At 68.5% G+C, this 230,686-nt stretch carries 182 protein-coding genes, 3 tRNA genes, 10 pseudogenes and 1 riboswitch (1 of these 196 cut by a window edge); of the genes and pseudogenes, 69 read left to right on the forward strand and 126 right to left on the reverse strand.

Annotated elements, in window-relative coordinates:
- The coding region (locus BLQ50_RS13070; RefSeq protein ID WP_139185822.1) for an integrase core domain-containing protein at window positions 1-302 on the forward strand (302 nt) is incomplete at its 5' end.
- Here BLQ50_RS13070 and BLQ50_RS13075 read toward each other — a convergent pair.
- Entirely contained in the window at window positions 290-730 is a 441-nt protein-coding gene (locus BLQ50_RS13075; RefSeq protein ID WP_093184391.1) for a Na+/H+ antiporter NhaA, read from the reverse strand. The two genes, BLQ50_RS13070 and BLQ50_RS13075, sit on opposite strands and share 13 nt — an antisense overlap.
- A gap of 320 nt (window positions 731-1,050) precedes the next feature.
- Between BLQ50_RS13075 and BLQ50_RS13080 the strand changes: the two genes are divergently transcribed.
- Entirely contained in the window at window positions 1,051-1,494 is a 444-nt protein-coding gene (locus tag BLQ50_RS13080; RefSeq protein ID WP_245701203.1) for a toll/interleukin-1 receptor domain-containing protein, read from the forward strand.
- Between the two features lie 137 nt (window positions 1,495-1,631).
- Here the strand turns inward: BLQ50_RS13080 and BLQ50_RS13085 are convergent, their stop codons facing one another.
- Window positions 1,632-2,018, reverse strand: a complete 387-nt coding sequence (locus BLQ50_RS13085; RefSeq protein ID WP_093184395.1) for a type II toxin-antitoxin system death-on-curing family toxin — start codon at window positions 2,016-2,018, stop codon at window positions 1,632-1,634.
- Window positions 2,015-2,254: a type II toxin-antitoxin system Phd/YefM family antitoxin gene (locus BLQ50_RS13090; RefSeq protein ID WP_093184978.1), complete on the reverse strand. Its 240-nt coding sequence runs from the start codon at window positions 2,252-2,254 to the stop codon at window positions 2,015-2,017. The genes BLQ50_RS13085 and BLQ50_RS13090 overlap by 4 nt, the downstream gene beginning before the upstream one ends.
- 633 nt (window positions 2,255-2,887) lie before the next feature.
- Here BLQ50_RS13090 and BLQ50_RS13095 point away from each other — a divergent pair.
- Window positions 2,888-4,066, forward strand: a complete 1,179-nt coding sequence (locus tag BLQ50_RS13095; RefSeq protein ID WP_093184398.1) for a tyrosine-type recombinase/integrase — start codon at window positions 2,888-2,890, stop codon at window positions 4,064-4,066.
- A gap of 295 nt (window positions 4,067-4,361) precedes the next feature.
- Here BLQ50_RS13095 and BLQ50_RS13100 read toward each other — a convergent pair whose 3' ends face one another.
- From BLQ50_RS13100 to BLQ50_RS13115, 4 genes are all read right to left on the reverse strand, one after another.
- Entirely contained in the window at window positions 4,362-6,575 is a 2,214-nt protein-coding gene (locus BLQ50_RS13100; RefSeq protein ID WP_093184399.1) for a UvrD-helicase domain-containing protein, read from the reverse strand.
- The gene (locus BLQ50_RS13105; RefSeq protein ID WP_245701206.1) at window positions 6,575-12,697 is read right to left on the reverse strand and encodes a DEAD/DEAH box helicase; all 6,123 of its coding nucleotides are present in this window, start codon (window positions 12,695-12,697) and stop codon (window positions 6,575-6,577) included. The genes BLQ50_RS13100 and BLQ50_RS13105 overlap by 1 nt, the downstream gene beginning before the upstream one ends.
- Window positions 12,698-13,002: 305 nt before the next feature.
- Window positions 13,003-17,742 carry a class I SAM-dependent DNA methyltransferase gene (locus tag BLQ50_RS13110; RefSeq protein ID WP_093184404.1) on the reverse strand — a complete coding sequence of 1,580 codons (4,740 nt, stop codon included), beginning with the start codon at window positions 17,740-17,742 and terminating at the stop codon, window positions 13,003-13,005.
- A complete protein-coding gene (locus tag BLQ50_RS13115) occupies window positions 17,739-20,660 on the reverse strand; it encodes a helicase-related protein (protein WP_093184981.1) in 2,922 nt (973 codons plus the stop codon). The genes BLQ50_RS13110 and BLQ50_RS13115 overlap by 4 nt, the downstream gene beginning before the upstream one ends.
- 1,542 nt (window positions 20,661-22,202) lie before the next feature.
- On the opposite strand from BLQ50_RS13115, the gene BLQ50_RS13120 reads away from it, so the two are divergent.
- Entirely contained in the window at window positions 22,203-22,862 is a 660-nt protein-coding gene (locus tag BLQ50_RS13120) for a DsbA family protein (RefSeq protein ID WP_093184407.1), read from the forward strand.
- A gap of 11 nt (window positions 22,863-22,873) precedes the next feature.
- Window positions 22,874-23,590, forward strand: a pseudogene (locus BLQ50_RS13125) (cytochrome c biogenesis CcdA family protein).
- A 51-nt stretch (window positions 23,591-23,641) separates the two neighbouring features.
- Here the strand turns inward: BLQ50_RS13125 and BLQ50_RS19090 are convergent.
- A pseudogene (locus BLQ50_RS19090) lies at window positions 23,642-23,905 on the reverse strand (cation efflux transmembrane domain-containing protein); the annotation flags it as partial.
- A 346-nt stretch (window positions 23,906-24,251) separates the two neighbouring features.
- On the opposite strand from BLQ50_RS19090, the gene cmtR reads away from it, so the two are divergent.
- From cmtR to BLQ50_RS13150, 4 genes are all read left to right on the forward strand, one after another.
- On the forward strand, window positions 24,252-24,611 hold the full coding sequence (gene cmtR, locus BLQ50_RS13135) for a Cd(II)/Pb(II)-sensing metalloregulatory transcriptional regulator CmtR (protein ID WP_093184410.1): 360 nt from the start codon (window positions 24,252-24,254) through the stop codon (window positions 24,609-24,611).
- A gap of 89 nt (window positions 24,612-24,700) precedes the next feature.
- A complete protein-coding gene (locus BLQ50_RS13140; RefSeq protein WP_425424103.1) occupies window positions 24,701-26,515 on the forward strand; it encodes a heavy metal translocating P-type ATPase in 1,815 nt (604 codons plus the stop codon).
- Window positions 26,512-27,168: a signal peptidase II gene (lspA, locus tag BLQ50_RS13145; RefSeq protein ID WP_093184415.1), complete on the forward strand. Its 657-nt coding sequence runs from the start codon at window positions 26,512-26,514 to the stop codon at window positions 27,166-27,168. Before BLQ50_RS13140 ends, lspA begins: the two co-directional genes overlap by 4 nt.
- Complete coding sequence (locus tag BLQ50_RS13150) at window positions 27,165-27,473, forward strand: hypothetical protein (protein ID WP_093184417.1); 309 nt, start codon at window positions 27,165-27,167, stop codon at window positions 27,471-27,473. The genes lspA and BLQ50_RS13150 overlap by 4 nt, the downstream gene beginning before the upstream one ends.
- 363 nt (window positions 27,474-27,836) lie before the next feature.
- On the opposite strand, the pseudogene BLQ50_RS13155 reads toward BLQ50_RS13150, so the two are convergent.
- Window positions 27,837-28,151 (reverse strand): annotated as a pseudogene (locus BLQ50_RS13155) (integrase core domain-containing protein); the annotation flags it as partial.
- Window positions 28,152-28,215: 64 nt separating this feature from the next.
- Here BLQ50_RS13155 and BLQ50_RS13160 point away from each other — a divergent pair.
- Complete coding sequence (locus BLQ50_RS13160) at window positions 28,216-29,589, forward strand: IS30 family transposase (RefSeq protein WP_217629181.1); 1,374 nt, start codon at window positions 28,216-28,218, stop codon at window positions 29,587-29,589.
- Between the two features lie 35 nt (window positions 29,590-29,624).
- Here the strand turns inward: BLQ50_RS13160 and BLQ50_RS13165 are convergent, their stop codons facing one another.
- Complete coding sequence (locus BLQ50_RS13165; RefSeq protein WP_425424097.1) at window positions 29,625-30,728, reverse strand: IS110 family RNA-guided transposase; 1,104 nt, start codon at window positions 30,726-30,728, stop codon at window positions 29,625-29,627.
- Window positions 30,729-31,014: 286 nt separating this feature from the next.
- A pseudogene (locus tag BLQ50_RS19095) lies at window positions 31,015-31,997 on the reverse strand (IS3 family transposase); the annotation flags it as partial.
- A 51-nt stretch (window positions 31,998-32,048) separates the two neighbouring features.
- Here BLQ50_RS19095 and BLQ50_RS13180 point away from each other — a divergent pair.
- The 5 genes and pseudogenes from BLQ50_RS13180 to BLQ50_RS13200 form a co-directional block, all read left to right on the forward strand.
- Window positions 32,049-33,024, forward strand: a pseudogene (locus tag BLQ50_RS13180) (IS110 family RNA-guided transposase); the annotation flags it as partial.
- Between the two features lie 489 nt (window positions 33,025-33,513).
- A complete protein-coding gene (gene mobF, locus BLQ50_RS13185; protein WP_175559132.1) occupies window positions 33,514-37,104 on the forward strand; it encodes a MobF family relaxase in 3,591 nt (1,196 codons plus the stop codon).
- Window positions 37,105-37,121: 17 nt separating this feature from the next.
- Window positions 37,122-37,544 carry a hypothetical protein gene (locus BLQ50_RS13190; protein ID WP_093184433.1) on the forward strand — a complete coding sequence of 141 codons (423 nt, stop codon included), beginning with the start codon at window positions 37,122-37,124 and terminating at the stop codon, window positions 37,542-37,544.
- Between the two features lie 171 nt (window positions 37,545-37,715).
- Window positions 37,716-38,111, forward strand: coding sequence for an ArsR/SmtB family transcription factor (locus BLQ50_RS13195; protein ID WP_093184436.1), 396 nt, complete (start codon window positions 37,716-37,718; stop codon window positions 38,109-38,111).
- Entirely contained in the window at window positions 38,108-40,021 is a 1,914-nt protein-coding gene (locus BLQ50_RS13200; RefSeq protein ID WP_217629173.1) for a heavy metal translocating P-type ATPase, read from the forward strand. The genes BLQ50_RS13195 and BLQ50_RS13200 overlap by 4 nt, the downstream gene beginning before the upstream one ends.
- On the opposite strand, the pseudogene BLQ50_RS13205 reads toward BLQ50_RS13200, so the two are convergent.
- The 4 genes and pseudogenes from BLQ50_RS13205 to BLQ50_RS13225 all read right to left on the reverse strand — a co-directional run.
- Window positions 40,018-40,608 (reverse strand): annotated as a pseudogene (locus tag BLQ50_RS13205) (HAD-IC family P-type ATPase); the annotation flags it as partial. The gene BLQ50_RS13200 and the pseudogene BLQ50_RS13205 overlap by 4 nt on opposite strands.
- Before the next feature lie 315 nt (window positions 40,609-40,923).
- Window positions 40,924-43,365 (reverse strand): heavy metal translocating P-type ATPase, encoded by a 2,442-nt coding sequence (locus tag BLQ50_RS13210; RefSeq protein WP_342672064.1) that lies wholly within the window; start codon window positions 43,363-43,365, stop codon window positions 40,924-40,926.
- Between the two features lie 398 nt (window positions 43,366-43,763).
- Entirely contained in the window at window positions 43,764-43,937 is a 174-nt protein-coding gene (locus BLQ50_RS13220) for a YHS domain-containing protein (RefSeq protein ID WP_093184438.1), read from the reverse strand.
- A gap of 155 nt (window positions 43,938-44,092) precedes the next feature.
- On the reverse strand, window positions 44,093-44,488 hold the full coding sequence (locus BLQ50_RS13225; protein WP_093184440.1) for an antibiotic biosynthesis monooxygenase family protein: 396 nt from the start codon (window positions 44,486-44,488) through the stop codon (window positions 44,093-44,095).
- 252 nt (window positions 44,489-44,740) lie between these two features.
- Between BLQ50_RS13225 and BLQ50_RS13230 the strand changes: the two genes are divergently transcribed.
- Window positions 44,741-45,028 (forward strand): SHOCT domain-containing protein, encoded by a 288-nt coding sequence (locus tag BLQ50_RS13230; protein ID WP_217629174.1) that lies wholly within the window; start codon window positions 44,741-44,743, stop codon window positions 45,026-45,028.
- A gap of 934 nt (window positions 45,029-45,962) precedes the next feature.
- Here BLQ50_RS13230 and BLQ50_RS13235 read toward each other — a convergent pair.
- Together BLQ50_RS13235 and BLQ50_RS13240 are read right to left on the reverse strand one after the other, a co-directional pair.
- The gene (locus tag BLQ50_RS13235; RefSeq protein WP_245701212.1) at window positions 45,963-47,144 is read right to left on the reverse strand and encodes a HAMP domain-containing sensor histidine kinase; all 1,182 of its coding nucleotides are present in this window, start codon (window positions 47,142-47,144) and stop codon (window positions 45,963-45,965) included.
- Window positions 47,141-47,857, reverse strand: a complete 717-nt coding sequence (locus BLQ50_RS13240; RefSeq protein WP_217629182.1) for a response regulator transcription factor — start codon at window positions 47,855-47,857, stop codon at window positions 47,141-47,143. Before BLQ50_RS13240 ends, BLQ50_RS13235 begins: the two co-directional genes overlap by 4 nt.
- Window positions 47,858-48,010: 153 nt before the next feature.
- On the opposite strand from BLQ50_RS13240, the gene BLQ50_RS13245 reads away from it, so the two are divergent.
- Genes BLQ50_RS13245 through BLQ50_RS13255 form a run of 3 tightly spaced genes read left to right on the forward strand, consistent with a single transcriptional unit; the run spans window position 48,011 to window position 49,933 of the window.
- A complete protein-coding gene (locus BLQ50_RS13245) occupies window positions 48,011-48,337 on the forward strand; it encodes a thioredoxin domain-containing protein (protein WP_175559133.1) in 327 nt (108 codons plus the stop codon).
- Window positions 48,330-49,304, forward strand: coding sequence for a cytochrome c biogenesis CcdA family protein (locus tag BLQ50_RS13250; protein ID WP_093184444.1), 975 nt, complete (start codon window positions 48,330-48,332; stop codon window positions 49,302-49,304). Before BLQ50_RS13245 ends, BLQ50_RS13250 begins: the two co-directional genes overlap by 8 nt.
- Window positions 49,301-49,933 (forward strand): peroxiredoxin family protein, encoded by a 633-nt coding sequence (locus BLQ50_RS13255; protein ID WP_093184447.1) that lies wholly within the window; start codon window positions 49,301-49,303, stop codon window positions 49,931-49,933. The genes BLQ50_RS13250 and BLQ50_RS13255 overlap by 4 nt, the downstream gene beginning before the upstream one ends.
- 239 nt (window positions 49,934-50,172) lie before the next feature.
- Here BLQ50_RS13255 and BLQ50_RS13260 read toward each other — a convergent pair whose 3' ends face one another.
- The 3 genes from BLQ50_RS13260 to BLQ50_RS19105 form a co-directional block, all read right to left on the reverse strand.
- Window positions 50,173-50,544, reverse strand: coding sequence for a hypothetical protein (locus BLQ50_RS13260; protein WP_093184450.1), 372 nt, complete (start codon window positions 50,542-50,544; stop codon window positions 50,173-50,175).
- A 27-nt stretch (window positions 50,545-50,571) separates the two neighbouring features.
- Complete coding sequence (locus tag BLQ50_RS13265) at window positions 50,572-50,964, reverse strand: hypothetical protein (protein ID WP_093184452.1); 393 nt, start codon at window positions 50,962-50,964, stop codon at window positions 50,572-50,574.
- Window positions 50,965-51,168: 204 nt separating this feature from the next.
- A complete protein-coding gene (locus BLQ50_RS19105; protein WP_245701250.1) occupies window positions 51,169-51,384 on the reverse strand; it encodes a hypothetical protein in 216 nt (71 codons plus the stop codon).
- On the opposite strand from BLQ50_RS19105, the pseudogene BLQ50_RS19110 reads away from it, so the two are divergent.
- The 3 genes and pseudogenes from BLQ50_RS19110 to BLQ50_RS13275 all read left to right on the forward strand — a co-directional run.
- Window positions 51,383-51,454: pseudogene (locus tag BLQ50_RS19110) on the forward strand (hypothetical protein); the annotation flags it as partial. The gene BLQ50_RS19105 and the pseudogene BLQ50_RS19110 overlap by 2 nt on opposite strands.
- Window positions 51,455-51,851: 397 nt before the next feature.
- Window positions 51,852-52,565: a 4Fe-4S dicluster domain-containing protein gene (locus BLQ50_RS19115; protein WP_245701252.1), complete on the forward strand. Its 714-nt coding sequence runs from the start codon at window positions 51,852-51,854 to the stop codon at window positions 52,563-52,565.
- Window positions 52,566-52,998: 433 nt separating this feature from the next.
- Complete coding sequence (locus BLQ50_RS13275; RefSeq protein ID WP_245701214.1) at window positions 52,999-53,568, forward strand: M15 family metallopeptidase; 570 nt, start codon at window positions 52,999-53,001, stop codon at window positions 53,566-53,568.
- Window positions 53,569-53,578: 10 nt separating this feature from the next.
- Here BLQ50_RS13275 and BLQ50_RS13280 read toward each other — a convergent pair whose 3' ends face one another.
- Entirely contained in the window at window positions 53,579-54,457 is an 879-nt protein-coding gene (locus BLQ50_RS13280; protein WP_093184457.1) for a F510_1955 family glycosylhydrolase, read from the reverse strand.
- 82 nt (window positions 54,458-54,539) lie between these two features.
- Window positions 54,540-55,163, reverse strand: coding sequence for a DUF305 domain-containing protein (locus tag BLQ50_RS13285; RefSeq protein WP_245701215.1), 624 nt, complete (start codon window positions 55,161-55,163; stop codon window positions 54,540-54,542).
- A gap of 854 nt (window positions 55,164-56,017) precedes the next feature.
- Window positions 56,018-56,189, forward strand: a riboswitch (cyclic di-AMP (ydaO/yuaA leader).
- Here BLQ50_RS13285 and BLQ50_RS13295 point away from each other — a divergent pair.
- Complete coding sequence (locus BLQ50_RS13295; RefSeq protein ID WP_093184465.1) at window positions 56,188-56,997, forward strand: C40 family peptidase; 810 nt, start codon at window positions 56,188-56,190, stop codon at window positions 56,995-56,997. It overlaps the preceding riboswitch by 2 nt.
- A 292-nt stretch (window positions 56,998-57,289) precedes the next feature.
- On the opposite strand, the gene BLQ50_RS13300 is transcribed toward BLQ50_RS13295, so the two are convergent.
- Together BLQ50_RS13300 and BLQ50_RS13305 are read right to left on the reverse strand one after the other, a co-directional pair.
- Window positions 57,290-60,031, reverse strand: coding sequence for a heavy metal translocating P-type ATPase (locus tag BLQ50_RS13300; RefSeq protein ID WP_093184467.1), 2,742 nt, complete (start codon window positions 60,029-60,031; stop codon window positions 57,290-57,292).
- Window positions 60,028-60,345, reverse strand: a complete 318-nt coding sequence (locus BLQ50_RS13305) for a heavy-metal-associated domain-containing protein (protein WP_093184470.1) — start codon at window positions 60,343-60,345, stop codon at window positions 60,028-60,030. Before BLQ50_RS13305 ends, BLQ50_RS13300 begins: the two co-directional genes overlap by 4 nt.
- A 269-nt stretch (window positions 60,346-60,614) precedes the next feature.
- On the opposite strand from BLQ50_RS13305, the gene BLQ50_RS13310 reads away from it, so the two are divergent.
- On the forward strand, window positions 60,615-61,400 hold the full coding sequence (locus tag BLQ50_RS13310; RefSeq protein ID WP_245701216.1) for a prolipoprotein diacylglyceryl transferase: 786 nt from the start codon (window positions 60,615-60,617) through the stop codon (window positions 61,398-61,400).
- Between the two features lie 165 nt (window positions 61,401-61,565).
- Window positions 61,566-61,838 (forward strand): DUF2933 domain-containing protein, encoded by a 273-nt coding sequence (locus tag BLQ50_RS13315; protein WP_093184476.1) that lies wholly within the window; start codon window positions 61,566-61,568, stop codon window positions 61,836-61,838.
- Window positions 61,839-61,951: 113 nt separating this feature from the next.
- Here the strand turns inward: BLQ50_RS13315 and BLQ50_RS13320 are convergent, their stop codons facing one another.
- The 13 genes from BLQ50_RS13320 to BLQ50_RS13375 form a co-directional block, all read right to left on the reverse strand.
- Window positions 61,952-62,467: a helix-turn-helix domain-containing protein gene (locus BLQ50_RS13320; RefSeq protein ID WP_093184479.1), complete on the reverse strand. Its 516-nt coding sequence runs from the start codon at window positions 62,465-62,467 to the stop codon at window positions 61,952-61,954.
- A gap of 319 nt (window positions 62,468-62,786) precedes the next feature.
- Entirely contained in the window at window positions 62,787-63,155 is a 369-nt protein-coding gene (locus tag BLQ50_RS13325) for a hypothetical protein (protein ID WP_093184483.1), read from the reverse strand.
- Window positions 63,156-63,182: 27 nt separating this feature from the next.
- The gene (locus tag BLQ50_RS13330) at window positions 63,183-64,169 is read right to left on the reverse strand and encodes an ArdC-like ssDNA-binding domain-containing protein (protein ID WP_175559134.1); all 987 of its coding nucleotides are present in this window, start codon (window positions 64,167-64,169) and stop codon (window positions 63,183-63,185) included.
- A 67-nt stretch (window positions 64,170-64,236) separates the two neighbouring features.
- Window positions 64,237-65,574 carry a transglycosylase SLT domain-containing protein gene (locus tag BLQ50_RS13335; RefSeq protein ID WP_093184485.1) on the reverse strand — a complete coding sequence of 446 codons (1,338 nt, stop codon included), beginning with the start codon at window positions 65,572-65,574 and terminating at the stop codon, window positions 64,237-64,239.
- Window positions 65,562-67,457, reverse strand: coding sequence for a type IV secretory system conjugative DNA transfer family protein (locus BLQ50_RS13340; protein ID WP_175559135.1), 1,896 nt, complete (start codon window positions 67,455-67,457; stop codon window positions 65,562-65,564). The genes BLQ50_RS13335 and BLQ50_RS13340 overlap by 13 nt, the downstream gene beginning before the upstream one ends.
- The gene (locus tag BLQ50_RS13345; protein ID WP_139185824.1) at window positions 67,454-68,590 is read right to left on the reverse strand and encodes a DnaB-like helicase N-terminal domain-containing protein; all 1,137 of its coding nucleotides are present in this window, start codon (window positions 68,588-68,590) and stop codon (window positions 67,454-67,456) included. Before BLQ50_RS13345 ends, BLQ50_RS13340 begins: the two co-directional genes overlap by 4 nt.
- A 5-nt stretch (window positions 68,591-68,595) precedes the next feature.
- Window positions 68,596-69,921, reverse strand: coding sequence for a type IV secretory system conjugative DNA transfer family protein (locus tag BLQ50_RS13350; protein ID WP_245701217.1), 1,326 nt, complete (start codon window positions 69,919-69,921; stop codon window positions 68,596-68,598).
- Window positions 69,918-71,351, reverse strand: a complete 1,434-nt coding sequence (locus BLQ50_RS13355; RefSeq protein WP_093184493.1) for an SCO6880 family protein — start codon at window positions 71,349-71,351, stop codon at window positions 69,918-69,920. The genes BLQ50_RS13350 and BLQ50_RS13355 overlap by 4 nt, the downstream gene beginning before the upstream one ends.
- A complete protein-coding gene (locus BLQ50_RS13360) occupies window positions 71,348-72,532 on the reverse strand; it encodes a hypothetical protein (RefSeq protein ID WP_093184497.1) in 1,185 nt (394 codons plus the stop codon). The genes BLQ50_RS13355 and BLQ50_RS13360 overlap by 4 nt, the downstream gene beginning before the upstream one ends.
- Window position 72,533: 1 nt before the next feature.
- Window positions 72,534-72,851 carry a DUF6112 family protein gene (locus BLQ50_RS13365; protein ID WP_093184500.1) on the reverse strand — a complete coding sequence of 106 codons (318 nt, stop codon included), beginning with the start codon at window positions 72,849-72,851 and terminating at the stop codon, window positions 72,534-72,536.
- 174 nt (window positions 72,852-73,025) lie between these two features.
- Complete coding sequence (locus BLQ50_RS18380) at window positions 73,026-73,820, reverse strand: hypothetical protein (RefSeq protein WP_139185825.1); 795 nt, start codon at window positions 73,818-73,820, stop codon at window positions 73,026-73,028.
- Window positions 73,821-74,188: 368 nt separating this feature from the next.
- Complete coding sequence (locus tag BLQ50_RS13370) at window positions 74,189-77,458, reverse strand: sacsin N-terminal ATP-binding-like domain-containing protein (RefSeq protein ID WP_093184503.1); 3,270 nt, start codon at window positions 77,456-77,458, stop codon at window positions 74,189-74,191.
- Window positions 77,455-80,490: a DEAD/DEAH box helicase gene (locus BLQ50_RS13375; RefSeq protein ID WP_093184505.1), complete on the reverse strand. Its 3,036-nt coding sequence runs from the start codon at window positions 80,488-80,490 to the stop codon at window positions 77,455-77,457. Before BLQ50_RS13375 ends, BLQ50_RS13370 begins: the two co-directional genes overlap by 4 nt.
- Window positions 80,491-80,705: 215 nt before the next feature.
- Between BLQ50_RS13375 and BLQ50_RS13380 the strand changes: the two genes are divergently transcribed.
- The gene (locus tag BLQ50_RS13380) at window positions 80,706-83,228 is read left to right on the forward strand and encodes a DUF4268 domain-containing protein (protein WP_245701218.1); all 2,523 of its coding nucleotides are present in this window, start codon (window positions 80,706-80,708) and stop codon (window positions 83,226-83,228) included.
- A 178-nt stretch (window positions 83,229-83,406) separates the two neighbouring features.
- On the opposite strand, the gene BLQ50_RS13385 is transcribed toward BLQ50_RS13380, so the two are convergent.
- The 13 genes from BLQ50_RS13385 to BLQ50_RS13445 form a co-directional block, all read right to left on the reverse strand.
- The gene (locus BLQ50_RS13385) at window positions 83,407-86,502 is read right to left on the reverse strand and encodes an AfsR/SARP family transcriptional regulator (protein ID WP_093184508.1); all 3,096 of its coding nucleotides are present in this window, start codon (window positions 86,500-86,502) and stop codon (window positions 83,407-83,409) included.
- Window positions 86,499-86,921: a pilus assembly protein TadG-related protein gene (locus BLQ50_RS13390; protein WP_217629175.1), complete on the reverse strand. Its 423-nt coding sequence runs from the start codon at window positions 86,919-86,921 to the stop codon at window positions 86,499-86,501. Before BLQ50_RS13390 ends, BLQ50_RS13385 begins: the two co-directional genes overlap by 4 nt.
- Before the next feature lie 20 nt (window positions 86,922-86,941).
- Complete coding sequence (locus tag BLQ50_RS13395; protein WP_093184514.1) at window positions 86,942-87,394, reverse strand: TadE/TadG family type IV pilus assembly protein; 453 nt, start codon at window positions 87,392-87,394, stop codon at window positions 86,942-86,944.
- On the reverse strand, window positions 87,391-87,810 hold the full coding sequence (locus BLQ50_RS13400) for a TadE family protein (protein ID WP_093184516.1): 420 nt from the start codon (window positions 87,808-87,810) through the stop codon (window positions 87,391-87,393). Before BLQ50_RS13400 ends, BLQ50_RS13395 begins: the two co-directional genes overlap by 4 nt.
- Before the next feature lie 18 nt (window positions 87,811-87,828).
- Window positions 87,829-88,038, reverse strand: coding sequence for a hypothetical protein (locus tag BLQ50_RS13405; protein WP_093184519.1), 210 nt, complete (start codon window positions 88,036-88,038; stop codon window positions 87,829-87,831).
- A 38-nt stretch (window positions 88,039-88,076) separates the two neighbouring features.
- On the reverse strand, window positions 88,077-88,991 hold the full coding sequence (locus tag BLQ50_RS13410; protein WP_139185826.1) for a type II secretion protein F: 915 nt from the start codon (window positions 88,989-88,991) through the stop codon (window positions 88,077-88,079).
- Window positions 88,988-89,896 (reverse strand): type II secretion system F family protein, encoded by a 909-nt coding sequence (locus tag BLQ50_RS13415; RefSeq protein ID WP_093184523.1) that lies wholly within the window; start codon window positions 89,894-89,896, stop codon window positions 88,988-88,990. Before BLQ50_RS13415 ends, BLQ50_RS13410 begins: the two co-directional genes overlap by 4 nt.
- Window positions 89,893-91,350 carry a TadA family conjugal transfer-associated ATPase gene (locus BLQ50_RS13420; protein ID WP_093184526.1) on the reverse strand — a complete coding sequence of 486 codons (1,458 nt, stop codon included), beginning with the start codon at window positions 91,348-91,350 and terminating at the stop codon, window positions 89,893-89,895. Before BLQ50_RS13420 ends, BLQ50_RS13415 begins: the two co-directional genes overlap by 4 nt.
- Window positions 91,347-92,123: a hypothetical protein gene (locus BLQ50_RS13425; RefSeq protein ID WP_093184528.1), complete on the reverse strand. Its 777-nt coding sequence runs from the start codon at window positions 92,121-92,123 to the stop codon at window positions 91,347-91,349. Before BLQ50_RS13425 ends, BLQ50_RS13420 begins: the two co-directional genes overlap by 4 nt.
- Window positions 92,120-92,809: an SAF domain-containing protein gene (locus tag BLQ50_RS13430; RefSeq protein ID WP_093184531.1), complete on the reverse strand. Its 690-nt coding sequence runs from the start codon at window positions 92,807-92,809 to the stop codon at window positions 92,120-92,122. The genes BLQ50_RS13425 and BLQ50_RS13430 overlap by 4 nt, the downstream gene beginning before the upstream one ends.
- A 30-nt stretch (window positions 92,810-92,839) precedes the next feature.
- Window positions 92,840-93,556, reverse strand: a complete 717-nt coding sequence (locus BLQ50_RS13435) for an ATP/GTP-binding protein (RefSeq protein ID WP_139185827.1) — start codon at window positions 93,554-93,556, stop codon at window positions 92,840-92,842.
- A 206-nt stretch (window positions 93,557-93,762) separates the two neighbouring features.
- Complete coding sequence (locus BLQ50_RS13440) at window positions 93,763-94,392, reverse strand: hypothetical protein (protein WP_139185828.1); 630 nt, start codon at window positions 94,390-94,392, stop codon at window positions 93,763-93,765.
- 372 nt (window positions 94,393-94,764) lie between these two features.
- The gene (locus BLQ50_RS13445; protein ID WP_139185829.1) at window positions 94,765-95,100 is read right to left on the reverse strand and encodes a hypothetical protein; all 336 of its coding nucleotides are present in this window, start codon (window positions 95,098-95,100) and stop codon (window positions 94,765-94,767) included.
- A gap of 10 nt (window positions 95,101-95,110) precedes the next feature.
- On the opposite strand from BLQ50_RS13445, the gene BLQ50_RS13450 reads away from it, so the two are divergent.
- On the forward strand, window positions 95,111-95,440 hold the full coding sequence (locus tag BLQ50_RS13450; RefSeq protein ID WP_139185830.1) for a hypothetical protein: 330 nt from the start codon (window positions 95,111-95,113) through the stop codon (window positions 95,438-95,440).
- Between the two features lie 243 nt (window positions 95,441-95,683).
- Here BLQ50_RS13450 and BLQ50_RS13455 read toward each other — a convergent pair whose 3' ends face one another.
- The gene (locus BLQ50_RS13455) at window positions 95,684-96,568 is read right to left on the reverse strand and encodes a hypothetical protein (protein ID WP_093184543.1); all 885 of its coding nucleotides are present in this window, start codon (window positions 96,566-96,568) and stop codon (window positions 95,684-95,686) included.
- Window positions 96,569-96,979: 411 nt separating this feature from the next.
- Between BLQ50_RS13455 and BLQ50_RS13460 the strand changes: the two genes are divergently transcribed.
- From BLQ50_RS13460 to BLQ50_RS13485, 5 genes are all read left to right on the forward strand, one after another.
- Window positions 96,980-97,540 (forward strand): type IV toxin-antitoxin system AbiEi family antitoxin domain-containing protein, encoded by a 561-nt coding sequence (locus tag BLQ50_RS13460; RefSeq protein WP_093184545.1) that lies wholly within the window; start codon window positions 96,980-96,982, stop codon window positions 97,538-97,540.
- 292 nt (window positions 97,541-97,832) lie between these two features.
- Window positions 97,833-98,120, forward strand: a complete 288-nt coding sequence (locus BLQ50_RS13465; RefSeq protein ID WP_093184547.1) for a helix-turn-helix domain-containing protein — start codon at window positions 97,833-97,835, stop codon at window positions 98,118-98,120.
- Between the two features lie 496 nt (window positions 98,121-98,616).
- Entirely contained in the window at window positions 98,617-99,012 is a 396-nt protein-coding gene (locus tag BLQ50_RS13475; RefSeq protein ID WP_093184553.1) for a hypothetical protein, read from the forward strand.
- A complete protein-coding gene (locus BLQ50_RS13480; protein WP_093184555.1) occupies window positions 99,009-100,412 on the forward strand; it encodes a hypothetical protein in 1,404 nt (467 codons plus the stop codon). The genes BLQ50_RS13475 and BLQ50_RS13480 overlap by 4 nt, the downstream gene beginning before the upstream one ends.
- 9 nt (window positions 100,413-100,421) lie before the next feature.
- Window positions 100,422-100,955 carry a hypothetical protein gene (locus tag BLQ50_RS13485; RefSeq protein WP_093184558.1) on the forward strand — a complete coding sequence of 178 codons (534 nt, stop codon included), beginning with the start codon at window positions 100,422-100,424 and terminating at the stop codon, window positions 100,953-100,955.
- A gap of 163 nt (window positions 100,956-101,118) precedes the next feature.
- Here the strand turns inward: BLQ50_RS13485 and BLQ50_RS13490 are convergent, their stop codons facing one another.
- Window positions 101,119-101,679 carry a hypothetical protein gene (locus BLQ50_RS13490; RefSeq protein ID WP_093184561.1) on the reverse strand — a complete coding sequence of 187 codons (561 nt, stop codon included), beginning with the start codon at window positions 101,677-101,679 and terminating at the stop codon, window positions 101,119-101,121.
- 428 nt (window positions 101,680-102,107) lie between these two features.
- On the opposite strand from BLQ50_RS13490, the gene BLQ50_RS13495 reads away from it, so the two are divergent.
- Window positions 102,108-102,584: an LNS2 domain-containing protein gene (locus tag BLQ50_RS13495; protein ID WP_093184563.1), complete on the forward strand. Its 477-nt coding sequence runs from the start codon at window positions 102,108-102,110 to the stop codon at window positions 102,582-102,584.
- A 130-nt stretch (window positions 102,585-102,714) separates the two neighbouring features.
- Here the strand turns inward: BLQ50_RS13495 and BLQ50_RS13500 are convergent, their stop codons facing one another.
- Window positions 102,715-104,133 (reverse strand): TY-Chap2 family putative peptide chaperone, encoded by a 1,419-nt coding sequence (locus tag BLQ50_RS13500; RefSeq protein ID WP_093184565.1) that lies wholly within the window; start codon window positions 104,131-104,133, stop codon window positions 102,715-102,717.
- Entirely contained in the window at window positions 104,130-104,453 is a 324-nt protein-coding gene (locus BLQ50_RS13505) for a hypothetical protein (RefSeq protein ID WP_093184567.1), read from the reverse strand. Before BLQ50_RS13505 ends, BLQ50_RS13500 begins: the two co-directional genes overlap by 4 nt.
- Before the next feature lie 393 nt (window positions 104,454-104,846).
- Here BLQ50_RS13505 and BLQ50_RS13510 point away from each other — a divergent pair, with 393 nt between their 5' ends.
- Complete coding sequence (locus tag BLQ50_RS13510) at window positions 104,847-105,311, forward strand: HD domain-containing protein (protein ID WP_245701220.1); 465 nt, start codon at window positions 104,847-104,849, stop codon at window positions 105,309-105,311.
- A gap of 511 nt (window positions 105,312-105,822) precedes the next feature.
- Here BLQ50_RS13510 and BLQ50_RS13515 read toward each other — a convergent pair.
- The 12 genes from BLQ50_RS13515 to BLQ50_RS13570 form a co-directional block, all read right to left on the reverse strand.
- A tRNA-Pro gene (locus BLQ50_RS13515) sits at window positions 105,823-105,899 on the reverse strand.
- A gap of 89 nt (window positions 105,900-105,988) precedes the next feature.
- A complete protein-coding gene (locus tag BLQ50_RS13520) occupies window positions 105,989-107,386 on the reverse strand; it encodes a UTP--glucose-1-phosphate uridylyltransferase (RefSeq protein ID WP_093184573.1) in 1,398 nt (465 codons plus the stop codon).
- A 150-nt stretch (window positions 107,387-107,536) separates the two neighbouring features.
- Window positions 107,537-109,096: a ribosome biogenesis GTPase Der gene (gene der, locus BLQ50_RS13525; RefSeq protein WP_093185002.1), complete on the reverse strand. Its 1,560-nt coding sequence runs from the start codon at window positions 109,094-109,096 to the stop codon at window positions 107,537-107,539.
- Between the two features lie 124 nt (window positions 109,097-109,220).
- The gene (locus BLQ50_RS13530) at window positions 109,221-109,952 is read right to left on the reverse strand and encodes a lysophospholipid acyltransferase family protein (protein WP_093184575.1); all 732 of its coding nucleotides are present in this window, start codon (window positions 109,950-109,952) and stop codon (window positions 109,221-109,223) included.
- Window positions 109,949-110,686, reverse strand: a complete 738-nt coding sequence (cmk, locus tag BLQ50_RS13535; protein ID WP_245701222.1) for a (d)CMP kinase — start codon at window positions 110,684-110,686, stop codon at window positions 109,949-109,951. The genes BLQ50_RS13530 and cmk overlap by 4 nt, the downstream gene beginning before the upstream one ends.
- The gene (aroH, locus tag BLQ50_RS13540) at window positions 110,683-111,045 is read right to left on the reverse strand and encodes a chorismate mutase (protein WP_093184580.1); all 363 of its coding nucleotides are present in this window, start codon (window positions 111,043-111,045) and stop codon (window positions 110,683-110,685) included. Before aroH ends, cmk begins: the two co-directional genes overlap by 4 nt.
- Before the next feature lie 71 nt (window positions 111,046-111,116).
- Window positions 111,117-111,908 carry a pseudouridine synthase gene (locus BLQ50_RS13545; protein ID WP_093184583.1) on the reverse strand — a complete coding sequence of 264 codons (792 nt, stop codon included), beginning with the start codon at window positions 111,906-111,908 and terminating at the stop codon, window positions 111,117-111,119.
- Window positions 111,901-112,638 (reverse strand): SMC-Scp complex subunit ScpB, encoded by a 738-nt coding sequence (scpB, locus tag BLQ50_RS13550; protein ID WP_093184586.1) that lies wholly within the window; start codon window positions 112,636-112,638, stop codon window positions 111,901-111,903. Before scpB ends, BLQ50_RS13545 begins: the two co-directional genes overlap by 8 nt.
- On the reverse strand, window positions 112,631-113,464 hold the full coding sequence (locus BLQ50_RS13555) for a segregation and condensation protein A (protein ID WP_217629184.1): 834 nt from the start codon (window positions 113,462-113,464) through the stop codon (window positions 112,631-112,633). Before BLQ50_RS13555 ends, scpB begins: the two co-directional genes overlap by 8 nt.
- A gap of 61 nt (window positions 113,465-113,525) precedes the next feature.
- Entirely contained in the window at window positions 113,526-114,407 is an 882-nt protein-coding gene (locus tag BLQ50_RS13560) for a ParA family protein (RefSeq protein ID WP_093184588.1), read from the reverse strand.
- A 220-nt stretch (window positions 114,408-114,627) separates the two neighbouring features.
- Window positions 114,628-115,563, reverse strand: a complete 936-nt coding sequence (locus BLQ50_RS13565) for a site-specific tyrosine recombinase XerD (RefSeq protein WP_093184591.1) — start codon at window positions 115,561-115,563, stop codon at window positions 114,628-114,630.
- Between the two features lie 27 nt (window positions 115,564-115,590).
- Window positions 115,591-116,490 carry a heme o synthase gene (locus BLQ50_RS13570; protein WP_093184594.1) on the reverse strand — a complete coding sequence of 300 codons (900 nt, stop codon included), beginning with the start codon at window positions 116,488-116,490 and terminating at the stop codon, window positions 115,591-115,593.
- Window positions 116,491-116,992: 502 nt separating this feature from the next.
- On the opposite strand from BLQ50_RS13570, the gene tkt reads away from it, so the two are divergent.
- The 5 genes from tkt to pgl all read left to right on the forward strand — a co-directional run bounded on the left by tkt (window position 116,993) and on the right by pgl (window position 123,743).
- The gene (tkt, locus tag BLQ50_RS13575; protein ID WP_425424098.1) at window positions 116,993-119,170 is read left to right on the forward strand and encodes a transketolase; all 2,178 of its coding nucleotides are present in this window, start codon (window positions 116,993-116,995) and stop codon (window positions 119,168-119,170) included.
- Between the two features lie 98 nt (window positions 119,171-119,268).
- The gene (gene tal, locus BLQ50_RS13580) at window positions 119,269-120,411 is read left to right on the forward strand and encodes a transaldolase (protein WP_425424104.1); all 1,143 of its coding nucleotides are present in this window, start codon (window positions 119,269-119,271) and stop codon (window positions 120,409-120,411) included.
- Between the two features lie 61 nt (window positions 120,412-120,472).
- Window positions 120,473-122,026: a glucose-6-phosphate dehydrogenase gene (zwf, locus tag BLQ50_RS13585; RefSeq protein ID WP_093184599.1), complete on the forward strand. Its 1,554-nt coding sequence runs from the start codon at window positions 120,473-120,475 to the stop codon at window positions 122,024-122,026.
- Between the two features lie 53 nt (window positions 122,027-122,079).
- On the forward strand, window positions 122,080-123,003 hold the full coding sequence (locus BLQ50_RS13590; RefSeq protein WP_093184602.1) for a glucose-6-phosphate dehydrogenase assembly protein OpcA: 924 nt from the start codon (window positions 122,080-122,082) through the stop codon (window positions 123,001-123,003).
- The gene (gene pgl / locus BLQ50_RS13595; protein ID WP_093184603.1) at window positions 123,000-123,743 is read left to right on the forward strand and encodes a 6-phosphogluconolactonase; all 744 of its coding nucleotides are present in this window, start codon (window positions 123,000-123,002) and stop codon (window positions 123,741-123,743) included. Before BLQ50_RS13590 ends, pgl begins: the two co-directional genes overlap by 4 nt.
- Window positions 123,744-123,836: 93 nt before the next feature.
- Here the strand turns inward: pgl and BLQ50_RS13600 are convergent, their stop codons facing one another.
- The 9 genes from BLQ50_RS13600 to uvrC all read right to left on the reverse strand — a co-directional run bounded on the left by BLQ50_RS13600 (window position 123,837) and on the right by uvrC (window position 133,101).
- Window positions 123,837-124,184 carry an RNA polymerase-binding protein RbpA gene (locus BLQ50_RS13600; RefSeq protein WP_093184606.1) on the reverse strand — a complete coding sequence of 116 codons (348 nt, stop codon included), beginning with the start codon at window positions 124,182-124,184 and terminating at the stop codon, window positions 123,837-123,839.
- Between the two features lie 27 nt (window positions 124,185-124,211).
- Complete coding sequence (gene secG / locus BLQ50_RS13605) at window positions 124,212-124,454, reverse strand: preprotein translocase subunit SecG (RefSeq protein ID WP_093184608.1); 243 nt, start codon at window positions 124,452-124,454, stop codon at window positions 124,212-124,214.
- Between the two features lie 184 nt (window positions 124,455-124,638).
- On the reverse strand, window positions 124,639-125,421 hold the full coding sequence (gene tpiA / locus BLQ50_RS13610; RefSeq protein WP_093184611.1) for a triose-phosphate isomerase: 783 nt from the start codon (window positions 125,419-125,421) through the stop codon (window positions 124,639-124,641).
- Between the two features lie 55 nt (window positions 125,422-125,476).
- On the reverse strand, window positions 125,477-126,676 hold the full coding sequence (locus tag BLQ50_RS13615) for a phosphoglycerate kinase (protein ID WP_093184615.1): 1,200 nt from the start codon (window positions 126,674-126,676) through the stop codon (window positions 125,477-125,479).
- A 128-nt stretch (window positions 126,677-126,804) separates the two neighbouring features.
- A complete protein-coding gene (gene gap, locus BLQ50_RS13620) occupies window positions 126,805-127,809 on the reverse strand; it encodes a type I glyceraldehyde-3-phosphate dehydrogenase (protein ID WP_093184617.1) in 1,005 nt (334 codons plus the stop codon).
- 231 nt (window positions 127,810-128,040) lie between these two features.
- Window positions 128,041-129,021, reverse strand: a complete 981-nt coding sequence (whiA, locus tag BLQ50_RS13625; protein ID WP_093184620.1) for a DNA-binding protein WhiA — start codon at window positions 129,019-129,021, stop codon at window positions 128,041-128,043.
- Window positions 129,022-129,075: 54 nt separating this feature from the next.
- Entirely contained in the window at window positions 129,076-130,047 is a 972-nt protein-coding gene (locus tag BLQ50_RS13630) for a gluconeogenesis factor YvcK family protein (protein WP_093184622.1), read from the reverse strand.
- Window positions 130,044-130,982: an RNase adapter RapZ gene (rapZ, locus tag BLQ50_RS13635; protein ID WP_093184625.1), complete on the reverse strand. Its 939-nt coding sequence runs from the start codon at window positions 130,980-130,982 to the stop codon at window positions 130,044-130,046. Before rapZ ends, BLQ50_RS13630 begins: the two co-directional genes overlap by 4 nt.
- 58 nt (window positions 130,983-131,040) lie before the next feature.
- The gene (gene uvrC / locus BLQ50_RS13640) at window positions 131,041-133,101 is read right to left on the reverse strand and encodes an excinuclease ABC subunit UvrC (protein WP_093184627.1); all 2,061 of its coding nucleotides are present in this window, start codon (window positions 133,099-133,101) and stop codon (window positions 131,041-131,043) included.
- 111 nt (window positions 133,102-133,212) lie between these two features.
- Here uvrC and BLQ50_RS13645 point away from each other — a divergent pair, with 111 nt between their 5' ends.
- The 3 genes from BLQ50_RS13645 (at window position 133,213) to BLQ50_RS13650 (ending at window position 135,396) form a co-directional block, all read left to right on the forward strand.
- On the forward strand, window positions 133,213-133,725 hold the full coding sequence (locus tag BLQ50_RS13645; RefSeq protein ID WP_093184630.1) for an OsmC family protein: 513 nt from the start codon (window positions 133,213-133,215) through the stop codon (window positions 133,723-133,725).
- A gap of 133 nt (window positions 133,726-133,858) precedes the next feature.
- Window positions 133,859-134,491, forward strand: coding sequence for a DUF6318 family protein (locus BLQ50_RS18390; RefSeq protein WP_281181326.1), 633 nt, complete (start codon window positions 133,859-133,861; stop codon window positions 134,489-134,491).
- Between the two features lie 257 nt (window positions 134,492-134,748).
- The gene (locus tag BLQ50_RS13650) at window positions 134,749-135,396 is read left to right on the forward strand and encodes a hypothetical protein (protein WP_093184632.1); all 648 of its coding nucleotides are present in this window, start codon (window positions 134,749-134,751) and stop codon (window positions 135,394-135,396) included.
- Between the two features lie 40 nt (window positions 135,397-135,436).
- On the opposite strand, the gene uvrA is transcribed toward BLQ50_RS13650, so the two are convergent.
- The gene (gene uvrA / locus BLQ50_RS13655) at window positions 135,437-138,379 is read right to left on the reverse strand and encodes an excinuclease ABC subunit UvrA (RefSeq protein ID WP_093184635.1); all 2,943 of its coding nucleotides are present in this window, start codon (window positions 138,377-138,379) and stop codon (window positions 135,437-135,439) included.
- A gap of 127 nt (window positions 138,380-138,506) precedes the next feature.
- Between uvrA and BLQ50_RS13660 the strand changes: the two genes are divergently transcribed.
- From BLQ50_RS13660 to BLQ50_RS13670, 3 genes are read left to right on the forward strand one after another with little or no spacing between them, the layout of a single operon-like run.
- Window positions 138,507-140,408: a glycoside hydrolase family 15 protein gene (locus BLQ50_RS13660; RefSeq protein ID WP_093184638.1), complete on the forward strand. Its 1,902-nt coding sequence runs from the start codon at window positions 138,507-138,509 to the stop codon at window positions 140,406-140,408.
- Window positions 140,409-140,410: 2 nt separating this feature from the next.
- On the forward strand, window positions 140,411-141,139 hold the full coding sequence (locus tag BLQ50_RS13665) for an MBL fold metallo-hydrolase (RefSeq protein ID WP_093184641.1): 729 nt from the start codon (window positions 140,411-140,413) through the stop codon (window positions 141,137-141,139).
- Between the two features lie 42 nt (window positions 141,140-141,181).
- Entirely contained in the window at window positions 141,182-141,469 is a 288-nt protein-coding gene (locus BLQ50_RS13670) for a YciI family protein (protein WP_093184644.1), read from the forward strand.
- Here BLQ50_RS13670 and BLQ50_RS13675 read toward each other — a convergent pair.
- The 3 genes from BLQ50_RS13675 to coaE are packed head-to-tail and all read right to left on the reverse strand — an operon-like array spanning window position 141,466 to window position 145,176.
- Window positions 141,466-142,407, reverse strand: a complete 942-nt coding sequence (locus BLQ50_RS13675) for a PfkB family carbohydrate kinase (protein WP_093184648.1) — start codon at window positions 142,405-142,407, stop codon at window positions 141,466-141,468. The two genes, BLQ50_RS13670 and BLQ50_RS13675, sit on opposite strands and share 4 nt — an antisense overlap.
- Window positions 142,404-144,500 carry an excinuclease ABC subunit UvrB gene (uvrB, locus tag BLQ50_RS13680; RefSeq protein ID WP_093184652.1) on the reverse strand — a complete coding sequence of 699 codons (2,097 nt, stop codon included), beginning with the start codon at window positions 144,498-144,500 and terminating at the stop codon, window positions 142,404-142,406. Before uvrB ends, BLQ50_RS13675 begins: the two co-directional genes overlap by 4 nt.
- 58 nt (window positions 144,501-144,558) lie before the next feature.
- Window positions 144,559-145,176: a dephospho-CoA kinase gene (gene coaE / locus BLQ50_RS13685; protein ID WP_093184654.1), complete on the reverse strand. Its 618-nt coding sequence runs from the start codon at window positions 145,174-145,176 to the stop codon at window positions 144,559-144,561.
- 142 nt (window positions 145,177-145,318) lie between these two features.
- Between coaE and BLQ50_RS13690 the strand changes: the two genes are divergently transcribed.
- Entirely contained in the window at window positions 145,319-147,298 is a 1,980-nt protein-coding gene (locus BLQ50_RS13690) for an ABC transporter ATP-binding protein (protein WP_093185010.1), read from the forward strand.
- A 314-nt stretch (window positions 147,299-147,612) separates the two neighbouring features.
- Here the strand turns inward: BLQ50_RS13690 and rpsA are convergent, their stop codons facing one another.
- Both rpsA and BLQ50_RS13700 read right to left on the reverse strand, forming a co-directional pair.
- Complete coding sequence (rpsA, locus tag BLQ50_RS13695; RefSeq protein WP_093184657.1) at window positions 147,613-149,097, reverse strand: 30S ribosomal protein S1; 1,485 nt, start codon at window positions 149,095-149,097, stop codon at window positions 147,613-147,615.
- A gap of 212 nt (window positions 149,098-149,309) precedes the next feature.
- Window positions 149,310-150,335: a 6-phosphofructokinase gene (locus BLQ50_RS13700; RefSeq protein WP_093184660.1), complete on the reverse strand. Its 1,026-nt coding sequence runs from the start codon at window positions 150,333-150,335 to the stop codon at window positions 149,310-149,312.
- A 179-nt stretch (window positions 150,336-150,514) separates the two neighbouring features.
- Here BLQ50_RS13700 and BLQ50_RS13705 point away from each other — a divergent pair, with 179 nt between their 5' ends.
- A complete protein-coding gene (locus BLQ50_RS13705; RefSeq protein WP_093184663.1) occupies window positions 150,515-151,363 on the forward strand; it encodes a class I SAM-dependent methyltransferase in 849 nt (282 codons plus the stop codon).
- Here BLQ50_RS13705 and polA read toward each other — a convergent pair.
- On the reverse strand, window positions 151,360-154,092 hold the full coding sequence (polA, locus tag BLQ50_RS13710) for a DNA polymerase I (protein WP_093185013.1): 2,733 nt from the start codon (window positions 154,090-154,092) through the stop codon (window positions 151,360-151,362). The two genes, BLQ50_RS13705 and polA, sit on opposite strands and share 4 nt — an antisense overlap.
- Between polA and BLQ50_RS13715 the strand changes: the two genes are divergently transcribed.
- The gene (locus tag BLQ50_RS13715; RefSeq protein ID WP_245701226.1) at window positions 154,091-154,498 is read left to right on the forward strand and encodes a hotdog fold thioesterase; all 408 of its coding nucleotides are present in this window, start codon (window positions 154,091-154,093) and stop codon (window positions 154,496-154,498) included. The two genes, polA and BLQ50_RS13715, sit on opposite strands and share 2 nt — an antisense overlap.
- An 11-nt stretch (window positions 154,499-154,509) precedes the next feature.
- On the opposite strand, the gene BLQ50_RS13720 is transcribed toward BLQ50_RS13715, so the two are convergent.
- Both BLQ50_RS13720 and BLQ50_RS13725 read right to left on the reverse strand, forming a co-directional pair.
- Window positions 154,510-155,253, reverse strand: a complete 744-nt coding sequence (locus BLQ50_RS13720; protein WP_093184666.1) for a GNAT family N-acetyltransferase — start codon at window positions 155,251-155,253, stop codon at window positions 154,510-154,512.
- 155 nt (window positions 155,254-155,408) lie between these two features.
- On the reverse strand, window positions 155,409-156,101 hold the full coding sequence (locus BLQ50_RS13725) for an ANTAR domain-containing response regulator (protein WP_093184669.1): 693 nt from the start codon (window positions 156,099-156,101) through the stop codon (window positions 155,409-155,411).
- A 100-nt stretch (window positions 156,102-156,201) separates the two neighbouring features.
- Between BLQ50_RS13725 and BLQ50_RS13730 the strand changes: the two genes are divergently transcribed.
- From BLQ50_RS13730 to BLQ50_RS19300, 4 genes and pseudogenes are all read left to right on the forward strand, one after another.
- Window positions 156,202-156,275 (forward strand) — tRNA-Leu (locus tag BLQ50_RS13730).
- Window positions 156,276-156,352: 77 nt separating this feature from the next.
- A complete protein-coding gene (locus BLQ50_RS13735) occupies window positions 156,353-157,150 on the forward strand; it encodes a tyrosine-type recombinase/integrase (RefSeq protein WP_093184671.1) in 798 nt (265 codons plus the stop codon).
- A gap of 27 nt (window positions 157,151-157,177) precedes the next feature.
- Window positions 157,178-157,624 (forward strand): annotated as a pseudogene (locus BLQ50_RS13740) (tyrosine-type recombinase/integrase); the annotation flags it as partial.
- Between the two features lie 222 nt (window positions 157,625-157,846).
- A complete protein-coding gene (locus tag BLQ50_RS19300; protein WP_093184677.1) occupies window positions 157,847-159,910 on the forward strand; it encodes an amidohydrolase in 2,064 nt (687 codons plus the stop codon).
- Window positions 159,911-159,944: 34 nt separating this feature from the next.
- Here BLQ50_RS19300 and BLQ50_RS13750 read toward each other — a convergent pair.
- Window positions 159,945-162,310: pseudogene (locus BLQ50_RS13750) on the reverse strand (sulfatase-like hydrolase/transferase).
- 261 nt (window positions 162,311-162,571) lie between these two features.
- Window positions 162,572-162,922 (reverse strand): hypothetical protein, encoded by a 351-nt coding sequence (locus tag BLQ50_RS13755; protein WP_093184680.1) that lies wholly within the window; start codon window positions 162,920-162,922, stop codon window positions 162,572-162,574.
- Between the two features lie 50 nt (window positions 162,923-162,972).
- On the opposite strand from BLQ50_RS13755, the gene BLQ50_RS13760 reads away from it, so the two are divergent.
- Together BLQ50_RS13760 and BLQ50_RS13765 are read left to right on the forward strand one after the other, a co-directional pair.
- Window positions 162,973-163,431, forward strand: coding sequence for an FAD-binding protein (locus tag BLQ50_RS13760; RefSeq protein ID WP_093184683.1), 459 nt, complete (start codon window positions 162,973-162,975; stop codon window positions 163,429-163,431).
- A gap of 199 nt (window positions 163,432-163,630) precedes the next feature.
- Entirely contained in the window at window positions 163,631-164,401 is a 771-nt protein-coding gene (locus tag BLQ50_RS13765) for a metal-dependent hydrolase (RefSeq protein ID WP_093184685.1), read from the forward strand.
- 257 nt (window positions 164,402-164,658) lie between these two features.
- Here the strand turns inward: BLQ50_RS13765 and pyk are convergent, their stop codons facing one another.
- From pyk to BLQ50_RS13830, 13 genes are all read right to left on the reverse strand, one after another.
- Entirely contained in the window at window positions 164,659-166,077 is a 1,419-nt protein-coding gene (gene pyk / locus BLQ50_RS13770) for a pyruvate kinase (protein WP_093184688.1), read from the reverse strand.
- 86 nt (window positions 166,078-166,163) lie between these two features.
- Window positions 166,164-167,630, reverse strand: a complete 1,467-nt coding sequence (locus BLQ50_RS13775; RefSeq protein WP_093184690.1) for a glutamate synthase subunit beta — start codon at window positions 167,628-167,630, stop codon at window positions 166,164-166,166.
- On the reverse strand, window positions 167,623-172,200 hold the full coding sequence (gene gltB / locus BLQ50_RS13780; protein WP_093184693.1) for a glutamate synthase large subunit: 4,578 nt from the start codon (window positions 172,198-172,200) through the stop codon (window positions 167,623-167,625). The genes BLQ50_RS13775 and gltB overlap by 8 nt, the downstream gene beginning before the upstream one ends.
- 136 nt (window positions 172,201-172,336) lie before the next feature.
- Window positions 172,337-173,365 carry a prolipoprotein diacylglyceryl transferase gene (gene lgt, locus BLQ50_RS13785; RefSeq protein ID WP_093185017.1) on the reverse strand — a complete coding sequence of 343 codons (1,029 nt, stop codon included), beginning with the start codon at window positions 173,363-173,365 and terminating at the stop codon, window positions 172,337-172,339.
- A gap of 17 nt (window positions 173,366-173,382) precedes the next feature.
- Complete coding sequence (gene trpA / locus BLQ50_RS13790) at window positions 173,383-174,204, reverse strand: tryptophan synthase subunit alpha (protein ID WP_093184697.1); 822 nt, start codon at window positions 174,202-174,204, stop codon at window positions 173,383-173,385.
- Complete coding sequence (gene trpB, locus BLQ50_RS13795) at window positions 174,201-175,448, reverse strand: tryptophan synthase subunit beta (RefSeq protein WP_093184700.1); 1,248 nt, start codon at window positions 175,446-175,448, stop codon at window positions 174,201-174,203. The genes trpA and trpB overlap by 4 nt, the downstream gene beginning before the upstream one ends.
- A 93-nt stretch (window positions 175,449-175,541) precedes the next feature.
- Window positions 175,542-176,354 (reverse strand): indole-3-glycerol phosphate synthase TrpC, encoded by an 813-nt coding sequence (gene trpC, locus BLQ50_RS13800; protein ID WP_093184702.1) that lies wholly within the window; start codon window positions 176,352-176,354, stop codon window positions 175,542-175,544.
- A 174-nt stretch (window positions 176,355-176,528) separates the two neighbouring features.
- Entirely contained in the window at window positions 176,529-176,798 is a 270-nt protein-coding gene (locus BLQ50_RS13805; RefSeq protein WP_093184704.1) for an HGxxPAAW family protein, read from the reverse strand.
- Between the two features lie 68 nt (window positions 176,799-176,866).
- Window positions 176,867-177,487: a Trp biosynthesis-associated membrane protein gene (locus BLQ50_RS13810; RefSeq protein WP_093184707.1), complete on the reverse strand. Its 621-nt coding sequence runs from the start codon at window positions 177,485-177,487 to the stop codon at window positions 176,867-176,869.
- Window positions 177,484-179,064 carry an anthranilate synthase component I gene (locus BLQ50_RS13815; protein ID WP_425424099.1) on the reverse strand — a complete coding sequence of 527 codons (1,581 nt, stop codon included), beginning with the start codon at window positions 179,062-179,064 and terminating at the stop codon, window positions 177,484-177,486. Before BLQ50_RS13815 ends, BLQ50_RS13810 begins: the two co-directional genes overlap by 4 nt.
- A 2-nt stretch (window positions 179,065-179,066) precedes the next feature.
- Entirely contained in the window at window positions 179,067-179,519 is a 453-nt protein-coding gene (gene hisI / locus BLQ50_RS13820) for a phosphoribosyl-AMP cyclohydrolase (protein WP_093185022.1), read from the reverse strand.
- 102 nt (window positions 179,520-179,621) lie between these two features.
- Window positions 179,622-181,541 carry an ABC transporter ATP-binding protein gene (locus BLQ50_RS13825; protein WP_093184709.1) on the reverse strand — a complete coding sequence of 640 codons (1,920 nt, stop codon included), beginning with the start codon at window positions 181,539-181,541 and terminating at the stop codon, window positions 179,622-179,624.
- A gap of 26 nt (window positions 181,542-181,567) precedes the next feature.
- Window positions 181,568-183,391: an ABC transporter ATP-binding protein gene (locus tag BLQ50_RS13830; RefSeq protein WP_093185025.1), complete on the reverse strand. Its 1,824-nt coding sequence runs from the start codon at window positions 183,389-183,391 to the stop codon at window positions 181,568-181,570.
- Between the two features lie 127 nt (window positions 183,392-183,518).
- On the opposite strand from BLQ50_RS13830, the gene BLQ50_RS13835 reads away from it, so the two are divergent.
- The gene (locus BLQ50_RS13835; RefSeq protein ID WP_093184712.1) at window positions 183,519-184,175 is read left to right on the forward strand and encodes a TIGR03085 family metal-binding protein; all 657 of its coding nucleotides are present in this window, start codon (window positions 183,519-183,521) and stop codon (window positions 184,173-184,175) included.
- Here the strand turns inward: BLQ50_RS13835 and hisF are convergent.
- The 6 genes from hisF to BLQ50_RS13865 all read right to left on the reverse strand — a co-directional run bounded on the left by hisF (window position 184,123) and on the right by BLQ50_RS13865 (window position 189,071).
- Entirely contained in the window at window positions 184,123-184,905 is a 783-nt protein-coding gene (gene hisF, locus BLQ50_RS13840) for an imidazole glycerol phosphate synthase subunit HisF (RefSeq protein ID WP_093184714.1), read from the reverse strand. The two genes, BLQ50_RS13835 and hisF, sit on opposite strands and share 53 nt — an antisense overlap.
- 44 nt (window positions 184,906-184,949) lie before the next feature.
- Window positions 184,950-185,813, reverse strand: coding sequence for an FKBP-type peptidyl-prolyl cis-trans isomerase (locus tag BLQ50_RS13845; protein ID WP_139185834.1), 864 nt, complete (start codon window positions 185,811-185,813; stop codon window positions 184,950-184,952).
- A gap of 96 nt (window positions 185,814-185,909) precedes the next feature.
- Window positions 185,910-187,274, reverse strand: coding sequence for a Pup--protein ligase (pafA, locus tag BLQ50_RS13850; RefSeq protein WP_093184720.1), 1,365 nt, complete (start codon window positions 187,272-187,274; stop codon window positions 185,910-185,912).
- 7 nt (window positions 187,275-187,281) lie between these two features.
- Window positions 187,282-188,016 carry a proteasome subunit alpha gene (prcA, locus tag BLQ50_RS13855; RefSeq protein ID WP_093184723.1) on the reverse strand — a complete coding sequence of 245 codons (735 nt, stop codon included), beginning with the start codon at window positions 188,014-188,016 and terminating at the stop codon, window positions 187,282-187,284.
- Window positions 188,013-188,870, reverse strand: a complete 858-nt coding sequence (gene prcB / locus BLQ50_RS13860; protein WP_093184725.1) for a proteasome subunit beta — start codon at window positions 188,868-188,870, stop codon at window positions 188,013-188,015. Before prcB ends, prcA begins: the two co-directional genes overlap by 4 nt.
- A gap of 6 nt (window positions 188,871-188,876) precedes the next feature.
- A complete protein-coding gene (locus tag BLQ50_RS13865; RefSeq protein ID WP_093184728.1) occupies window positions 188,877-189,071 on the reverse strand; it encodes a ubiquitin-like protein Pup in 195 nt (64 codons plus the stop codon).
- 148 nt (window positions 189,072-189,219) lie between these two features.
- On the opposite strand from BLQ50_RS13865, the gene BLQ50_RS13870 reads away from it, so the two are divergent.
- Entirely contained in the window at window positions 189,220-193,413 is a 4,194-nt protein-coding gene (locus BLQ50_RS13870; protein WP_139185835.1) for an SCO7613 C-terminal domain-containing membrane protein, read from the forward strand.
- A 30-nt stretch (window positions 193,414-193,443) separates the two neighbouring features.
- On the opposite strand, the gene dop is transcribed toward BLQ50_RS13870, so the two are convergent.
- From dop to BLQ50_RS13890, 4 genes are all read right to left on the reverse strand, one after another.
- On the reverse strand, window positions 193,444-195,045 hold the full coding sequence (gene dop, locus BLQ50_RS13875) for a depupylase/deamidase Dop (RefSeq protein WP_093184733.1): 1,602 nt from the start codon (window positions 195,043-195,045) through the stop codon (window positions 193,444-193,446).
- A 47-nt stretch (window positions 195,046-195,092) separates the two neighbouring features.
- Entirely contained in the window at window positions 195,093-196,796 is a 1,704-nt protein-coding gene (gene arc / locus BLQ50_RS13880) for a proteasome ATPase (RefSeq protein ID WP_093184736.1), read from the reverse strand.
- 37 nt (window positions 196,797-196,833) lie between these two features.
- On the reverse strand, window positions 196,834-197,847 hold the full coding sequence (locus BLQ50_RS13885; RefSeq protein WP_093185027.1) for a tRNA (adenine-N1)-methyltransferase: 1,014 nt from the start codon (window positions 197,845-197,847) through the stop codon (window positions 196,834-196,836).
- Window positions 197,848-197,943: 96 nt separating this feature from the next.
- Window positions 197,944-199,068: a site-2 protease family protein gene (locus BLQ50_RS13890; protein ID WP_245701228.1), complete on the reverse strand. Its 1,125-nt coding sequence runs from the start codon at window positions 199,066-199,068 to the stop codon at window positions 197,944-197,946.
- A 53-nt stretch (window positions 199,069-199,121) separates the two neighbouring features.
- Between BLQ50_RS13890 and BLQ50_RS13895 the strand changes: the two genes are divergently transcribed.
- Complete coding sequence (locus BLQ50_RS13895; protein WP_093184739.1) at window positions 199,122-200,024, forward strand: RecB family exonuclease; 903 nt, start codon at window positions 199,122-199,124, stop codon at window positions 200,022-200,024.
- A 1-nt stretch (window position 200,025) separates the two neighbouring features.
- On the opposite strand, the gene BLQ50_RS13900 is transcribed toward BLQ50_RS13895, so the two are convergent.
- Window positions 200,026-200,787: an HAD family hydrolase gene (locus tag BLQ50_RS13900; protein WP_093184741.1), complete on the reverse strand. Its 762-nt coding sequence runs from the start codon at window positions 200,785-200,787 to the stop codon at window positions 200,026-200,028.
- A gap of 60 nt (window positions 200,788-200,847) precedes the next feature.
- Here BLQ50_RS13900 and BLQ50_RS13905 point away from each other — a divergent pair, with 60 nt between their 5' ends.
- Window positions 200,848-201,714 (forward strand): PAC2 family protein, encoded by an 867-nt coding sequence (locus BLQ50_RS13905; RefSeq protein WP_093184744.1) that lies wholly within the window; start codon window positions 200,848-200,850, stop codon window positions 201,712-201,714.
- Between the two features lie 49 nt (window positions 201,715-201,763).
- Here BLQ50_RS13905 and mshC read toward each other — a convergent pair whose 3' ends face one another.
- A complete protein-coding gene (gene mshC, locus BLQ50_RS13910) occupies window positions 201,764-203,041 on the reverse strand; it encodes a cysteine--1-D-myo-inosityl 2-amino-2-deoxy-alpha-D-glucopyranoside ligase (RefSeq protein WP_093184747.1) in 1,278 nt (425 codons plus the stop codon).
- A gap of 61 nt (window positions 203,042-203,102) precedes the next feature.
- Here mshC and BLQ50_RS13915 point away from each other — a divergent pair, with 61 nt between their 5' ends.
- Window positions 203,103-204,185: a CorA family divalent cation transporter gene (locus BLQ50_RS13915; RefSeq protein ID WP_093184749.1), complete on the forward strand. Its 1,083-nt coding sequence runs from the start codon at window positions 203,103-203,105 to the stop codon at window positions 204,183-204,185.
- Window positions 204,186-204,204: 19 nt separating this feature from the next.
- Here BLQ50_RS13915 and BLQ50_RS13920 read toward each other — a convergent pair whose 3' ends face one another.
- A complete protein-coding gene (locus tag BLQ50_RS13920) occupies window positions 204,205-205,071 on the reverse strand; it encodes an undecaprenyl-diphosphate phosphatase (protein ID WP_093184752.1) in 867 nt (288 codons plus the stop codon).
- 83 nt (window positions 205,072-205,154) lie between these two features.
- Between BLQ50_RS13920 and BLQ50_RS13925 the strand changes: the two genes are divergently transcribed.
- The gene (locus BLQ50_RS13925; protein ID WP_093184754.1) at window positions 205,155-206,126 is read left to right on the forward strand and encodes an aldo/keto reductase; all 972 of its coding nucleotides are present in this window, start codon (window positions 205,155-205,157) and stop codon (window positions 206,124-206,126) included.
- Between the two features lie 40 nt (window positions 206,127-206,166).
- On the opposite strand, the gene BLQ50_RS13930 is transcribed toward BLQ50_RS13925, so the two are convergent.
- Window positions 206,167-206,514 (reverse strand): primosomal protein, encoded by a 348-nt coding sequence (locus BLQ50_RS13930; protein ID WP_093185033.1) that lies wholly within the window; start codon window positions 206,512-206,514, stop codon window positions 206,167-206,169.
- Between the two features lie 194 nt (window positions 206,515-206,708).
- Between BLQ50_RS13930 and BLQ50_RS19305 the strand changes: the two genes are divergently transcribed.
- Window positions 206,709-207,020, forward strand: coding sequence for a DUF5703 family protein (locus BLQ50_RS19305; RefSeq protein WP_093184757.1), 312 nt, complete (start codon window positions 206,709-206,711; stop codon window positions 207,018-207,020).
- A gap of 56 nt (window positions 207,021-207,076) precedes the next feature.
- Here the strand turns inward: BLQ50_RS19305 and BLQ50_RS13940 are convergent, their stop codons facing one another.
- Genes BLQ50_RS13940 through BLQ50_RS13955 form a run of 4 tightly spaced genes read right to left on the reverse strand, consistent with a single transcriptional unit; the run spans window position 207,077 to window position 212,988 of the window.
- Window positions 207,077-208,426 carry a M20/M25/M40 family metallo-hydrolase gene (locus BLQ50_RS13940; protein ID WP_093184760.1) on the reverse strand — a complete coding sequence of 450 codons (1,350 nt, stop codon included), beginning with the start codon at window positions 208,424-208,426 and terminating at the stop codon, window positions 207,077-207,079.
- Between the two features lie 54 nt (window positions 208,427-208,480).
- The gene (locus BLQ50_RS13945; protein WP_425424100.1) at window positions 208,481-210,595 is read right to left on the reverse strand and encodes a M3 family metallopeptidase; all 2,115 of its coding nucleotides are present in this window, start codon (window positions 210,593-210,595) and stop codon (window positions 208,481-208,483) included.
- A gap of 60 nt (window positions 210,596-210,655) precedes the next feature.
- On the reverse strand, window positions 210,656-211,810 hold the full coding sequence (ald, locus tag BLQ50_RS13950) for an alanine dehydrogenase (protein ID WP_093184762.1): 1,155 nt from the start codon (window positions 211,808-211,810) through the stop codon (window positions 210,656-210,658).
- Window positions 211,810-212,988, reverse strand: a complete 1,179-nt coding sequence (locus BLQ50_RS13955; RefSeq protein WP_342672065.1) for an AI-2E family transporter — start codon at window positions 212,986-212,988, stop codon at window positions 211,810-211,812. The genes ald and BLQ50_RS13955 overlap by 1 nt, the downstream gene beginning before the upstream one ends.
- Before the next feature lie 301 nt (window positions 212,989-213,289).
- Here BLQ50_RS13955 and BLQ50_RS13960 point away from each other — a divergent pair.
- Together BLQ50_RS13960 and BLQ50_RS13965 are read left to right on the forward strand one after the other, a co-directional pair.
- Window positions 213,290-213,372 (forward strand) — tRNA-Leu (locus tag BLQ50_RS13960).
- Window positions 213,373-213,479: 107 nt separating this feature from the next.
- A complete protein-coding gene (locus BLQ50_RS13965; RefSeq protein ID WP_217629176.1) occupies window positions 213,480-214,220 on the forward strand; it encodes a lysoplasmalogenase in 741 nt (246 codons plus the stop codon).
- Here BLQ50_RS13965 and BLQ50_RS13970 read toward each other — a convergent pair.
- From BLQ50_RS13970 to BLQ50_RS13985, 4 genes are all read right to left on the reverse strand, one after another.
- A complete protein-coding gene (locus tag BLQ50_RS13970; protein WP_245701231.1) occupies window positions 214,192-214,446 on the reverse strand; it encodes a helix-turn-helix domain-containing protein in 255 nt (84 codons plus the stop codon). The two genes, BLQ50_RS13965 and BLQ50_RS13970, sit on opposite strands and share 29 nt — an antisense overlap.
- A 3-nt stretch (window positions 214,447-214,449) precedes the next feature.
- Window positions 214,450-215,139, reverse strand: coding sequence for a DUF2975 domain-containing protein (locus BLQ50_RS13975; RefSeq protein ID WP_093184768.1), 690 nt, complete (start codon window positions 215,137-215,139; stop codon window positions 214,450-214,452).
- A gap of 127 nt (window positions 215,140-215,266) precedes the next feature.
- On the reverse strand, window positions 215,267-216,946 hold the full coding sequence (locus tag BLQ50_RS13980; RefSeq protein ID WP_093184770.1) for a SulP family inorganic anion transporter: 1,680 nt from the start codon (window positions 216,944-216,946) through the stop codon (window positions 215,267-215,269).
- On the reverse strand, window positions 216,943-217,392 hold the full coding sequence (locus BLQ50_RS13985; protein ID WP_093185041.1) for an ArsR/SmtB family transcription factor: 450 nt from the start codon (window positions 217,390-217,392) through the stop codon (window positions 216,943-216,945). The genes BLQ50_RS13980 and BLQ50_RS13985 overlap by 4 nt, the downstream gene beginning before the upstream one ends.
- A gap of 446 nt (window positions 217,393-217,838) precedes the next feature.
- Between BLQ50_RS13985 and BLQ50_RS13990 the strand changes: the two genes are divergently transcribed.
- From BLQ50_RS13990 to BLQ50_RS14000, 3 genes and pseudogenes are all read left to right on the forward strand, one after another.
- On the forward strand, window positions 217,839-219,458 hold the full coding sequence (locus tag BLQ50_RS13990; RefSeq protein ID WP_093184773.1) for an HNH endonuclease signature motif containing protein: 1,620 nt from the start codon (window positions 217,839-217,841) through the stop codon (window positions 219,456-219,458).
- Window positions 219,459-219,567: 109 nt separating this feature from the next.
- Window positions 219,568-220,249 (forward strand): annotated as a pseudogene (locus tag BLQ50_RS13995) (DNA alkylation repair protein).
- Window positions 220,250-220,741, forward strand: a complete 492-nt coding sequence (locus tag BLQ50_RS14000) for a WapI family immunity protein (RefSeq protein WP_093184776.1) — start codon at window positions 220,250-220,252, stop codon at window positions 220,739-220,741.
- A 170-nt stretch (window positions 220,742-220,911) separates the two neighbouring features.
- On the opposite strand, the gene BLQ50_RS14005 is transcribed toward BLQ50_RS14000, so the two are convergent.
- The 5 genes from BLQ50_RS14005 to BLQ50_RS14025 all read right to left on the reverse strand — a co-directional run bounded on the left by BLQ50_RS14005 (window position 220,912) and on the right by BLQ50_RS14025 (window position 228,937).
- Window positions 220,912-221,727 (reverse strand): serine hydrolase domain-containing protein, encoded by an 816-nt coding sequence (locus tag BLQ50_RS14005; protein WP_093184778.1) that lies wholly within the window; start codon window positions 221,725-221,727, stop codon window positions 220,912-220,914.
- A 71-nt stretch (window positions 221,728-221,798) separates the two neighbouring features.
- Entirely contained in the window at window positions 221,799-222,845 is a 1,047-nt protein-coding gene (locus BLQ50_RS14010) for a dihydrodipicolinate synthase family protein (protein WP_093184782.1), read from the reverse strand.
- A 51-nt stretch (window positions 222,846-222,896) separates the two neighbouring features.
- Window positions 222,897-226,280 (reverse strand): error-prone DNA polymerase, encoded by a 3,384-nt coding sequence (locus BLQ50_RS14015; protein ID WP_093184785.1) that lies wholly within the window; start codon window positions 226,278-226,280, stop codon window positions 222,897-222,899.
- On the reverse strand, window positions 226,273-227,919 hold the full coding sequence (locus tag BLQ50_RS14020; protein WP_245701232.1) for a DNA polymerase Y family protein: 1,647 nt from the start codon (window positions 227,917-227,919) through the stop codon (window positions 226,273-226,275). The genes BLQ50_RS14015 and BLQ50_RS14020 overlap by 8 nt, the downstream gene beginning before the upstream one ends.
- A gap of 4 nt (window positions 227,920-227,923) precedes the next feature.
- Window positions 227,924-228,937: a hypothetical protein gene (locus tag BLQ50_RS14025; RefSeq protein WP_093184788.1), complete on the reverse strand. Its 1,014-nt coding sequence runs from the start codon at window positions 228,935-228,937 to the stop codon at window positions 227,924-227,926.
- Window positions 228,938-229,184: 247 nt separating this feature from the next.
- Between BLQ50_RS14025 and BLQ50_RS14030 the strand changes: the two genes are divergently transcribed.
- The 3 genes from BLQ50_RS14030 to BLQ50_RS14040 all read left to right on the forward strand — a co-directional run.
- Window positions 229,185-229,541, forward strand: a complete 357-nt coding sequence (locus BLQ50_RS14030) for a hypothetical protein (RefSeq protein ID WP_139185836.1) — start codon at window positions 229,185-229,187, stop codon at window positions 229,539-229,541.
- A gap of 122 nt (window positions 229,542-229,663) precedes the next feature.
- Window positions 229,664-230,194, forward strand: coding sequence for a YbhB/YbcL family Raf kinase inhibitor-like protein (locus tag BLQ50_RS14035; protein WP_093184793.1), 531 nt, complete (start codon window positions 229,664-229,666; stop codon window positions 230,192-230,194).
- Between the two features lie 9 nt (window positions 230,195-230,203).
- Window positions 230,204-230,686: the 5' portion of a YbaK/EbsC family protein gene (locus tag BLQ50_RS14040; protein ID WP_093184795.1), read on the forward strand. Its footprint extends 135 nt past the window's final position; only the first 483 of its 618 coding nucleotides appear in the window; the start codon lies at window positions 230,204-230,206; its stop codon lies beyond the right edge, outside the window.

The raw sequence follows: 230,686 nt of genomic DNA on the forward strand, positions 1-230,686 counted from the left end.
CGATCAAGCTCACTGAGCACCTCGCCCTAGCCGACATCCGCCCCTCCATCGGGACCGTGGGCGATGCCTATGACAACGCCCTGGCCGAGACGATCAACGGGCTCTACAAGGCCGAATGCATCCGCACCACAGTCTTCCAGAGCGGCCCCTACAAGACCATCGCGGACGTCGAATACGCGACTGCCGGCTGGGTCGACTGGTACAACAACCGGCGCCTGCACGGGAGCCTGGGCCACGTCCCACCCATCGAGTACGAACACGTCCACTACGCTTCACTCACCGAGCAGTTTCAACCCGCATAGAAGCGGCACGAAACCTGGGGCGCTTCAATCCACAGATACAACAGAGCGGGGACCACGATCCCCCCGATTCCAGCGAGCACCGGCAGCACCACCCGGCGGCGGTCGGTGAGCTCTCCCACCGCAAGGTCCCGGCGCACCTCCATGCCGATGACGAAGAAGAACACCGCCATCAGACCATCGTTGATCCAGTGGCCTAGATCCATCTCGAGTCCGACCTCGCCAATTCGCAGTGAGGCGCCGGTGGTCCAGACTGCCTCGTACACGGCCGACCATGGTGAGTTCGCCCACAAAAGTGCAATGACGGTCGCGGCCACCAGGAGCACCGCACTGCCTGCCTCCGTAGCCAGGAACAAGCGCAGTGGCCCAGAAAGCTGCCCTGAGAGCTGACGGCGGCGGGTCTGCCCCGTGGCTTGCGTGCGCCTTGTCACGTCCTCAGGTTAGATCAGCGGAGACAGACCGGCCATATCGAGGAACCGCTGGTCACCCCGGTTTTACCGCGACTGGGTGTCCAGTCCATATGTGCGGGGTGGCCCGCATCTGCCACACCCGATGCGCCGTGCGAATCCGTTCGGAGGCCGACGGAGTCGGAGTGGTGGTCGTCTTCCATTGGTACGGCGCGGGCAGCGTGGGCAGTGTGAGCAGGTCTGCCAGCGGCAGAACGCGGCCGAGCTGGTAGCCGAGCAGCTCGCCCGTCACCTACACGCCGGCCGAAGTCCGGGCGCTGACTCCTGTTCGCCGCGCGGTCGAGTTGCGTCAGGATCCCGACCTCCGCGATGTCTTCCTCTGCCACGCGTGGGATGACCGGCGCAGTGTCGCTACCGAACTGCACGACTTGCTCAAGGCCGAGGGCGTATCTGTCTGGTTCAGCGAGAAGGACATCGTGCTCGGCCAACCGTTCATGCGAGAAATCGACAAGGGCCTGGCGAAGTCACGTACGGGTCTGGTTCTCGTCACCCCTGCGCTACTGGAGCGCGTCGACAGCGGGGGGATCTCTGACAAGGAACTCTCAGAGCTCCTGGCACGCGACCTGCTGATCCCTGTCATGCATAAGACGACCTACGCCGAACTCCGGACGGTCAGCCCCTTGCTAGCCTCCCGAAACGGGTTGAACACGGCAGAGGACTCGATGGCCGTCATCGCCACCAAGATCGCCGAGCTGGTCGCCGTCGAGGAAGAACTGGCAACCGCCTAGGACGATCAGACCGGTGCCGCCCAGGTCCGCACATCGACGCACCAACAGGCACCTCAGAAGCGACCGTGCACCGACGAGGGGCCACGGGTCCTGGCCTCTACCGCGCAGTTTCACGCGGCTGCGCCTAAACCTCGTTCTTACTGTTCACCGGCCTGATGACTGGCTATCCACGCTTGCACGTCGCCCGCATCCAGGGAGCCGCCAGCCAACCCGAGACCGAGCTGAACAAGGTCGTCGTCCGCGGGCTCCAGACGAATGCCATTGAGGTGCAAAAACACGAGCATCACCTGCACGCCGATGCGCTTGTTGCCGTCGTTGAACGGATGGTTCGCGACCAGCCCATAAGCGAGCCGCGCGGCCTTGGCCTGGACGGATCCGAAGAACTCGACCTCACCGAACGCCGCGTACGGGGCAGCAAGGGCAGCGTCCAGCAGATTCTCGTCCCGGATACCGGGCAGGCCGCCAGTGGCGGTGAGCATCTGGTTATGCAGAAGGACGACCTGCCGACGGGTCAGCCTCGTCACTTGGCAAGCTCGTCGAATGCCTCGCGATGCTTGTCGATAAACATCGCCCCGGCGGCGAGCACCTCGTCGTCAGAGGCTGCGGTGTCTTCGATCTGAGCGAAGTCGATCACCACGTAGCGGGGCACGTTGTTGCGCAAGATCACCACAGAGCCGCGCTCGTCAACCATGCGGGCAACGCGAGAGAAGTTCTGGTTCGCCTCGGTGAGCGAGACGAGGTTGTGCGTGTCAACCAACATGACCACTCCAATCTAGGATGAAAACATCCTAACAGGCTTCGTGCCACACATCACGCTTGACCCTGGGCGGTGCCACTTCTTGGCATCATGCCGGGACGTCGGAGACCCGCAGCAGACCAGTCTCGGACGACCCGCGCGCGGAACGGGGCTTGAGGGTTGACAGCAACTCGCAGAGGCGCCTCATCGTTGCCTGAGAACCGGGTCGAAGGCTTCACTTAGGGCCTTCAGTGAGGTAGCCAGCCGCCTGGGTGCGGAACCCGCAAAGTGCATCGTTATCAAATCGTGTCCACCCGCGTCCACGCCAGACTTAGGCTCCCAGACACGAAAAAGGCCACCACCGCTTTCGCGGTGATGGCCTCCGACCTGCGTAAACGCTGGTCGGGATGACAGGATTTGAACCTGCGACCCCTTGACCCCCAGCCATCCTGGGAACTAACTGTGAGGCTGATCCGAGCAGATGTACCCGCAGGTCAGCAGCCCTAAATCGTCCATGCGTGTCCATCGGCGACGACATCGGTCCAGGCCCTTTTCACGGAGTTAGGCTCCCAGTTAGGCTCCCAGAGAGGCGAAGGTAAAGTCTCTTTACCTTTGAGGCTCCTGGCCCGCCGAAGAGCTCGAGAGGACGTGGTTCCCATGACACGGGAACGCCGGGATCGCGGGGATGGTGGCATCTTCTACGAGGCCGCCAGGAAGCGGTGGGTCGCGCTGCTCGACCTGGGATCGGACGAGACCGGTCGCCGGCAGCGGATGAAGATCACCGGGACCACTCGTAAGGAGGTGAAGGACAAGCTCGCCGAGGCGCAGCGTGCCAAGGCCCAAGGACTCAACCTCGCAGAACGGGCAACCACCTTCGCCCAGGCCGCCGAGCTCCTCCTGACCCGTGGACTGGCAAGCAACCTGTCCCAGAACACCAGGGGCAACTACGAGAAGATGCTGCGCGTAAACGTGCTACCAGTGATCGGGTCCAAGCCACTCATCGCCTTGCGAGCACCCGACATCGAGCGGGTCCTGGACCGCATGGCCGCCAAGGACCATGCCGCAAGCACGATGCGCTTGTCCCTCACCCTCATGCGCCGAGTGCTCAAGTTCGCCGAGCGACGAGACCTCGTCCAACGCAACGTCGCCAACGCCGTGGAAGCCCCAGCCGGCCCGACCAAGCCCCGCACCGGAATCACCCCCGACGAAGCACGCCGGCTCCTCACCGCCGCAAACTCCCACCGCATCGGGCCGATGATCACGCTCTCCCTCTACCTCGGGCTTCGACCCGGCGAAGCGGCTGGGCTCACCTGGGGTGCCATCGACCTCGACGCCACTCCCCCGGTCCTCCACGTTACCCACAGCCTGCAGCGCATCGACGAGCAGATGGTCCTCGGCCCGGTGAAGACCCCGACCAGTCAACGGACTATCGCGATGCCGCCAGCGTGCGTGGCTGCTCTCGAACGCCAGATGGAACTCCAGGCCCTCGAACGGAGCAAGAACTGCGAAGAATGGAAGAACACACTCGACCTCGTGTTCACTTCGGAGCTTGGTACGCCACTCAACCCGTCCAACGTGCGTCGCGGCGTTCAGGCTGTTGCCACCCGGGCTGGGCTCGGGCACTTCCACCCCCACCTGCTGCGCCATGCTGCGGCGAGCCTCATGTCTGCGGCTGGCATGCGGATTGAAGACATCGCCGACACTCTTGGGCACCGATCGATCATCATCACCGCCGAGATCTACCGGCACCCGATGACCATCACGCGCGACCGTCACCTTGGAGCTCTCGAGGGGCTTCTCTCACGCCCAGGGCGAGGGGGCCACACTAGCGACTGAGGGACCCGCTGAAGCCATGCCAAATCACTCACCGGTAGCCCACGCGCTGCCCTTACATGCGAAAGTAGCCATGTCCTGCTTTCAGCAGAGGAGTGACTTTGGCCGAAGCTGTTGAGCGCGCTCCACCTTCGAAGCCGGCGCCAGACGCACAGCACATTCTCGTCAGATATTCAAGGGCTAGGTAATCTGCCGGGATGAATACACGTCAACAATCACCGTCGAGCCAAGACTGATGGCAACCGCTCACCACCAGACCCAACAAGAGCCCTGGACATCGCAACTAGTTGGCGCAGACTCATCGCCTACGCAACACCACGAGCTCATCCCGCGCCCTCGTCGCCGCAACATAGATGAGCGATCGGTCCCGCAACTCCGCCTCCAACGTCTCCGCATCGTCAGCTTCAGAGCCAGCGGCCCGGCGAGTACTTTCAGGCTCAACCATCCCCGCAAGAACCACCTTGGAGAATTCGAGGCCTTTGGCACGATGCATTGTCATAACCAAAACCCGGCCCACACCCGGACGGTCTCGATCGACTGCACGAGCACCAATCCCACGGTCCGCCAAGGCGACGACAACTCGGTCCCGTTGGTATCGGTCGCGCACTAGGACGGCAATGGTCTCCGGAGGGGTGTTCTGCGACAACCACCCTTCTATGAACTTTGCAGCAGTTGCGAGCTCCGCCCCGATAGACGCTACGTCCACCACCGTCGGCGCTGGTCCGCTCCGGGCGGACCTGTATCCCGTGCTCTCCGGATTGTCTTCCAGATCCAGGTAGCTGCCACCCTCGAGGACGGTCATTGCGTACCGCAGGTTCTGTGCGGTCGTGCGGTAGTTGAGAGTAAGCCGCTGTGAGCGCCCGACGATACGTATTCCGTAACGCCCGAGGACCACTCGCGCTCCATAGATCCGCTGATGGGAGTCCTCGGCTATGAACAGGTCATCCTTGCCGGGTGCCACGAGCGCGCGTAGCAGTTGCCAGTGCCCGGGGCTGAGATCCTGCCCTTCGTCGACGAGGACGTGGTCGGCGAGATGCCGGGGCGTTGTTCCTGCACTTTCGAGGTAGGCAGCAGCGACCGTAACGGCCTCTGCGAAGTCGAGCTGGCCGTCGATTCGGTTCTGGGCCCGGTAGGCGGCGACGAGTGCCCACACCGCCCGCCGCTTGGCCCGGTCAAGTGCAGTCCCCCTGCCCGGGCGACGAACGCGGAGATACTCGTCCTCTGTCCGGATCCGGTTCGGCAGAATGACGGTCGTGTACTCCGCGGCGAGGAAGGTGTCGTTGGCGACCTCAGTCGGCAACGTGGTGTGGGCCGCGTCTACGATTGCTCGCCACCGCGCGCTCGGCACACGGCCGGTCAGGTCGTTGCGCACATCCCCGAGAACTGTGTGGACGGCCTCAGAAATCCCGGCTCCAGCCGCACGGATGACCTCCGCAGCGAGAGCATCGACGCCGCAGATCCGTACTCCGGGCCGGCCAAGGCCGTCAGCGATGGGCATGCGAGGATCGAGCTCGGTCAGGCCGTCTCGGAGCGCGTCGGCCAAGTTCGTCGTGAAGGTGGTCATGACGATGCGCGCGCCGGGCTCCTGTCGCGCGAGAGCACGTGCACGGTGGACAAGGACGACGGTCTTGCCTGTGCCTGCGCCGCCCGAGAGGCGGAACGGTCCGGAGAACGACTTTTCGACGTAACGGCGCTGAGCAGGGTGGAGGAAGATCCGCCAGGCCCCGAAGTCGCCCGACTCGATCACTCGGCGGAGCTCCTCCTGGTCCTCGATGAAGCTGAACTGCGCTTGGGCAGCGGACCTCTTGAGAGAGGTCAGCAGATCCTCGTCCTCGTCGCCTGTGTCCGGCGCCTCCTCAATCTCCATGCGGGCGACGATCGTCTCGATCGAGTCGCCCGTGGCGAGGTCTACGAGCATGAGGCCAAGCCAGCCTTCGTGCCGTTGAGCGAGCTGCAGGACAGCGTCCTCGTCGGTGGCAGCCATCGCCGCGTCAGCGACGGCTGCTGGGACACCGAGCCGGTCGACGAGGGCTTCACGGCTGTGCCCGAGCCGTTCGAGGAGTGGTTGAGCCGCCACCGCTTGGACGGCCGCGACGTCAGGGGGTGGGGCGATGGCAGTGGGTGCGGTCAAGGTTGAGTCGACCGAGAACTGCACTGCTGGTGCCTGGGTGACAGCGGATAGCGGGGTGGCTTCTTCGATCTGTGGGAGCCCATTGACAGGATTCACTTTGAGTCGGAGGCGCCCTGCGATGGCAATTGCCTCATCGTGCTGCCAGACGCCGTGGATGACGTAGTGCGTCTCTCCCGAGCCGTCCAGGCGGAACATGACCGCGCGGTAGGAGTCATCAACCCTGCCAGTGCGTACCCGCGAGTCGACCGACTGTCTGATCGGCTCGACATGAAGTCCGGGTGTCGTGTCGTCGGCCGAGAGCTTCTGCAGGAACGTCATGGCCTTGGCCTTGACAGATCCGTCAAGCTTCACGGGCCATCTGGTCATGATGATGGTGGGCATCAGTTCACTTCCTCGTCGTGCTCAGGTGCGGTGGTTCCGGCCGTGGCGAACAGCGTGGCGATGATCGTGGCGGGGTCGGAAGAGACAAGGCGCCAGCCTGCGGCGAGCAGATCAGCCCTGTCGACCTCGGGCATGGTCACCGGGGCGACGGCGACCTTGTGGGCAGGCCAGGCAATGTCGATCGGGATCCCTTCCGGCCCTTCGACCCCGATGTTCGGCGCGGTCACACCGGGGATGCCTGCCAACGCCGCCACCAGCTCGCGTTCAGCGCCAGGGGCGGAGCTCATATGAGCTGCCCTCCAGTCCGGTGTCCAGTCAGTGTCCGACTCGGGTGTAGTGGCTAGACGAGGATCGACTCTCATGTCCAGCTGGCTCTGCGCAGGGGCAGCTAGGACCTGGGACAGAGTCGTGATCGTCGTTGGCCAGTCACGCAGTGCAAGGTGGTTGCCCAGACGGAGCCACTCACGCCAGGCATCGCCGTGGGCGACATCGAGTGCCTCGTCACGGTCGTCCAGGACTAGGGCGACGTCGATAACGGAGGTCCGTGGCTCGATCGCGACAGCCAGGGCGCCGCAACGCCATACCGCGATCCTGCGAGGACCTTCTGGAACCGCAATCTCTTGGAGGCGGTCGGCGGCGATCTCAGCTAGCGTGCGGTCTTGCGCAGCGGTGAAGCTGTCCGCGCCAGAGCGCAAGAACATCGGCACTGCACGCGCGACTACACGCCGTCCCTCTGGTGAGGGATCCGTCATCCAGTCGATGAGCGAGTCGATGGGCCCCTTGGCCAGCCCGGCGTATGCGGAAGGTGTCGTCATGAACACGGCCTGGGGTAGGAGTCGAGCCACTATCGATTCGTCGAACCACCCGGGCGGTACGGTTGCGCTCTCCTCAGCGGCTCGCACGTCTTGCGCCGAGACCGAGAGGACTAGACGCCCGGTGTCTCGCAAGATTCTGCGTTTGTCGGCATCGTCGGCGAGTCGGTTGTGCGCTGCCACGGCATGGAAAGCATGACCATCGGTGAAGATGGCGACCTGCGGAATGGTCATGTCGTTGGACTCCAGGACGAAGTCGGGCTTGGAGCTCTCCAGGTTGACCTGCGGGGTGAGGGTCCACCGCCGACTACCGTCGGGCAGGACGAACCGAACCGTGTTGCCCCAGGCGCCAGGCACCTCGGTGATCGCTGCTCCCAGTGTGCGCAGGCGCTCGACGACCACCTTGCGGAATCGTTGTTCAAGGTGCGACTCGGGGTTGGAGCTGGGCGGGATATCGGTGACTTCCCACTCGGCTTGGTCGGCAGTCTCCGCGTCGGCGGCTAGGCCGAGGAGCGCGGCAAGGTGCCGCTGGGCCGCGGCACGCGAGATGTGCTTGACCGCGCCTCCCTGGACGAAGGGCAGCAGGCAGCGGTGGCAGGCGAGCCTGTCCTCGTGCTGGCACTCGCAGTCATGCACAACCTGCCAGGCAAGCGTGATGAGTTCCCGTAGCCGTCGGGGTGAGGCAAGTTCGGCAAGATACCCGGTCCCGCCAGGGACGATGTCGTGCAGGAGGAGAGCATCATGGTTGTCCGAGCCGTCGGAGTAAGTCGGGTCGACGATCTGCGCGATCTGAATGTGGTCGGGGTGCCCGCCGACCTGCTCGCGGAGCCCCAGCAGGAGGGCTGCAGACAAGCTCGGGACTGCGAAGGGGTCCCCGATCGTGACCGAGTACGGTAGGCGGACGACTAGGCCCTGGGTGTGCAGGGTGCGGGACAGCGCGACGGAGCGGGTGCTCTCGGTGACAGAATCCCGGAACTGGCACCAGGGACGGTGCTCGCGGGGGTGGTTGCGTCCGGTGTTTGTGTCTTTCTGTCCGCAGCCTGCGCAGATGCGGAAGAGTGCGACCGATGCCTCTTGCCCGCTGATGACCCTCGCCCCCCCATGCCCAGGAACCCCGCCGTTGAGCCACCGGATGGTCATGGCCTTCATATAAGTGCAGCCCATGCCGGTGGACTCGACGAACCACTGGCATCCGATATTCGCGGGGTCGATGTCGGCCGCTGTGAAGACCTGGAAGGAGGCGCCGACGCGAGACTCGGCACGATCGGAGATCATCACCTCGTCCCGGCGCAACTCGGCTGAGACGTGGGTGAGCTCGACGACATCGACCAGCTGACCGGTGTCGGCAATCGAGGAGGAACCACATCGCGGACAGGAAACGACAGCCTGGACCTGGCCGGTGGCCTCGACGTCGGCCCCATACCCGCATGCGGGGCAGAAGACCCATGGGCGGACGGCCTCACCGTCCATACCGAGGTCGAGTGCGTCGATCATGATCTCGTAGCCGCGGGCGTAGAACGTCGCACCTGGGGCGAACTCGCGCAAGGCTTGGGCGGAGCCGCGTTGGATCTGAGCGTGCTCGCTCTGGAACGTGTTGGTGTCGGGGTCAGTCCAACTCAACCCGACATCGAGCGTGACCGTATCGTCGAGGAGGGTGTAGTTGGGCAAGATTCCGTACTCCTCAAGGACACCGATCCAGTACTCGCCCTGCAGGTGGCCCAGCTGCCCGAGAGTCAATCGCCTTGCGGTCTGGGCGGAGCGGAGCGAGCGGCGGTCCTCGTCGGTACTTGCCGGCGACTGTGCCTTCTTCTCGAGCTCAGGCACAGCCGTCTCGATGGCGTCGAGGCGGTGCTTGAGCGTCTGGACGGTATTCTGCCAGCGGTGGCTCGCGGTCTGCAGATGAGCTGCGAAGGCGCTTGTGCCGGGCCCATCGACAGGGAGGACCCAGCTGCGCAGGGCGGCCTCGATTCCGTCGCCGAGGGTAGCGAAGGTGCCAAGGAACCTATTGAGGTGGGCCGGGGCATCGCCCTCGGCGTGAGCGATCAGGTCGCCGAGAAAGGAGGCGGCCTCGGCCGAGCCGATCGCGCCGCCGGCCTTCCGTGGATGGCGGCGACCACTGTCGCGGGCAAACGCGTCAACGAGATGCGCTGTGAACTGACGGCGCAGAATCTCCTCAGCCTCGAGGTAGGTTGCCGGTGGCCGGACCTCGCCGTTGATGACGGAGAGCGGGTCGCCAAGCTTGGGCAGGTGGTCACCGCGGCCGGTCACGTAGGCGAGGTTGAGCGCGTTGCCGGTCAGGCGGCCCGCGCGTCCGACCCGCTGCACGTAGGAGGCAACGGTGCGTGGGAGCGATGCAAGGAAGACGGCGGACAGGTCGCCGATGTCGATGCCCATCTCGAGAGTGGGAGTCGCCACGAGCACGTTGGGCGCTTGAGGGTCGTCATACGATCCCCTAAAACCGTCCTCGTAGACGAGGCGCGTCGCGTCGTCGAGCAGGCTCGTGTGCTCGCGCGCGACTACCCGGCGCATATCCGGTGACGAGTACAAAGTGCGGTAGAACCCATCGGCCATGAGCGGGGCGCGTTCGAGGTGCCCCCGGCAGCGTACGGAAAGGCACGGTGCACCGTCGAGCTGGTCGACGACCGTCGTTGACCCAGGGGTAACCGCGTGGCACAGCGAGCAGGCGAGCATGTGTTGCTCGCCCTCGAGGGCGTAGTCGTCAGTCGGAACGAGGACGACGCCAGACATCGGGATGGCGTAGACCGTCGCGCCTGACTTGCTCGTGCTCTCGACGAGCACCCCGTCCTTGGCGAGGCGGTCGAGCAGATGCCGCACGAGGCGGCCGCCGTCGGACGGGCTCACGGGAAGGACCTTCGAGGTCCAGACGGCGTACCAGGACTTGGCGGAGGTCACCGGGTCGAGGCCGAGGTCGCCGGAGGTACCGACGAGGCCGCCCACGCGCGGGTAGGCGGGCGCGGGACGTCCCCGTGGGAAAGCGGGCATGCCTTCGCTGCGTGGGCGTCCACCCCAGATGGGCCAGCGTGCGCCGTCCTCGGCACGGTACTGCGTGAACCAGGGGTGGTCGACGGCGCCCTGGGTGCGGAGGCGATCGAGCACTCCGCGGACCCACTGGATAAGGATCGCGTCGTCGGGGTCAGTGCCCTGTCCGTCGAGGTTATCGTGCATGGGGAAGCCCTGGAGTGCAGCGCGAGCGGCTCCCGCCATCTTGGCCGGGTGCCCGGCCTCGACTTCAGCGACGACAGTCCCGGTGAGTTCGAGGGTACGTCCAGTGCGGGAATTGAGTCCGAACTCCATGACCGCGTCGAAGAGCAGGCGGCGGCGCACACGAGAACGGATGGTCGCCGAGACGCCGCGCAGGGTCGGTGTGGTCCAGAACTCGGTGAAGGACGCCCGGTCGGCGCAGTCCGGGGCGATGATGCGGTACCTGGCAAAGGTGTCGTCACCTGCCCGCCGGATGACTTCGTCGACGAGGGAGTCGAGGGTGAGGGCACCGTCCTTGACTGCGTCACGCAGCACAGCGCGCAGGGTGAGTGTGTGGGAGCGAGCCTGGACGAATCCGGCACGGTGGGCGGCGTCCTGGACGGAGTCGGTAAAGACGAGGGCCTTCTTCTCATGACGGTCAAGCACGGCAGAACCGAAGAGAGTTGACAGCGAGACCGACAGGAGGGTCGCGATGGCGCTTCCGAGAAAGCGGATGCCGTCGGATTGCCCGCAGGAGGGGCAGTCGTCATTGCGAGCGGACTGGTCACTGTCGGAGCCGGTCCCGGTCAGGACGGGCAGGATCCACCCCTCCCGAAGGTCGGGGTCGTCCTCAGCCACCTCGGTGAGGAGGGTGCGGCCGCGGACGGAGAACCACATGAGACCTTCGCTCGGTCCGCCATCGTTGAAGTAGGCGTGGTCGGCCTCGGCTGGTGCATAGAGGAGCGCTCGGAAGCGACCCTCATGGATGGCGTGGTCGCGGCGGATCTTCTCATCGTCGACCGCGAGGTCAAGGCCGACAGGGGCTAGCGCGATGCCCCACCCAGACCGCCCGCAGTGGCGACAGTAGACGGCGGGGAAGGACGGGCGGACGTCGACGGTGTCGACGACGGGTGGGCCGTCGTCGCTCCACCGAAAGGCCGTGGCGGAATCGGCTGCCCGGTCGATGCGCGTGAGCTCACGGATCCACAGGTGGACATCGACGGATAGCGCAGCCCGTCCAACGACGGCGCGCACGTGCCCGAGCATGGCGACGACATGAGCGATAGCCATCTCCCAGCCGTTGCCGATGCTGGCGGCACTGGGCGAAGACTGAGCCGTCGTACCGAGCACGGCTGCCACGAGGTCGGCAACGGCGATGGCGTCACTGGCAGATGCCGCAAGCGCATGGACGAGGGGGTGTGCTTGGACAGCCAAGAGGAGGACGTCAGCGCCCACGGTCCCGAGTGCGCGGTCGAAGACGGCCAGGTTGCCTTCGTAGAGGTGCCTCAGGACCACATGGGCCAGCGCGGCTCCGTCAGGGTCCGGCCCGAGCCTCTTGGCGGCCGCGTTCAGGGCGGGGGCACTGATCTGGGCGATGTCGAGCGGACGCAGGCCAAGTGCGGCAACGGTCTCCACAGCGTCGGCCTCCCACTCGTCAAGGCGGAGACGGGACTCTGTGACAACTGCCCCGTCACCGAACTCCTCGCCGAAGACAGTGTGGGCGAAGTCGACCATCGCCGTAGGATCGCCCTTGTCCCCGAGGGTTGCTGACGTTGCGACGGGGGTGATGCGCCCGAGCGGTCGGGCCCAGTCGGCTGCGGTTAGGTGTGGGTCGTCGTCAGCCCAGTGGGACTTGAGCGCGAGGCCGAGGCGACGCAGCAGCATCGCGACGTCGGTCCCTTGCGCGCCGTCATAGGTGTGGAACTCATCAAGCACGAGGTACTGCAAGCTGGTGGCGCTCTGCCGCCAGATCTCCTGGTCCTCATGGCGCAGCAGCAACTGGTCGAGCATCTTGTAGTTGGTGAGCAGAATGTCCGGGGCCTCGTCGCGGATAATGCCGCGATCGGTAATCAGCCCGTCCGCGGTGACCATCGTGCGGGTAGGGCCGTCCTGCCCCGTGTAAAGCGCGGCAGTGATACCCGACAGTTCCGAGTGGCTGGTAAGCATCTGCGTAAGGCGCAGGGCTTGATCGTTGGCAAGGGCGTTCATCGGGTAGAGAATGAGCGCCTTGGTACCGGTGACGCCCTCACGGCGGGCGCGCAGCACGTGGTCGATGATCGGGTAGAGGAATGCCTCGGTCTTACCTGAACCGGTACCCGTGGTGACCATCGTCGGCAACGGTCGTTTTTCCCGCCCGCCTGACGACGATGCCAGACGGGCAAAGGCGGCTGCCTGATGACCGTACGGTGTGAAGCCTTCATACCACTCGAGTGTCTCGCGCCACCCCTCGTCGGCTGGCCTGAAAGGCAGACATAGGCGGATGTAAGGTCCCTTGAACATGCCGCTATCCGGATGGGACAGGAATCGATCCAGGGCGTCTTGCGCATCCACGTCAGTCAGGGCGAATGTGGTGGTCAGATAGTCGAGGAGACTCCCCCGTACACGCGCGGCCTGGACCGTAGGAAGCAGCTCGCTCACAACTGATCCTTCAGAAGCATCTCGAAGTGCGCGTACGCCTGACGCATGTCGGCCTCACGGTCGAGGGTGACGAAGGGGAGCTCGTAGGTGTACTCCACGTCCGAGCCAGGGTGCACGGCCTTGCGCTCAACCTCTGTGATCGAGTCACACTTCTTTCGCCAGACGGTGAGGACCTCGTTGGGGACCAGACGGCCGTTGGCGTCGTAGAAGTATGTGTTGCGGTCGTAGCCATAAAGGACTGGGAACTGGGTGCGATAGATGGTGCAGAGCTCGTCGGCGGTGAGGTTGAGGGAGAGGGCTACAAGAACGTCGATCTCGAGGAGGGCCTGGCGGCGGTCGGCAGCTCTGCGCAGCGGCGAGGTCGATGTCCAGAGGTCGGTGACGTCGCCAAGCTCAGGGCGCCCGATGTAAGGAATTCCACCTGTCCAGAAAAACTCCTCTGACGATGGCACATGAGTCTCATTCCAAAGATCAGAAAACGTATCTGAGAGCACATTGAGACGTAGGGCTCGAAAAACAATCTGCGTCTCGAACCCAGACCTGGAGAATGGCAGACGTGAGATCGATCCTCCAGAGATCGTCGACTTCGGAGCAACACGAATGGAGAAGTCATGCACTAGCGACCCGAGGAACGCAGCCACCAGTATCAGATCCGATGACGACAGCCAGGGCGAACCGAGAGAAGCAACCCCATGGACATGAGTTGCCCCTGGCGGAATAATTGCCGGCGCCAACGTCCTCTCTCCCGTGTTGGCAGCCATCGCCCTCCATGCCACTCGATAGTAGTCGCGAGCCGGCTTGGGGCCCTCTTCGTCTCCCCATTCAGTGTACGCACAATCGTAATCATATTCTTTGCCAGAAGGCTTGTATATCGTGATTGGAACTGCGTTTGACGCCAATGATTCCACATCAACCGAAGCCCAGTCATCCTTGTTCTTCATGGTTGAATTTGGCGACTTGTAGAAAGATGTTCCGACAAAAATATGCGATCCCTGAAGAATCACATCTTCCCACAATTTCGGAGAACCCCAATCGGATACAAAATGCCCCTTCGTGCGGTCGCTCTTCTCGTGCCAACCTGACGAAAATTTCAGCCCAACGCTGCCAACTCGTGGACTGTGGGATAGTTTTTCCAACACCTGAGCAGTCGACCTGTTGACCGCGTAGACCATCTGCGTCCGACGAAGTGGAACTTTTGAAGTCTCGAGAGTGGCGTGCCATTCACGCAGCACGCTGTCATCCACACGCACGATCCGATCAGCATGGGGTCGTGTGTCCCAGTCACCCTGCTCATTTTTGATGCCTGGCTCAAGCCCACTTCCATCATGGACGCGCGATCTCTCAACAGTGTCAGGATGGTAGAGCGATACAGCGTGGAGGAAGCTAGGCGCCTCCTGCACGCGGCCATAAACATTGACACCAAACGTCTTCTGATGCTGAATCTCAAACAACCGCAATTCGTTGATGAACTGCCAATGACGCCGAAGTCGCAGGTACGTCGCGGATCGCAACAGTCCGGCTTTTTCATCCGTAAAGTGCGACTCCAGGTGAATCAGCCCTGTAATTCCTTGCCTCGATCCGTGCCGCCACGTCTGTTCCATGAAGCAGCGGTACAGGTCAGGCTGCAGCCCAGTCAGGTGCGGATACTCTTGGGCGGCCCCAACGAAGGCAGCAGTCACCGCTACGCCAACAGTCCCGTCCACCACTAGCTCCGTCATCCCCGCCAACGCAAGCGTCGCCTCCCGCTTCGCCGCCCGCGCCTCCTCCGACGGCTTGACCGCCAGCTGCCACCAAGGATCTCCCTCAGCCATAAGCGCGTCAACGTCAGACCGAGGACGCACCCACGGCGGGTTCCCTACCTGCAGGTCGAACCCACCACGCGCAAACACCGACGCGAAGTCCAACTCCCAGTGGAAGAAGCCCTCTTTCTCGGCAACGGCTTCACACACACCAAGCCACCTGTGCCGGGCAAGAACAGCTTCGACTGTGGACGCACTGGCCAGCCCAAGGTCGAGTGCTTCCAGCTCCCCCAACTCATCCCAGGCGGACCCGGCCCCCAAGGTCTGGTTCCCGCCGCGCCAGTTCTTCCCGCGTCCGGAGCCACCTTGTCCCTGGGAGCCGAGCAGCCCGCGCAGCGCGTCAATCCAGTCATCCATGCTCGGCGGCAAGATCCGCTCCCGTTGACCGTCGTCGCCGACAAAGGTCGTCAACGTGTCGGTCAACGGCCAGAACCACAGCGCGCACCATGCGTCCATGACGCGGCGCAGCCTCATGTACGCGCCCTTGACGTCCGCGAGTGCTTCTTCGATTTGCTCACGTTGCACGGTCCCTCCGGAGGGCAAGGCCTCGCTCCCCCACACAGGGATCGCCCGGCGGATCTCCTGCTCGGCGATGTCGAGGCGTCGCAAGGCCATCTGCCACAGGCTCTCGACCCGTCCACTGAGGTCCACAAGCGCCTCGGTCTGCTTCTGGGTCGGCTTCGCCTGAATGGTTCGTCGCCAGGACCTGAGCCGTCCCATTGCCTCGGGCGCGAGCGCCTTGGCCTCCTTAGCGTCCACTGCGGAGCCCCAGCCTAGTGACGGCAGCAGGAAGTGGTGCACGCCCCCACCGTCCGGCGGCGCGTCATCACGAGGCAAGGCAAGGGCGCTCAGTGGCCGATCCGTCGGTATGTCCTTGAGGTAGGCCCTCGAGGTCACCTGGTCGCGCCTAAAAGTCGCCCGTCGGGCACCGATGAGGGAGTTGCCACGTCGCAGGTGCAGACCGAACCACGGAGCCGACAGTCCCTCGACCATGGTGTCGAGCCACAGGGATATTTCCGCAAGCTCGACGGCTGTCGCGTTGAGGTCGACCCCGTAGACGTTGTGCAGCGCCAAGTAGGCCTTGACCTCCTGGAGCGTGCGCGGGTAATCGTCCGGGTCGATCCTCTCGCCCAGTTCGTCCTGACGGCGGCGCAGGTACTGCTCCGCTAGCTGGCGCACGGCCTCGATGGCGAACGCACCTGAGCCGAGCGCGGGTTCGCAGACGCTCATAGTGAGGATATCGGCTGCGGAAGTAGTCTGGTCGTCCTGGTCGAGCAACTCCTCTAGGGCCTGCCCGACGGTGAACTTGGTGAGTACCTCGGGTGTGTAGTAGGAGGCAGACTGCTCCCGTTCACGGCCCGCCAGCCGGAAGACGAAGCTGCCAGCGGGGTGGACCACGGGGGTGCGGGCACCACTCGCGAGGTCAAGGGTCGTGACGAAGTCATCTGGGTCAATGCCCTCGATGCGGTCCATCGGCACGACCCAGGAGCCCTTGGATGCATCACCGCCCTTAGCGACTTCGTACAGGTCGCTGTCGGCGAAGAACCCCGTGTAGGACATTAGACCCTCGTACACCGCGCCCAGCTGGTTGATGCCCAGCTCGGCGTAGGAGATGAAACCGCGGTCGCGCCCACGCGACTCCTTGCTCAGCAACAAGTGCGCAAGCACCTCCTGGAGCGTGCTGTTCCCCAGGCGAACAGCATCGATGTGCGCCGTGGCCACAGGGCGGAATAGATCGGCGCGCAGAGAGTTGAAGGTCAGCCCGTCCGCAAAGGCTGAGCCGTCCCTGCCTTCCCAGGAAGGGTCGACCTTCGGCGTATGCCCCGTCTCGACAAGCGCGAACAGGATGCCGAGCGAGTCGTACAGGTGCGTGCCGTTCTGCGCCTGGGGTGACGCGAGCTCGACTTGGACCAGCTCCCGCAACCGGTCCAGGCTGTACCCCTGGGCGTACTCCGGTACACCGATGGGCAACACGCCCAACTCGGGCGATGCCTCGGCGTACAGGAGGAAGAGGATGCGGTATAGGAAACGCAGCGCCTGCTTGGCGAGCACCTGCGACTCCGACGTCGGCAACGGCTCGAGGCCCTGAGCCCTGCGGCGGGCTACCACCTCGTTCGCGATGAGCTCGATCGACAGTCGGACCCCGTCACGCAGTGCCTGCGAGACACCGACGGTGTGCTTTACGGACTCCGCGAGGATGCTCAGCCACCAGATGTCCCCGTCGGCTGAAGGCGCCACCGACTCCGCGCCCAGGCAGGTGAGCATCCGGTCGATCTCCCCACCGCGACTGGCGTCATTCCGCTCGCACACCAGCTGGACATCGACGGCCAGGTAACGGCCCTCGGCCCAGCGTTCCCGTTCAGCCAGTACAGCCCACCGGCCGGCAAGGACGAGGACGAAGTCAGGTGCGCCCTCGGACACGAAGAGCGCTGAGACCAGGCGGGCCGCCGACGTGAGCGCAGCCGACGCAGGCTGCGTGCCGTCGTCCCCGAGGAGGAACGGCTCGTTGAGGGTCGCGCCATTCTTGGCGAGTACCTCGTCGATCGTGTCCGCAGGACGTGCCAGCACGACAGCAAGCGGGGCACCCTTCGTGATACCCGGAGCTGACACGTGCAGGACCGGGCCATCTTCACGGATGTGCAGGCCGTGCGAGGTCAGACCGAGAACCACCATGAGGCGGCGGTGCACGTCCTCGGTAGCAGTCCGAGCGCTCTGCGCGTCAGCGTGCTCACCTAGCGCGGCCAAGTCGATCTCCAACTGCTGCCGGGCCTCGGCTAACCGCGAACGCATCGTCGGGCGCTTCTCCGCCGCCTCGGTATCCCACACCTTGCGACGCTCGAGTACCTTCGCCTGGAACGACTGTGCCTTGGCCTCGGTCGTGAAGTAGTGCTCCGAAATCCAGCCCTCGCCGATGACGATCGCATCCGACATGCTCATGCCTGCACCCCTCCACGGATCTGCCCAAAGTTCTGCGGGACGACGACCACCAGCGGGCGCACCAATTGACGGTCTGGATTCATCGCCTCGACCAGCTCACGCTCTTGCTCGACCCTCACCCTGTGTTGACGCAACTCGTTGCGCTGGATCAACGCACCAGCTTCCGCATCCCAGCCGTCCAGCTTTTCCGACCACCGCGCCACTCGGCTGGCGACGTCCGTCTCGGCGGCAGCAAACACGTCACGCATCTGGGAGCGGGCCTTGTGAACCGCCGGGCGGATGAGCGCGGTCAGGTCCTGAGCGCCACCAATCGGTCCTGCGTTCACCTGCTTGCCCTGCCACCCGCACTCGGCCAAGGCAGCGGCGACGGACTCATGCGGGGTCATGATCGCGAAGGCGATGTTCTCCATGTCCGGGAACTGCGCCGTCAACCACGCAGCCGAAACCACCTGCCCACGCCGGTTCGTCAAGGTGCCCAGCAGCAGCACTGTCGGCGCGTCCACTTCGCCACGCACGGCAAAGACCTCATTGCGCCCCAACGTCGCCAGCGCGCGGTCGGAGGCCCACTCGAGAACCGGGTGCAATGGACCGAGGAAGTGCGCGTCCGGCCAGCTCGACATGCTCGTGTCCGTAAGTGCAGCAGCCAGGCGCAACCGGCCCCGTGCCGGGGTCGTCGCGAGAACGAGCCTGGACGTCACCTGCCTGTCGGCCAGGTATGTCTGGGGCAGGACCTCAAGGCGCTGGACTAGGTCACGCGGCGGCACGAGTTCGGCCGTCCCGAAGGCGTCGTCGCGGCGCCACATAACCCCGCGGTCAGACACAGGACCACTCGGGTCGATGTAGGCGGCGTGCAGGGCATCGTCGAGGTAGGAAACCTCGTCCGGGTACAGCCCCGAGTTCGTCGCCGTCGTGAGGGCCTGGGGAGGCTGCGGGGCGGTGGCAGGCGTCTGCGGCTCATCGAACATCCGGAAGAACAAGCCGGTCAGGTCATCGGCCTCAGTCACGTCCTCGACCGACCGGACGACGTCCTCGAGATCCCGCTCGCCGGCGAGCACCTTGCGGATGTCTTCCTCTTCAGCTTTAACGTCGTAGCGCCCCATGAGAGAGGCAACATCGCCGAGTGCGCCGTGCGCTTCGTGCTCCTTCTCGACCAGCCGGGTGAGCACCCGCAGATCGCCCGTGAACGTCTGGGCGTCAGTCTCAAGGAGGAGGGCGGTGATGCGCGGCGGGAACTTTTGGCCGTAGCGGTCGATGCGCCCGTTGCGCTGCTCGATGCGAATGAGGCTCCACGGAATGTCGTAGTGCACAAGTTCGTGACACTGCGCATGCAGGTTGACGCCCTCGGAGGCCACATCGCCCGTCACCAGTACACGGATGGCAGAGCTCTCTTGCTTGAATGCTTCGACTACGCGCTGCTGCTCCTCGTCGGGCAGACCACTGTGCATGATCTCGATAGCTCCCGTGGGTAGACCGAGGCTTTTGGGCAGGTGGTCCTGCAGCCAGCGCAGGGTTGCGATGCGTTCGGCAAATACCACCACTCGAGCCGAGGACCCCTTGCCAATCCCCACCTCTCGTAGGTGTTCCACCAACCGCACATACTTGGCCGACGAGGTCGTCGTCGCCGCGTCAGTGAGCTCGATCAAGTGGGTCAGGGCAGAGCGCTCAGCGTCTGCAGCCGGGCCCGAGCCCAGACGTCGCCGACGCTCCGTCGCAGTCTCCCGCAGGGCGGCTGGCGACGACAGGAATGCCTTGGCCAGCGCCCATGGGAAGAGTCCGGAAGCCTGCCCCGAGTATGGGCTGACCCCGCCGACCGGACGCAGCCAGACATCGCCCAGCTCTTGGGCCACCACGTTCTCGGCCGCAGACGCGGGCACCAGCAGGTTCTGTGGCTCCTGGCGCTCAGCCCAGTCCGCCCCCACGACCCCTGCGACCTCAGGGCTGTGCCGGTGACGGCGGATCACCAGCCGGGCGACCTCCTCCTCGTCCAATGACCCATCAGGACGCACCGCCGTCGGGTCCAGCAGACGGATGAGCTCGGCAAAGGACTGCGGGTTGCCATTGTGCGGCGTCGCAGACGCGAGGATGAGCGACTCCGCATTACGAGCCAGCACCCGCGCCAGGCGGTTGTTAAGAGTCGACGCGTTCGATAGGTTGTGGGACTCATCGATGACCACTGCATCCCACCGCTGCTTGGACAGATGGGCCAGGTAGCGGTCGGACTTCAGCGTGTCGATCGAGATGATCACCCGACGGTAGAAGGTGAATGGATTACGTGTCGATGGCAGTTTCTGCCGCACCCGCTGGATACCAGCAGAGTCGAGACGGACAAAGGGTAGGGCGAATCTCGACCACATCTCGTGCTGCATCTGCTCGAGCACATGACGCGGCGTCACGATAAGGATCCGGTCGCCACGGCCACGACGCACCAGCTCAGCCAGGATCATGCCGATCTCAAGAGTCTTGCCCAGCCCCACCGCATCGGCGAGCAAGATACGTGGACGCAGGTTGGCCGGGTCCAGTGCCTTGCGCACCGCTGACTGCTGATAGCTCAGAGGGTCTGCGAGCGCCCTGGCCGACACTGTCAATGACTGGTCGCCAAGCGGCACCGCTGTCTTGCGAATCGTCGACTCGAGCCACAGCCGGGCCGTGCGATGCTGCGGGCTGCTGTCCGCGATCACCACCCCCGCCGCAGGGTCAAGCGGGACGATCTTGTCGAGGGCCGCGTAAAAAGTTGCCTCGGTGTCCCGAACCAGTTCGCCCAGGCCTTGGGCGGTGACCAGCAGGCCATCGCTCGTCTCCTCCGTCGAACGCACGAGCCACTCTTCATCCCGCACCACGACAACCGAGCCCGGCGCGATTGTCGACGGGTCCGATCCGATCGCTCCGACTTTTCGCCCCTCAGCCGTGACCAGCCCCATCACTGCACCCCTTGTGTCATCTCCACGTTTCTTGCCGAACTCTACGCACCCCCGGGGCGCCATAGTGACGCCGCCACGCGATCTCGGCGGACGACCACCTCCTGGCTCGCGATGTCCCCCAGCTCCAGGCTTCGGCTGGTCATCCACATCATGCTCGTTCGGGGATCCACAGGTCCTCGACATCCGCCCTGATGACAACATGCTCGCTCGACACGAGAGCTGTCAGCGATCAGTCTGCCGCCAGCATGCGCCGGGCCTCAACCTCACCCGAGGAGTCCTGAAGCTCGCCGAACGCCGCGGACTACTCATCAGCAATGCGGCCTAGCTCGCCGAGACACCGACGGCCCACAGCACCTCAAGGCGGATTGCCCCCGAGCAAGCCCGAGCGCTGCTTCATACCTCGGCAACGTCTTCCGCGGCCGGCGCCGGGGTGGGCCACAAGCATTGACGCTGACCGCTCTGCATCGTGATACCGAAGCCCCGACCGTCGACATTGCGTCGAACCCACAGTGCATCTAAGACGAAGCTCCCCTCGAGGACCCAGCCATAGGCGTCCTCGAATCCATGACACATCTGGCACTTCGGCTCCCACCGGGCTTTGATGCATCAGATGCAACACGTGGGCCCTGGGCTCTGGCTTTGTTGGAACGTCACCGAGAGGTGCCCGGACAGCACGCCCCGGCGTGATGCAGAGGATCCCCTCGGCGGCCCTGGCAGCCGCCCCGAGATTCGCCGTCGGTCACAGTGGCTGGACATCACGAGCTGGGACCCAGGCGAGCCACTCGGGCCAACCCGTCGCGCTCTGGCGGACACAGACGTAGCCGCGGACGGTGCTGACCGCTTCGAGCACGAGGGGCTCGACAGTCCCCCCCATAGGTACGCGTAGTCACCAGCACGGGGCGCGGCGCGGATCGAGGCGCTTCTGATGGCTGAGCTCCCCGCAGTTCACGACGAGCATCGAGTAGTCCGGGGTCGGCGGTCGCTCCATGGGATGGACACTGGCATGGGCAACTGACATCTGGAGCCCTACAGGAGGGTGCCGCGGCCGTCGGGCACGGCGGTCGGCGGCTCCGCGGATATGAGAGCACACGTATGGGCAGCGGCCGGGCGACGGGGTGACGTCCCGGTGGCAGCACCGGCTCTTCCGTTCCTGCGGTCGCGGATGGAAGGTCGTGCGGCCGGTGACCTGCTGATGCCGCCGATGCACAGAGGCCGCTTCACCCGTCAGTTGGACTGGGCGAACAAGGCGGGTGGCCGGACGGTGCACGACCTCCGCCACACTGCGATCTGCGTCTGGATCGCCGCAGGCGTCTATCTGGCGACTGTGCGCGCCTGGGCCGGACACGCCGACCTCGGCATCACATCGCGCTACGTGCACCACCTGGGTTCGGAGGCGGATCGCGCCGCAGCCCCCTCGTCTTCCAAAGTTCGCGAGCCAACGGTGACGCATGTCCCACTCAGGGATGTCTCAGGTGGGCTTGAGATACTGTCCCGGACCCTCTGCCCACAGGTTCGTGACCTGTGCCCTGACCAAGGATCTCGATGACTACTCGCCGCTCCCGCATCCTCCTTTTGGCCGTCCTCGCGGCGCTGATCGCCGCACTGGTTGCTCGGGCGTGGTTCTCCGAACCGGCCGGCTTCTCGAGCGAGGTCTCGGGGGAGGTCTCGTGGGAGTCCCTGGTGCGGGAGGACAGTCACGTGCTGTCGCAGGCCCAGGCAGAGGAAGCCGTGCTGGTGGAGTTCTTGGACTTCGAGTGCGAGTCGTGCCGCGCGTTCTACCCAACGGTGGAGGAGCTCCGCGCGGAGTTCGCCGACGAGCTGACCGTGGTCATGCGGTACTTCCCGATCCCGTCGCACGCCAACGCGCAGAACGCAGCCGTGGCGGTCGAGGCCGCCAGCCGGCAGGGCCAGCTCGAGGCGATGTACAAGATGATGTACGTCACGCAGGGCGAGTGGGGCGAGGCGCAGGAGTCCAAGGCGGAGGTGTTCCGCGGCTTCGCCGGCGACCTGGGCCTGGATCTGGCTCAGTACGACCAGGACGTCGCTGACCCCACGACGCTCGAGCGCGTGACGCGGGACTTCGACGACGGGCTCGCGCTGGGTGTGACTGGGACGCCTACCTTCTTCCTGGATGGTGAGAAGGTCACCGCGAACTCGCCTGAGGAACTGCGCGCCGCGGTGGAGGCGGCACTCGACCAGTGAGCGTTGCCGAGATGGTCTTCTCGGGTCAGCTGCTCGTCGCCGTTCCGCTGGCCGTCCTGGCCGGCCTGGTGTCTTTTGCCTCCCCGTGCGTTCTCCCGTTGGTGCCGGGGTACCTCGCCTACGTCGGTGGCCTGAGCGACGGCGAGACGACCAGGCGACGACTACTGATCGGTGTCGGCCTGTTCGTTGCCGGTTTCACGGCAGTCTTCGTCGCCTACGGCGCCCTGTTCGGGGCCCTGGGCGGGTAGCTGGTGCGCCACCAGGACCTGCTCACCCGCGTCCTGGGGCTCCTTGTCATCGTGATGGGGCTGGTCTTCATGGGGCAGCTGGGAATGTTGCAGCGCGCCATCAAGCCGTCCTGGCGCCCGGCGACCGGGCTCGCCGGGGCACCACTGCTGGGCATCGTCTTCGGTCTCGGATGGACGCCGTGCTTCGGGCCGACGCTCGTGGCAATCTCAGCGTTGAGCATCGAGTCGGCCGCGGCATCCCGAGGAGCTGTTCTGGGCCTCGCCTACTGCGCGGGACTGGGGCTGCCGTTCTTGGCGATCGCGTGGGGTTTCGGGTGGGCCACTCGGGCGATGGGCTTCCTTCGGCGGAACCTGCGGACCATCAATATCGTGGGCGGGCTCGTCCTGGTGCTCATCGGGATCGCCATGGCCACCGGCCTCTGGGGCGCGCTGATCCGCCAGCTGCAGGGCGTCATCAGCGGGTACGTCACCCCGATCTAGTGCTGGCGAGCGCGGCAAGCAGCAGTCACAGGACTCGTCCGGGCTCTGCTTGTCAGATACCAGGACTGAGGCGGGTGTGCAGCAGGCGTCGCCGCGCCAGGCCTCGCGGCCTTCCTTGATCGCGACGGCCGCGATGATGAGCGCGGCGAGGGGGTCCGCCCACGTCCACCCCAGGGTGCTGTTGAGCACCAGGCCGACGAGCAGGACCGCCGACAGGTAGGTGCACAGCAGGGTCTGCTTGGAGTCGGCGACCGCGGAGGCGAAACCGAGCTCGCGGCCCGTGCGTCGTTCGAACCACGACAGGAACGGCATGAGTTCCACGCCGCCCACGGGCGCGCCCCCAACCCTGTGGAGATCACCCGGCTGCGCCAGCAGGTCACCCGCGCCACCCGCCCCGCCAAACACGTCCACCCCATCGCCGAACTGTTCGCCCGGTGGTGCGCCCGCGCCACCACCTGCACCGGCCACACGCCGGAGGAGCTCACCGCCGCTGCTCTCACCCGATCCCGCAGCGCCCGTTGACGGCGACGATGGTGGGACCCGACGTCGTCACCCACCAAGCCGATCTGGCGATCGGGGAGGTGATGGCGAGACACCCGACGTGGACTAGGTGAAGACCTTCCCTTCGAGCTTAGGTCACTGTCTGCTGTATAGTCATCACATGCTGACTATTGCTTCACGTCTCGACGTCATGAACCGGCTTGGCCGTGCGATGGCGGATTCGACGCGCTCTCGGATTCTGATGACCCTGCTCGGCGGGCCGAGCTACCCGGCCGTGCTCTCGCGCGAGTTGGAGCTCACCCGCTCGAACGTGTCGAACCACCTTGCGTGTCTGCGCGACTGTGGGATCGTCGTTGCCGAGCCCGAGGGTCGACAGACCCGCTATGAGATCGCGGACCCGCATCTGGCTGCGGCACTGACCGCGCTCGTGGATGTGACGCTGGCTGTCGACGAGAACGCGCCGTGCGTGGATGCATCGTGCACCGTGCCGGCCTGCTGCGGGACGGAGGCGCGGGCGTGAGCGCGGTGACGAAGTCCCAGGTGGAGGGGACTGTGGTCGACGATGAAGACGACGACCATGATGGGCCGTGGTGGAAGGATCGCGGGATCATGGTCCCGGTGTTCTCCGGTGTCGCGTTCCTCGCGGGCCTGATCTGCGAATGGTCCGGCGCGGAGATCCCGGCGCTGGTGCTGTTCTGGATCGGGCTGCTGCTGGGCGGGTCGACCTTCACACCCGGTGCGATCCGGAAGCTACTCAAGGGCAAGCTCGGCATCGGTCTGCTAATGACGATCAGCGCGGTCGGCGCGGTCATCCTCGGCTACGTCGAGGAGGCGGCCGCACTGGCGTTCCTCTACTCGATCGCCGAAGCGCTCGAGGACAAGGCGATGGACCGCGCCCGCGGTGGTCTGCGGGCCCTGCTGAAGCTGGTTCCCGACACCGCGACCGTGCTCGTCGACGGAAAGCAGACGGAGATCACGGCGAAGGAGCTCACGATCGGGCAGGTCATGTTGGTGCGTCCTGGGGAGCGGATCGCTACCGACGGCGTCGTTCGTTCCGGGCGCTCCAGCCTGGACACCTCCGCGATCACCGGCGAGTCGATCCCTGTCGAGGTCGAACCTGGTGACGCAGTTTCCGCCGGGGCGATCAACACGGCGGGGGCGCTCGAGGTCGAGGCCTCGGCGGCGGGGACCGACAACTCGCTGACCACGATTGTCGAGCTCGTCGAGCAGGCGCAGGCGGAGAAGGGCGACCGAGCCCGCCTCGCAGACCGGATCGCCCGGCCACTGGTGCCGGGTGTGCTGATCCTCGCCGCGCTGGTCGCGCTGATCGGGTCACTGTTCGGCGACCCGGAGCTGTGGATCACCCGCGCGCTGGTGGTGCTCGTCGCTGCCAGCCCCTGTGCCCTGGCGATCTCGGTGCCGCTCACCGTTGTCGCCGCGATTGGCGCGGCCAGCAAGTTCGGCGTGATCATCAAGTCCGGTGCAGCCTTCGAACGTTTCGGCACGATCCGTCACGTCGCCGTCGACAAGACCGGAACGCTCACCCGCAACCAGCCCGCCGTCACCGCGGTCCTCACCGCCGACGGCGTGACCGAGGGTCAGGCGCTGGAGTGGGCTGCCGCGCTGGAACAGCACAGCACGCACCCGCTGGCTGCGGCGATCACCGCCGCCGCGCCGGGGGTTCTGGCGGCGCTCGATGTGACCGAGCAGGCAGGCAACGGCATTGAGGGCATCGTCGCCGGGTCACGGATCACCGTCGGTAGCCCCCGCTGGCTCGATGCCGGCACGCTCGGAAGTCAGGTTGCGGGTCTAGAGGAGCAGGGCATGACCGTCGTGATCGTTCACCGCGATGAAACGCCGGTCGCCGCGATCGGGGTTCGCGACGAACTGCGTCCCGAGGTCCCCGAGGTCGTACGCACCCTCACGGACCAAGGGGTTGGTGTGACGATGCTCACCGGTGACAACGCGCGTACCGCGCGCACCCTCGCCGCGCAGGCCGGAATCGATGACGTGCGCGCCGAACTCCGACCCGAGGACAAGGCCGCCGCGATCGGCGAGCTATCCCGGGCGGGCTCGGTCGCGATGATCGGCGACGGCATCAACGACGCCCCTGCTCTCGCCGCCGCCGACATCGGCATCGCGATGGGAGCGACCGGCTCGGACGCTGCGATCGAGTCCGCGGACGTCGCGTTCACCGGCCACGACTTGCGCCTGATCCCGCGAGCGTTCGACCACGCCCGCCGCGGCCGTCGCATCATCAACCAGAACATCGTCCTGTCGCTGCTGATCATCACCGCCCTGCTCCCACTGGCACTGTTCGGTGTTCTCGGGCTTGCGGCCGTCGTCCTGGTCCACGAGATCGCGGAAGTCATCGTAATCCTCAACGGGCTCCGGGCCGCGCGTACCCGAACGGCAGTGTCATGACTGTCTGGGACGCCGGGCCACTCGCCGAGGCGGCCGTGGGAGGCGTCGAGGAGTCCTTGTCCGGCCACGAGACCAGGAAGCGGGCTCCCCGCGCGGTCGGCATCGCCCTCGCCGTCGCTGTACTCGGGCTGATCTTCGACCAGGTCACGAAGATGCTCGCGATGGCACAGCTGTCACCCGGCAGCCGTGTCCCGCTGATCGGAGATCTACTCTCCCTGTCGCTCGTCCACAACCCCGGAGCCGCGTTCTCCATAGGCTCCGGGGCCGCGTGGGTGTTCACCGTGATCGGGGTCCTCGCCGTGGCCGTGACGATCGGCGTCGCCGTGCGGCTACGGGGCATCCGCTGGGGCATCGCACTCGGACTGGTCCTCGGAGGTGCGGTCGGCAACCTCGTCGACCGGCTCATGAGACCGCCGTCGTTCGGGCAGGGGCATGTCACCGACTTCCTCGCCTACGGTGACCTCTTCATTGGAAACATCGCCGACGTCCTCGTCGTCAGCGGTGTGGCCCTGCTCTGCCTGATCCTGATCCCCTCGAGCCGGCAACCGGACCACCATGAGCGCAGGGACGTGGATTCTGAGCGCGATTCGCCGAACGCACAGACCGACATGAGCCCTGCTCGCACCACACGAGCGAAAGGCTCATCCCGATGAAAGTACAACTCCTGCACATCGATGACTGCCCGAACACGGCGGATGCCGAAGCGCGTACGCGCGGTGCACTCGATGCGCTCGGCTACGCGGATGTGGCTGTCGAGTCAGTCACGATTCGCTCTGAAGCCGAGGCTGCGAGCATCCAGTTCGGTGGCTCGCCGACGATCCTCGTCGACGGGGCTGACCTGTTCCCGACGACGCCGGTGCGATCGCTGGCCTGCCGGGTCTACCTGACGGAGGACGGCTTCGCTGGTGCACCAACTCAAGAACGGCTCGAAGAGGCGCTGCGCGGCGTCTCTCGGTAACGCAGAGGCGACATCTGGACGTAGTACCGGCTCGTCCCCGGTGCGCCGCTGGACCAGATCGCCGCCATCCTCGAATCCGCGTAGCCGACTAGACGCTATGTAGTGACCGCTCGGGACTGCTCGGGGGTTGTCGGGCTGGGGCCTCGCCTACAAGACTCGTGGGTTACCGGGCGGGGCTGCCTGCTCGGCCTATCCGAGGGTTGTGGGAGGCCCCAGCATGAATGAGCGTACGAGTGTTGGTCTGGACGTGCACGCGCGATCGGTGGTGGCTGCGGGGATCGATGGTGTCACTGGCGAGGTGTTCAGGCAGCGCCTGGTCCCCGACCACGAGCAGATTGAAGCGCCCCAGGTTTCCTGCCGCTTCTATGCGGGTTGAAACTGCTCGGTGAGTGAAGCGTAGTGGGCGCGCTCGTGCTCGACGGGAGGGACGTTGCCCAAGGTGCCGTGCAGGCGGCGGTTGTTGTACCAGTCGACCCACCCGGCTGTGGCGTACTCGACGTCAGCGATGGTCTTGTAGGGGCCGGTATGGAAGATCGTGGTGCGGATGCACTCGGCCTTGTAGAGCCCGTTGATCGTCTCCGCCAGCGCATTGTCATAGGCATCGCCCACGGACCCGATCGAGGGGCGGATGTCCTCCAGTGCCAGGTGCTCGGTGAGCTTGATCGAGGTGTACTGGGCGAGTTCAACTGGTCGACGCAACACCCTGATATTGGAGGTGTTGATGGGACGTCATCCGAACTGGATGGTGACGCAGACGGGGCGGCCAGCGATGCGCTCTCCTGGGCGTCCCCCGATTCGTCGGGAGGTCGGCCGAGCGTTCTGGCTCAAGGTCGCCGAAGGGCTGTCCAGCGAGGAGGCTGGCATCGCGGTCGGTGTGTCGCAGGCAGTCGGCTCGCGCTGGTTCCGTGAGGGTGGTGGTATGCCGCCGTTCAGCCTGGCCCCGTCGTCGGGACGCTATCTGTCCTTTGCCGAACGCGAGGAGATCTCGCTGTTGTGGGCGAAGGGCCACGGACCTCGCGGGATCGCTCGAATAATCGGGCGCTCGCCCTCGACGGTCTCTCGGGAACTGCGTCGCAATGCGGCCACACGCGGCGGGAAGCTGGACTATCGGGCGTCGGTGGCGCAGTGGAAGGCAGAGTTGGTCGCCCGTCGCCCGAAGACCGCGAAGCTTGTCGAGAACGAGCGGCTGCACGACTACGTCCAGCAGCGGCTGTCGGGTGAGGTCTGTCGTCGCGACGGAACGCCGGTCGGACCAGCGGCTATACCGTGGACGGGCCGGAACAAGCCGTATCGGCGCGACAGGCGGTGGGCGACGGCGTGGAGCCCGGAGCAGATCTCTCACCGGCTGAAGATCGACTTCCCGGATGATGAATCCATGCGCATCAGCCACGAGGCGATCTACCAGTCGCTGTTCATCCAGGGGCGTGGCGCGCTCAAGCGGGAGCTGGTCACCTGCCTGCGCACGGGCCGGGCACTGCGCGAACCACGAGTCCGGTCGCGGAACAAGCCGCAAGGGCATGTCACCGCGGACGTCGTCCTCAGCGAACGCCCCGCTGAGGCCGCAGACCGTGCGATCCCAGGGCACTGGGAAGGCGATCTGATCATCGGAACGGGCCGTTCCGCGATCGGCACGCTCGTCGAGCGCAGCAGCCGGTCAACACTCCTGGTGCATCTGCCCCGCCTGGAGGGCTGGAGTGAGAATCCATCCGTGAAGAACGGGCCGTCGCTCGGCGGCTACGGCGCCATCGCGATGAACGCCGCGCTGACGGCGTCGATGACGATGCTGCCTGAGCAACTGCGCCGGACGCTCACCTGGGATCGCGGCAAAGAGCTCTCAGGGCATGCCCTGTTCACGCTGGAGACCGGAACGAAGGTGTACTTCGCCGACCCGCACTCGCCCTGGCAGCGGCCCACGAACGAGAACACCAACGGCCTGCTGCGCCAGTACTTTCCCAAGGGCACTGACCTGTCTAGGTGGCCCGCCGAGGACCTCGAAGCCGTCGCCCTCGCGCTCAACAACCGGCCGCGCAAGGCCCTCGACTGGAGGACCCCCGCCGAGGTCTTCGAGGAGCAACTACGCTCGCTACAACAGCACGGTGTTGCGTCGACCGGTTGAACCCGCCCTGGGACCCGGCGATGCTCTCCTAAGAGTCAAGTGGTGATGTGGCGTTGCCGGTGGGTGTTGGGGCGGATGTGCTGGCGGCCGGGGTTGAGCAGGAAGTAGATCTCGCGTGCGACGTAGCGTTTGAGGCAGCGGATGATCTCCATCTTGGAATGGCCTTCGGCGGTCTTCTTCGCGACGTAGGCCTGGGTGGTGGGGTCGAGACGGATGCGGCTGATGACTGCCAGGTGCAGGGCCCGGTTCGCCTGGCGGTCGCCGCCGCGGTTGAGCCGGTGGCGTTGGGTCATGCCCGATGATGCGGGCAGTGGCGCGACGCCGCAGAGCATCGCGAAGGCGGCCTCGGACTTCATCCGTTCGGGGTTGTCGCCGGCGGTGACGAGCATCTGGCCGGCGACCTCGATCCCGATTCCGGTCCGTTCGAGCAGTGTGGGGGCGAGGGCTTCGACGATGGGGTTGATGAGTTCGTCCAGTCCAACGATCTCGTCGGTCAGCTCGAGGTAGCGACGTGCCAACGTCTTCAGCGAGACCCGGTAGGCAGTGACCGGGTCGGTTGCATTGGAGACATCGGGGCGCCAAGCGGCGAGGGTACGGATCAGCTGCATCCTCGTCAGGCTCCTGACCTGTTCTCGCAGTTCATCGGGTGAAGAGATGATCGACATGCGCAGCAACTGCAAGGCGCTGCGACGTTCTCTCACCGCGTGAGCGCGGGTAACACGCAGGATTCGCAGTGCTTCTACCGCCCCGTCCTTGGACTTGGGGATCGTGGTGCGGTGGTTGTGCAGGGCTGCGCGGGCTGCGCTGATGGCGTCGAGGTCGTCATCTTTGCCTTTACGGCGTCGGTCAGAACGGTCGGGACGGTCGACCTCGAGCACGGTGATGCCGGCCTTGGCCAGGGACCGGGTCAGACCAGCACCGTAGGAGCCGGTGCCCTCGACACCGATCCTGACAAGGTCGCCATGGCCTGCAACCCAGGCCACCAGCGCCCGATACCCCGACCGCGTGGTCGCGAAGCTCTTCGTTCCCAACACGGTCTCGGTGGTATCAATGACCGCCGCGACGTGCAGCTCTTTGTGGGTGTCGACGCCAGCGAAGACAACAGTGCGGTCTTGGCTTCTGTCAGTAGATGTGGGCATCCTTGTCATGTCGTTCTCTCCGATTCATCCGATGGGAAGAGGCGGCACCGCGCTTCGACCGAACCGGCGGACAAGACAGTGATGAGCACCTGTTGGCGCAGGCTCTCCTTAGGTCACCCCGGCGGCGAGGCGTAGCGCCTGACCGGGTGCCCCCAGAGGACTGACAGATCCGGGGAAAGACAACTCTTCGTCGATCGGAGTGGGGGTCAAGAACCTCTGGAGGCACCCGGCACCAGCATCCTGAGTGTCGATCGCTGTGCGGGTCAAGACCTCTGGGAACACCGGCACCATCAGTCTCACTATCGGAGTGATGGATGAGTTGCCCGGGCGCGGGCGGATGGCCCTCGCGGTCGCGTTGCCACAACGCTATGCGCAGCGGGACCATGACCAGGTCGGTCTCCTTCGAGGTCGCGGCGTGCCAGGCCACGATCCGTTGTGAGAACACGTCGATGATGAACGCGACATACGTCCACCCCGCCCACGTCCTGACATACGTGAAGTCCGTGACCCAGACGCAGTTCGGTGCCGTGGCGGTGAAGTCCCTGTTCAGCAGGTCCCCGGCCCGGATCCCGTCCTTGGCCGGGATGGTCGTGCGCACGCCCTTGTCCCGGCGCACCCCCGACAGCCCCAGCAGGCGCATGCCCCGATCCACGGCCCCAGGCGTCGCCGGGACCAGGCCCTGGCGGCGCAGGTGCGCGGTCATCTTGCGGCGCCCGTAGAGACCCTCCGGAGTCATCACCCGGCGCCGCTGACCCTGGGCGTCGGTCGTGGTCATCCAAGCGACCTCACGGATCGCCTCGACCACCAGGGCATCGCTGATCGTGCGAGCGGCAGGACGGGCGCTGCGCCAGGCCCGGTAGGTTCGTGCGGCGATCTGGCAGCCCTGCTCACGCAGCACCGCGCAGACCGACTCGACCGCATGGCCCTGGGCTCGGAGGGAGTCGATGAATCCCATGATCATCGGTTGCGGGGGTCGAGCTCCCCGACGAAGAAAACCGTCGCCGCCTTCAAGATCGCGTTGTCCTCTTCCAGGCGGCGGACCCTGGCCTTGAGCGCCTTGATCTCAGCCAGGTCCTCACTGGTCACCCCGGGACGGCCACCGCCATCAACCTCGGCTTGGGCGACCCAGCGGCGCACCGACTCCCGGCTCACCCCCAACTGCTTGGCCACCGCGAACGACGCCGCAGTCACGTTCTGATACTCCCCGAGGTGGTCGTTGACCAACCTCACGGCACGAGCCTTCAGCTCCGAATCGATCTTCTTGGGCATGAACTCATTCTCCTGGACTCAAACAGGAGCGGCATCAAACCTGGGGCGCTTCAGATCGAGTCGTGGATCAAGACCTTGCCGGGTCCGTGGCGGGCGACATATGAGGCAGGTCCGACGGGATTCGGGCTGGCCCGGCATCTGAACGCTGCCGGAGTGGCGACGTTGGTCGCTGCGCCCTCGAAGCTGCAGCGACCGGTCGGGGACCGGGTCAAGACCGACGCCAACGATGCGCTGCACCTGGCCCGGTTGCTCAAGCTCGGTGAGATTGTGCAGGTGACGGTTCCTTCGGTGGTCCAGGAGGGGGGCCCGGGATCTGGTGCGGGCCCGTGAGGACGCCCGTGGTGATCTGATGAGCGCCCGGCACCGGCTCAGCAAGCTGCTGCTGCGTCAGGGAATCGTCTATTGCGGTGGCAAGGCGTGGACCAGGACTCACGACCAGTGGTTGCGCAGGCAGCATTTCGACCAGGTGGGGTTGCAGCTCGCCTTCGACGCCGCCTATGACGCTCTGGCCGCGGTGATCGACCGCAGGGACCGTCTCGACGACGCGATCGCAGGAATGGCCGCTGACAGTGAGTTCACGCCCGTCGTCGACCGGCTCGGAAGCTTGCGCGGCATCTCGACGCTGACCGGGTTCGGGCTCGCGGCCGAGATCGGCGACTGGCACCGACTCGATGGCCGCAGGACCGGCGCCTACCTGGGGATGACACCCACCGAGCATTCTTCGGGCGCTTCGCGATCGCTGGGTGGGATCACCAAGACCGGGAACACCCACGCCCGTCGGCTGTTGATCGAGGCCGCATGGCACCACCGTCAGCCCTACCGGCCGTCCAGCCCAACCATGCGCGCCCGGTGGGACAAAGTGCCCGCAGCAGCACGCCGCAGGGGCGATGAAGGAAACCGACGCCTGCATGAGCGGTGGCTGGCATTCGACGCCCGCGGGAAACGGTCCGTGGTACCGATGCGTGACGCGAGGATCTTGACCTGTCTCGGGACGTCAGAGAGAGGGCGCGTGCCGTCAGCAGCCTGATCAATGAGAGCTGCGAGGCGTGACATGGGGCTCCTCATCTTCGGCGGGTGTACTGGCAATGAGCCTACGGCGCGGCGGGAGGCTGCGAACCATCTGCTGCGCCAGTGTCGGCCTCGTGGCTCACCGAGGATGGCGACACGCTGGGCAGGGGGTTCGCGAAAGAAGGCATCATCTCCGGACGAGCCGGGGATCGAGGTTCACGGAGGAACCGCGGAGCTTCCGCCACCGCGCGCGAGCCGTCCATCTAAGCGTCAACGCCGCCCCGGATCCCCTCGGGTCCACTGCGCGCGGCCTGCCCAGCTCCGGCATGGAGGTGTCCCCGGACCGCCCCAGCATGTGAGCAGGGCAACCCGGTTTGGCGCTCCTGCTCGGAAGAGGTGCACCCGTCGTTGTGGGTCTTGTCCGTTGTCCCCCAACCACTGGCATACCTCCAGGCATGAGCACTGCCCAGTTCACGACGACGTCCCGGCCAGCACGGGTGCGTCACGAATGCGCAGTCTCGGCTCCCCCACCTGGCGGCTTGTCATGGTGATGACCTTGCACCGCCTGTCCGCCGGTGCCGGCTACCAGTACCTGCTCAAGCACACCGCGGCCGGCGACTGCGACCGTGCCGGCGTCGCCCCGTTGACTGCCTACTACACCGAGTCAGGCAACCCTCCGGGCCGCTGGCTCGGCAAAGGCCTGGCCGCAGTGGACCTGGACGTGGGAGCTCTGGTTACCGAGGCAACGATGGCGAACTTGTTCGGCGCCGGGCGCCATCCCGTCAGCGGCCAGCCCCTCGGCAAGGCCTACCCCGTCTACGCCCCACCCGCGGATCGGATCGCAGCTCAGATCGAGAAGCTCCCCCCAGATTTGGATCCCGCCCAGCGTGAGGCCGCCGTCGCGACGATCACGCGGGTTGAGCTGAGCCGGAACCGTCCGGCGGCAGTCGCCGGCTTCGACCTGACGTTCACGCCCACCAAGTCCGTCTCCACCCTCTGGGCCGTCGCCGACCCGGGCACGCAGCAGGCGATTCTGGACGCCCACCGCGCCGCGGTCCAGGACACCCTCGACTTCGCCGAGCAGTCCGCCCTGTTCACCCGCACGGGTACCCGCGGGTGTATGCAGGTCCCCGTCCGAGGGATGCTCGCCACCGCCTTCGACCACTGGGACTCTCGCGCCGGGGACCCCAACCTTCACACCCACGTCGTCATCGCCAACAAGGTCCAAGGCCACGATGGCAAGTGGCGGTCCCTGGACTCCCGCGCACTGCATCATGCGGTGGTGGCGTTGTCGGAGATCTATGACGACCACCTCGCCGACCACCTCAGCGCTGCCGCCCCGGTCACCTGGAGCTGGCGCGACCTGGGTCCGCGCCGCTCCCCCGGATTCGAGCTCGACGGCATCGACAGCACGTTGATGCGGGAGTTCTCCACCCGCACCACCCAGATCGACGAGGCCATGACCGCGACCCTGGCCGAGTTCCACGCCGCCCACGGCCGCGCACCCAACCCGGTGGAGATCACGAGGCTGCGCCAGCAGGTCACCCGCGCCACCCGCCCCGCCAAACACGTCCACCCCATCGGCGAACTGTTCGCCCGCTGGCGTGCCCGCGCCACCACCTGCACCGGCCGCACTCCCGAAGAGCTCACCGCTGCTGCTCTCACCCGATCCCAAACGCGCCCGTTGACGGCGGCGATGGTGGGGCCCGACGTCGTCGCGCACCTCGCCGATCGGGCGATCGGTGAGGTGATGGCTCGGCGCTCGACGTGGACTAGGTGGAACTTGCTCGCCGAGGCCGCTCGCCTCACCCGTGGCGTACGCATGGCCACACCGGCTGAGCGGCGGATGGTCTTGGACCTGGTCACCGACCAGGCGTTGGCCCGGTGCGTGAACCTGGAGGCACCTCAGCTGTTCACCGTGCCATCGGACTACCAGCGCCCTGACGGCACAAGCCTCTTCGACCGCGCCGGTGAGGCCAAGTTCACCGACGAACGTATCCTCGGCGCCGAAGCCCGCCTCCTGGAAGCCACCACCGACACCTGTGCACCCAAGGTCACCGCCGCCGCTGCGACACTGGCCACCGAGGTTCCCGTGGCCCGCGCAGGCAGCACGCCGGTGCGCCTGGCCGCCGATCAGGTCGCCGCGACTATCGCGGTGACGACGTCCGGGCGGCGGTTAGAAGCACTGGTCGGGCCTGCTGGGACGGGGAAGACCACGACGATGGCCGCGATCAAGACCGCTTGGGAACGCGACTACGGCCGCGGATCCGTCCGCGGCCTCGCCCCCTCCGCAGCCGCCGCCGGCGAACTGTCCAAGGCACTGGGCATCGCGTGTGAGAACACCGCGAAGTGGCTCTACGAAACCACCGGGAACGGCGCCACCAAGAGGACCGCGCTGCTCGAGACGCTCGGGGCCAAGCGCGCGGCTGCGACCGGTGACCAGATCCGCCAGGCCACCATAGATACCGCTGCCGCCAGCCTGCAGACGGACGCGGCTCGGTGGGCGCTGCGCCGAGGTGAGCTGCTCATCATCGACGAAGCGTCCCTCGCCGGAACGCTCACCCTCGACGCCATCACCGCCCAAGCGTCCGCAGCCGGGGCGAAGGTCCTGCTGGTGGGCGACCACGCCCAGCTCTGCGCGATCGACGCCGGTGGTGCGTTCAACCTCATCGCCGAGCGCACCCACCCCGCGACGCTGTCGTCCCTGTGGCGGTTCACGCACCCCTGGGAAGCGGCCGCGACCCTCCAGCTGCGCACCGGCCAGGCCGCCGTCATCGAGACCTACACCGATCACGACCGCATCAGCGCCGGCCCACCCGAAGTCATGCTCGAGGAGGCCTACACCGCCTGGGCCCGCGACACCGCCGCCGGGCGTCCGGCGATCCTCATCGCCCCCGACTCCCACACCGTCCGAGCCCTCAACCACCGCGCGCACAACGACCTCGTCACCGACGGCCGCGTCGCATCCGACGGCATCACAACCGCCACCGGGACCGTGATCGCCCGCGGCGACCGAATCCTGACCCGCGCCAACGACCGACGACTACGCCTGCCCGGGCGCCACATCCGCAACGGCGACCTGTGGACCGTCACCGCCACCCACGACGACGGCTCCCTCACCGTCACGCCGGTCACCGACCCCGACACCGCGACGGCTGCGGCAGTGGAGGAGCTTCGCCTGCCAGCGTCCTACGTCGCCGAGCATGTCGACCTCGGGTACGCCACCACCACCCACCGCGCCCAGGGCATCACGACCGGTCACGCCCACGTCCTGGCCGCCGCTGGTATGACCCGGGAGAACCTCTACGTCGCCATGACCCGCGGACGGAACACCAACCACGCCTACGTCGCCACCGACGACGTCGACCCCGACTGCGACCACCTGCCAAACCCGCCGTCCCCGGCTGCGGGGGCCGCGATCCTTGAGCGGATCCTGGCTACCAGCGGCGCCGAGCTCTCCGCCACTCAGACCATCACCGCCAACTACAACGCCGCCGAATCCCTCGCCCACCTCGAACCCATCCGCCAAGCCCTCCTCGCCGACGCCGCCCACCGCCACTGGGACGCTGCCCTGGCCGCCACGCAGCTCGACCCCGACGTCGTCGACGACATCATGGCTTCCCCGCACCGCGACGCTCTCTACACGGTCCTCAACTGCGGCGCCGCCCACGGCTACGTGATGGATACGGTCGTCAACTCCCTCCTCGAGCGCGAAGGGCCGGACTCTTCCAGTATTGGAATCGATGCGCCCGACGCCGCGGCCTGGTTGGCCACTCAGCTCACCGAGTGGCTCTCTACCCGCACCGAAGACCCCTACAGCGCTCCCACCTCCGACGACGTGCTGATCGATCCAGCCGACCCCGCCACTCCCGTCATTGACGAGCTCGAAGGCCTCATTCGCAGCCGAGTGCAGACCCTCGCCGACCTCGCAATCGCCACCCGTCCCTCGTGGACGCACGAGCACGGTCCCGAGCCGGACGACGCCGACGCTCACCGCGGGTGGCGAGCCGAGATCGAAGCCCACGCGGCCCGCATCGACTACACCCAAGGCCCCACCCACGCACCGCGACCGGCGCCGTCGCCGGTCATGGAGCTGTAGACGAAGGAGTGACGGCCATGAGCCCCCGGCGAGCTGAGTACGAACCCGAAGACCTCGAGGACGACCCCTTCTTCCCACCACCGGTCTGGTCCCCGCCCCTGGGCCCCTCAGGCCCAGTCCTGTGGTCTGCACACCTACCCCAGCACGCCCGGCTCCTCCTCGAAGATCTCGAACCCTGGGTCGAATGGCTCGCAGGCCACTACACCCTCGACCACCGGATCATCCCCCCGTGCTGGGCACAGCACTGGGAACTCATCGAAGAGCTCTCAGCCCTCCACACCGCCTGGCAAGACGCCTACGCCGAAACCTCCCACGGAGACGCACCCCTCACCTGGCACGAACGATTTGCACCCGCACGACAACGACTCACCGACTGGGTCGCCCGCACCGGCTGCCGAGCCAACGAGCACCGCACACCCGCCTCAGTTCAACTGCGCTAGGGCGCCCTAGTGGCCAGTGCCGACCTATCAGAGTCAGCGCCTTGCGCCCACTTCCGCACGGCCTCCGGCTCTCGTCTGATCAGGACACGGTGAGCTACATGGGCACCTCGCGTGCCGACGTGGTCAGGTCCTCGCACGCACAGTTGAAGGTAGTAGTACTACTATGTGCATATGAGTGAAGATGCTAAGAGATGCACATTCGATGTGACCAGTCAGCATGTTGAGCTAGCCGCCGAGGTGTTCTCCTTGCTGTCCGACGTGACCCGCATCCGGATCATTCTGGCGCTGCGAGATGGCGAACTCTCGGTGGGCAAGCTGGCCGAGCTGGTGGGCAAGCCGCCGACGGTGGTCTCCCAGCACTTGGCCAAACTCCGCTGGGCCAAGGTGGTGCAGTCCCGGCAAGAGGGCACCCATGTCCACTACAGCCTGATCGACGAGCATGCCCGCGAACTGGTCAATCAGGCCGTGTTTCAGGCCGAGCATGTCCTTGACGTGGTTCCACGCCACCACTTGGACGAGCATCCGTCGCCGCGGGAGCTGGCTGAGCGCACGGGCGCGGCGTCGTGAGCGTATCGCCGGACCTGAAAACGACAGGACCCTCCCCGGTCGCAGCCGCCGGCGACGGCGAGAGCCTGCTGCGCAAGATCGATCGCGCAGACCTGATGCGCACGGCATTCGTGGCCATATGTGCAGTGGCTGTCGCGCTGGGACTGACCGGGCCATGGCGGGCCGCTCCCCTCATCGCGATTGTCGGCCTTGTCGTGGGGTGCTGGCCGATCCTGATCGAGGCGTGGGAGGACGTGTGGCACCGGCGGATGAGCATGGAGCTGTCGATGCTCATCGCGATCGTCGCCGCCGCTGCGATCGGCGAGTGGATAACTGCGCTCGTGGTCACCACGTTCGTTCTCGCGGCCGAGATCCTCGAAGATCTGTCGTTGGACCGAGGACGCGATGCGCTCACTGATCTGATGTCGTTCCTGCCGGCGACCGTCCAGATCCGCGACGGGGCTGAGCTGCGCACAGTACCGCTGGATTCTCTGCGCCCCGGACAGACGGTGATCGTCTCCCCCGGCGCAGGGGTGCCGGTCGACGGCACGGTGGTTCTCGGGCGGTCGAGCGTCGACCAGTCTCGTATCACCGGAGAGTCTCTCCCGGTCAACGTCGAACCCGGCAGCTCGGTGTTTGCCGGCTCGGTCAACCAGGTCGGTGCGCTCGAGATCGAGGCGGAACGCGTCGGGGCCGAATCCTCGTATGGGCAGATCATCGACGCCGTGCGAGCGGCGCAGGCCTCCCAGGCCCCCGTGCAGCGACTTGCCGACCGGCTCGCCAGCTACCTCGTCTACCTCGCACTCGGCGGCGCAGCCATCACCTTCCTCGTGACACGGGACATCACCGCGACGATCTCCGTGATCATCGTCGCTGGGGCATGCGGTATCGCTGCCGGCACACCACTGGCCGTCCTCGCTGCCATCGGTCGCGCAGCGAGCAACGGAGCGTTCATCAAGGGCGGTACGCATCTGGAGGCGCTTTCCTCCGTGGACACTGTCATCTTCGACAAGACCGGAACCCTCACCGAGGGCGCTCCGCAGGTCGTGGCCGTTCACCCGGCCCCCGGGACCACCGAGGATCAGGTGCTCATCGCTGCCGCGACAGCTGAGATGTATTCCGAGCACCCGCTCGGCAAGGCAATCGTCGCTCAGGCTCAGGCCCGCAGGCTGCCCCTAGGACTGCCAGAGTCATTCGACTACGAACCCGGCCGAGGGCTCTCGGCCCACGTCGACGGCCGCCTCGTCCAGATCGGCAACACCACCCTCGTTCCCGGTGCAAGGCAGTCCGCAGATTCACCGACCCTGGCAAGCGCGACGGCGGTGCACGTCGCGACCGACGGGGCATTCATGGGCACTATCTTCCTGGCGGACACCGTGCGCGCGTCGGCTTGCCAGTGCGTTGCGGACCTGCGCTCGATGGGCTTGCGAGTCGTCATGCTGACCGGCGACAGCCACGTCACCGGACGCGCAGTTGCCGCCGAGGTCGGTATCGAGAACGTGCGCACCGATCTCCTGCCCAGCGACAAACTCGCCGCCGTCGACGCCGAGCGTGCCGCCGGTCACAAGGTTGCCATGGTCGGCGATGGGGTCAATGACGCGCCCGCGCTCGCCCACGCCACTGTCGGCATCGCGATGGGTAGCGGCACGGAGGTGGCCCGCCAGAGCGCCGACATCGTCCTGATCAGCTCTGACCTGGCCGACCTGACCCACGCGGTGCGCGTGGCGCGTCGAGCCCGCCGCATCGTCATGACGAACTTCGTCGGAACGATTGCGATCGACCTAGTCGGCATCATGCTCGCTGCGTTCGGGATCCTCGGCCCGGTCCTCGCCGCCATCATTCACGTCAGCAGCGAGTCGGTGTTCATCCTCAATGCAGCGCGCCTAGTTCCTGGCGGTCGGACCGGGACAAGAAGCCGCCCGCAGGGTTAGCAGGCACCTGGTCGAAGGTCGAGGCGGCGCAACGGCTGAGCGTTGAGTGCGACGACCACGGTCGACAGCGACGTCAGGAGCGCACCGACCGCCATCGGCATGACAAACCCGACGGGTGCGAGGCCCCCGCAGCTAGGGGCAGGGCCACCAGGTTGTACCCGGTGGCCCACCACAGGTTCTACTTCATCTTTACGTACGCGACATGGGACAGCTCGATCACGGAGATCACCGAGCGTGGATCGTCGCAGACCGCGATCACCCCAGCCGACGCGATCGCCACATCAACACCTGCCCCGATCGCGATTTCCACATCCGCCTGAGCCAGTGCCGGGGCGTCGTTCACACCGTCACCGACCACCGCCACGCGCGGGCCCCGCCCTGGAGCTCTTGACCCGATCGCTCTTGTTCTCCGGCCGGACGCCGGCAAGCACCTGGTCGATGTGGAGCGCGCGAGCGACCGAACGGGTCACCGGCTCGGCGTCGCCTGTGATGCCTCGCGCGTGCAGCGCATCGACAGCCTCGCGCGACGCCGGGCGGATCTCGTCGACGAGGACGTGCAAGACGATAGACCCCTTGTCCGACCAGGCCCGGCTCGATGCCCGAGCCGTCCGGAAGGCGAACACCGCCCTCGGCCTCACCGTCCACGCCGAGCCGTCCAGTTCCATGCAGGCACCGACCTTCCAGTACCTGGCGGCGATCACCAACACGTCGTCGACGACCTCATGCACCTCGGCGGCAAGGAAATCGCCCGCGGGTGGAGGAACATCTCCTTGCTCAAGATCTTGACCAGCTGTTGACGTATGCCCTCGGGGCGCTCGGAGTCGAAACGGACTGGTTCTCCAGTCGCCGAGGCGCCCGGGGTGGCCGACGCGGAATCCATGGCCCTCACGACGACTACTCACTCACCGGTGCGTGGCCGGAGCCGACGCTGCGACCGGGTGGGTCCCCGGCTCAGACGAGGGCCCGCGTGCGGGCAGGCTGAGGCGCTTGAGCAGCAGGGCGTTGACCGCAACGATGAGCGACGACCCGGACATCGACAGTGCGGCGATCTCGGGGCGCAGCACCAGCCCGAAAGCAGGTGCGAAGACGCCGGCCGCGATCGGCAAGGCGATCACGTTGTAGCCGATGGCCCAACCGAGGTTTTGGCGCATCTTGCGCCGTGTGCCCTTGCCGATGCGCAGCGCAACGGGCACGTCCAGGGGGTCGGAGCGCATGAGGACCAGATCAGCGGTCTCGATGGCCACATCGGTCCCGGCGCCTATGGCGATGCCGAGGTCGGCGGTAGCCAGTGCTGGGGCGTCGTTGACGCCGTCCCCGACCATCGCCACCTGCCTGCCTGCCGCTTGTAGCTCGGCGACCTTGGCGGCCTTGTCCCCGGGTAGGACTTCAGCGATCACGGTGTCGATGCCAAGCTGCTCGGCGATTCGCCGCGCGGTCGCTTCGTTGTCCCCGGTGAGCATGACGACCTCAATCCCGGACTCGTGCAGGGCGGCAACGGCGGCCGCTGCCGTGTCCCGTACCGCGTCCGCCAGGGCGATCACTCCGACGGCTCTGCCGTCCACCGCCACGAGCACCACGGTCCGCCCGGAGGCCGCGAGGTCGTCGCGGCGACCCGCCAACTCGCCAAAGTCGACATTCTCGGCGGTCATGAGCCGCTGGTTGCCCACCAGCACGCGGTGCCCCTCGACCTGGGCCATTGCACCCTGGCCGGGGACATTGCGGAAGTCAGATGCTGAGAACTCCTGCAGGCCCCGCTGGGCGGCGAGGTCGACGATGGCCCGGGCCAGGGGGTGCTCGGACTCGTGCTCGATGGTGGCCGCCATGGCGAGCATCTCCTCCTCCGGCAGCCCAGCGGCGATCACCTCGGTGACCTCCGGTGCGCCCTTGGTCAAGGTTCCGGTCTTGTCCATTACGACCGTGTCGATCCGGGCGGAGGTCTCCAGCGCGGTCGCGTTCTTGAACAGCACCCCCCGCTGTGCGCCCAACCCGGTGCCGACCATGATCGCCGTAGGGGTCGCCAGGCCCAACGCGTCTGGGCAGGTGATGACCACGACCGTGATCGCGTAGAGCATCGCGGTCTGCATACTCGCACCCAACGCGAGCCACACCAGGAACGTCGCGCTCCCACCGAAGAGCGCGACCAGCACGAGCCAGAACGCAGCACGGTCGGCCAACCTCTGCCCCGGGGCCTTGGAGTTCTGCGCTGCTTGCACCATGGCCACGATCTGCGCGAGTGCGGTGTCCGCACCGACCTTCGTCGCCCGCGCCCGAAGGGTGCCGGTGGTGTTGATCGAGGCACCGACCAGCTCAGCGCCCAGGGTCTTGGCCACTGGCAGAGACTCCCCCGTGACCATCGACTCGTCGACGTCGGACTCGCCCTCCTCCACAATCGCGTCCACCGGGACCTTCGCACCTGGACGCACCAGCAGCAGGTCGCCGACCTGGACCTGCGCGGTGGGCACCTCGACGGTCTCGCCGTCGCGCAGAACCAATGCGGTCGAGGGGGCGAGTTCGAGCAGGGTGCGAACCGCCTCGCTCGCCCCGCCCCGGGCACGCATCTCGAGCCAGTGCCCCAGCAGCACGAACGAGGTGAGCACGGTGGCCGCCTCATAGAACACGTCCCCGCCCCCGGTGAGGGTGATCACGACGCTGTACAGCCACCCGGTGCCGACACCGACCGCCACCAGGACCATCATGTCCAGAGTCTTGGCCCGAAGCGCCCGGTAGGCGCCGTCGAAGAAGATCCATGCCGAGTAGAAGATCACCGGCAACGACAAGAGCAGCGAGAACACGTCGTCGCGCAGTCCGAACGGGGCCGAGACCGTGAAGCCTAGGACGTCGCGTCCGATCGGTGACCACAGCAAGATCGGCACGGACAGCACAACCGCCACCACCAAGCGGTTGCGCATGTCGCGGATCATGCCCTCCATCGACATCCCGCTGTGCCCCCCGCCGTGCCCCATCACCTCATGCGGCGACGCACCCGCCATATCAGGACCTGCATGGGCGTCGTGTCCACCGTGCCCGGTATGGGCGGCGGGTGGCTTGGTGGTGGTCAAGTCCGACGGCTCGGCCATCGGGTCGCACATATGCTCCGGCACGGACTGCCCGGCGCAGTGGTACCCGCTGTCGCGGATCCAGTCCGCGAGCTCAGCGACAGCAGTGCGGTCCGTGTCGTAGGTGATGCTCGCGGTCTGCGAGACAGCATTCGCCTCGACGACCAGCACCCCGGGACGGCGCATCAGCGCATCCTCTACACCGCGCTCCGATGTCGCCCAATGCAATCCACCGACCTGCAGGATCGTGGTCCGAGTGTTCATGTCAGATTCCGTTCCGTAGTTCATCTCCGGGCCGAGCTGTCGGAATGGGGCCCCTCGTGTGGATCAACTCCGGACTAGTCGGGCTGTCGCAGCGGGCGCTTCCATGAGCTTGGTCTCCTGCTCGCCGCCGCCAGCTCGCGCGGCAGCCACCAGGTAGTGGCTCATGCGCTCCTCCAGCAGCCCGAGCAGCATGGGCTTCAGCGGGCGGTGCTGTCGAGACCTGGGTGATGACGTCTACCCAATACGTGTCCTCTTGACCATCGTGGCGATCCCGCGCACCTGGTACTCGATGCGGCTCAGCCGGTTGAGCTGGTCGCGTTTGGGGCTTCTCCTACCGGCCATCATCGGCTGCTTTTGTCGGCGGCGCTGGCTGGCTTGCCGCTGGCCGGGGACGGGTGCTCCGCCCCCGGGCAAGGGTGCTGCTACGACATCACGGTGCTGGCGTAGTTCTCGGGTGTTGCGGAGAAGGTCGCCGCGCAGTACTTGGAGCAGAAGTAGTACGTCCGTCCCTCGTGCTCGACTCGGGCGGCGGCCTTGGCCGGGTCGACGGTCATGCCGCACACCGGGTCGGTCACCTTCGGGGACTTCTCTGACATGTCGCGCTCCTCTTCTGATCGCGTCCGACGCCCACCACCGGGGTTGGTGGGTGGCACGCGGACGTTGTTCGGGATGGCCGGAGACGCGATCCATACCCCATCCGGGTATGAAAGTGCCTCGACGCGGCTTTGCCCCAGCCCAAGCCCGGTGCAGCTCAGGCGTCGTGGCAGCAGCGACCGGCGACCTGCAGCCCAGCGCTGTCAACAGCGACGGCCTGCTGTGGCTGTCCATGGCCACCACCACAGCAGGCGCCCAAGGCGGAGAACTCGACGACAACCTCATACTTCGCGGCCCAAGGCCCGTCTGTGACGATCTCTGCAAGGCGCGCCTGCACCCGTGCGGCCTGGTCGGTGGCGTGCATCGCGGCGAAGGTTTCGGCGCTGTGGTGCTCGACGAGGGCGACGTACGCGCCGTCCGTCGTGCGCAGCAGGCGCCGTCCCTTGAGGCCGTCCGTCTCGCGCAGCTGGTCGTTGGACCAGGCGAACCACGCCTGGAACTCCTCCTGTCGATCGGTGGGGACTTCAGGGAACCTGGCGATCGCGACAAACATGTGTTCCTCCGTGGTGCTCTATTGCATGATGCAGGACCCCGCGATGCAGAGCGTGGGGTGGGACTGTCCAGACTCGTCCGCCGACCACGCACGCCGCGTCGAGGCACACTGAAGATTCCATGAAGATCGAACGCTCTGGGTCCCGCAGGCATGGTTCCGGGCCCCGTGCCGCTCTACATTTGAGCTATACCCCTTCCGGTATGCACGCCGGACGCGGCGACGTGCCGTGCGTGGGGTTGATCAGGAGTTGACATGGGCAACGGCTACTACATGCACGGCGACATGGGCTGGGGTTGGATCTTCGCGCTGATTGCGATCATCGGGATCGCGGGGATCGTGCTGCTGGTCGTCTTGCTAGCCCGGCAGGCCGGCGGCGGAACCCGGGGCGGGCCCTCCCCCATTCCTGGGGAGCACGTCAACAAGTCGGCATCATCCACGGGGCGCAGCCACGCCCGCCAGATCCTGGCTGAGCGGTACGCCCGCGGGGAGATCGACACCGCGGACTACCAAGAGCGCCTCCAGCACCTACCGGACGAGTAGCGGTGGAACTGATAGGCCGCCCCTGTCGCTGTCCTCTGTGCCTACCTCATCCAGAGCGGGACCGCACGGGTCCTCGTCGAGAGGCTCCGCATCAATGACCCCGCCCTGCTCGGGCTCACGCAGCCACAGTTGTGATCCATCGCCTCGATCGCGGCTGGGGCGTTCCTCGTCGCCGGCACCCGCCCGGTCCTCACCTCGGCCGACCGCGACCCAGATACCTCACTCGACCCCGTGCCGGAGTGGGAACCGTCGAAGCTTGAGATAGCACCTCCAGGGGCTCATGGAAATCGTCAGCGTCTCTTCGGCACTTCCGCCCAGACGGGACCCGCTCATCAGGCATCGACACTCAAGATTGATCAGTTCAACCTTCACCGACTCTTAATGAGTCCGAAGGGGATTCTCGATGGCCAGCGGGAAAACTGCTCGTATGGCGGTCGATCGCCTCTACGAGAATCGGGGGGCCATGAACTTGTGGTGCGGACCAACGGGCCCCGGGGGCTGGCTAGTCGCAACCGTCGCGTGCCTCGCTGTAGTCGCTCTCGCGGTCTGGGGAGTCAGCCGACTCTTTCCGATCCAGCGATCCGACGACGCCAGAACCACCCTCGACCCGCACCTCGCCTCTGACGACATCACGCCCATGTCGCACCCGGCACCGCGTACACAGCGTGACGACGACGACCGACCGACGATGACAAACGGAGTCTGATGATGGACCAGATCACAGCCCACCTCAGGCATCACCTCAAGCACATGCTGATCGGTGGGTTGCTCATCTTTGCGGCCCTGTGGGCAACGGGCATGGACCTGGGTCGAGCGTTCGGGCTCGCCTTGGTGCTGGCATGCCATGTGGGTATGGCAGTGATGATGGTCATGATGATGCGCGGTAAGGGCCACGCCGATGGCTGGCACGACCCCCGTCCACAGCCACCCGCTGTCAGCGGTGCAGGTGAGGCCCGTGTCGAGGCCCGCGAGAGCGCGCGACGGTCTCGTCGGCCTCCGTCTCGTGGGGCGGGAGTGTGATGACGAAGCGCGCTCCACGGCCGGGGCCGTCGCTGAAGGCTTGCACGGTTCCCCCGTGGGCCTCGATGATCGCCTTGACGATCGCCAGTCCGATCCCGGAGCCACCGCGGTCTCGGTCGCGGGCTGTTCCAGCGCGGTAGAAGCGTTCGAACAAGTGGGGCAGATGGGCAGGTTCGATGCCCTCACCGGTGTCGGAGACCTCCACCTGGGCATTGCCGGCCACCGCCGTAGAGGTGATCGTCACCGCTCCTCCGGGCTGAGTGTGCTGGAGTGCGTTCTCGACGAGATTCGCCAGCACCTGATGGATCCGGTCAGGGTCGACGGCGACGATCGGGACTCCCGACGCGGTCTCGACTCGAAGTTCGATCTCACGGTCGGCGCACTGGTGCGCGAACGCGCTGGCAACCTGGGTGATCAGCTCCGTCACGTCTGTCTGCACGCGATCGAGGTCTAGGTCGCTGCTCTCTGCGCGGGTGACGGCAGCGAGGTCGTCTGCCAGACGCACCAATCGCGTTCCCTGGGCTCGCAGCGTCGACAGGGTGGAGCTGTCCAGGGTCTTGACCCCGTCCTCGATGGCCTCCAGATAGGCCATGATCGTCGACACTGGCGTGCGCAGCTCGTGGGCGACGTCGGACAGCAGCCGCCGGCGCAGGCTGTGGCTCTCCTGGAGGCGAACAGCCATGTTGTTGAAGGCCGCGGTGAGTTCACTGAACTCGGCGCCCAGCGCAGGGTCGGTCACGAGGGTGTCGAACTGGCCACCCGCCACCCTGGTAGCTGCCGTGGACAGGATCCGCGTGGATCGTCCGATCCGGGTGGTGAGGAAGAGGCAGACGGCGATTGAGGCGACCCCTGCAGCGGCCAGCGCTATGGACAACGATGCCCCGGACGCCGTGCGGAACGCTTCTTCGGCATGGATGGTCGTGCTGCTGTCCTGGTCGACGCCGGCGACGACCATGTGCTCGTGGAAGATCGACGGTCCCAGAGCACTGGCCACCAGCCACGCGGTCAGTCCCCCGGTGAGCAGGACAAGGGCCATCGCCGCGAGGAGCCTGCCAGCTATCCCGACGTCGGACATGAGCCTGGGTCGGCCTGTCACTGGCCCATTCCCATGCGGTAGCCGACGCCTCGGACCGTCCGGACGTATTTCTGATCCAGCGCCGTGTCGCCGAGCTTCTGACGGACATGGAGAACATGGACGTCGACCAGGTGCTCGTCGCCCACCCACCCCTGGCCCCACACAGTGTCGATAAGCGCTCTACGGGAAAAGACCACTCGAGGACGATGCGCCAGTGCCGCGAGGACATCGAACTCGGTGCGTGTCAGTGCGACAGGCTGGTCCCCGAGGAAGACCTCACGCCCGTCGAGGTCAAGCTCAAGGTCTCCGAACCTGAGGCGCTCGGCAGGCGAGCCAACGCTCGTGGATCGACGTGGACGTCGGAGCATCACGGCGATGCGCGCCACCAACTCTCGGGGACTGAACGGTTTAGTCATGTAGTCATCAGCCCCGACAGACAGCCCGATCAGCATGTCGATCTCGTCGGTACGTGCGGTGAGCATGACGACGTAGCAGTCGGAGAACATGCGCAGCTGACGACAGACCTCAATTCCGTCTATACCGGGCAAGCCCAGGTCGAGCACGACCACATCAGGGTCGACCGTGCGAGCAAGGTCCAGCCCACCCGAGCCGTCGTGCGCGAGGTGCACCTCAAAGCCGCCCTTGCTCAGGTAGCTGCCCACGAGCTGGGCAAGCGGGCGTTCGTCATCGATGACCAGAGCCCGCCGAACGCCCAGTCCTGCATCTGTACCCATGACCACCATTGTGCCGTCGCGCGCTCCCCTCCCGCCCCGGGACACCCGGCCGACACCCATCTTCATCAAACGTTGATCAGAACCCGACCGGGCACCTGTTGTTGGGCGCCAAGGATGGTCGGGACAAGCGCCCAGACCAACCGTGGAGACCACGTGACCACCCCCACCGCACCAGCCTTGACCGTGACTGTCGTGACGGCGAACGCCTGCCACCACTGCCACGACGCCATCGACGTGCTGATGAAGAACGCTCTGAGCTACCAGATCGACGTCCGTGAGGTCCCATCCAGCTGCGCCGAAGGCCGCGAGCTCATCGCGACCCACCGCCCTCCCATGAGCCCCTTGGTCCTCATCAACGGTGAGTACTTCAGCTCAGGGCGCCTGCCCCGCAAGAAGCTGCGGGACTACCTCAACGCCCACGCCACCCCCGTCGTCGTCGATTCCGACCTCACCCCACAGGCGGCGCGGCACCATGGGTAGCGAACTCCTCACGTCCGGGTCGATCCTCGCGGCATTCTTCGCCGGCGGTGTTGCCCTGTTCGCGCCGTGCTGCATCGTCTTCCTCGCCCCGAGCTTTCTGGCAGGTGCGATCAAGAACCGTCGCTGGCGTCTGATCCCTCTCACCTTCGTCTTCACCGCTGGTCTGGCCCTGGTGCTGGTGCCCATCACGCTCGGGATGAGCCTGCTGGCCGGAGCCATCGCCCGCTACCACGGCCCCCTGTACTACGCGGGAGGCGCCCTAATGATCGCCCTGGCAGGCCTCGCGCTCTCAGGTCGCATGTGGTCCCTACCCCGATTCATCCGCACACCGGACACCTCACGCGGTGACGGCGCGAGCTTCTTCGCCCTCGGCGTCTTCTCCGGCATCGCCTCGAGCTGCTGCGCACCAGTCCTGGCCGGAGTTATGACCTTGTCGGCCCTGTCCGGCAGCGCCACAGGCGGCCTCGCACTCGGCCTCGCCTACGTCTTCGGCATGGTGTTCCCCCTCTTCGTCATGGCCCTGATCTGGGACAAGGCCCGGCTGGGCGAACGGCGGTTCCTCCAGGCCAAGACCGTCCGGCTGCGAATGGGGACCCGCACGCTCGTCACCAACAGTCTCAACATCGTCGTGTCGATCGGTTTTGCGGTGATGGGCATCTTCGTGATCGCCCTTGCCGACGACGCCGACATGACCGGCGGGACAGCCGCCCAGTACAACACAGCACGCCTGCTCACCCGGATCTTCCTGCGGGTGCAGCAATGGCTCGCCCCCGTCCCCGAGGCCCTCCTGGGGCTAGGACTGCTCGCGCTCGTCGCTGGGCTCGTCTGGTTCACCCTGTCCAGCCGCCGCACGCAGACCGACACGACCACAATCGACGTCCCGCCAGGGGACAGCACCCCGTCAGCACACCCGACACCCGGTGACGCCGCGCACTGCCACGACCCCGCAGAAAGAGCCCCACGATGACCAACGCACAGGCCGCGCGCCGAGAACGCGAACGCCAGGAACTGCTCACAGACGTCCAGCTCGCACAGCACGCCTCCACCCGGCGACGACGCATCCTGCGGGCGAGCGGATGGGCCGTGGGACTCGTGCTGGTGGTAGGGCTGGTCACCGCAGGTCTGCTCAGCGCCCGTCCCGATCAGACCACCGACGCCCGTACCGCCCCGGACTTCACTCTCGCGGCCTCCGACGGCGGGTCGACCACGTTGTCGGATCTGCGGGGCAGCCCAGTCATCCTCTACTTCAACGAGGGCGCCGGCTGCGACAGCTGCCTGGTCCAGATGGGCCAGATCGAAAAGGAACCAGGCTTCGCCGAGGCGGGGATCACCGTGCTGCCCATCGTCATGAACGACGCCGACCAGATCAACGTCGAACGCGATCGCCTTGGCGTGAGTACACCCTTCCTGCTCGACGACGGCGCAGTCTCCAAGGCCTACGACGTCCTGGGTACCGGGATGCACGAGGGACTCCCCGGGCACGGCTTCATCCTCATCGACACCGACGGCACACAGCTGTGGTCCGGCAACTACCCCTCGATGTGGCTCGACCCCTCAGAGCTGTTGGCCAAGGCAGAAGAGCTGCTCGCGGGCTAGCCACCACCCCCAAACTGCACGAACTTCCCGCTCCGAATACCGCGACCAACCCGCAGAGACGGAGCACGCCTGCTCTCGTGCTCGTGCAAGGCGCCCGCCATACCTGACCGCAGAGTGCATCGGTCAGGTATGGGATCTCCACCGCGAGCTGGATTTGAGGGCCATAGCGAGTCCCTTACCCACTCCGCAATATCATCCGCGGCCGCCGGCGACTCCAAGCACTGAGGTCGCGGGAGCCTCTACCAGCCAAGTCGCAGTGCCTGGACGACGGCGTACACGCCCGAGACCTGCCCCACGGTCGCCACGGGGAACTGCGTAAGGTGGATCAGTCCCCGCGTGAGGACAGTAACCTCGACGTACCCGGTCACCGCCGTGGTCTGGGACATCATCACCGGGATCGCGAGGACCCAGCCGATGAACGGCATGCACAGCAGGAGCAGTCCGAGGACGACGCTGCTGGTCGGCAGGTACGTGTAGGTCCAGGTGCGGTCGGCCACGATCCACTGGGCGCCTTGGAGCGGTGCGGCGCCGTTGGGGGTGATGATCCAGCCGTTGATGATGCCGATGTCGCCGAGGACCGCGTCGTAGGGGTAGCTCTGGATGGTGTCCATTCCCTGATGCTCACCCAGCGCCGGTCGTCACCGAAGGCCCAAAACGGAGTTCTGTGGATGAGTTGGCGCTTCGGCGACGTGTGGATGGCGAGTTGAAGTCGTCACCGGCGTCGCCAACAGGGGCACCGCCGACGCCCACTCCCCCATGCCCGCCGCCTCAAGGTCTGCCACGATCCCGCGGGCGACGGTGAGCACCTGTGTGGCGCTCTCGCGCAGCAGCTGGGCGTCGCCGCCGGCCCACCCCGCGACGTAGGGCACCGTGTACCCCGTGGTGTCCATCCCCGCACCGGTGGCCACGAGGTAAGCGATCGACTCGGCTTCGACCTCGGCGCGGCCGCCGCACAGTGCGTCCTGGTGGTAGTCAACGAGGCGGTGCTCGTGGTCGGCGCGGATGTGACCGAGCTCATGCGCGAGCGTCATAACCGCCTGGGCGGGCGCGACGTCGGCGCGGACCCTGACAGTGCGGGTCGCGAAGCTCGTAGAACCGTTCGCGCCAGCGCAGTCACCACGCTCGAGCCCGTACCCGGCGCCGTCAGTGAGGCTGGCGAGCGTGTCCCAGAGGCGAGCCGGCGCGGCACCCTGGAGCAGGGCGGGGGCGACGTCGGGCAGGGGCTTGCCGTCGGTCTAGGACAGATCGAAGACGTGCACGATCCGGAACCCGCCCCATCCGTCACCTGCGGGTCGCAACCTGATGGCGATCCCGTGGGTCGCCCGCTCGCTGCGTAGCCGCTGGTATCCGAAGATCTTCCAGATCCCTGTCGCGGCGGTCTTCGGGCTCGTCGCGTACCAGCTCCTCGCCGGGCCGGACGTTGCGCACGAGAACGCGGGCACCGCGCTCATGTGGGTCCTGTGGTGGCCGGTCATCCCGATCGTGTTCGTGCTGCTGGACCGGTTCTGGTGCGCGGTCTGCCCGTTCGGGGCACTGACGGACGTCGTGCAGAGATGGATCAGCGTCAACCGCCCGGTGCCGAAGTTCCTCAAGAACTACGGCATCTGGATCGTCGACGCCACGTTCCTCGCGATCACGTGGGCCGACCATGTGTGGGGCATCGTCGAGTCGCCGTGGGGCTCGGGCGTCCTGCTGCTCCTGCTCACGACCGCGGTGGTTGCCTCCGGGGCATTCTTCCACCGGCGCACGTTCTGCCGGTACCTGTGCTTCCTCGGCGGGCTGTCGGGCAACTACGGGCGAGTCGGGATGGTCGAGCTCCGCGCCGATTCCGGGATCTGCAAGACATGCACCTCGAAGGCAGTTTGCTACAACGGCAACGACAAGGTGGCCGGCTGCCCCCTTCACGTTCCCACGCACGATGGAGGACTCCGCGAACTGCAACCTCTGTGCCAACTGCATCAAGTCGTGCCCCAACGACGCCATCCAGGTCCGGCTTCGCAAACCGACCAGCGAGCTGTGGTTCATCACCAAGCCGAAGATCGAGCATTCCTACCAGGCCATGGCGATCATGGGCATCGTCCTCATCCAGAACATCACGATGCTCGAGGTCTGGACCGACGTCCTCGTCTGGATCGAGGCCACCACTGGGGTCGCGAGCTACGCGCTGATCTTCACCGTCGCGTTTGTCATCGCCGTGACAGTCCCCGTGGCGCTGCTCACCCTGGCATCCCGTATCGCGGCGGCCGGTAATCTTGAGGACACCGCGATGAACTTCGCTCGCTTCGGATATGCGCTCATCCCCCTCGACGTCGCGGCGCACCTGGCGCACAACCTCTTTCACCTGCTGGCCGAGGGCGGCTCTGTCTACACAGCAGTTGTTGCGCTCTTCGGGGTCGAAGCCAGAGGGGTCAACCCGGCCCTGCTGAGCACGGGCACCATCCAGGTACTGCAGTTCGCGCTGCTCGGGCTCGGTGTCGCGGGCTCCTCCTACACGGCCCGACGCATCGCCCACCGCCGCTATCGCACGAGCGCCCGACGGCGCGCGACGCTCATCCCGTACGCGGCGATCATCGCGCTGCTGGGCGCGATGAACGTGTGGATGTTCCTGCTGCCGATGGCTCACCGCATGTGACGTCGGGCGCCATTGGCAGGCCGGCGACACACGAGGATGCGTAGCCACCGAGACCGTGTCCGAGGACGACGGGGCCACACATGCTCGCCGCCTTCGGGGTCCTCGGCTCGGTACTCTCAGCCATGGTTCACGTAGGTAGCGAGTCGATCCAGTGGCCCAAGATGGCCGGGATCCGGCTCCACTGAGGGGTGGTGGCGTTCATGCATCGCATTCATGGCGACTCCTCGGTAACGGATCTCGAGCGACCTCTCGAGGTTACCCCCATGGGGTATCGTCGAGACCGAACGGATGGTCCCGGACATTCCACGTTCCCGCAGCCTCTGAGACGCGTGAACGGCGAGGTGGCCACGTCACGCCGACCTCTCATAGAGCGCGCGCCGTGGTCGATGGGATGAGTCGAATACGTGAAGGGCAGGCAGACATGGACGGGATCGTGGCGATCTCTCAGCGGATCACCGAGATTCAAGCGACGATCGGCTCCTTCTCCCCACCCCGCCCCGACCTTCCAGACATCGTGCGCTCGGTGTCCTTCGACCAAGCCCTCGGACAGGCCGTCGACGACCTGTCACTGGTCGACTCTGCGGGGTCTTCCACGGCGTCATGGTCAGCGGCAGGTGTTCCCGCTGACCTGGCTCGCTATGGCAACGGTGAAGTCCCTCGCACAGAACTGATTGACGTCGCAGGTACGGGGCATCGACTGTGGGCTCCGGCCGGAAAGGCGTTCGAACAGCTACTCACGGACGCGGCGGAGGACGGGGTCTCGATCGGGATCACGGATTCCTATCGCTCCTACGCAGCGCAGGTTGACGTCGCAGAACGCAAGGGCCTGTACTCCCAGGGGGGCCTCGCGGCTACCCCGGGCACAAGTCCTCACGGCTGGGGCATCGCTCTCGATCTTGACCTGAACTCCCAGGCACAAGCTTGGATGCGGGCCAACGCTGGACGCTATGGGTTCGTGGAAGACACTCCCCGGGAGCCGTGGCATTGGGTCTACCGCAAGTAGTCGGGCGGGCTCACTCCTGAGACCACGAGCGCCCCGCATCTCCGGTCCGGTAGACAATGCCGTCGAAGGCCGCGAGGTAGGACTCCTCCCCGATCGCGGTGAAGGCTTCTGGTGTCTCTTGGGACACGCCTGTGCCTGCCCACCCCGCCCCGTTCAACACCCAGAGCCTGCCCGACGCGTCCAGACCCGCCAGAGAGGCCGTCATCTGGTCCGAGCGACCAGGGACATGGGCGATCAAGACCAGCCGCTCGGGCGGCTGGACCTCATGAGGAGCGAACTCTCCTCCACCATCTGTGCTCACCAGAAGTCCGTCTTCCGTCGTTGCGACGAGGCGGGCTGGGTTGTTCGGATCAACATCGATGTCTCGGGCCTCGATCGTCGGGCCGCTCGTCCAGGTCACACCTGCGTCGTTGCTGCTCTTGAGCTGTCCGTCGGAGGAGTCCAAGCCGTAGAGGCGGTCTTCGACTCCCGTGAGGTCATGGAAATCACTTCGCCCACGCTGGGAAACGTCCTCCCATGCGACTCCAGCGTCTGTGCTGCGCAACAGACCTAGATTCGCCGGTGCGGCCTCGCCGGGAGCTGGATGGCCGCTGGCGAAGAACGTGTCGGCCCCCGTGACTACGAAGCCCATCATGTCGCCTCGGCTCTCACCGACGAGTTGCGGGGTCGGATCATCGAGCCGGAAGAGTCCCTGATGAGTTGCTACGTACACCTTGTCATCACCGGGGTTGAGACCGATGCCATGGATGTGCTCGAATTCGGTCCAGGACGCGCCGGACGCGTCCTCGGCTGCGTTCTGCGTGACTGGCGACGTGGCACAACCCGCGAGGGCCAGAACAAGGGCAAGAGAGAGCGCAGAGGCCGATCGTGCGGTGGGATGAGGGCGCATTGAGGGTCCTTGAGGAGCGAGAGTGCACGGGACGTGGCGGGACAGCGATTCACGCTGTCCCGCCACGGGAAGGCGAACTGAGTCAGAGGCTGTCGAGCATGCCCTGCATCGTGGCGATCTCGGTCGTCTGAGCGTCGATGATCGTCTGGGCAAGCGCCAGGGCGTCTGCGTTCTCGCCCGCGTCCAGCTCCTCCTGCGCCATCCCCACTGCACCTTCGTGGTGGTCGATCATCAGCTCCAGGAACCGTCGGTCGAACTCGGTTCCGGTCAGGGCACTGAGCTCGGTCATGACCGCTTCCTGGTCCATGCCTTCCATCTGCATGTCGCCGTGATCCATACCTTCCATGCCACCGTCAGGCGAGGCGGACTCACCCCAGGCATCAAGCCACGACGTCATGGTGTCGATCTCGGGGCCTTGGGCGGACGAGATGTCCGCCGCAAGGTCTTTGACCTCCTGGTTCCCAGCATTCGTTGCCGCGAGGTCAGCCATCTCGACTGCGCCCTCGTGGTGAATGATCATCATCTGCGCAAACTCGGTATCGGCATCGTTGTGCGCCGCCACGGCAGAATTCTCCGCTGTCTCCTGCGTCGTGGATGCTGATTCCGACTCTGGCGCAGTATCGCCGCACGCGGCGAGAGTTGTTGCCAGCGCCAAGGATGCGGCAAGTGCAACAATGCGTGTCTTGGTGTTCATGTAGGGCTCCATCGTCTGCCCGTCCCTGAGGGACGGGATCTGGGTGTGGTCGCTCGGGGTTTGCCGCAGGGCGGCAACCAGAGGTCTCCTACACCCGTAGAACGCACAGAGAGTGCGCCACGATGGGTCGACTGCCTCGATCATGATGCGCAAGCGCTGCCACCAATATGCCCAGGGCGCGGCAGCACATGCGGCTCGGTCGGTTCCTGCCCAGAATCCACCTAGAGACAACGGGTACCAAGATCGCCGCTGCGACCAGAGCGCAGCACACAACGAGAGCGTCGTGGAGCGAACTCTCAGCCGCGGGGTGCACGAGGGGAAGGAGTGCGACCGCTGATGCCGAGGGCGTCGTCCACGTCTCGCCGGGCAGGCCCGAAGCGACCGACATCGGCGCCTCGAGCTCCATGCGCCCTCCGTGGCCACCCTCGGACACACTGTGCATCGCTACGCCGGCGAGCACTACGAAGAGCAGGACGACGGCAGCGCCGAGGCGCTCGATGCTGCTCACCCGGGCGGCCATCTCTCCCCCAAATTCCAGATCACAAGTACGGTCACGGTAACAAAGGTTCCTGAGAGGCTTGATGAGTCCTACGTCACACGCTCACATCGAGTGACCGGATCACCGGGAGGCGCACCTACAGACGCGCACCGGTGACCTGGGCTCGGATGCGCATCTGCTCACATGGTCCACGCTTCGATGTCATGTCACTCCCCCACGCCGTCGTCACTCGGGAACCAGGTGACCCGACACGCTCCACCCTGCTCGGCCGTCGTGATCGTCCCGTGACATACCGAAGGCATGTGCTGTACGTTCGACACACTCCACAGAGGCGACAGGCCAGTGAAGCGCTCGAGCGGCACGTCTAGCCCTGCCACCGCCCGAGGTTCCCAAGTACTCGTTGGCAGGGACGGGGGACCCAGAAGTGGGCGCTGTATCCAGCGTCCTTGGGGTGAAGCCGCATGACCCGAGGGTCATCGGCCGGGTGTTCTCCTACCCGAACCCGACAGCTAACCTCGCAGGCGTCATGGAGAGAACATGAACCCGAAGGTGAACTCTGCCCGCCACCGCGCGGCCAGGCGCCCCATCACACCCCTCACGACGCTGCTGCACAGCACCTCCTCAGGGGCAACCAGCATCGGCCGCCGAACAGTGGTCGCTGCAGCCTCCTCCGGGCTTCTCGTCTCGATGTTCGTCGGATCCCCCGCCTCAGCAGCACCCGTTGCCAGCTCCTCGTCACCAAGCACCGTGGACGTCGACGCACTGACCGCCCAGGCGCAGGAAGCACTAGAGGTGGCGCCCACTGTCACCGTCGCCGCGGACGCATCGTGGACCGTCGAGCTCACCGCCGTCACGGTCACGCCTGCACCGGAACCCGAGCCGGAGCCGGAGCCGGTCCGGTCCGCACCCGCCGCGTCGCGCTCGGTAGAGCGCGCGTCGACCCGGTCTGTCGCGAGCGAGACTGCGGCCGCACCGGCCGAAGCCCCCGCTGAGGTCTCGATCCCCGCCGCGGCCTCCGGGAGCGCCATCATCGAAGCGGCCAGCCGGTACGTCGGCGTGCCCTACGTCTGGGGAGGAACAACCCCCAGCGGATTCGACTGCTCCGGCTTCACCTCCTACGTCTACGCCCAAGTCGGCATCACCATCCCCCGCACCTCAGGGGCCCAGCAAGCAGCCGGCACCGTGGTGTCACGAGACCAGGCACAGCCCGGAGACCTCATATTCTCCCCCGGCCACATCGGGATCTACGCGGGCGGCAACACGATGATCGACGCACCCAAGCCCGGTAAGACCATCCAGTTCCGCGACATCTGGCAGTCGAACCCGACCTTCGTCCGCATGGGCTGACACCGGTTTCCAGGCCCCGCAGGACGCTCCCCTGGGCCCTGACGCAACCCAGGCACAAGAGCCTCGCGGGACCGTGGATGGCGCGGAGACCTGTCCGTCTGGGTCCCAGACCGACAAGCATGCTCTGGCTCCGTCTGGATGGACCGTCCTACAGCACGAGCCCTCGTGGCTCGTGCTGTAGGACTTCATCTGCTCGGCCACCGCTATGACCTCGGTGCCACCGGTCATGGTCGGCGTGGTATCAACAAACGAGCCGCGCTCTCCTCCCTCCCGAAGCCCTGGGAGGAGTTCCTCACGCCGTGGCTGGCGCGGTGAAGCTGGCGGGGTCTGCCTTGAAGCTGGCTGCACAGTGCTTGGAACAGAAGTAGTACGTGGCGCCCCCATACTCGGCGCTGGCCGCAGCTGTAGTCGGGTCGACGGCCATTCCACAGACCGGATCAATGGCCTTCTCGGTCACCTTGGACATTTCTCCTACCTTCTCTTCATCGCGTCCGACGTCCACCACCGGGTCGATGGTTGGTACGCGGACAGCGTCTGGGATGGTCCGCGGCGTGAACCTGCGGAGCCGGTTGGCGTTGGCGACCACCGACAGCGACGACAGTGCCATGGCCCCCGCGGCGATCATGGGGCTCAGGGTCAAACCGAACGCCGGGTAGAGCACCCCGGCGGCGATCGGGATCCCGATCGCGTTGTAGATGAACGCGAAGACCAGGTTCTGTCTGATGTTGCGCATCGTGGCCCGGGACAGGTCGATCGCGGTCACGAGGCCGGAGAGCGCGCCGGAGATCAGGGTGATGTCTGAGGACTCGATGGCCACGTCTGTGCCGGTGCCGATGGCCGAGCCGACGTCGGCCTGGGCCAGTGCGGGAGCGTCGTTGATGCCGTCCCCGACCATGCCGACGACCCGTCCCTCGGCCTGCAGTCGTTGGATCTCGCGCGCTTTGTGCTCGGGCATGACCTCGGCGACCACGCGGCGGATGCCGACCTGTCGGGCAATGGCGGCAGCGGTGGCGCGGTTGTCGCCGGTCATCATCACCACGTCGAGGCCGCGAGCCTGCAAGGCGGCGACTGCGGCGGCAGAGCCGGGCTTGAGAGTGTCTGCCACGCCGATCACCCCGGCCGGTCGGCCGTCGATGGCGACGAGCATCGGGGTCTTGCCGTCAGATGCGAGCCGGCCCGAATCAGCGGCCAGTTCGTCGGGGTCGATGCCAGCCCCGAGCAGCAGGCGCTGGTTGCCGACCAGGACCTCGCGGCCTGCGACCAGGGCCCGCACCCCCTGACCTGTCACGGAGTCGAATGCGACGGCTTCCTCGAGTCGCAGCCCCCGCTCGCGGGCACCGGCGACGATCGCGGTGGCGAGCGGGTGCTCGGAGGGCCGCTCCACGGCCGCGACCAACGCCAGCAGCTCGTCGTTGGCGAACCCGTGAGCCGGAAGGACATCGGTCAGCGCAGGGGCGCCCTTGGTGATGGTTCCGGTCTTGTCCAGCACGACGGTGTCGAGCTTGTGGGCAGTCTCCAAGGCCTCGGCCGAGCGGATGAGGATGCCGGCGCCAGCCCCCTTCCCCGTGCCCACCGTGATCGACAAAGGGGTGGCCAGACCCAGTGCACATGGGCAGGCAATGATCAGTACCGAGACGGCTGCGACCATGGCGAAGATGAAGGCCGGTGGGGGGCCGACCAGTGACCAGACCACGAAGGTCCAGATCGCGATCGCGATGACCGCGGGCACGAAGTAGCTGGAGACCTCGTCCACCAGGCGCTGGATCGGGGCCTTGGAACCTTGCGCCTCGCGGACCAGCTTGATGATCTGGGCGAGCATCGTGTCTGACCCGACCTTGGTCGCGGTGTAGCGGAAGGTCCCGGTCTGGTTGATGGTGGCGCCGATGACAGTGTCACCGGTCGTCTTGGTCACCGGGATGGGCTCCCCGGTGACCATCGCCTCATCCACAGCGGAGCGGCCCTCGAGCACTTCCCCGTCCACCGGAAGCTTCTCTCCTGGGCGCACGACCACGACATCTCCCGTGACAACCTCCTCGATCGGGATGTCGGCCTCCGTCCCGTCGCGGATGACACGAGCGGTGCGCGGCTGCAGCCCGATCAGGGTCCGGATCGCCTCACCGGTGCCGGCCTTGGCCTTGGTCTCCAGCAGTCGACCGAGCAGGATCAGGGTGATGATCACCCCGACCGCCTCGTAGTACACCTCACGCACCTCCACCGGCAGCGCCCCCGGCGCGAAGGTGACGACGAGGCTGTATCCGAAGGCAGCGATGGTGCCCAGCGTGATCAGGGAGTTCATGTCGGCCGCGCGATGGCTCAGCGCCAACCACCCGGTGCGGTGCACGGGCCACCCGGTGTAGAGCATCACCGGGGCGATGAGGACGAGCTGTATCCAGGGGTCCAGCAGAGGTGCTGGGACCCAGTCGGCCATGAAGACATCTCGCGCCATGACGGCGAAGAGCACCGGCAAGGTCAGCACCGCACCAACGACCACACGCCGTCGCAAGTCACGGATCTCCACGTCACGCTCCTCCGCGCCCTCGTCCGTCTGGAGGACTCCGGACATCGCGCCCTGCAAGGCCTCCTGCGCAGGCCGAGCACGGCTTGTAGCTATTGGTGCGGTGACCTCGTTCGCCAGGCCCGGTCCGCTCGCGGGCGCCCCGGCATCCGTGACATGCAGGTGACCTCGGACCATGTTCATACCGCAGGCGAACTCGAAGTCACCCGTCGTCTCCGGCATGAGCTCTACTGTCGTGGTCTGGTAGGCCGGAAGGATCTGGTTGACCTTGAAGGCCGGCATGACCACCCGGGAAGTGCAGTCTCCCGTCTCCTGCCGGTCGAACTCCATCCGCACCGGGACCCCGCGGGTCACCTGGATGACGTCCGGGCTGTAGCCACCCTGGACCTTGACCCTGACCACCTGCACTCCCTCGTCCATGACGGCCTGGCGGACCTTCTTCGGACCGAAGAAGAACCACGCCATGAAGCCGGTCAACGCAAGGGCCGCGACGATGATGACGATCTCAGAACCGGTCATCGCACACCTCCAAGAAAGAACTCACTGTTGTCTAGCTCGCTGATTCGCGTCGCCAGGACATGTTCAGGTCCGTGGTCGTGGGGACCGGCGCGCCTGTCGTCGGCCGCCAAGACGAACCCTGCCTGCTCGACCGCCGCGCGGATCTGGTCGGTTCTCATGGCTGCACCGCTGGTGACCACGACGGGCGATCGGCCACCGACGACCAGGTCGATGGCCGCGCCGCTCACCCCAGCGACCGTGCGCATCTGCTCCAGCACCTCGGCCAGGCACGACCCGCAGGTCAATCCCTCGACGGCAAACGCGGTGGTGACCATGATTCAACCTTCCAGCTCGGCAAGTACCCCGGGGGGGTATCTCAACAATGGACCTGGTTCGCGACGACGTCAACACGGGATCGACGAAGATTCGATGAAGCGTCGCGTCCCTCTGAGCGACGAGCGCGTCTATGTGCTGGTCTTCATCGAACCTTGACCGTTCCTCATGGTGTTCTTCGTCCAGGTCCGCAACTGTTCATGGTGGGCACGGCTCGGACCCGGCACCAGGCCAGCCGCCGCGCCCACGGACGGAGACAATCGTGCAACCGGTGCTGTTCTCGATCCTGGGCGTAGACGTCCAGACCTACGGGGTGAGCAAGGCTCTCGCTGCCCTGGCAGGGGCCTATCTGCTCGGCCGCGCCTTCGAGCGTCAGGGTCTGAAGAGAGACTCGGCCCACTCACTGGTGCTGTGGGCGACCGTCTGGGGCTTCGTCGCAGCGAAGATCTACTTCTTGCTCGAGCAAGGTGGTGGTATCACTGTCCACGACCTCGGCGGGATGGGGTTCACCTGGTACGGCGGCCTGGTTGGTGGCGTGCTGTCTGCGCTGGTCGTCATCCATCGTCACCGGTTGCCACTCGGCGTCGTCGCCGGCGCCATCGCCGTGCCCCTCACCGTCGCATACGGGATCGGTCGGCTCGGCTGCTTCTTCTCCGGTGACGGCACCTATGGCGAGCCGTCATCGTTGCCGTGGGCGATGTCGTTCCCTAACGGCGTGGTCGCCACCACCGTCCCGGTCCACCCCACCCCCCTGTATGAGGCGTTGGCGGCCGTGGTGATCGCCGCGGCACTGTGGGCACTGGGCAGGCGGTGGAAGCCCGTAGCCGTCTTCGGGGCATACCTCGTCCTGAGTGGCACCGCCCGTTTCCTCGTCGAGATCGTCCGCGTCAACGACCCCGCCCTGCTCGGGCTCACCCAACCACAGCTGTGGTCCATCGTCTCGGTCGTGGCAGGAGGAGTCCTCGTCGCCCGCGCCCGCCCGCTCCGCTTCACCGCTGACCGAGGTCCGGGCGCACCGCACCGCCCGACCCACCTCCCCGAGACGGCGAACGCCTGAGAGGGCAGCTCCGGGCTACGCAGGAAGATCTTCAGTGATTCTTCGTCGCTTCTGCATCTGCACGCACGGGTGGGACCCGCAGTCTCATGAGGTCAGCAGTTGACGTCGACACCTTCGCGAAAGACGTCCACAACACGCACAACGAGAGAGATCTGGGTGAGGACGATGAACAAGCAGGGTCACAATCACGGTGGGAAGACCCACCTCCTGGGAATGCTGGGTATCGCTGCAGTGGTGCTGGTCGTCCTGCTCGCCGCTGGGCGCTCCTTCGGTGAAGCGCTGCCGCTGGCCGCCGTACTGGCCTGCCCGTTGATGATGGTCGGGATGATGTTCATGATGAGGAAGGGGCACGACAAGTCCGACCACGACACTACGAAACCACCGGCACCGAACCCGACCTCGCCGGCGCCGAGCAGCTCCGTACACCAGGGCCACTGAGCCCTGATCCGAAAGATCGGGAGTGGCCCGGGAGGGTGACATCGGGCTCCGCTCGCTGTTCTGGAGCGAATCGACCTGCCCCGCTGCTACCAGGAGGCACCCTCCTTTGGCTTCTAGGCAACGGCGACGTCCTTCGATATCAGCTCTGCCCAGTGAGATACCAGGCCTCGTGGAAGGTCCAGGTCTGGCCACGCGTCAATGAGCAGTGCCCCGTCGACGATCGAGAGGATGTCCTCCGGGCTGCCCTCAGACAGCACCGCTCGGTATGCGCGGATCCGGTCGCTGCGCACGCTGAGGTCGAGTTCGCGCCGCTGCCCCGACCACGCCACGTGCAACGGCAGCGTCACGGTCCTTGTCGCCTGTTGAGGGCTCAGTCGTGGCAGATGTGACGGGACGCTGTAGGCGGAGCCGCGCGCCCCCAGGACCTCATGGAACGTGATCTCGTCTGCGGCCTCAAGACGGTGCCCGGTCAGGTGGAGCAACCGGGTGAGGGTGTCTCCGGTCGGGGACTTGCGCCCGTTCTCGTACGCGGAGATCGCGGTGCGCGCCGTACCGGCCTGGTCTGCGAGCTCTTGCGCAGTCATGCCGGCGTCCAGCCGCGCCTGCCGCAGCAGTGTTGCAACGCTCATCGCCGGACCTCCATCCGCATTCCGTCGGGCCGTCTCGTATCCGATCGTAGACGTATCTGCCAGCCGCGGCAAGCGCCACGTGATCCTGTCGCGATCTCGCAGTCCCATCACCAAACACGCCCGCGCCGCTCCCACCGCCGACCACGCCCCAACAGCCAGCTGGGCGTCGCATCACTTGCCCTCCCCTACGACCGCGCCCTCAGCCAGCTGGGAGGAATTCCCCCGGACCCACGCGGCTATTCCCGCCGCACCCGAACCGCCATCACCGCGTCGAACTACGCTTCCTGGGCGCTACGCACCGGAACCACCTCGTACAAAATCAGATGACCCGCAGTCCCTGAACCATTCTGTACACGCTCCAGATCTGCCCCACGGTCGCCACAGGGATCTGCGTCAGGTGGATCAACCCCCGCGTCAGGACAGTCACCTCGACATACCCGGTCACCGCCGTGGCCTGGGATGCCATCACCGGAATCGCGAGAATCCAGCCAATGAACGGGATGCACAGCAGGAGCAGTCCGAGGACGACGCTGCTGGTCGGCAGGTACGAATAGGTCCAGGTGCGGTCGGCCACGATCCACTGGGCGCCTTGGAGCGGTGCGGCGCCGTTGGGGGTGATGATCCAGCCGTTGATGATGCCGATGTCACCGAGGACCGCGTCGTAGGGGTAGCTCTGGATGGTGTCCATTCCCTGATGCTCACCCCGCACCGGTCGTCACCGAAGGCCAAAAACGGGGTTCTGTGGATGAGTAGGCACTTCGGCGGGGTATGGATGGTGAGTTGACGTCGTCACCGGCACCACCGACAGGGTCACCGCCGGCGTCCGCTCCCCCATGCCCGACGCCGCCTCGAGGTCTGCCACGATCCCGCGGGCGACGGTGAGCACCTGGGTGGCGCTCTCGCGCAGCACCTGGGGGTCGCCGCCGGCCCAGCCCGCGACGTAGGGCACCGTGTACCCCGTGGTGTCCATCCCCGCGCCGGTGGCCACGAGGTAGGCGATCGACTCCGCTTCGACCTCGGCCCGGCCGCGGCACAAGGCGTCCTGGTGATAGTCAACGAGGCGGTGCTCGTGGTCGGCGCGGATGTGGCCGAGCTCGTGCGCGAGGGTCTTGGCCGCTTGTGCAGGCGCGACGTCGGCGCGGACCCTGACCGTGCGGGTCGCGAAGCTCGTAGAACCGTTCGCGCCAGCGCAGTCACCACGCTCGAGCCCATACCCGGCGTCGCCGGTGAGGCTGGCGAGCGTGTCCCAGAGGTGAGCCGGCGCGGCGCCCTGGAGCAGCGCGGGTGCGCCGTCGGGCAGGGGCTTACCGTCGGTCTGGGACAGGTCGAAGACGTGCACGATCCGGAACCCAGCCAGAACCCTTCGGGGGGCTTGGTCGGTGTCCCCCGGGCCAAGTCCATCAGCGCCCACCGCGTCTGAGCCTCGTGCATGCGCCGGTGGTGCGTTCTCGGCCGAGGTGGCGCGAGGCCCGTAGGTGCACGGCGTGAGGATGGCGATGCCCTTCTCACCCTTGACCACGTGCCGCCCGAGCTGGGTCCAGGTCCGGAACCCTGCGACGCGGGTCGCCGTGGAGCGTTGGGCGTTGATCAGGAGGACGTTGGACGGTGAGTACGTCGGGAACCGCGCCGCCGCCCGCAGCATCTGCATCCACTCATCCGAGGACGCGAGAGCCTCGACCGCGGACATGAGCTGGGCATGCAAGGCCGTCAGTTTGTCCTCAGCAGACGGCCCGTCCCCTCGCGCGCCGGTCCCCGGGGCCATGGCCTGTTCACATTCCTGAGGGTGCCGGGTGGACGGTTCCGGCGGCCAGGACCGCTCCCTTGCACAGTGGGTCTGACCAGCCCAGGTACCCGGCGCCGTGGAGGTATCCAGCGTTGATCTGCGCGAAGCTGACCAGGTAGACGCCGCCGTGGTTCCCGGTGGCGGAGTCGAAGATGCCATTGGCGGTGACCATGATCTTGGCCGGATCGCACCCGGGGTCGGCTTGGACGACCATGGAGACGTGCCCGTAGGGTCGCCCGGTGTTCCAGTACACGAAGGACCCCAGCGGCGGGCATACGTCTCCTTGGCGGGCGTTGCCGACGGCGACCATCGCGTCCCACTCGGCCTTCGCGGAGACGTACCCGGCGGATTCGTACCCGTAGGCCCGGCACGCAAGCCGCGCGCACAGCTGGTGCCACCCGGAGGTGACGCCGACGTAAGACATGGCGGTGCGCACGGCCTGCTCGACGTCGTTGGGAGTGCCCGGTGGGACGGCGACCTGCCCGGTGGTCCCCAAGGTCGGCATGCACCCCAGCCCATACACCGGCGCACCGGTCGCCGGAGACGACGACGCCGGGTCGGTCGGGGCCGTGGGTTCGGTTCCGGGTGTCGTCCACCCGACGTCGTCGGCGAGCGAGTAGGCCTCCTGGGTCGCCGTCGGACTCGGCGTCGATCCCTGGTCAGGATCGGTAGTGACTTCAGGTTGGGCTCCGGGTTCGGCGTCGTCGCTCCACTGGGTGACGCGGAAGTTGACTGTCGTGATGAACTTCTTGGTGACGTCGGGGATGGCGGGGTAGGTCTCCAGTCGTGACTCCCCTGCGTTGTGGGCGATGATCAGCGCGTCCAGGACCGGGATGGCCGAGGACGCCCAGTCCGGGTGGGCCACCCGGATCTTGCGGACACCTTCCAGCCGGGAGCACAGGTACTTGCCGCCGGTGGCGGCGGCGATGTCTCCTTCTTTGACGTCCCAGGTCCCGTTGTCGTTGAGGTCCGCGGACCATGGGTGGCCGTAGGCGTTGGTCCAGATGGAGTTGTTCATCTGGAACAGGCCCCAGGTGCCGCCGTTGGAGTCGTCGGCGTAGGCCTCGGGGTTGAAGGCGGACTCCTGCATCATCACCGCGGCGATCCACGCCTCGGGAAGATCCGGGCACGCCGTCTTGGCCGCCGCCACCCACCCCCGAGCCTGCACTGGGACCGGGGCGGACGCGGACAGCGGTCCCCCAGCCGACGTCTCGATGCACGCCAGCGCCGATCCCATCGTCCCGGCCGCCGCCAGCAGGGCGATGAGCGGGAAGGCGAGCACTCCCATTCCGAGTGCTCCGAGGATCGCGATCAGTTTGCCCATGATGAGTCCCCCAGATCCGTCAACCCCGGCACCGGCAGAGTGGCCGCCGCGGGTGCGCTTGGTGTTGTGTGTCCGACGGCGGCGGCCGCAGTGGCCTTCTCCACCGCCTTCTGCCCGGCCACCAACTCGCGAGCATCAGGCCGCGACGGCCAGGGCGTCAGGTCGATGACCGCGGGTTTGGTCTGGCGCAGCAGCAGAACTCCAGTGCCGAAGGGCAGGGTACGCAGCACCGCCGGGGGCATCACCGGCACCATCCGCAGTGACGTGGAGGTGGAGCGCTCCCCTGCGCTGCCGCGTGAGCGGGTCTCGGTGACTTCGTCGATCTCCCCCAGCAACCGGGACACGTCGTCGAGGTCCCGGTACTTCGCCAAGCCCCCCAGGACGATCTTGACGGTGGCGGAGTCCCAGATGGCGTCGGCGGCGTGCTCACCCCACCGGTGGCGGGCCTGGGCCAGGGACTGCAGGACCGCGAGCGTCGTGATCCCGGTGCCGCCGCCTTCGGCCATGAGCTGGGGCAGCGACGGCAAGGGCGTGAGGTTCGCGATCTCATCCAGCGCCAGTAGCAGTGGTGGGTCCAGGCGTGCTCCGGGTGAGCGGGCGGCGACGACGCGGGCGGTCTCGGTGATGTCTTCCACGAACGCCGCAACCAGCGGCGCGCACGACGCCGACGTCGACGCAGCCGCCAGCAGGTAGAGGGTTCCCGACTCGCGCAAGAACACCGCCGGGTCGAAGCCGTCGTCGGCGGCGGGGTCGGCGGCGTCGAGCACGTCGGGGTCGGCCAGGGCGGCCAGGGATTGGCGGACGCCGAGCCAGACGGAGTCGCGGGTGCGGGGGTCGGAGTGGATGGCAGCTTCGAGGGCGTCGGCCCATCCGTCGGCGGCGCGGGGGTCGCGGTTGAGGATGGTCACGGCGTCTTCGGCCAGGATGGGGTTGAGGGACCAGCGGTAGACGTCGACGGCGCGGCGCCCGTCCAGGGCGGCGGCGTGCAGCAGGCACCGCAGGGCGGTCTCGGTCTGCCCGGCCCAGAAGTCCGAGTCCGAGACGCTCTTACCGAACCCGGCCCCGGCCGCCAGTCCCCGGGCGCGCACCAGCGCGGTGCGGGGTGTCTCGCACCCGCGTACCGGTGACCACCGCAACCCGCCCGGTAGGCCGGCCAGGCGTTGGGGGTCGAAGATCGCCACCGGTCCCCGGCGCCCGCGGGCATGCATGGTGACGGCGAGGGTGTCGGGGCGGGTCGAGGTCGCCACCACCGCGCCGGGTGCGTCGAGGACCCAGGGGATGACGACGTGCAGTCCCTTGCCCATGCGGGGTGGGCCGACCAGTAGGGCGGAGTCCTCCAGGGAGCACCACAGCTCACGCCCGTGCATCCGCCCCAGCCGGTATCCGACGTCAGTGGCTTGGGGGTGGTCGGTGGCGGAAGGGCGCACGATGGCCGCGCGGCGCAGCAGAGCTCGCTTCCCGGCGGCGTCCTGCATCTGCGCCGGGGTGGCCTGACCGGGCAGAGACCGGATGAGGTCCGCCGGCCGTCCCGTGCCGGTCATAGCCCGGTACCCACGCACCCCGAGCAGCGCGAGGGCGGTGATGGCCGCGATGACGATGGCGGTGACCAGCCAGTAGGCGATGGGGCCGGGCAAGTCCTGGGTGGGTCCCCACGCCTGCCCCGGTGACCCCGGGCGGGCGAGGGCGCCGATGGCGGACAGCACCCCGCCGTCGGGCACCACCCTCCCGGTCAATAGACACGCGGCCGCCGCTCCCAGCCACAGGACCGTGCCGAGCGCGAACAGTCCGATGAGGGCGACGAGTCCGACGTCGGTGAGGTCGTACCCGGCCCCGCCAGCGGCGCGAGGCCGCTGCCGCGAGGGGCGCGCCATGCGGGCGGTCATCGGGACATCACCGCCGCGCTGGCCTGGCCCGCCGCATTGTCGAGCGCCGGGGTGGGGACGAGTGCAAGGTGACGGTCGCCAGTGTCGAGGCGTTCGTGGGGCAGTGCGGTGGCGACCCTGCGCAGGGTCGTGGTGAAGGCGCGCCCGACGCCGATCGCCTCCCCGACGTCGAGCATCGAGTTGCCAGCCTGGGTGCGGATGTGGAACGTCGCGTTCTCGGCGATGCGGCGCAGCTGATCACCGGCGACGTTCGCGGCCAGGCGTTCGGGCGCTTCCCCGTGCAGGCGAACCTCCTCCACCGCCGCGCGCACGGCAGCCAGGTCGACGGGTTCCTGCGCGACGTGCACCAGCTTCTGGGTCTCCCACATGACGGTCACCGGGTCGACTCCGGTGCAGGTGCGGGTGAGGTCGAGCATCGCGGTGAACTGGGCGCGGCACGCCAGGTCCGTGAGGTTCGCCGGCGTCAACCACTCCGCGACACCGCCGATCGCGCTGGGGTGGAGCATGAGGGAGGCCATCAGGCGGCGTTCGTTCACCCGCTCGACGCCGACGTCGCGCCGGGGCCCGGCAGTGACTTGGCGGTCAGCGCGTAGGAACCGGGCCGGGTCCTGCGCCATGGCCCGCAACCGCACCGGCCCCAGGCCGGCGGTGGGGGTGCGGCCGCGAGATCGGTCCCAGCGTTCCTGCACGGTGTCCAGGGCGGCGTCGACCAGGTCGCACGTGCCGGTCATGGTGCGCGACTCCCCCGCCTGCGCGGCCCCCAGCGCCCCGGCTTCCAGGAGCACCCCTTGCAGACCGACCTCCCTGCGCATGCCCGTCTCGGCGACGTGCCGGGTGTAGGTGAGGGTGTCGGGGCGCTCGGGAGTGGCGGCCAGGACCTCGTGGATCCGAGGCAGGTCGGCCAGGCGCGGGCGGATCCGCTCCGCCAACGCGGCACCCAAGGCTTGGGGGTCGGTGGTGCCTCCGGCGCGGTGGAGCTCGAGGAGGGTCTTGAAGACTTCGCCGTGCCAGGGGTCGGCGAAGTCCGTGGCCCGCAGCCACCGGCTCACCTGGGCGAGCTGGTCGCCGTCGAGCATGAGCGCGCCCAAGGCGGCTCGTTCGGTGTAGGCGATGATGTCGTCCTGGAACTGCATGCCGATCACCTCAATGGTTGCTGGCGGGCGTCGTCGCGCATCGCGGCGTCGGTATCGAAGACGGTGAGCTCCTCGGGGTGCATCCGGTGGTGGACCACCCAGGAACGGTTCGCGAGCTTCCACAACCCAGTCCCCCGGGGCAAGGCCGGGAGCAGGTCCCGTTCGGTCTGCCCCAGGCCGAGCGCGGCCGCAGTGGCGGCGAGCTGGTCGGATTCTTGGCGGTAGATGACGCGGGTGGAGCAGTCCGCCAGCAGCCCCTCGGCGATCATCCGGGCCTGCGACCCGGCGTTGCCCACGGCGTCGAGGTCGCTGAGGCGGTGCAGGACGAGCAGGTTCGCGATGCCGTAGGCGCGCGAGAGCTTCCACTGGGCTTGCATCCGCCGGATCAGCGGGACCGAGCGCAGCACCCGCCACGCCTCGTCGTAGATGATCCACCGCTGCCCACCACCCGGGGCCCGCAGCGCACCCTCCAACCACGCCGACGCGCACGTCATCGCCAACGTCAGGGCATCGTCATCGGACCCGAGGGCGGACAGGTCCAGCACGACCATCGGCGCGGAAGCGTCGAGCACCTGTGTGGAGGGCCCGTCGAACATCCCGGCCAGGTCCCCGCGCACCAGACGCCGCAACCCGTGGGCCAGGTCGCGACCGTCCTCCGCGCGCACCCGCGCGCTCGTGCCATCGGCGACGGCGGCGCGTTCGTCGGGATGGATCAGCGCATCGACCACATCAGGAATCGTGGGATCGAGGGTTGCCTCGGCCAGGGTGAGGGCGGCATCGAGGGCGCCGTGCTCGACGGCGCGCACGTCCCGCCGCAACGTCGTCTCCGCCAGGGCTGCGAGCAAGTGCAGGCGCAGGCCGTGGCGAGCTGCGGCGTCACCGGTCCCGGCGTCGAGCGGGTTGAGCCTGGTGGTCAGCCCCGGTCCCAAGCGCACGACGACGCCACCCACCGCCTCGGCGACCACCGCCCACTCCCCCTTCGGGTCGCCGGGGACGTACACGCGCCGGCCCGTGGCGATGGACCGCACGGCCAGGGACTTGGCCAGGGCGGACTTACCTTGCCCGATCACCCCGGCCAGCAGGACGTTGGGGTTGGTGAGCAGGCCGGAGGCGTAGTGGGTCCACGGGTCGAAGCAGAACAACGCCCCGGTCAGCGCGTCGGTGCCGACGTAGACCCCGGTGTCCAAGGCCTGAGCCGCCAAGAACGGGTACGCCCCTGCCAGGGTGGCCGAGGACGCCCGGTGAGCGGGGACCCGCAACCGCAGCCCCGGGGCGAAGTGCCCGCGACCGGTCACGAACCGCACCGTCGTGGTCTTGGCCTGGGTGGTCATAGCAATCCCCGTGCGAGTGGGAGCGCGGCGGCCAGGTGGGCTTGGCCCTGCTGGCCGACGAGCCGGCGCAGCTCGCACATCGCCTGCGCCGCGGCGGTCTCCGTCGCCCCGCACGCAGTCTCCAGGTCACCGGCCGTGGGGGCGGTGACGGTGATGAGGCCGGTGAAGCGGTAGTCGCCGTGACCACTGATGAGGTCCTGCTCGCGGCGCAGCACCTCCGCGTAGGCCGCGTTCGCGGTCTCGTCTTCGATCTGGCCGACCTTGGCGCGGTGGCCGGCGTCGGCCAGGTACTCAACCTTCGCCCGGCGGATCTCCCGCAACGCCCGGGCCGCGGGCATCGGCTCGGCGATCAGCGTCACGGTCCGGTGCGAGCCGGGGGCCAGGATCAGGGGTTGCAGGAAGGTCTGGTGCATCGGGCTGCGCGGCCACTGCGCCACCCAGTACGTCGCGTGCACCGCGGTGTCGGTGACCAGGTGATCCCAGTGCTCCTGCACGCCCATCGGGCCGAGCAGGCGGTGCGTCAGAGTGGGGTCGGTGTCGTCCGCGGTGGCTGTGCCGGCAGGGTCGTAGGCGCGGCGGATAACCGCGCCGAGGTCGGCCGGGGTGACCCAGGCCGTCACGTGCAGGTCCGCGGCACCCAGAGCACTGGACAGCGACGTCGCCAGCTGGTCGAGCGCCGCGCCCTGATCGGTCCGGGTGCGGCCGGCAACGTTTCGGGTGGTGCGGGTGCTGATCGCGATGAGGCACTCGTTCGTGTCGCACTCGTCGGCGGCGTGGTCCATGAGGTCCGCGAGGAGCCGTGCCGCCCACGGCGCAGTCTCCGACGTGTGAGCTCGCCACCAGGCCCGCGCCGTGCCTGCGCCCCCGGGCGCGGTGCGGTTGAGGACCTGGACGCGAACCACCTGGGGCTGCTGGCACACCATCCCCAACACCCGACCCCACCCGGTCGACTTGCGGTCCTGGGTCTGCGGGTCGTCCAAGACGAACCCGGTCGAGGACACTCGAGCGATCGCGGTCACCGTGCCCGAGCGGCGGTCCGCGATCATCGCGGTCCCGGCCGGTGAGGTGAGGACCCTCAGCCGCCCGGCGATCCCCGGGAGCACCAGCTCGCTTGGCCTCGCGGTGGTGGTGGGTTGGGTGAGGGCGCGGGTGCGCCCGGACAGGGAGCGCACCTGCCAGCTGGCGACCAGCGGGATCCACTCCACGACCGGACGACCCTTCACGCTGATGGTCCCCACGGCCAACAGCGGTCCCCACAGCAGGGCACTGGCCGCGAAGCCCGCCGCGCCCGTGGTGTAGACGGCGCTCACCGCGATCAGGACTGCGACGCCGACGAACCCGACCTGCACCGGGCCCAGCCCAAGCAGGACTGTGGGCCGGTCGAGCGCGCCGAACTGCGCTGCGGTGGACGGCTGCTCGACGGCGCTCATCGCCCCGTCCCCTGTCCGGGTGACTTCGGTGCGGGGCTCGCGGCCGGCTTCGGAGACGAGATTGGCGGGCTCGCCGCGGTGGCCTTTCCACTCTCTCCTGCACCTGCGCTCGCCCCGCTCGCTGCACTTGAGGCGCTTGCGCCGCCTTTCCCGGCGGAGCCACCCATGCCCTTGGTGAGCAGGACCTGCTGCCCGGCACTCATCACAACTCGGCCACCTTTGCGTGCCATAGAGCTCACCGGGTTGGCCGCCATCGACGACTGCATCACCGCAGCGGCCTCGATACCCGACCAGTGCACAAAGCGCCACGTCAACCACGGCGTGAAGATCGAGATCGACAACAACAAGATCCCCACCAGCACGTTCGAGATCCCCTGCGCGAGCCCAGGCGACTGCGCCTCGATCAACGCGCCGTCGGGCACCTGCGGCCCGGTGCCGCTGAACGCTGAGGCGCCCACGACGAACACGACGACGATGACGACCTTGCAGAACACCAGCGCCGCGACGATCTCCAGCCACCGCCGCGTCCACACCTTCGTCTGGTCCCAGGCGGACCCCGCGAACGCGATCGGCGCGAACACTGCGATGAGGATCAGCGCCGCCTTGCGGAACAGCAGCACTCCCCAGAGCAGGAAGAACCCCAGCAGCAGAATCGACCCCAGGACCAGGCTCATCGCGGGGTTGTTCGCCGTCGCGATCGCCGTCAGCGTGAAGAACGTCGCAGCAGACTCACCGATCGAGGTGCCGGCCGAGGCCGCGATGTAGTTGCAGATCTCATCAACTGCCGTCAGCGCGAGCTGAGTGGCCGCCAACGCGATCGCCGACCCCACGAACGCCTTGGCCACCCCCGTCAGCGCCCGGACCAACCCGCCGGGCTCGCGGCGCAGCACCGAGGAGATGACTTGGACGGTGAACAGCCCCACCACGATCGGCAGGGTGACCGTCGCGATGACCGCGATGTTCGCCCGCAGCCAGGACACCGACAGATCGATGGCCGTCGTGGAGTCGAGCGCGGCCAACGTCAGCTCACCGATCTGCGCGGCAGCGCCGATGAATGCCTGGCCGAGCCCGCCAAGGATCGAGTCCGACGCGGCGGTCGTCGCCGACCCGACCAGGTTGCCGGCGGCGTCGCACAGAAGGTTGATCGGACCGATACAGGGGTCGAAGGTTGGCAGCCTCATGTCAGATTCCCGCGCCCACACCGGAGAAGAACGCGATGATCGCGTTCGCCCCACCGATCAGCAACGCGCCCCCGGCCGAGACCAGGACACCGGACTTACCACCCGACGCCGCCGAGTAGTTGCCCTGCTGGTGGCCCAGGGCCCAGATGATCACCGAGACGACGAGGCCCGCGACGCACGCGACGAGGCCCCAGGTGAGGAGTGCCCCGACGATGCCCTTGACGACCGTGAGCCCGGGAAGCCCATCCTGATTCGGGGTCACGCCTGGGTCTTGGGCCCACAGGGACCCCGCCAGCTGACTGGCTGCTGAGATGAACATGGATCGCTCCTCCTGGCACGACGCCCACGGATCGTGGGCGCCTCATCAGGAGGGTGTGCGGTGGAGCGTGGGACACGGCGTAGCCCACCGCGATCACATCGGCTGATTGTGGACTGGACGAAGAACTCAGGGGGAATACGCACTTCCCACTTTAGACAGTCTCACTGCGTTCGACTATTCCCAGAAAGACCATTCCCACAGATTCGGATCGTCTCGCTTCTGGATCCACTTCTCGACTTTCCGCGTAGTCTCATCAGCTGTCATTGTCGCGGTCTTCCGCCAGACTTTGATGAACTTCTTGGTGCTATAACCTGTACGAAGCACCGCGCACCACTCTGCGCTGTCGCCGCTTGGCATGACGAAGAGAACTTCCCTTCCGGTCGCCTCAAAGAAGTTTTGGGCTTTTTCCCTGACGACTGCGATATCCACTCCACGAGCCGACTCGTCAGGCACCGGAGAGCTCTCCCCTGCTTCGTAGAGCCGCCAATCGTCACCATCAAATTCATCAAATCGGTGCCGGTAGATGTGCCAAGTGACGATCAGAGCCACTCGTGCAGCCAATCGCCATCCGGATTCAGGATCGCCTTTCCCTAACCACACCTTGAAATAGGCCATCTGACTTTCGAAGTCCAGGCCGAAGCCAAGACCCTCCAATAGAGCTAATTCACTCCTCCTAAGCGATCCATCCACCACGAGTAGTGACGCTTCGACATACACACCCCGGTAGTCGCTGGCGACCAAAACCCAGCCTGACGTATTGGGTGATGGCGCAAGTATATAGAACGGAGTATCGGCACCGCTCTTCTCATCTTCTTTGAACTGCTGCACAACGAGATTTTCAACAATCCGAGAAGCTTTGATGAGTGATTTATCCCACAAAGCTTCCTGTAGAGTCGAATGAAATTTCACTCTCGGCGGCTCCTCATCAAGACGCCACCAATCTGGTAACAAGCTCTCGTCACTATCCATTCTTCTGCCATCGGCACAACTTCGAGGGATCTTGATATTCGAACTCGGGTGAAGTCCCCCTGGAGAGCTCTCCGACGTGACACTCGAGCTCCGAACGCACCCACGGCTACACGCTTCATGGGACCCTATGGGTTTGAGCCAGATGGTGATGCGCGTAGGACGACGCCGCCGCGGTAGGAGGTGGCGAGCTTGTCGTATCGGGTCGCGATGCCTCGTCACTGCTTGAATGCCTGGAAGCAGCGTTCGATGACGTTGCGGCGCTTGTAGGCCTCCGCGCCGAAGGCTGGTGGTCGCCCTGTCGCGCGTCAGAATGGGTCGCGCAGAGTAGCCGTCTGTTGGTCGGAAGTCAGCATTGTTGGGCCGACAGCCTATTCGGCAGCGAGGTCATCAACCTCATCGTCGTCATCGAGGTCCGTTCCCTCAACCGCGGCCAGGGATGCTTGCAGGTCGATCGCATGCTTGCCGACAAACCGCACCTGCTGGTCCGCTCCAGCAAGCACGACATCCACGGTGAGGCTGCTTCGAGTGCCGATTTCCTGTGTCAAGAGGTCTTCCCTGAGGGTGCTCGGGGGCGTCGCGCGCGCGTGCAGGTACTTGGCGGCGCATGTCGGGCACAGGGCGAGGCGGTTTTCCTTCAGATCTCGCCGAGCGTCCTTGACAAACTGAACCGCTTCGAAGAAGTACTCGCCAGCGATCTGGAACGGCATCTCCGAGGTGCATATCTGACAGACCATCGCTCCCTCTCCGTTCGTGTAGAGCCCGCGCAAGTACCCCCGAGCGGAGCTCTTGTGCCCGGGCTCTTGAATGAGCACTGATCGCACGCGACTCTCGTACCGCTTGACTGGAGCGTCAGCCGCCGCCTCGGTGGCTCGTGCGGCCCGTCGTTCCGGCGCTGCGGAACCGCCCTCTGGGAGCAGGACTTCGGACTCCAACCTGGTGAGGAACTCGTCGAACTTATCTGGGTTCTTGCTCCGGAGTTCCGCAACCCTTGCGATCTCTTCGGACGAGTCGAATCCGAATGCTTGAGCGGTCTTGTCTGCCTCCGCACGCTTAGCCTGCTCGCCGGCAGACTTTCGTCCAAGGCCGGCCCGAACAAGCAACGGCGCGGTAGCCGTCGCGCGTAGCTCGGGGTCAACGTCCTCGACTGGCACGTCTTCCGGCAAGTTGCGGTTCCCATGCTTGTCCAGCACCCACGGCACGGATGTCAACTTCTGCAGCAGTTGAGATTGCATAGAGTGCGTTGGCGCAGAGCCATTGGCACGGTAAAACGCATCACCTCGGTTGTCGGGCGCCTCCGCCACGACGCGCCAGATTGCGCGGAGCAGAGTCTCGTCGTCGGTCGCCACCATCTCGTCGAAGAGTCTGATCGTCGAGTCGCGCGAGAGAACGTTCTTGTTCTCGCGATCCGTCCAGTCCCAGGAGAATTCTGCATTCTGCGATGCACGCGCGCTCTCTATGCGTACCGCGCTGCTCGCACCTAGACGGCGCGCGAGCGAAGCCACATCGACGTCGCTCGACGCGTATACGGGGGTGAGGGGACGTCTGCGGTCTCCACTCTTGATCACGTCCGACTCGTACAGTGCCGCGAGGCCCGTCGAAGCGAACGGATCGTCGAGGTATAGGGCAGTCGGTTTCACCCAGGTAAGCCCGCCGTCCCGAGCAGTGGTGAGCAACATGGTCCGGTTCGAGTAGCTCACCTCAGCCACTGACCCGCTGTCCAAGAGTTGAATGAGTTCGCGCAAATCTCCAAGGTGAGCATCGAAGTCGATCTCGTCACCGTAGTTGGACAGACGTGCGTCAAGCTGAGCAGCCGCGTCCCACGCTCTCACACCCGTGCGTTCATAGAACGCCTCAAGTGCTGCGAGGTCCTGCTTTTCCGTCTTGCCCTTACCCTCGCCGAAACGCACGAGCGCGTCCACAACGAGCCCGTCCGTCGACAAACCAGCGACGGCTGGCATGAAGGCCCAGTCACCCCTGACATGGGCAACACCCGTGCCACGCCTGACGCGGAGAATCGGCGCTTCCGCAAGGCTCTGCGGGAACGGATCACTCCAGATGTAGCGACGGGGGTGGCCAAAGGGATACGGGTTGCTGCGCCCCTGCTGGCTGAGCCTCCCGAGCCCGACGTAGAACGATCTCAGCCACGCGTCCTCCTTGCCGGAAATCCATGACTCCCACAACTGGAGCCGTGGGAAGTTCTCCACGCCTTCGTCCTCATCGGTGCCCTCATCGGCCAAGTGCCAGTTCTGGTCCTCCGACTCCAGAACCAGTTGCGCGAGGATCCCCGCGAGCTCGTCGGACCCGAAGTCGATCGCGTCCAGCGACTCGATGAACTCACGCGATCGACCCTCTCGATCGGGAAGCCAGCCAACAGCGGGCGCGGCTATCAGATCGCCGATGGTTCGGAGCACGTTCGCGTCGTCGGGTTGCAAGACGGCCCGCAAGGCGCTCGGGGATCGAAGGAGCTTTGTTGATTCGGCAGATGTACCGCTGTTCACCGTCGGTGTGATGGGTTCTGCCGCGAAGGTGGACAAGATTCGCTCACGGATGACCCCGTACCGCTCGGGGAGGTCATCACGCTTGTTCGGAAGCGCACCGAGGAGCCCGTCGGTGATCAGCCCTTCCGCTCGCATCTCAGGGAGTTTTGCCGCAAGGAGGTCGGCAATCCCCGCGACCAGCGCATCGTTGCCAGGGTCGTCGCGGACGCTGTCACGGGCAACGGTGGAGGCGAAGGGTGCGTGGACGTGGAACTTCAGTCCGGAGGTCTCCTTGATCGCGGGAAAGTGGATGAAGACCTGGCCCTCGGTCGGGCGGATCGAAAACTCAGGAAGGGCCTTGCGTCGGATCGTCGGTTCCGATTCGGTACCGTCAGCCTTAGGTGCCTCAGCCTTCTGGTCAAGCGCGAATGCCGCGCCAACCCGGTGCTGCGAACTGTCGATCGAGACGTCGCCCTGGATTCTGTACCAGTAGCTCGGGCCGTCGTCTTCGTGTGCGCTTTCGATGGTGATGATGCTGGGGTTCGCATCGACGGTGCGGCGTTCGAGGAGCCGTTGGTCTCCGTCGGGGAAGTAGGAAGCGATGGACTTGATGCGGTTGAGGAATAGCAACGTCGAGCGGGAGACGTCGCGGAGTGCTCGGGTGACCTCCGCGACTGCTTGCTCCCGCGGCTTGCCCTCGCGGTCGAACGGGAACCAGAAGGTCGTGCGGCCTGGTTTGACGGCCGGCGCGACGGCTGTGGGGACGAACAGGTCGAGGATCGCGAACGAGTGCTCTCCGGAGTGGACGACTGGGGAGCTCGTGTAGGCGAAGACTGCCTTGAAGCCGACACCGAACTTGCCGATGCTAGTTGCGTCGTCAGACTTCGTGGACTGGCCGATCCCGGTGATGGAATCGATGTCCTGGAGGTCGAACATCTTGGGGCCGTCGTGCTCGACCTGGAGCCCGTCTTCGCGAAGATCGAAGGTGACCTCGCTCGCCCCGGCGTCTTCGGCGTTCTGGAGCAGTTCGTAGATGAAGTGTGCGTTGTCCGGGTAGAGGTCAGCGAGCAGTTTCCGCAGGCCCTCCTCGAACCCGTTTCGCCGGGCCGCTTCAATGTAGGACCGGCGGTCGCTGGCGAGCGATTCGAACGTGATCGTCATGGCGCGAGGACCTCAAGGTGAATGGTGGCCAGGTGCTGTGCGGTGATGTCAACGCGCCCCGCCGCTTGTATTTGTGCCGAGAGCATCCTGTCGAAGGAGCTCTCTGCAGCGCGGGACTCGCCGGCCTTCATGGCTGCGATTACCCCGTGGGTGGCGGCGTCTTGCTGGCGCTGGATGTGGTCGAGTCTGCGCGCCTTCTGGGTCTCCAGCGCTGCGATCCTCCGTTCCACGCTTCCCAGGTGACGAGCGTGGTGCCTTTCTCGCTCCTCTGCCCAGAGTTCGGCATGGCGCCGGTCGAGAACGTCAGCGCGGTCGGCGTCGACAGTCACCTGCGCCGCGCCGTCAGATGCCAAGGACAAGAGCTCTGCGGCGCGCTCCTCAATGCGCTCGTTGTCTGAGACGAAGCGGAACGTGAGGGCGTCGCGGACCCCGAGCCGTGTCCATGCGTAGATCCCGACGGCGTAGTTGCCCGGCTCGACGTCGGCAGATGTCACACGAAGAGATGCGTCGACGGGCGACGACAGCTCGCTCGCTCGCGCGGCCGCGCGAACGAGAGGGTGCATCGGACCCAGGAGCTCGACGTCATCACCTTCGTCAGCGAGGTCGGGGTCGGTCGTGAGAGCCAAGACGACCTTGTCGCGGCGCAGGACCCGCTTCAAACGGTGGGCGTCTACGGCTTGGGCGTCGAGGTCGTCGATGATCTTGGAGGTGACGTCCGCGCTGAGCGGGACTCGGGCAACCCGCCCGGGGCGCAGTGCGATGCTCCGGCCCGGCTGAAGCATGTCGAAGTACCGTCTGACAAGGTCGGCGATCTTCGCACTCTCGAGCCAGTTGCTCGATGCCTCCGCGAGCTTCTCCTCGAAGCCTCGTCCTGCGTACCCAAGAAGTTCCGCTTGCTGGTCTTCGAGTCCTTCCTCCTCTTCGATTCGAGCGATCTGGTTGTCAGAGAACTGCCGGAGCGCCGCACTGCGCTCGGCTGGGCTCATCGCCAGGTTGGTCGCGATGTCGACGACAGCGGAGGCAAGCTCACCGAGGATCTGCTCGCTCCCACCCAAGGCGTGGTTGAACACTCCGATCCTCGACAGGCATCGCCAGTAGATCTCGGCCTCGATGGTGCCGCGAGTCAGGATGTTGATGATGGCGACGGTCTCGCTCTGCTGACCGCGGCGGTCGATTCGACCGATGCGCTGCTCGATTCGCATCGGGTTCCACGGGATGTCGTAGTTCACCAGGGTGTTGCAGAACTGATAGTCGAGGCCCTCGGTGCCAACCTCGGAGCAGAGCATGACGTCGATGGCCAGCGAGTCAGAGCGGTCAAGCTTGAAGCGGCGCCGGACCTCCTTGCGCTCGTGGTCCGGCACCCCACCGTGCATGACTGCGACCCTGATTCCCCACTCGCGGCAGCGCGACTCGAGGTACTCAATCGTGTGTCGGAAGGTGGTGAAGACGAGGACCTTGTTGTTTGTCTCCGCGGACTTGTCCTCGATGATCTGTCGAAGAACATCTGCCTTTGGGTCGGGGCCACCGACGAGCTGGCCAGCCATCTGCTGGACTGCCCGGGCTTCAGCGCGAAACGCCTCAACTTGGTCAGCCGTGAGCGCGAAGTCGTCGTCGTCCGGCATCTCATCGGCGTGGAGACGGTTCTCGAACAGGTCTTCTATGAGCGGAGCGATCCCCGTGATCGAGCTCGCCGCCTGCCGATAGAGCATGGACATGAGGAACTTGACCGGCATCCCTGGGTTTGCCGTGGCGGCGATCCTCTCACCGAGATCGATGACGGCGGCGTAGACCTGCTGCTGCGCCTCGGTGAAATCGACCTCGGGTGCAGAGGGCTTGCGGGTCGTGAACTCTCCGATGTCCCGTCTCCGCGTACGGGTCACGATGTCGGAGAACGAGTTGAGTGCTTCAAGGTGCCGCACCACCCGAATCCGGCTGCGAGCGTCCTCGGTGTCACTCTCCAAGGCTTCTCGGACGGCCACGATTCGTGAGTCAAGCGTCATGACCTCGCGTCCCCAAGTCGTGCCCAGAGCCTTGTCGAGCGCAGTGGCCACACCCCGCTGCCACCCGTCGGAGGCAGACCGCGCAGCCACCGACGCCTCGTAGAGGTGCTTGTTCGGTTCGAGCATCGCGGAGTAGTCGTCCCAGTCGATCACCAGGTCGTCTCGAAGGAGACTGACAAGCGTGAAGAGGTCCTTGTTGTGAGTCTGGATCGGCGTCGCCGAGAGCATGACCACCGCATCCGCCGCGTCGACGAACCGTTGGACGTTCTCATAGGCCTTCGTTGCCGGGTTACGGATGTGATGAGCCTCGTCGACGATGACGAGATCGAAGTGGAGATCTCCCGCGACGTCGTCAAGGCACGGGAACTTCCGCTTTGAGCCGGCGCGCGTGCCGGTGAGCAGAGTCTCGTCAAGAAGTGAGTAGGGCAGGATCGACTTGTTGTATCGGGCTGGCCAGACGCCTTCGCGGAGAGTCTCCTCAAGGCAGAAGCGCAACGCCTTGGAGTCGAGGTGGACGAAATCTTCGTCGAACCGCTTCAGTTCACTTCGCCACTTATCGTCGACGACGAGTGGACGTGGGCAGATCACCAGGACGGACTCAGCCTTCTTGCGCGCCTGCAACTCTTTCAGGATCAGGCACGCCTCGATCGTCTTGCCGACACCGACGTCGTCAGCCACGAGAATCCGGGGGCGGTCGGATTGGACCAGCTTGAGGACCGGTCGGTACTGGTAGGGCTCAAAGTCGACGCGACCCGAGTTCCGAGAATGGAGGTAGTCACTGTTCTCGTCGAGCAGCAGTCTGGCCGTCAGTCCCGCGTGCAGTTCCGCCGCGGAGACCACGGCCCGGCCGACCTTCTCGACTTCCTCGATCTGCTCGACGAAGTACTGGTGGACTGCACCATCGCGAAAGACTGAGTACCGGGTTCTCGCGCCGACCGTATCGACGGCGACCACTGCCCCTGTGATCTCCGGGCGCGCGACGAGACGCACCATCGAGCCGAGAGCGAGCTCAGGAGCTTCTCTTGTCGTCATCGTTGATCGATCCACCTCAGGAGATTCGGGCTCAGCGCGACGAACTGCATCCAGTCCATAGGGTGCCGTAGTCGTGTGAGCACAAGTTGTGAGTCGGCGTCATCCCGAAAAGTTTCCAGCGCTATCCTAGCGGCGGCGCCGACACGCCAACGGACGCACCGCTCGGAACGATATGGTGGCGCGAGCTGTTCACAGATGAAAGCCTGGAGGCGCGCGTGGTCAAGGCGATGGAGACGAGCTTCGCTGGGGTGCTGGAAGGCAAGAAACAGTACCAAGTGCCGCTTTACCAGCGGACATACGCCTGGGGGAAGAAGCAGCTCGACCAGCTCTGGGATGACGTCGTCGAGGTGGCCGCGGCCCGTCGCGAAGAGCCGGGGACGAGTCACTTCATCGGCTCCCTCGTTCTCGCCACGAGCCCGGATTTCAACGTCGTCGGAGTCTCCAAGCTGCTCGTCGTCGACGGTCAGCAACGATTGACCACGCTCACTCTCTTGCTCGCGGCTCTTCGAGATCATCTCGCCAAGACGGGCGACACCGAGGGAGCGGCGGGCATCCACGCCCAGTACCTCGTGAACGTCTACGACAAGGACAAGCCTGCCAAGTTACTGCCTACCCAAGCCGACCGCGAGGCGTACAAGGCGGTGCTGACGTCGTCCCCGGACGCCGGTGGGTCCGATGCCATCGGCATCGCCTACAACCACTTCCGGTCCAAGATCGCAGCGGTCGACGACCCCGACGACCCGCGCGACCTGGAGGAGATCGAGAACGCGGTCGTCCACGGGCTCGCCCTCGTCGTGGTGACCGCAGAGCAAGGCGACAACGCGCACCGCATCTTCGAGTCGCTCAACAACACGGGCTTGCAGCTCAGCCAGTCAGACCTGCTCAAGAACTACCTGTTCATGCGGCTCGGTGAGCGCGCCGAGGACGTCTATGACAACGTCTGGCTGCCGCTGGAGAAGAAGCTGACCTCCGAGGCCCTTGAGCTGCTGTTCTGGTTGGACCTCGCCCAGCGCGACGAGCGTGCCAAGCAGTCGGACACCTACGCCGGCCAGCAGAAGCGGCTGGAGAAACTCACCACGCCCGACCAGATTGAGTCCGAGGTACGCCGCATCGCCGCTCTCGGCGATGTCCTGGCCACGATCCTCGATCCGTCACGTGAGAGTGACCTGTCGATCCGGCACCGGCTCGAGCGCATCAGGGCGTGGGGATCGACCACTGCCTACCCGGTCGTCATGACGATCCTCGCTCGTCGGGCCGCGGGCACCGCGACACCCATGCAGGCCGCCAGCGCCCTGCAAACGCTGGAGTCGTACTTCGTGCGCCGCATTGTCGTGGGACGCGCTACCGCCGGCCTCAACCGCAGCCTGCTCCAGGCCGTGAGCACTGTCGCGGACGCCGAAGCCGTCGACGTCTCACTGCGCGACTACCTGTCTCGCGGGCGCAGGCACTTCGCCACCGACAAGCAGATCCGCCAGTCCGTCGGAGTGGTGCCCTTCTACTGGCAGGGCCGTGCCGCGCAGAAGAAACTGATCCTGCAGTGGCTCGAGGAGTCCTACGGTTCCAAGGAGGTCATAGTCCCCAAGAACCTCACGATCGAGCACGTGCTGCCCCAGACCCTGACCGACGCAGTCCAGCAGGACTTCGCGGCGGGGCTTCCCGAGGACGCCGATGTGACCGCCGAGCACGAGCGCATCGTTCACACCCTCGGCAACCTCACCCTGACCGGTTACAACAGCGAGCTCAGCAACCGCCCGTTCCCCGCCAAGCGAGCCATGCTCACCGAGTCCGGCCTCCGCATGAACCAGGAGATCGCCACACATGAGGCGTGGAGCGTGAGCCAGATCAGCGCACGTGGACTGGCCCTGGCCGAGAAGATCATCACCCTGTGGCCTGGACCGAATGAGGCGCTCGCTGGTGCGAAGGACGAGGAGCCATCGGAGGTCCGCCGGCTCGTCGCTTCGATTGTCGCCGAGATCCCCGCTGGGCGCTGGACGACTTACGGTGAGGTCGCGCTCGTCGCGGGTACCTACCCTCAGCCCGTCGCAGCGATCCTCTCCACCCATCTCATGCAAGGTGCCTGGCGGGTGCTGCAGTCTGGCGGCACAATCTCACCCGGCTTTCGCTGGCTCGATCCCGAGCGCACCGACGACCCCCGCGCCTACCTCGAATCGGAGGGTCTGACGTTCAACGACGACGGGCACGCCGCCGCTGAGCAGTTCATCGACGCTCGGGAGCTCGCGGAACTCGCCGGGCTCGAGGTCGGCGACGAGACACCCGGCTGGCGAGCAGCCAGCGCACGGCCGCTGCTGGCACAGCGGCAGGCATTCTTCCAGACAGTCCGTGACCTTGGCGAGTCCACAGGGACTCTGATCACGTCCTGGCCCAAGACCACGACGCAGGACGCCGTGGACGTCAATATCGGTGTGCCGGGCTGCGCCGTCGTGCTGGCGTTGGCCAGCCGTGAGCCGAACGTCAGCTGTTCGTTCTACATCCGCAACGACAAAGCTCTCTTTACTCACCTCCTCGCGCGCCATCAGGAGATTGAGAGGAATCTGGGCGCCATCCTCGAGTGGCGCGACAACCCCGAGCACAAATCCAGCCAAGCCGTTCTGCGGCGCGACGGGGACTGGCGTGACGAGACGCTCGCGCCCGACCTCGCTCGGTGGCTCGTCAGCACTGCCGAGACCTTCGCCGCGGTCTTTCCGAAGCGTGTACAGGAAGCCCGAGCGCTCCTCTGAACGAGATCATGACTGGACGACCTAGGCGACACGTGCACTAGTTCGCGACGGCGTGGAAGTGAAGCGCATGAGGTTTTCTCCCGCTTCTATGCGGGTTGAAACTGCCCGGCGAGTGAAGCGTCGTGGACTTGCGCGTACTCGATGGGCGGGTTGGCACCTGGGAGGGCAGGTCCCGCTCTCAGCGGACTCGCTCGATTCGTAGAACTTCGTCAACTTCCTGGCGTGTGCACTCCGGGTCGAGGTGATGGACCCGTTCATACAACGCGTCGGCCAGTTCCGTTGCTCGGCCCACGTCCCCTTCTGCGGTGAGCGCCTGGATGGCGTCGCGGTGCAAGGTCTCCGAGCAGGGTTCGGCGCGGATCCCTATCATCGCGGTCTCGACAGCGGCCCGGTTCTGTCCTTTGCGGAGCTGGACCTCGGCGAGGAGGTGGGCGGTGTCGGCGATGAGGCCGATCATGGCTTGTATTTCGGTCTCGGCCCAGATGAACTCCGTCCCTCCGATTCCGAGGAACGGCCGGTCTCTCACCAGGCGCAGTGCAGCAGCAAGGTCGGCCGATCCATCCGTGCCTGCGGTGAGGCCGCGGCGGGCGTGCTCCTGGAAGTCGGTCCAGTCGCAGGTCACATCGTCACCGAGGCGGTACAGGCCGTCCTCCCCGACGACAGGGAGGTAATCTCGGCCGAACCATTGACGTGCCCGGTAGACCAGGCTGGCTCGGGTACGGGCATTGATGCGTTCTCCACTCCAGAGAATCTCATCAAGTTCTGGGCCTGTCGCCGGCCCATGGAGGGCGAGGTAGACGATCAGTTCTCGCGCCCTCTTATGTCCACCTGAGGGTGCACCGTCGATCTCGACGCGGCCGAGCACCTTCACCCTCGGTGCCGCTGGGTCTCGGCTTTCGAAGACGCCAACATGGGAGGCAAGGATCGGGGTCTCTGGCGATGCCGCCGCAAGTGCAGAGGTGAACTCCTCCTCGAGGTCTCGGGTCTCGTCCCCGGTCCCATCCGCATCCTCTGCGGTCGGGTCGCTTCCGAGGCGCAAGAGGTTGACGAGCTCGCAGTAGTTCTCGACGGTCAGGCGTTGCGGTCGGAAAGGCAGTCCGAGCGGTTCCAACTGCGCTCGCCCCTCGGGCCCGATGCGCACCTCGAAGCCGTGCTCCTGCGGAGTTGCGGTGATGAGGACGGATCCGCTCCACGGGGCGGCTGCAACCGGGCTCTCTTGGCTCCCGATTGCGACCCCATCGGTCTCTGGTCTCGTGACCATGAAGATGACGGGGAGCCACACGTCCGGGACCGTCCCGGTCGATCGCGCCACGAGTGTGTCGTGGATTCCCTCCGCTTTCAGAACTCGTGCCACGTCCGCGTTCCGGAGATTCAGCTGGCCTGCCCGGTCGTCCTCGTCGTCGACGATCTGGAGCCGAACGCGGTCACTGACCGCGGCGAGGTCCGCGACTTCCTTGCCAGCGACGAGTCCGATGCGCCCGGTGAGTTCGCTCGTGAGAAGTTCGGTGGCGATGGCGCGGGCGACCTCGACCGGCGCGTCACCCGGTCCGGTGATGCTCAGGGTGCCGGCGGCTTCGAGGTTGAGGATGAGCACCGCTTCTCCCTCGATGCCGATCGTCACCAGAGCGGGGTATGGCTCGGCGACGTCGTCGGTCGCGATCGCCTCTGCGGCGAGCAGATCGCTGGTCAATGCAGTCCAGGTCTGGCCGTCGATGGTCTGGAAGGGACCGATCGGGTCGTCGTCGGAGTCCGCGAGCACGAGTTCGATGTCGGTCTCGGTGAGACGGATCAGCTGGACGCGTGGCAACTGTCGAGCCGCTGCCCGGCATCGGGCGGCCAGGGCCAGCAGAGAGTCCTTGAGTTCGGTCAGCGTCAAGGGTTGGGGTGCACGTCGAAGTGCGGTCTCCGCGACCTGCTCCAGTGACCCCGGGACCGGCATCGGGATGCGTTCACCGGTACGGCGGACACGCTGCCGTAGCAAGCGGCGCCTGGTCATCTCGCCGATCACCCCGGCCGCCGCGAGTGCGGTGAGGCCGAGGAAGAGCGAGGTGGCGAAAGAAGAGGTGGGTTCGGCCTCGGTCGTGTCGTCGGGCGCTACCTCGGAGGTGTCGGTGTCCTCGGTGGCCCCCGCGCCTGGGGTGGTCCCAGTGGTCGGCGTGGTTTCTGCGGGGGGCGTGGCTTCGGCGGTGGGCGTACCGGTAGCCTGCGGCATCGGCGGAACCGAGGGCAGGTCCGGGGCAACCTCCGGCACCGGTGGCAGAGGCTCGACCATCACGGGTGGGGCGGGTGGCGCGATGCTCGTAGGACTGGTGGGGATGGTGAGTAGCCAGCCGGGTTGGATGAGATCTGGGTCCGTGAGCGCCCGTCCGTCGGCTTGGACGAGACCGGCGTTGGCGTCGAATATCTCGACGTAGCGGAGCTCGTCGTCGAGCTCGTCGCCGGCGATCGCCCAGAGGCTCTCCCCCGGCTCGACAACATGAGCGACAGGCTCGGCCAGTCCGGCGTCAGCTGTCTCTTCGACCCGCGTGGGGAGGTTGCTTGCGTCGGTGGGCAGTTGGAGCGTCCATCCGGGGTAGATCCAGTGGTCGCTGCTCAGGGCGCGTCCGTCCGCCTGGGGTGCGCCGAGGTTCAGGTCGCGGATCTCGGCATACCGGGTTCCGCTGCCGAGGTGGTGTTCGGCCAAGCTCCAGAGAGTGTCGCCGTGGGCGACCGTGACCAGCGGGTGGTCACCCTGGCCTCCAAACGCAGCGAGGTCCGGGGTCGTGGGACCGGCCTCGCTACCGGTCCCACTCACTCCGCCAGGAGTTCCCGCCGCAGCGGGTGCAGCCTGCGCGTCGATCGGCAGCGGGACGTACCCCACAGTCGCATAAGCCGCAGGCGCCATCGCCACGGGTCCGCCGGAGACGAGCAGCATGGCTGAGGCCGCGACCAGCCCGGCGGCGGCGCGCTGGCTCCATCCCAGCAGCGGGATCGAGGGTGCGGGCACCCGCCGCAGAGTCGAGGTGAGTTCGGTCAGGACGCTGATGGTGAAGGCAGCCCAGGCCAGCCAGGCGACGACGGCGAGGAGCCCGACGAACAGGGATCCGTCGTCGGGCTGGATCAGGCTCTGCCAGATGCCGTCCCAGTCCGGCATCGCTGTGGGCACTGGCATGGGTGCGACGACCAGGAGGGCGAACGGGAGACCCACGACGAGGGCGAGCAGGACCAGGAGTGCGAGCCCGGCGCGTAGCCGGTCGCGTGCTCTCGTCGTCTGGCGATCGGTGTGCTGGTTCATGGTCCTTGCCCTGTCGTTGAGTGCACGAGGACCGCGGCGGCGTTGCCGTTCGCGCTGAGGGTGCCGATGCCGATCAGGGACAGGAACACCGTCCGGGACTGGCTGGTGACATGGACCTGGATCCGCGTCCCGTCGTCGCTGACGCTCACGGCACCTTCAACCCCCGCGCTGGTCAGGTAGGTCTGTGCGGCGCGGACGGCTTGCTCGACGTCGATGCTCAGGTCCCGTCCGTGGGCGATGGCGCGGGTGTCGATCGCTTGTCCGCCGGCGCGGGCTGCTTCGGCGGCGATGGACTCGGCGCGTTGGGTGGCGCGCAGTTTTGCGCCGCCGTCGGCGATGAGGCCGGCGAGGATCATCAGGCCGATGGCGGTGATGGCCACGAAGACGGAGACCGACCCGGTCTCGTCCCTCCACTGCACGCGAGAGCGTCGTTGGCCGGTCATCGTGATCGGTACCGATCAAGGGATGAGGTCGCCGACGCAGTCATCGTCCGGCTGCCGGGCAGTCCGGGGACCGCCAGGTCACTCAGGGGGACGGTGCAGGAGACCGTGACCGTGACAGTCGCGGCCTCTCCCAGCGCGGCGGCGAAGCCTGCGGCGTCGACATCGACAGCGCTCGATGCGCAGACCACGCCTTGGGCAGCGAGGTCAGCCGCAGCCGTACTCGTCGCCGCTGCGACCGCTGCAGCAGGGTCCCGGGCCAAGGTCGCTTCGCGTGCAGCTGAGGCGGCTGCATGCTCGACCGTCCCGGCCGCCAGGTCCACCCGCCCGGCCATGACGATCAATCCCAGCAGGAGGAGCAGCGCTGGGGTGATGATGGCCAGCTCAAGGGTTGCACTCCCCCGCTCACCATCTACACGCACCGCCGTGATGCGATCTCTGAGACAGCTCATGGCACACCCACAGTGAACCGCTCGACGGGCCCCTCAGCATGCTGGGAGACCGCGAGTCCGGCGACGCCGGGCAGCACGGACAGGGCGCGTCCGGTGACTTCGATCCGCACACGCGTGGCCGTGGATCCGTCGAGCACCTGGGCTTCGAGCAGCGTGTCCGACCCGTGGGCGGCGATGAATGCCGTCGCACGGTCCACCCCGGCCCCGGGTGTCGCCTGGTAGAGGCGGGCGGCGCTGACGCCTTCTTGGGCGGCGGCGAGGGCGAGTCCGCGGGCGTGAAACCAGAGGCCGAACTGCACGAGCGCGAACACCAGGAGAAGCCGGACCGGGAACAAGATGGTCAGTTCCAGGCTCGTCGACCCGCGCTCGGACCCGCCGTGGACGAGGTCCCGGCGGATGCGCTTCACCCAGGTCATGGCAGTCCCTGCGCTCGGTTAGTTGATCTGGTCGACGCGGCGTTGGACGGCTGCGGTGATCGCGACCACGAAGAGCGTGGCGACGGCGATGAGGCCGAGGGTGATCATGACGACCTCGAGGGTCGTGGCCCCGGCTTCGCCATCGCCGGCGTGGATGCGCCGGTTGATGGTCGAGCGGGTTGCGGTCATGTACGCGCTGACCAGGGTGAGTGCTGCGTAGAGGTTCATTGTCTTCTCCTTCCGAGGTGTTCACGGTGACGTGCGGGTTATCCGACGAGGATGCGGATGAAGGCGGGGTAGCCCACCAGGGCCATGAACGCCACCCCGAGCAGGGCCACGGGCACGACCATGTGCTCCGAAGCGGCGTTGGCTTTCGCGGTCGCGCTGGTCAGCAGCTGTGTGCGCAGGGACGCCGCTCGGGCGCGCAGGGTCGCGTAGACGGCGGCGCCGTCGGCCCCAGACAGGTGCATGATGTCGGCCAGGTCCCCCAGCTCGGGCACCCCCATGACGTCGGAGAGTTCGCTGAGCCCATACCAGGCCGGCACGCGGGACAGCTCCGCGCGCAGCAGTGCCTCCCGGATCCGGGTGAACGAGCGCGAGTCGCCGATGCTGGCCGCGCGGTCCAGTGCCTCGGTCGTGCCCGCGTCGGCCGCCCGCTCCAACGCAACCAGTTCCAGGTACACGCACGCGGCGCGGCGCATGTCCTCGCGTTCCTCATGTGCCCGACGTCGCACGTCCAGTTCCGGGACGAAGAACAGTGCCGCTCCCAGCGCCAGGGCAACGACCGTGGGAACGGCCAGAGGAACGTGCACGCCGGTGGCGGCCAGCAGGAGGGCGAAGACAGTGGGGAAGGCGACACCGAGGGCGGCGTAGCCGATCTTGCGCAGAGCGAGGTCTTCCGGGGTCCAGCCCACGACCCTCAGGTCAGCGGCGAACCGGCGTAGCCCCAAGGCCTCGGCCACCCGGGGTAGGTAGCGGTCCTGGATCGCACCCACCCGGGCGGGCACGACGAACCGTCCTTTCGAGGCGGCTCGGGGTGCGTAGAAGGTGTCCTGGGGGCCGGCGTCCAGGCGGCTCAAGGCGGCGCGCAGGCTGGGGCGATTGGGCACCAATGCCGCCGCGATCGTCGCGACACCGAGCCCGACCATCGCCCCCGCTACGAGGACCATCCATCCGTTCATCGCCCGCCCACCTCCCCTGCGACGTGCACTGCGGCGGGTTGGCGTGCGATGAACCTCGGGGCCGGTGGTGAGACCGTCAGCGCCCTCATCCACGCCAAGCACCCGATGAACGCCACGGTGATCAGTGCCAGCACGAGTTGCCCCAGCGGGTCGCCGTAGGGCTGCAGGTAGGTCCCGTTGAGAGCGCCCACTCCCACGACGGCGAAGGTGATGATCGTGATGGCTTTGGCCGTCGCCCGCGGTTTGGCTCGTTCGGCCTCGATCTTGCGGCGCACGCTCACGTCCTCCGCGACCGCGTCGGCCACCGCGACCAGGATCCGGGCGATCCCGGGGCCGCGCCGGCGAGAGTTGAGGATCAGCGCGCTGACGATAAGGTCCCCCGACGCATCGTCCAAGTCGTCGGCGAAGGCCCGCAGCGCGTCCTCAGTCGACCAGCGGGCCGCGAACCGCGCCGCCAACGCCCCGACCTCGTTGGCGATCGGGGGTGGGCAGATGCGCAGCGTCGAGGTGATGGCCTGCTCGAGGCCGATCCCGGCGATGAGGATGTCCGACAGGCGCCGGGTCCACTCCTCCAACGCCTCCACCCTCCCGATCACCCGGCTCTGCGCCTTCGCCGTGCCCAACAGCACCGGCATTCCCAGCACCGACGCGGTAGCGATGAGTCCGACGACCGGCCACCCGGTCACCAACCAACCCGCCACTCCCGCGCCGGCGGCGATGTACCAGCGCCACCGCCGCGCATCACCGCGACTCCCGCCGCTACGGCGCGCTCCGGGTCGCAGCGACCCGGCGGCGTGCCGGTGCCACGACGCCCGCGGCGCCGTCGTCGTGCGCACACCGGTGAGTGCGATGACGAGTCCGCCCACGATGAGCGCCCCGGCGAGTGCTGCGATCAGCTGGCTCATCTCCGGTCCCCGTGGTCGAGGGGCCGGGCCCAGGTTCCGGCTTTGTGGTCGAGGAAGGCCGGGTCGAACCCGGCGTCGGTGTAGTCCTCCAGGAACGCCGGGTGGTGCAGGGGCACCGCGCGACCGTCCGCGCCGGGCCCGAACACGGTGGTCGTCACCGGTCGTGATCCTTCACCGAGGCCGTTGATCTCCAGGACGTGGGAGACGAACCGGTGCTTGGGCCCGCCCGTGGCCAACCGGTCCACCATCGTCAGGTGCACCACCAGATCCACGGACCCGGCGACCAGTCGGTAGGCGAAGGCGTCGGTCATGGAGTTCCCCGATGCCAGGCACAAAGTGACTGCCCGGTCGATCGCGTGGTGGGCGGTGCGTGCGTGCAGGGTGCACATCGACCCGTCACCGGTGCTCATCGCGTCGAGCATCGGCAAGATCTCCTCCCCGCGCACCTCCCCCACGATGATTCGCCGCAAGTTCATCCGCAGCGCGTCATTCACCAGGTCCCGCAGCGTCACCTCACCGGCCCGGTCCCCGTGCGCGTCCTTCTCACTCGACCCCTCCCGGGCTTCCATCGGCACCACGCGGGGGTGGCGTTCGGGGAGGGAGTGCAGGTGCAGCTCGTACTCCTTTTCGATGGTCGCGAAGCGTTCCATTGGATCGAACTCGCTCGCCAGCGCCCGCACCAACGTCGTCTTGCCCACGTTCTGCAAGCCCGTGACCACGATGTTCTTCCCCGCCCGCAACCCCGCACCCAAGAACGCCGCCAGCGCCGTGTCGAGTGTTCCCAGGCGCACCATGTCGGCGAGGTTCACGTCCCGCACCCGGTGACGGCGGATGACGACGTAGGGTCGCGGCGTCGTCCACGCCATCGCCGCAAGGCGAGACCCGTCATCGAGGCGCAGGTGGAGGCGGGGGTTGGCGGAGGAGAAGGTGCGTTCAGCGGACCCGGTGCGCGCTGCCAAGAGCTGGAGTTGTTCGATGAGCTCGGCATCGGACTCGGCCACCGCGGGGCCGCGTTCGTCGCGGCCGTCCGCGTAGGAGATCCACACCTGGTCGCATCCATCAACTTCGATGTTCTCCACGTCCGGGTCATCGATGAGCGGCTGCAGCCGGCCCATCCCGAACAGCGCCGCCATCACCGACTGGGCGATCGCCATCTCCTGCTCCACCGGCCACGGGCGCTGCCCGGCGCGCACCAGAGCCCGCGCCCGGCGTGAGAGGTCCTCGGCGAGCAACGCCCGGCACAACTCGCGTCGCGCACTTGGGTCGGCCACCGGGTCCTGCTGGAGGCGCTCCGCCAGCTGCTCGGAGACTGCCCGGCGCACCTCGCGCACAAGCCCATGGTCTGCGGCAACGGCGTCATACCGGTTGAGCCCTGGTGGGATCAACGCGCCCAGGCCCGCCGGGTCCGCGCTTCCGGGGACTGCGGGGTGCTCGGCGCGTAGGTCGATGGTCATGATCGCGTCCCCTCGGGCAGACGAGTACTCACCAGGCGGCTGCGGATCCCGCCGGCTGCGGCTGCGGCGGACCGCATGAGCGAGGACCGGGCAAACCGCCAACCGGTGACCCCACCGCCGGAGAGAATGCTCGCCGCACCTCGGTCAGTGGCAAGCACCAACAGGTCATCCACCTCGAGGGCACGGGCCACCTCATCCGCACCGTAGGGCGCCCGGTCCCCGACCAGCAGTGCCGTGGTCCGCCGTACCAGTCCACGCGACTCCCGGAGCGCCGCAAGTGCTGCCCTTGCGGCGACGACCCCGGTGAGGGTGGGGCGCAGCACAAGCACGACGACGTCGGCGCCGTCGAGCACCGGGGACGGTTCGTAGCGGTGACCCAGGCGCCCGGCGTCGGTGAAGACGTCAACTCCGGCCGGGTCGAGGTCGTGGGCCGCCGAGACGAGCCGCGGCCACAGGCCACCAAGGGACGATCCCTGGGTTGGGTTGCTGATCCCCGCGAGCAGGAGACGGGTGCCGTTGGGGTCCAGTGCTAGCGCCTCACCGAGCAGGTCATCGCCGGTCAGTGGGCCGCGTCGGGCGGCGAGGGTGAGCACTCCCCCTCCTGCTGGGATGGCGGCCTGCAGGTATCCGGGCAGGATCCCCGACCCGGCGGGGTCGGCGTCGATCACGAGGGAGCTGCGCCCACCTTCAAGAGGCCACGCCCAGGCCAGCGCGAGCGCGGCGGTGGTGACCCCTGGTGCGCCGTTCGCCGAGCACAAGGCGATGAGCGTCATGACTGGCCTCCCGCCGGTTGGAGGACCACGGCGATATCGCCGCTTGCCGACAGCGCCGCGAGCGCTGGGCCGGCGTCCGCGTCGACGACGACGTCGATCACGCTCACCCCGTTCAGGTCGGCCGCCCCCACCCGCACGACAGTGACCTGCGTCGCCGCAGTGGCGGTCGCGGCTGTGTCCTGGCCTGGTTGTGGTGTGGCGACCACGAGCAGGGTGTCCCCAGCGTGGAGGCCGCCGACTGGGAGGCGGTTCGCTGCGAGCGCGAGTGGGACGAGGACCTGGCCCTCGCCGGGCGGCATCTGCGCAGCGAGGTGCGCGGGGTTCAGGAGCGTGCCGGCGAGGAGGTTGGTCGTTGCGACCAGGCCCACCAGGCCCCCGGCATCCGCTGCAGGGACCGTGGTGACGGTGGGGTCGACTGCAACGTCGGTGACGGACAGGTCCGTCTGGGTGATCACTTCGCCGTAGGCGACGTCGTGGGCGAGGACGATGACGCTGGTCCGGTCGCTGGCGCCGGTGACGAGCCAGGCCGCGACCAGGGCACCCAACGCCGTCAGTGCGATGCCCAAGGCCAGGAGGCCAGGGCGGCGCCGGCCCTGCGGGACTGCGAGCGCCGGCGCGGACAAGGTGCCCGGCCGCGCTTTGGCTGTCGTCGGCGCCTGGCCAGAGGTCCGTCGGGTTGTGGTCATCGCGTTCTCCTTTCGGATACTGCGGATGCATTACTGGTTGAGGACTTGCAGCTCGCCGATCTGCAGCTGCGTCGTCGAATCCCGGGTCGTCGTCAACGACCCGGACTGCCCACCCCCGACCCAGGTGATGTCCCAGGTGGTCGTGGCGGTGACGGTGTAGGCGTCGCCTGGTTGCCCGGCGGAGGACCGCGGGTAGACGTACCCACAGTCGGGAGAGTCAGTGAACGCGCCACCGCCGTAGGGGGTGCCGGGGCCGCGGCAGGTGACGGTGTGACCGTCACCCATGTCCCAGACGATCTTGGAGGCGCTGGCGGTCGCGGTCACCGACACCCCGGTCACCGACGCGGTCGCAGTCACCGGCCCCCAGGTCGCCGTCGTCGCGTCGGTCCACATCCAGACCGGGATCCCCACGAGCCCGAGCCTGTCGGTCGGCGGCGCCATCGCGATGTCGGGGCCGAGCAGCGTCATCTGCGCGATCGCCTGCAGAGCCACCTGTGCCGGGGTCGCGGTGATTGCCGGCGCGGCTACGGCGTCGTCGAGCACTGCCCATCCGTAGTTGGACGATCCTCCACCGGCCAGCATGCACTCGCGCTGGTAGACACTCCGGCCTTCCGGACTGTCTCCACTCCAGATTGGGTGGCTCGCATTCGGTGGTGGGTCGAGTCGCAGGTAGTAGCAGCCGTCGGCGTTGTTGAACGATCCCCACAGGTCGCTCGAGCACGGCATCGAGCGAGTGGAGTTCGGCACCACACACCCAGTACCAGTGGAGCCAGATGCCGATGGTGTCGGCGTCCCTGGAGTGTCTGGCCGGCCCGGTGCGCCGGGCTGATCGGCGGTCACGTAGCAGGTGTAGTCAGACGGGGGACAATCCACACCTTCGATGACCTGCGCCGAACTCGGACCAGCGCCGTACACCAGTGCGATCGCCAGCAGTGCCGTGACGCTCATTCGCCTCAGCATGATGACTCCCGGTACACGGTCGTATCGCCGATCACCCATCGGCCGTCGTGGACGAACGCCGTGGAGATGGACACCATGCGCGTCGGCTGATCTGGCGCTGCTGCAGATCCTCCGGTGGCGGCGTAGACCGGTTGCCAGTTGGTGACATCGACGCAGTCGCGGATGGTTGCCGACCCGTTGGCCACGAAGGAAACGTCGGACACCTCCGGAGAGATCACCGGTGTACCGGAGAAGACGATCCCGTTGAACGCGTAGCGATCCGCTGCGTCACGGACTCCGCCGAGGGCCTTGTCCTGAGAGTTGTAGCTCAACTCCGGAGGCTCATTCGTGGGATCCGTCATGTATCGGACGCGGGCGTCCCACCATGCTTGATACGTCACGAGGATGTCCGCGGTAGCCTGCTCGATCACGGGGTCCACGCTCGGAGTCGGCTCCACGGGTGGAGCGGTAGTCGCCGGAGGCGAGGTGGCCGGTTCCGACGTCGCCGTTGCTGACGGTGAGTTCGACGCCGTCGCGGTCGGTGTGGGCGACGCCGCGCCGCCCCCGCACGCAGCGAGCATCAACGCCAAGGTCGCCGCGAGCGCGGCGACCTTGAACCTTGCGCACTTCCGTTCGTGTCTCATGGGCGATCTCCCGCTCCCATCCGGATCGACGTTGACCCAGCGGTACCCCACGGGTTCGACCGCTGAACTCATTGCACACCTCATGCGAGGTTTGCGAAACCGGAGAGGTTCCTCCCCGAGCCACCCGCGCGGCGCACCATGGTCTGGACTGTTCATACCTCCAGGTATGCCAGGCCCCGCGGGACACCGGGCGGCCCCAGAGCGGATCTGTGGATGACACCGTCCGCATGAACTTGGTGGATGGTGATCACATCCACCCGCAGTTCGTCCTCCGCGACGAGTCTCCCCCACCCGGCCCGGCCCGGGACCTCGGCGCCTCACGGGGCAGTCGGTGCCAACGCGATCGCCAACAGTGCGTGACGCTCGTCCGCGTCAGCACGACGTCTCCCGATACACGGCCGTATCGCCGATCACCCATCGGCCGGCATAGATGAACGCGGTAGAGATGGACACCACACGCATCAGTTGATTGGGCGCCAGTGCGGAATCCCCCGTGGCAACATAGACCGGCAGCCAGTTAGTCACGTCGACGCAGTCGCGGATGGTTGCCGAACCGCTCGCCTCGAAGGAGACGTCGGACACCACCGGAAAGATCACCGGCGCTCCGGTGGTGATGATCCCGTTGTACACATACAGGTCTGCCGCTTCGCGGAGTCCGACGAGGGCATCGTCCTGAGAGTGGTAGCTCAACTCTGGGGGCTCGTTCATGGGATCCGCCATGAACTGGATCCGCGCGTCCCACCACGCCCTGTACACCTCAAGGATGTCCGCGGTGGCCTGCTCGATCGTCGGGTCGCTGCTCGGGGTCGGCTCCACCGGCGGTTCGGTGGTCGCCGGAAGTGGGGTGGCTGGTTCCGTCGTCGCCGTTGCGGACGGTGAGCTCGACGTCGTCGCGGTCGGTGTGGGCGACGCCGCGCCTCCCCCGCACGCGGTGAGCATCAACGCCAAGGTAGCCGCGAACGCGACGACCTCGAACCGTGCGCACTTCTGTCCGTCTCTCACAAGCGACCACCCGCTCCCATCCGGATCGACGCTGACCCAGCGGTAGCTCCTGGCCATGACCGCTGAGTCCAGTGCACAGCTCGTGCGCGGATTGCGATACCAGGCAGGTTCATCCTCGAGGTGCCCACAAGGCGCGCGGTGCTCTGGACTGTTCATGCCTTCCAGGTATGCCATACCGAGCGGGACGCCATGTGCCCCTGGGGCGGATCTGTGGATGAGATCGGCACGACGGGCCTTGTGGACGACGATCTCTACCACCCTCTGTTCGCCCTCCGCGGCGAAATCCCGTTCACGCCGCCCGCGACCTCGGCGCCTCATACAGGGCGGTCGGGGGCCGGCGCGACTGCACCACCGTGGAGGCCAACGCCTCGACCATCACCGGGTCGTCATCGACGGTCAGGTCACCGCGCAGCGCCCGGTCGAAGAGGCCCTCGTGCTCACCGGACCCGCGGACCACCGCCAGGACCCGGTGCGCCTGCCACTGCGGGATCCCCGCGTGCAACGCCAGCCGCCGCCAACTGCACATCGTGGCCCGACCATCCGGGCGACCCGGGTCAAAGCTGAGCAACGCGAGAGCCAGACGCTGGGCATCCTCGCGAGACCACCCAGCACTGATGAGCACCTGTCCGATCCCACCCAGCACGCACCGCAGCAGCTCGCGGTTGATGATCTCGTCGCCGAGGTCCCCCGCCCCTGCGCCGCCGCGGGCTACGGCATCGTGAACGCTAGCGTCGAAGGCCACCGGCCGGGCGAAGGTGGCTCCATCGGGTGAGTGCGCCAGCTTCCATGCTTTGCTCGCCGTCGTGCCGTACCGGGCGGTGACCATCTCGGTCGCCACCGCGCGGCGGATCACCCGTGCCAGGACACCCCAGGGACTGTTCGCCTGACGGATGCGCGGAGCGGCCAGCTCCTCCCAGGCCGCCTCCCAGGCGGAAGCCTCCGCCTGACTCGCCTCGACCCCGTGCAGGCCGAGCGCTGCGACCATGGACCGCACCATCGTCGAGCGGACATCAGCCAGGACTCGGGTTGCCGTCGGGCCGTTCCACCCTTCGGCGTCGATGCGGACCAGGTCAGCCAACAGGGCGTCGTTGTCATGCAGTTCTCGCGCCGGGGCCCGGCCACGGTGCGGGGCTGCGGTGGGCGTCGAGGGCGTGGTCGTCGTCGTGGTGGACATGAGTACCTCCAGGTGTCGTGGGAACACCCCTCACGCTCACCGCGTCATATAGCCCCACCGATGACGGACCGCTTTGCCGCTGCTCAACCACCTGATGACGGAGGGATGACGCCCGCGCGTCATCGCCGCCAGCCGATCGTCACGGTGATGACGCACCGATGACGCCGGACCTCATCAAGGCGTCAGACTCCAGCGTCATCGCCTCGTCTATATGCCCTGAGGACAGTAGGGCGCCATGCAATTTCATGGAGGTCCTCACGATCACCGGCAAGTTCGCGGTCCGCCTCGTCACCCCCAGGACGTAGCCGCAGACGCCTCAGACGACCACTGTCTTCCCCATCGAGGCCCTGATACGAAACGTCATCACGTAGCCTTATCTGTAGACGATTCGCACCAGGTGAGGACTGACCCATGGCGAAGACACTGACACCGAGCACCGCGAATCAGGCGGGGCTCTCACGAAGCGCCCTCTACCGCGCCACACAGGACGGTCGCTACGAGCGGATCGCACGAGGCATCTACCTACCCACCGGCGCGGGGCCGGCCGACTGGGACTGGATCGAGGCCTCGACCCGCCGGCCCGACGCCACGATCTGTCTGACCTCCGCGCTGGCGCACTACGACCTGACCCACACCATCCCCGCGGCACTGGACATCGCGATCCCTCGCGGGTCCCGCACCCCGGCCGGGAGCCCATCGATCGCATGGCATCAGTTCGACCGCGCCACGTTCGACGTCGGCAGGGACGAGATCGCGATTCCCGGCACGGATCTCACGATCGGCATCTACTCCCCTGAACGGTCGATCGCCGACGGATACCGACTCCGCGGAGACACCGGGTACGAGATCGCCCGGGACGCTCTGAAGGAGTGGCTGCGCCGCGGCGGCAAACCCGCCCGGCTCATCGAGATCGCCTCCCAGCTCCCCCGTGCCCGAGGACCGATCCTGCGCGCCCTGAACGCACTCACCTGAACACCGGCGACAGCGTCTTCCGCCAGCTCCAATCCACCGCGCGAACGACTGCACTGAAGACGGGCACGGGCACACCCAGCCAATGACGCAACGCGTTGCCGCTGGTCAACCACGTGATGAGGGACCGAATCTGCGTCTGCGTCATCACGGCCACCCGATCGTCACGGTGATGACGCACCGATGACGCCGGCGATGACGCTGGACCTCAGCCCGGCGTCGGGCAACAGCGTCATCGCTGTGTCTATATGCCCTGCGGACGGTGGACTGACCATGCCATTCCACGGAGGTCCTCATGATCACCAGCAAGTCCACACTCCGCCTCGTCACACCCGAGACTGCCCCGCGCGCGCCGCGGCCGGCTCACCGGGGAGCTGAGATCGTCACCATCAACATCCAGCCCGACGACCAGGTGCTCCTGACCGTCCCCGAGGCCGCACGCCGCCTCGGGATCAGCCGCGCGCTGCTCTACCAGATGATCGCCACCGGCGAGATCGAATCCGTCCACGTCCACACCCTGCGCAAGATCACCCCCGAGGCGCTGACCAAGTTCGTCGAGTCACTGCGCGGGCAGGACGACTGACGGTCGCAGGTCACCGGGGGGGACCTGGCGATGCGATGCCCTGGGGCACCCGGGGCGAGCTGTCCGTGCCGCGCGCAGCTACGACGCGGCGTCGTCATCCAACAGGGCGGTCAGGGCGACCATCTGGGAGTCGCCGCTCCACTCACCTCGAAGCGGGCACCCGGCGAGGCGGTCCGGCGTGGATCCGTGCACGATGCGAAACGAGCTACTCCACACCGGACCGCTACCAGACCAGACGACAAGGCCGTCGTCGGCGTCGTCAATCGGCTTGCCACAGGACTCGCACATCCACGGGCCAGGCACTCTCATGCGCCGATCGTAGAACCCGGGGCGCCAGAGCGCAGGGCTACGGCACCTTCCCGGGTTGTCCCGCGAGCAAACGCACACCCCTTCAAGTGAGGCGCCCATCCACATCCGAGGACCCCGTTCGCACTCAGTGACCAGGTCGCCGCGAGGGTGAGATGACCGCGCAGGCAACGACTTTGAGGAGACGGCAATGACAACGCACACGTGGATCGAGGAAGCCCAACGGCTTGTCACGACCACCGAGACCACAAGCCGAGGGATCTGGACCCTGCTCGCCGTCGCCGGCCAAGCCGCCATGAACCTCGCCCTCGCCCTCCCGCTGACCGAGGCCGCGGGGGTGACCTTGCTGGCGATGGACATCCGCCAGGTCCAGGGCGAGATCGAGTGGATCTACCCCGACCTCATGACACAACGCCCACCGATCGCGGTGGGTATGGTCGCCGACCACGAGCAAGACGCCGTCAAGGCACTGATCACCGACCTGGTGGCCGCAGCCACAGCTCGCGGTCTCCAGATCGACCCGGCGCTCAGCACAGCACTGGGCTTGGGCCCGGGGCACTACCTGGGCCGCGGTTCGACGCGATGAACAGCCACCCCACCGTCGGCGACCTCATGAACACCGCCGCCGTCCACCTCACCCGCGCCACCACGTCCCTCGCCGTCGCGCCCTTCGACACCCTCCCCCAGGCCCGAGCAGCCATCGCCGCGTTCCACCAGATCCTGGACGCCCTGGCCAAACACAGCCAGGTACTCCTGGGCACCGGACGCCACGAAGGCCTCAGAGCCAGCACCACAACCGACGTGCGCGAACTCGCCTCCCTGCACCTCAGTGAGGACATCCGGACCTACCTCGACGCCCAGTCCCGCACCGCCCAACCCGTCGGGCTCGACCCCACCCAGCCGTGGTCCGCGGCAGCCCGCTGCGTCCGCGGAGCCACCGACCTGCTCCTCATGCACGCCGACAACACCACCGGCACGTTCCAGCCCCGCTCGACTGGCGCCGCCCTCTTCGTCGACCAAGACGTCCGCCTGGCGGGCCTGACGCGCGCCGCCACGATGACGACCGCCGTCCTGGCCGGCCGCGACCAGCTCGCGCTGTGCGCCGGGCAAGCCGGCGTCCCCTGGCCTGCCGTACGCAAGGTCATGACCGGTCTCGACGACATGCACGACGCCGCGACGGCCCTCACCCTTGACGCACCTCCGGCCTCGCGCCGCCTCGACAGCACCGGACCGGTCCACCCCGCCGTGCGAACCTTCGACCCGCTCGTCGAACTCACCGACCACATGCGAGCACTGCGCCAGCAGGCGTGGGAGCTCGTTGCTTCACCGAGTTACGAGATCGCCCCGCTGCGACGTTTTGCCGCGCTCGGCCTCGCAGTCCACGTGCGAGCTGCCCAGTTTTACGCAGGCACTGACCTGCCCGCGCCCGGCGGCGACCACCAGCATGTCGTCGATGTCCTCATGCACCGGGCCGCCGCGTGGCGGAACCTCGCCGCCACGCTGTACCCCGTGCGCAGCATCGACCCCCGAGACTCCCTCGGCGGCAAAAGCATCAACCGGGCCGCCACCCTCCTGGCCCAGTGTGCCAACGTCCATGCCGCTCCTGCCCCGGACGGCCAGGTCACCGCCCGCCAGCAACGGACCAAGCAGGCAGTCAACGGGGCGCTCTCCCTCATGGGCGACATCACCGCATGGAACGCCCGCACGTTCAGCGCACTGGCCCGGTCGAATCAGCTCTTCCTTCCCGCCAGCGATCTCCACCGCGACGATCTCAGCCAGGATGCTACCGCCGCAGCAGCCAAGCTCGCCGGCGGCTATGTCGCGCTCCCAGACGGGCGCGCCGTGCAGATCGCCGACGCCTACACCGCCCTGACGCAGGTACGTGACGGGCAACGAGACCCCGTCCATAGCCACCACCTCGGCCGCAACCCAGCGGGAACACCAACAGCTTTGCGCAACGCAGTGTCGGCACCACGGGCCTTCTAGGGTGGGAGTATGCCGGAAGCCCGCCAGTCCTTCGATCCCGCGTACGTCTCCCCCCGAGAGGCAGCCTTCGACCTGCTCCTCGAGGATGGTGCGCTGACCTTTGGGCAGATCGATGTCGTGATCGATCAGATTCAGGACACAGCCGATGACGCAGACCCCGGGCGTCTCCGGCTCGTCATGGGGACCAGCGTCGTCATTGAGATGCTCGAGCGCGTCGGCGACGTAGAGCAGACAGAAGCCATCCACAAACTCGCCCGGCTAGTCATCGAGGCCAAAGATATTGAGTGCGATCGCAGCCTGGCGGAGCCCGCTGAGGCACTGGACTTTCCTGACGATGATGGTGTCGTCATCGAAGAGGACGTGGACGAGTTACCTATGGCCGGGCTCGGGCAGCCAGCACTTGACCGGCTCGTAGCCGGTGCGTTCGAAGCGGATAACGTGCGTGCGGGGTGGATCCGGGCGCTACGTGACGAACTCCCGCTGTCAGAACTGATGTCGCACGGCGGCCGCGGGGCATTCATCATCTCGCTGGCCGATCTGTGAGCCTGATCCCGCGAAACGCCCACAGCCTCCCAGCGCACTGGTCGCAGGCCGATCGGCTCCATCGTTGCGGGAGGAACCTCGCGAGGCCGAGGTCGCGAAATTCGCATAGACCCTCGGTGACGGGGCGGTCCAGATCCGGGTGTCGAAGAGCGCCAACCGGCGCCTATTCGTAGATCTCGACCAGACTGGCAGATTGCAGCTCGATCTGAGCGACGCCTTCGTACAGTGTGATTTGACCTGACGTGCACAAAGTCGCTCCGTACGAGATGGGCTCCACGCCGCCGACGTCCCAGAGCACGATCTGGAATCGCTCGGGGTCAGGGTAGTCGCGTCCGAGGTTGAGGAAGACATCGTCGTTCGAGCTGCCGTTGCCGGAAAGCGGACCGCACACGCGTTGAGTCGTGCCGGCATAGCCGACCGCCTCGTTCCACGCGATCCCGCCGCCAGGCTGGTTCTCCACGGCAGGGGCGTCCGCCAGCGACCCGGAAGTGCCGCTCGAGCAGAGGCCGTCTTCGCGCAGAAGAGCGATGGACTCTCGCCCGATGTACTGCGTCAAGGAGTCACAGTCGTCAGGGCCGAACTGCTCCGCCATCCCCTTCGTCGACACATAGTCAACGAAGATGTCGTATGCGGCCGAGCAGTTGTCTCCAAGCCAGTCAAGCTCGGAATCGATGGCCCCAGCAGTGTCATCGGTCCGTAGTCGATGCACCACTGTCGCCAGCACACCGTCACATGTGATTGACGGCTCGGACCGATTGCTGCCTCCTCCATAGCTGCTACAGCTCGTGAGCAGCAGGACAGTCATCGGCACCGCAATCAGAATCGGGAAAGCCCTATCTCGCATTCGCATAGTGCGCGCGAGCATCGCAGACGGAGTGACCAAGCGTCAAGGCGTTCCAGGAAGCCCAGAGACTTCGAGTCCAGCCGCCATGTGGCGAGTAGGACCGCTTGGCGTGGCAGTGGCGGTGGCGATGCCCCGGCTACCATCGTCGATGGAAGTGACGCGATTGCGTTCGACGCTCAAGGGCTAGGGATGGACCTGTGTGCGGCGTACCTGACTAGCGGGCGCACCCTCCCGCTAGCCACGGCTGGTACGTTCGGGACTTTTTGTGTGAGATGCTCCAGCCTCACCGGCAGATGGAGTGCTTCAGGATGAAGATCGCGTACTTCGACATCGATGGCGTGCTCGCCAACGACACCCACCGCGTTGAGCACGCTCAGAACAAGCGATGGGACGACTACTTCCATCCGGAGTCCGTTGCCGCCGACGCTGTCTGGCAGCAGGGTCAGGATGCGGTTTCTCGAGCCCAGGTCGACGGCTGGACGATCGCCTACATGACGGGACGCTGGGAGGCCCTCCGCGGCGTCACACAGGCATGGCTCGACGAACACGGATTCCCAGCAGGCGAGCTCGTCATGCGCCCGTTGGAGGTGACTGCACCGCTTGCGGCGCTTAAGGCTGGGATGCTCGAGGAGATCACATCCGATCCGAACGTTGAGCAGATCGTCCTGTACGACGACGATCCCGAGGTCGTTCGTGAGGTCCAGAAGCGCTTGGGGCACAGCGCCGCCATCCACTGCACGTGGCACATCAAGCGAGCGGCGCTGGTCGCCGAGGCGATCGCATAGCGCAACAACGCGAAGGTCTTGAGCACCCAGCGCCGTCGGCACGGCCCGAGCGATTTCCCTACTGAGAACTCTCAAAACCGTGAGGCTTCTTCGGGGACGGATCGGGCGCGAACGATCGCTACTCGACAGATCAGGGCAGCAGATCGCCGAGGAGCGACGCCATGCACGGGATGATGCGCCGACCATGCCTCTTGTACTCAGCCATCATGTCGATGGGCTTCTTGCCTGGCAGGTATAGCGCGGCCTCGATCGAGATGAGGGCGACGGGTTCGTCGTCACGCAGCACGGCCCAGAAGTGGCTTTCAGGTTCGTGCCACAGTCCGAGACGTGGGGTGCGCGCGCTGTCGGAACGCGCTTCCGGGAATGCGTCCAGATAGCCGTTGAGGACCCCGTCGTCGTCGCTCGAGGAGTCGATGAACTCGTTGCGAACGTCCCAGTGGTGACGATCGTTGGAACACGAGTTGATCACGTTCGCGATGACCCGGTAGGCCAACGTTCGCGGCGTGCTTGCCGGGGCCTTACCGGTCAGAACGAGGCCCGCAGCGACCTCGATCGCCTTGACGGCCGTGTGCGGCGACGCCATGGCCATGACGTCCGTCCACGTGAGCTGAAAGCTGTCGTCGTCGCTCGGGCTCCGATCATCACCCGTGGCAACGCAGATGCGCCCAGTGCGATTCAGCCAGGCGAGCGATTCACGGCCGCCTGGTTTCATGATCCCGAGCACGTCGTACATGCCGCCACCGGGATGCATCTCGTGAATAATCAATTGCGGATGCCGTCGGGCGATCTCGCTCGCTATCCACCATGACTGCGCATTGACGAATCGGCCTGCGGGCTCTGGATCAACGGCGACCTCCGGCTCACTTGCCGCCTCGGGCTCGTCGAAGAGCGTTTCATCCGCCGCGATGGGTAACGCGGCGGTCAATGCTTGCGCAGGATCAGCGGGAGAAAGCCGTCCTGCCTGGGTCCACTGCGCGAAGACGTCGTCGGCGGTGTCGTGCTGGCAGTCGTGCGGCACCTCCGGAAAGGCGCACCCATGCGCGTACGTCGTGGCGAATGCGGTCAGCGGAAAGCCGCACAGGTCAGCGACGAGCCCACGCAGCAGCGTCCGGGTGGTCCATGGACCCACCACCTCGGCGTTGATGCCCTGATCGACGTAGTACCCACGGAGATCCAAGTCGGAGAGATCGTACGAGTCGTCCAGCACGAGGTCGGGACTCAGCGCGAGCGCGCGGTCCAGCGAGACCTGCATGAAGGTCAGCGGGGCGCCATCCCCAGCGAGGACACGCGCGTGGTCGCTCAGGTGCTGGAAGAGGATCATCCACTCACCACCGTCGGCGAGGCGGCCAACGATCCCCCCGACGGAGAACGGCATGAAACGTTCAAGGAAGCCGAGCTCGGTAGCGGCATCGAGGTGCTCGGGCACGGTCACCACGTGGATGGCCAGTTCGGCGTCGTCGCGGTCGTCGGCTCGCGGGTCCGTGAGGCGGATGCCCGTGAGCCGTGTCTTGGCGGGGTCGACAAAGAGCTCGTCGAAGAACGCCATCATCCGTTGCTCCAACCTGAGTGGGTCGGATCGGGGGGGAACTGGCGGAGCCGGTGGGCGGCGGCCACCAGGGCTGACCGTGCGACGGTGAAAGCGATCCCGTCATACTCGCGGACGTGGGCGTCAAGGTCCTCGACCACGGAGAACTCGAGCGTCACGTCCCGATCGGTCGACTTCAGCACCACCATGCTCAGGCCAGCTGACTCGTCCGAGACCGTTGCGACGTCAAGTTCAGGGTTGAGGGAGGCCGCGCACTCGAGCCACGCCTCGGCGAGCGCGGGCGTGAACGCCGGCGCGGGGTGGCGGGCGAAGTAGCGAACCACTCGGTCCGGGGTCGTCAGCTCGACGTCTAGCGCAACTCCGACTCCGCCACCGGCCCCTGGCACCGCAGATACAGGTACGGCAGCCAATGTGATCGCCGCGCCGTCCGGCGAAGCGACCCTGACACGGGTCTCCCATGAACTTTCGAGCACGTCGCCTCCGCCGGTAACCACACGCTGATGTGCGGTGCTCAGATCCTGGCACACATTCTTCCGACAGAGGGTAGACCTGCATGTCAGAGCACCGGTGGAGAGTTCTCCGAGCTGTTCGAGCGCTCATGCAATGCGGTGTCAGAGCCGACCGCTACCATCGAGCCAACAACGACGACAAGGATGAAGCGCATGCAATTTCCCGAACTCATGCCCAATGACTCAGACAGGGTCGATCTTGGGCCGGTGACGACCCAGGAGGCGAGCAGGGAACAAGTAGTGCGGGCAAGTGCAATTGCGGTGATCGCGCACCGCGGCCAGGTCGACAAGCTCGGAGAGCCATACATCGAGCACCCCCGGCGAGTCGCCGACCTCGCCGCCGCCACGGTCACAGACGACGCCACTGACGCCGTCGCGGTCGCATGGCTTCATGACGTCATCGAGGACTGCGACATCACCGCTGAGGACCTTCTCGCCGCGGGCATGAGGCCTGACGTGGTCGATGCCGTCGTCCTCCTCACCCGCACCGCGGAGACCCCCGACGACATCTATTACCAGCGGATCAAGAGCAATCCACTCGCACTCGCCGTCAAAGACGCAGACATCCGCGACAACACCGCCGGCTGGCGCACCGCCCGGCTCGCCGAGGCCGACCGCGACCGCCTAGCCGCTAAGTACGCCAAGGCCCGCCAGACGCTCGGACTTGAATGAACCCATACGCCGACTCGGGAAATCACACAGGGCTTCTGTGCCGTCCGCGAAGGTAAGCGATCGCTGCAGGTTGAGATCGATGCTCTGACAGCTGCAGGCTTCGTCGTGCTCGTTGGAGAGCGCCAGGTGCGCTGGGCTGGGGGCACCCTCACAGGCAAGATAGCCGTGCTCGAGATCGTCAGCACCAGGCATCGCTGACGACAGTGACGGGTGCTTCGTAGATGAGCCTGTCGCCGAGGCTGAGCACCTGTCGCTCGCCCTCAGGGCGTACGCCGAGCACCGGCTACGCGGCAGTGGGCAGGGCTATCGCGTAGAACGAGCCCACGCTCCCAGCAGGAGCACCCGAGCGGTCTTCGCCGCCTGCCCGACCAGCGGAAGCCATTCCCGCCACCATCGTTATCGAATCGTGTCCACCCGCGTCCACGCCAGACTTAGGCTCCCAGTTAGGCTCCCAGACACGAAAAAGGCCACCACCGCTTTCGCGGTGATGGCCTCCGACCTGCGTAAACGCTGGTCGGGATGACAGGATTTGAACCTGCGACCCCTTGACCCCCAGTCAAGTGCGCTACCAAGCTGCGCCACATCCCGAAGGTTCCCACCGTGGCCCGAAGACCCGCTGTGAGAACCTCACCGACCCCGGAGGGCCGTAGAGAACATTACCCCATGGGAAGAGGTACTCACGACTCCGTCACGCCGTCGGCCCTGATGGTGGCCCCGTCCGGCACTGTGGCCGGAGCGCCCGGATCGGCGAGCACAGCGGCTCCCACGGCCGTCACATCGGCCGAGAACGTCCAGTCCCCCGCCACCGTCAACGACGTCGCCTGGACCAGCGACGGGACCCCTGAGGCGAACCGCTCGTCGAAGGAACCGATCGTCTTGTAGAACGAAGCATCCAGATCCACCAGAGGCGCGTCCACGACCGCCGTCAGCCGGTAGTCCTCCCCCAGCTCGTACACGTCGGACCGCAGCACCAGCAGGTCGCTCGTCGTCTTCACCGGCAAAAAACGGGACCGCGAGACCTCGAGCACCACGGCCCCCTCGAACACCTCGATCGCGGCCCCCATGGCGGACTCGATCTGGATCACCGGAGTCGACGAGGCATCCGACGGATCCACCGTCTTGGAATTCCGGATGAGCGGCAGCTCGAGCACTCCCCCGGACCGAGAAAGCTCCTCTGCCAGCGCCGACAGATCAAACCAGAGGTTGTTCGTGTTGAAGTACTTGTGCTTCGAGATGTCAGCGGCGGCCCCAGCATCAGTCGACAGTGTCTGTGCGGTCTCCCGGAGCACGATGCGGCCGTCGCTCTTGCGGACCACCTGGTGGCCGCCCTTGCGGTCCGCAGGGGTCCGCACGGCTACCTCGGCGCCGAAGGGCGCCCCCGAGGACGCGAACCACCCGGCGAGAGCCGCATCGGGCGCCGCACCGAGGTTGTCGGAGTTGGAGACGTGCGCGTACTTGAACCCGGCCGCCAGGAGCGCCGTGAGCACCCCGGACGCCTGCAGGGCCGTGTACAGGTCCCCGTGCCCCGGAGGGCACCATTCCAGGCTCGGGTCGGCCTCCCAGGCGACGGGCGTGAGGTCGTCGGCGCGCAGCTTCGGCTCGCGGTTCTGCAGGAAGTCCAGCGGCACGCCCTCGACCGCGACATCGGGGTGGGCAGCCAGGGCCGCGAGGGTGTCGTCCTGGGTGCGGAAGCTGTTCATGAACACGAGCGGCAGCCGGACCCCGTAGGCCGCGCGAGCATGCCGAACCTGCCCGACGATCACGTCGAGGAACGACTCCTCACCGCGGACCTTGAGCAGCGACTTCGCCTTGTCCATCCCCATGGACGTCCCGAGACCGCCGTTGAGCTTGATGATCGCCGTCTGGGCGAGCGCAGCGCGCCCCACCTCCTCGGCGATGTCGAGGTCCACCTGGCGCGGAACATCAACAAGCGGGTCGACATCTGCCTCGGCGATGATCCCCGTCTCCCCCGCCTCCAACAATCCGTAGAAGTGGGAGAACACGTCGATCGCGGTTGCGTGCACTCCGCCGTCGCGCATCTTGCGCCGCGCCTGGTCCAGTCCGGATTCGCTCATGGCCCGATCCTACGGACAACCACCAGGGAACACACAGACCCAGGGAATGCACAGACCCGGACAGCCGGACCCGAGCCGGGTGGCTCTGGTCAGCTGCCCGGGTCAGGGAGCAGTCAGGAACGACAGACTCAGCGCTTGCGCACTGAACTATCAGCGCTTGCGCTTCTCGCGCACGCGCACCGAGATCGAGATCGGCGAGCCCTCGAAGCCGAAGGTCTCGCGCAGGCGCCTCTCGATGAAGCGACGGTAGCCGGCCTCGAGGAACCCGGTCGCGAAGATCACGAAGCGCGGGGGCCGCGTGGACGCCTGCGTCGCGAAGAGAATGCGCGGCTGCTTGCCGCCACGCAGCGGGTGCGGGTGCTCGGCGACAAGCTCGCCGAGGAAGGAGTTGAGGCGCCCGGTCGAGATGCGGGTGTCCCAGGACGCGAGCGACTTCTCCAGGGCCGGCACGAGCCGGTCGGTGTGCCAGCCGGTCGCCGCGGAGATGTTCACCCGCGGGGCCCACTGCACCTGGACGAGGTCGCGCTCGATCTCGCGCTCGAGGAAGGGACGACGGTCCTCGTCCATGAGGTCCCACTTGTTGTACGCGATCACCACGGACCGACCGGAGTCGACCACCTGGGAGATCACGCGGGTGTCCTGCTCTGTGAGCTTCTCGCTCGCGTCGAGGAGCACGACGGCGACCTCGGCCTTCTCGATCGCGGCCTGCGTGCGCAGCGAGGCGTAGAAGTCCGCGCCGGACGTCTGGTGCACGCGGCGGCGGATACCGGCGGTGTCCACGAACATCCACTGCTTGCCGCGCAGCTCGACGAGCTCGTCGACCGGGTCCCGGGTGGTTCCGGCGACGGAGTCGACGACGACGCGCTCGGCTCCGGCGACCTTGTTGAGCAGGGAGGACTTGCCCACGTTGGGGCGTCCGACGAGCGCGACCCGGCGGGGGCCGAAGGGAACCGGCGTGCCGTGGACCGTCTCGGTCGGCAGGGTGCGCATGGCGGCGTCGAGCAGGTCACCGGTGCCGCGTCCGTGCAGCGCGGAGACGGGGAAGGGCTCGCCCAGCCCCAGGCTCCACAGCTCGGAGGCGTCGGCCTCGGCACGCGGGCCGTCGACCTTGTTGGCGCACAGGATGACGGGCTTGCCGGACCGGCGCAGCATCCGCACGACCTGCTCGTCGGTCGACGTCGGCCCCACGGTCGCGTCGACGACGAACATGACGGCGTCGGCGAGGCTGATCGCGACCTCAGCCTGCTCGGCCACGCGCGCCTCGATGCCGGCGACGTCGACCTCCCAGCCACCGGTGTCCACGAGCATGAAGCGGCGCCCGGCCCACTCGGCGGGGTAGCTCACGCGGTCACGGGTCACCCCGGGCTTGTCCTCGACGACCGCCTCGCGGCGGCCGATGATGCGATTGACCAGCGTCGACTTGCCGACGTTCGGGCGTCCGACGACGGCCAGCACGGGCAGCGCGAGGGGCGCCTCGTCGTCGCCACCCTCACCGAGCTCGCCACCGAGCAGCGCGAGGTCGTCCTCGGCCAGCTCGTAGTCTTCGAGCCCGACGCGCAGGGCGCGCTCACGGACCTCGTCGGAGGGCCCGTCGCTGTCGCCGGCTGGCACCTGGGAGGCTGCTGCCTCGCTCGGGGCGCTGGGGGTTGTTGCGGGGGACGCCGCGGGCGCGGTCAGGTCCTCGGAAAAGTTCTGTTCAGGCGTGCTCATGCACCCATTGTCCCAGCCGGAGAGGGGTTCTACGAACACACCCGTTCCTGCCCGACGCCGGGGCGTCCGTCCGGGCCCGCGCCTGCACCCTGCGCGCACCGGCCCTCCGCACCTCACACACGGATCAGGCGGGCCGCTCGCGGTTGGGATCGTCGACCGGCAAGGGGATGCCGCTGCGCCCGACGGCGCTCGCCACGACCGCGCGCAGCGCCTGTCGGACCTGCTCGTTTCCCTGCGCGAGGGCCGCCTTACCGGTCGTCCCCGGTCCGCGGGAGATCACCACGGGCGGGCCGAACTCGACCACCAGACGGCGTCGCAGACCCGGGATCACGCCAACTTTCTCCCCCGTACGCCGGGTTCCCAGGACGGCGACCGGGACCACCGGGGCGCCGCTGGTGAGCGCGAGCCAGGCCACACCGGCCCGGACGCCGGCCAGGTCGCCGCGTCCGCGGTTGCCCTCGGGGAAGATCCCCACGCCACCCCCGCGGCGCAGCACCGCCACGGCGATCGTCAGCGCCGACCGCGGACTGTCCTGGTCGACGGGGATCTGCCCGGCTGCGCGCAGGATCACACCGAGCACACCCTGGAAGAAGGACTCCTTGATCAGGATGTGCACGGGTCGGGGCGCGACGCCGAGGATGATCGGACCGTCCATGATGCCGGTGTGGTTCGCGGCGAGCAGGACCGGCCCGGTCGTCGGCACGTGCTCCGCGCCGACGACCTCGGTGTTCCACACCACGCGGGCCAGGAACCGGCCGACCCAGCGGGACCATGCCGGTCCGCGCGGTCCCGGGGCGCCCGGCGTCGGAGGCGGCGCGGGGGTGCCATCAGCGGCAGAGCTGTCGTCCGGTCTCACCGGCTCAGTCCGGCGGCCGATCCGGTGACGGTGGCGACCACGTGGAGCACGGCGGCGATGGTCTCTTCGAAGTCGAGGTCGGAGGAGTCGACCGTGACCACGCCGTCGGCTGCCACCTGGAACTGGGAGACGGTCGAGTCGTCGCGGTCCCGACGCAGCACCTGGTCGCGCGTCGCCTCGACGGCGGCCGCGTCGTCGGCTCCGTGCACGTCGCGGGCGCGGCGCGCCAGGCGCGCCTCCTCGCTCGCGGTGAGCAGGATGCGGGCGTCGCCGTCGGGGGCGACGACCGTGGTGATGTCCCGGCCCTCGGCGACCACGCCGGCGCCGCCGGAGAAGCCGCCGGTCCGCTCGGCCTCGATCGCGGCGCGCTGGCGGGCCTGCAGCTCCGCGCGGACGGCAAGGTTCGTGGCGACCGCGCTGACAGCCGTGGAGATTGCCGAGTCGCGGATCGCCTCGGCGATGTCCGTCCCGTCGACGTGCACGGTGGGATCGAGCGGGTCAAGACCCATCTCGAGCGGCATGGCGGCCACGAGCGCGGCTACCCCGCCCGAGTCGGCGAGGTCGACGCCCTGGCGGACGCACCACCACGTGGCGGCGCGGTACATCGCGCCGGTGTCGAGGTAGGCGAGCCCGAGCCGGTGGGCGACCTGACGGGACACGCTCGACTTGCCCGACCCGGACGGCCCGTCGATCGCGATCGTCAGCGGGGTGACGCGACCCACAGCCCCGCTCACTGCGCGAGGTCCTTGCGCAGGCTGGTCGCCCCGTGCAGGTACACGTGGCGGACGTCGGCGCGCGGCACCTCGACGTTCGCGTGTGCCATGAGGCGCACGACGCGCGGCAGCGCGCCGGGCACGGAGATCTCCGTGGCGCACATGAGCGGTACATCACCCAGGCCCATCTCCCGTGCCGCCGCGGCGGGGAAGTCGGACACGAGGTCCGGGGTGCAGGTGAAGATGATCGACACGAGCGCCTCCGTGGAGAGGTCGTTCGCGGCGAGCACCTCCTTGACGAGCTCGGTCGTGCGCTCGAACAGGTGCTCACGCTCGTCGACGTCGAGCTGCGTTGCGCCGCGGATCGCGCGCACCGTCATGGGTCACTCCCTGGGTCGTCCTGGTACAGCAGAGGGTCGGGTGAAGCGTCGAGCAGAGCCGGCCTGCCAGCTCAGAGGTCGACGGCCGCCATGAGCGTGCCGAGCTCGGTCTGGCCGAGCACCCGCACGCGTCCGGGACGCAGGTCGCCCAGGCGGACCGGGCCGATCTTCGTGCGCACGAGCTGGTTGACCGGGTAGCCGGCCTCGGCGAACATGCGGCGGATGATGCGGTTGCGGCCCTCGTGCAGCTCGACCTCGATGAGGGTGGCGTGCGGGGTCGAGTCGACGATCTTGAACTTGTCGACCTTCGCGACGCCGTCCTCGAGGTCGATGCCATGCGTGAGCTTGTTGCCGAGCGTCGCCTGCACGCGGCCCTCGACGTGCACGAGATACGTCTTGGGGATCTCGTACTTGGGGTGAGCCAGGCGGTTGGCCAGCTCGCCGTCGTTGGTCAGCAGGATGAGGCCCTCGGAGTCGGCGTCGAGCCGGCCGATGTGGAAGAGGCGCTCGGGGCGGTCCGCGACGTACTCCGAGAGAGTGGGGCGACCGTCCGGGTCGTGCATGGTCGAGACGACGCCGAGCGGCTTGTTGAGCGCGATCGTGAGCATCGACTGGTCGAGCTGGATCCGCAGGCCGTCGACGTGGATGATGTTCTTGTCGGGGTCGATGCGGACGCCGAGCTCTGTGACCAGGACGCCGTCGACCTCGACGCGCCCGGCGGTGATGAGGTTCTCGCAGGCTCGACGCGAGCCGAGACCGGCGGTCGCCAGAACCTTCTGGAGCCGCACGCCGTCGGGCACGTGGACGTCGCGGGGCGCTTCCTGCGGGCGTGCCTTCTTGCGGCCGCCACGGGTGTTACTCATCTACTTTTTCCTCCAGTTTGGTCGCATCGGGCTGCTCCGCCATCTCGGCGGGTCCCGGCACTGCCCATCGCTCCTCCAGGCCGCGACGCTGTGCGTCGTCGGCCATCTCCTCGGAGTCGATCTCGGGCAGATGTGGTGCCAGTGCGGGTAGCTCGTCGAGCGACGTAAAGCCCATGCGCTCCATGAAGTATCCCGTGGTTCCGTACAAGGTCGCACCACTGGTCGCTTCCGTGCCAACCTCGGCGACGAGGCCACGCATGGTCAAAGTGCGCACGACGCCGTCGACGCTGACCCCCCGAACAGCAGAAACCTGTCCGCGGGTGACAGGTTGACGGTACGCAATCACCGCAAGAGTTTCCAGTGCTGCCTGGGACAGCCGGGCCGACTGCCCGTCCGTGACGAATAGCCCGACGACGCCCGCGAAGGCCGCCGCGGAGTAGAACCTCCATCCACCGCCCGCCTCCCGCAGCTCGAATCCCTGCGGTCGCGTGGCCTGGGAGTACTCGGTGGACAGCCGCCAGAGCAGGTCTTCGACCCGTTCGAGGGGCAGGTGCAGGGCTACCGCGAGGCGCATGGCAGACACCGGCGCTTCGGCGATCATGAGGATCGCCTCGATCGCTGCGAGGGCTCCCCCGGGCAGGGCGTCCACGTCGATGTCGGCGGCGCCGGCCGGCTGCGTAGGTGCCTGTGCGGGGTGCCCGGTCTCGTGTTCCTCGAGCTGTTCAGTCATCGCCGACCTCCGAGGTCAGTGTTGTCAAGATCACGTCGCCCTCTCCGGCGCCGGTCCATCGCACGGTGAGGTCACCGAGCGGGATCACCTGGTCGAAGGCGAGCACGCCTTCCCGGAACAGCTCGAGCAGCGCGAGGAAGCGCGCGACGATCACGAGCCGGGACTCGGCGTCGGCCACGAGGACGCGGAAGGTCGCCGGGCCGTCGCGACGCAGGCGTCGGGCGATCACGTCTGCCTGGTCGCGGACGCTGACGGCCGGGGCGTGCACGTGGCTCGTGTCGACCTGCGGCGGACCGGGACGCGGTGCGAGCGCCTGGGTCGCCAGAGCCGCGAGGTCCGCGGGGGTCGTGGTCCAGAGGAGCTCGGGGAGCATCTCGGCGAAGTGCGGCTCGAGCGGGACGGCGCGCGGGAGGCCGCGTCCCTGGTCGGCGATCCGGTCGGCGAAGACCCCAGCAAGCTGCTTGTACGCGCGGTACTGCAGCAGCCGGACGAAGAGCAGGTCGCGGGCCTCGAGCAGGGCGAGGTCCTCGGCGTCCTCGACGTCGCCGGTGGGCAGCAGCCGGGCGGCCTTGAGGTCGAGCAGCGTCGCGGCCACGAGCAGGAACTCGCTCGTGGTGGACAGGTCGCCGACGAGCTCGCCGGCGCCGCGGATGTACCCGATGAACTCGTCGGTGACCTGCGCGAGCGCGATCTGGGTGATGTCGAGCTTGTGCTTGGCGATCAGCGACAGCAGCAGGTCGAAGGGACCCTCGAAGTTCTCCAGGTGCACCCGGAAGCCGGTGGGCTCTACGGGCAACGGCTCGATGTGCAACGGCTCGATGTCCAACGGCCCTGCGGCCTCGACGGCCGCGGTCGTCTGGGGCAGCGTCAACTCGGGCAGCGTCAGCTCAGGCAGCGTCGCCACGCGCCACGAGCTCGCGGGCCAGCTGGCGGTATGCGACGGCCCCGGAGTGGGTGGGTGCGTAGGTGGTGATCGGCTCGGCGGCCACGGAGGCGTCCGGGAACTTCACCGTCCGTCCGATCACGGTCTGCATGAGGGTGTCCCCGAATGCCTCGTAGACGCGCGCGATGACCTCGCGGGAGTGCAGGGTGCGCGGGTCGAACATGGTCGCGATGATCCCGTCGACCTCGAGGCGCGGGTTGAGCCGGTCGCGGACCTTCTCGATCGTCTCGACCAGCAGGGCGACTCCGCGCAGCGCGAAGAACTCGCACTCGAGCGGGATGAGCACACCGTGGGCGGCCGTGAGGGCGTTGACGGTGAGCAGCCCGAGGGACGGCTGGCAGTCGACAAGGATGACGTCGTAGTCGTCCAGGACCGGGCGCAGCACGCGGGCCAGGACCGACTCGCGGGCCACCTCGCCGACGAGCTGCACCTCGGCCGCAGACAGGTCGATGTTGGCGGGGAGCACGTGCAGGCCCGGGAAGCGGGTCGGCACGATGATCTCGTGGATGTCGGCAGCGCGCTCCATGAGCAGGGAGTAGACGGTGCGGTCGAGCTCGTGGGTGTTCACTCCGAGGCCGACCGACGCCGCACCCTGCGGGTCGAAGTCGACGACGAGCACGCGGCGGCCGTACTCGGCCAGGCACGCGCCCAGGTTGATGGTCGTCGTCGTCTTGCCGACGCCACCCTTCTGGTTGCACATGGCGATGATCCGGGCGGGACCGTGTCCCTCCAGCAGATCGGGGACGTCAAAGCCCAGCAACGGACGTCCCACGGGGTCGAGGGTCGGTTCGTTGATCTCGGTTGCGCTCGGGGCCTGGCTGCTCACGCGCCAACGCTACCTCAGCCCGGCTGACCACGAGCGGAAACGCGCCGTCGTCCATCCCCCCGCCCCTCACCCCTTCCGCTGAGTGCGGCCGAACGGCTGCCGAAAACGGACACACGGCAACCGTTTGACCGCACTCAGCGGGAGATGGGCGCCTCGGCGGGGCCGGCGGGGGCGGTCCCGAGGCGGCTCAGAGTCAGTCCCGAACCGGTTCAGAGCCGGTTCAGAGCGCCCGAGGGTGGGACTGGATGTAGACCTCGCGCAGCGCGTCGGCCGTGACCATCGTGTAGATCTGCGTCGTGGTGACCGAGGCGTGCCCGAGCAGCTCCTGGACCACGCGGACGTCGGCCCCGCCCGAGAGCAGGTGGGTTGCGAAGGAGTGGCGCAGGGTGTGCGGGGAGACGTGCGCGGCCCCGGGAAGCCCCGCGAGCTCGGCGCTCGCGCGCAGGATCGCCCAGGCGCTCTGCCGGCTCAGCCGGGCGCCGCGGGTGTTGAGGAACACCCCGGGTGTCCCCCGCCCGGCGCCGGCGAGCTCGGGGCGGGCGCGTACGAGGTAGGCGTCGAGGGCATCGACCGCGTAGGAACCGACCGGGACAACGCGTTCCTTGCTGCCCTTGCCGAAGAGCCGCACGGACGCCAACCCGGGCGTGAGGTCGAGGTCATCGACGTCGAGGTTGATGGCCTCGGAGATGCGTGCGCCGGTCGAGTAGAGCAGCTCGAGCAGCGCCCGGTCCCGCAGCGACGCGGGCCCGTCGCCGGCGCCGGCCGCGGCGAGCAGGAGCTCGACCTCGTGCGTCGAGATGGCCTTGGGCAGGCGCTTGCCCTGGGCCGGGGGCCGGATGCCGTGCGCGGGATTGTGGGTGGCCTGACCCTCGTCGAGCACAAAGCTGTGCCAGCCGCGCAGCGCGGCCAGGCTGCGGGCGGCGGAACCCGCGGCCAGGGCGGACCCGCCGTCGGACCCGGTACGCACGACGACGACGTAGTCCTCGACGACCGACATGGTCACCTCGCCGGGGTCGAGCCCCAGGCCGTCCAGGTAAGCGGTGTACCGGGCGAGGTCGCGGCGGTAGGCGGTGATCGTGTTCGCCGACCGACCGCGCTCGATCGTCAGGTGGTCGAGGTACTCCTGCAGCGCTCGCGCGGTGGTCGTTGCTGACACGGGATCGGGCCGGGTCTCTCTGCGGCGCTACAGCGGCAGGAAGACGTCGACGCCCACCGCGACGAAGAGCAGCGTGAGGTAGGTGATCGAGGCGTGGAACACCTTCATGGCGCCCAGCTTGCCGCGGCTCGGGTCGGCGGCGCGGCGGTACATGCCGATGCACTGGGCCAGGAACCAGGCGCCCAGGCACGTGGCGATGATGGCGTAGACCCAGGTCATCCCCTCGAGCGGGATGAGCGCGAGCGAGCAGGCGATCATCGCGACGGTGTAGATGATCATCTCTCGGGCGACCTTGATGTCGTCGGCGACGACGGGCAGCATCGGGACACCGGCGTCGGCGTAGTCGCGGCGGAACTTCATCGACAGCGGCCAGTAGTGCGGTGGCGTCCAGAAGAAGATCACGAGGAAGAGCGCGACCGCGCCCCAGCTCAGCGAGCCCGTCACCGCGGCCCACCCGATGAACACGGGCATGCAGCCGGCGATGCCGCCCCAGACGATGTTCTGCGGGGTGCGGCGCTTGAGGATCATCGTGTAGCCGACCACGTAGATGGCGATCGCGGCGGCCGTCCACAGCGCCGAAGCCATGTTGACCAGAACCGCGAACCAGACGAGGGAGAAGGCGCCGAGCACCAGGCCGAAGATCAGGGCGCTGCGCGGGGTGATCTCACCGGTGACCAGCGGGCGACGCTTGGTCCGGTTCATGACCTCGTCGATGTCACGGTCGATGTAGCAGTTGAGCACCCCGGAGGCCCCGGCCGCGGCGGCTCCGCCGATCAGCGTGGCGATGACGAGCCAGAGCGAGGGGAACCCGCCGGCCGCGAGCAGCATCGTCGGGACGGTCGTGACCAGCAGCAGCTCGATGACCCGCGGCTTGGTGAGCGCGACGTAGGCGGCGATGCGGCCGCGCAGCACGGCGGCCGGCGTCATGGGCTCGTCTGAGGCATTTGCTGTCGGTGCCGGGGCGCCGTGTCCCAGGTGCGAGCTGGACGGGTGGGCCGAGGCTGGACTCGAGGTGTGCACGCGGGGCTGTTCCGTTCTGCGTCCGATGGAAGGTCAGGTACCCGAGACGACTCGTGGGCAGCGGGGACCAACGTCCCCCCATGCTACGACGCGGGTCCGACAAACCCCCGCCCATCGAGCCGGTATGGACTGTGACATTGGTTGCCCAGTTCATCGACACCCTTGATTGTGAACGCTAACACTTCGCAGACCCGACGCGCTAGACTGACGTTGTGGTCGAAGCCGATCCACGCGCGCCCGCTGACCGTCTGGCGGACGCGTACATGCCTGCGTGAGCAGGCAGACGTATCGTGGCAGAGAGTACTGCTGGGACTGGGGCGCCTCGCGCCGTCGATCGTGCAGACTCGTGCCAGTCCTCCAACACGACCGGAAACGAGCGGGCACAATGCCTGCGAAGAAAAGAGGTTCGGTGAACGCCTTCACCCCCGCAGCGAAGCCCTTCGAGTGGTCAGAGCTCGACGACCGCGCGGTCAAGACCATCAAGGCCCTGGCCGCAGACGCCGTCGAGAAGGTCGGCAACGGCCACCCCGGCACCGCGATCTCGCTGGCCCCCGCCGCCTACCTGCTCTTCCAGAAGGTGCTGCGCCACGACCCGAGCGACTCCCAGTGGGTCGGGCGCGACCGCTTCGTGCTATCAGCCGGTCACTCATCCTTGACGATCTACCTCCAGCTCTTCCTCTCCGGCTACGACGTCGGCCTCGACGACATCAAGTCGCTGCGTACGTGGGGATCCAAGACTCCCGCGCACCCCGAGTACTCCCACACCGACGGTGTCGAGATCACGACCGGCCCGCTCGGCCAGGGCCTGGCCTCCTCGGTCGGCATGGCCATGGCCGCCCGCCGCGAGCGTGGCCTCCTCGACCCGCACGCCGGGCCGGGCGAGAGCCCCTTCGACCACACGATCTACGTCATCGCCGGCGACGGCGACCTGCAGGAGGGTGTCACGTCCGAAGCATCCTCCCTCGCCGGTCACCAGAAGCTCGGCAACCTCGTGGTCATCTACGACCAGAACCACATCTCGATCGAGGACGACACCAACATCTCCTTCAGCGAGGACGTGCTGGCCCGCTACGCCGCCTACGGCTGGCACACCCAGCGTGTCGACTGGACCGAGGGCGGCACGGGCTACGTCGAGAACGTCGAGGAGCTCGCAGCCGCACTGGCCGCCGCCAAGTCCGAGACCGACAAGCCGTCGATCATCGCGCTGCGCACGATCATCGGCTGGCCGTCGCCGAGCAAGCAGAACACCGGCAAGATCCACGGCTCCGCCCTCGGCGCCGACGAGGTCAAGGGCCTCAAGATCAACCTGGGCCTCGACCCCGAGGAGTCCTTCGCCGTGCCCGACGACGTGCTCGCGCACGCTCGTGAGGTCGGCGCCCGTGGCGCTGAGCTGCGCAAGCAGTGGTCGACCGGCTTCGACGCCTGGAAGACGTCCAACCCCGAGGGCGCCGCTCTCCTGGAGCGCCTGAGCACCCGCACCCTCCCAGTCGGCTGGGACGACGTCCTGCCGACCTTCGAAGGCGGCAAGGCCGTCTCGACCCGCGCCGCCTCCGGCAAGGTCCTCGGCGCGCTCGCACCGGTCCTGCCCGAGCTCTGGGGCGGCTCGGCCGACCTCGCCGAGTCGAACAACACGACCATGGAGGGCGAGCCGTCCTTCATCCCGGCGGAGCACTCCACCAACGCCTGGACCGGCAACCCCTACGGACGCACCCTGCACTTCGGCATCCGTGAGCACGCCATGGGCGCGATCCTCAACGGCATCGTCCTGCACGGCGGCACCCGCGCCTACGGCGGAACGTTCCTCGTCTTCTCCGACTACATGCGCCCGGCCGTGCGTCTCGCCGCGCTCATGCGCATCCCGTCGACCTTCGTCTGGTCCCACGACTCGATCGGCCTGGGCGAGGACGGACCGACGCACCAGCCGATCGAGCACCTCGCCTCGCTGCGTGCGATCCCGGGTCTCGACGTCGTGCGTCCGGCCGACGCCAACGAGGTCTCCTGGGCCTGGAAGACGATCCTGGGGCACACCGACCGACCCGCCGGCGTCATCCTCACCCGCCAGAACGTCCCGACGTTCAGCCGCGGCGAGGGTGAGGCGACCGGTGAGGTCTTCGCTTCGGCCGCGGGGGTCGCCAAGGGCGCTTACGTGCTCGCCGAGGCCCCGAACGGCACGCCCGACGTGATCCTGCTGGGCACCGGCTCCGAGGTCCAGCTCGCCGTCGACGCCCGCAAGGCGCTGGCCGGCGAGGGCATCAACGCCCGCGTCGTGTCGGTTCCGTGCCTCGAGTGGTTCAACGCTCAGGACGCCGCCTACCGCGAGTCGGTCCTGCCAGCCTCGGTCAAGGCCCGTGTCTCGGTCGAGGCCGGCATCGCCCAGGGCTGGCGCGAGCTCGTCGGAGACGCCGGACGCTCGATCAGCATCGAGCACTACGGTGCCTCCGCGGACTTCGCCACCCTCTACCGTGAGTTCGGCATCACGGCCGAGGCCGTGGCCGCTGCCGCGAAGGACTCGATCGCCTCGGTCGGTTCGGCAGCTCCCGGTGCCGCTCCCATCGTCTCCGAGGGTGGCACGGGCGACCAGCTCTGATCCACGGGGGCTCGGGCGTGCAGCGCGCGCCCGAGCCCCCGAACCAGCAGTATGAGCAGCAACAGCAGCGAACGAGCACCACATCCCTAGGAGAGGTCATCGTGTCCAACGGCATTGCCCCCACTCAGTCAGAAGCCACCGCGCAGCTGTCAGCAGAGGGGGTGGCCATCTGGCTCGATGACCTCTCCCGCGACCGGATCACCTCCGGGAACCTGGCCGGCCTCATGGCGACCCGCAACGTCGTCGGCGTGACGACCAACCCGACGATCTTCGCCGGCGCCCTCGCCAAGGGCTCGAGCTACAGCGCTCAGCTGGGCGAGCTGGCGAACGGCCCCTCCACGCCCGACGTCGACGCCGCCGTGTGGGCCATCACGACCCGCGACGTGCGCTCTGCCTGCGACGTCCTGCGTCCTGCCCACGACGCCTCCGGCGGCGTCGACGGCCGCGTCTCGATCGAGGTCGACCCACGCCTGGCCCGCGACACCGCAGGCACCATCGCGCTGGCCGCCACCCTGTGGCAGACCATCGACCGGCCCAATCTCTTCATCAAGATCCCGGCCACGGTCGAGGGTCTGCCCGCGATCACCGCGACGATCGCCGCGGGGATCAGCGTCAACGTCACGCTGATCTTCTCCCTCGAGCGCTACGCCGCCGTGATCGACGCCTACCTCGCAGGGATCGAGCAGGCTGCTGCGGCGGGGCTCGACGTGACCGACATCGGCTCGGTCGCCTCCTTCTTCGTCTCACGGGTCGACGGCGCGGCCGACGCGGCCCTGGCCTCGATCGGCACCCCCGAGGCCCTCGCTCTGCAGGGCAAGGTCGCCGTCGCAAACGCCCGCCTCGCCTATGACATCCACACCCAGATCCTCGCGAGCCCTCGCTGGGTCGCCCTGGCGGCGCTCGGCGCGAAGCCGCAGCGACCGCTCTGGGCCTCGACCGGGGTGAAGAACCCCGCCTACCCCGACACGCTCTACGTCACCGAGCTCGTCGCCGACGGCGTCGTGAACACCATGCCCGAGGCGACCCTGCAGGCCGTCGCCGACCATGGCGTCATCACCGGAGACACGATCACGACGAATGTCGCCGACGCCAACGCGACCATCGCCGCCTTCGCCGGCGTGGGAGGCGACCTCGCCGGGATCACCGAGCACCTCGAGACGGACGGTCTCACGAAGTTCGTCACCAGCTGGGAAGAGTTGCTCGCCACCGTCTCGACCGGTCTCGCCACGGCCCAGTCCTGAGACGACCCAAGACGATTCAAGGTCCCACCTGATAATGGGACGAGCACCCGCACTCTGAGAAATGGTGGCGCCAGTGAGACACGCAAAGATCGAAGCCGATTCCAACCCGTTGCGCGACCCCCGCGACCTTCGCCTGCCGCGCATCGCTGGGCCGTGCGGCCTGGTCATCTTCGGCGTCACCGGCGACCTCGCCCGCAAGAAGCTCATGCCCGCGGTGTACGACCTCGCCAACCGCGGCCTGCTCCCGCCCGGCTTCGCCCTCACCGGCTTCGCCCGCCGGGACTGGGAGGACCAGGACTTCGCCCAGGTGGTGCACGACGCCGTCAAGCAGTACGCGCGCACCCCCTTCCGCGAGTCCGTGTGGAACCAGCTGGCCGAGGGCATCCGCTTCGTCCAGGGCACCTTCGACGACGACGACGCCTTCGAGCGGCTCAGCCAGACGGTCGCCGAGCTCGACGAGATCCGCGGCACGGGTGGCAACCACGCCTTCTACCTCTCCGTGCCCCCGAGCGCCTTCCCGGTCGTGTGCAAGCAGCTCGCCCGCTCCGGGCTGTCGAAGTCGAGCGCGGACGCCTGGCGTCGGGTCGTCATCGAGAAGCCCTTCGGGCACGACCTCAAGAGTGCCCAGGAGCTCAACGACGTCGTCTCGGAGGTCTTCTCCCCCGACTCGGTCTTCCGCATCGACCACTACCTCGGCAAGGAGACGGTCCAGAACATCCTCGCCCTGCGCTTCGCCAACCAGATGTACGAGCCGATCTGGAACGCGAACTACGTCGACCACGTCCAGATCACCATGGCCGAGGACATCGGCATCGGCGGCCGCGCGGGGTACTACGACGGTATCGGCGCGGCCCGCGACGTCATCCAGAACCACCTGCTGCAGCTGCTCGCGCTGACCGCGATGGAGGAGCCCGTCTCCTTCAGCGCGAACGACCTCATCGCCGAGAAGATCAAGGTGCTCTCGGCCATGCGGCTGCCGAGCGACCTCTCCAAGCACACCGCTCGCGGACAGTACGAGTCCGGGTGGCAGGGCGGCGAGGAGGTCGTGGGCTACCTCGAGGAAGAGGGCACGGACCCGGAGTCCGCGACCGAGACCTTCGCCGCGATCCGCGTCGACATCGACACCCGCCGCTGGGCAGGGGTCCCGTTCTACCTGCGTGCCGGCAAGCGGCTGGGCCGCCGGGTGACCGAGATCGCGGTCGTCTTCAAGAAGGCGCCGCACCTGCCCTTCGAGTCCACCGCGACGACCGAGCTCGGCAAGAACGCGATCGTCATCCGCGTCCAGCCGGACGAGGGCGTCACGCTGCGCCTGGGCGCCAAGGTCCCCGGGACGGCCATGGAGGTCCGCGACGTGACCATGGACTTCGGCTACGGGCACGCCTTCACCGAGTCCTCCCCCGAGGCCTACGAACGCCTCATCCTCGACGTGCTGCTCGGCGACCCGCCGCTCTTCCCGCGTCATGAGGAGGTCGAGCTGTCCTGGAAGATCCTCGACCCGATCACCGCGCACTGGGCCAGCAAGGGCAAGCCGGACCCGTACCGGTCGGGCACCTGGGGTCCGGAGTCCGCCAACGCGATGCTCGCCCGGGACGGACGCGCCTGGCGTCGGCCATGACACCGCGCACCTGTCCACAGCCGACCCGACTGCCCTGAGAGGGACGACCACACGTGATCATCACCATGCCTGAGACCACGGCCGGCGCCGTGGCAAAACGCCTCATCAAGATCCGCGAAGAGGGCGGCGCCGTCGCCCTCGGCCGCGTCCTCACGCTCGTCATCGTCGCCGACGAGTCGGACGTCGAGGAGTCTGTCGACGCCGCCAACGACGCCAGCCGCGAGCACCCGTGCCGCATCCTGGTGATCGCCCCCGCGAAGGGCTCCGTGACCAACCGGCTCGATGCGGAGATCCGCGTCGGCGGTGACGCCGGGGCCAGCGAGGTCATCGTCCTGCGTCCCTCGCCCGTGCTCGCAGAGCACCCCGACACGCTCATCATGGCGCTCCTGCTGCCCGACGCACCGATCGTGGCCTGGTGGCCGAGCGAGTTCCCCGCCAGCCCGTCGACGGACCTGATCGGCCAGATGGCCAAGATCCGCATCACCGACTCGATGCGCTGCGCGGACCCCCTCGAGGCGCTCAAGACCCTGCGCAGCAACCACCGGCCCGGAGACATCGACCTGGCCTGGACCCGAGTGACCGTGTGGCGGGGGCTGCTTGCCGCGGCCCTCGACCAGCCCCCCTACGAGTCCGTGACCGAGGCCGTGGTCGCGGGCGACCTGGCCCACCCCTCGGTGGACCTGCTCGCCGCCTGGATCGCGCAACGGCTCAAGTGCACGGTGTCGATCGAGCGCAACCACGCAGCGAACGCGATCACCAAGGTCGTGCTGCGCCGCAAGTCCGGGGACATCGCCCTCGTGCGCCCGGACGGCCGGATCGCGACCCTCTCCCAGCCCGGCCAGCCCGACCACCGCATCGCCCTGCCGGTCCGCGAGCTGCGCGAGTGCCTCTCCGAAGAGCTGCGCCGGCTCGACCCGGACGAGGTCTACGGGGAGGTCCTGGCCAAGGGCCTGGCCCGCGTGGAGGCGTCGCAATGACCGGCCAGCGCCTCGTCGTCGTCCATCCCGACGCCGAAGTCCTCGCCGAGGCCGCCGCCGCCCGACTCCTGACACGCATCCTCGACCTGCAGTCGGTCCGGTCCCCCGTGCACGTCGTGCTGACCGGAGGCACCGTCGGCATCAAGACCCTTGCCGCCGTCGCGAACAGCACCGTCCGCCACGCGGTCGACTGGACCGGCGTCCACCTGTGGTGGGGCGACGAGCGCTACCTGCCCGACGGCGACGCCGACCGCAACGAGACCCAGGCCCGCGGCGCGCTGCTCGATCACCTCGACGGGCTCCCCGCGGGCAACGTGCACCCGATGCCGGCGGCGGACGGCGAGCACGACGTCGACTGGGCGGCCGAGCAGTACGCCGCCGAGCTCGCCCGCTTCGCCCCCGAGGGATCGGCTGCTCCAGTCTTCGACGTCGTGCTGCTGGGCATGGGCCCCGACGCACATGTCGCGTCGCTGTTCCCCGGGCACCCGGCTGGCACCGTCACGGGTCGACCCACGGTCGGGGTGCGCAGCTCCCCCAAGCCACCGCCCGAGCGGGTCTCCCTCACCTTCGAGATGATCCAGGCCTCGAGCGAGGTATGGATCATCGCCGCGGGAGCCGAGAAGGCCGACGCCGTGTCGGCCGGCTTGGCCGGCGCCGACCGGGCGACCGCTCCCGCCGCCGCGGCGACCGGCACCCGGCTCACGCTGTGGTTGCTGGACTCGGCGGCCGCGAGCCGCTGACCGCGCCGATTCGGGGCGCCTGAGCCGAATACGAAAGGCCGGTCGACAGCGTCGACCGGCCTTTCGCGTACCTCTGTGTCGGCGACGTCTCCGTCAGCGACCGCGCCGGGCCCGCAACGTAGCGAGAGCCTCCGCGAGGAGCGCCTCGCCGTCCTCTTCGGTCCGACGTTCCTTCACGTAGGCGAGGTGCGTCTTGTACGGCACGTTGCGTTGGGTGCTCGGCGGATTCTGCTGGTCCTGCCCCGCTGGGCAGCCGCAGCTGGTGCAGTCCCAGAGCTCAGGCGCCTGGGCACCGGACTCGATCGAGAAGCTCGGACGTGTCTCATGTGAGTTCGCGCAGTAGTACGACACGAAGAACCGGGGCGCGGTGTTCCCACGCTCGGCCTCGCCCCTCGGTCCAGCGCCAACTCGCGATCCGCGGATCGCACTACCACCAGCCACAGAAGCTCCCGCTGCAGAAGAGAAAGGTCACGAGACCTTTTGGATGAGACCCAGCAGCACGACCGAGACGAACCAGACCAGGGCGAAGCCGATGGTGATGCGGTTGAGGTTGCGCTCAGCGACTCCGGAGCTGCCGACGCCGCTCGAGGCGCCGCCACCGAACATGTCCGAGAGTCCGCCACCCTTGCCCTTGTGCAGCAGGATGAGCATGATCAGGAAAGCGCTCGTCAGGACGAGGATGACGTTCAGGGCGATACGCAAGATGTCCACAGACTCGTTCTTTCTACTTCATCGATGGGTGATCCGCGCGGAGACAGACCGTGACGCACGACACGCTCCGCGTCGGGTCAAGGATAAGCCACTTGAGCGGGCCTGACGCACATGGCTCACCGAGACGGTCGTCTCGGTGAGCCACGGCACCCCGACGGCGTCGTCGACGCCGCCGGATCGTGTATCAGCCCTGGTAGCCGGCGATCTTCGCAAACTCTTCGGGGTCGAGGCTCGCCCCGCCGACGAGGGCGCCGTCGACGTCCTGCTCCTTCATGAGCTCGGCGATCGAGGAGGACTTGACCGAACCGCCATAGAGCACGCGGACGGCGTCGGCCACGTCGGCCGAGTACAGCTCCGCGAGGCGGACGCGGATGGCTCCGGCAACCTCCTGCGCGTCCTGCGGGGTGGCGACCTCGCCGGTGCCGATGGCCCAGACGGGCTCGTAGGCGATGACGACCTTGGCCGCGTCCTCGGCCGAGAAGCCGGCGAGAGCGCCGTCGACCTGGGCGAGGGCGTAGGAGACCTGGTCCCCGGCCTTGCGGATGTCGAGGGCCTCGCCCACGCAGATGATCGGGATGATGCCGTGCGCGAGGGCCGCCTTGGACTTGGCGTTGACGAGCGCGTCGTCCTCGTTGTGGTACTGGCGGCGCTCGGAGTGACCGACCGCGACGTACTTCACGCCGAGCTTGGACAGGAACACCGGGGAGATCTCGCCGGTGTACGCACCGGAGACGTGCTGTGACACGTCCTGGGCACCGTAGCTCAGCTCAAGCTTGTCGGCGTCGACGAGGGTCTGCACGCTGCGCAGGTCCGTGAACGGGACGAGCACGGTGACCTCGACGGCCGAGAAGTCGTGCTTGGCGTCCTTGAGGGTCCAGGCGAGCTTCTGCGCCAGCTGGATCGCCTCGGTGTGGTCCTTGTTCATCTTCCAGTTGCCCGCGATGAGCGGGGTACGGGAGCTAGCCATAGTGATGTCTACCTTCTACGTCGGTGCTGCGTCGGTGCGTGCGGGTGTGCGTACGTCAGGCGTCGAGGACGGCGATGCCGGGCAGCGACTTGCCCTCGAGGAACTCCAGGCTCGCGCCACCACCGGTCGAGATGTGGCTGAAGCCGGCCTCGTCGAAGCCGAGGATGCGCACGGCCGCGGCCGAGTCGCCGCCGCCGACGATCGAGAACCCGCCGTTGGCAGTCGCGTCGACGAGCGCCTGCGCGACGGCGCGGGTGCCACCGGAGAACGCCTCGAACTCGAAGACGCCGGCCGGGCCGTTCCAGACCACGGTCTTGGCGTCGACGATCTTCGATGCGAAGAGCTTCTGGGAGTCGGGGCCGATGTCCAGGCCGATCTTTCCGTCCGGGATAGCGTCCGCAGCGACGACCTCGGCGGGCGAGTCCGCCTTGAACTCGCTGGCCACGATGATGTCGGTCGGCAGGACGATCTCCACGCCGGCCTTCTCGGCGTCGGCCAGGTAACCCTTGACGGTATCGATCTGGTCGGCCTCGAGCAGGGAGTTGCCGACCGGGTAGCCCTTGGCCGCGAGGAAGGTGAAGACCATCCCGCCGCCGATCAGCAGGCGGTCGGCCTTCGTGATGAGGTTCGCGATGACGCCGAGCTTGTCGGAGACCTTCGAGCCGCCGAGGACGACGACGTAGGGACGCGCCGGGTTCTCGGTGGCCTTCTTGAGCGACTCGACCTCCTTGAGGACGAGCGAGCCCACCGCGGAGGGGAGCTTGAGCGCGATGTCGTAGACCGAGGCCTGCTTGCGGTGCACAACACCGAAGCCGTCGGACACATAGGCGTCAGCCAGCTCTGCCAGGTCGGCGGCCAGGCTTGCGCGCTCGGCCTCGTCCTTGGACGTCTCGCGCGGGTCGAAGCGGATGTTCTCGAGCAGGGCGACCTCGCCGTCCTTGAGCGCTGCAACGGTTGCCTTGGCGGACTCTCCGACGGTGTCCTTGGCCAGCGTCACCGGTGCACCGAGCAGCTCACCGAGGCGCGCGGCCACGGGAGCGAGCGAGTACTTGTCCTCGGGTGCGCCCTTGGGACGGCCCAGGTGCGCGGTCACGATGACCTTCGCGCCGGCGTCGACCAGGGACGTGAGGGTGGGGAGGGCGGCGCGGATGCGGCCGTCGTCGGTGATGGTCGTGCCATCGAGCGGCACGTTGAAGTCAGAGCGGACGAGCACGCGCTTGCCGCGCAGGTCGCCGAGATCCTCGATCGTCTTCATGAATACTCCAAGCTCAGGGGGCGGACATGCGAACGTCCGCGTGAGTGACGACTGCCTATTGGCTCATCACTCACGCGGACGCTTCATCAACTACGGGTTGCTACCCGAAGATCATCGCTGCGCGAGGATCAGAGCTTCTCGCCGACGAGGACGGTGAGGTCCACGAGACGGTTGGAGTAGCCCCACTCGTTGTCGTACCAGGAGACGACCTTGACCTGGTCGCCGATGACCTTGGTGAGGCCGGCGTCGAAGATGCTCGAGGCCGGGTCCGTCACGATGTCGGAGGAGACGATCGGGTCTTCGGTGTAGACGAGGATGCCCTTGAGGGGGCCCTCGGCTGCAGCCTTGATCGCGGCGTTGACGGACTCGACCGTGACCGGCTTGGCGGCCGTGAAGGTGAGGTCCGTCGCGGAGCCGGTGGGCACGGGGACGCGGAGCGCGTAGCCGTCGAGCTTGCCCTTGAGCTGCGGGAGAACGAGCGCCACGGCCTTGGCCGCACCGGTCGAGGTCGGGACGATGTTGATCGCTGCTGCGCGGGCGCGGCGGAGGTCGGAGTGAGGACCGTCCTGCAGGTTCTGGTCACCGGTGTACGCGTGGATCGTGGTCATGAGACCGCGCTCGATGCCGAAGGCCTCGTCGAGGACCTTTGCCATCGGGGCGAGGCAGTTCGTGGTGCACGAAGCGTTGGAGATGATGTGCATCGTCGCGGGGTCGTAGTCGCCCTCGTTCACGCCGATGACGAAGGTGCCGTCTTCGTTCTTCGCGGGTGCGGAGATGATGACCTTCTTGGCGCCGGCCTCGATGTGAGCCTTCGCCTTCGTGGCGTCAGTGAAGAAACCGGTCGACTCGATGACGATGTCAGCACCCAGTGCGCCCCAGGGCAGGTCTGCCGGGTTGCGCTCTGCGAGAGCCTTGATCTTCTTGCCGTTGACGGTGATGGAATCGTCGTCGTAGCTCACGTCAGCTGCGAGACGACCCAGAACAGAGTCGTACTTCAGCAGGTGCGCGAGAGTCTTGTTGTCCGTGAGGTCGTTGACACCGACGATCTCGATGTCTGCTCCAGACGCAAGAATTGCGCGGAAGAAGTTACGTCCAATACGACCGAAGCCGTTGATTCCGACGCGGATGGTCACTATGCCCTCCTCGGGCGCGCCGGACGAACCGACGCACGGTTGTTGACGAACGTCACGCACGTCAGCGTACGTTGGTGAGTGTGCCGAGCCCGCGCGCCACCATACGTCCTACTTGGCGCCGCGTGTACTCAACGACTTGAGCCTATACCCCCGGGGCGGGTTTTGTGAGGACTATCGTCCTGTGAGACGGCTCGGCGCCCCGAGCACCCGGTGTGCGCTGGAGTCGGCGCTCTAGAGATCGAGCAGGTCGGGGCTGAGCCCCGCCTCGGTGTCCGGGATGCCAAGCTCCTCCGCGCGCTTGTCCGCGGTGGCCAGCAGCCGCCGGATGCGACCGGCGACGGCGTCCTTGGTCAGCGGCGGGTCGGCCAGCTGCCCCAGCTCCTCGAGGGATGCCTGCTTGTGCGCCAGGCGCAGCTCACCGGCCTGGCGCAGGTGCTCGGGGAGGTCGACCCCGAGGATCTCGAAGGCCCGCTCGACGCGGGCGCCGGCCGCGACCGCGGCGCGGGCCGAGCGGCGCAGGTTGGCGTCGTCGAAGTTCGCGAGCCGGTTCGCGGTCCCGCGGACCTCTCGGCGCTGGCGTCGCTCCTCCCAGACCTTGACGGTCTCGAGCGCACCGAGGCGGGTGAGCAGTGTGCCGATCGCCTCGCCGTCGCGGATGACCACCCGGTCGACGCCGCGCACCTCGCGGGCCTTGGCGGTGATCCCCAGCCGCCGTGCGGCCCCCACGAGGGCGAGGGCGGCCTCTGGTCCGGGGCAGGTGACCTCGAGCGCAGAGGACCGTCCGGGCTCGGTCAATGAGCCGTGGGCGAGGAAGGCGCCGCGCCAGGCGGCCTCCGCCTCGCTGATGCCGGCCGAGACGACCTGGGGAGGCAGCCCGCGCACGGGGTGGCCGCGGCTGTCCAGGAGGCCGGTCTGGCGGGCCAGCGACTCACCGTCCTTGGCCACGCGGATGACGTAGCGGCTGCCTCGGCGGATACCACCGGCCGAGACGACGATGATCTCGCTCGTGTGCCCGTAGACCTCCGAGATCGCCTGCCGCAGCCGCCGCGCGGCGATCGCCGTGTCGAGCTCCGCCTCGATGACGATCCGGCCGGAGACGATGTGCAGGCCCCCGGCGAACCGCAGCATCGCCGAGACCTCGGCCTTGCGGCACGAGGTCTTGTCGATGGGAAGTCGGGCTAGTTCATCTTTCACCTGAGCCGTGAGCGCCATGAGGCAATCCTGCCATCGTTCCAGGTGGCCGATCACCTCCCTCGGCGAATGGCCTCAGGTGCTGAGCGTGCCGACGTCACCGAGGAAGTTGTCGAACACGTCCCGATAGGCGGCCGCCAGCCGCAGCGGGTCGTGACGGGCTGTCCCGTCGCTGCGGCGCACCTGCCGCATGATGAGCCGCGCGCCCATCCGCTCGACCTCGGCGATCAGCAGTTCCGGGTCGTCGACCGCGGACGGGTCGGCCAGGACAGCGTCGATGCGCAGGCCCGGCGCGTGCTCGTAGAGGGCCCGGATGTGCTCGACGACGGTCATGCCATGGGTCTCGTTCGTGTCGCTGGCGAGGTTGAGGGTCAGGCAGCGCCGCCCGCCGGTCGTGTGCAGGGCCTCGGCCAGCTCGGGTACCAGCAGGTGGGGCATGACCGAGGAGAACCACGACCCGGGTCCCAGGACGATCCAGTCGGCCTCCATGACGGCGGCCACCGCGTCCGGGTGGGCCGGCGGGTCGGCCGGGATGAGGCGGATCCGCTCGACCCGACCGTCGGTCGCGCCGACTGCAGACTGTCCCACGATCGTGCGGACCTCTCCCCCGACGATGAGGTCGGCCTCGATCGAGAGCGGCACGGAGGACATCGGCAGCACCCGTCCGCGCGCACCGAGGAGCTTGCCCACGAGGTCGAGGCCTTCCACGCAGTCTCCGAGCTGCTCCCAGAGCGCGACGATCAGGAGGTTCCCGACGGCATGCTGATCGAGCGGCCCGTCGGAGATGAACCGGTGCTGGAGCACGTCACGCCAGGTGCGACCCCAGTCGGAGTCGTCGCACAGGGCGGCCAGTGCCATCCGCAGGTCGCCCGGGGGGAGCACGCCCAGCTCGGACCGCAGCCTCCCGGACGAGCCGCCGTCGTCGGCCACCGTGACCACGGCGGCGAGCTTGCCGGACATGAGACGCAGCGCCGACAGGCTCGCCGAGAGCCCGTGCCCACCGCCGAGCGCGACGACGGAAGGGTTGTCGAGGGACCCCACGCTCATTCCTTCCCGAGGTCCCGGGCGGTCACGGCGACCGGGTGGCCCAGGTCGCGCAGCCGCTGGGCGATCGCCTCGCTCACCGCGACCGAGCGGTGCTTGCCACCCGTGCAGCCGATCGCGATGGTCACGTATCGCTTCTCCTCGTTGAGGTAGCCGCTCAGCACGGGTTCGAGGGCGGCGACGTACCGGTCGATGAACTCGGTCGCCCCGGGCAGCCCGAGGACAAAGTCCCGGACCGGGGCGTCGCGGCCGGTGAGGTGGCGCAGCTCGGTGATCCAGTACGGGTTGGCGAGGAAGCGCATGTCGACGACGTGGTCGGCGTCGAGCGGGATCCCGTACTTGAAGCCGAAGGAGACGACATTGATCCGCAGGGCCTCGTGGCTCGCCTCGGCGACGGACTTGCGCACCTCGCGGGCGAGGTCGTGGACGTTGAGGTCCGACGTGTCGATGAGCACGTCGGAGCGGGAGCGCATGGCCCCCAGCAGGTGACGCTCGGTCTCGATCCCGTCGAGGATCCGGCCATCAGCCTGGAGCGGGTGCGGGCGGCGCACCTGCTCGAACCGGCGCACGAGCACCTCGTCGGAGGCGTCGAGGAAGAGGATTCGGTAGTGGATTCCCCGCTTGCTGAACCGGGTCAGCACGTCGTTGAGGTCATTGAAGAACTCGCGTCCGCGGACGTCGACGACGGCGCCGACCCGGGTGATCGACGACCCGGCACGGGTCATCATGTCGACGAGCGGGACAAGCATCTTGGGCGGCAGGTTGTCGACCACGTACCAGTCGAGGTCCTCGAGCACCATCGCGGCGCGGGACCGGCCGGCGCCGGACATGCCGGTGATGATCAGGACCTCGCTCGTCGGAGGCTCGGGCGGGTGGGTCACGGCTTCGACGGCGGGGATACCTTGCGGAACGGTCATCGGAGCTGCCTCGTCAGTCATGGGCCTAGCATGCCAGGCATCGCGTGGTCAGGGTGGCATCGCACGGTACAGGGCGCGATCAGGGCGCCACGCCGGAGGTGACCTGGCTCGCATCGCCGGCCGGGTTGCCGGAGGCTGCTGCCACGGCGGCCTCCCCGTCGACCGGCCTTAGGGCCGCCACGACCGCCTCCGCGGTGCGCTGCCCCATCCCGGGGACCGTGACGATCTCCTCGACGGACGCGGCCCGCAGGCGTTTGAGCGACCCGAAGTGGCGCAGCAGCGCGCCCTTGCGCGCCGGTCCGAGGCCCGGGACGTCGTCGAGCAGGGAGACGGTCATGCCCTTGCCGCGCTTGGAGCGGTGGGCATTGATCGCGAAGCGGTGGGCCTCGTCGCGGACGCGTTGCAGCAGGTAGAGGCCCTCGGAGGACCGCTGCAGGATGACGGGGTACTCCTCCGCCGGGATCCAGACCTCCTCCAGGCGCTTGGCCAGGCCGCACAGCGCGACGTCGTCGATGCCCAGGTCGGCCAGCGCGCGCGCGGCCGCGGCGACCTGGGGCGGGCCGCCGTCGACCACCACGAGGTTGGGCGGGTAGGCGAAGCGGCGGCGCTGCGCGCCCTCACCCTCCCCCACCTCCGGACCGACCTCGCCGGAGACGCGCACGGCGACCGACTCGAGCTCAAGCTCCCCCGAGGCCGAGCGGTCCGTGAGGTACCGCTTGAACCGCCGGGTGATGACCTCGTACATGGCCGCGGTGTCGTCCCGGGCGCCCTCACCCTCGGGGCCGCGGATCGTGAAGGTCCGGTACTCGCTCTTGCGCGGGAGGCCGTCCTCGAAGACGACCATCGAGGCCGCCTGATAGGTGCCCTGGGTCGTGGAGATGTCGTAGCACTCGATCCGCAGAGGTGCGCTGTCGAGTTCGAGCGCCTCCTGGAGCTCGCGCAGCGCGAGGCTGCGGGTCGTGAGGTCCCCGGCCCGCCGGGTGCGGTGCAGGGCGAGGGCGTGCTCGGCGTTCTTGCGCACGGTCTCGGCAAGCTCACGCTTGTCCCCGCGCTGGGGAACCCGCACGTCGACCTTCGCTCCGCGCAGCCCGGAGAGCCACGCCGACATCTCTTCGGTGTGGGTCGGCAGCATGGGGACGAGCACCTCCCGTGGCACGAGTCCGCTGTCGCGCGAGGCGGCCTGGTCTCCCCCGGCGCTCTCGTCGGCGGTCCCGTAGACCTGCTGGAGCAGGTGCTCGACGAGGTCCGCGTCCGTGACGTCCTCAACCTTCTCCACGACCCAGCCGCGCTGGCCACGGATCCGCCCGCCGCGGACGTGGAACACCTGGACCGCGGCCTCGAGGTCGTCCCCGACGAGGGCGAAGATGTCCGCGTCCGTGCCGTCGTCGAGCACGACGGCGTTCTTCTCCATCGCGCGCTGCAGCGCCTGGATGTCGTCGCGCAACCGGGCGGCCTGCTCATACTCCATGTTCTGGGCGGCCATCGTCATCTCGTCGGTGAGACGGCGGACGAACTTGCCGGTGTCACCGGCCATGAAGGCGCAGAAGTCCTCCGCGAGGGCCCGGTGCTCGTCCTTGCTCACCCGGTCGACGCAGGGGGCCGAGCACTTGTCGATGTAGCCCAGCAGGCAGGGGCGCCCGGACTGCTGGGCGCGGCGGTACACCCCCGCCGAGCACGTGCGGATCGGGAACACCCGCAAGAGCAGGTCGAGGGTCTCCCGGATCGCCCAGGCGTGCGGGAACGGGCCGAAGTACCGGGTGCCCGCTCGTTTGGCGCCGCGCATCACCTGCGCCCGCGGGACCGACTCGCCCATCGTCACCGCGAGGTAGGGGTAGGACTTGTCGTCGCGGTACTTGACGTTGAAGCGCGGGTCGTACTCCTTGATCCAGGAGTATTCGAGAGCGAGTGCCTCGACCTCCGTATTCACGACGGTCCACTCCACGGAGCATGCGGTCGTGACCATCGACTGGGTGCGCGGGTGCAGCGAGGCCAGGTCTTGGAAGTAGTTGGCGAGCCGGGCGCGCAGGTTCTTCGCCTTGCCCACGTAGATGACCCGGCCGTGCTCGTCACGGAAACGGTAGACACCCGGGGTGGTTGGGATCTCCCCCGGGGCGGGTCGGTACGTTGCTGGGTCAGCCATGCTTCGAGCCTAGTTCAGACGTCTGACAGTCCTCGTGCGGGTATCGCCGCGGGCGACACGCGCAGACGTGATGGGTGTCACATTCTTAGGCTTGCGGCTACGGTGTGGGGCATGGGCGCCTTTCACTCGTACACGACAGCCATCACCTGGACCGGCGCGGGCACCGAAGGGACCGCCTCCTACACCAGCTATTCCCGAGATCACCTCGTCGGCGCAGAGGGCAAGCCGGATATCTTGGCGAGCGCCGACCCTGCGTTCCGGGGCGACCCTGCGCGGCACAACCCGGAGGAGCTCTTTGTCGCGAGCCTCTCCCAGTGCCACATGCTGTGGTTCTTGCACATGGCCGCCGTGGCCGGGGTCGTGGTCCGGTCGTACACCGACACCGCGGTGGGCACCATGCGGGTCGAGTCCGCCGGAGCTGGCCAGTTCACCGAGATCGAGTTGCGACCCCGCGTCATAATCGACGACGACGACGCGCCGGACCGCGACGCCCGGATCGCGGAGCTGCACGAGCGCGCGCACGCGCACTGCTTCATCTCCCGGTCGGTCAACTTCCCGGTCCGCATCATCCCAGCGGTGCGTCCCGCCGTGGCCGCCGCCCACGCCGGTCACCCCTTCCGCTGAGTGCGGTCAAACGGTTGCCCTCTGTCCGATTTGGGCAGCCATTCGAGCGCACTCAGCGAGGTCGCTGGCGGGGTTGTCCACAGGTCCTGCTAAAACGTGCCGAAGTACCCGGGTCGGACGTAGTGTCGGGTGCATGACTTTTCGAGGGTCGAGGCGCCGCCGCTGGGCGGTCGTGACCGTTGGCGGTGCGCTGGTTCTCGGGGGCTGCACGGACGGATCCTCGGCTGGCCCGGCGGCCACCCCTTCACACGGGCCGACGACGTCACCGTCCGCCCCGGAGCCGACGACGGACCCCACGCCGCGCCCCACCGGCACGGCAGCATCGACTCCCCCGGTGAAGCCAGCCGCGATGGCCAACGACGACGAAGCTGGGGCACGCGCCGCGGCTGAGTACTTCGTGGAGCTGTACGGGTACGCGGTCCAGAGCCAGGACCTCGTGGAGTTCACCAACTTCTGCGATCCGGCGAGTGTCTTCTGCAGCGGCGTGATTGATGATGTGAACGCGGATATTACTGCAGGGACGCGCACCGAAGGTGGCGCATCAGTCCTTCACGTGTACCGGGTAGACGTCCCAGCCGCAGACGCGTTCTACACGGTATGGGGACGCGTCGACAGAGACCCGTTCATAGCTGTCGGTGCCGATGGTTCGACGATCTTTGAATCGGACGGTGAAGACGCCCTCGATTTCGCAGTAGCCGTTGAACATATCCCGGGTCACGGTTGGCTTACGCGAGCGGCAAAACCCGGAATCGTGCCGATCTCATGAATGCGGCGCTTCGACTTCTCATCACAATCGCCGCGGCGGCACTTCTCCAGGCAACAGCACCATCCTCACTGAGCGCCGACATTGGTCCTGGAGCGAACCGATGCGCTCAAGGCCCAACGAGAGACCTCGGTGCGGCTGCAGGTGACAGCGCCTGGGACCTGACAGCGACCGCGACTGGTCGAGGCTGCGGTGGACCGGCCAAGGGAGCGATCCCTGCTTCACCCCAACCCACCCTCATCACGAGCACCAACGTCTGCGTGCCGACGACTATCTACGAGACTGCCAACATTGCAGCCGCCTGCGTGGGACAGGCCGGCCTTGACCTGCAGACATGCGACCCCGACCTCGGCTTCACAGTCAACCCGACAGTCATCCAGACCCTCCAGGCAGACGGCACCTACTCCGAACCGGAACTGAATTCGGTTCTGGTCTGCAACCGCGCCCCAGGTACGGCCCCTCTCGTCGTCACCCAGGCGGACTTCCGCACCCTGCGGCTCACGCCCTCAGCCATCGTCGTCGGACCCACCCAGGGCTGGGTCCCGGTCAACATGATTGCCGTCGTCTATACCGACGCCCAGCCCCAGGTCATCACCACGACCCTGCTCGGCCAGCCGGTCACAGTCCGCGCCACACCCCACGACTTCGTCTGGGACTGGGCCGACGGCTCCACCCCGACCACCACGACCGACCCCGGTCAGCCTTGGCCCAACCACACCGTCGCGTACGCCTACACCCGGGCCGGCCAGTACACCGTCACCATGACGACCACCTGGACCGGGGAATACTCCCTCGATAGCGGCGCGACCTACACACCCATCACCGGTACCGCCGCAACCATCAGCACCGCACCACCCCTCACCGTCAAAGAGCTCCGCACCCACCTCGTCGAAGACCCGATCAGCTGAGCAGAACGGTCCAGCCATGCAGCACGGCCCAGCCGAGCACTCACTCCTTGAGCTTGGCCCGTGACCGGCTCGCCGGCTTCTTCGGTGCGGCCTTCGTCGCCGTCGCCGCGACCTTTCGGGGCTTGGCCACCCCGACGGGGGTGTGGCCTGCGAGCACGGGGCCGAGGAACCGCCCCGTGTGGCTCGCCTCGACTGTCGAGATGTGCTCTGGGGTCCCCTCGGCGACCACCAACCCGCCGCCGGACCCGCCCTCGGGGCCCATGTCGATGACCCAGTCGGCATTCTTGATGACATCGAGGTTGTGCTCGATGACCAGAACCGAGTTGCCCTTGTCGACAAGCGTCTGCAGCACCGCGAGCAGCTTGCGGATGTCCTCGAAGTGCAGGCCGGTCGTCGGCTCGTCGAGCACGTAGATGGTGCGCCCGGTCGACCGCTTCTGAAGTTCGCTCGCGAGCTTCACACGCTGCGCCTCACCACCCGACAGCGTCGGGGCTGGCTGCCCCAGGCGGACGTAACCGAGGCCGACGTCGACCAGGGTCTTGAGGTGCCGGGAGATCGCCGGAACCGCGGCGAAGAACTCCGATGCCTCCTCGATCGGCATGTTGAGCACGTCGGCGACGGTCTTGCCCTTGAAGTGCACCTCGAGCGTCTCGCGGTTGTACCGCGCCCCGTGGCACACCTCGCACGGCACGTAGACGTCGGGCAGGAAGTTCATCTCGATCTTGATCGTGCCGTCGCCCGAGCAGGACTCGCAGCGGCCGCCCTTGACGTTGAAGGAGAACCTGCCGGGCAGGTAGCCGCGGACCTTGGCCTCGGTCGTCTCGGCGAAGAGCTTGCGCACGTGGTCCCAGACCCCGGTGTACGTCGCGGGGTTGGACCGTGGCGTCCGCCCGATCGGCCCCTGGTCGACGTGGACGACCTTGTCGAGGTGCTCGAGCCCGGTGACACGTTTGTGCCGTCCGGCGACCTGACGCGCCCCGTTGAGCTCGTTGGCCAGCACGGTGTAGAGGATCGAGTTGACGAGGGTGGACTTGCCCGACCCAGACACTCCGGTGATCGCAGTGAGCACGCCCAGCGGGAACGAGACGTCGATCCCGGTGAGGTTGTGCTCGCGCGCACCGACCACGGTGAGCTCGCGGGAACGGTCGATCGCGCGACGCTCGGCGGGCATGGGGATCGACCGCCGTCCGGACAGGTACGCACCGGTGACCGAGTCCTTGGCCTCGAGCAGCCCGGCGTAGTCGCCGGAGTGCACCACGTGACCGCCGTGCTCCCCGGCACCGGGACCGATGTCGACGATCCAGTCGGCCGCCCGGATCGTGTCCTCGTCGTGCTCGACGACGATCAGCGTGTTCCCGAGGTCCCGCAGCCGGGTGAGAGTCCCGATGAGACGGTGGTTGTCGCGCTGGTGCAGGCCGATGCTCGGCTCGTCGAGCACGTAGAGCACCCCGACCAGACCCGAGCCGATCTGCGTGGCCAGCCGGATGCGCTGCGCCTCGCCTCCGGACAGCGTGCCGGCCGGTCGCATGAGGGAGAGGTAGTCGAGCCCGACGTCGAGCAGGAAGCCCAGACGGTCCTGGATCTCCTTGAGCACCTGCACCGCGATGGCGCGCTCGCGCACGCCGAGGTCGAGGTTGTTGAGGAAGTCGCGGCACTCGCGCAGCGGCATCTCGCACACCTGCGCGATGGACTTGCCGCCGACGCGGACCGCGAGGACCTCGGGCTTGAGCCGCGTCCCCTGGCAGACGGGGCACGGGACCTCACGCATGTAGGCCTCGTACTTCTCCTTCGACCATTCCGACTCGGTCTCGGAGTGGCGGCGCTCGAGGAAGGTCATGACGCCTTCGAAGCCGGTCGAGTACTGCCGCTCGCGTCCCCACCGGTTGCGGTACTTGACCTGGACCTCGTGGTCTTCGCCGAAGAGGACTGCGTGGCGGGCGCGCTCGGGCAGCGCGCGCCACGGGGTGTCCATCGAGAAGCCGAGGTCGGAGGCGAGCGCGGAGAGCACCCGGACGAAGTACTCCGAGGAGATCTGCGCCCACGGTGCGACGGCGCCCTCGGCGAGCGTGCGCTCCTCGTCGGGGACCACCAGCTCGGGGTCGACCTCGAGGCGCTGACCGATGCCGGTACACTCCGGGCACGCACCGTAGGGCGCGTTGAAGGAGAAGGTGCGGGGCTCGATCTCGTCGAGGGTGAGCACGTGGTCGTTGGGGCACGCGCGGTGCTCGGAGAACCGGCGCTCGCGCAGCGGGTCTGACGCGTCGGCATCGACGAGCTCGACGACGACGAGGCCGCCGGCGAGGCCGAGTGCGGTCTCGACCGAGTCGGTCAGGCGCCGCTGGACGCCCTCGCGGGCGACGAGGCGATCGATGACCACCTCGATCGTGTGCTTGAGCTTCTTCTCGAGGGCGGGCGGCTCGGTGAGCTGGACCACCTCGCCGTCGACCCGGGCGCGCGCGAAGCCCTTCGCCTGGAGCTCCTTGAAGAGGTCGGCGTACTCCCCCTTGCGGCCGCGGACGACGGGGGCCAGCACCTGATAGCGGGTGCCCTCGGGCAGCTCGAGCAGCCGGTCGACGATCTGCTGGGGGGTCTGTGCGGTGACCCGCTCCCCGCAGACGGGGCAGTACTGCGTGCCCGCGCGGGCGAAGAGCAGGCGCAGGTAGTCGTAGACCTCGGTGATCGTGCCGACCGTGGACCGAGGGTTCCGGTTCGTCGACTTCTGGTCGATCGAGACGGCCGGGGACAGGCCTTCGATGAAGTCGACGTCGGGCTTGTCCATCTGGCCGAGGAACTGGCGCGCGTAGGCGGACAGCGACTCGACGTAGCGGCGTTGCCCCTCGGCGAAGATCGTGTCGAACGCCAGGGACGACTTCCCTGAGCCGGACAGGCCAGTGAAGACGATGAGCTTGTCCCTGGGGAGGTCAAGATCGACGTTACGGAGGTTGTGCTCACGGGCACCTTGGACGACGAGGCGGTCACTCACCTCCCCATCGTAGGGGCAGAACCTCGATACGTACACCTGTTCGATGATGTGAGTTTGATCCGCTGGTGAGCTCCGGGCTCCGCCCCGTCGAGGTGCCCCGGCGGACGGGGACACGCACAATCGTGAGGTGAACGCCGAACACGCACCGACCCCCACCCCGATCGCCGACTACGCCGTCCTGGGCGACGGCCGGTCGTGCGCCCTGGTGAGCAGGACCGGCTCGATCGACTGGCTGTGCCTGCCCGCGATCGACTCTCCGGCCTGCTTCGCAGCCCTGCTCGGCACCCCTGACCACGGCAGATGGCTGCTGACCGTGCCCGATGCGCACCGCACGGAGCGCCGATACGTCGGCGACTCCTTCGTCCTGGAGACGACGTACACGAGCCCGACCGGGCGGGCCCGGGTCACCGACGTGATGATCTCCTCCCACGGACGGGCCGACGTCGTGCGCATGATCGAGGTGCTCACCGGAACCGTCACGGTCGAGCATGAGTGGGTCGTGCGGTTCGGGTATGGCGCGTACGTGCCGTGGGTGCACCGGGTGGAGGATCGCGGGACCCACGCCATCCGCGCCTTCGCCGGTCCGGACTCGCTGCTGCTGCGTGGGCCCCGGCTCCCCCGCGGTGCCCACCACCGCCACCGGGACGTCTTCACAGGTGTCACTGGCGACCGGCTCACCTTCACCTCCACGTGGGTGGCGTCGTGGGACCCGACCCCCGACGTGATCGACACGGACGAGCGGAGGACGCGGTCGGCTCGGGACTGGCACGAGTGGGCCGCTCGGTGCCGCTACGACGGCCCGCACCGCGACCCGCTCATCCGGTCGCTCCTCGTGCTCAGGCTGCTGACCAGCAGCGAGACCGGAGGCATCGTCGCCGCGGCGACGACCTCCCTGCCGGAGCGGATCGGCGGGAAGCGCAACTGGGACTACCGCTTCTGCTGGCTCCGGGACGCCGCCATGGCCCTCGAGGCGCTCATCGAGTCCGGCTACGACGACGAGTCCTCCGGCTGGCGCGACTGGTTGCTCCGCGCGGTAGCCGGGGACCCCGCCGACGTCCAGATCATGTACGGCATCGACGGGCGACGCGACCTGCCCGAACGCACCCTGGATCATCTCCCGGGATATGCCGGGTCAGGACCGGTGCGGATCGGCAACGCCGCCGTCGGGCAGGTGCAGAACGACGTGCTCGGCGAAGTCATGTGGGCCCTCGACATGGCCCGCGACGCGGGCCTCGCCGAGAGCGCCGAGAGCTGGTCTCTTCAGCGCCATCTCATCAACGACCTGGTCCGGCGGTGGGACCGTCCTGACCGGGGCATCTGGGAGGTGCGAGGTCCGATGCGCGACTTCGTCCACTCGCGGGTCATGAGCTGGGCCGCGATCGATCGGGCGATCCACGCCTTCGAGGCCCATGGCCTCCCCGGGCCCGTGGACGTCTGGCGTGCCGCCCGGTCCCAGATCCACGACCAGGTCATGGAGCGCGGCTGGGACGCCGATCTCAACTCCTTTGTCCAGTACTACGGGGCTTCCCACACCGACGCGGCCCTCCTGCAGATGGTCCAGGTCGGATTCCTGGGCGCGGACGATCCCCGGTTCCTGGGGACGGTCGAGGCAATCCGGACGACCCTGACGGACCCGTATGGCTTCACCCGGCGATATGCGACCGACGCCACCCGGGACGGGGTGGGCGGAGAGGAGTCTCCCTTTGTCGTCTGCTCCTTCTGGCTCGTCGACGCGCTCGCCCGGTGCGGGGACACCGTCCGGGCGCATGCGATGTTCGATCACGTGGTCACCTCGGCCAACGACCTCGGCCTGATGGCCGAGGAGTACGACGGCGCGGCTCGCCAGATGACCGGCAACTTCCCGCAGGCCTTCTCCCACCTCGGCCTGGTCCGCGCGGTGCACAGCCTGGACCGGGCCGACGCGGCGGCTGGAGCGACGGACGCGGGTAGTGAGGCCGGTGCGTCGGTCGCCGCCAGTCGTTCGGCGGACGGCGCCGCCCGCCTCTCCCGTGGTGGTGAGACGATCTGAGCATGACGACTCACGGAGAAGGTCACAACGAGACGACTGGCTACGACGGTCGGGTCCATACCCAGGGCCCGACGGCGCTCCGGCGGCTCGACGAGGTCGACATCCGCAAGGCGCGGGTCGGCGCCTTGGGCAACAACGCCTACCTGCTCACGTGCCGCAGGAGCGGCCACCAGCTCCTCATCGACGCCGCGGCCGACTCCGACCGGCTGCTCGAGGTCGTCCGCGAAGGCTCACCGTCCACCGAGCTCGGGCTGATCGTCACGACTCACCGCCACCGCGACCATCACGGGGCCCTCGAGGACCTGGTCGCCGTGACCGGTGCCCGCACGGCCGCCGGCGCCGAGGACGCCGAGGCCATCCCCGTCCCGACTCACCGCCTGCTCCGCCACGGCGATACCGTGACTGTGGGCCACCTGTCGCTCGAGGTGGTGTCCTTGCGCGGGCATACCCCCGGATCGGTCGCACTGCTGCTCATCGAACCGTCTTCGGTGGACGTGCCCGGCGCGGTGGCCGGTCGCGCGCACCTGTTCACCGGGGACTCCCTCTTCCCCGGCGGGCTCGGCAACACCGACCACGATGCCGCGCGGTTCACCCAGCTCTTCGACGACGTGACCTCACGAGTCTTCGACCGCCTGCCGGACGACACCTGGGTGTACCCGGGGCACGGCGACGACACAACGCTCGGCGCCGAGCGCCCCCACCTCAAGAGCTGGCGCGAACGCGGCTGGTGAAACGGCGCGTCGGCGCCGCGGGCCACGTGCTTCAATGTCGACATGACCACCTACGCCGTGACCTACGTCTATGACGCCCGCTCCGCCGAGCGCGACACCCATCGCCCCGCCCACCGCGGCTTCCTCGCCGGGCTGTACGCCGCTGGTGTGCTGCTGGCCTCGGGACCGGTCGCCGACGGCGACATGCAAGGCGCGCTGCTCATCATCGAGGCCGGCTCGGCCGAGAAGGTCGCGGCGATCCTGGACACGGATCCCTTCGCCGTGAACGATCTCGTGGCCGACCGTGCGATCACCGAGTGGGCCGTCGTCTTCGGCCCCTGGTCCAGCTAGGCCCCCCGCCGGCTCCCCAGCAGCGCGAGCCACTCCCGGGGCCCGACGACGGAGCACCGCAACGAGGCGACGCCCGCCGCGTACCGGAGCTGGGCGGCAAAAGACGTCGGCCCCCGGACGCTCGCGTAGGCGAAGGCACCGTGAAACGCGTCACCCGCGCCCAGGGTGTCGACCGCCTCGACGATCGGCACGTCGACCTCACCAGCAGCCTCACCCGCGGCGTCGGCCGTCCACCAGTCGACGCTCCCGGCACCGTGGGTCACCGCCCAGCGGGCCGAGGACCCTGATCTGACCCGGGAGCCGTCGTCGGCCGCGCCGTTCATCAGGTGGCGACCGGGCCGCTGCCCGTCCACGAGCCGGAAGTCGGCCGAGGCGATGACGGTAGTCGCCGCGGGGATGAGCTCGGCCATCACGGGCTTCCATCGACCGGCGTCGATGACAACCGGGATCCCCTGGGCACGGGCGGCCTCGGCCAACGGGCTGGCCACCCGCGGGTGGTGACCGTCGAAGAGAGCGACCTCGCACCCGTCGAACAGTCTCCCGATGTCCTCGGGCGCGGCGAGGTCGTGAGCCGCCGCATCCATCGACAGGACCGAGCGACTGCCGGTCAGGGCATCGACGCGGATCGCTGAGACCCCCAGGTCCATCGCCGTCTCCTGGGCCAGGTCGACCACCTCGACGCCGTGAGCCTCCAGGTCAGCGCGGGCGATCGCGGCCGCCGGTCCGTCGCCCAGTGCTGTGACCAGCCGCGGCCTGCCACCGAGGGCCGCGAACACCACGGCAGCGTTGGCCGCCGGGCCACCTGCGGCCAGGTCCTGCCGTTCGGCCGTCATCTTCTCGTCGGGTCCGGGCGCGCAGCGCGAGCGGTGGATGACATCGAGGGTCGTCAGGCCGACGAACACCCCGACGGGCGCGAGGCGCGAGGCGATGCCCGTCACGCGGTCGCCGCGTGCATCTGGCGGAGCTCCTTCTTCAGACCCGAGATCTCGTCTCGCAGGCGGGCCGCCAGCTCGAACTGGAGCTCCGCGGCCGCCCCGTGCATCTGGTCGCTGAGCTCCTGGATGAGACCCACGAGGTCGTCCGCGGCCGCGACCGCGAGCCGGTTCGTGGTGACGCCGGCCTTGGGGCCGCCGGGGACCGGGGCCTTGCCCTTTCCCGCATTGCGGTAGCCGCCCTTGAGCAGCTCTTGAGTGTCGATGTCCTCCCGGGCGAGCATGTCCGTCACGTCGCTGATCTTCTTCCGCAGCGGCTGCGGGTCGATCCCGTGCTCGAGGTTGTAGGCGACCTGCTTCTCGCGGCGCCGGTCCGTCTCCTCGAGCGCCATCGCCATCGACGGTGTGATCTTGTCGGCGTACATGTGCACCTCACCGGAGACGTTTCGGGCGGCCCTCCCGATCGTCTGGATGAGAGAGGTGCTCGAGCGCAGGAATCCTTCCTTGTCAGCGTCGAGGATCGACACGAGGGAGACCTCGGGCAGGTCCAGACCTTCCCGCAGCAGGTTGATCCCGATGAGGACGTCGTACTCACCGAGCCGGAGCTCGCGCAGGAGCTCCACCCGGCGCAGGGTGTCGACCTCGGAGTGCAGGTAGCGGACCCGCACGCCCTTGTCGAGGAAGTAGTCGGTGAGGTCCTCGGCCATCTTCTTGGTCAGGGTGGTGACCAGCACCCGCTCGTTGCGCTCGGCCCGGAGCCGGATCCCCTCGAGCAGGTCGTCGATCTGCCCCGTGGTCGGCTTGATGATGACAGCGGGGTCGACCAGACCGGTCGGGCGGATGATCTGCTCGACGAAGCCGTCGGACATGGACAGCTCATACTTGCCCGGGGTCGCGGACAGGTAGACCGTCTGTCCCACCCGGTCGACGAACTCCTCCCACCGCAGCGGCCGGTTGTCCATCGCGGAGGGAAGCCTGAAACCATGGTCGACGAGGTTGCGCTTGCGGGACATGTCCCCCTCGTACATGGCACCGATCTGCGGCACCGTCACGTGCGACTCGTCGATGACCAGCAGGAAGTCGTCCGGGAAGTAGTCGAGGAGGGTGTGCGGCGCAGTGCCTGCCTCACGACCGTCGATGTGCCGGGAGTAGTTCTCGATCCCCGAGCACGAGCCGATCTGGCGCATCATCTCGATGTCATAGGTCGTGCGCATCCGCAGGCGTTGTGCCTCGAGCAGCTTGTTCTGGCGCTCCAGCTCGGCGAGGCGCTGCTCGAGCTCGGCCTCGATCGAGGCCACGGCCCGTTCCATCCTCTCGGGGCCGGCAACGTAGTGCGTCGCCGGGAAGAGGTTGACCGACTTCTCCGAGCGCACGACGTTCCCGGTCAGCGGGTGCAGCGTCTGGATCGCCTCGATCTCGTCACCGAAGAACTCGATCCGGATCGCGAGCTCCTCGTAGACCGGGATGATCTCGACGGTGTCCCCGCGCACCCGGAACGTACCGCGGGTGAAGGCGATGTCGTTGCGGGAGTACTGCATGGTGACGAACTGGCGCAGCAGCTCGTCGCGTTCGACGTGGTCGCCGACGTCCAGGCGCACCATCCGGTCGACGTACTCCTGGGGCGTGCCGAGCCCGTAGATGCACGAGACGGACGCGACGACGATGACGTCGCGTCGGGTGAGCAGGTGGCTCGTCGCCGAGTGCCGCAACCGTTCGACCTCGTCGTTGACCGAGGAGTCCTTCTCGATGAAGGTGTCGGTCTGGGCGATGTAGGCCTCGGGCTGGTAGTAGTCGTAGTACGAGACGAAGTACTCGACGGCGTTGTTGGGCAGCAGTTCCCGGAACTCCGTGGCGAGCTGCGCCGCGAGGGTCTTGTTCGGGGCCATGACGAGCGTCGGGCGCTGCAGCTTCTCGATCAGCCAGGCGGTCGTGGCGGACTTCCCGGTCCCGGTTGCGCCGAGCAGGACGACGTCCTTCTCACCGCCCTGGATCCGTTGCGTCAGCTCGGCGATCGCGGTCGGCTGGTCCCCCGACGGGGTGTAGTCGGAGATCACCTCGAAGGGGGCGACGGTTCGCTGGAGGTCAGTCACTGGGCGCATAGGTCAACGGTACGACGTGCCACCGACACGGCGCGTGCAGCGGCGCCCGACTCTCGCGTCAGTCTGCTTCCTGGCTGACCTCGTCCTGCAGCCGCGCCCACAGCGCATCCACGCCGGCCCGCAGCGTGTCCTCGGTTCCCGCGCCGGACAGGATGACGTCTCCGGCCTCGCGTCGGGCCTCGTCGGTCGCCTGGACCGCGACCCGTTGCCGGGCCTGGGGCAGTGTGAGGCCGCGGCCCTCGACGAGCCGCCGGATCCGCAGGTCGGCCGAGGTATCAACGACAACAAGGATGTGGAAGGCGTCCTCCTGCCCGGTCTCCACGAGCAGCGGGATGTCATGCACGACGACGGCCCCGGCGTCGGCCGCCCCGGCTGCGGCCTCGCGCTCGGCCGCCAGGCGTCTGATCTCGGGGTGCACGATCGCGTTGAGCCGGGCGAGAGCCTCGTGGTTGCCGAAGACGATGTGGCCGAGCGCGTCGCGGTCGAGCGCGCCGGCGTCGTCGAGCACGTCCTCCCCGAAGGCCTCGACCACCCGGTCCAGGCCCACGGTCCCCGGCTCGACGACCTCGCGGGCGAGGGTGTCGTGGTCGATCACGACCGCACCCAGCTCGGCGAACCGCGCGGCCGCGACGGACTTGCCGGCGGCGATCCCACCTGTCAGACCGATCTTGATCATCGTTCTCCTCCAAGGTCACCGAGACGTGCATCCGAACGTAGTTGCGAGCGGCTAACCTCAAACTAGCGTGTCCCGGCGGCCTCGGCCCGTGGCGCACGGCGATCTCGCAGCACCCGAACCGTCTCAGGAGGCAACAGTGTCGATGTCAGGCGGCGGAGGCGGCGGGGGCGGCATGGGTGGAGGGTTCCGGTCGTTCCGGCAGGAGCGGACCGTGACCGACCACGTGCTCGCCCAGGGGACGGTCCGCAGGGTCCTCGTCTTCGCCCGGCCCTACCGGCGCCTGCTCACCGTGTTCCTCGTGCTCATCGCGATCGATGCGGCGATCGGGGCCGCGACCCCGCTGATCTTCAAGGCCATCATCGACGACGGGATCACCGCCGGGCGCAGGGACCTCGTCATCTGGCTCGCGGGGCTCGTCGCTGTCCTCGCCCTTGCCTCGGGTGGCCTGGCTCTCGCCGAGCGCTGGCTGTCCTCACGGATCGGTGAGGGCCTCATCTTCGACCTGCGGACCGCGGTCTTCGACCACGTCCAGCAGATGCCTCTCGCCTTCTTCTCGCGCACCCGCACGGGTGCCCTGGTCCAGCGGCTCAACGGAGACGTCCTCGGCGCCCAGCAAGCCTTCACCTCGACGCTCTCGAACGTCTTCTCCAACTCCCTCACCGTGATCTTCGTGCTGGCCGCGATGATGTCGATGTCCTGGCAGCTCACCCTGCTGTCCCTCGTGCTGCTCCCGGCCTTCATCTTCCCCGCCCGGTGGGTAGGCCCCCGCCTGGCCGTGATCACCCGAGAGAGCTACGCGATCAACGCGGACACCGCCCAGATCATGACCGAGCGGTTCAACGTCGCCGGTGCACACCTCGCGAAGACCTACGGCCGGCCCGAGGACGAGTCCGCGACCTTTGCCGGGGCCGCCGCGCGGGTCCGGGACATCGGCGTCAAGCAGGCCATGTACGCGACGATCTTCCGGGTGGCCCTGACCACCGTGGCGGCGATCGCGGTCGCGATCGTCTACGGCGTCGGCGGCGTCATGGCGATCTCCGGGGGCCTGACGGTCGGCGTCGTCGTGGCCCTGACCGCCTACCTCGCGCGGCTCTACGGGCCGCTCACGGCACTGTCCAACGTCCAGGTCGACGTCATGACCGCGCTCGTGAGCTTCGAGCGCGTGCTCGAGGTCCTCGACCTGCCGCCCAGCGTGGTCGACGCCGACGACGCGACGGACCTCCGCGTGGATCTCGCCACCCACGGGGCCAGCCTCGACCTGTCCCACGTGACCTTCCGCTACCCCACCGCGGCCGAGGTCTCCCTCGCCTCTCTCGAGTCGGTCGCGGTGCTCAGCAACGACCCGGTCGCCGACACGATCGTCGACGTCACGTTCCGGGTCGCCCCGGGTGAGATGGTCGCGATCGTCGGCCCATCAGGGGCGGGCAAGTCCACGCTCTCCCAGCTCATCACCCGCATGTACGACCCGACGTCGGGCATCGTCTCGATCGCCGGGCGGGACATCCGTCACGCGACCCTGGAGTCGCTGCGGTCCACGATCGGCACCGTGCCGCAGGACTCCCACATGTTCCACGACTCGATCGCCGGGAACCTGCGCTACGCCCGTCCGGAAGCATCGGATGCCGATCTCGAGGAGGCCCTGCGCGGCGCGCACATCTGGGACCTCGTGGCCTCCCTGCCGTCGGGCATGGACACGATCGTCGGCGACCGCGGGTACCGTCTCTCCGGTGGCGAGCGTCAGCGCCTGGCCATCGCCCGCCTGCTGCTCAAGGCCCCCGCGATCGTCATCCTCGACGAGGCGACAGCACACCTGGACTCCGAGTCCGAGGCCGCGGTCCAACGTGCGCTCAGCTCCGCGCTCCAGGGCCGCACGTCCGTGGTCATCGCCCACCGCCTCTCGACCATCCGCGAGGCGGACCGGATCGTGGTGCTCGACGCCGGCCACGTCGTCGCGCAGGGCACCCACACCGAGCTGCTCGCCGCAGGCGGCCTCTACGCAGACCTGTACCGCACCCAGTTCGCGGCCGCGGCGCCCGACGACGACATAGACGACGAAGTCGAGGACAGTGCGCCGGTCGACCTCTCCGATCCTTCCGACAAGGTCGACCCGCTCCTCCCCTAGCCTCTCACCACGCACGCCGGCCGCGCCCAGCGAGGGCGCCTGACCGGCGTCGTGCATGGCGGACGGCGTGCGTCTCGCACATGCGGACGGCGTGCGTCTCGCACGGGCAATTGTCCGCACAGCGGGCCGCCCGATCCGCTGAGTGCGGGCACATGGCTGCCCGGCGGGCGTTTTGTCCAGCCAATCCCCGCACTCAGCGACGGGGGCGGCGGGCTCGGCGGCGGACTCACGGGCGGGGACAACAAAGCGGGCCGATCACCTGGTGGTGACCGGCCCGCTCAGTGTGCAGCTCGGAGCGTGAGCCCCGAGGTGTTTCAGTTACCGGTGAGCTTCTCGCGCAGAGCAGCCAGCGCCTCGTCGGAGGCAAGGGTGCCGCCGCCGGAGGTCGCCTCAACGGCCGGAGCCGAGGAGTAGGAGCTTGCGGAGCTGCTGCCAGTCTCGGACTCGCCCGACTCAGCAGCCTCGGCGTCGGCCTTGATGGCCTCGGCGACCTGCTTGCGGTGCGACTCCCAGCGCTCGTGCGCCTTGGCGTACTGGCCTTCCCAGACCTCGCGCTGTCCCTCGAAGCCCTCGAGCCACTCGTTGGTCTCGGAGTCGAAGCCCTCGGGGTACTTGTAGTTCCCGGCCTCGTCGTACTCCGCAGCCATGCCGTACAGAGCGGGATCGAAGTCGTCGCTCTCGGGGTCGACACCCTCGTTCGCCTGCTTCAGCGACAGCGAGATCCGGCGACGCTCGAGGTCGATGTCGATGACCTTGACGAAGACGTCGTCGCCGACGTTGACAACCTGCTCGGGCAGCTCGACGTGGCGCACGGCCAGCTCGGAGATGTGCACGAGACCCTCGATGCCGTCCTCGACGCGCACGAATGCACCGAAGGGAACGAGCTTGGTGACCTTACCCGGCACGACCTGACCAATGGCGTGCGTGCGGGCGAAGGTCTGCCAGGGGTCTTCCTGCGTGGCCTTGAGCGAGAGCGAGACACGCTCACGGTCGAAGTCGACGTCGAGAACCTCGACGGTGACTTCCTGACCGACCTCGACAACCTCACCCGGGTGGTCGATGTGCTTCCAAGACAGCTCGGAGACGTGGACGAGACCGTCAACCCCACCGAGGTCGACGAACGCACCGAAGTTGACGATCGAGGAGACGACACCGGGACGGACCTGGCCCTTCTGCAGCGTCTGCAGGAAGGTGGAACGAACCTCGGACTGCGTCTGCTCGAGCCAGGCACGGCGCGACAGGACCACGTTGTTGCGGTTCTTGTCGAGCTCGATGATCTTGGCCTCGATCTCCTTGCCGACGTACGGCTGGAGGTCGCGGACGCGGCGCATCTCGACGAGGGAGGCAGGCAGGAAGCCACGGAGGCCGATGTCGAGGATGAGTCCACCCTTGACGACCTCGATGACGGTTCCGGTGACGACGCCGTCCTCTTCCTTGATCTTCTCGATCGTGCCCCAGGCGCGCTCGTACTGTGCGCGCTTCTTGGACAGGATCAGACGGCCTTCCTTGTCCTCCTTCTGGAGGACAAGAGCCTCGACGACGTCGCCAACCTTGACGACCTCTCCGGGGTCCACGTCGTGCTTGATGGACAGCTCGCGGGAGGGGATGACGCCTTCGGTCTTGTAGCCGATGTCGAGGAGAACCTCGTCGCGGTCGACCTTGACGATGGTGCCTTCGACGATGTCACCGTCATTGAAGTACTTGATGGTGGCGTCGATGGCTGCAAGGAAGTCTTCTGCAGTGCCGATGTCGTTGATGGCGACCTGCGGTGCGGACTTCACGGGGGTAGAGATGGTCATTGAGTCAGGTGCTCCGATGCGGACAGGGAATAGTAAGGATATGGATGAAACGGCTGGCATGACGCCACGCGCGACCCCCGGGTAGGGGATCCTGGCGAGACGTGATGACCTGCACCCTTGGTCGCCGTACGCGCAGTGTTGACTGCGCACGACCGTAGTGCACCGCCCTCAACCCTACCGGCGGTGCACTGCCTCGGTCAACGCGCCGGCGATCAGGCCAGAACCCGGGCAACCCGGAGGAGGTCCTCGGGGACGTGCTTGACCTTGCCGGCGATCTCCTCGAGCGGGACGAGGACCACTTCCTCGTTGCGCAGCGCGGTCATGACGTTCGTCTCCCCGCGGGAGATGGCGTCGACGGCCGCGACGCCGAAGCGGCTGCCCAGGATGCGGTCGGTCGGGGTGGGGGTTCCACCGCGCTGGACGTGACCCAGGATGGTCAGGCGGGTGTCGAAGCCCGTGCGTGTGGCGATCTCGTTGGCGACCCGCTCGCCGATCGCGCCGGCGATGATCTCGCCGAACTTGCCCAGCTGGGCCTCGTACTGCATCGAGCTGCCCTCCTTGGGGAGAGCCCCCTCGGCGACGACGACGATCGAGAAGTTCGCGTGCGAGCGGTGGCGGTGCTTGAGGAACTTGATGATCCGGTCCATGTCGAAGGGCTCCTCGGGGGCGAGCACCAGCTCGGCGCCGCCCGCGATGCCGGCGTTCACGGCGATCCAGCCGGCGTGACGGCCCATGACCTCGACGACCATGACGCGGTTGTGGCTCTCCGCGGTCGTGTGGATCCGGTCGATGGCCTCGGTCGCGATGTTGACCGCGGTGTGGAAGCCGATCGACAGGTCCGTCCCGGCGACGTCGTTGTCGATCGTCTTGGGGATCGCGACGATCTTGACGCCGTTCTCGGCGACCTTGTTCGCGGCGTGCAGCGTGCCGTCGCCGCCGATGCAGATGAGCGCCTCGATCCGCTCAGCCTCGAGGGTCGCCATGACGGCGTCCATGCCGCCGTCGGCCGCGTGCGGGTGGTACCGCGCAGTGCCGAGCAGGGTCCCGCCCTGGGGCAGCACGTTGCGGATGTCCTCGCGGGACATGGTCCGGACGTCGCCGTCGACGACGCCCTTCCAACCGTTGCGGAAGCCGATGATCGTGTGCCCGTACTCCCCCAGGCCCTGCTTGACGACGGCACGGATGGCCGCGTTGAGGCCCGGGCAGTCGCCACCACCGGTGAGCAGACCGATTCGCATTCGAACTCCCTCAAGAAAATAGATCGTGACCAGCAAAATCACGCATTCGCACCGCCCATGATCGCGGTGCGCCCTCTAACCCTACCCAGGACCGGGGCGTGTTCAGCGTGCCAATGGTCCCACGATTTTCGGCGAGTCTCCCGGCCCCGTTGCGCGGCTGCCTCCGCCCGACACCCGCGATGGGCCAGACTGGTCGCGTGACACACGAATCGATCACCCGCGCCGGCTACCAGCAGGTCCCCGACGAGGCCGGCGGCCGCGCGAGCCGCGCCTGGTGGGACGAGAACGCCCGCGACTACCTCGACGAGCATGGGGCCTTCCTCGGCGCGTCGGACTTCTGCTGGTGCCCGGAGGGGTTGCGTGAGGCCGACGCCCACCTGCTTGGCCCCGTCGAGTCGTTGCGCGGGGCGATGATCCTAGAGATCGGCTCCGGCGCGGCCCAGTGCGGGCGCTGGCTCACGGCCCAGGGTGCCCGGGTGGTCTCGACGGACGTGTCGGCCGGGATGCTCCTGGAGAGCCGCCGGATGGACACCACGGAGGGCACCCACGTGCCCGTCCTGCAGGTTGACGCCCGCCACCTGCCCTTCGCCGCGGACACCTTCGACGTGGTCTTCACCGCCTACGGGGCGATCCCCTTCGTGCCCGACGCCGCGGCCGTCCACGCCGAGGTGGCGCGCGTCCTGCGGCCGGGAGGGCGCTGGGTGTTCTCGGTCACCCATCCGATCCGGTGGGCGTTCCCGGACGACCCGAGCGACCGCGGCCTCACCGCGACCCGCTCGTACTTCGATCGTCGCCCCTACGCCGAGCGGGAGGCGGACGGTCGGGTCACCTACGCCGAGTACCACCGCACCCTCGGCGACCACGTCCGTGAGGTGGTCGGCGCGGGCCTCGAGCTGGTCGACGTCGTCGAGCCCGAGTGGCCCGACGGCCACGACCAGGCGTGGGGCGGGTGGAGCCCGGTCCGGGGACGACTCATCCCCGGGACCGCCATCTTCTCCGCCCGCCGCCCGGAGCACGAAGAGCGCTAGTGCCCGGCGTCGTGCCAGCTGGCGCCGACGCCGACGGACACGTCGAGCGGGACCAGGAGGTCCGCGGCGGAACCCATCTGCTCGCGGACGAGCGCCTCGAGCTCGGTCAGCTCGCCCGCTCCCACCTCGAGGACGAGTTCGTCGTGGATCTGGAGGAGCAGCCGAGACCGCAGTCCGCGCTCGGCGATCTCCCGCTCGACGCCAAGCATCGCGACCTTGATGATGTCGGCTGCGCTGCCCTGGATCGGGGCGTTGAGGGCCATCCGCTCGGCCATCTCGCGCCGCTGGCGGTTATCGCTCGTGAGGTCGGGCAGGTAGCGGCGCCGGCCCATGATCGTCGCGGTGTACCCGGTCGCCCGGGCCTCGTCCACCACGCCCGTGAGGTATGTGCGCACGCCCCCGAAGCGCTCGAAGTAGTCGTCCATGAGCTTGGCAGCCTCGCCCACCTCGATGCCGAGCTGCTTGGACAGCCCGAAGGACGAGAGACCATAGGCCAGCCCGTAGGACATGGCCTTGATCTTCGACCGCTGGGCGGAGGTGACCTCGGTCGTCGGCACGCCGAAGACCCGGGACCCGACATAGCTGTGCAGGTCCTCCCCCGACCGGAAGGCCTCGATCAGCGCAGTGTCACCGGACAGGTGCGCCATGATCCGCATCTCAATCTGGGAGTAGTCCGCGGTGAGCAGGGTCTCGAAGCCGTCACCGACGACGAAGGCGCGGCGGATCCGCCGCCCGGCCTCGGTCCTGATCGGGATGTTCTGCAGGTTCGGCTCGGTCGAGCTGAGCCGGCCGGTGGCCGCGATCGTCTGCTGGAAGGTCGTGTGGATGCGACCGTCGTCGGCGACAGCCTTGAGCAGACCCTCGACGGTCTGGCGTAGCCGGGTGGCGTCGCGGTGGGCGAGCAGGAACTCCAGGAAGGGGTGCTCGGTCTTGGCGAAGAGGTCCGCGAGGGCTGCCGCGTCCGTCGTGTACCCGGTCTTGATCTTCTTCGTCTTGGGCATGGCCAGCTGATCGAAGAGCACCTCCTGCAGCTGCTTGGGCGACCCGAGGTTCACCTCGCGACCGATGACCTCGTAGGCCGACCGTGCGGCCTCGGCGACGATCTCGGAGAAGTGCTTCTCGAGGTCGCGCAGGTAGTCGACGTCCATCGCGATCCCGCGGCGCTCGACCTGGGCGAGGACCTCGGACAGGGGCAGCTCCAGGGTCGCGAGCAGGTCGGCTGCCTCACGGTCCTTGAGCTCTCCGCCGAGCACCTCGGCGAGGTCGGTCAGGGCGGCGGCTCGCACGGCGAGCCGGTTCGCCTCGCTGTCCTGGTTGCCCTCGCCGACCGAGAGGTCGAAGGAGCCCTGGTCGCCGGCGTCGGTCTCAAGCGCCCGGAGCTCGTGGCCCAGGTGGCGTTCGACGAGCTCGCCGAGGTCGTAGCCGCGCTGGTCCGGGAAGCACAGGTAGGCGGCGAGCTCAGTGTCGAAGACGATCCCGCGCAGGTCGTAGCCGCGGGCTGCGAGCTCGTGCCAGGTGGCCTTGCCGCCATGGGCGACCTTGCGCCGGGTCGCGTCGGCCAGCCAGGTGCCGAGGACCACGTCGTCGGCGGCGGTCAGGTCGGCGAAATCGAGGGCGATGGCCGAGCCTGCCCCGTCGGCGCCGTCGGCGATCGCGAAGGCCCAGGCGTCCCCGCCGGCGGGCACAGCCCGGCCGGCCACGTCGAGCCCGAGCGTCTGGTCGGCGCGCGCGTCGAGCCACTGCGCCAGCACACCCGGGGCGAGGGGCACGACCTCGACCTCGGGGGCTGCCTGCGCGGCCTCCTGCTCGGAGTCCTGGCCGGCGGGGTGCATGGCGAACAGGCGCTCGCGCAGGGTGCGGAACTGCAGTGCGTCGAAGACGGCGTTCATCGCTTCGCGGTCCCAGGGCTGGGCGCGCAGGTCGTCCGGGCCGAAGGGCAGCTCGATGTCGGTGAGCAGGTGGTTGAGCTCGCGGTTGAGGCGGACCTGGTCGAGGTGCGCACGCAGCGACTCCCCCGCCTTGCCGCCGATCTCGTCGGCGTGGGTGAGGATCTCCTCGAGGCCGCCGAACTGGTTGATCCACTTCGCGGCGGTCTTCGGCCCGACCCCGGGTACACCCGGGATGTTGTCGCTCGTCTCCCCGACCAGGGCCGCGAGGTCCGGGTACTGGTGCGGGGCGACCCCGTACTTGACCTGCACGGCGTCCGGCGTCATCCGGGCGAGCTCGGAGACCCCCTTGACCGGATAGAGCACCGTGACGTTCTCATTGACGAACTGCAGCGAGTCCCGGTCGCCCGAGCAGACGAGGACCTCCATGCCGAGTGCGTCGGCCTGGGAGGACAGGGTCGCCAGGATGTCGTCCGCCTCGAACATGTCCTTCTCGAGGAAAGGGATCCGCATCGAGGTCAGGACCTCTTTGATGAGCGGGACCTGCCCCTTGAACTGCTCGGGGGTCGCGTCCCGGGTGCCCTTGTACTGGGGGAAGCGCACGGTGCGGAAGGTCGTCGACCCGGCGTCGAAGGCCACAGCGACGTGGGTGGGCTCCTCGACCCGCAGGAGCGTCGCGAGCATCGAGATGAATCCGTGCACGGCGTTCGTGGGCTCGCCCGTCGTGGTGGCGAACTTGTCCACAGGAAGGGCGAAATACGCCCGGTATGCCATGGAGTGGCCATCGATCAAGAGGAGTCTGGGTCGCGCAATGTCGGTCACGTCTGCAAATCTATCGTCCATGACTGACAAGGACACCACCGACATGCTCGCGGCCTCCGCCCGCGGCACCCTGATCGAACGCATGGGCATCGAGCTGCTCGAGGCGACGGCCGAGCGAGCGGTCGGGACGATGCCCGTGGCGGGAAACACCCAGCCGGCCGGGCTGCTGCACGGCGGGGCGAGCGTCGTCCTCGCCGAGACGCTCGGATCCTTCGCGGCTCAGCTGCATGCGGGACCGGATCGCATGGTGGTGGGGATCGAGATCAACGCCACACATCACGCGGGTGCTCGAGAGGGGCACGTCACGGGAGTCGCGACGGCGATCCACCGCGGTCGGACCACAGCGAGCTACGAGATCGTCGTGACCGACGAGTCAGGTCGGCGGGTCTGCACCGCCCGGCTGACCTGCCTGGTGCTCGCGGCCTAGCCTGCCTGCTGTCAGTCTGCTCGGTGCTCGCGCCGGGTCGGCTGCCGGTCGCTGTGCCAGCCGCCGGTCGGCGTGTCGTCCTGGACCGCCACGTTCGCCGGTGCCTTCGCGATGGCTTGCCCGGTGGCTTGCTCAGCCTGGCTGGCGGCCAGGCTCGCCTGGAAGCTGCGCAGGTCGACGGGTCCGCTGTTGGTCTCGGTCCGCGCGCGACGTCGTCGAGCAATGAGGTCTTCGATGCCGCGACCCTGACCACGGCCGGCGCCCTCGGCCGCGAGCTTGCGCAGCAGCACGGCGGTGGACACGACCCGGTGGCTGGCCGCCGGGGCGAAGCCGAGGCGTGCGAGGAAGCGTTGGACACCGCGAGACCCGGGGAGCGGGACCGAGTACACCTCGAGGGCGCCGACGGAGGCCGCCGTCTCCCCCGCCTCAGTCAGCAGAGCATGGCCGACGCCGCGGCGTCGGAAGTCCTGGGAGACGTAGAGCGCCTCGACGTACACCGAGGTCTCGTCGCTGAAGAGGTTGGGCTCAAGGACCCGGATGAGCATGAAGCCGACCGGCTCGCCCTCGATGGCGGCGACCTTGATCTGGCCGCCCGGAAGTGCGGTCAGCGTGGCTAGCTGACGGGCGAGGCGTTCCTCGTCGCCAACACACAGCTGGACACCGGTTCCGGCCTCATGGCGAGCGGTAACACTCAGGCTGGCCAGGACGGGAAGGTCGGAGGCAACCGCAGGCCGTACATCGACCAAGGCACGCATACGAACTCTCCATCTGTTGATAGTCGCCCTGTCAGTAGTCACCAGAGCGGCCACGGCGGCGCGCGGGACGGTACGCCGGAAGCATGGCCTCGCCCAAGACTGCCCCTATCCGCCCGACAGGTCAACCATCAGGTGGTGTGATGCACTGACTGTTCTCAGGCTTCGCCGACCTGCTCGATCACGGCGTCGGCGACCTCGCGCATCGTCAGGCGACGGTCCATGGACGTCTTCTGGATCCAGCGGAAGGACTCCGGCTCGCTCAGGCCCATCTTCGTCATGAGCAGGCCCTTGGCGCGGTCGACCCGCTTGCGGGTCTCGAAGCGCTCCGCGAGGTCGGCGACCTCAGACTCGAGGGCAGTGATCTGGGAGTAGCGGGAGATCGCGATCTCGACCGCGGGAAGCAGGTCCGCGGGGCTGAACGGCTTGACGACGTAGGCCATCGCCCCGGCGTCGCGTGCCCGCTCGACGAGCTCAGCCTGGGAGAACGCTGTGAGCAGCACGACCGGGGCGGCGTGTGCCTTGGCGATCCGCTCGGCCGCGGAGATACCGTCGAGCTCGGGCATCTTGACGTCCATGACGACGACGTCGGGCTTGAGCTCGAGGGCGAGCCGCACGGCGGTCTCGCCGTCGCCGGCCTCTCCCACCACGTCGAAGCCTGCCTCGCGGAGCGTCTCGACGACGTCCATCCGGATGAGAGCCTCATCCTCGGCCACGACGGCGCGCCGCACGCGCCGCGCAGGCACCGCGGGAACTTCCTCCGGCGCTTCGACCACCGGCTCCAGGAGCGGGGGGAGGTCAAGAGGGGGAACGATGCCTGGCGTCGATTCGTTGTCTGTCACATGCGCCATCGTAGTGGGTCACGATCTCCCAGCGCGCATCAACGGGACCCGATGTGAACATTGCCACGTCCGTGTGGTTACATTGTCGAGCACTTCAGCGGTGTTACCAGCCCCGGTAGCCCAACCGGCAGAGGCGTTCGGCTCAAACCCGATCCAGTGTGGGTTCGAATCCCACCCGGGGCACCCATCTGACCTGCGCAAACACAAGTTTTGTCCCCACGTGGGGACAAATGTGTCCCCATGAGATGCACGATGGACTCATGGCGAGCATCGAGAAACGCGTTCGCGGAGACGGCACCGTCGCCTACCGCGTCACTTGGCGCGACCCCACCCAGCCCGGCCGGCAGTCGATGACGTTCGATGACCGGCGTCAGGCCGAGCAGACGATCAAGCTGCTCGACGGCAGTGGCCAACCACTCACTCTCGCGATCGAGGTCGCCAATGCGATCCGCCAGGGCGGGCCCACGGTCGAGGACGCAGTGCGCGAACACATCGACCTGCTCAACCGCGTCGGCGAAGACCCCCGCAGCGGGTACCGGTACCGGGCTCGCGACCACATCAACCCCCACCTCGGCGCTCTGCCGGTCAAGGCGCTCACGTGGCACCAGGTGACGCTGTGGATCCGCGACCTGCAGACCAAAGGGCTCTCGAACAAGTCGATCGCGAACATCCACGGACTGCTCTCCGCAGCCATGAACACCGCCGTCCGCCTCGGCTACCGGACGGACAACCCCTGCGCAGCCGTGCGACTCCCCCGCACCCAGCGGGCAGGTGATGACATGGTCGTCCTGGAGCCAGAGGACCTCGACCTCATCCTGGACAACCTCCTCGAGCACTACCGACCGTTCATCATCACCCTCGTCGGAACCGGCCTGCGGTTCGGCGAGGCGACGGCGCTGCACGTCGAAGACCTCTCCCTCGACGCCCACCCACCGACCATCCGCATCAACAAGGCCTGGAAGCAGGACGGCAACCGGCAACCGTTCATCGGGGCGCCGAAGTCGGCACGGTCACGGCGCACGATCTCCCTGTCCCCCGACCTCGCCGAGATGCTCTGAGAGGTCACCGCGGACAAGCGCGGGACGGAACTCGTGTTCGTCAACGTCGCCGGACGCCCTATCCGCAACAACACTTTCTGGGCCACCAACTGGTCACCTGCTCTCACCAAGGCGCAGAACCCGGTCGACGCGGACGGCTCACCGGACCCCGACGCGCGACGACTGATGAAACGGCCACGGATCCACGACCTGCGCCACACCCACGCGAGCTGGATGCTCGCCGAGGGGATGGACATGTTCACACTGTCCCGGCGGCTGGGGCACGAGACCTACGCCACGACCGACTCGCGGTACAGCCACTTGATGCCTGCCCAGCAACTCCAAGCCGCCGAGGTGGCCGCGGCGGCGATGGGGCGACTGCGTCATCGGCCATCGCCACGCGGAGCAGCAGCGACGCCTTCGTCACGTACCGGATCATCGATGGAGACCCGCTCCTCGTCTCCATCAACTGAACGCACTCTGCAGACGGGCTGATCGTGACCTACACAGCGCATGCCATCTATCACACCCTGGAGTTCCAGGGTGTGGAGCGGTGGCACGGTCTGCCCACAGCCCCGTGGCCAGGAGGCGGCAGTTGCGGCCGCCTCCTGGCCACGGGCCCAGACCACTTTCCTTGGTTGCGCACCGACGTGTCATTTGGGCCGGTCACCATCGACCTGACCCGCACGGGCACTCGCCGGGACCTACGGACGCCCCTTGCGCTTCCACGACGTCGGCCCTGAGGTCCGCGCCGCGATGGTTGCTCAGGTCCTCCAGGACGTCTCGACGAAGCGGTCCGTCTGGACGACGTGGAACCTGGGCGCGGCCGCGCTGCGGGCGTCCCGGCCGCTGCGGATGGCCAACCCCGAGGAGCGCCTGCACCTGCTCAACGACCTCACCAGGCAGGCCGCCGCGGCGTGCGTGCACCTGGACGACACCCGCGACCCCGAGCGGCGCCGCGTCGGGGAATCCCTGTTCACTTCCACCGAGCTCCTCGCCGCCGAGAAGTCCCTCATCGACGCCACCACCACCCCGGTGTACCTCCCCCACACGATCGAAGACCTGCGGAGCCCGTCGGTGCGGATCCGCGTCGCCCTGGACGCCCTCGCCCCTGACCAACGCCTCGCCGCCGAAGCCGTCCTGACCTCACCCCACCTGCTCGACGCCCTCGTCGGACCAGCCGGGTCGGGCAAGACCACCACACTCGCCGCGGTGACTGCGGCATGGCGCACCACCGGCGGACCCGTCCTGGGCCTTGCGCCGTCCGCCACCGCCGCCCACACCCTGCAGGAGTCTCTCGGCGTCCCGTGTCAGACGACCGCGAAGTGGCTCTACGAGTCGGTCGGACCCGGAGCCCACACCCGCGACGGCACCTACACGCGCGCAATCTCCGGCTGCGCGCCCTTTTCCTCGCATGGACGACACGAAGGCTCCACGGCATCGATGCCGGACGCCGCGCACCGTGGCAACCGCACCCCAGTGTCGCTTCACCCCCGACCGGAATACTCTGAAAATTCCGATCTAAGGAGTGACGTGCCCATGCCTGACAACGAACTGGTACTCGATCCGACGCTCGCTGATCTCTACAAGGACCTCCACAGCCATCCGGAGCTCGGCTTCCAGGAGCACCGCACCGCCGACCTTGTGGCCCGCCGCCTGGAGGAGCTGGGCTTCGACGTCACGACCGGTGTCGGTCGGACGGGGGTCGTCGGCGTCCTGAAGAACGGTCCTGGCCCGACCGCCCTCCTCCGCGCCGACATGGATGCCCTCCCGGTCAAGGAAGACACCGGTCTGGAGTACGCCAGCACCGTCACCGCGACCGACGATCACGGCAAGGTCGTGCCGGTCGCCCACGCGTGCGGTCACGACCTTCATACGACCTGCCTGCTGGGGGCCGCGGGGATCTTGGCCACGAACACCTCCACCTGGTCCGGCACCCTGCTGCTCGTCTTCCAGCCCGCCGAAGAGCTCGGCGCGGGTGCTCAGGCCATGGTCGACGACGGGCTGTTCGACCGCTTCCCGAAGCCCGATGTCGTGCTCGGCCAGCATGTGTCCCCGTTGCCCGCGGGCACGATCGCCGGGCACGCGGGTCCGTCCTACGCGGGGTCGGACTCGCTGCGCGTGCGTCTTGTCGGCAAGGGCGCCCACGGATCGATGCCCGAGGCGTCCGTCGATCCGGTCGTCATGGCGGCCGCGACCGTCCTGCGCCTGCAGACCATCGTCTCCCGGGAGGTGCCGAGCACGGCGACCACCGTGCTCACGATCGGTTCCATCCACGCCGGGGACGCCGCGAACGTCATCCCGGGCGAGGCCGAGCTGCAGCTGAACATCCGCAGCTACGACGAGGGGATCCGACGGCGCATCCTCGACGGCGTGGATCGCATCGTCCGTGGCGAGGCCACGACGGCGGGCGCCACGGAGCCACCGACGATCACCCAGATCGAGAGGTTCCCCGTCGTCATCAACGACGCGGTCGCCCTGAAGGCGACCCTCGACGCCTTTGCCGCCTGGCTGGGAGCAGACAAGATCCTCGATCCGGGCGCCGGAGCCGGCAGCGAGGACGTGGGGGGGCTAGCGACGAGCGCAGGTGCGCCCTTGTCCTACTGGCTCCTCGGCGGCACCGATCCGTCCCCGTTCACCACCGGTGACATGAGCGACCCCGCCCTGCTCACCGTCCCCTCCAATCACTCCCCGCACTACGCGTCCGTCATCGAACCCACCCTGACGATCGGGGTGACGGCCTTGGTCACAGCGGCCCGGACCTGGCTGCCGGCCGGGTAGCCGCCGGACACGCTTCGCGGCCGGGTAGCCGCCCTCACTGCCGCGCAATCGCGATGCGTAGACGCTCCTCAGGGTCGATGAAATGGTCGTTGTCGTCGGGCCCCAGGTCAATCTGCACCCAGTGGATCTTTCCCGTGAACCGGCTCCCGTCCGCCGTGTAGTCGGAGGTGACCGTGGTCCCGGACTCGTAGCCGATGTCCGTGGTCTCGTCCGCAGAGAAGATCATCGGCTGGGTCGCACCGACCCTGCCGGCGCCAGCCGCCTCGCCGTCGTAGTAGAGGGTGACGTCTCCCCCCTTGGCCAGTCCCCCGCCGTCGTAGGCAAACTCCATCCGGACCTGGTGGGTGCCTTCGGGGATCGCCCGGTCGGCCTCGACGGCGAATTCCTGGATGCCGAGGACGTTGTAGACGAATGTCGCCCTGCCGCCCTTCGCATACAGGGCCCACCCGCCGAACCTGCCGCCCTGGGCGATGATGACCCCGTCGGCTCCGGCCCCGGAGACCGCGACCTCCGCGGTGACGGAGAACGACTTGTTCTTGATGTTCACGACGCTGTTCTCCGACAGGCGCCCCATACCGGGGAAGAACAGCTGCGAGCTCCCCCGGATCAGGGTGGGTCTCCCGGCGGCCTCGGGCGAGATGCGCTCGGCTGTGCGGTCGTCCATCGGGAGGACGTTGTACTTGACTGCCTCGATCAGCCAGAGGCGCTGCAGCTTGCTCAGCATCTCCGGATTCTGGGACGCGAGGTTCCGGGACTGGCTGTAGTCGCCGCTCCCGTCGTAGAGCTCCCAGACGTCGTCGTCGAAGGCGGGCATCACTCCACCGACCATGATCCACGGGGTGCGGTGCTTCGTCACCGCGCTCCACCCGCGGTGATAGATGCCCCTGTTCCCGAACATCTCGAAGTACTGCAGGTCGTGGCGCTCGGGGCTGGCGGCGTCGTTGAAGGCGTAGACCATGCTCGTGCCCTCCATTGGCGACTGCAGCACGCCGTTGACAATCGTCGGCTCGGGCAGACCCGCCGCTTCGAGGATGGTCGGTGCCACGTCGATCACGTGTGTGAACTGCGAGCGCAGGCCCGCCTTCTCCTGGATCCGTCCGGCCAGTGGACGATCGTTCCGTTGCGGGTGCCGCCCCAGTGCGAGGCGACCTGCTTGGTCCACTGGAAAGGAGTGTCCATCGCCCAGGCCCAGCCGACGGCGTAGTGGTTGTAGGAGGAGGGCGACCCGAGCTCGTCCATCTTGCTGAGCAAGAACTCAGGAGTCTCCAGGGCCGCCATGCCGTTGAAGCTGGCCATCTCGTTGAACGCGCCGTTGAGGGTGCCTTCCGCGGAGGCGCCGTTGTCGCCGACGATGTAGTAGATCAGCGTGTTGTCGAGCGCGCCGATCTCCTCGATGGCGTCGATCAGCCTCCCGACGTGGTGGTCGGTGTGCTCGAGGAACCCGGCGTAGACCTCCATCTGGCGTGCCAGGACGGGCCTGAGCTCGGCGGGCATGTCGTCCCAAGCGGGGATCTCGTCGTGGCGGGGGGTCAGCTGCGCCTCCGCCGGGATGACGCCGAGCTCCTTCTGCCGCGCGAACGTCTGCTCCCGTTGCGCGTCCCAGCCGTCGTCGAACTGGCCCCTGTACTTGTCGGCCCACTCCTTGGGGACGTGGCGCGGGGCGTGGGTCGCCCCCGGTGCGAAGTAGACGAAGAACGGGCGGTCCGGCATGAGGGCCTTCTGCTGGCGGATCCAGCCGACCGCCCGGTCGGCCAGGTCCTCGGTCAGGTGATATCCCTGCTCTGGGGTGGCCGGCGGTTCAACGGGAGTCGTCCCGTCGTAGAGCGCTGGGTCCCACTGGTTGTTCTCACCGCCGATGAACCCGTAGAACGTCTCGAAGCCCCCGCCGCCCGACGGCCAGGCGTCGAAGGGTCCCATCGGGGACGCCTGCCAGACTGGCACCTCGTGGCACTTACCGAACTGAGCGGTCGAATAGCCGTTGAGCTTGAGGGTCATGGCCAACGGGGCCTTGGTGTTGGGACGCAGGGAGCTGTTGCCCGGCGCCGACGTCGCGGTCTCCGTGATCGAGCCCATCCCGACCGAGTGGTGGTTGCGCCCGGTGAGCAGCGCCTGTCGGGTGGGTGCGCACAGCGCGGTCGTGTGGAAGCGGTTGAACCGCAGCCCTCCCCCGGCCAGGCGTTCCGCGGTCGGCGTCTGGCACGGTCCTCCGAACGTGCTCGACGCGCCGAAGCCCACATCGTCCAGGAGGATCACCAAGACGTTCGGCGCCCCCTCGGGGGGCAGCAGCGGCTCGATCGGCGGGAAGGACGTGTCCGGGTCCTTCGCGTCATACGTGGTCAGACCCGGTACCGGGCGATCGGGGATGGGCAGCATGTTGCGCGCGTGACGGTCGGGGCTCATCGGTTCCTCCGAGAACTGGGCCACCCGTGCGGCACCGTGTCGTTCCGGCTGGCATCTTCGGCTGTGCCCTGTACAGGGCAACCATGCCCTCGTGGCCTCGTCCGTAATCGACCACGCGTGCGCCTGACGGCGGGGCAGGGCGGGCGGCCATCACACGAGCGGGTGGGTAGCCGCAGGCAACCGGGGATGCCGGCTGCGAGAGGTGCAATTCATCCCAGTACACACCCGCTCCGGTCGCGCGGCAACGGGAGGCGGGACGGTCTACGACGCGCCGTCGTCGCCGTCTGTCGGACCGATCAGCTGCAGGACCCGCTCGGCCGCGCGACGCGCCTCCGCGTCGTCGTGCGCGGTGACGACGACGCCGTAGACCATCCGCTGGACCAGGACGAGGTCGTCCATGGTGAGGTCCGCCGGGGCCTGGGCGGCCTGCTGGGCGCGCACGAGCAGAGGCTCGACCATGCGCCGCAGCCGGATTCCGCCGTCGTAGTCCGACTGGCTCCGGCGCGCGTCGATGACCATCTCGACGAAGGCCGCCTCCGTGATCGTCTGGTCGACGATGGCGTGCCAGAGCCGGGCGAAGGCTCCGGTGTCCTCATCCTCGACTCCCGCCACCCAAGTGCTACCTGCGCTCCTTCGCCCTCGACCCCCGCGCCAACAAGGCCATGAAGGAGCAGGGCATCCTCTTCAAGGCTGACACCCTGGAGGAGCTGGGCCGCAAGCTCGACCTGGACCAGGCCACGTTCCGCGCCACGGTCGAGCGCTTCAACGGCTTCGCGCGGGCCGGGCGGGACCAGGACTTCAACAAGGGCGACTCCGCCTACGACCGCTACTACGGCGACCCTACGGTCCACCCGAACGCCTGCCTCGGCACGATCGAGAAGGGCCCGTTCCTCGCCTACAAGCTTGTTGTCGGCGACCTCGGCACCAAGGGCGGCGTGCTGACCGACCCGGACGGTCGGGCGCTGCGTGAGGACGGCTCCGTCATCGAGGGCCTCTACGCCGCGGGCAACAACTCGGCCTCGGTCATGGGCAACACCTACCCCGGCCCGGGTTCGACGATCGGCCCGGCGACCGTGTTCGGCATGCGCGCCGGCCGCCACATGGCCCGCCAGAGCAGCTAGTCCCCGCGCCCGCGACGGGGGCTCCCAGTGACCAACAGGTCATCGGGAGCTCCCGATGCACCGCCAGATTGACTTGTTCGAACGTGCGTACGTAGCCTAGTCCGAACAGGTAGCACCGACGGACAGAGGCCATCATCACGCGCTCCAGACACCCCGCCCATCGTTCTACCGCCGGGCACCCGATATCTGGGCACCCGTCATGATGGGCGCGCACCACGCGATCGCCGGCTCGGCCGCCTGGGTCGCGGTGGCCGGCACCGGTCCCCTCATGCTGGGCCTCTACCCGGTCTCGGACTCCGGGCTCCTCATCGGGTCGATCGTCTGCGCCGGTGCGGCTCTGCTGCCCGACGCCGACCACCACAGCGGGACCATCTCCAACTCCCTGCCGCCGCTGTCCAAGGTCGTCACCCGCGTCGTCGCGGGCATCAGTGGAGGCCACCGAAACGGCACGCACGGACTGCTCGCCATCCCCGTCGCGGTCGCCCTCGCCGTCGCGGCAGGGATGGTCGCTCTGGAGACGGAGGCCTTCGGCCGGGTCGCCCTGGGCGCCGGGGCGCTCTCGCTCCTGCTCGTCGCGTACGCCGCGAAGGCACTCAAGATCACCAACGACGGCAGCTGGCTTCGTTCGTGGGGCATCGCCGTCATCGTCTCCGTCCTGGTCACCCTGTACGCGCCGCAGGAGTGGGAGTGGCTGCCGATCGCCGTCGGACTAGGGGTGACCGTGCACATCGCCGGCGACCTGCTCACCACGGGCGGAGTCCCCCTGCTGTGGCCGCTACGGCTGCGTCCCCCACGCTGGTGGCGCCGGACGCAGGGGCTCAATGACCTCTGGCTGGCCAGCGGCCGGGTGGCGCTGCCCGTGCTGGGGGACACCGGCTCGCGCCGCGAGTGGGCCCTCGCCGTCCCGCTGACCATCTATGCGACCTACGGTGCCGTGGTCGCCCTCGCGGGCCTCCTCCAGGGCACCTGACCCCGTCCGGCCCTTCCCCCGCCCTCTCCCCCGCCCCACCCGCTGAGTGCGGGCGAATGGCTGCCCAAATCGGGTATCTGGCAGCTATATGACCGCACTCAGCAGAGGGTGCGCTCGGCAGGCACCGGCCCGAAGCCGGGCGGTGTGGGAGCGGTGCGCGTGCGGGTGCCCGACGACGAAGCCCTCGCCTCCTGTAGGAGGCGAGGGCTTCGTCGTCGGGCAGGATCACCGGCTGGTCAGGCGACCAGCGTCGGTCCTCAGACCTCGTCGCCGATGCGGTGCACGAGGATCGAGTTGGTCGTGCCGGAGACGCCGACCGGTGCGCCGGAAACGACAACCACGAGGTCACCGATCTCGGCGAGGCCGTTGGCCTGCAGGGTCGAGTCGACCTGGCGGACCATCGCGTCGGTGCTGTCGACCGAGGGAACCTCGTAGGACTGCGTGCCCCAGGTCAGCGACAGGACGCTGCGGACGTCGCTGCGCGGGGTGAACGCGAGCAGCGGCAGGGCCGACCGCAGGCGGGACATACGACGTGCGGAGTCACCCGACTGGGTGAAGGTCACGAGGTACTTGACGCCGAGGATCTCACCGATCTCGGCGGCGGCACGGGTGATCGCTCCACCGCGGGTGTGCGGCGTCGACCCGAGGGGGGCGATCCGCTCGCGGCCGAGCTCCTCGGTGCTCTCGATGATGCGGGCCATAACGCGCACGGCCTCGATCGGGTAGTCACCGACGCTCGTCTCACCGGAGAGCATGACGGCGTCCGCGCCGTCGAGGACGGCGTTGGCGCAGTCCGAGGCCTCGGCGCGGGTCGGGCGGGGAGCGGTGATCATCGACTCGAGGACCTGGGTGGCCACGATGACCGGCTTGGCGGCGCGACGAGCAAGCTCGATCGCACGCTTCTGCACGAGGGGGACCTGCTCGAAGGGCAGCTCGACGCCGAGGTCGCCGCGGGCGACCATGATGCCGTCGAATGCGTCGACGATCTCGGCGAGGTTCTCGACAGCCTGCGGCTTCTCGACCTTGGCGATGACGGGAAGGACGCGGCCCTCCTCTTCCATGATGCGACGCACGTCGTCGTAGTCGGCCGCGCTGCGCACGAACGACAGGGCGATGATGTCGGCGCCCAGGCGGACGGCCCAGCGAAGGTCCGCCTCGTCCTTGTCGGACATGGCCGGCACGGAGACTGCGACGCCGGGGAGGTTGAGTCCCTTGTTGTTGGAGACCGGCCCGGAGACCTCGACGCGGGTGATGACCCGGGGGCCTTCGACGGCAGTCACGCGAACGAGGACGCGGCCGTCGTCGATGAGGATCGGGTCGCCGACCCGGGCGTCGCCCGGCAGGCCCTTGTGGGTCGTGGAGACGAGCTCCTTGGTGCCCACGACGTCTTCGGTCGTGATGGTGAACGTGTCACCGACGTTGAGCCACTGCTTCTCGTCGTTCAGGAAGCGGCCAAGGCGGATCTTGGGTCCCTGCAGGTCGACGAGCACGGCGACCGAGCGGCCAGCGGCCTTCGCGGCGGCACGCACGTTGTGGTAGACAGCTTCGTGCTCTTCGGGCTCCCCGTGGCTACGGTTGATCCGGGCGACGTCCATTCCGGCGTCGACCAGGTTCTGCAGCTGCTCGAGGGAGGCGGTTACGGGTCCGATGGTGCATACGATCTTTGCTCTGCGCATAGCTCCAGCCTAGTTGCTTGTGTAAGTACTGCAGTCGGGACGAAAGTCTTGCGGTGCCCCAAGCATCTCTGCCCGGGGCACAGAACTCAGGGGCGCAACGCGACGGTCGTGGCCGTGACGGGCGCCGGGAGCTCGGTGCTGCCCTGCAGGTATGCATCTACCGTAGCCGCCGTAGCCCTCCCTTCGGCAATGGCCCACACGATGAGAGACTGCCCGCGACCTGCGTCTCCGGTGACAAAGACCCCCGGGACGGAGGATGAGAAGTCCTCGCGACGGGCCAGCAGGCCCCGTGATGTCACCTCCGAGCCCGCCTGGGCGACGATCGAGCCGGTCTCCGGACCTGTGAATCCCATCGCGATGAGCACGAGGTCGACCGGGATGATCCGCTCGGTCCCGACGGCCGGCGCGCGCCGGCCGTCGGGCAGGTACTCGGTCGTGGCGACCTTGAGCGCCACGAGCTGACCCTCGGCGTTGCCGATGAACTCCACGGTCGAGGCGAGGTAGTCACGCTCCCCGCCCTCGGCGTGCGAGCTCGACACCTCGAAGAGCAGCGGGTCCGTCGGCCACGGCTGGCTGGCCGGGCGCTGCAGGGGCGGCCGCTTGCCGATCGCGAGCGTCGTGACCGACGCCGCACCCTGGCGCAGCGAGGTGCCGATGCAGTCCGAGCCGGTGTCACCGCCGCCGATGACGATCACGTGCTTGTCGGTCGCCAGGATCTGCCCCGGGACCTCCTTTCCCGCCACGACGGCATTCGCCTGCGGCAGGAACTCCATCGCGAAGTGCACCCCCGCGAGGTCGTTGCCCGGGATGGGCAGCCCCCGCGGGATCGTCGCCCCGGTCGCCACGATCACTGCGTCGAAGCGGGCCCGCAGCTCCTCCCAGGTGAGGTCGACGCCGATCTCCACGCCGGCACGGAACCGGGTCCCCTCGGCCTTCATCTGCGCCAGACGGCGGTCGATGTGGCTCTTCTCGAGCTTGAAGTCGGGGATCCCGTAGCGCAGCAGGCCGCCGATGGCATCGTCGCGCTCGTAGACCGCGACGGTGTGGCCGGCCCGGGTGAGCTGCTGGGCGGCGGCGAGCCCGGCCGGGCCTGAGCCCACGACGGCGACGGTCTTGCCGGTCAGACGCTGAGGGATCTTCGGGACGACGTAGCCCCGTGCGAAGGCCTCGTCGATGATCGAGACCTCGACGTTCTTGATGGTCACCGCGGGCTGGTTGATGCCGAGCACACAGCTCGACTCGCACGGCGCCGGGCAGACCCGACCGGTGAACTCGGGGAAGTTGTTCGTGGCGTGCAGACGCTCGATCGCGTCCTCCCACTCGTCCCGCCGCACCAGGTCGTTCCAGTCCGGGATGAGGTTGCCCAGCGGGCAGCCCTGGTGGCAGAACGGGATGCCGCAGTCCATGCACCGGCTGGCCTGGACCTTGACGAAGGCCGAGTCCTCGACTCGGTGGTCATGCACCTCACGCCAGTCCAGCAGCCGCACCTCGACGGGGCGGTACGCCGGGAGCTCGCGCTCCCGGGCTTTCAAGAAACCGCGTGGATCAGCCACGGGAACCCTCCAAGATCTCTTCCCAGGCACCCGGCGCGGAGATGTCGACGCCGTCGACCTCCGCCTTGGCGAGCGCCGTGCGGATACGTGCAAACTCCGTCGGCAAGATCTTCGTGAACCGCTCGCGGGCGGCCCCGAAGTCTGCAAGCAGCACGTCGGCCACCCGAGAGTGCGTCTCGGCGAGGTGACGACGCAGCAGGTCCTCGACGATAACCGCGTCGTCGTCGTCCAGGCCGGAGAGCGTGAGCTCACCGCTCGTGGCCGCCGCGACGTTGAGCGCCTCCCGGCGCAGGTCCAGGACATAGGCGGTGCCGCCGGACATCCCGGCGCCGAAGTTGCGGCCGGTCGCGCCCAGCACCAGGACGGTGCCTCCAGTCATGTACTCGCAGCCGTGGTCGCCCACGCCTTCGACCACGAGGGTCGCGCCGGAGTTGCGCACGCCGAAGCGTTCACCGACGTAGCCGCGCAGGAAGATCTCTCCTGACGTGGCGCCGTAGCCGATGACGTTACCGGCGATGACGTTGTTCGTGCCGGTCAGGACCGCTGAGCGATCAGGTCGCACGATGATCCGCCCACCCGAGAGTCCCTTGCCGACGTAGTCGTTGGCGTCACCGAACAGCCGGAGCGTGATCCCGCGCGGCAGGAACGCCCCGAGGGACTGGCCGGCCGAGCCGGTCAGCGTGACGTCGATGGTGTTGTCGGGCAGGCCCGCACCGCGGTACCGCTTGGTCACCTCGTGACCGAGCATGGTCCCGACGGTGCGGTTGACGTTGCGGATGGGCAGCGCGATCTCGACCGGGGCGCCGGTCTCGAGCGCCTCCGCTGCGAGGGCGATGAGCTGGTTGTCCAGGGCCCGGGCGAGCCCGTGGTCCTGGGTCGTGGTGTTGCGCAACGACGAACCCGGGACAGGCTGGGGCACCACGAGCACGGGAGCGAGGTCGAGCCCCTGTGCCTTCCAGTGGTCGATCGCCCGACGCGCATCGAGTGTCTGCACCTGGCCGACGGCCTCTTCGATCGACCGGTACCCGAGTGCCGCGAGGTGCTCGCGAACCTCCTGGGCGATGAACTCGAAGAAGTTCACGACGAACTCGGGCTTGCCTGTGAAGCGCGCGCGCAGCTCCGGATTCTGGGTGGCCACGCCGACCGGACATGTGTCCAGGTGGCACACGCGCATCATGATGCAGCCGGAGACGACCATCGGAGCCGTCGCGAAGCCGAACTCCTCGGCTCCCAGCAGGGCGCCGATGATGACGTCGCGGCCGGTCTTCATCTGACCGTCGACCTGCACGACGATGCGGTCGCGCAGGTTGTTGAGCACAAGGGTCTGCTGGGTCTCGGCCAGGCCGATCTCCCACGGGGTCCCCGCGTGCTTGAGGGAGGTCAACGGGCTCGCGCCCGTGCCGCCGTCGTGCCCGGAGATGAGCACGACGTCCGCGTGCGCCTTGGCCACCCCCGCGGCAACCGTGCCGACGCCGAACTCGGAGACAAGCTTGACGTGGATCCGCGCCACCGGGTTGGCGTTCTTGGCGTCGTGGATGAGTTGGGCAAGGTCTTCGATCGAGTAGATGTCGTGGTGGGGGGGCGGGGAGATGAGCCCGACTCCCGGCGTCGAGTGACGCGTCTTGGCGACCCACGGGTAGACCTTGTGCCCGGGCAGCTGACCGCCCTCACCGGGCTTGGCGCCCTGCGCGAGCTTGATCTGGATGTCGTCCGCGCTGGTCAGGTACTCGGACGTCACCCCGAACCGGCCGGAGGCGATCTGCTTGACCTTGCTGCGGCGCTGCGGGTCGTAGAGGCGCTCGGGGTCTTCCCCACCCTCGCCCGTGTTGGACCGTCCGCCGAGCTGGTTCATCGCGATGGCGAGCGTCTCGTGCGTCTCGGCGGAGATGGACCCGTAGGACATGGCACCGGTGTTGAAGCGCTTGACGATCTCCGAGATCGGTTCGACCTCGTCGATCGAGAGCGCCGGGCGCAGGCCCTCCTTGAACTCGAGCAGCCCGCGCAGGGTCATCAGCCGTTCGGTCTGGTCGTCGACCCGCTTGGTGTACTCGCGGAAGACGTCCATCTGACGCGTGCGGGTCGAGTGCTGGAGCCGGAAGACCGTCTCCGGGTCGAAGAGATGCTCCTCGCCGTCCCGGCGCCACTGGTACTCCCCGCCCACGGCCAGGCTCTGGTGAGCCTGGAAGTTGCCCGACGCCGGGTAGGCCTCGGCGTGGCGGGCGGCGACCTCGGCCGCGATGACGTCGAGGCCGACGCCGCCGAGCCGGCTCGTGGTGCCGGTGAAGTAGTCGCCGATGAGCTCGTGGGACAGGCCGATGGCCTCGAAGACCTGCGCGCCACGGTAGGAGGACATGGTCGAGATGCCCATCTTGGACATGACCTTGAGCACGCCCTTGCCGAGGGCCTTGATGAGGTTGGTCACGGCCTGCTCGGGGCTCACCGTGACATAGCTCCTCGTGGCGAGGTCCTCGACCGTCTCCATGGCGAGGTAGGGGTTGACCGCGGCCGCGCCGTAGCCGATGAGAAGCGCGACGTGGTGCACCTCGCGGACGTCACCGGCCTCCACGACGAGGGAGACCTGGGTCCGGGTGTGCTTGCGCAGCAGGTGGTGGTGGACCGCGCTGGTGAGCAGCAACGACGGGATCGGGGCGAGGTCCTGGTAGGAGTCGCGGTCGGAGAGCACGATGAAGCTCGTGCCGGCGTCGATCGCCTCGTCGACCTCGGCGAAGATCTCGTCGAGGCGGGACCGAAGGCTCGCCCCGCCGCCGCTGACCTGGTACAGGCCGCGGACGGTCATGGCGGAGAAGGCCCCAGACAGCGACGGTGCCTTGTTGATGTTGATGATCTTGGCGAGGTCGTCGTTGTTGATGACCGGGAAGGACAGCACGACCTTGCGGGCGTGGTCCGGGGTGTCGCACAGCAGGTTCGGCTCGGGTCCGATCGCACCGCCGATCGCGGTCACCAGCTCCTCGCGGATCGCGTCCAAGGGCGGGTTCGTGACCTGGGCGAACATCTGCGTGAAGTAGTCGAAGAGCACCCGGGGGCGGTTGGAGAGCACCGCGATCGGGGTGTCCGTGCCCATCGCACCGAGCGGCTCGCCGCCGGTGTTCGCCATCGGGGTGAGGAGGATCTTGACCTCTTCCTCGGTGTAGCCGAAGGCACGCTGACGACGCTGGACCGAGGCCGGGGAGTGGATGACGTGCTCCCGGTCGGGGAGCGTGTCGAGGTCGATCGAGTTCTCCTTGACCCACTGCTGGTACGGGCGCTGCGCCGCGAGCTGGGACTTGATCTCGTCGTCGGAGACGATGCGCCCGGCGGCCGTGTCGACCAGGAACATCTTGCCGGGCTCGAGACGGCCCTTCTGCACGACGGTCGCGGGGTCGATGTCCAGGACGCCCGCCTCGGAGGCGAGGACGACAAGGCCATCCTGAGTCACCCAGAACCGGCCCGGGCGCAGCCCGTTGCGGTCCAGGACCGCACCCATGAGCGTGCCGTCGGTGAAGGTCAGGCACGCGGGGCCGTCCCACGCCTCCATGAGGTTGGCGTGGTACTCGTAGAAGGCCCGACGCTCGGGTGACATCTCGGCGTGGTTCTCCCACGCCTCGGGGATCATCATGAGGACGGCGTGCGGGAGCGAACGCCCGCCCAGGTGCAGCAGTTCAAGCACCTCGTCGAAGGACGCGGAGTCGCTCGCCCCATCCGAGCAGATCGGCAGCAGGGACGTCAGGTCGCCAAGGTTGTCGCTGGCCAGCTTGCCCTGACGGGCGGCCATCCAGTTCCGGTTCCCGCGGACGGTGTTGATCTCACCGTTGTGGGCAATCATCCGGAACGGCTGCGCGAGCGGCCAGGAGGGGAACGTGTTGGTCGAGAACCGCGAGTGGACCAGCGCGAGCTCGCTCGCGTAGCGCGGGTCGGACAGGTCCGGGAAGAACGGCTCGAGCTGAGCCGTCGTGAGCATGCCCTTGTACGTGAGCGTGCGCGCGGACAACGAGGCGAAGAAGAGCCCCAGCTCGTTCTCGGCGCGCTTGCGGAGCCGGAAGGCGCGGCGGTCGAGGTCGATGCCGGACAGCTCGCGGGCCGGGTCGGCGACTACGACCTGGCGGAAGGTCGGCATCGAGGCGCGGGCGCTGGGCCCGACGAGGTCAGCGGTCACCGGGACGTCACGCCAGGCGAGGACCTCGAGCTTCTCCTCTGCGGCGATCGCCTCGACGGCGCGGGCGACCTCGTCGGCCTCCACGCGGTCCTGCGGCAGGAACGCCATGCCGATCGCGTAGGAGCCCACGGGAGGCAGGTCCGCCGCGACAACGTCGCGGATGAAGGCGTCGGGGATCTGGGTGAGGATCCCCGCGCCGTCGCCGCTGTTCTCCTCGGCACCCACCGCGCCGCGGTGGTCCAGGTTGAGCAGAGCGGTCAGGCCGGCGTCGACGATGTCCCGCCCAGGCGTCCCACGCAGCGTCGCCACGAAGGCCACACCGCAGGCGTCGTGCTCGGCGCGCGGGTCGTAGAGACCTTGCGCTCCGGGTGCGTCGGGCCTGGGGGAACTGCTTGCACTTTTCAGCGGCGTGGTCATCAACACCGTCCTCACGGAGGGCCCACTTGACGCGGGCTTTACTTAACTGCGGGGATTTGCGGGACGCCATCGGCCCAAGCGATATGACATTACTGTTCAGTTGTTTCGCCGACGTTTCCAAGCAGAGTCACTCAGGTCACACGCCGTGGGGCTCTTGACCTTCGCCCCGGGTTGACCTGGGATTCCGCGCTGCATCGGATATTTCGGGTACGGACTCGGCGTCCGGCGTCGAGTCGGTGTCCGTCTCGGAATCCGATACGCGCTCGGAGCTGGCCACGGCGAGCTCGTCACCCGCGTCCGCGGGTGCGTCCGTGCCCGCCTGCGCGGCCCTGCTCGGATCGAGATAGACGCTCTCCTCACGGCCGCCGCCACGATGTCCCACCACGATGAACGCGACGAGTGCCCCCAGGCCGACGATGATCGACGTCCACACGTTCAGGCGCAGCCCGAGGATCGTCTCGGCGGCGTCGATGCGCAGCAGCTCGATCCACAGGCGACCGGCCGTGTACAGCACGACGTACAGCCAGAACACGCGACCGTGACCGAGCCGGAACCGGCGGTCGAGATAGATGAGCAGGCCCGCCGCGGCGAGATTCCACAGCAGCTCGTAGAGGAACGTGGGGTGGAAGAGCGTGCCGACCGGGTAGCCGGCGTTGCGCGCGACGTCGGGACTGACTTCCAGCCCCCACGGAAGGGTCGTCGCGCGGCCGAAGAGCTCCTGGTTGAACCAGTTGCCGAGCCGGCCGATCGCCTGAGCGATGAGCAGCCCGGGGGCGAGCGCGTCAGCAAAAGCACCGAAGCTCACTCCGGCGCGCCGGCACCCGATGTAGGCACCGACCGCGCCGAGCGCCACGGCGCCCCAGATGCCGAGCCCACCTTCCCAGATCGCGAAGGCCTTGAGCGGGTCTCCCCCGGCGCCGAAGTAGGCGTCCGGCGAGCTGATGACGTGATAGAGACGCCCGCCGACGATGCCGAAGGGCACCGCCCAGTAGGCGATCTCGTAGACCTCGTCGGCGTTACCGCCGCGCTCTTCCCAGCGCTTGCCGGTGAGCCACGCGGCGAAGAAGATGCCGATCAGGATCGCGAAGGCGTAGGCACGCAGCGGGAACGGACCCAGGTGCCACACGCCCTCGCTCGGGCTGGGGATCGAGGCGAGGATCGTCAGAGTCTGCTCGGAAGCGCTCACGCGGTCTGCCCTGCTCCCGTGCGGGCCGATCGGACGCCGGCCGCAAGTCCCTGCGCGACGGCGCTCATCGCCGCGAGGCGGTCGGCGAACGGTCCGTCGCCGAGCAGCGGCTTGACGAAGGCCGACCCGACGATCACGCCGTCGGCGTACCGTCCGACCTCAGCGGCCTGCTCCGGGCGGGACACGCCGAGGCCGACGCACACGCGCGCGGCGCCGGCCGCACGGGTGGCCGCCACGAGCTGCTCGGCGCCGGCGCCGACCGTGGCCCGCTCGCCGGTGACGCCCATCGTGGACGCGGCGTAGACGAAGCCGCGCGAGGCGGCCGCGGTCAGCGCGAGGCGCTGCGGGGTTGAGCTCGGGGCCACGAGGAAGACCTTGTCGAGGTCGCGCGCATCAGCGGCGGTGATCCACTCTGCGCCTTCGTCGGGGATGAGGTCGGGGGTGATGAGCCCGGCTCCCCCGGCGGCTGCGAGGTCGCGGGCGAAGGCGTCGACCCCGTAGCGCAGCACCGGGTTGAAGTACGTCATGACGAGCACAGGCGCGCCGAGACCGGCGACCGCCTCGATCACCGTGAATACGTCCCGGACGCGGGTCCCTCCGTCCAGGGCGACGTTCACCGCAGACTGGATCGTGGGGCCGTCCATGACCGGGTCGGAATACGGGATGCCGAGCTCGAGGATGTCCGCTCCGGACTCGATGAGCGTCCGCGCGGCCTCGATGGACTGGGCGAGGGTGGGGAAACCGATCGGTAGGTACCCGATGAGCGCGGCGCGCCCCTCGGCTTTGAGCTCGTCGATCCGACGTGCGGTGGCGCTCACGCGTCTGCTCCTTCTTCGCTGAGGTCGGCGTCGGCGTCGACGAGGTCGAACCACCGCGCGGCGGTGCCCACGTCTTTGTCCCCGCGGCCGGACAGGTTCACCAGGATGAGCTCGTCCGTGCGGCCGGCGGCCTGGGCCTCGAGGCCCAGCTTGATCGCGCCTGCCAGGGCGTGGGCTGACTCGATCGCGGGGATGATGCCCTCCGTCCGGCACAGCAGGCGCAGGGCCTCCATGGCTTCGGAGTCGGTGATCGGGAAGTACTCGGCGCGTTTGATGTCGGCAAGGAAGGAGTGCTCGGGGCCGACCCCGGGGTAGTCCAGGCCCGCAGAGATCGAGTGGCTGTCCTTGGTCTGACCGTCTTCGTCCTGGAGCAGGTAGGAGCGGGCACCGTGCAGCACGCCCGCCATGCCACCGGTAATCGAGGACGCGTGACGCCCGGTCTCGAACCCGTCGCCGCCGGCCTCGAAGCCGACCAGGCGGACGCCCGCGTCATCGAGGAAGGCGTCGAAGATGCCGATCGCGTTCGAGCCGCCGCCGACGCAGGCCGCGACCACGTCGGGCAGCCGGCCGGCGAGGTCGAGGACCTGCTGGCGGGCTTCGACGCCGATGATGCGCTGGAAGTCGCGAACCATGGTCGGGAAGGGGTGTGGGCCGGCCGCGGTGCCGAAGACGTAGTTGGTCGTGTCTACGTTCGTGACCCAGTCGCGCATCGCCTCGTTGATCGCGTCCTTGAGGGTGCGCGTTCCGGCCGTCACGGAGATCACCTCGGCGCCGAGCAGGCGCATCCGGGCGACGTTGAGCGCCTGGCGGCGGGTGTCTTCCTCGCCCATGTACACGACGCACTCGAGGTCGAAGAGCGCCGCGGCGGTGGCCGTGGCGACCCCGTGCTGACCGGCGCCGGTCTCGGCGATCACGCGCTTCTTGCCCAGGCGCTTGGTGAGCAGCGCCTGGCCGAGGACGTTGTTGATCTTGTGCGAACCGGTGTGGTTGAGGTCCTCGCGCTTGAGGATGATCCGGGCCCCGCCAGCGTGCTGGGCGAACCGGGGCACCTCGGTGATGATGCTCGGGCGCCCGCTGTAGGACCGGTGGAGCTCGTTGAGCTCGGCGGCGAAGGCCGGGTCGGCGACCGCCTTGCGGTACTCGGCGTCCAGCTCGTCGAGGGCGGCGACCAGTGCCTCCGGGACGTAGCGACCGCCGTACTCACCGAAGTACGGGCCTTGGAGGTTCTGCAGTGATTCGGGCAAGGGTAGGGCCTTCCAGGGTTGCGACGACCGGCGCCCTGCGGGGCGCGCCGATGAGGTCGGACCGCCCTGGAGGACACCGTGGAGAGCTGGGAGTCAGTGGCGGACGGCCCAGAGGGAGGGGTGGGAGCCGGCTGCGACGAGGTCTGCCACGGCGGACCGCGGTGACTCACCGGTCACCAGCGCCTCCCCGACGAGGACGGCGTTCGCCCCGGACCGGGCGTAGTCCATGACGTCGTGCGGGCCGCGCACGCCGGACTCGGCGATGCGGACGACGCCGTCGGGGACGGCCGGCGCGAGCCGGGCGAAGGTGGTCCGGTCGACCTCGAGGGTCTTGAGGTTGCGGGCGTTGACCCCGACCAGGCGCGCCCCGGCGTCCAGCGCCCGGGTGACCTCGTCGACCGTGTGTACCTCGACCAGGGCGGTCATGCCGAGGGAGTGGACGCGCTCGACGAGCGACTCGAGCACCGTCTGCTCGAGTGCAGCGACGATGAGCAGGACGAGGTCGGCGCCGTAGGCACGGGCCTCCCACACCTGGTACGGGGAGACGACGAAGTCTTTGCGCAGGATGGGGATGTCGACCGCCGCGCGGACCGCGGTGAGGTCGGCCAGGCTTCCACCGAAGCGTCGTTCCTCGGTCAGCACGGAGATGACCGAGGCGCCGCCCTTCTCGTACTCACGGGCCAGCGCGGCCGGGTCGTCGATCGTGGCGAGGGCGCCCTTGCTCGGACTCGACCGCTTGACCTCGGCGATCACCGCGACGGCGTCCTCCTGGTTGAGCCGGCTGACGCACTCGAGCGCGTTGGGCTGACGCAGTGCTCGTGCCTTCAGGTCGGCGAGCGGTGTTGCCGCCTCACGGACCGCGAGATCTTCCCGAACACCGACGATAATGTCATCGAGCACCGTCATGACGCCTCTTCTTCCCGAATTCGAATGCACCAGCTGAGGCGCACCTCACGGCGGCGACTCTTGCCCGCGTCACGCGGACCTGCTACCAGCCATCGTAGAGCCGTCCGTCGACCAGCGACTCATCCGTACGGCCCGTGAGACGACCGAATGGTCCCGGCCCAGAACGGGACCGGTTCAGTGGCTGGTCGCGGCGTTGCTGTCACCGGCAGACTGGCCATATCCGGCGACGGACAGGACCTTCCCGCCGACCAGCCCGACGACGACGATCGCCGCGCCGACCCAGATGAGCCAGTTCGCCGAGACGCACATCGCGACGCCGGCGAGGACGGAGCCGACGACGACGACGATCGTGGTGAACCAGGCCGCGAGGGTGTGCCCGTGGTTCGAGGGCGGTGCGGACGGCGGCAGGTAGGAAGCGTCGACCTGTGCGGAGCTGTCAGTCATGGGTCATGCCTTTCATGGAAACGTGGTCCTAGCCTATCCAATGCTGGCGCGTCGGGAGGCCTGTGGGGTCAGGTCGGGTCGTCGCCCTGGGTCAGCGCATCCCAAGCATCGCGCTCGTCGAGGTCGGTCTCGTCGGTGTCGGGGGCACTCTCCTGCGGGGCGTCCTGCCCGTGGACGGGCGTGTCGTACTTGGTCGTCCGGCTCCCCCAGTCGATGGGCGCGACCGCGGCCCGCACGGCCACGGCGATGATCGCAAGCCCGCAGACGAGCGCGAGGTAGGGCGCATAGGAGACCGTCACGTCGCCGACGACGCCGATCACCCCGGTCGCGTCGGCAACCCCGGACCGTGCCGCGGCGTCGGGCGAGCGGATGAAGTTGAACCCGGAGCCGGCGATCACGAGGCCACCGGCGATCACGACGAGCAGGGAGAACCAGCGGGCGATCCGGCCGACCAGGCCGAGCGCGAGGCCGGCTGCGACGACCACCAGGGCGGCCGCGCTCACCCCCGGGGCGGCCGACGTGCCGGTCACCACGACCTTCACCTGCTCATTGAGGACGGTCGATGCGTAGGTCGTCAGCCAGGTGGGCGCCGCGGTCGCGACCGCGGCGGCGCCGAGCAGGACGAGCGACAGGACCACCCTGCGGCGTGCGGCGCGCGGGTTGGCTGCTGCGCTCGCGTCCTCGCTCACGGCCGGGCTCGCAACCGGCTGGCGATCTGGACAGACCGCACCGCGGCGGCGGCCTTGTTCCGGGACTCCTCGTACTCGAGCGCCGGGACCGAGTCGGCCACGATCCCGCCGCCGGCCTGGACGCTCGCCCGGTCGCCGCGGATCAGCGCGGTGCGGATGGCGATCGCCATGTCCATGGTCCCGTCGAAGCCGAAGTACCCCACGGTCCCACCGTAGATCCCCCGTGAGGCGGGCTCCACCTCGTCGATCAGGGCGATCGCGCGCGCCTTGGGCGCGCCGGAGAGCGTCCCGGCCGGGAACGTCGCAGTCAGCACGTCCAGGGCCGTGACCTCTGGTCGCAGGCGCCCGACGACCGTCGAGCAGATGTGCATGATGTGGCTGAATCGCTTGATCGCCATGAACTCCACGACCTCGACGCTCGACGGCGCGCAGACCTTGGCCAGGTCGTTGCGGGAGAGGTCGATGAGCATGATGTGCTCGGAGCGTTCCTTGGGGTCCGCGAGGAGCTCGACGCCCAGCTGCTGGTCCTCCTCCGGGGTCGTCCCGCGCGGGCGCGAGCCGGCGATCGGGAACGTGATCACCCGACGGTCGGTCACCTTGGCCAGGGTCTCCGGGCTCGACCCGACGACCGCGAAGTCGCGTCCTGCGGCGTCGACCAGCTGGAAGTAGTACATGTACGGGCTCGGGTTGATGGTGCGCAGCACCCGGTAGACGTCGAGCGGGTCGGCCGGGCAGTCGAGGTCGAGGCGCTGGGAGACGACGACCTGGAAGACCTCACCGTCCCGGATCGCGGCCTTGCCGGTCTCCACGGCCCGCTCGAAGTCGGCGCGGGTGGTGCGGAACTCCAGCTCCGGCTCGGGCGCACCCGGGTCCAGGACTCGCAGCACGTCCCCGCCGGCCGGGGCGGCCCCGACGAGCTGGGCCTCCATGTCGTCCAGGCGCGCGATCGCACCCGAGTACGCCTCCTCGACCCGTTCGTCGGTCGCGTCGAAGTTGATCGCGTTGGCGATCAGCCAGACCGAGCCGTCGATGTGGTCGACCACCGCGAGGTCGCTCGCCAGGCACAGCGTCATCTCGGGCACGCCGAGCTCGTCCGGTGCGGTCGCGGGGAGCGTGGGCTCCCAGCGGCGCACGAGGTCCCAGCCGAGCGCGCCGACAAGTCCCCCGGTGAGCGGGGGCAGTCCCTCGATCGCGTCGGTGTGCAGCACCTGGAGCGTGGCACGCAGCACCTCGAGCGGGCTGCCCGACGTCGGGACACCGGCGGGCACGTCGCCGCGCCACACCGCCTGGTCGCCGTCCACGCTGAGCGTGGCCCGCGAGTTCACGCCGATGAAGGAATACCGGGCCCAGCCGCCGTCGATCTCGGCGGACTCCATGATGAACGTGCCCGGCCGCCCCGCGGCCAGGGTGCGGTACAGGCCGACCGGCGTGACGTCGTCGGCCAGCAGACGGCGCACGACCGGCACCACCCGGCGGCCGGCCGCGAGCTCGTAGAACTCCTCGACCTGTGGCCACGTCTGTCCCCAGGCAAGCGTCCCGGCGCTGCGGGGCCCCCCGCTGGATGGCGCTGCGTTCACGGTCAGGACTCCTTGGTGGTGTGCTCGGTGGTGGTGTGCTCGGTGCTGTCGGCGGCCGAGCCGACGACGGCACCGAGGTCTCCCCCGGTGATGAAGCAGGTGCGCTCCCCCGTGTGGCACGCCGCGCCGATCTGGTCGACCTCGACGAGCAGGGCATCGCCGTCGCAGTCGATCGAGACGGCCTTGACCCACTGGACGTGGCCGGAGGTGTCGCCCTTGCGCCAGTACTCCTGGCGCGAGCGGGAGTAGAAGGTCACGCGGCCCGAGGACAGGGTCCGGGCGAGCGCCTCGTCGTCCATCCAGCCGAGCATGAGGACCTCGCGCGTGTCGTGCTGCTGCACGATCGCGGCGACCAGGCCCGCGTCGTCGCGCTTGAGGCGCGCGGCGATCTCGGGGGTGAGGGAGCTGACCGGGACGGGGGTGGAGGGAAGCGGGGTGGGGGTGGAGGGAAGCATCGACACCGGTGCATTCTCCCACGGCCCGGCCGTGCGGTCACACCCTGACCATTGCTGCTGTGCTCGGGCCGCGCCGGCTGCTCCCCCGGCGTCGCGCCGGGCTCAGCGCACCTGGGAGACCCAGGCGGCGTGCATCCTCGCGTAGTGACCGTCGGCCCCGACCAGGTCGCGGTGCGCCCCGACCTGGGCGATGCGCCCCTCGTGCACGACGACGACGAGGTCGGCCGCCTCCGCGGTCGAGAGCCGGTGCGCGATCGTGATCGTCGACCGGCCCTGGGTCAGGGAGTCCAGCGCCCGGGCGACGCGCACCTCGGTCACCGGGTCGACGGCGCTGGTCGCCTCGTCGAGCACGAGCAGATCGGCCCCGGCGAGGTAGGCGCGGGCGATCGCGACGAGCTGGCGCTCCCCGGCGGAGAGGGACTCCCCTCGCTGGCCGATCTGGGTGGCCAGCCCGTCCGGGAGGTCGGCGACCCAGTCGGTCAGGCCGAGGTCGGCGACCACCTGGTCGAGGAGCGTGGCGAGGACGGCGTCGGGCGGGGTGGTGGGCAGGGCGGTGAGCCCGGCGGTCGCGGTCGTGCTCGCGGTGGCGGGCGCGGCGTCGGGCACGGCGTGTTCCGGCGCTGCGCGGGCGGGCCGGTGCCCGTAGGCGATGTTGTCGGCGAGCGACCCGTCGAAGAGGAAGCCCTCCTGCGGGACCATGACCACCCGGGCGCGCAGGCTCGCCGCGCGGATGTCGCGCAGGTCGGTCCCGTCGAGCAGGACCCGGCCGTGGACCGGGTCCATGAGTCGGGTGGCGAGCTTGGCCAGGGTCGTCTTGCCCGAACCCGTCGCACCCACGACCGCGACCCGGGTGCGCGGGGGCAGCACGAGGTCGATGCCGTGCAGCACGGGCGCACCGTCAGGGTAGGCGAAGGTGACGCCGCGGAACTCGATGCCGGCCGGCCCGCGGGGGCTGTCCACCCCGTCCGCACCGGGGTCGGCGACCAGGACCGGGGTCTCCAGGACGGCAAGCACCCGACGCCACCCCGCGACCGCGTTCTGCAGCTCGTTGAGGATCTCGGTGGCCATCTGGACCGGTCCCGTGAAGAGCTGGACGAGGAAGAGGAAGGCGAGCAGCTGACCGATGGTCAGGGTCCCGCCGACCCCGAGGTACGTGCCGGCCACGACGACCGCGCTGAGCACGATGTTCGCGACGAGCACGCCCGAGGAGAAGACGACCGAGACGAGGTTCTGGGCGCGGATCGCCGAGCGCCGGTGAGAGTCGATCGCACCGTCGATGCGTCGCTGGGTGCGCGCGCCCACGCCATAGGCGCGGATCGTCTCGGCCCCCACGACCGCCTCGGAGACGGCTCCGAGCATGGCGCCGACCTTGGCGCGTACGGCGGTGTAGGCGTGGTTGACCTTCTTCTGCGCCGGACGCAGCACGAAGAAGAGCGGCACGAAGCACACCCAGACCACGATCGTCAGCTGCCAGGAGTAGAAGGCCATGAGAACGGTGGCGGCGAGGATCTGCAGGACCGAGACGAGCAGCATGATGCCGCCCCACTGGACGAACAAGGAGATCGTGTCGACGTCGCTGGTCACCCGTGAGACGAGCGACCCGCGACGCTCGGTGCTCTGGGACAGCACGGACAGGTCGTGGACGTGTCGGAACGCCTTGACCCGCAGCGAGGCCAGGCCGGCCTCGGTCCTCTGGAACAGGCGCACGTTGACCAGGGCCGAGCACACGCCGGCGAGCAGCAGCACGACCGCGGCGCCCGAGACGAGCCAGGCCACCCGGGTCGTGTCTACCCCGCCGGGGGCCAGGATCCCGGTGTCGACGGTCTGCTGCACAGCGAGCGGCACGACGATCCGGCCCCCCGCGGCCACGACCGCCAGGAGCAGCGTGATGACCACGCCCTCGAGGATCTCGGGCGAGACCTGGACGCCGCGCCGCAGGGTCGCGAAGACCCCGAGCTCGCTCGCGGAGGCGATCGCGCCGGTGTCGGCCGCTCCTACCTCGGAAGCGTTCTGTGCTGGCACACCTTGTGCGGCCCTTCGCGCGGCGCTCACGCTTCTTCCTCCCGTCGGGCGGCCTCACGCTGGTAGGCCAGCGCTAGGTCGCGGAATCCTTCGTCACGTTCGATGAGCTCGTGGGCCGGGCCGGTGTCGACGACCGCCCCCGACTCCAGGTGCACGACCCGGTCGGCCAGCGCGACGCTCGACATCCGGTAGGCGACCATGACGACGGTCGTCCCGGAGCCGGCCCGCAGTCCGGCCAGGATGCCCTGCTCGACCTCGGGGTCGACCGCGCTCGTGGCGTCGTCGAGAATGAGCAGCCGCGGCCGGCGGACCAGCGCCCGCGCCAGCGCGACGCGCTGACGCTGCCCGCCCGAGAGGTTCGCCCCGCGTTCCCCGAGCGGGGCGTCCAGGCCCAGCGGGAGCGCACGCACGACGTCGGCCACCCGGGCCACCTCGAGGGCGGCCCACACCTCGTCATCGGTCGGGCGGTGGGGGTCGTCATCGTCAGCCAGGGTGATGTTGGCGCGGATCGTGTCCTCGAAGATGAAGGTGGTCTGCGAGACGAAGGCGACCGCCCCGGTGACGTCCTCGGCTATGAGGTCGCGGACGTCCACGCCGTCGAGCAGCACCTGCCCGCGGCTGGGGTCGGAGAGTCGGCTGAGCAGCGAGACGAGCGTCGTCTTGCCGGCCCCGGTCGGCCCGACGACCGCGACGGTCTCCCCCGCGGCGACATCGAGGGTGATTCCCTTGAGCAGGTTGACGTCTCCGGTCGCGCTCGGAACGCTCACCCCGACGTCGTCCAGGCGCACCGCCAACCCCTCCGCCGGTCGCTGAGTGCGGCCGAACGGCTGCCTTGCGGGCGATTTGTCCAGCCGTTCGACCGCACTCAGCGATCCGGGGAGGGGACGGGTGCCGGGTGGGAGGGCGCCTCGAGCGTCGAGGACCTGACTGATCCGCTCGTGGCCGACGAGGCCACGGGGCAGCTCTCCGAGCACCCAGCCGAAGGCGCGGACCGGGACGGCCATCATCGTCAGCAGGTAGGCAGCCGAGACCACCTGGCCTGTCTCGACCGCCCCGCCCTGGACCCGGTAGGTCCCCACGAGCAGGACGAGCAGCGTGCCCAACGGGGGCAGGAACTCGATGATCGGGTCGAAGAACGCCCGGACCGTGCCGACCCGGACGTTGGCCGCGCGCAGCGCAGCGGTGCGCTCGGCGAAGCGAGCCTCCTCGCGCGCCTCGGTGCCCAGCGCCTTGACCAGCAGCGCCGCCTCGAAGCTCTCGTGGGCGACGTCGGCCACCTCGGCCCGCAGCTGCTGGGCGAGCGTGATGGCCGGTGACATGTACTTCTGGAAGACCAGGTTGACCAGAACCGCGACGGGCAGCACGCTCAACGCCGCGACGGCCAACCAGCCGTCCAGGCTGAACAGGGCTACGGCGGCGATCACGATCATCACGCACACCCCGAGGGCGAAGGGCAGGGGGTTGAAGACCCCGGTCGCCGCCTCGACGTCGGAGCTGACGTTGGAGAGCAGCTGGCCGGTGGGGTGCGCGCGGTGCCAGGACATCGGCAGCTCGAGGTACCGGGCGGTGACCGCTCGACGGTGCCTGGCCTGCAGGTTCGCGACACCGATGCCAGCGAAGATGCGGCGGGCGGCGACGCTCAGGGCGAGGGCGACGCCGACGGCGGCCAGGGCCGCCCCGCCGACCCAGGCCCGCCCGGCGGGTGTGGCGTCGTTCATCGCCGGGACCACGATCGTGTCGGTCACCTTGCCCAGGACCTGACTGACGGCCACGGTCAGGCCGCCGAAGAGCGCCGACGCGCCGATCGCGAAGACGTAGATGCGCCACTCGGCGCGGATCCCCGCCCCCATGAGCGCCAGCGAACGACGGGTACGACCGCCGGTGAGGGCATGGGTGATCACGAGCTGAGCCGTCCTAACCGAGGGGAACGTAAATCTTCTCACAGGCGCCGGTCCCCATACGTGCCACGATGGGCAGATGGCAACTTCTTGGAACGTCGACGAACGTGCTGGTCTCGCCCGAGTCCTGGCCGATCTTGGGCCGGGCCTGCCGACGCTGTGCGAGGGCTGGCAGACCCAGCACCTCGCCGCCCACGTGGTGCTGCGTGACCGCACGCCATGGGCGCGCACGGCGCGGCGGACCGAGGAGATGGCCGAACGCGCACTGGACCGCGACGCATTCGACCGGCTCGTGGCGGCGATCGCCGAGGGCCCGGGTCGGCTGTCGCCGGGCACCTGGGCTGGGGAGGCGATGAACCTGATCGAGTTCTACGTCCACACCCAGGACGCGGTCCGCGCGCAGCCGTCCGCGGGCGACGGGCCTCACGATTCTCTCGACCCGGCGCACACCGCCGCACTGTGGGCTCAGTTCCGCCGCTTCGCACGGTTGCTCTACCGGCCCGCACCCGCCGGGGTGATCCTCGCGGTCGACGATGGGCCACGCGTCGTCGCGCACCGGCCGCGCCCCGGTCACGGCAGCGTCGTGGTCTCCGGGCCGGTCACCGAGCTGATCCTGCACGGCTTCGGCCGCGGCGCCGCCTCGGCCGTGCAGATCTACGGCAGCCCGGGGGACGCAGACGCCCTCAGCGAGCGGTTTCCCGCACCACGATCCCGTCCGCGGCCATCGCGTCCTTGACCTCGCCGATCGTCAGCCGGCCGAAGTGGAAGACGCTCGCGGCGAGCACGGCATCCGCGCCGGCCTTCGCTGCGGCGGTGAAGTCGGCTGCGCTGGATGCGCCGCCGCTCGCGATGAGTGGGACGCTCACCCGGCTGCGCACGGCAGCGAACATCTCGAGGTCGAAGCCGTCGTAGGTGCCGTCGGCGTCCATCGAGTTGAGCAGGATCTCCCCCGCACCGAGCTCAGCCGCCCGGATGGCCCATTCAACAGCGTCGATGCCTGTCCCCTGGCGGCCTCCGTGGGTGGTGACCTCATAGCCGGACTCGGTGCGCACGTCGCCGGTGACCCGGCGGGCGTCGACCGAGAGCACGAGCACCTGGCTGCCGAAGCGGTCGGCGATCTCGGAGAGCAGCTCGGGTCGGGCGATCGCCGCCGTGTTGACCCCGACCTTGTCGGCGCCGGCACGCAACAGACGGTCCACGTCGTCCGCGCTGCGCACCCCGCCGCCGACGGTCAGCGGGATGAAGACCTGCTCGGCGGTGCGGCGCACGACGTCGTAGGTCGTCTCGCGGTTCCCGGAGGAGGCCGAGACATCGAGGAACGTCAATTCGTCCGCACCCTCGGCGTCGTACTTGCGGGCCAGCTCGACCGGGTCGCCCGCATCCCGCAGGTTCGCGAAGTTCACGCCCTTGACCACCCGACCTGCGTCGACATCAAGACACGGGATGACGCGGACAGACACAGACATGTTCCCTGCTTCCTCGAATGGGCGAACGACTACGGCACGCTACCTCATCCGGTCGGCGCCGCCGGTGACACGGCAAGTATGTCGACGACGTAGACGAGGGTCTCGGCAGAGAGGTCGTTGCCGCTGGGACCGAAGCCCAGCCCGGGTGGGACGACGAGCATGACCTGGCTACCGACCGGCAGGTCGACGAGCCCCTCGTCGAATCCTTCGATGAGCTGGTCGGCACCCACAGTGACCGTCTTGGGCAGGCGCCCCTCGCCCCACGTGGTGTCGTAGACCTCTCCCGTCGACCATTTCACCACGACGAACTGGATGACGACCTTGCTGCCGCTGGGCACCTGCTCCCCGGTCCCACGGACCACCTGGCGCACGACAGGCGCGGTCGGGGCGGGCTGGTCGGAGGGGATGGTCACAGTCGGCGCGCCGACGCCGTCGTGAGCGACGACGGGCATGCCCGCCTCGGGGGCGCTCAGGTCACCCACGGCGCGGGTGGGCAGGATGTCGATGCTCGTGACGATCGGCACGCCGTCCGTCTCGACCGCGTGCAGGATCCGGGCGCCGACCCGGTGACCGGAGAGCACGTCGAAGAGGTCGGAGCCGATCGCCTCCTCGGTCAGCAGGTAGGGCACCGGGACTGAGAGGAAGTCGTTGCGCGCGGCGGTCCCGTCGGTGCCGTTCTCTGAGTAGACCCGCAGCAGCACCGGCTCCCCCTCGACGACCTCGTCGCCATCCCCCTCCCAGACCACCTCGGTGATCGGGGCATCCAGGGTGAGCGGCACAGGGTAGTTCAGCTCCGGGGCCTCGGCGGCCGTGCCTGTGATCGACACGACCGCGGCGGTCGCCTCGGACGTGGGGGCGTCGTCGGGGGACGGGCCGCAGGCCGCGGTGGCTGTGAGCAGACCGACCACGGCGCAGCACGTGACTGCTAGAGCTCTTGGTTTCCGTAGGCGCATAGGAGTCCTATCCTACCGAGGCCGCGATGAAGGTCTCGTAGAGGAGGCCCGCTACATGCTCTCGATCAGCCGGTCCACGCGCTCGTCGATGCTCTGGAAAGGGTCCTTGCACAGGACGGTCCGCTGTGCCTGATCATTGAGTTTGAGGTGCACCCAGTCGACCGTGTAGTCCCGCTTGGCTTCCTGGGCCTTCCGCACAAAATCTCCCCGAAGCTTCGCCCGGGTGGTCTGCGGCGGGATGGCCGTGGACTCGAAGACCTCGATGTCGCTCGCGACCTTGTCCACCAGGCCGCGCGCGGCGAGCAGATTGTACAGGCCCTCGGTCCGGGAGATGTCGTGGTAGGCAAGGTCGAGCCGGGCGATCCGCGGGTCGTCCAGCTCGAGGGAGTGCTTGTCCTGGTACCGCCGGATGAGCTGGTGCTTGATCACCCAGTCGAGCTCGCGCTCCACGCTCGTCAGGTTCCCCGACTCGAGCGCCGCCAGGCCTCGCTCCCACAGGTCGAAGACCTGCTTGTCCATGGGCGAGATCTCGCCGCTGTCCTCGACGAAGGTCCGCACCCGGTTGAGATACTCCTGCTGCAGCTCGATCGCGGTCACCGTGCGCCCGGTGGCCAGCACGATCGGCGCCTTGCCGGTCATGTCGTGGCTGATCTCCCGGATGGCCCGCATGGGGTTCTCCAAGGCCATGTCCCGCATGGGGATCCCGGCCTCGATGACACGCAGCACCATGTCGGTCGCGCCGACCTTGAGCATGGTCGTCGGCTCGGCCATGCTCGAGTCACCGACGATGATGTGCAGCCGACGGTACTTCTCGGCGTCGGCGTGCGGCTCGTCCCGGGTGTTGATGATCGGCCGGGACCTGGTCGTCGCGCTCGAGACGGACTCCCAGATGTGGTCCGCGCGCTGGGACAGGCAGAACGTCGCGCCCTTCGGCGTCGTCATGATCTTGCCCGCTCCGGTGAGGACCTGGCGGGTGATCAAGAAGGGCACGAGGATATCCGCGAGCCGCGCGAAGTCACCCTGGCGGCGCACGAGGTAGTTCTCGTGGCAGCCGTAGGAGTTGCCCGCGGAGTCGGTGTTGTTCTTGAAGAGGTGGATCCGGCCACCGATGCCCTCGAGCTCGAGGCGCTGCTGGGCATCGGCCACGAGGCCCTCGAGGATGCGCTCCCCGCCTCGGTCGTACGCGACCAGCTGGCGGACGTCGTCACACTCCGCAGTCGCGTACTCCGGGTGCGAGCCCACATCCAGGTACAGCCGGGAACCGTTGCGCAGGAAGACGTTGGAGGACCTTCCCCATGCCACGACCTTGCGGAAGAGGTACCGGGCCACCTCGTCTGCGGAGAGGCCCTGGCCGCCCGGGGCTGCGCACGTCACGCCGTACTCGGTCTCCAGACCGAAGATTCGTCGAGTGCTCATGGCGTCCTCACGTCGAAAGCGTTGATGTCGGAGGCGTTGATGTCAGGAGCTCCTCGAGGACCGGCCCGGCCAGCCGGCGGAAGGCCCGGCGCGGCCGGGTGCGGTCCAGGACCGCGACCTCCAGATGCGCCGCCGGGATCTGGCGCGGCTCGCCATCCGTGGCCGCGGAGCCGATCGGCGTGGCCAGGACCGTGCGCACGAGTGTGAGCACCTCGGGCAGGGTCATCTCGGGCCGCCAGCCCGTGGCCATCGCCTCCCCGAGCTGCTCGGCCTGGCCTCCCATGACCACGTAGCCGTGCTCGTCGCCGACCGATCCGTCGTAGGACAGCCGGTAGATCTGGTCCAGCTCGTGAGTGAGCCCCACCTGGGCCACGACGAGCTCGACCTCGAGCGGCTTCGACTCGGTTGTGAAGACCGTGCCCAGTGTCTGGGCGTAGGCGTTGGCGAGCCCCCGGGCGTTGACGTCGGACCTGTCGTAGGAGTACCCGCGCAGGTCCGCGTAGCGCACGCCGGCGACCCGCAGGTTCTCGAACTCGTTGTACTTGCCGACCGCCGCGAAGGCGATGCGGTCATAGATCTCGGAGATCTTGTGCAGGGCCCGGGACGGGTTCTCCGTCGCGAAGGCGATCCCGTCGTCGTAGGCGGCGACGACGACGGACCGGCCGCGGGCGATGCCCTTGCGGGCGTAGTCCGCGCGGTCCTTCATGAGCTGTTCGGGTGAGACGTAGAACGGCATGCTCATCGCAGGTCACCTCCGTGCTGCTTGCCGTGGACCGCGCGGGCGTTGCGCACGGCGCGGGTCCGCTCCTCAGCGATCATGTCGACCACGTCCTCGAGCTCGTCGTCGGGCACCCGGCGGAAGCCGTCCGCAGTGACCGTGGCCACAACCGGCCAGATCTTGCGGACGGAGTCGGGGCCGCCGGTCGCGGAGTCGTCGTCGGCCGCGTCGACCAGGGACTCCACGACCACACGGATGGCGGAGGTGGCGTCCATGCCGGCCCGCCAGAGCTTCTTGAGCGCGCCGCGGGCGAACACCGAGCCGGAACCGACGCTGTGGTGCTCGTACTCCTCGTAGCGACCGCCCGTGACGTCGTAGGAGAAGATCCGGCCGGCGTGGTCGTCGAGGTCGTAGCCGGCGAACAACGGGATGACCGCGAGGCCCTGCATGGCCAGGCCGAGGTTGCCCCTGATCATCGTCGAGAGCCGGTTCGCCTTGCCGTCCAGGGACAGCAGCGTGCCCTCGATCTTCTCGTAGTGCTCAAGCTCTAGCTGGAACAGCCGGACGAGCTCGATGGCCAGGCCTGCCGTGCCGGCGATCCCGACGACGGAGTAGTCGTCCGCGGCAAAGACCTTCTCGATCTCGCGGTTGGCGATCATCGAGCCCATCGTGGCGCGACGGTCCCCCGCCATGACGACTCCACCGTCGAAGGTCGCCGCGACGATGGTCGTAGCGTGCGGGGTCATGGGCACGGTCCCGGCCGGGAGCTGGCGGGACCCGGGGAGCAGGCTCGGGTCGTGCGCGGCGAGGAAGTCGACGAAGGATGCCGTGCCCGGGGTGAGGAAGGCGCGGGGGAACTTACCGGTGGGGTCCGCCATCGCGGATCACTGCCCGCCCTTCTGGACGAACCCGCGGACGAAGGACTCGGCGTTGATCTCGAGGACATCGTCGATCTCGTCGAGCAGGGCGTCGACTTCGGTGTCCCGGGTCTGGGCGGCGGCTACCGGGGCCGGGGCCGGGTCGACCTCGTCGGGCTCCCGGTCCTGCGACGCGTGCTGCTGGTGTTCCTGGCTGGCCATGTCATCCTCCTTGCATCCGCAGTGCTGGGCGACCCTGCGGCTCGACGAACTCCCATCTAACCCCATCGCAACCCGCGCAGCAGAGGTTTGTCCACAGGCGGCACGGACGTGTTGGGCATCTCGGCTGTTCTAGGGCAGTATCCCCGTCATGAGGCCTCCCCCACCCCGCGGACCGGAGCAGGTCGGGTGGCTCGACATGAGCTCCCTGACCGATCCCTCCCGCTGCCCCGCGTGCTCGGCCCCGCTCGCCGGCCAGACGTGCCAGGCCTGCGGGCTCGACGTCGCCGGCCCCGGCGGCCTGGCGCTCTGGGAGCTGTCGCAGGAGGTCGTGGTGACCATGGCCAGGCGCGCGGAGCTGATCGCGACGATGCGTATGCCGGTGAGGCCGCCAGCTCCGGCCCGGTCGCCGTATGCGCCTCGGGGTGCGTCCGCCGTGGCCGGTTCGTCCGTAGCAGGTTCGTCCGTAGCCGGTTCGTCCGTGGCCGCTGGCGCATCGACGCTCGCTGCCCCGCTGCCGGCGGTTCCGGTACCCGCCGTCCCGGCGCCACGCCTTTCCGCGCCCGCGATTCCCGCGCCGCAGCGTCCGACGCCGGCCCGGACGGGCTGGGCGCTGCAGACCATCCTGCTGGTGCTGGGTGCCACCCTGCTCGCCGGCGCGGGCCTCGTCTTCACCGTCTTCGCGTGGGGGCTTCTGCCGTTGGTCGCCCGCGGGGTGATTCTCGCGGGGGTGACTGCCGCCGTCTTCGCCGGGGCCCACCGCGCCGCGCGCGCGAACCTCCGGTCCAGCGCCGAGGCGATCGCGGGCCTCGGCTCGGCGCTCGTCGTCCTGGTTGCCTGGGTGCTGTGGACGGCCGCCCTGGCCGATGAGGTCAGCGGAGCGGTCGCCATGGCCGGGGCCCTCCTCGTCGCCGCTGTGGTCCTCGTGCCGCTCGGGCGGACGCTCACGCTCGCCACGCCGTCCGTGATCGGCCTGGTCGGCCTCACCCTCGCCCCTGCCGTGCTCGCGACCTGGATCACCTGGTCGCCCGCTTCGGCTCTCCTGCTCGCCGCCTCCGCTGCCCTGTGCATGATCGGGCAGCATCCCCTGGTCGCCGACGCACCGGCCACCCATGCACTCGCCGTGACTGCGCCGGCCGGCCTCGGTCCCGTCCCAGCCCCGTCCGCGCCGGTAACCCTCCGGCACGCCCACACGGCACTCACCGCTCTCGCACCGATCTACCTGGCCCTTTCGGCGTTCATCACGGCGACCAACCTCATCACCTTCGGCGCCGTTCAGACCCTCGCCCCGCTTGCCGGGATCGCTCTCGTGAGCGGCCTGTGGGCCTGGATCTGCGCCCCCACGCCGTCCGGACGCGTCTGGTCCGCGGCGACCGGGACCGCCCTCGCCCTCCTGGGAACGACTGGCGCCGCGGCGCTGCCCGGGGCGGCGCCGAGCCTCACCCTCGTGTGGCTCCTGCCGGTGGGCGCCGCCGCCGGCGTGGCCGCGTCCGTGGGCATCCTGCGAGCGCTGCCGCGTCTGGACGCGTCGGCGGCGCGCGCGGGCTGGGTCGTCTTCCTGCTCACGGGGCTCCTCCCCGGCACTATGACCGTGCTGGCTATCGTCCTCGCCCTGGCCTCGACCCAGGTCCCGCACGGGGTGAGCGGCCGGCTCGACGTGGTCCAGATCCTCGCCGGACTCGTGGTGATGGCCGCGGCGGCGCCGCTGCTTCACCTGACGGGTGGGCGCGTGGTCACCTCGTTGGCGCCGCCCCTCCTGGCCGCTCCGTTCCCCGCGCCGGGGCCGCTCCCTACGTACGTGCACCTCCCTGCCTACCCTCAGCCCCCCGCCTACCCACAGTTCCCTGCGGCCCCGCGACCTCGTAGCGCGTTCCCGGCGCACCCGATGGGCGTGGGCGTCGTCGCGTCGACGTTCCTGCTGCTGGGGCTTCCCCTGCTGATGCCGAGCGTCGTCTGGGCGGCCTCGACGTGGCTGGTTCTCGCGGCGCTGGTCTCCGTCGCCAGCACCCGGCTGTCCGCCAGCACACCGGGCGCCGGCTCCGTGCCGGTGGGTCTCGGGGGAGCTGGACCGGAACCCGATCTGGTCTGGGCAGCGGCGCGCGCGCCTGCGCCGATCCCGCCCGAGCGGCTCGCCGCCCTCGTGCGCGGGTGCGCTCAGGTGTTCTGCGCCGCGGCGGTGACCGTGGGGACCGTCCTCTCCTTCTCCCTCGCGGCCGGCGCCGACGGCTCGGTCACCGGTGACGCGGGCCGGGCCATGGTCGCGGCGTCTTTCGCCGTCGCCGGTCTGGTGCTGTGGGTCGCCCGTTCCTGGGTGCCCGAGGGCGCGGGAAACCGTGCGGCGCTGCTGTTCGGATCGCTTGTCATCACCTCCGTCGGGATCGGTATCCTCGTCCGGCTCGTGGTGCCATTGACCTCCATCGGGTGGTATGCGGCGCCGTTCCCCCTGCTCGTAGTCCTGGTCGCCGGGCTCGCGCGGCACCGAGGAGCTGTCCGTCCGCTCGGCGCGGATCACCTCGCAGCCCTGGTCGCAGCGGCGGTGCTGCTCGTCCCCGGACTCGTCGTCGGCGCATCGATCGCCCTGACCGCAACGCGGACGGATATCGGTCAGCCCCTCGTGTCCTCCCTGCTCGCGACGGCTCTGCTGGCCGCTGCGATCATCCTGGCGTGGCAGCTGGCCTTCGCCGCCCGGTATCCCGCCGGGGCCCGGCTGCGCGCCACTGCTGGCGCCCTCGTCCCGGTGCTGGCCACGGCGATCCTGCTCGGCCTGCGCCCGATCACCCTGGCCCTGGATCTGCCGCTCGCCGACCTCGACTGGTCGCTCGCCGTCCTCGGGCTCCTGGTCGTCCTGATCACGTGGGCGGGGTCGGCCGCGTCGCCGGCCGAGGCCGCCCGGCTCGCCTGCGAGGTCGCCGTCGTCATCCTCGCGGTCGTGACGACGGCCGTGGTCGTGGCTCACGGCGATCCCGCTCGGGTGTCGATCGCACTGTCGATCTGCGCCGTGGGGGCGCTCGCGTTCGCGGTCGTCTCTGGGCGACCGCGCTGGGGCTGGCTCGCCCTGGGCCTCGTGGTGTGCGCCTCCTGGGTGTCCCTGGGAGGCACGGACTTCCCGCCGGAGGCCTACACGGCACCCGGTGGGCTGGTCGTGGTCGTGGTGGGCGCCTGGCAGCTCGTGGCGTCGCTGCGCGCCGGCAGCCCCCTCGAACGCCCGATCCGAATCGCACTGGCCGGCCTGCTGGTGCTTGTCCTGCCGACCGTGCTCCTGGCGCCGTGGTCGAGCGAGGAGGTACGCGCTGTCGTCGTGGCGGTGTGCGTCGTGTGGCTGGGGCTGACCGCCCAGCTCCTTACGATGACCGTCGCCTCACGGCTGCGCCCCCTGATCGTCGGGCTGACCGTGCTTGGACTGGTCGGCGCGGCCGTCGGACTGGGCGGCCGCGCCGTGGCGCTGGCCAGCCAGGTGGCCTCCGGTTCCGGGGATCCAGGCCCGACGACGCAGCGCCCCGTCCTGATGATGGGACTGTGGACCGCGGCGGCCGTGGCGAGCACCGCGGCGGGGGCCGTCCACCTCGCCCGCACGAGGTTCCCGCGGACGGCACCCGTCAGCACGCGGCCATCCGTCCTCGCCGGCGACCCTCGGGTGTGGGCGGTCACCGCATGCATGCTCCTGCTCACCGCGCCGATCGGCCTCCTGGTGACCCGGGGATACTTCGAGACCGCGACCGGGTGGGTCACGGGCGGCCTGGTCGTCGGCTGGGGGGTGGCGGCTCTGCTCGGCACCCCGCCCGGCGCACCGAGAGTCCGCTCGCCCCTGGAGTTCACGCTCCGCACGGTGCCGGCCCTGGCCGGCGCCTACGTCACGGCGCTGCTCGGCGCGACGGCCCTGTCGGCGTCGGGCCTGGGAAGCATGCGCCCTGCTCTCTCTATACTCCTGACCTGCGCGGGGGCATTCGTCGCGGTGGTTGGCGTGCGCGCCGCACAGGTGGCGCCGTCGTCGTCCACGTGGCGCACGGTGTCTGTCGGCGCGCTCGCGACGATCATCCCGACCACCTTGGCGATGTTCGGTGACCCGAGCGGCTGGTGGATCTCCGCGGCGATCGTCACGGCCGCCGTGTGGCTCGTCCTGGGCGTGAGCCTGCGGTGGCAGGCACCGGTGGCCTGCGGAGGCGTCGCCCTCGCCGTCCAAGCCGTGGTCCTGGCCGGTCCGCCCGCGCTGGCAGCGCTGTCCGGGATCCTGGGCTGGGTGATCCTGGCCGCAGTCGGCGGGGCGCTCCTCGCGCTGGGGCTGACCTTCGAGCGTCAGATCACGACCGCGCGAAAGGTGCTGCGCCGATACGCCGACCTCCGCTGAGGGTGACGCCCAGCCTCGCTCGCGGCCGGATCACCCCATGAGCGCGGTGAGGAACTCCCCGGCGTCGTCGTGCTCGGCGAAGAGGGCGCCGACGTGCTCCTGAGTGCCGCGCCACGGGTCCATCATCGGGACGCGCTGCAACGACGGGGCACCAGGAATGTCGAAGATCACCGAGTCCCAGCTCGCCGCGGAGATCTCCCCGGGGAACCGGGCCATCGCCTCCCCGCGGAAGAAGGCTCGGGTGTCGGTGGGTGGGTGCGCGACGGCGACGGCGATCTCGGCGTCGGTGACCAGCCGCTCGACCGCGCCCGCAGCGACGAGGCGGTGGTAGACGCTCCGTTCGGGGCGCACGTCGCACCACTGCAGGTCCATGGCCCGCAGCCGCGGGTGGTCCCAGGCGAGGCTGTCGCGGCTGCGCAGGCCTTCCAGCAGCCGCAGCTTGGCGACCCACTCGACGTCCCGGGCGCACGAGGCTCGGTCCGTGCTCAGCCGCGTGAGCACGCTGTCCCAGCGATCGGTCACGTCGCGGCTCGCGTCGTCCCAGCCGGTCACGTCGAAGACCCGCCGGATGACGTCGAGGTACCCGCGCTGCACGTCGAGGGCGGTCATCTGCCGTCCGTCGGCGAGGTCCAGGAGGGCGGTGAGGTCGAGGTCGCGGCTGACCCGGGCGACATCGGACACGGGGTCCTTGAGCCGCAGCGCGGCCAGCGCGCCGCGCGCCCCGGGGAGCGCGTCGAGGTGCTCGAGCACCCACAGCACGGCCGACGTCGTGCCGAGCTTGAGGTACGTCGCCGTCTCGAAGAGGTTCGCGTCGCCGATGATCAGGTGCAGGCGGCGCCAGCGCAGCCGGTCGGCGTGCGGCTCGTCGCGGGTGTTGATGATCGGGCGACGCAGCGTCGTCTCGAGGCCGACCTCGGCCTCCATGTAGTCGGCGCGCTGGGCCATCTGGAAGCCGGCGTCCTTGCCGGTCGCGCCGAGGCCGACCCGCCCGGACCCGGTGAAGACCGTCCGGGTCACCAGGAACGGGGTGAGCAGCTCGATGATCGTGGTGAAGGGGACCGCCCGGTCGACGAGGAAGTTCTCGTGCGTGCCGTAGCTGGCGCCCTTGCCGTCGATGTTGTTCTTGTAGAGCTGGATGTCCAGCCCCATGTGCGCGGCCACCTCCCGGGAGGCGACCAGCATGACCCGCTCCCCCGCCACGTCCCAGCGCACGCCGTCGAGCGGGTTGGTCACCTCAGGCGAGGAGTACTCGGGGTGGGCGTGGTCGACATACAGGCGGGCGCCGTTGGTGAGGATCGCGTTCGCAGCGCTGGGGTCGTCATAGGCCTCGGTCGTCGGTCGGGTGATGGACTGCAGCTCCTCGGCGGTGCCCGAGGGCGGGCCGGCGACTGGCCCGGCGGGGGCCGGGTGGGACGGGTCGTCGGTCAGCATCGAGGGGTGGGCCGAGGCACGTGGGACGTGGAAGCCCCGGGCGTCGAGCAGCGGGTCCTCGTCGTCGTAGTCCCAGCGGGCCCGTCCCCGTGCGCTCGAGCTGATGGCCCGGTACGCGGTCACCACCTGGCTGGACATGAGCATCGGGTTCGCCAGCGGGTTTCCCTGCTGGAGGACGCCGTACTCGGTCTCGATCCCCATCACCCTGCGTACAGTCACCCCCCAACCCTACCGACCGCCAGGGTGGGTCAGAGGTATTGGCCGGTGTTGGTGACAGTGTCGATCGTGCGGCCGGCCGCGTTCTTGCCCTTGCCGTCCTTGGCCTGGACGATCGTGCGGATGAAGACGATGCGCTCGCCCTTCTTCCCCGAGATCCGCGCCCAGTCGTCCGGGTTGGTCGTGTTGGGCAGGTCCTCGTTCTCCTTGAACTCGTCCACGCACGCGGTGATCAGGTGCTCCACCCGGATCCCCCGCTGACCTGTGGCGAGGAAGTCCTTGATCGCCGACTTCTTGGCCCGGTCGACGATGTTCTGGATCATCGCACCGGAGTTGAAGTCCTTGAAGTAGAGAATCTCCTTGTCCCCGGAGGCGTAGGTGACCTCGAGGAACTGGTTCACGTCGGAGTCGGCGTACATCCGCTCCACGACGCGCTGGATCATCGCGTCGAGGGCGGCCGCCACATCCCCGCCGTGCTCGGCGAGGTCGTCCGCGTGGATCGGCAGGTTCGGCGTGAGGTACTTGCCGAAGATCTCCCGGGCGCCCTCGGCGTCGGGCCGCTCGATCTTGATCTTCACGTCCAGGCGACCCGGGCGCAGGATCGCCGGGTCGATCATGTCCTCGCGGTTGGACGCGCCGATGACGATGACGTTCTCGAGCCGCTCGACGCCGTCGATCTCGGCGAGCAGCTGCGGCACGATGGTCGTCTCGACGTCGGAGGACAGGCCGGTCCCGCGGGTGCGGAACAGCGACTCCATCTCGTCGAAGAAGACCACGACGGGGTTGCCCTGGGAGGCCTTCTCGCGGGCGCGGGCGAAGATCAGCCGGATGTGCCGCTCGGTCTCCCCGACGTACTTGTTGAGCAGCTCGGGGCCCTTGACGTTGAGGAAGTAGCTCTTCGCCTGGGTGGCGGTCTCCACGAGAGCCGGGTCACCGCCGTCGGCCACCTGACGTTCCGCGGCGCGGCGGGCGACGGCCGCCGCGAGGGAGTTGGCGACCGCCTTGGCGATGAGCGTCTTGCCGCACCCAGGCGGCCCGTAGAGCAGGATGCCCTTGGGTGGGCGCAGCCCGTGCTCACGGAACAGGTCGGGGTGGTTGAAGGGCAGCTCGACGGCGTCGCGGATCTGCTCGATCTGCGGGCCGAGCCCGCCGATGTCGGAGTAGTCGATGTCCGGGATCTCCTCCAGCACGAGGTCCTCGACCTCGGCCTTGGGGATCCGCTCGAACACAAAACCGGACCGGGTGTCCACGGTGAGGGCGTCCCCGGCGCGCAGCGGCGCGCCGTCGAGGGAACCGGCCAGGCGCACCACACGCTCGTCGTCCGAGCGCCCGACGACGAGCGCACGGCCCTCGTCGAGCACCTCCTTGACGGTGACCAGCTCGCCGATCACCTCGAAGCCACCCGCGGCGACCACGACGAGGGCCTCGTTGAGCTTGACCTCCTGGCCGGGACGCAGCTGGGACAGGTCGAGGGAGGGGCTCGCCCCGACATGCATCTTGCGCCCGGCCGAGACGATGTCGAGGGTGCCGTCCCCGTGGTCGGCCAAGAACACCGCGTAGGTGCCGGGGGGCTTGGCGAACTCTTCGATCTGCTTGGTCAGCTCGATGATCTTCGTCCGGGCCTCCCCGAGCACCTGGGCGAGGCGCTCGTTCTGCGCCGAGAGCACAGCGAGGCGGCGGGCCTGCTCGAAGTCCGTGGGATGGGCCGGGACCGATGGCGATGGCATGTCACTCATGAGGGGCACCTCTTCCGCTGTCCGAGTTACGACCCTGTCACAGATCGTCGGCGACTGCTTCGCTGCCCGCGAGAGCCTCGGGTGACGATCCGGTAACACCGATGTTGTCGACGGCCTGGCCCACGTCGCGGCGCACGCGGCGGACCTTCTTGTCCGAGACGGACCGCTCGCCGAGGTCCTCGGCGCTCCATTCCTCTTCCGTCACGGGGTAGGACCCCTTCGACGGCCGACGACGGCGCACCGGAGCGTCGATCCCGTCGGCCATCCGGCGGGTCGTGATGAGGAAGCCGGTGTGGCCGACCATCCGGTGCTGGGGGCGCACGGCCAGCCCTTCGAGGTGCCAGCCGCGGACCATGGTCTCCCACGCCTCGGGCTCGGTGTACCGGCCGTCGTCGCGCAGGTCCTCGGCGAGACGGGAGAGCTGGGTGGTCGTGGCGACGTAGCAGATGAGCACGCCGCCGGGGGCGAGCGCCTGGGCGACGGCCTCGAGGTTCTCCCACGGGGCGAGCATGTCCAGGACGACCCGGTCGATCGTGCCCGGCTCGGCCACCTCGGGCAGCACGTCGGAGAGGTCACCGATGGACAGCTCCCACGCGGGGTGCGGACCACCGAAGAACAGCTCGACGTTGCCGCGGGCGATGTCGGCGAAGTCCTCGCGGCGCTCGATCGAGTGCAGCGAGCCGCCGTCACCGACCGCGCGCAGCAGCGACATGGTCAGCGCACCGGAGCCGACGCCGGCCTCGATCACCCGGGCACCGGGGAAGATGTCCGCCATGGCGACGATCTGGCCCGCGTCCTTGGGGTAGACGACGGCCGCGCCACGCGGCATGGACAGGGTGTAGTCGCTGAGCAGCGGGCGCAGCGCGAGGTACTCGATGCCGGAGGTGGTACGGATGACCGACCCCTCGGACTCGCCGATGATCTGGTCGTGCTCGAAGTACCCGCGGTGGGTGTGGAAGCTCGCGCCCTCCGCCAGAGTGATCGTGTGCAGGCGGCCGCGCGGATCGGTCAGCTGGACCCGGTCGCCGGCGCGAAAGGGACCACGACGCAGCTCGGCTCCGGTCGAGGTTCCCGCAGGAGTTCCCGCAGGGGCTCCCGTCTCGGCGGGGCGGTCGGACGTCGCGTTCGGTTCGTGGGTCACAACGGATCAGTCTAGATGCACCGCTCGGGCGACGTCCGCCGCGCGCAGCAGACCCACCACCCGCCCGGAGTCCACCACGACGAAGACTGGGGACCGCCGCGAGGCCTGGACGGCGGCCGCGTGGAAGGCCGCGCCGCGCAGCCCGCCGTCGACCACAGAGCCGGGCGGCAGCGCAACCATGACCGACCAGGCCTGGGTGGCCGCGGCCGCGTCGTCGGGCACCGCCGCGAGCGCGGCGTCGTCGACGTAGCCGACGGCCTGAGCGTGATCGACGAGGACCACCTGGGCCGGGATGCCGCCCAGCTGTGTGCTCCGGGTGATCTCCCGGACCTGGGCGACGGTGGTCTCGACGTCGACCGCCACTGCGGGCGCTGCGAGCCGGCGCGGGTCGAGGGCCTCGATCCGGGCGCGGGTGCGGCTCTGCGCGAGGGCGCCGGTCGCGGCGCTCCACATGAAGGACCCGATGAGGCCGGCCCAGACGACCATGAGGAGCTGAACCTGCTCCCCGCGCAGCGTCGGCACGGCGATCGCGGCCACGACCAGCCCGACGGCGAGAATCCGCCCCGACCAGGCGGCCGCGACGGTCCCGCGCAGCCGGGAGCCCGTCAGCGCCCAGACGACCGACTCGGCGATCTGCCCGCCGTCGAGCGGGAGCCCGGGCAGCAGGTTGAAGACCGCGACGGCCGCGTTCGCGAAGGCGCTGACGTAGAGCATCAGCGCGAGCGAGGAGGTCGCCGGCTGGGACTGGTAGCCGAACCAGGCGGCGGCCGCCAGGATCAGGTTGGTCAGCGGCCCCACGACCGCGATGAAGGCGGCGTTGAGCGGAGTGGTGTGGGCGTCGGAATAGGCGGTGTGCCCGCCCCAGAATGTCAGGGCGAGCTCGTGGACGGTCATCCCCTGCGACTTCGCAGCCAGGGCGTGGGCGACCTCGTGCAGGAACACCGACACCATGAGCATGACGACGAGGACGAGCGAGCCGGCGATGGCCTGTGACCCCAGGGCCGGGTTCATCGACCGGACGGTCGGGACGAAGAGGATCGTCAGCACCACGACCATGATCAGGGCCGATGGTTGGAGCTTCACCGGCGCTCCGGCGATCCGACCGATGACCCACCCTTGACGTCTGTCCACAGAGGCAACTGTAGGGGCCAGAGATGTCGGTGCCACGCCATAGGCTCGTCCTCATGGTCCCAACGCCTCCCGCGACTCCCCCGCCTTCCCCGACCCTTGCAGCTCCTGCAGCTCCTGCGTCTCCTGTGTCTCCTCGGCGCCCTGGCTTGTCCCCCTCCCGGGCCAACGACTTCTCCCAGTGCCCGCTGCTGTTCCGGTTCCGGGTCATCGACAAGCTGCCCGAGCCGCCGAGCTCCGCGGCGGTGCGCGGCACCCTCGTGCACGCGGTCCTGGAACGGCTCTATGACGCCCCGCTCGGGGAGCGTACGGTCGCCCACGCCCAGGGCCTGTTGCCGGGCGAGTGGGACCGGCTGCTCGAGGCCCGGCCGGAGTACGCGGCGCTGTTCACGAGCGAGCAGGAGTCTTCCGACTGGCTCGGCGGGGCCGGCAAGCTGCTCTCGACCTACTTCACCCTCGAGGACCCCAACCGCCTGGAGCCGGCAGACCGGGAGCTCTTCGTGGAGTCCCAGCTCGACGGCGGCCCGCTGCTGCGCGGGATTATCGACCGGATCGATGTGGCGCCCGACGGCGCCATTCGCGTCGTGGACTACAAGTCCGGGAAGTCGCCCCGCCCCGGCTACGAGAGCTCGGCGGTCTTCCAGATGCGCTTCTACGGCCTGGTGCTGTGGCGCGAGCGTGGAGAGATCCCGAAGATGCTTCAGCTCGTCTACCTCGGTGACGGTCAGGTTCTGCGCAGCGAGCCGACCGAGCGTGAGCTGCTCGCGACCGAGCAGCGGATCCGAAGCATCTGGTCGGGCATCGAGGCCGCGGCCACGAGCGGCACGTGGCCGACCAGGCGCACCCCGTTGTGCGGCTGGTGCGCGCACCAGAGCGTGTGCCCCGAGTTCGGTGGCACGCCGCCCGAGATCGACCCGGACGCGGTCGAGCGGGCGATCGGCATGCGGCCGGCGGTCTGAGCTACCGGTCGCCGATCTGGTCGATGACCGTCCCCGTCATCACCTGGTCCAAGAACTCCGGGGTGAGCGCGGCGAGGGTCGAGATCCGGTTGAGCCGCGGGTCGGCGATCACCGGGACCATGACCTCGATGCCCACCGGGACAGCCCCGCAGGCCAGGGCTGAGCCGATGCCGGCGGGTGAGTCTTCCACCGCGAGGCAGTCGGCCACCGGTACGCCCAGGCGTGCGGCCGCGGTCAGGTAGGCCTCGGGATGCGGCTTGCCGTGGGTCACCTCGTCGCCCGCGACGACGACGGAGAACACCCCCTCGGGCGCCTGGTCGACGAAGGCGTCGGCCAACGACCGGTAGGACATGGTCACGAGCGCGCAGGGCACACCCTGGTCACGGAGCCGGGTGAGGATCTCGATGGCGCCGGGCTGCCACGGGACGGCGGAGCGGACCGAGGCGGCCACCCGCGAGATGAGGTACTCGACGATCTCGCCCGCCTCGAGCTGGACGCCCGCGGCCTGCAGGACCCCGGCGGAGTGGGTCAACGGCATGCCGACCATGGCCAGGCCCTGCTCGTAGGTCCACTCCACGCCGTGCTCGGCGGTCAGCGCACCCTCGGCCGCCATCCAGTAGGGCTCGGAGTCGATGAGCGTGCCGTCCATGTCCCACAGGACTGCGGAGGGAAGGCGCAGGTCGTCGCCAGCGCGGCTGATGGGTGCACGGTTGTCAGGAGCAGCGCGCGCAGCGGTCTGGGAGGCAATGGTTGAAGGGGGCATCACCTCATCGTATCTGGTGTGCCTGGGAGCCCTTCAAGCCTCCAGGACTAGGCTGGTGGGATGACTGACGACCTGCCTCAGCCGGATCCTGGCGTCTCCGACACCGTCGAGGACGCGATCCTCATCGCCGCATTCGAGGGCTGGAACGATGCGGGCAGCGCGGCGAGCGCAGCCTTGGTGCACCTCATCGAGGTGTGGGGCGCGGACCTCGTCGACGAGCTGGACCCCGAGGACTACCTCGACTTCCAGGAGCACCGCCCGGTCGTGAAGACCATGCCCGACGGTCGGCGCGAGCTCACCTGGCCGACAACAAGGATCAGCGTGGCCGAACCCCCGAGGACCGCCCGACGGGTGGTCTTGGTGCATGGGATCGAACCGGCCATGCGCTGGCGCAGCTATTGCACGGAGATCCTGGACATCGCCGAGAGCCTCGGTGTGCGCACCGTCATCACCCTCGGCGCCCTGCTCGCGGACGTGCCGCACACCCGGCCCATCCCGGTCACCGTGACCTCGGACGACCCCTCGGTCCAGCACCTGCTCAACGTCGAGGCGAACACGTACGAGGGGCCGACCGGAATCGTCGGGGTGCTCCACGACGCCGCCCAGAGCGCCGGCTTCCACTCCCTCGCGGTGTGGGCCGCCGTCCCGCACTATGTTGCGCACCCGCCCTCGCCCAAGGCGACCGTGGCGATCCTCAACCGGCTCGAGTCCTTCCTCGGCGAGACCATCAACCTGGGCGGGCTCCCCGAGGACTCCCTCGCGTGGCAGAACGGCGTCGACCAGCTCACCTCCGAGGACCCCGAGATCGCGGAGTACGTCCAGCAGCTCGAGGAGGCCAAGGACACCGTCGAGCTGCCCGAGGCCAGCGGCGAGGCCATAGCCCGCGAGTTCGAGCAGTACCTACGCCGCCGCGACAAAGGCTCCTAATCCCGACCCCAGCACTCAGCGGATGTGAAGGGCTCGGAGACTCCGCTTGTCAGAGCCGGATGCCGAGGAGTGCGTTGACGGCTCGCGAGACCACGCCAGGGGCGCCCTCGACCGGCTCGGCCGTCCCGGCGAGGGACAGCTCGGACCAGGCGTCGACGGCCGCGAGGGCGCGGGGGGCGTCGAGGTCGTCGGCGAGGGCCGCGCGGATCTCGGCCAGCGTGTCCTCGAAGGCCGGTCCCCCGTTGCCGGACATCGCCGAGCGCCAGGTCGCGAAGCGTTCCTGGGCGGTCTTGAGGTCGGTCTCGGTCCACTCCCAGTCGGTGCGGTAGTGGTGGGCGAGGAGCGCGAGGCGGATGGCCATCGGCTCCACGCCGTCGGCCCGCAGCCGGGACACGAAGACGAGGTTGCCGCGCGACTTGCTCATCTTCTCGCCCTGATAGGCGACCAGTCCGGCGTGCACGTGCGTCGCGGCGCCCACCCCGTGAGTGTCTCCGTCGCCGAGCAGACGGGCGTGCGAGGTGCTCATCTCGTGGTGCGGGAAGAGCAGGTCGGAGCCGCCGCCCTGCACGTCGAAGGGGAGGCCGAGGGCCGCGCGGGCGATGACGGCGCACTCGATGTGCCAGCCGGGTCGCCCGGTGCCCAGGGGCCCGCCGTCCCAGGACGGCTCCCCCGGCCGCTCGCGGCGCCACAGGAGCGGGTCGAGCCGGTTGCGCTTGCCCACGCGGTCGGGGTCGCCCCCGCGCTCGGCGAAGAGCGCGTCCATGACGGCCGCGTCGAAGCGGGAGACCTGGCCGAAGTCCGGGTCGGCGCTCACGTCGGCGTAGACGTCACCGAGCTCGGGGTCCTCGCCGCCGGCACCGGCCTCGAGGGGCACGCGGTAGGCGGCACCGATCCGGATGAGCTCGACGACGGCGCGGGCCACCGGGTCGATCGTCTCGACCGCACCGAGGTAGGTGTCGGGCGGGATGACGCCCAGCGCGGTCATGTCCTCGGCGAAGAGCGCGGTCTGCTCGATCGCGAGGTCGCGCCAGTCCACCCCGGTCGCCGTGGCCCGCTCGAGCAGCGGGTCGTCGACGTCGGTCACGTTGGAGGCGTAGACGACCGTGTGCCCGGCGTCGCGCCAGGCACGGCCGAGCAGGTCGAAGGCGACGTACGTCGCGGCATGACCGATGTGGGTCGCGTCGTAGGGGGTGATTCCGCAGACGTAGAGGGTGGCGGTCTCACCGCGGGCGGCCACGACGAGCTGGCCGGAGGAGCTGTCATGGACTCGGACAACGTCTGAGCGGCCAGGAAGTTCGGGGATCTGTGGGGCGGGCCAGGTGAGCACGGATCAACGGTACCTGGCAATCGTCGGGGCGGCGGACCGCGTCGATAGGTCACAATGCATCATGACCACCGATCGCCCCGCCACCGACCGAGCTGCCGACGGGCACAGCGCCGTCGACGGCCAGGACGCCGTCCCGATCCACCGCACCTTCGAGCGGAACTCCGACCGGTGGCACGAGCTCTCCCCCGGCCCGCCGTCGGACGGCCTGCTCGAGACGCCTGGGCCGAACGCCATCCGCTGGCACGTCGTCGGCTCCCCGCGCGAGGTGCTCGACGCCGCGGACCAGCTCGGCCTGCCCACCGCCGAGGTCCGAGCCCGCCTGACCCAGATCCGCGCGGGCGCGGCCCGGGTGACCTCCCGGGTGGTGCGGGTCAACGACCATGCCGTGTACGTCGTCGTGCCGACTGCGTCCTATGCGGACGAACAGGTCTCGACCGGCTCGATCGCGCTGTTCATGACCCCCGGCTGCGTGGTCACCGCAGAGGCCGGCGACGACCACGTCACCGAGCGGGTGGTCGACCGGCTGACCGAGGCGCGCACGCTCGTGGGACGCGGCACCCTGCCTGTGCTGGCCGCGGCCCTCATCGAGCTGCTCGCGGGCGCCTCCGAGGTCGAGCTCGCCCTGGGCGACGCCGTCGCGGACCTGGAGACGACCGTGTTCCGCCCGGACGTCGATCCGCTCGAGCGGCTGTACAACCTCAAGCGGGAGATCTCAGAAGCTCGCCGGGCGCTGCTGCCGCTGACGATCGAGATCCCTGACCTCGGCGCAGACGCATCGGCGAGCACCGTCCAGCCGCTGCGCCTCGAGCGGCGGCTGCTCGACCGCCTCACCGCGACGGCCGAGCGGGTGGACCGCCACCTCGATGCGCACGACGGCCTGCTCTCCGACATGCTCTCCGTCCGGCTGTCCCAGATCTCCGTGCGCCAGAACGAGATCACGCTGCGCCAGAACGAAGACATGCGCAAGATCTCCGCCTGGGCGGCGATCGCGGCCGTGCCGACCCTGCTCGCCGGGGTCTACGGCATGAACTTCGATCACATGCCCGAGCTCGGGTGGGAATTCGGCTATCCGGTCGCCTTAGGTCTCATGGTGACGGTATGCGTGTCCCTGCACCGGGCGTTCCGGCGCGCGGGCTGGCTCTGAGCGACATCAGAGGCGGTGCTCAGATGCCGCCCTGGGCGGTGAGCACGCCTGCCACCAGGAGCACGACGACGACGACCGCGAGCACGAGGCGGTAGACGACAAACGGCTTGTAGCTGAAGGTCGAGATGATCTTGAGGAAGACGATGATCACGAGGTACCCGACCACGAAGGCGACGAGGGTCGCCAGCAGCGTCGCACCGACCCCGGGGGTACCCGCCACACCGATCTCGTCGGTCGAGCTGAAGAGCTTGTAGAAGCCCGAGCCCAGGACCGCGGGGATGGCCAGCAGGAAGGAGTACCGCGCGGCGGCCTCGCGGGTGTATCCCATGAGCAGCCCGGCCGAGATCGTGCCGCCCGAGCGGGACACCCCGGGGATGATCGCCAGCGCCTGGGCCAGGCCGAAGTACAGCGCGTGCTTGGGGTTGAGGTCGGTGAGCTCGCGGTTCTTCGCACCTACCTTGTCCGCCCACCCCAGCACGAGGGCGAAGACGGCGAGCATCAGCGCGATGAGGTAGAGGTTGCGGAAGGACTTGTCGATCGCGTTCTCCAGGCCGAGACCGAGGACCACGATCGGGAGGCTGCCCAGGCCGATGTACCAGCCCATCCGCGCGTCGTGGTTGCGCGAGCCCATGCGCTCGCGCCACGTCGGTCCGTCCTGCCCGCTGATCGCCCGCCACCAGGCGGTGCAGATCGTCGCGATGTCGCGGCGGAAGTAGAGGATCACCGCGCTCTCGGTGCCGATCTGGGTGATCGCCGTGAAGGCGGCACCGGGGTCGGAGGAGCCGATGAGCTCACCGACGATCCGGAGGTGGGCGCTTGAGGACACGGGGAGGAACTCGGTGAGCCCCTGGACCAGTCCGAGGATGAATGCTTGGAACCCGTTCACGTCGGGCCACGTTACCCGCCCGCGGACCCGGTGGGGGGACGTGCCCCGCGATTCGGGTCGGAGCCGCACAGTAGTCTGCAGGCATGGAACTCCGCCGCCTGGGCCGCACCGGCCTGCACGTGTCCGCGCTCGGGCTGGGAACGATGACCTGGGGGCGGGACACTGATGCTCAGGACGCCGCACAGCAGCTCCGCGACTTCCGCCTCGCCGGTGGGACCTTCCTCGACACAGCCGGGTCCTATGGCGACGGGGCGAGCGAAGAGATCCTCGGTGGGCTGCTCGGCTCCGTGGTGGACCGCGACGAGGTCGTGGTCGCCACCAAGGGCGGCCTGCGCCGCACGCCGTCCGGAATGGTCGTGGACTCCTCGCGCGGCGCTCTGCTGGCCTCGATCGACGCGTCGCTCGAGCGGCTCGGGACGGACCATGTCGACCTGTTCCTGGTCCAGGCTCCGGACCCGCACACTCCCGTCGAGGAGACGGTCTCGGCGCTGCGGCACATGGTGACGACCGGGCGTGCCCGGTACGTCGGGCTGGCCAACCACGCCGGTTGGCACACCGGCTACGCGGCGGCGGCGCTGCGGGTGGGCGGGGAGGCCGAGCTCGCGGCGCTCGAGGTAGAGCACTCGCTGCTCAATCGTGACTGCGAGCTCGACCTCGTGGCCGCGACGCAGGCGCTCGGCGTCGGGCTGCTCACCTGGTCCGCCCTGGGCCGCGGGGTGCTGACCGGCAAGTACCGGCGTACGCTCCCGGCGGACTCACGCGGGGCGTCCAGCCACATGTCGGGGTTCGTCGAGCCGTACCTCGACGCGCGCGGTTCCGCGATCGTCGATGCGGTCTGCACCGCGGCGGCCGGTCTGGGTCGGGCGCCGCTCGAGGTGGCGCTGTCGTGGGTGCTGGGGCGGTCTTACGTGTCTTCGGCCATCGTGGGCGCGCGGACACCGGGGCAGCTGCGGGAGTCGTTGGGTGCCCTCGACCTCACGCTGCCCGGCGCCGTGAGCTCGGCCCTGGACGAGGTCAGCGACCCGAGCAGCGACTTCGCCGACAGCTACGCCTGAGGACTGCTAGGCGTGAGCCTGGTCGCGTGACCGCGTCGATTCACCTGACCGCGTCGACGTCCTCGTCGTAGTCAGAGCCGTCCAGGTCGGCCTCGTCGATCCCGCCGAGCCGCTCTTCGGCGTCGTCGTCATCATCCTCGTCCTGGCCGTCGTCCTCATCGTCGTCATCGTCGTCGTCGTCGTCCTCGTCGTCGGCGAGCACGACGGGAAGGGCCTCGCCGTAGGTGTTGCCGAGGGCCTCGTCGTAGACGTCGAAGGCGTCGGCAAGCACGTCGTACGCGTCGTCCACCGAGGAGTCCTCGTCCCCGCGTCGGTTGGCGACCGCAGCGAAGTGGGCCTCCAGGGCAGCGACAAAACGATCAAGGGCGGCACGCGGGTCGACAGTCATACCCTGACGGTAGCGCTCCGCCGCTGCGAATGGCACCGGATACTCTTGTGAGTTTGCCGTCCGCGAGATGCCGCCTCCGTCCCGCGAGCCCACTGCGGCCTGGGACCTCCCCTGATATGTTCGACGCCACACCCGCTCCGGGCGAGTAGTCCTCGACGCTCCCGTGGGCTCTCGGCGTCAGAAGGTGGTGAGCGATGACCTCAAGCACGCCTCCCGGGTCCGCGGCTGGATGGTGGGCCGGGTCTGGGTCGTCACCCTGCGCTGGATCGTCGCGGTCGACCGCGACGGTCCCCGGCGACCACTGGACCGCGCAGGGCCGTGAATACGAGATCCGGGTCCTGACCATCCCGCGCGATCATTCCCGGTCCCAGACCCGCCAGCTGCTCACCGACGAGGCCGAGCACGGCCGCTGGGAGATCGCCCGGTCCGCTCTCTACGTCGGCGGCGAGCGCCGAGTCTGGCTCCGGCGCAAGATCATCCGAGCCCGCAGCACCCTCAACCCCTGACCCACCCCTCCCCTGCCTTCCCCTGCTGAGTGCTGGGGTGGGGAGTGGGGTGGAGGTCAGCAGGTTTCGAGGAGGCGGGCCAGGACCCGGGTGCCGAACTTCAGGGAGTCGACCGGGACGCGCTCGTCGATGCCATGGAACATGCCGGGGAAGTCGAGCCCCTCGGGCAGGCGCAGCGGCGCGAAGCCATAGCCGGTGATCCCCAGCCGGGCGAGCGACTTGTTGTCTGTCCCGCCCGAGAGCGAGTACGGCAGCACGAGCGCACCGGGGTCTTCCGCGAGCAGCGCCGCGGTCATCGCGTCGACGAGGCTCCCGCTGAACGGGACCTCCAGGGCGATGTCCTCGTGGATCGGCTCGATCCGCACGTGCTCCCCCGCGAGCTCGCGCAGGGTCGCCATGCCGCTCTCGGTGTGCCCGGGCAGGAACCGTGCGTCGATCGCGGCCTCGGCCCGTCCGGGGATGACGTTCGCCTTGTACCCGGCGCTGAGCTGGGTCGGGTTGGACGTGTTGCGCACGGTCGCGCCCACGAACCGCGCGGCTGGTCCGAGCGCGTCGACGAGCGCGTCGATCCGCGCCGGGTCGCTCGCGTCGAAGGCGAGCCCGGTCAGGTCGCTCACCCCGCGCAGCAGCGCCTCGACCGTCGGGGTCAAGACGTAGGGCCAGGGGTGCTGACCGATCCGGGCGACCGCGGCCGCCAGGTGCGTCACGGCGTTGTCCGCGGCGACCTGCGAGCCGTGCCCGGCCCGCCCGTCGGCGATCAGCCGCAGCCAGGCCAGGCCCTTCTCGGCGGTCTGCAGCAGGTAGGCCCGCTGCCCGTTGATCTGCGTGGAGAAGCCGCCGACCTCGCTGATCGCGTGGGTCGCGCCCTCGAAGAGCTCGGGCCGGTGGTCGACGGCGTAGCGTGCCCCGAACGTTCCCCCGGCCTCCTCGTCGGCGAAGAAGGCGAGCACGACGTCGCGTGCGGGCTTGCGCCCTTCGCGCACCATCTGGCGCACCACGGCGAGCATCATCGCGTCCATGTCCTTCATGTCCACCGCGCCGCGGCCCCAGAGCAGCCCGTCGATCTCCTCGCCGGCGAACGGGTCCACCTGCCAGTCCTCGGCCTGGGCCGGGACGACGTCGAGGTGGCCGTGCAGCACGAGGGCCGAGCGGGACGGGTCCGCCCCGGGGATCCGCACGACGACGTTGGCGCGTCCGGGTGCGGACTCGAAGAGCTCGGGGTCCAGGCCCACCTCGTGCAGCAGGGCCATGACGTGCTCGGCTGCCGTGCGCTCGCCCGGGCCGGAGCCGTCGCCGTAGTTGGACGTGTCGATCCGCAGGAGGTCGGCGCAGATGCCGGCGACCTCGTCCTCGGCGGTCACGGTGGCGGGCGACGTGGCTGATGACAGGGACGGGTCGGTGGTCATACCCACACGCTACCTGTTCCCCGCCATCAGCCGGCGACGCCCATCCGGTCCCGCTCAGCCCGCTGTGCTCAGCCCCCGTCGGGCCAGCAGCGGCTCGATGGCCGGCGCCCGGCCGCGGAGCTGGGCGAAGGCCTCCATGGAGTCCATCGACCCGCCGACCGCGAGCAGCTGGGCCCGGAACCGGTCCCCGCTGGCCCGGTTGAGCGCCCGACCGTCGGCAGCGTTCTCGGTGAACCACTCGACCGTGTCCGCGTCGAGGACCTCCGACCAGATGTAGGAGTAGTACCCGGCGGAGTACCCGCCCCCGAACACGTGGTTGAAGTACGTCGTGCGGTAGCGGGCGGGGACCGCCCGCAGGGCCAGCCCGGCGGCCTCGAGCGCAGCCGCCTCGAAGGGCAGCACCTGCTCGACGGCGGTCGGGACCGCCTCCGGTCCGATCTGGTGCCAGGCCTGGTCGAGCAGTGTCGCGGCGAGGTACTCCGACGTCGCAAAGCCCTCGTTGAACTGGCGGGAGTTGATCATCGCGGGGACCCATTCGGCCGGCAGGGGCTCGCCGGTCTGGTGGTGCACGGCGTAGCTGCGCAGGATCTCCTCGTCCCAGGCCCACATCTCGTTGACCTGCGAGGGGTACTCGACGAAGTCCCGGGGCACCTCGGTGCCCGAGTGCGAGGGGTAGTGCACGGCGGAGAAGAGCCCGTGCAGCGCATGCCCGAACTCGTGGAACAGCGTGATGACCTCGTCGAAGACGAGCAGGGTCGGCTCCCCCGCGGGCGGCTTGACGATGTTGAGGTTGTTGACGATGACGGGACGCTCGTCGAGCAGGAAGCTCTGGTCGACGAGGTTGTTCATCCACGCGCCCCCGCGCTTGGACTCCCGGGTGTAGTAGTCGGCGAGGAACAGGCCCAGGCCGGTCCCGTCACCGTCGTGCACCTCGAAGACGCGCACGTCGGGGTGGTAGCCCACGAGGTCGGTGCGTTCGGTGAACGTCACGCCGTAGAGCTCGGTCGCGGCCTTGAAGACGCCGTCCTGGACGACCTTCTCGAGCTCGAGGTAGGGGCGCAGCAGCGCGTCGTCGAGGGAGTAGCGGTCCTTGCGGACCCGCTCGGCGTAGTACGCCCAGTCCCAGGCCTCGAGCACCGCGGAGGGGTCGCCGACGTCCGCGACCAGGGCCTCCTGCAGGTCGGCGGCCTCGGCCGCGGCGTTCGCGGCTGCGGCCGGGGCGAGCGGGGCGAGCATGGCGTTGATCGCCTCGGTCGTCTTGGCCGTGGCGTCCTCGGCGATGTAGGCACCGTGGTGGGCGTAGCCGAGGAGCGTGGCGTGCTCGGCACGCAGCTTGACCAGCTCCAGGACGGTCTCGCGGGTGTCGGTGTCGTCGCCGGTCGCACCGCGGGTCACCGAGGCCTCGTGGACGCGCTGACGCACGCCGCGACGGCGCAGCGAGGCGAGCACACCCTGCTGGGTGGGCAGCTGCATCTCCAGGAGGTACTTGCCCTGCTCGCCGCGGTCCGCAGCGGCCTGCGCGGCGGCCGCGACGGCGTCGTCGGGCAGGCCCTCGAGGTCGGCCTTGTCGGTGACCAGGACGCTTGCGGCGTTGGCGCCGGCGAGGAGCTTGCGACCGAAGGCGGCCTCGAGGGAGGTGATGCGCGCGTTGAGGTCACGCAGCGTCTCCTGGTCGGTCTCGGAGAGGTTGATCCCCGAGCGCCGGAAGTCCAGCAGGAGGTTGGTCAGCAGCCATGCGCTGTCGGGGGTCAGGCTCACCTGGCCGGCGCGGGCCGCGGCGTCGAGCAGGGCGACCCGGGCGTAGAGGGCGGCGTCCATGAAGATCGAGTCGTGGTGGGCGGAGAGCTCGGGGACGAGCTCTTCCTCGATGTCCTCGAGCACGGCGCTGGAGTCGGAGCTGGCGACGTTGTAGAGCACGCTCAGCGTGCGTCCGAGCAGGTCACCGCTGCGCTCGAGAGCCTCGAGGGTGTTCTCGACGGTCGGCGGCTCGGGGTTGGCGATGATCGCTGCGATCTCGGCGACCTCGGCGACCATGCCGGCCCGCGCGGCCGGGAGGTAGTGCTCGTCGCGGATGGCCGCGAAGTCGGGGAGGCCGTAGGGCAGGATCGAGGGGCTCGAGAAGGGGTTGGTGGGCTCGAGCTGGTTTTTGGAGAGGGGCATGACACCCATTCATACGTGAGAAGTGGGCTCAGGTCGACTTCGCACCCGAGAAGCGTCCCGCGACCGGCATCAGGCTCCGGGGGCTGGTGCGTGCACCATCCCGTGTGCCAGCGCCACCTGGGCGCTGACCAGCCGGCCGCCCTGGGTCATGAGCCCGGCGGCGAGCTCCGGCTCGCGGCGCAGCAGCTGCCCGACGACGTCGGTCGGGTTCGCGGCGGGATCGGCAGGCACCTCTGTGGCGAGCCCCGCCGCCAGCACGGTGAGGTACGGCAGCGTCGCGTTGGTCAGCGCCTGGGTGCTCGTGACCGGCACGGTTCCGGGCATGTTCGCGACCGCGTAGAACGTGCTCTGGTGGACCCGGTAGGTCGGGTCGGTGTGCGTGGTGGGGTGAGTGCCCTCGAAGCAGCCACCCTGGTCGACGGCGATGTCCACGAGGACCGAACCGGGCGGCATCCGTGAGACGAGGTCGTTCGAGACCAGTCGCGGGGCCCGGGCGCCGGGGACCAGGACCGCCCCGATCACCAGGTCTGCTCGGGAGACCTCGCGGTCGATCGCCTGGGCGGTCGACATCACGGTGCGCACGGCGCCGCCGAACTCGGTGTCGATGCCCGCCAGGGTCGTGGCAGACAGGTCGATCACGGTCACGGAGGCCCGCATCCCGACGGCGATCTGGGCGGCGTTGCGCCCGGCGGTCCCGCCGCCGATGATGACGACCTTGGCCGGCCGGGTGCCCGGGACGCCGCCCATGAGGATGCCTGACCCGCCCTCGGACCGCAGCAGGTAGAACGCGCCGACCTGGGGCGCCAGGCGCCCGGCGATCTCGCTCATGGGGGCCAGCAGGGGCAGCGAGCCGTCCGGGAGCCGGACGGTCTCGTAGGCGATCGCCGTCGTTCCGGCGTCGAGCAGGGCCTGGGTGCAGGGGCCATTCGCGGCCAGGTGCAGGTAGGCGAAGAGCACGAGGTCGGGGCGCAGGTAGGGGTACTCCTGCGGGAGCGGTTCCTTGACCTTGCAGAGGATCTGGGCGGCCCGCCACAGGCTCGCGGCGTCATCGACGATGCGCGCGCCGGCTGCTGCGTAGTCGGCGTCGCTGATCGCGGAGCCAGCCCCGGCCCCGGCCTGCACGAGGACCTGGTGACCGGCCCGCACGAGGTGGTGCGCGCCGTCGGCGGTCAACGCGACGCGCAGCTCGTTGTCCTTGACCTCGGCGGGAATCCCGATCCGCATCAGGACTCCGCGGGGTGGGCCTCGGCGTCGTGGTCAGCGTGTGCGTCCCCGGCGCCGTCGTCGTCATGGTGGCCGTGATCGGGATGTTCGCCGTCGTCGCGATGATCGCCGTCGTCCTCGTCGACGACCTCCTCCACCATCGGTGGGTCGAGGTGTCGCCGCAGCTTGGAGAAGACTGCCCAGAACACCGCAACCAGCGGCACGGCGATCACCGCGCCGAGGATCCCGGCCAGAAGCGTCCCGCAGGTCACCGAGACCGCGACGACCATCGGGTGCAGGGAGACCTGCTTGCCCATGACGAGGGGTTGCAGCACATGGCCCTCGAACTGCCCGATGAGGGCGATCCCGATGCCGACGATGGCGGCCTTGACCACGCCGTCGACCGCGAGGGCGACCACCATGGCGATGACCATGGCGGCGGGCGCGCCGATGAGCGGGATGAACGCGCCGATGAAGACGAGGACCGCGAGCGGCGCCGCGAGCGGCACGCCCAGGATCGACAGGAAGATCCCGGCCAGCAGGCCGTCGGTGATCGCGATGATCACGGTCCCGCGGGTGTACCCGGAGAAGGTGTACCACCCGGCGCCGCCGACGATCTTCCACGTCGCGCGCATCCGCATGGGCAGCTGGTTGAGGAACCACGTCCACATCGCGCCGCCGCGGGCGAGGAAGAAGATGGTGCAGAAGACGGCGAGGGCGAGGGCGGTGAAGATCTCGACGACCGTCCCAGCTTGCTCGAAGGCGGTGCCGGCGATGTCCCCGGCATGCTGCTGGACCCACTTCTGCGCCGAGGCCAACCACGTGTCGAAGTCCGCAGCGGTGATCGAGAACGGCAGCGGCCCGTTCTCGAGGAAGTCGAAGATCCGCCCGATGCCGGTCGTGAACTGCTCGGAGAGCGAATGCCACTGTCCGGCGACCGAGGCGATGACGTACGTGAACAGTCCCCCGATCACGAGCAGGCCGGTCAACATCGCCAGGGCCGTGGCCAGGCCCCGCGGCATGACCTTGGAATAGAAGTTCACGACCGGGCGCAGCACAGCCGTGAACACGAGCGCGATGAAGAACGCGATGAAGACGAGCTGGACCTTCGCCGTGGCGAAGACGACGAGGGAGATGGCGATGACCACGAGGATGAGTCGCCACGACCAGCCCGCGGCGTTCTTCAACCACTGGGGCACGGTATCGACGGGGGCAACAGCCGGTGGCCGAATCGAGGCTGTGTTCCGCCTCACAGTGGCCGTACGTACTCGCTGACCGGACATGCGGCCTCCTCATCTCCCTAGAATCCGCGGCATTGCAGCGCTGAACAGCGAAAACCCTACTCTGCCAGAGGGCCGCCTGGACCGTGACAGGCCGTGCTCGCGGCACGGAACACACACCCGTCAGTCTCCACCCGACCCCCGATTCATGCCCGACACCGAAACCGTGCTAGATTTTCCGACGCACCCAAGAGAGCGAAAAGTTCTCGAAGGTCCACCTGCCCAGGTGGCGGAATGGCAGACGCGCTAGCTTGAGGTGCTAGTGTCCGTAAGGACGTGGGGGTTCAAGTCCCCCTCTGGGCACTCGTTGAGACAGCGAATGAGATTGGCCTTGGTCTTCGGATCAGGGCCTTTTTCGTCTCCTGGTTCGGCGCTCTGACATCGGCACTCTGACATCAATGGAGATGTGTGTGACTGCTCCCCTCGTTGCCTCCGGCGCGCGACAGCGCACCGTGACCCGCGCCATCGTCGCCGTCTTCGCGGCGGTCTCCCTCGTGCATCTGGGGGCCCAGCTCGCCGACCTGGAGAGGCTCGCCCAGGTGTCTCAGTGGCTGCTCATGCCGCTCCTGGCGCTGGCCCTCGCCGCAGCGACGGCGGGCGCCCCACGCGGCCGCCTCATCCGCCTCACGCTGGTCTCGCTCGCCTTCTCCTGGCTCGGGGACACCGCCCCCGATCTAGCACCCGAGGGCGCCAGCTTCATCGTCATGATCGCCTTCTTCCTCGTGGCCCAGGTGGTCTTCGTCGCAGCCTTCTGGCCCTTCCGGCGCGCAAGCGTGCTCTCCCCCGCCTACCCTGCCCGACGCCGATGGCTCGCCGTCCCCTATCTCCTCGCCCTGGTCGCCCTCGTCGTCACGTGCGCGCCGGGGGCGGGGTCCCTGCTCGTACCGGTGATCGTCTACGGGACGACGCTCGCGCTCATGGCGGCTCTGGCGACCGGCGTCGGCCGTCTCGTGGCGATCGGCGGGGCGATCTTTGTCGTCTCGGACTCGCTCATCGCGCTCAACGCCTTCGTGGACGGCTGGTCGCTCCCAGGGCAGGGGTTCTGGGTCATGGTCACGTACATCGCGGCGCAGACGCTCATCGTGGTCGGGGTGGTGGGCGAGGGGCGTCGTGAAGGACCAGTCAGGGCTGGTGTCGCGGCCGCAGGCTGAGGAGATCGCCGGGCTCGCAGTCGAGGGCCCGGCAGATCGCAGTGAGGGTCGTGAAGCGGATCGCGCGGGCGCGGTCGTTCTTGAGCACCGAGAGGTTCGCGACGGTGATCCCGGACCGGGCGGCGAGCTCGACGAGGGTCATGCCACGGGCTATGAGCAGCTCGTCCAGGTGACAGACGACGAGGTGGTCCTCGCCGTCGGCGGACTCGTCTGTGCGAGCCGGCACGACTCAGACCAGCCCGTCGGAGTCGCGGGCCAGCTGCTCCCCGGAGCGGAAGGCTGCAGCGACCACCAGGACGAGCGCCGCGACGAGCAAGGGTTCGAGCGTGAGCTGCGGCGTCGTCGAGAAGATCCCGTCGTCGGCGAGGCCGAGCCGTTCCAGGACGCGGACACCGGCGATCTGGGGCAGCAACGGGGCGAGCGACCCCGCGACGGCGATCACCAGGGCGAGCAGGGAGAGTCTGCGGGCATTCCCGGTTGCGAACGGCGAGCCCGCCGCGACGCTGAGCAGGATAGGTCGCAGCAGCATCGCGCCGGCCAGCAGTGCGAGGCCGCCCACGAGCACGTCCCCGCGGCTGAGGAACTGCTCGAGGTAGGTCGAGCCCCAGGCCGCGACGGTGACCTGACCGCCGTCGCCGGTCCCGAATCCCGCGGGCGGAAGAGTGGTAATCCACCCGTCCTCGATCTGGACACCCTCGATGGCGAGCTGGACGCTGTCCCAGCTTCCGTCGTCGGGCAGGAGGGTGACCGGGACGTGGACCGTGGCCGGGACGATGGTGAGGGAGTTGACGGCGTAGATCACCCCGGAGCCCCCCGCGACCACCCCGATGAGAAGGATGAGTCCGGCCAGCACCCGGATCCAGCGCGCGGAGCGGGGCTGTGCCTCGTGGAGGGCGGGGACCTCGGATGTGTACGCCATGTTGGGCTCCTGGGATCGACCGGATGGGGCATATCGATTATCGAGATGACCCTAGTCGAGCGCGGCGCGTGTGTACAGGACGCGCTGCGGGTCCCAGCCGGCAGGTTGCCGGGCGCTCCTTCTGGCGTCAGTCGCGCACCGACCGCAACATCTCCGATGTCGGCGCCGGCACCGGGCCGGACGAGCGCATGGCGTGGCTGCGGGCGTGCGCGACCGCCGCATCGAGGTCGGTGAACAGGTGGTTGCGGTGGCGCAGCGAGGCGATCACCCCGACCGTGTCGGCCAGGCGCTGGTGGTGCGGCTGGATCCCCTTGACGAGGACAGTCACGCCGCGTCGTTCGAGGGCCTGGATCATCTCGGTGACGACGCGCGCCCCGGTGGCATCGAGCACCTGCAGCTGGGACATCCGCAGGATGACCACCGACACGTCCTCGATCCCGGTGACCACGTCGTGCATGCGGTCGGCGGCGCCGAAGAACAGGGCGCCGTCGAGCCGGAGGAGGGCGATGCAGGCATCCTCGGGATGCTGGGCGCCGGGAAGCGACTCGCGATGGACCGTACCCGAGCGCGCCAGCGTCCGCAGCGCAAAGAAGGCCGCGACGGCGATGCCGATCCCGACAGCGACGATGAGATCGAAGGAGACCGTGATGACGGCGGTCACGACAAAGACGACCGCGTCGGAGCGGCTCGACCTGAGGACGCTGCGGACGGTCGTCCTGGAGACCATCCGGCACGCGGTGACCATGAGCACACCTGCCAGTGCGGCCAGGGGAATCTCCGAGACGACGCCGGCGGCCAGGTAGACGACCCCGAGGAGGCTGGCCGCGTGCACGATCGAGGCGAGGCGGCTGCGTCCGCCCGACCGGACGTTGACGGCGGTCCGCGCGATGGCACCGGTTGCGGGCATGCCGCCGAACATGCCGGAGGCGATCGAGGCGAGCCCTTGTCCGACGAGCTCACGATCGGCGTCGTAGCGCCCGGTGTCCGCCATCGACGCGGCCACCCGAGCCGAGAGCAACGACTCGACCGCAGCGAGCACGGCGACGGCGCACGCCGGCCCGAGGAGCGCACTGAAGTCCGCCGTGGTCATCGCCGGGAGCCCCGGGGCGGGCAGCGAGCTCGGCAGGGCGCCGATCCGGGTCAGCGAGATCCCGGCGATGCTCACCAGGACCGAGACGACGACGATCCCCACGATCGATCCGGGCAGCTGCGGGTGCACGCGCGGCGCGAACACCATGATCACGGCGACCAGCGCCACGGCCGCGACGGACCAGAGCGCCTGGGGTCCGCTCACCTGCCCCAGCGACTGCACGGCAGAGACGATCGCGTTGGTGCTCGCGCCCGCGTGGGCGCCGACTGCGGAGGGCACCTGCTGGGCGAAGATGATCACGGCGATCCCGAGGGTGAACCCTTCGATCACGGGCCAGGGGATATAGGAGACGACGCGACCCAGGCGCAGCAGCCCCGCAACGACGACGATCGTCCCAGCCATGAGACTGACGACGGCGATCGCCCCGGGTCCGTGGGAGGCGACGATCGGGCCGAGCACAACGACCATCGCTCCGGTCGGACCGGACACCTGGACGTTGGAGCCGCCGAACACTGCCGCGACGACGCCGGCGACGATCGCGGTGACGAGGCCGCTCGCGGCTCCGGCGCCGGAGCTCACGCCGAAGGCCAGGGCGAGCGGGAGCGCAATGATCGCGACCGTGATCCCGGCGATCAGGTCACCGCGCCAGGTGCGGGGCACCGAGCGGTAGTCCTTCCACGTCGGCAGGAGTGAGGTGACGCGGCGGGAGGCGGTCATCTCGGCATCGGCATCTGGGTGAGGCTCTGGGTGGGGGCTTCTGCGCTGCTCACGGTCGAGACCAGCTGATCGTGGGTGCGCTCGAGGATCTTGATGAGCAGCGCTCGTGAGACCGACATGAGGTCGGCCACCTCGGGGAAGGCGAGCCGGTAGAAGACTTGGCTCGCCCGACGCTCGGCGACGACAAGATTGTGCCGACGCAGCACCGAGAGGTGCTGCGAGAGGTGCGACGCCTCCAGGCCCGTGTCCGCGATGAGGTCGGCGACGGAGACGTCGTCGGGCGCGGCCGACAGGACCTCCAGGACGCGCACCCGGACGGGGTGAGAGACCCCCTTGAAGAGGTTGGCCTTGACCTCGTAGAGCGGGCGATGGGCGTCGGAGAAGTCATCGATGCCGATCTCCTGGGACGTCACCTCAGGCCCGGTCGCGCCCGCGGGGCTGACCATCAGGGGACGAGCGTCGTTGGTGGGTCGCACCGGCATTGCTTGCGCCTCTCATTTGCGGATTGATGACTTCATCATATCGTCAACTCGTGAGAACGGTGTTGGGACCATTGGCCCGGTCGGCGATCTGGCGGCGATCTGGCGGGGGCCTGCAGGGCCGAAGTCCACGCCGATTCTTGTAGGCGCCTCGTCCGCGGGCTTCCATGCGATGCGCTTGGCACACTTTTTCTCACCTCGCCTCCCCTGTACGCCGGCGTGCGGCCTCGTCGCAGAATGTCAGCCCCTCGGCGTAGCGTCGGTTCATGGAAAGGGACCGGATGCGCGACGGCAATGTCGGGCCTGGGCGGGTGGGTCCGGTGGGTGTGCCGGGCATCGCGTCCTTCGTCGCGTCTCGACTAGTTCGAATGGTCTCGCCATAAAATGTCAGTGGTCGAATGTAGGTTCTGATCATGGTTGAGAACCTGAGCTTCGACGACGAAGACGCCCCCGGTGATACCGCCACGGCGGAGCTGCTGGCGGCCATCGTCACTGCGGACCAGATGATCAATTCCATGACGGCCATGCGCACCACCCTCATCGAGACGCTGCGCACGTCGTCCCTGACCCCGACCGAGCTCATGATGGCCCCCGGCGACCCGAACCTGGACATGGTGTCAGTGACCGCGGAGCTGGCCTGCGCCCTGCACCTACCCCACACCACCGCCGCGCACCTGCTCGACGACGCCCGCGTCCTGGCCACCGAGCTCCGCGCGACCGCCGCCGCGCTCACGCAAGGGTCAATCACCTACCGCCACGCCCAGGTGATGATCAACCACATCGCCGACCTGAACCCCCACGCCCGGGCCCGAGCGGAGACGACCCTCATCCCCCGCGCCAAGCACCTCACCGTGTCGGTGTTCAAGCGGGCCGCAGTCCGCGAACGCGACCGCCTCGACCCCCTCCCCCTCACCGTTCGCCACGAGGAGGCCGCGATCGGGCGCACCGTGCTGCTCGAGGCTGACCTGGACGGCATGGCGTGGCTCCACGCCCACCTACCCGCCACCACAGCCACCGCCATCTTCAACCGATTGTCCGACGGTGCAGCCGCGTTGGCCCACCCCGACGACCCACGCACCCTCCCCCAGCTCCGCACCGACATCCTCGCCGCACTCACCCTCGACGACGACGCCCACGACGCCTTCCACCAGGCGCTCGGCAGAGACTCAGACGGCTGCGGGTGCGGCCACGACGGCAGCGGCAGCGGCAGCGGCAGCATCGATGACGGCGACCGCGGCGAAGGCGGCGGCGCTGGTCCTGGGACGTCCAGGCGTCCTGGAGAGAGTCTCCAGGGCGCCGGTGCCCGGCTCATGCGTCAGACCTTGCGCGGCATCCGACCCACCGTCGCCATCACCGTCCCGGTCCTGACCCTCCTGGGCGGAGACGAACCCGGCGAGCTCGAAGGCTACGGACCCATCGACCCCGACACCGCCCGCGAGCTGTGCGGAAGAGCCCCGTCATTCCTGCGGATCCTCACCCACCCCCACACGAGCGCCATCCTCGGCGTCGACCGCGACCGCTACACAGTCCCCGCCGACCTCAAAGCCTGGCTCCGCCTCCGCGACGAACACTGCCGATTCCCCGGCTGCGCCCGCAGAGCCACCCGCTGCGAAACCGACCACGTCACCGACTGGGCACTAGGCGGCACCACCGACCAAACCAACATCATCCACCTCTGCACCAAACACCACCATATGAGACACCGCACCCACTGGCACTCCGACGTCATCACCACCCCACCCGGCAACACCCCCGAGAACCCCGAGAACCCCGGCAGACCAGGCGGACCGGATCGTCAGAGTGGCCCCGGCGGCCCGAACCGGAAAGCCGGACCCCTCGGCGCCAGCGTGCGCTGGACCGCACCCTCAGGACGGACCTACATCACCCACGACGCACTCACCGAACGCGGCACCGGCACCGGCACCGGCACCGGCACCGGCACCGGCACCGGCACTAAACCTGACCAGGAAACCGACCCACCACCAGACACACCCGCGGAACCTGCCAGGTTCCCCGAGACCCCACCGTTCTAGACGTCAAGGCTCCGCAGAGAGCAGCGCCCTGGTGCAATGGCGCTGCGGAAGCCGCGTTGTAGGCTCGGCCGAGGCGCGACGGACAGCTGAGGTGGCCCAGATGACGGCGATGGAGACGACGACCGACGCACAAGTGGCCGCGGTGATGGCCGAACTGGCTGCACTCGACGATCCGAGGGTCCGTCTGGTGAACGCCAAGCACAGCGACGACCACGGAGTGAACCTCGGCAAGCTTCGTGCGATCGCCAAGCGGCTCAAGACCCAACAAGACCTAGCGCGCGAGCTGTGGGACACCGACGACACCGCGGCGCGGCTGCTGGCGCTCCTCATCTGCCGTCCCAAGTCCTTCGGGCGTGACGAGCTGGACACCATGCTGCGCCAGGCGCGCACCCCCCAAGGTGCACAACTGGCTGGTCAACTACGTGGTGAAGATGAACCCCCACGCCGAGGAACTTCGCGTCGCCTGGTTCGCTGATCCGGATCCCGTGGTGGCAAGCGCCGGATGGGCGCTGACCACCGAACGTGTGGCAAGGAGGCCTGAGGGCCTCAGTCTCCCTGCACTGCTGGACACCATCGAGGCGGAGATGACGGACGCCCCTGACCGCCTGCAGTGGGCAATGAACCACTGCCTGGCCCAGATCGGGATCGAGCACGCCGAGCATCGGGTACGCGCCCTCAACATCGGGGAGCGCCTGGAGGTCCTCAAGGACTATCCGACGCCCCCGAACTGCACCTCGCCGTTCGCGCCCATCTGGATCACTGAGATGGTGTTCCGGCAAGGCGGCAGATAGATGCGGCTCGAGTCCAGCGACGGAACCGCGTTCGACCTGAGCTTGCTGAGATACCAGTTCGGCACCTCAGGGATGCGATTGGACTGGGACGCGAATTGGCTGGTCGTCGCCGCGACCATCGCGCTCCCCGACAGCCGGTCGTGGTCATTCGTCGATCCCTGCCTCGCGACATGGGAAGCGCGGGAGCTGGAAGGGTGGTTCCGTGGCGTGCTGTCCGGGATCGTCGAACCCGCCCCATTCGTCGGCGGTGACGATGAGCACCTGCTGTCGTTCACTGAGCCGAATCTCGCGGTCAGCTTGGCGCGTCGCGACGCAGATTCTGTGACCATCCGGGTGCACCTCTCGCTCGAGGCTGAGCCGCCTTGGCTCACCGGCTACGCCGATGGCGGCGACCTGTATAGCTACTTCGTCGAGATCTCCTCGTCGCTCAACGATCTCGCCAGTGCGACAGAGGCCTGGGCTCTCGACGTTGCCGCCTTCCCTGAACGCTGACGCGCAGGGGTCTCATCAGCGCTGCTCAATTCGCCCTGCAGAGACGTGCGCGAATGCGCAGAGGCACCCATGAACAGTCGATTACGAGTCGATTGATTACGGATCGCCTCGCCAAGCACTCCCCGGGTCAGTCCCGGTCGATACGAGACGCACCTACGACCCGACGAGCCTCAGCTTCCCAGCTCGCCCAGCACCGCGTCCGTGAACACGGGCCAGACCTCCGCGGCCCACGGGCCGAAGTTGCGGTCGGTGAGCGCGACGCACGCCACCTGCGCCTGGGGGTCCACCCACACGAACGTTCCCGCCTGGCCGAAGTGGCCGAAGGTCTGCGGCGAGCTCGACGACCCGGTCCAGTGCGGGGACTTGCCGTCCCGGATCTCGAAGCCTAAGCCCCAGTCGTTGGGATCCTGGCGGCCAAAGCCGGGAAGCACGCCCTTGCGCCCCGGGAAGGCGACCGTGGTCGCCTCGGTGAGCGTCGCCCGGTGCAGCAGCCTCGGGTTCTGCAGCTCGGCGGCGAACGCCGCCAGGTCACCGGCGGTCGAACTCGCTCCGGCTGCCGGGGACCCCGCGAAGTCCGTCGACTCCATGCCGAGCGGCAGGAGCACGGCCTCGCGGACGTAGGCAGCGAAGTCGATCCCCGAACGTTCGGCAATCACCTCGGCAAGGACCTCGAAGCCCGCGTTGGAGTAGATCCGCCGGTCCCCCGGGGTGGCACGGATCGTGCGCTCGGCGAAGTCGTAGCCTGCGGTGTGCGCCAGGAGGTGGCGGATCGTCGCGCCCTCGGGGCCGGCCGCATCGTCGAGCTCGACGGCCCCCTCCTCGACGGCGACCAGCGCCGCATACGCGGTGAGCAGCTTGGTGACGGAGGCAAGACGGTAGACCCGGTCCTGATCACCATGAGCGGCCAGGGTCTCCCCCGCCGCCGAGATCACCGCCACAGAGGCGTTCGTGACGGGCCAGGACTCGATCAGTTCGACGCTGCGCATGTACCGACCCTAGGACATCGGCGAGCAGCTCCGGTGTGGTGTCAGCCAAAGTGGTGTCAGCCAGAGCGACCTCAGCCGGAGTGACGCCCGGACCGCACTGGCTCGCTGACATCGCCAGCGCTGCCGTCGCCGAGTCCGGCGCCGGTGTCGGCTGAACCGTCGTCGTCGGTCACGGGGGTCGCCTTGGCGCGTTCACGCTTGGGCGGCGCAGGCACGGGGACGTCGATCCCGGCCAGGGCCATCTTCACCAGCGCACGCGCGTCGCGCGGCAGCGGGAGCAACGGCTTGGGGAGCACGCCTGCATCGAGGCCGAGCAGCCCGGCGATCGTGTGCGCGGTCCGGATGCCACCGTACTGGCGCATGATGATCGACAGCGGCGTGAGCTGACGTTGCAACGCCCTCGCCTCTGGCGCGCGGTCGACCACGGCAGCCGTGGTGATCGCGACACAGATCTCGGGCAGCACGCCGGCGAGGGCCGAGTGCCAGGCGGAGGCCCCGGAGAGCAGGATCTGCGCCCCGAGCCCGTCACCGCTGAAGCCCCAGTCGAGTCGCTTCGCGGTGCGCTGGGGCAGCTCGGCGGTGATCTTCTCGATGCGGTCCTTGATGTCCGCGGCGTTCACGCCGCGATCCTTGAACCCGGCCACCCCGGACAGCCGGCCGAGCTTGGCCAGCTCCGCGACGGAGAACCGGTGCCCGGTCGTGGCGGGGTTGTTGTAGACCCAGATCGGGATGGTGGCCGCCGAGGACGCGTCCTTGTAGAGGCCAAAGATCTCGTCGAACTGCAGCGGCTGGTAAGCCATGGGCTGCAAGAGCGCGCCGGACGCCCCGACGCCCGCTGCCTCGTCCAGGTTGGCCAGCACCTCCGCGGTGCTCAGCGCACCGACCCCGACGACGACCGGCACCCGGCCGTCCGCGACCTCGACCGCGCTGCGGGCGATGCGCTTGCGCGCCGACCGAGGCATGTACGCGAAGCCGCCGGTGCTGCCCAGCACGCCGATCGCGCTCACGCCGGCCACGATCGCGGAGTCGACAAGCTGCTCGAACGAACGGGTCAGCAGACGCCCGTCCTCCCCACGCGGGGTGAACGGGTACGCGACAAGAGGACCAATCGACGGCATCAGTTCAGCCTAGCCATACCCAGGACGTTTGACCCGAAGGAAACACGACCTTCAGCGGAAATCTCGTGAAGATGTCGCGACCTGCAGTGATAGTGCGGACATGTGCTCGGCGACAAGATTCGTGGCGTTATCGGCGCGTTCGATCCGCCCGCGCACCACGAGGGCAGCAGACGTGCGGGCAACCCGCCGGAAGCGCTGCCACAGGCCGGGCGAGCAGACGACGTTGAGCTGCCCGGTCTCGTCCTCGAGAGAGATGAACGTCACACCCCGCGCGGTGCCCGGCCGCTGGCGGTGAGTGACCACACCGGCCACGGACACCCGGCGTTCCGCCTCGTGCGTGAAGCACTCCTGGACCGTCAGCACACCGGCCGCGGTCAGCCCAGGGCGCACGTGCTCCGTGGGGTAGGACCCGACCGTCACCCCGGTCGACCAGACGTCGGCGACCGCGATCTCCAGCTCGCTCATCCCCGGCAGCATCGGTGCGCTGACCCCCACCGAGACGCCTGGCAGGGTGTCGGGCCGTTCCTGCGCGAGCGCGCCCGCCGCCCACAGCGCCTCGCGCCGGCCGACGCCGAGCGAGTCGACCGCCCCCGCGGTCGCCAACGACTCCAGGTGCACGGTGGTCAGCGACCCCCGCCGCGCCAGGTCACGCAGGTCGGCGAAGGGCCCGCCCGCCGCGCGCTCCGCCACGAGCCTCTGCGCGACGTCGTCGGCCACGCTGCGCACGGAGGCCAACCCCAATCGCACCCCGAGCACCCCGAGCCCGCTCCCCCCGAGCCCGTCCGGGACCCGCTCCACGAGCGCCTGGGCGCCCGAGGCGTTGATGTCCGGGCGCAGCACGGTGACCCCACGGCGTCGGGCATCGGCGACGAGGGACTGTGGTGAGTAGAAGCCCATCGGCTGCGCGGCGAGCAGCCCGGCGTAGAACGCCGCGGGGTGACGGACCTTGAGCCAGGCGCTCGCGTAGACGAGGTATGCGAAGGAGTAGGCGTGGGACTCCGGGAAGCCGAAGTCGGCGAAGCCCTTGAGCTTGCCGAAGATCTCCTCCCCCGTGTCCCGGTCGATCCCCTTCGCCGCCATGCCGTCGAGCAGGCGCTCGTGCATCGCCTCCATCCGTTCGACGGACCGCTTGGACCCCATGGCTCGGCGGAGCTGGTCGGCCTCAGCCGGGGTGAAGTCGGCGACGTCGATCGCCATCTGCATGAGCTGTTCCTGGAAGAGCGGCACCCCCAGGGTCCTGGCCAGCGACTTCTCCAACGACGGGTGGAGGTAGGTGACGTCCTGCCGACCACGCTTGCGTTCGATGTAGGGGTGCACGGAGTTGCCCTGGATCGGGCCGGGGCGGATGAGCGCGACCTCGATGACGATGTCGTAGAACTTCTCGGGTCGCAGCCGCGGCAGGGTGGAGATCTGCGCGCGCGACTCGACCTGGAACACCCCGATGGTGTCCGCCGCGCACAACAGGTCGTAGACCGCCGGGTCCTCCTGCGGCAGCCCGTGCAGGGTGAGCTCGATCCCCTCGTGCTCGCGGACCTGCTCGAAGGCGATCCGCAGCGCCGTGAGCATGCCCAGCCCCAGCAGGTCGAACTTCACCAGGCCGGCGTCGGCGCAGTCCTCCTTGTCCCACTGCAGAACCGTGCGACCGGGCATCCTCGCCCACTCCACCGGGCACACCTCCACGACGGGGCGGTCGCACAGGACCATGCCGCCGGAGTGGATGCCCAGGTGCCGCGGCAGGTGCAGCAGCCGCTCTGCCAGGTCGATCACGGGCGCGGGGATGTCCTGGGTATCGTCCTGCTCGACGACAGGGCCCTTGTGCCACATGCCCTCCCGGGCTTGCGACCGGTCCTGGCGCGCGGTGCGCGACGTGGTCGCACTGTTGGCACTGTCGGCGCGCTCGTCGTCGGCGGTGCTGGCCAGCGGATCGACGACCCGCTCGGGCACCGGGTCCACGGGGGCCGCGTCGGTCGCCGGCTGGGGGCGCAGCGACCCCCACCGCTCGATGTGCTTGCTCCAGGCGTCCTGCTGCCCGACGTCGTAGCCGAGCGCCCGCGCGGCGTCGCGGATCGCGGAGCGCGGCCGGTAGGAGATGACGTTGGCGACCTGGGCCGCGTGACGGCGGCCGAAGGTCTCGTAGACGTGCTGGATGACCTCTTCGCGGCGCCCGGACTCGATGTCGACGTCGATGTCCGGGGGGCCGTCGCGCTCGGGGGCGAGGAAGCGTTCGAAGAGCAGGTTGTGCTTGACGGCGTCCACGGCCGTGATCCCCAGCGCGTAGCAGACGGCGGAGTTCGCCGCGGATCCACGCCCCTGCGCCAGGATGCCGTTGACCCGACAGAACTCCACGAGGTCGTAGACGATGAGGAAGTACCCGGGGAAGTCGAGGTCCTCGATGATCCGCAGCTCCCGATCGATCTGTGCGTAGGCCCCCGCCTCGGTCTCCCGGTCGCGCGGGCCGTACCGCTGGTAGGCGCCCTCGCGGACCAGCTCGCGCAACCACGTCGCCTCGGTGTGCCCGGCTGGGACCTTGTAGGGCGGCAGGTTGGGGGCCACGAGCGCGAGGTCGAAGACGCACTCCTCTCCGAGTGCGGCCGCGGTCGCGACCGCCTCGCGGTGAAGGGAATGGCGCAGGACCATCTCCGCGCCCGAGCGCAGGTGGGCAGCGGGCGCGGCCGGCAGCCACCCGGCGATCTCGTCGAGGGACGACCGGGCCCGGATCGCCGCGAGCGCGGCGGCCAGGTCGCCGTCCTGGGGCCGGGCGTAGTGGGCCGCGGTGGTCGCCACGAGCGGGAGGTTCGCGGCGCGGGCGAGGTCGGCGAGGTGGTCGTTGCGCTCGGAGTCGTAGGGGTCACCGGAGTCGGTGATCTCGACCGCGACGTTGTCGTGGCCGAAGGTGGCCACGAGCCGGTCGAGCTCGTGGCGCGCGCCGGCAAGATCCCACTGCTGCCCAGCCGGGCCCCGTCGTTGTCCGCCCAGGGCGCGCCGGACCGCCCCCTTGCGGCACCCGGTCAGGACCAGCCACTGCCCGGCGGACTGCTCCCCGAGCCGGTCGAGGGTGTAGCTCGCGGCGCCCTTCTGTCCGGTCTCCAGGTGGGCGTCGGCGATCGCGGCGGACAGGTTGCGGTAGCCCTGCGGTCCGCGGGCGAGCACCACCAGGTGGGCGGACTGCGGGTCGGGGGTCCCGGTCGGAGGGTCGAGCACCCCGTCGCTCGTGGGGAGGTGGAGCTCGGCGCCGAAGATCGTGGCCAGCCCGGCATCGCGGGCGGCCTCGGCGAAGCGCACGACGCCGTAGAGCCCGTCGTGGTCGGTGATCGCCAGCGCGGACAGGCCGAGCCGGACCGCCTCGGCAACCATCTCCTCGGGCTGGCTCGCGCCGTCGAGGAAGCTGAAGGCCGAGTGCGCGTGCAGCTCGGCATAGGCGGGGGCCTCAGTCATAGAGCGCCTCCCAGGTCCACCGGCCAGCGGTGCAGGCCAGCAGCACCGCGCTCTCGTCGTCGAGCACGGCCTGCAGGTAGACCCGGCGCTGGGGTTCGGTGGTCCACCAGCGTTCGGAGACCGGCCAGGGGCCGGCCCAGCCGATGATCGGTCGGGTCGCCTCGGCGGTGACGACGACCGCGGGTGCCCCGCTCATCGCCAGGCGCAGGTTCACCACGACGGGGTGGCCCTGGGCGTCGACGACCTCGACGTCGGCCGCCGTCGCAAGGATCGTGGCGGGCGCGGGGGCGGGGAGCCGCCCCGGCCAGGGCTGGTCGGCGGGCCGCGTCGGGGCGTCGTCGTCGCCCCAGGCGACCAGGTGCACCTGGTCGCGCAGGCCCCGCCCACCCTGGACGGTCGCGCTGAGGACGCCACCCCCACCGAGGAGACCCTGCACGCGCTCGGTAGCCCGGCGGGCGCGCAGCTCGTCCCCGCTGGCGGCCCCCCACAACCGTCCCTGCTGCATGCCGGCCGGGCTCACTCCCTCGGCCGTGATACCCAGCCTGACCAGCGCGGAGGGCTCCAGGTCACGGTCACCGGCGTCAGCCCGGGCGCCCGAGAGCCAGCCCTCGAGCTGCCAACGCACCCGGTCGGTGATGCGCGCCGCGGAGAGCCCGCCGAGGGCGCCGTCATCGGTGCGCCAGGTCCGGACCAGGTCGGTCCCGGACTCGGTGCGCGCCGTGATGCGCAGCCGGGCGCAGGTCACCGACTGGGCGAGGATGAGCGCGTGGAGCTCCTCGGCGAGCCCGCGGGCGGCGAAGGCGGCGATGTCGACGCGTTCGGCGGGCGGGTCCAGGACGGACTCGACCGCGATGTCGGGCTCGATGCGGCGACGGGCAGGCGGGCGCAGGTCGCTTCCGCGGGCCATACGGTGGGCCCAGCGGCCGCGTTCGCCGAAACGCGTGTGCACGTCGGCCTCGGCGAGGGCGGTCAGGTCTCCCAGTGTCCGTAGCCCCAGCCGGATCCACAGGCTGATCAGGTCACGCAGCTCGGTCACCGCGCGTGGGGTCATCGCGGCGTGCAGCAACGCGTCCAGGGGCTGACCGGTCAGGTAGTCGCGCGTGGCTCCGGGCGGCAGGAGCAACGACGTCCTGGCGGCCAGCAGCGCCGCGAGGATGCCGTCGGCCGCGCCGACCTGGCACTCGTAGCCGGTGCGCGCGGCGACCTGCTCGACGATCCGTTGGGCGAGCAACTCCTCGGAGCCGTGGTACCGGCTCGCCCCGAGGGCGGGCAGCACCATGAGGCCCGGGCGGGCCACCTCCAGGCCGGCCACGAGCGTCTCGACGGCCACGGCGACCGGCTCGAACTCCCGGGTGTCGCGCCCCTCGTCCTCGGCCAGCAGCTCCAGGCCAGGGCAGCACTCCTGGGCTGTGCGCAGCCGCATGCCGCGTCGGACTCCTGCGGCCCGGGCCAGGGCCGATGCGACCAGGACCCGGCGGCCGTCATGGACCGCGGCGGGCAGGTCCGCGGGGATCTCCCCCGTGCGCATCGCGGCCAGGACGGGCCAGTCCGGGACCCAGACGACGGCGGTGCGGTGCGCCATCGCGCCCGGGCGGTCGAGCCCCGGGTGGTCGCGCATGGTTGCGGCGGGTTTGCTCATGCCGTCACCCGACCTGCGCGAGCGGGGCGGATGGAGCTGACGAGACAGCCGGGCCCGCCGCTGTGACCGGGACGGGCGCGGTGACCCGGGTGGGCATGGTCGCCTGGGTGGGCAGGGCGGTGCCGCTCGTCTCCAGGGGCAGCCAGAGATCCCGGCTGAGCGGGATCCCCGCGCCGGACCGACCGGACCGGGTGACCGTGAGGAGACGGCTGCGCAACCGTCCGTGCCCCACACCCAGGCCCGACCACTGGCTGCGCTCGGCAGTCAGCGTCATGCCCGCCCCTTGCCATGGGCGCATGGCCAGGATGACGCTCGCGCGTTCGCGGGCGCGCGCGGCCAACCGGCGGCGATCGGAGTCGACCAGCACGGCCTCGGGGCCGACGACCACGATGTCCATGCCGTCCAGCAGTGCGGCCACCGTCGTGGCCGACTCGATGCCCGGGCCGGGGACCAGGACGAGTCGCGAAAGGTCAACCCCCGCCTGCGCGGCGGCCAGCAGGTTGATGCCGGGTGCCCCCACGAGGGCTCCCCAGGAACCGGCCTGCGATGCCTCGGCGATCAGCGACAGGAGCAGGGACGTCGAGCCGGAGACCACCGTGATGCTCCCCCGGCGCAGCCCTTCGGGGATCATCTCGCACAGCTGCGGCGGGATCGGCAACGGTGGTCGCTCGGTGCTGACCAGCCGATCGGTGCTGGTGGACGGGACAGCAGCGGTGAGCCGCTCGGCGGTGGACCGCTCGGCAGTGGACCACCGAGTGGCTCCGACAAGATGCTCGCGCTGGTGCGGCGTCTCGTGGCTGGGCGCGGCGGCCCGGAGCGCGGGCGGCGAGGTCTGCGCGGCGGCGTGCGCTCCGCCGTCGGGCAGTCCAGAACCAGGTATTTCGGTGACGTGATCAGCGACGATGCGCAGGGTGCGGGCGCCCGTGCGCTCCTCGGCCAGGCGCAACGCCTCCTTGGCGCGGGCGACCCTGTCGAGGATCCCGAGGACCGGTTCGTCTACGTCGCGGGTCGCGCCCATACCCACCCCTCGATGTTGATCGATGTCAGCCGTCGTTCACCAGATGCCAGATAGAACATCTGTTCGAACAACGATACGCCACCCCGCCGACGGACGACTCCCGTCGACGCTCAGAGCGCCCGCACGCGCCCCCCGAGGGGCCAGACAGCCCGGCACGACAGGCCGGTGCGCAACAATGACCAAATAAGGCGATCATCGCCGATTCCATCTCTCGCTCGACGATCTCTACGTGTCACATCGGAGCCCCATGAGAAACCCATCGCAGCAGCGCCCACCCACCGCGCATCGCACGAAGCCAGCACTCGGCGTCGGCCTGGTCGTGGCCGCGTGCGCCATCGCAGGCTGCTCCTCGGTCAGCATCTCGGTCGTCGACGGCAGCTCCGACACCTGGACCGTCGCCGTGGCCGATCCGCGATTCGGCTCGGAAGACACCTGCAGCAACGATCCGAGCGTGGAACGTGCATTCTCGACCGCCGACCTGCCGTCCTCTCGCCTGGGCATCTCCCTGGTCCCCGGCGCGACAGAAGACGACGCACACCGTGTCGCCACGTGCTTGCAAGACGTGCTCGACAGCGGAAACGTCACCATCGGGCGGCCCCGCTGACGGTGCCGCACCGGAGGGGCAGGAGCGAGCCTGCAGGAGGCAGAACGGCCGAGACGCCCGCCGCTCCCCGGCGCCACGAGACTGACGTGCACGCGCCCCGCCGGGCAGGCGATGATGGGCCCATGGATCTCACCCGGCCCGTGCCGCCCGCCCCCTACTCGTTCCTGCCCCCGGTTCCGTCCTTCACGCTGACCAGCGACGACATGACCGAGGGCGCAGCACTCGACCCGGCGTTCACCGCCGGGGGCGACAACGCCTCTCCGCACCTGTCGTGGTCGGGTTTCCCCAAGGAGACCCAGTCCTTCCTCGTGAACATGTTCGACCCCGACGCGCCCACCCCGGCCGGCTGGTGGCACTGGACGATCGTCGACCTACCGCTCGAGGTCACCGAGCTCAACCGCGGCGACGGCGCGAGCGACCTCATGCTGCCCGGTGCGGCCTTCCACGTCCGCAACGACGGCGGCGAGTACGACTACTCCGGCTCGGCCCCGCCCCGCGGTGACCGCGCGCACCGCTACGTCTTTGCCGTGCACGCCCTCGACGTCGACACCTTCGATGCCGACCCCGACGACGGCGCGACGCTCGTCGCCTTCAAGGCCGTGTTCCACACGATCGCGCGGGCAACCCTGACGGCAACGTTCCAGCTGGGCTAACCTGCCGCCATGGCCGACTCCCACATTGCTGAAATCGCTTCCACCCCGACGGAGGGCCCCTTCGAGCCCGGCTCGACCCCCGTGATCGGGACCGCGACCTGGGTGCCCGCCCTGAGCCGCCCCGATCTGCTCGCCGACGTCACCCACGCCGCCCTCGCGGCGTGGGCGGCGACCGACCCGGAGGTCGCCGCCGGAGTCTTCGTGGCCGAGGTTGACCCGGCCTTGTCCGACACCGCGGCGATGAGCGAGGCCTACCAGATCCCGATGGCCCAGTCGGTCAACTGCGTGCTCGTGACGGGCAAGCGGGAGGGCGTGGAGCGCCGGGCGGCGGCCACGGTCCGCGCCTCCACCCGCGCCGACGTCAACGGCGCCATCAAGGCGCTGCTCGACGTCCGCAAGGCGTCCTTCGCGCCGGTGGACCGGGCCGTCGCCGAGTCCGGCATGGAGTACGGCGGCATCACGCCCATCGGTCTCCCCGGCGACTGGCCCGTG

Source organism: Sanguibacter gelidistatuariae (genome assembly GCF_900096585.1).
GTDB classification, from domain to species: domain Bacteria; phylum Actinomycetota; class Actinomycetes; order Actinomycetales; family Cellulomonadaceae; genus Sanguibacter; species Sanguibacter gelidistatuariae.

Coding starts and splice junctions, on each gene's coding strand:
- BLQ50_RS13265 (WP_093184452.1), bottom strand. CDS start 50,964: ATGACGCTCGCGCATGAGCTCGGTCACATCCGCGCCGACCACGAGCAC.
- uvrB (WP_093184652.1), bottom strand. CDS start 144,500: ATGCGCCCAGTGACTGACCTCCAGCGAACCGTCGCCCCCTTCGAGGTG.
- BLQ50_RS13165 (WP_425424097.1), bottom strand. CDS start 30,728: ATGCCCACATCTACTGACAGAAGCCAAGACCGCACTGTTGTCTTCGCT.
- BLQ50_RS13905 (WP_093184744.1), top strand. CDS start 200,848: ATGACTGACGACCTGCCTCAGCCGGATCCTGGCGTCTCCGACACCGTC.
- BLQ50_RS13945 (WP_425424100.1), bottom strand. CDS start 210,595: ATGGGTGTCATGCCCCTCTCCAAAAACCAGCTCGAGCCCACCAACCCC.
- aroH (WP_093184580.1), bottom strand. CDS start 111,045: ATGACGGTGCGCGCGATCCGCGGCGCAACGCAGCTCGACGTCGACGAG.
- BLQ50_RS14005 (WP_093184778.1), bottom strand. CDS start 221,727: ATGCGCAGCGTCGAACTGATCGAGTCCTGGCCCGTCACGAACGCCTCT.
- tpiA (WP_093184611.1), bottom strand. CDS start 125,421: ATGGCTAGCTCCCGTACCCCGCTCATCGCGGGCAACTGGAAGATGAAC.
- rapZ (WP_093184625.1), bottom strand. CDS start 130,982: ATGACTGACGAGGCAGCTCCGATGACCGTTCCGCAAGGTATCCCCGCC.
- BLQ50_RS13280 (WP_093184457.1), bottom strand. CDS start 54,457: ATGCGCCCTCATCCCACCGCACGATCGGCCTCTGCGCTCTCTCTTGCC.
- BLQ50_RS13250 (WP_093184444.1), top strand. CDS start 48,330: ATGGGTAGCGAACTCCTCACGTCCGGGTCGATCCTCGCGGCATTCTTC.
- BLQ50_RS13940 (WP_093184760.1), bottom strand. CDS start 208,426: ATGACCACCGACCCGTCCCTGTCATCAGCCACGTCGCCCGCCACCGTG.
- BLQ50_RS14000 (WP_093184776.1), top strand. CDS start 220,250: ATGCGGCTCGAGTCCAGCGACGGAACCGCGTTCGACCTGAGCTTGCTG.
- BLQ50_RS13715 (WP_245701226.1), top strand. CDS start 154,091: ATGACTGACAAGGACACCACCGACATGCTCGCGGCCTCCGCCCGCGGC.
- BLQ50_RS13900 (WP_093184741.1), bottom strand. CDS start 200,787: ATGCCCCCTTCAACCATTGCCTCCCAGACCGCTGCGCGCGCTGCTCCT.
- BLQ50_RS13500 (WP_093184565.1), bottom strand. CDS start 104,133: ATGATGGCGTTCTTCGACGAGCTCTTTGTCGACCCCGCCAAGACACGG.
- BLQ50_RS13410 (WP_139185826.1), bottom strand. CDS start 88,991: ATGAACGGATGGATGGTCCTCGTAGCGGGGGCGATGGTCGGGCTCGGT.
- BLQ50_RS13315 (WP_093184476.1), top strand. CDS start 61,566: ATGAACAAGCAGGGTCACAATCACGGTGGGAAGACCCACCTCCTGGGA.
- BLQ50_RS13865 (WP_093184728.1), bottom strand. CDS start 189,071: ATGGCCAGCCAGGAACACCAGCAGCACGCGTCGCAGGACCGGGAGCCC.
- BLQ50_RS13975 (WP_093184768.1), bottom strand. CDS start 215,139: ATGGCGTACACATCCGAGGTCCCCGCCCTCCACGAGGCACAGCCCCGC.
- BLQ50_RS13425 (WP_093184528.1), bottom strand. CDS start 92,123: ATGACGCTCATCGCCTTGTGCTCGGCGAACGGCGCACCAGGGGTCACC.
- BLQ50_RS13405 (WP_093184519.1), bottom strand. CDS start 88,038: ATGAACCTCTACGCAGCACTCACCCTGGTCAGCGCGTACATGACCGCA.
- BLQ50_RS13455 (WP_093184543.1), bottom strand. CDS start 96,568: ATGTCCACCACGACGACGACCACGCCCTCGACGCCCACCGCAGCCCCG.
- BLQ50_RS13375 (WP_093184505.1), bottom strand. CDS start 80,490: ATGACGACAAGAGAAGCTCCTGAGCTCGCTCTCGGCTCGATGGTGCGT.
- BLQ50_RS14020 (WP_245701232.1), bottom strand. CDS start 227,919: ATGAGCAAACCCGCCGCAACCATGCGCGACCACCCGGGGCTCGACCGC.
- BLQ50_RS13340 (WP_175559135.1), bottom strand. CDS start 67,457: ATGACCGCCCGCATGGCGCGCCCCTCGCGGCAGCGGCCTCGCGCCGCT.
- BLQ50_RS13105 (WP_245701206.1), bottom strand. CDS start 12,697: ATGGTCACCACGGGTACCGGTTCAGGTAAGACCGAGGCATTCCTCTAC.
- BLQ50_RS13445 (WP_139185829.1), bottom strand. CDS start 95,100: ATGAACGAGCCCCCAGAGTTGAGCTACCACTCTCAGGACGATGCCCTC.
- coaE (WP_093184654.1), bottom strand. CDS start 145,176: ATGATCAAGATCGGTCTGACAGGTGGGATCGCCGCCGGCAAGTCCGTC.
- BLQ50_RS14015 (WP_093184785.1), bottom strand. CDS start 226,280: ATGACTGAGGCCCCCGCCTATGCCGAGCTGCACGCGCACTCGGCCTTC.
- BLQ50_RS13255 (WP_093184447.1), top strand. CDS start 49,301: ATGACCAACGCACAGGCCGCGCGCCGAGAACGCGAACGCCAGGAACTG.
- BLQ50_RS18390 (WP_281181326.1), top strand. CDS start 133,859: ATGACTTTTCGAGGGTCGAGGCGCCGCCGCTGGGCGGTCGTGACCGTT.
- BLQ50_RS13285 (WP_245701215.1), bottom strand. CDS start 55,163: ATGGAGCCCTACATGAACACCAAGACACGCATTGTTGCACTTGCCGCA.
- hisI (WP_093185022.1), bottom strand. CDS start 179,519: ATGCTTCCCTCCACCCCCACCCCGCTTCCCTCCACCCCCGTCCCGGTC.
- BLQ50_RS13210 (WP_342672064.1), bottom strand. CDS start 43,365: ATGAACTACGGAACGGAATCTGACATGAACACTCGGACCACGATCCTG.
- BLQ50_RS13295 (WP_093184465.1), top strand. CDS start 56,188: ATGAACCCGAAGGTGAACTCTGCCCGCCACCGCGCGGCCAGGCGCCCC.
- BLQ50_RS14010 (WP_093184782.1), bottom strand. CDS start 222,845: ATGCCGTCGATTGGTCCTCTTGTCGCGTACCCGTTCACCCCGCGTGGG.
- BLQ50_RS13985 (WP_093185041.1), bottom strand. CDS start 217,392: ATGGTCAGCCCCGCGGGCGCGACCGGGCCTGAGGTGACGTCCCAGGAG.
- BLQ50_RS13140 (WP_425424103.1), top strand. CDS start 24,701: ATGGTCCCGGTGTTCTCCGGTGTCGCGTTCCTCGCGGGCCTGATCTGC.
- BLQ50_RS13350 (WP_245701217.1), bottom strand. CDS start 69,921: ATGACCACCCAGGCCAAGACCACGACGGTGCGGTTCGTGACCGGTCGC.
- scpB (WP_093184586.1), bottom strand. CDS start 112,638: ATGACTGAACAGCTCGAGGAACACGAGACCGGGCACCCCGCACAGGCA.
- BLQ50_RS13645 (WP_093184630.1), top strand. CDS start 133,213: ATGGGCGCCTTTCACTCGTACACGACAGCCATCACCTGGACCGGCGCG.
- prcA (WP_093184723.1), bottom strand. CDS start 188,016: ATGAGCATGCCGTTCTACGTCTCACCCGAACAGCTCATGAAGGACCGC.
- pafA (WP_093184720.1), bottom strand. CDS start 187,274: ATGAGCACTCGACGAATCTTCGGTCTGGAGACCGAGTACGGCGTGACG.
- BLQ50_RS13355 (WP_093184493.1), bottom strand. CDS start 71,351: ATGAGCGCCGTCGAGCAGCCGTCCACCGCAGCGCAGTTCGGCGCGCTC.
- der (WP_093185002.1), bottom strand. CDS start 109,096: ATGAGCACGCCTGAACAGAACTTTTCCGAGGACCTGACCGCGCCCGCG.
- BLQ50_RS13460 (WP_093184545.1), top strand. CDS start 96,980: ATGGCGAAGACACTGACACCGAGCACCGCGAATCAGGCGGGGCTCTCA.
- lspA (WP_093184415.1), top strand. CDS start 26,512: ATGACTGTCTGGGACGCCGGGCCACTCGCCGAGGCGGCCGTGGGAGGC.
- BLQ50_RS13895 (WP_093184739.1), top strand. CDS start 199,122: ATGGTCCCAACGCCTCCCGCGACTCCCCCGCCTTCCCCGACCCTTGCA.
- BLQ50_RS13385 (WP_093184508.1), bottom strand. CDS start 86,502: ATGAACCAGCACACCGATCGCCAGACGACGAGAGCACGCGACCGGCTA.
- BLQ50_RS13930 (WP_093185033.1), bottom strand. CDS start 206,514: ATGACTGTCGACCCGCGTGCCGCCCTTGATCGTTTTGTCGCTGCCCTG.
- BLQ50_RS13415 (WP_093184523.1), bottom strand. CDS start 89,896: ATGAGCCAGCTGATCGCAGCACTCGCCGGGGCGCTCATCGTGGGCGGA.
- BLQ50_RS19305 (WP_093184757.1), top strand. CDS start 206,709: ATGACCTCAAGCACGCCTCCCGGGTCCGCGGCTGGATGGTGGGCCGGG.
- BLQ50_RS13420 (WP_093184526.1), bottom strand. CDS start 91,350: ATGACCATCGACCTACGCGCCGAGCACCCCGCAGTCCCCGGAAGCGCG.
- BLQ50_RS13725 (WP_093184669.1), bottom strand. CDS start 156,101: ATGGCGCATGTGACAGACAACGAATCGACGCCAGGCATCGTTCCCCCT.
- BLQ50_RS13440 (WP_139185828.1), bottom strand. CDS start 94,392: ATGAGACACGAACGGAAGTGCGCAAGGTTCAAGGTCGCCGCGCTCGCG.
- BLQ50_RS13615 (WP_093184615.1), bottom strand. CDS start 126,676: ATGAAGACGATCGAGGATCTCGGCGACCTGCGCGGCAAGCGCGTGCTC.
- BLQ50_RS13360 (WP_093184497.1), bottom strand. CDS start 72,532: ATGAGGCTGCCAACCTTCGACCCCTGTATCGGTCCGATCAACCTTCTG.
- whiA (WP_093184620.1), bottom strand. CDS start 129,021: ATGGCGCTCACGGCTCAGGTGAAAGATGAACTAGCCCGACTTCCCATC.
- BLQ50_RS13690 (WP_093185010.1), top strand. CDS start 145,319: ATGTCAGGCGGCGGAGGCGGCGGGGGCGGCATGGGTGGAGGGTTCCGG.
- prcB (WP_093184725.1), bottom strand. CDS start 188,870: ATGGCGGACCCCACCGGTAAGTTCCCCCGCGCCTTCCTCACCCCGGGC.
- BLQ50_RS13480 (WP_093184555.1), top strand. CDS start 99,009: ATGAACAGCCACCCCACCGTCGGCGACCTCATGAACACCGCCGCCGTC.
- BLQ50_RS13720 (WP_093184666.1), bottom strand. CDS start 155,253: ATGCGTGCCTTGGTCGATGTACGGCCTGCGGTTGCCTCCGACCTTCCC.
- BLQ50_RS13870 (WP_139185835.1), top strand. CDS start 189,220: ATGAGGCCTCCCCCACCCCGCGGACCGGAGCAGGTCGGGTGGCTCGAC.
- BLQ50_RS13545 (WP_093184583.1), bottom strand. CDS start 111,908: ATGAGTAACACCCGTGGCGGCCGCAAGAAGGCACGCCCGCAGGAAGCG.
- arc (WP_093184736.1), bottom strand. CDS start 196,796: ATGAGTGACATGCCATCGCCATCGGTCCCGGCCCATCCCACGGACTTC.
- BLQ50_RS13665 (WP_093184641.1), top strand. CDS start 140,411: ATGACGACTCACGGAGAAGGTCACAACGAGACGACTGGCTACGACGGT.
- BLQ50_RS13805 (WP_093184704.1), bottom strand. CDS start 176,798: ATGACTGACAGCTCCGCACAGGTCGACGCTTCCTACCTGCCGCCGTCC.
- BLQ50_RS13980 (WP_093184770.1), bottom strand. CDS start 216,946: ATGACCGCCTCCCGCCGCGTCACCTCACTCCTGCCGACGTGGAAGGAC.
- BLQ50_RS13150 (WP_093184417.1), top strand. CDS start 27,165: ATGAAAGTACAACTCCTGCACATCGATGACTGCCCGAACACGGCGGAT.
- BLQ50_RS18380 (WP_139185825.1), bottom strand. CDS start 73,820: ATGGATAGTGACGAGAGCTTGTTACCAGATTGGTGGCGTCTTGATGAG.
- BLQ50_RS13095 (WP_093184398.1), top strand. CDS start 2,888: ATGACACGGGAACGCCGGGATCGCGGGGATGGTGGCATCTTCTACGAG.
- BLQ50_RS13830 (WP_093185025.1), bottom strand. CDS start 183,391: ATGGGGGCGGGGATCCGCGCCGAGTGGCGCATCTACGTCTTCGCGATC.
- pgl (WP_093184603.1), top strand. CDS start 123,000: ATGACCGGCCAGCGCCTCGTCGTCGTCCATCCCGACGCCGAAGTCCTC.
- BLQ50_RS13835 (WP_093184712.1), top strand. CDS start 183,519: ATGGCAACTTCTTGGAACGTCGACGAACGTGCTGGTCTCGCCCGAGTC.
- BLQ50_RS13925 (WP_093184754.1), top strand. CDS start 205,155: ATGGAACTCCGCCGCCTGGGCCGCACCGGCCTGCACGTGTCCGCGCTC.
- BLQ50_RS13465 (WP_093184547.1), top strand. CDS start 97,833: ATGATCACCAGCAAGTCCACACTCCGCCTCGTCACACCCGAGACTGCC.
- BLQ50_RS13735 (WP_093184671.1), top strand. CDS start 156,353: ATGGCGAGCATCGAGAAACGCGTTCGCGGAGACGGCACCGTCGCCTAC.
- polA (WP_093185013.1), bottom strand. CDS start 154,092: ATGGACGATAGATTTGCAGACGTGACCGACATTGCGCGACCCAGACTC.
- BLQ50_RS13990 (WP_093184773.1), top strand. CDS start 217,839: ATGGTTGAGAACCTGAGCTTCGACGACGAAGACGCCCCCGGTGATACC.
- BLQ50_RS13090 (WP_093184978.1), bottom strand. CDS start 2,254: ATGTTGGTTGACACGCACAACCTCGTCTCGCTCACCGAGGCGAACCAG.
- BLQ50_RS13765 (WP_093184685.1), top strand. CDS start 163,631: ATGATGGGCGCGCACCACGCGATCGCCGGCTCGGCCGCCTGGGTCGCG.
- BLQ50_RS13335 (WP_093184485.1), bottom strand. CDS start 65,574: ATGGGCAAACTGATCGCGATCCTCGGAGCACTCGGAATGGGAGTGCTC.
- BLQ50_RS13195 (WP_093184436.1), top strand. CDS start 37,716: ATGAGTGAAGATGCTAAGAGATGCACATTCGATGTGACCAGTCAGCAT.
- BLQ50_RS13670 (WP_093184644.1), top strand. CDS start 141,182: ATGACCACCTACGCCGTGACCTACGTCTATGACGCCCGCTCCGCCGAG.
- ald (WP_093184762.1), bottom strand. CDS start 211,810: ATGCGGATCGGGATTCCCGCCGAGGTCAAGGACAACGAGCTGCGCGTC.
- BLQ50_RS13120 (WP_093184407.1), top strand. CDS start 22,203: ATGACTACTCGCCGCTCCCGCATCCTCCTTTTGGCCGTCCTCGCGGCG.
- hisF (WP_093184714.1), bottom strand. CDS start 184,905: ATGTCTGTGTCTGTCCGCGTCATCCCGTGTCTTGATGTCGACGCAGGT.
- BLQ50_RS13305 (WP_093184470.1), bottom strand. CDS start 60,345: ATGGTCACCACCGCGTTTGCCGTCGAGGGATTGACCTGCGGGTCGTGC.
- BLQ50_RS13700 (WP_093184660.1), bottom strand. CDS start 150,335: ATGCGAATCGGTCTGCTCACCGGTGGTGGCGACTGCCCGGGCCTCAAC.
- BLQ50_RS13570 (WP_093184594.1), bottom strand. CDS start 116,490: ATGACGCCGGCCGCCGTGCTGCGCGGCCGCATCGCCGCCTACGTCGCG.
- BLQ50_RS13705 (WP_093184663.1), top strand. CDS start 150,515: ATGGGCCAGACTGGTCGCGTGACACACGAATCGATCACCCGCGCCGGC.
- BLQ50_RS13325 (WP_093184483.1), bottom strand. CDS start 63,155: ATGGACACCATCCAGAGCTACCCCTACGACGCGGTCCTCGGTGACATC.
- BLQ50_RS13110 (WP_093184404.1), bottom strand. CDS start 17,742: ATGAGCATGTCGGATGCGATCGTCATCGGCGAGGGCTGGATTTCGGAG.
- BLQ50_RS13760 (WP_093184683.1), top strand. CDS start 162,973: ATGAAGGAGCAGGGCATCCTCTTCAAGGCTGACACCCTGGAGGAGCTG.
- BLQ50_RS14030 (WP_139185836.1), top strand. CDS start 229,185: ATGAGAAACCCATCGCAGCAGCGCCCACCCACCGCGCATCGCACGAAG.
- BLQ50_RS13475 (WP_093184553.1), top strand. CDS start 98,617: ATGACAACGCACACGTGGATCGAGGAAGCCCAACGGCTTGTCACGACC.
- BLQ50_RS13190 (WP_093184433.1), top strand. CDS start 37,122: ATGAGCCCCCGGCGAGCTGAGTACGAACCCGAAGACCTCGAGGACGAC.
- uvrC (WP_093184627.1), bottom strand. CDS start 133,101: ATGGCTGACCCAGCAACGTACCGACCCGCCCCGGGGGAGATCCCAACC.
- mobF (WP_175559132.1), top strand. CDS start 33,514: ATGCGCAGTCTCGGCTCCCCCACCTGGCGGCTTGTCATGGTGATGACC.
- BLQ50_RS13160 (WP_217629181.1), top strand. CDS start 28,216: ATGGTGACGCAGACGGGGCGGCCAGCGATGCGCTCTCCTGGGCGTCCC.
- trpC (WP_093184702.1), bottom strand. CDS start 176,354: ATGACGGTGCTCGATGACATTATCGTCGGTGTTCGGGAAGATCTCGCG.
- rpsA (WP_093184657.1), bottom strand. CDS start 149,097: ATGACCATCTCTACCCCCGTGAAGTCCGCACCGCAGGTCGCCATCAAC.
- BLQ50_RS13485 (WP_093184558.1), top strand. CDS start 100,422: ATGCCGGAAGCCCGCCAGTCCTTCGATCCCGCGTACGTCTCCCCCCGA.
- BLQ50_RS13260 (WP_093184450.1), bottom strand. CDS start 50,544: ATGGACACCATCCAGAGCTACCCCTACGACGCGGTCCTCGGCGACATC.
- BLQ50_RS13430 (WP_093184531.1), bottom strand. CDS start 92,809: ATGACCACAACCCGACGGACCTCTGGCCAGGCGCCGACGACAGCCAAA.
- BLQ50_RS13300 (WP_093184467.1), bottom strand. CDS start 60,031: ATGACCGGTTCTGAGATCGTCATCATCGTCGCGGCCCTTGCGTTGACC.
- BLQ50_RS14035 (WP_093184793.1), top strand. CDS start 229,664: ATGGATCTCACCCGGCCCGTGCCGCCCGCCCCCTACTCGTTCCTGCCC.
- BLQ50_RS13225 (WP_093184440.1), bottom strand. CDS start 44,488: ATGTTTGTCGCGATCGCCAGGTTCCCTGAAGTCCCCACCGATCGACAG.
- BLQ50_RS13630 (WP_093184622.1), bottom strand. CDS start 130,047: ATGAGCGTGGGGTCCCTCGACAACCCTTCCGTCGTCGCGCTCGGCGGT.
- pyk (WP_093184688.1), bottom strand. CDS start 166,077: ATGCGCAGAGCAAAGATCGTATGCACCATCGGACCCGTAACCGCCTCC.
- BLQ50_RS13320 (WP_093184479.1), bottom strand. CDS start 62,467: ATGAGCGTTGCAACACTGCTGCGGCAGGCGCGGCTGGACGCCGGCATG.
- BLQ50_RS13520 (WP_093184573.1), bottom strand. CDS start 107,386: ATGAGCGAATCCGGACTGGACCAGGCGCGGCGCAAGATGCGCGACGGC.
- dop (WP_093184733.1), bottom strand. CDS start 195,045: ATGGGGATCGAGACCGAGTACGGCGTCCTCCAGCAGGGAAACCCGCTG.
- BLQ50_RS13220 (WP_093184438.1), bottom strand. CDS start 43,937: ATGTCAGAGAAGTCCCCGAAGGTGACCGACCCGGTGTGCGGCATGACC.
- BLQ50_RS13495 (WP_093184563.1), top strand. CDS start 102,108: ATGAAGATCGCGTACTTCGACATCGATGGCGTGCTCGCCAACGACACC.
- zwf (WP_093184599.1), top strand. CDS start 120,473: ATGGTGGCGCCAGTGAGACACGCAAAGATCGAAGCCGATTCCAACCCG.
- BLQ50_RS13370 (WP_093184503.1), bottom strand. CDS start 77,458: ATGACGATCACGTTCGAATCGCTCGCCAGCGACCGCCGGTCCTACATT.
- BLQ50_RS19115 (WP_245701252.1), top strand. CDS start 51,852: ATGGAGGACTCCGCGAACTGCAACCTCTGTGCCAACTGCATCAAGTCG.
- BLQ50_RS13915 (WP_093184749.1), top strand. CDS start 203,103: ATGACCACCGATCGCCCCGCCACCGACCGAGCTGCCGACGGGCACAGC.
- BLQ50_RS13240 (WP_217629182.1), bottom strand. CDS start 47,857: ATGGGTACAGATGCAGGACTGGGCGTTCGGCGGGCTCTGGTCATCGAT.
- gltB (WP_093184693.1), bottom strand. CDS start 172,200: ATGACCACGCCGCTGAAAAGTGCAAGCAGTTCCCCCAGGCCCGACGCA.
- BLQ50_RS13365 (WP_093184500.1), bottom strand. CDS start 72,851: ATGTTCATCTCAGCAGCCAGTCAGCTGGCGGGGTCCCTGTGGGCCCAA.
- BLQ50_RS13345 (WP_139185824.1), bottom strand. CDS start 68,590: ATGCAGTTCCAGGACGACATCATCGCCTACACCGAACGAGCCGCCTTG.
- BLQ50_RS13100 (WP_093184399.1), bottom strand. CDS start 6,575: ATGCCCACCATCATCATGACCAGATGGCCCGTGAAGCTTGACGGATCT.
- BLQ50_RS13395 (WP_093184514.1), bottom strand. CDS start 87,394: ATGAGCTGTCTCAGAGATCGCATCACGGCGGTGCGTGTAGATGGTGAG.
- BLQ50_RS13115 (WP_093184981.1), bottom strand. CDS start 20,660: ATGGGGCTGGTCACGGCTGAGGGGCGAAAAGTCGGAGCGATCGGATCG.
- BLQ50_RS13230 (WP_217629174.1), top strand. CDS start 44,741: ATGGGCAACGGCTACTACATGCACGGCGACATGGGCTGGGGTTGGATC.
- cmtR (WP_093184410.1), top strand. CDS start 24,252: ATGCTGACTATTGCTTCACGTCTCGACGTCATGAACCGGCTTGGCCGT.
- BLQ50_RS13450 (WP_139185830.1), top strand. CDS start 95,111: ATGAACTGGATCCGCGCGTCCCACCACGCCCTGTACACCTCAAGGATG.
- BLQ50_RS13400 (WP_093184516.1), bottom strand. CDS start 87,810: ATGACCTGGGTGAAGCGCATCCGCCGGGACCTCGTCCACGGCGGGTCC.
- BLQ50_RS14025 (WP_093184788.1), bottom strand. CDS start 228,937: ATGGGCGCGACCCGCGACGTAGACGAACCGGTCCTCGGGATCCTCGAC.
- BLQ50_RS19105 (WP_245701250.1), bottom strand. CDS start 51,384: ATGAGCGCGGTGCCCGCGTTCTCGTGCGCAACGTCCGGCCCGGCGAGG.